Source organism: Streptomyces sp. NPDC087845 (genome assembly GCF_044742755.1).
Taxonomy (GTDB): domain Bacteria; phylum Actinomycetota; class Actinomycetes; order Streptomycetales; family Streptomycetaceae; genus Streptomyces.
This window is the reverse complement of record NZ_JBIUVC010000004.1, coordinates 166,040-396,725: the sequence shown is the minus strand read 5'-3', so window position 1 is coordinate 396,725 and position 230,686 is coordinate 166,040. Positions and strand designations below refer to the sequence as shown.

Here is a 230,686-nt window from a genome sequence, read left to right as displayed (position 1 = left end):
GCGCCGCCGATGATCAGGCCGGTCTTCTTCTTCGGCTGGGCCGGGGGGAACGGGGGCTGGCCGCCGTACTGCGGGCCGCCGTACGGGGGAGTGGGCGGCTGCTGGCCGTACGGGCCCGGCTGCTGGGCCTGGGGGTAGCCGTAGCCCGGCTGGGGCGGCTGCTGCGGAGGGACACCCGGGGGGGTCTGCTGCGGGTACCCGTATCCGGGCTGGCCCTGCGGGGGCTGACCGCCGTACGGGCCCGGCTGCTGGCCGTACGGGCCGGGCTGACCCTGCGGCGGCTGGCCACCGTACGGTCCGGGCTGGCCCTGCGGAGGCTGCCCGCCGTACGGGCCCGGCTGGTTGTAGCTCATGTGCGGTGTCCCCTGTTCGGTCAAGCTCATCGGAATGCTTATACGTTCCGAACATCCTGACGGAAGGTCCACCCGCGTGGAGCACCGGGAGGCACACCGTTACTCAACAATCCCGTTTCAGTGCACGACTGTGACGGCCCTAAACTGTCCCCCGTGACCGAGAACACTCAGCAGACGCCAGCCAGCAACCCCGAACTGCCGACCCAGTACGCACCGGCCGAGGTAGAGGGGAAGCTGTATGAGCGCTGGGTAGAACGTGGTTACTTCGAGGCCGACGAGCACAGCGACAAGTCGCCGTACTCCATCGTCATCCCGCCGCCGAACGTCACGGGCAGCCTGCACCTGGGGCACGCCTTCGAGCACACGCTGATCGATGCCCTCGTCCGCCGCAAGCGCATGCAGGGTTTCGAGGCGCTGTACCAGCCCGGCATGGACCACGCCGGCATCGCCACCCAGAACGTCGTCGAGCGCGAGCTCGGCAAGGAGGGCAAGTCCCGCCACGACCTGGGCCGCGAGGCGTTCGTCGAGCGCGTCTGGAAGTGGAAGAACGAGTCCGGCGGCCAGATCTCCGGCCAGATGCGCCGGCTCGGTGAGGGCGTCGACTGGTCCCGTGAGCGCTTCACCATGGACGAGGGCCTGTCCACCGCCGTCCAGACCGTCTTCAAGAAGATGTACGACGACGGGCTGATCTACCGCGCCGAGCGCATCATCAACTGGTGCCCGCGCTGTCTGACCGCGATCTCCGACATCGAGGTCGAGTACCAGGACGACGACGGCGAGCTCGTCTCCATGACGTACGGGGAGGGCGACGACACCATCGTCGTCGCCACGACCCGCGCCGAGACGATGCTCGGTGACACCGCGGTCGCCGTCCACCCCGACGACGAGCGCTACAAGCACCTGGTCGGCAGGCAGATCAAGCTGCCGCTGACCAACCGCACGATCCCCGTCGTCGCCGACCACCACGTCGACCCGGAGTTCGGCACCGGCGCCGTGAAGGTCACGCCCGCCCACGACCCGAACGACTTCGAGATCGGCAAGCGCCACGACCTGCCGTTCCTCACGGTCATGGACGAGCGCGCCGTCATCACCGTCCCCGGACCCTTCGAGGGACTGGACCGTCTGGAGGCCCGGTCCGCCATTGTCGGCGCGCTGCGCGCCGAGGGCCGGATCGTCGCCGAGAAGCGCCCGTACGTCCACTCCGTCGGCCACTGCTCGCGCTGCAAGACGACCGTCGAGCCGCGCCTGTCGCTCCAGTGGTGGGTCAAGGTCGGCCCGCTCGCCAAGGCGGCCGGTGACGCCGTCCGCGACGGCAAGGTCAAGATCCACCCGCAGGAGATGGAGAAGCGGTACTTCGACTGGGTCGACAACCTGCACGACTGGACGATCTCGCGCCAGCTCTGGTGGGGCCACCGCATCCCCGTCTGGTACGGCCCGAACGGCGAGGTCGTCTGTGTCGGACCGGACGACGAGGCCCCCACGGGCGAGGGCTGGACGCAGGACCACGACGTCCTGGACACCTGGTTCTCCTCCGGCCTGTGGCCGTTCTCCACCCTCGGCTGGCCGGAGCGGACCGACAGCCTCGCGAAGTTCTATCCGAACTCCGTCCTGGTCACCGGCTACGACATCCTCTTCTTCTGGGTCGCCCGGATGATGATGTTCGGCCTGTACGTCAACGACGGCGTCCCGCCGTTCGAGACCGTCGTCCTGCACGGCATGGTCCGCGACGAGCACGGCAAGAAGATGTCGAAGTCCTTCGGCAATGTCGTCAACCCGCTGGACTGGATGGACAAGTACGGCTCCGACGCGCTGCGCTTCACCCTGGCGCGCGGTGCCAACCCGGGCACCGACGTCCCGATCGGCGAGGAATGGGTCCAGGGCTCGGCCAAGTTCGCCAACAAGATCTGGAACGCCACGCGCTTCGCGCTGATGAACGGCGCGACGATCGACGGCGAACTGCCCTCGGCCGACGAGATGTCGGTGACCGACCGCTGGATCCTGTCGCGACTGGGCAAGACCGTCGCCGAAGTCGACGCGTACTACGACGACTTCCAGTTCTCCAAGCTCAGTGAGGCGCTCCGGCACTTCGCGTGGGACGAGGTCTTCGACTGGTACGTCGAGCTGTCCAAGACCACGTTCTTCGCGGGCGGCAGGCAGGCCGAGGTCTCGGGCCGGGTCCTCGGCGAGGTCCTCGACGTGATGCTGCGGCTGCTGCACCCGGTCGTCCCGTTCGTCACGGAGACGCTCTGGACCGCGCTCACCGGCCGGGAGTCCGTCGTCGTCGCCGACTGGCCCACCGACTCCGGCTTCCGCGACGACGCGGCCGAGCAGGAGATCGGGCTCGTCCAGCAGGTCGTCACCGAGGTCCGCCGGTTCCGCTCCGACCAGGGCCTGCAGCCCGGCCAGAAGGTTCCGGCCGAGCTCACCCTGACCGGCACCCCGCTCGCCCCGCACGAGGCGGCCATCCGCCAGCTGCTGCGGCTGCAGCCCGCCGGGGAGGGCTTCCACGCCACCGCGTCGCTGCCGGTCGCCGGTGCCACGGTCGCCCTCGACCTGTCCGGCACGATCGACGTCGAGGCCGAGCGCAAGCGCCTGACGAAGGACCTGGGCGCCGCCGAGAAGGAGAAGGCCCAGGCCAACGGCAAGCTCTCCAACGAGGCGTTCCTCGGCAAGGCCCCGGACAACGTGGTCGACAAGATCCGCGGCCGGCTCGCCAAGGCCGAGGCGGACATCGAGCGGATCACCAGCCAGCTGGCGAACCTGCCGCAGGGCTGATCACCCGCCGACGGCGAAGCCCCCGTACCCCCGCTGCCGGGAGTACGGGGGCTTCGCCGTTCCCCGCCGTACGGTCAGGACTCCAGCGCCGTCTCCCCGGCGACCAGCGGCTCGGCGTTGCGCCGGGTCTTCGCCCAGCCGGAGCGGCCGCGCAGCATCCGGACGAAGCCCCGGGCCGAGACGACGAACAGGTGGTACGCGTACAGCCACAGGGCCAGACCCCACAGCAGCGACTTCGCGAACGACGCGTCGGGTGCGTGGTCCCGGCGGTAGACCGGACCCCACAGCAGGAACGGGACGATCGACGCCGCCGCCAGAATCAGCATCAGCGGCCAGTGGACCAGGAGGCCGTCCAGCCCGTTCGCGCCGTCCCCCCGGGCCACGCCGAGAGCCGGCCCGCCGAGGAGGAGCAGCGTCAGCACCAGGGTCAGCAGATGGGCCAGCGGCTGGACGAAGGTGTAGAGGGTCTCCAGCACCCCGCGGCCCGTGATGTGGCGGGAGGCGACGATGCGGGGGGCGTAGCGCACGCACTGCAGATTGCCCTGGGCCCAGCGGGTGCGCTGGGTCAGCAGCCGGCGGGTGCTGGGCAGGGCTTCCTGGGAGACCCAGGTGTCGGCGACATGGGTGGTGCGGTAGCCGGCCAGCAGCATGTGGAGACCCAGCTCGTAGTCCTCCAGGAGCGCGCCCCGCTGCCACGGGCGGCGTTCGGCCTCGCCGATCCGGTCCAGCGCGCTGAGCCGGGTGAACTGGCCGTTGCCGCCGAGGCCGGTGGAACCGGTGCGGTTGCGCAGCAGCTGCATACCGGCGTTGGACACCGCGAACTCCATGTCCTGCATCCGCACCAGGACCCGGGCCACGGCGTTCACCGGGCGCCCCCGCTCCGGGAACGGCCGGCGGTCCGCCGCGTTGCGCATCCGGACTCCGACCTGCACGCCGCCGATCTCCGGGTCGCCGAGTGCCGCGGGCCCGGACACGAGCTCCAGGGCGCCCGGTTCGAGCTGCCCGTCCGCGTCCACGACGCACACGACCACCCGGGAGCGGTCGGCGCCCTCCGGCAGGAACTCCCCGAGCCGGTCGTACGCGGTGTTGAGCGCCGCGCCCTTGCCGGTCCTGGCGTGCGGGCGGCGGCGCCGGACGAGATGGACCCGGGGATCGTCCTGGGCCAGCGCGGTGACGATGTCGCCGGTGCTGTCGTCGCTGTCGTCGTCGATCACCCAGACGTCGGACGCCGGGAAGCCGGTGCGCAGCCGGGTCACGGTCGTGGCGACGACCGCCTCCTCGTCACGGCACGGGACGAAGAAGTGCCAGTCGAACCGGGACGCGTCACCGGGGACCACCGGAGCCCGGCGGACGTACGCCCGGCGGGCTCCTGCCCAGTAGACGAGGAAGCCGAGCAGCAGAACGAAGGGGTAGACGGCCAGGACGGCGGTCAGTGTCGTGGGCATGGCTGTCTCCTGTGCGGCGGCGAGCGGGCGGTCAGGCGGCGAGTGCCGTCGCGGGCCCGGCGGCGCGTGCCACGAGCGAGGCGGCGAGCCGGGCGATGCGTTCGGCGGCGCGACCGTCGCCGTACGGGCTGGGCAGCGCGGCCAGCCGGCGCAGCCCCTGACGGCCCTCCGCGAGGCGGTGGCGGGCCAGTCTGCCGATCTCCGGGCCCGGGGTCACCAGATGGGCGAAGTGGGCCATCGACTCGGGCCGTTCGGTGGAGCGGCGGACCACGATCAGCGGGCGGCCCAGCACGGTGCACTCCTCCTGGATGCCGCCCGAGTCCGAGATCAGCAGGGCGGCGTGGCGGGCGAGTGCCAGGAACTCCCCGTACCCGAGCGGCTCCAGCACCTGGATGCCGTCCAGGAGGTGCCCGAGCCGCTCGGCCTCGATGCGGGCCCGGGTGCGGGGGTGGAGGGGGAGCAGGACGGGGACCTCGTCGGTGGCGAGGGCGGTCAGCTCGGTGAGGACGGTGCGCAGCGTGGCGGTGTCGTCGGTGTTCTCCGGGCGGTGCACGGTGGCGAGGACGTAGCGGTCGGGCGCGATCGAGTGGCGGTCCAGCAGCGCGGTGCGCTCGGCCGCCTCGGGCAGGTGGCTGCGGACGGCCTCGACGACGGTGTTGCCGGTGACGGCGATCCGGTCGGCGCCGATGCCCTCGGCGAGCAGATTCGCCCGGTTCTCCGGGGTCGCCGCGCACAGCACGTCGGAGATCGCGTCGACGAGGACGCGGTTGTGCTCCTCCGGCATCGCCGGGTCGTGGCTGCGCAGTCCGGCCTCGACATGGACGAGGGGGACGGCCCGCGCGTTGGCCGCGAGCGCGCCGGCCAGGGTGGCGTTGGTGTCGCCCTGGACGACGACGGCGGCGGGCCGGTCCGCGGCGAACAGGGCGTCCAGCTGCTCCAGCGAGCGGCCGATCTGCACGGCGCGCGAGGTGCCGCCGATGCTGCTCAGCACCTCGGGCTCGGGCAGCCCCAGCTCCTGCAGGAACCGGCCCGACATGGCGTCGTCCCAGTGCTGGCCGGTGTGGATCAGCCGGGCGGCGGGGCCGAGCCGGTGGACGACCGGGGCCAGCTTCACGAGTTCGGGACGGGTCCCCAGAACGACGGCGACGGAGCGGATGGGGAGAGCGTGGTCCATGGTGTCCTGTTCTTCATGCCGTTCCCGGCCTCTGGAGCGCTCCAGGCTGAGTGGCGGCGGTTGCGGAACAGGTGCAGGCGGGGTGCACCGGGGTTGCGGCGCGTCCGGTCGGGGGAGGTGGGGGAATTGGTCCCGGGACCTTGGACCCGGTTGGACGGCCCGGGGGCGGGCTCCGCCGGCTCAGGGGGCGGCCGGCGGCCGGGGGCCGGGGTAGCGGTAACCCACACCTCGTACGGTCTCGATCGGTGCCGGTGCCCCGGTCGTCCCGGCGATCTTGCGGCGCAGCCGCATCACCGTGTACTTCACCCGTGAGGCGTCGCTGTCGGCCGGTGCGTCCCACACCATCTGCAGCAGCTGATCCGCGGAGAGCACCTGCCCCGGATGGCGGGCGAGCGCCACCAGCAGGGCGAATTCGATCGGGGTGAGGTCGAGCCGGTGCCCGCGGAGCACCGCTTCGTGCGCGCTCAGGTCCAGGGTGAGGCGGCCGTCCTCGATCACGGACGCCGTATCGGGCGCGGTATCCGCGCCGCGCCGCAGCCGGGCCCGCAGCAGCGGCACGTACAGCCGGTGCGGCAGGTCCGGTGTCAGATAGTCGTCCGCCCCGGCCTCCAGGGCGCGGACGGCGTCCGGAAGCCGGTACTCCTGGTCCACCACCGCGATCGGCAGGTCGCTCAGGTCCCGCACCCGGCTGAGTACCTCCCAGGGGTCGAGGCCCGGCAGCCGAAGGCTGAGGATCAGGCCGTCCGGCCGGTACTTGTACAGGGCACGCAGTGCACTCTCGCCGGTGTGGGCGACCAGCGTCTCGTACTGCGGATCGGCAGCGAGCTCCGCGAGCGCCGGATGCATACCGTCCGGTGCCGCGATCAGGATCAAAGGCAGGGGCCGCACGTTTTCCACCATGCGCCCCCTCGGCGCGATGTGCCGACAGCGGCCCGGTACGGGTGCCGTGCGGGCCGGGCCGCGGGCGCCGCGCACGATGTCCGTGCCCATCCGTAGACTGGCCCCGTGAGTGAGCCCCGCCCTTCCGACCGGCACGACGCCTCCGATCCCGACGACGCCTTCGCGGAGATCGTCGACGAGGCGACCCAGCGCGACCCCGACCTGGCGGTGATCGAGGCGGGGAGCCGTACGCTGCGCACCCGCTCGGGCCCGCCGCAGGGCCAGGACGTCCCCGCCCGCCCCGCCGATCCCGAGGTGGACAAGGCGCTGCGCGCCGTGGAGCAGGAGCTCGCCGGACGCTGGGGCGAGACCAAGCTGGAGCCTTCCGTCACGCGTATCGCCGCGCTGATGGACGTGCTCGGCGAGCCGCAGCGCGCGTACCCCTCGATCCACATCACCGGGACCAACGGCAAGACGAGCACGGCCCGCATGATCGAGGCCCTGCTCGGCGCCTTCGATCTGCGTACCGGCCGCTACACCTCGCCGCACGTCCAGTCGATCACCGAGCGGATCAGCCTGGACGGCGCCCCGATGGACCCCGAGCGGTTCGTCGAGGCCTACCGGGACATCAAGCCGTACGTGGAGATGGTCGACGCCCAGCAGCCCTACCGGCTCTCCTTCTTCGAGGTGCTGACGGGCATGGCGTACGCGGCCTTCGCCGACGCGCCGGTCGACGTCGCCGTCGTGGAGGTCGGCATGGGCGGCAGCTGGGACGCGACGAACGTCATCGACTCCTCGGTCGCGGTCGTCACGCCCATCTCGCTGGACCACACCGACCGGCTCGGGACCACGCCGGCCGAGATCGCCGGTGAGAAGGCCGGGATCATCAAGCAGGGCGCCACGGTCATCCTGGCCCAGCAGCCCGTCGACGCCGCGCAGGTCATGCTGAAGAAGGCCGTCGAGGCCGACGCCACGGTCGCCCGCGAAGGCATGGAATTCGGTGTCGTCTCCCGCGAGATCGCCGTCGGCGGCCAGCTGCTGACGCTGCGTGGCCTCGGCGGTGAGTACACGGAGGTCTTCCTCCCGCTGTACGGCGCCCACCAGGCGCACAACGCCGCGGTGGCGCTCTGTGCCGTGGAGGCGTTCTTCGGGATCGGCGCCGAGCAGCCCGGCGCGCTCGACATCGACACGGTCCGCCGGGCCTTCGCCGCGGTGATCTCGCCGGGCCGTCTCGAAGTCGTCCGCTCCAGCCCGACCGTCGTCCTGGACGCGGCCCACAACCCGGCGGGCGCCCGCGCCTGCGCCGACGGGCTCTCCGAGGCGTTCGGCTTCTCCCGGCTGATCGGTGTGGTCGGCGCCAGCGGCGACAAGGACGTCAAGGGGCTCCTCGAAGCCTTCGAGCCGATCTTCGCCGAGGTCGTCGTCACCCAGAACTCCAGCGGCCGCGCGATGGACGCCGACGAACTGGCCGCCGTCGCGGTCGAGGTCTTCGGCAGCGACCGCGTCCAGGTCGAGCCCCGCCTCGACGACGCGCTGGAGGCGGCGATCACCCTCGCCGAGGAGGAGGACGAGTACGCGGGCGCCGGCGTCCTGGTGACCGGTTCCGTGATCACGGTCGGCGAGGCCCGACTGCTCCTGGGAAGGCACTGACCGACGTGCGTACGCTCTGTGCATCGACGCTGATCGGTGAATTCTTCGTGATCGGATTCGCCGGGCTCGTCGCGATGAAGTCCGACGGCCTCTCGGACACCACGGTCTGGACGGTGTGCGGCATCGGGATGCTGCTCTCCGTGCTGCTCTGCGGAATGATCAGCCGCCCCGGCGGGATACAGCTCGGCTGGGCGCTGCAGATCGCCCTGGTGCTGAGCGGCTTCGTCGTCCCGATGATGTTCGTCCTCGGTGTGATCTTCGGCGGCCTGTGGTGGGCCTCGGTGCACTACGGCCGCAAGATCGACGAGGCGAAGGCGCGCTGGGCGGCCGCGGAGGAGGCGGCCGAGGCCGCGGCCGGTGGCTGATCCCGTGGCCCGGGCCAAACCCGGCCGCGGGCCCGTTCCCGTACCCCTGTAACCTCGCCTCACCGCACCCGCATGCCTGCAAGGAGCCGCACACCATGACCCAGCGCACCCTCGTCCTGCTCAAGCCCGACGCGGTCCGGCGCGGACTGGTCGGCGAGATCGTCGGGCGGATCGAGCGCAAGGCCGACTGGCGGATCACCGCGCTGGAGCTGCGTACCCTCGACCGCGCCACGCTGGAGCAGCACTACGCCGAGCACGTCGGCCGCCCGTTCTACGAGCCGCTCGTCGAGTTCATGCAGTCCGGCCCGGTCGTGGCGCTGGTGGCCGAGGGCGAGCGGGTCATCGAGGGCATCCGTACGCTGGCCGGTCCCACCGACCCGATCGCCGCCGCGCCCGGTTCCATCCGCGGTGACTTCGGCACGATCACCCGGGAGAACCTCATCCACGCCTCGGACTCCGAGGAGTCCGCGGAGCGAGAACTGAAGCTTTTCTTCCCGGGACTTTCCTGACCCCGAATCAGCCGAACAGCGCTCATGACCCGGGGCGACCGAATTAATTCGGTCGCCCTTCGGCATAGGGTTCCGGATCGCGGGAACGCATCACCCCGACGTAACGTCACCATGAGTGGAACGGCCACCCGTTCCGCCCACAAAGGCGAAGGACCCTCGCGCGGTGTCCGTGCACACGGCACTACGATGGAATCTTCCACGCCCGCAGCGCTCACCTCGCCGACCAGAACAAGCCATCATCGCTTTCTCGGAAGGCCCGACGCATCCTCATGGGGAACAAGGGGAACTCAATGTCGTTCATCGGCCGTGACATGGCTATCGACCTCGGGACTGCCAACACGCTGGTGTACGTCAGGGGGCGCGGCATCGTTCTGAACGAGCCGTCCGTCGTGGCCATCAACACCAACACCGGCGGCATCCTGGCGGTCGGCTCCGAGGCCAAGAAGATGATCGGGCGTACACCGGGCAACATCGTTGCCGTACGGCCCCTGAAGGACGGCGTGATCGCCGACTTCGAGATCACCGAGCGGATGCTCCGCTACTTCATCCTGAAAATCCACAAGCGCCGCTACCTGGCCCGCCCGCGCGTCGTCGTCTGCGTGCCCTCCGGCATCACCGGGGTCGAGCGACGCGCCGTCATCGAGGCGTCGACGCAGGCCGGCGCGCGCCAGGTGCACATCATCGAGGAGCCCATGGCGGCCGCCATCGGCTCCGGGCTGCCGGTCCACGAGGCCACCGGCAACATGGTCGTCGACATCGGTGGCGGCACCACCGAGGTCGCGGTCATCTCGCTCGGCGGAATCGTCACTGCCCAGTCGATCCGGGTCGCCGGTGACGAGCTGGACAACGCGATCATCCAGCACATCAAGAAGGAGTACTCGCTCCTCCTCGGTGAGCGCACCGCCGAGCAGATCAAGATCACGATCGGTTCGGCGTACGACCTGGAGAAGGACGAGCACACCGAGATCCGCGGCCGCGACCTGGTCTCCGGGCTGCCCAAGACCGTGGTCGTCTCGGCCGCCGAGGTCCGCAAGGCCATCGAGGAGCCGGTCAACGCGATCGTCGACGCCGTGAAGACCACGCTCGACAAGTGCCCGCCGGAGCTCTCCGGCGACGTCATGGACCGCGGTATCGTCCTCACCGGCGGCGGCGCGCTGCTGCGCGGACTGGACGAGCGGCTGCGCCGCGAGACCGGCATGCCGATCCATATCGCGGAGGACCCGCTGGACTCGGTGGCGCTCGGATCCGGCAAGTGCGTCGAGGAGTTCGAGGCACTCCAGCAGGTGCTGGACGCCCAGCCCCGCCGGTAGCCGGCGGGCCCGGCCCGCGGACGAGAACACCTCGGTCTGCTGCGCGGACCACTGACGCTCCGTACGGCCGATCGTTGATATACAGGCACGAACATTCCGACGAGGAAGGCACGGCCGCCGCACGTGAGGGACACACGAGAGAGCCGGCTGCTCCTGGTGCTGCTGATCGCCATCGCGTTCGCACTGATCACGGTGGACATCCGCGGCGGCGAGGAGTCACCGGTGGACGGCGCCCGGCGGGCTGCCGCCACGGTCTTCGGACCGGTTGAGAACGGCGTCGCGGCAGCCGTCGACCCGGTGGGCAACGCCATAGGAGCGGTACGCGACTCCGGTACACGGCACAACCGGATCGCCGAACTGGAGCAGCAGAACGCCGCGCTCAAGACGAAGCTCGGCAGCGACGACCAGAACCGCAACCGGGTCCGCGAGCTGGACCGGATGCTGAAGAAGTCGGCCGCCGGACAGTACGGCATCAAGGCCGCCGAGGTCATCGCCATAGGAGCGGCCCAGGGCTTCTCCTGGACGGTCACCATCGACGCGGGCTCCCACGACGGCGTCAAGCGCGACATGACCGTCATCAACGGAGACGGGCTGGTCGGCCGGGTCACCACCGTCGGCCCGGACACCGCCACGGTGCTCCTGGCCAACGACCCCGACTTCACCGTCGGCACCCGTATGGAGAAGACCGACGAACTGGGCTTCGCCACCGGCCAGGGCTCCCAGCCGCTGTCGGTCCAGTTCCTCAACGGCAGGGCCAAGGTGAAGAAGGGCGACCGCCTGGTCACCTTCGGCTCCAGCAAGGACAAGCCGTTCGTGCCCGGCGTCCCGGTGGGCGAGGTCGTCCGCGTCGACCCGTCCGGCGGCGGCCTGACCCGTACCGTCTACGTCCGTCCGTACGTCGGGTTCACCAAGCTCGACATCGTCGGCATCGTCGTGCAGGCCCCGCGCGAGGACCCCCGCGACATGGTCCTGCCGAAGGCGCCCGCCAAGCCCGCCAAGCCCAAGCCCACTCCGACCATCACCGTGACGATCTCGCCCAACGGCGACATCGTCGACACCGAGGGCAACGTCGTCGGGAACATCCACGAGAGCCCGGACCCGAGCGGATCCCCGGACCCCAGCAGCAGTCCGGGCGCCACACCGAACGTCGGCACCACGGTAAACGAGCAGAGGTAGAGCTGATCCCATGCGCTTGAACCGGACTCTGCTCTCCGTCGTCCTGGTCGTCGTCGCCCTCGTCGTCCAGGTCTCCGTCCTCGCCCGGCTCCAGCTCCCCGGCGCCGTGCCCGACCTGCTGCTCCTCGTCGTCCTCGCTCTCGCCTTCGTGTACGGGCATGTCAGCGGCGCCCTCATCGGCTTCGGCGCGGGACTCCTCGCCGACCTGGCACCGCCCGCCGACCACGCCGCCGGCCGCTACGCACTGGTCCTCTGCGTCATCGGGTACCTCGCCGGACTCGTCAAGCCGGAGAACGGGCAGCTCAAGTCGGCGGCCGTCCCGATGATCGGGGTCGTCGCCGCGGCGATCGGCTCGACCCTGCTGTACGCGCTCGTCGGCGCGCTCGTCGGGGACACGGCGGCCCGTCACGTGGGCCTCGGCAGCCTGCTGTTCACCGCCGCCGTCTACGACCTGCTCCTCGCGCCGTTCGTCGTGCCGCTGGTCATGGCGGTCGCCAGACGCACGGTGAACGATCCGCTCGCCGACTCGTCCGGCGGCGGCGACGTCGCCGCGGGCTGGCTGGCCTCCGGCACCGGACTGCGGATCGGCAGCCAGCGCGGCGGACTGCGCGTCAAGGCCGCCCGCAACCGCGCGGCACGCGCCGGACGGATCAAGGGGGTCAAGCGACTGTGAGGCCGCACCGCAGCGGGGACACCTCGCGTACCCCCGGCCCGACCACCACCGGGGGCGCCCCGTGACCAACATCCCCGAGACCGGCCGGACCCAACGGGTCCAGATCCGGCTCGTCGTCATCCAGGTCCTCGTCTTCTCCCTGCTGCTCACCCTCGGCGGGCGCCTCTGGTACCTCCAGATCCGCAACGGCCAGGAGTACAGCGACGAGGCGAAGAACAACCACGTCCAGCAGGTCGTCCAGCCCGCCGTCCGCGGCTCCATCCTCGACGCGCGCGGCGTGCCCCTCGCCGACAACGAGACCCGCCTGGTCGTCTCCGCCGACCGCACCAAGCTGATGAAGATGGAGGACGACGGCCAGAGCGTCCTGGCCCGGCTCGCCGGTGTGCTCGGCATGCGGCCCAAGGAAGTCCTCGACAAGGTCCGGCTCTGCGACGCGAAGACTCCGCAGCCGTGCTGGAACGGTTCGCCGTACCAGCCGATCCCGGTCACCGACGAGGCCACCACCCAGCAGGCCCTCCAGATCCGCGAACGCGCCGAGGACTTCCCCGGCATCACCGCGGAGCCCACCGCCGTACGCCGCTACGGCGAACCCGGCAAGGCCAACACCGCCCAGGTACTCGGCTATCTCTCGCCCGTCACCGACGACGAGATCACCAAGGCCCAGCACACCGACTCGCCGTACCTCCGCTCCGACCAGGTCGGCCGCTCCGGCCTGGAGCGCACCTACGACAAGGAACTGCGCGGCAAGGCCGGTGTCACCCGCTACGAGGTCGACAACCTCGGCCGGGTCATCGGCCAGGCGAAGAACGACAAGGCGGAGCCCGGCTCCAGCGTCGTCACCTCCATCGACGCCCGGGTCCAGGCCGTCGCCGAGTACGAGCTCAACGGCGCCATGAAGGCGGCCCGCCAGTCGTTCGACAAGAACACCGGCGAGAACTACAAGGCGGACTCGGGCGCCGTCGTCGTGTTGGAGGCCAAGACCGGCCGGGTCGTCGCGATGGCCTCCCTGCCGAACTACGACCCCAACGCCTGGGTCGGCGGCATCTCCGCCAAGGACTACGCCAAGCTCACCGGCAAGAAGTCCAACTTCCCGCTGCTGAACCGGGCCATCCAGGGCCAGGCCGCCCCCGGCTCGATCTTCAAGGTCATCTCCTCGACCGCGGCGGTCAACGCCGGATACCCCTTCGACGGTCACTACCCCTGCCCCAGCTCGTACAACGTCGGCAGCCAGACCTTCAAGAACTTCGAGTCCCAGGGCTACGGCGACATCACCATCGGCCGTGCCCTCGAAGTCTCCTGCGACACCGTCTACTACGGCATCGCGCACAAGGAGTGGCTGAAGGACGGCGGCATCGACCCGAAGAAGCACCCCAAGGACTGGTTCTACAAGACCGCCCACCAGTTCGGCCTCGGCAAGGAGACCGGCATCGACCTCCCCAACGAGGTCAGCGGCCGCGTCCCCGACCGCGAGTGGAAGAAGAAGTTCTACGAGGCGAACAAGGACGCCTGGTGCAAGCAGGGCAAGAAGGACGGCTCGTACGTCGAGAAGATCGCGTACGAGAACTGCCTGGAGGGCGACAAGATGCGCGCCGGTGACTCCGTCAACTACTCGATCGGCCAGGGCGACACCCTCGTCACCCCGATCCAGATGGCCACCATCTACGCCGCGATCTCCAACGGCGGCACCCTCTACGACCCCACCGTCGGCAAGGCGATCGTCAGCGGCGACGGCAAGAGCGTCGAGGAGATCGCGCCCAAGTCGCACGGCAGGCTGCCCTTCTCGCGCAAGACCCGCAACGAGATCGACGGCGCCCTCGCGGGAGTCGCGACCCGCGGTTCGGCCGCCTGGCGATTCGGCGGCTGGCCGCAGGACAAGATCCCGATGCACGCCAAGACGGGTACGGCCGAGGTCTACGGCAAGCAGACGACCTCCTGGTTCGCCACGTACACCAAGGACTACTCGATCGTCATGACGATCTCTCAGGGCGGTACGGGTTCCGGCGCGTCCGGGCCCGCCGTGCGCAACATCTACAACGCCCTCTACGGCCTCGACGACTCCGGCAAGCAGGACCTGAAGAAGGCGCTGCTGCCCACCCCGCAGAAGTCCCTGCCGAAGATCCAGCAGGACGGCTCGATCGACGCCCCGGACATCAAGCCGTACAACCCGGACCCGCAGAAGTCCCCGGAGGAGCAGACCCTCGCGGCGGCCCTGGGGAGGCGCGACTGATGGCCGGCTTCTCCGTCTCGCGGTACGCCCCCGAGCGCTCCGCCTGGGGCAAACTCGTCGCCCGCGACTCCGTCGTGCGCAAACTCGACTGGCCGCTGCTCGGCTCGGCGATCGCGCTCTCCTTCATCGGCTCGCTGCTGGTCTACTCCGCGACCCGGGGCCGTGACTCGCTCACCCACGGCGACCCGTACTACTTCCTCTTCCGGCACGCCCTCAACACCTGCATCGGCTTCGCCCTGATGGTCGGCACGATCTGGCTCGGCCACCGCACCCTGCGCGGCGCCGTCCCGGTCCTCTACGGCCTTTCGGTGATCCTCGTACTGGCGGTCCTGACCCCGCTCGGGGCCACCGTCAACGGCGCCCACGCCTGGATCATCATCGGCGGCGGGTTCTCGCTCCAGCCGTCCGAGTTCACCAAGATCACCATCATCCTGATCATGGCGATGCTGCTCGCCGAGCGCGTCGACGCGGGCGACCAGCTCCACCCCGACCACCGGACCGTCGCCAAGGCCCTCGGCCTGGCGGCCGTTCCGATGGCCGTCGTCATGGGGATGCCGGACCTCGGCTCCGTGATGGTCATGGTCGTCATCGTGCTCGGTGTGCTCCTCGCCTCCGGCGCGCCGAACCGCTGGATCTTCGGCCTGCTCGGCGCGGGCGTGGCCGGCGCGATCGCCATCTGGCAGCTCGGTCTGCTCGACGAGTACCAGATCGCGCGCTTCGCGGCCTTCGCCAACCCGGCACTCGACCCGGCAGGCGTCGGCTACAACACCAACCAGGCCCGCATCGCGATCGGCTCCGGCGGCCTCACCGGAACGGGCCTCTTCCAGGGCACCCAGACCACCGGCCAGTTCGTCCCCGAGCAGCAGACCGACTTCGTCTTCACCGTCGCGGGCGAGGAACTCGGCTTCCTCGGCGCCGGGCTGATCCTCGTCCTGCTCGGCATCGTCCTGTGGCGCGCCTGCCGGATCGCCCGCGAGACGACCGAGCTGTACGGCACGGTCGTCGCCGCCGGAATCATCGCCTGGTTCGCCTTCCAGGCCTTCGAGAACATCGGGATGACGCTCGGCATCATGCCCGTCGCCGGACTGCCGCTGCCGTTCGTGTCGTACGGAGGGTCCTCGATGTTCGCCGTCTGGGTGGCCGTCGGACTGCTCCAGTCGATCAGGGTGCAGCGGCCGATAAGCGCCTGAGACCGGTACGGAAGGCGCCCGGGACCGGTGCCGAAAGCCCCCTGGGCGGGTGCCGGACCACTGCCCATCCGCGCCCGGCAGGTCTAGATTCGGTTCATGGCGGACTCGAAGCGTGAGATCGAGCGGAAGTACGAAGCCACCGCGGAGACCCGGCTTCCCGACCTGAGCCGGGTCGCCGGGGTCTCGGCCGTCGTCCACCGCGGCGTCGGCGACCTGGACGCCGTCTACTACGACACCGAGGACCTCCGGCTCGCGGGCGGCTCCGTCACCCTGCGCCGCCGCACCGGCGGGAGCGACGCGGGCTGGCACCTCAAGTTCCCGGTCTCCTCCGGTATCCGGGACGAGCTCCGCGAACCGCTCTCCGACACCCTGCCCCGCTCCCTCGCCGCGCTGCTCCGCTCCCGGGTCCGCGAGAGCGGGCTCGTCCCCGTCGTCCGGCTGCGCACCGCCCGTGACGTCCACCACCTGGTCGGCGCCGAGGACGCGCTGCTCGCCGAGGTCGCCGTCGACACCGTGCGGGCCGACCGGCTGACCGGCGGCAGCGGCACGGCCGTCTGGACGGAGATCGAGGTCGAACTCGCCGACGACGGCGACCCCGCATTCCTCGACCTCGTCGAACGACGGCTGCGCAAGGCCGGCATCCGCCCGTCCGCGGCACCGTCCAAACTGGCCAGGGCGCTCGCCGAGACCGCCCCGGAACGGAGCGGGAGCGCCCGCAGGACCGGCCGGCCCACCGCGGGCGACCACGTCCTCGCCTATGTGCGGGAGCAGACCGAGGCGATCGTCGCCCTCGACCCCGCCGTGCGCCGCGGCCTCCCCGACTCCGTGCACCAGATGCGCGTCGCCACCCGCAGACTGCGCAGCGCGCTGCGGACGTACCGGAAGATCCTCGACCGCGACGCCACCGATCCGGTCGGTGGAGAGCTGAAGTGGCTGGCCGCCGAGCTCGGCATCGACCGTGACCAGGAGGTCCTCGACGCCCGGCTGCGCGCCCGCCTCGACGACCTGCCCCGCACCCTGGTCCTCGGCCCCGTCCGGGGCCGGCTCCGGATCTGGTCGGCGGCCCGCCGGGGCGGCTCACGGCGCCGGACCGTCGGCGTACTCGACGAGAAGCGGTACCTGGCCCTCCTGGAGAGCCTCGACGCCCTGCTCGCCGCCCCGCCGCTGCTCCCCGCCGCCTCCCGCGCACCCGACCGGGCACTGCCCCGCGCCGTGCTGAAGGAGTACGAGCGCCTGGCGGCCCGCGCCGGCCACGCCCTGGAGCTCCCGCCCGGCCACGACCGCGACCTCGCTCTGCACGATGCCCGCAAGGCCGCCAAGCGCGCCCGTTACGCGGCGGAGGCGGCCCGGCCCGCGCTCGGGAGGCCGGCCGAGCGCTTCGCCGAACGGATGAAGGCCCTCCAGACCCTCCTCGGCGACCACCAGGACAGCGTGGTGGCCCGCGACGCCCTGCGCACCCTGGCCGTCCAGGCCCACGTGGCGGGGGAGCCGGCGTTCACCTGGGGACTGCTGTACGGGCGGGAGGAGGCGGCCGCCGCCGCCTCGGAACGGGAGCTGCCCGAGGTGTGGAGGCGGGCGTCGCGGCCCCGGCTGCGGGCGGCGCTGGAAGGCTGAGCACCGGGGTACGCTTGATGGTCACCCTTGCCGGCTCTCGAAAGTTCGCGATGTCAGTCGATTCGGTCTTCCCACAGCTCGAAGCCCTGCTCCCGCATGTGCAGAAGCCCATCCAGTATGTCGGCGGTGAGCTGAACTCCACCGTCAAGCCGTGGGACGAGTGCGACGTCCGCTGGGCGTTGATGTACCCGGACGCGTACGAGGTCGGACTCCCCAACCAGGGCGTCATGATCCTGTACGAGGTGCTCAACGAGCGTCCGGGCGTCCTCGCCGAGCGCACCTACAGCGTGTGGCCGGACCTCGAAGAGCTGATGCGCGAGCACCGGGTCCCGCAGTTCACCGTGGACAGCCACCGCCCGGTCAAGGCGTTCGACGTCTTCGGGCTGAGCTTCTCCACCGAGCTCGGCTACACCAACATGCTCACCGCCCTGGACCTCGCGGGCATCCCGCTGGAGGCCCGGGACCGCACCGTCGACGACCCGATCGTGCTGGCCGGCGGCCACGCCGCGTTCAATCCCGAGCCGATCGCCGAGTTCATCGACTGCGCGGTCATCGGCGACGGGGAGCAGGCCGTCCTGGAGATCACCGAGATCATCCGCGCCTGGAAGGCCGAGGGCCGCCCCGGCGGCCGCGAGGAGGTGCTGTTCCGGCTCGCGAAGACCGGTGGCGTCTACGTCCCGGGCTTCTACGACGTCGAGTACCTCCCCGACGGGCGCATCGGCCGCGTCGTCCCCAACAGGTCGGGCGTGCCGTGGCGGGTGTCCAAGCACACCGTGATGGACCTCGACGAGTGGCCGTACCCGAAGCAGCCCCTCGTGCCCCTCGCCGAGACCGTCCACGAGCGGATGTCCGTCGAGATCTTCCGCGGCTGCACCCGCGGCTGCCGTTTCTGCCAGGCCGGCATGATCACGCGCCCCGTGCGGGAGCGAAGCATCACCGGCATCGGCGAGATGGTCGAGAAGGGTCTCAAGGCGACCGGCTTCGAAGAGGTGGGTCTGCTCTCGCTCTCCTCCGCGGACCACACCGAGATCGGTGACATCGCCAAGGGCCTCGCCGACCGCTACACCGAGGACAAGATCGGCCTCTCGCTGCCCTCCACCCGCGTCGACGCGTTCAACGTGGACCTGGCCAACGAGCTGACCCGCAACGGCCGCCGCTCCGGTCTCACCTTCGCCCCCGAGGGCGGCTCCGAGCGCATGCGCAAGGTCATCAACAAGATGGTCTCGGAAGAGGACCTCATCCGCACCGTCGCCACCGCGTACGGCAACGGCTGGCGCCAGGTGAAGCTGTACTTCATGTGCGGTCTGCCCACCGAGACCGACGAGGACGTCCTCCAGATCGGCGACATGGCGGTCAATGTGATCGCCAAGGGCCGCGAGGTCTCCGGGCAGAACGACATCCGCTGCACCGTCTCCATCGGCGGCTTCGTGCCCAAGCCGCACACGCCGTTCCAGTGGGCGCCGCAGCTCGGCGCCGAGGAGACCGACGCCCGGCTCGCCAAGCTCCGCGACAAGATCCGCGGCGACAAGAAGTACGGCCGCTCCATCGGCTTCCGCTACCACGACGGCAAGCCCGGCATCGTCGAGGGACTGCTCTCGCGCGGCGACCGCCGCGTCGGCTCCGTCATCCGCGCGGTCTACGAGTCCGGCGGCCGTTTCGACGGCTGGCGCGAGCACTTCAGCTACGACCGCTGGATGACCGCCGCCGAGAAGACGCTGCCCGGGTACGGCGTGGACGTCGACTGGTACACCACCCGGGAGCGGACCTACGAGGAGGTCCTGCCCTGGGACCACCTGGACTCCGGTCTCGACAAGGACTGGCTCTGGGAGGACTGGCAGGACTCGCTCGACGAGACCGAGGTCGAGGACTGCCGCTGGACCCCGTGCTTCGACTGCGGCGTCTGCCCGCAGATGGACACCAGCATCCAGATCGGCCCGACCGGCAAGAAGCTGCTGCCGCTCTCGGTCGTGAAGTAGGCACCCCGGCTGTGCCCGTCCGGGCGACAGTTCGGTGACGAAGGCCCGGTCCGGGAAACTCCGGACCGGGCCTTCGCGTCATGAACGGCATGGACTACGGCAAGCACGAGGCCCCCGCCCCCTACGAAGCCGGCGAGGGATGCCTGACGACTCTGGTCAGGATCCCGGTACGGATCGTGGTGCTGGTGATCGTCCTGCCCGTGCGGATGGTCTGGGACGCCCTGGTGGCCGCGGCCCGCGCAGCCGACCGCGTCCTGCTGCGCCCGCTGGGCCGGGCCCTGTCCTGGCTGTCCGCGACGCTGGTGGTGATCCCCGCCCGCTGGCTGTACGGGGCGGTGCTCACCCCGCTGGGCCGTGCGCTGCGCCGGCTGGCCGCGGCGGTCTTCGTGTGGCCGTGGGTCGCGCTCTGGCGGTATGGGCTGGTGCCGGCGGTGCGGTACGGGCTCGTGGTGCCGGTGGTGTGGTTGCACGGGGCGGTGCTCACCCCGGCCGGACACGGGCTGCGCTGGGTGTACCGCGCGCTGCTCGCCCCGGCCGGGCGGGGCATCGGGACCGCCGTCGGCTGGGTGCTCACAGCCGTCTTCGTCCGGCCGGTGACCGGACTGTGGCGGTACGTCCTGGTGCCCCTCGCGCTCGCCACCTCCTGGTCGGCCGACCACCTGGTCGTGCGGCCGGTGGCCTGGGCGTACCGGGAACTGCTCACTCCGCTGGGCCGCGGCATCAGCCGGCTGCTCGATCGGCTGGGACGCGGGATCGCGGCCGTCGCGCGCGGTCTGTGGGCGGCGGTGGTGTGGCTGGTCACGAACCTGCTCGTCGCACCGCTCGGCCGCCTCCACCGGTGGGTCCTCGCCCCGGTCGGCCGGGAGATCGCCGCCGCCTTCGGTGTCGCCTGGCGCATCACGGGGTACATCTCGCGGGCCGTGGGCCGGGCCGCCGCCTGGCTGGCGTGGCATCTGGTGGGGGCGCCGGTGACCTGGGTCTACCGCACGGTGTGCACGTCGGTGGGGCACTTCGTGCGCGACGCCGTCTGGGCCCCCGCCGAACGTGCCGCGGTCGAGGCCGGACGCGCGGCCCGAGCGGCGCTGCGCACGGCGCGCGAGACCGTGGCCCAGGCCCGTCGTGACGCCTGGCGGGCACTGGTCGGCGGGCCGAGGGCGTGTGAGCCCCGGGAACCGGGAAGCCCCCTTGCGCGTACTCTGGGTATTACAACGACTGTGCCCAGCGCGGCGCCCGAACCAGAGATCTCCTTGCTCGGAGAGAAAATCGCCGAGCGGGGGTGAGCCGGACCGGACCCCCCGGGCCACCCGCATTTCGAGGGCGGCGTGCCACCGCGTCCGCCCCGCACCGAGGAGAAGAACCACTGGGCAAGCGACAGCCCGAAGGCCCGCCGCCCGCACCGGCGGTGCAGCGCATCAGACTGCGCTACACCAAGCGCGGCCGCCTCCGGTTCACCAGCCACCGCGACTTCCAGCGTGCCTTCGAGCGGGCACTGCGCCGCTCCGAGGTGCCCATGGCGTACTCGGCCGGCTTCACCCCGCACCCGAAGGTGTCGTACGCCAATGCCGCACCCACCGGCACGGGCAGTGAGGCCGAGTTCCTGGAGATCGCCCTCACCGAGGCCCGGGATCCGGCCGTTCTGCGCGAGCTGCTCAACGCCTCGCTGCCGGACGGTCTCGACATCACCGACGCCGTGGAGGCCCGCACCTCGGGTCTCGCCGACCGGCTGACCGCCTCCGTCTGGGAGCTGCGTCTCGACGGCGTCCCCGCCGAGGAGGCCGCCGAGGCGGTGGCCTCCTTCAACGGGGCGCAGACCGTCGAGGTCCAGCGCCGGGCGAAGAACGGCATGCGGACCTTCGACGCCCGCGCCGCCGTGGTCGACCTGCGGGCCCTTGATCCACAGCCTGATAGGCCCGAGGACAAGCCCTGTGCGATACTGCGGCTGGTTGTTCGGCACGTGACACCTGCCGTGCGACCTGACGACGTCCTGTCCGGTCTCCGCGTTGTGGCCGACCTGGCGCCGCCGGTCCCCGCAGCGGTGACCAGGCTGGCGCAGGGGCTCTTCGACGAGGAGTCCGGCACGGTGACCGACCCGCTCGCGCCCGACCGCGAGGCAGCCCCGGCCGCTCCACTCGCGGCCACCGGGACCGCCGTCGCGACGGCGCCGGAAGGTGCAGGTTCCGCGTAAGGCGGTCGTTGCAGCGCAGCCCTCCGACTCGGGAGCCACCTGGGCCGGGCCGCGCGATGACCCATAAGACTTTCGCCAGGCCGTACGCACCTCGCGTAGGGAACCGGCGAGCCAGACATTGAGCTCCCGTGCGGCGCCCGCGCCCCGGACGCCGGTCCCGCGTACCTCACGCGGACCGTGCCGGACCGGAACCAGACGCGGCGCCCGGGAGCCTGACGGGAGAACCGCCCGCATGCCCCAGTCCAACGAACCCGGCACGACCGGGAACGCCGAAGAGAACAACGCACCCGGCGACAAGCTGCCGCCGCGCCGCAGGCGCCGCGCCGCGTCCCGCCCGGCCGGCCCGCCGGTGACGGAGGCGCAGGGCACGGCCGCTCCGGCCATACCGGCCGTTGACGCCGCAGTGTCCGACACCACCACCGACGCCGGGAGCGCCCCGGCGGCAGAGGCCGCGCCGCCCGCGCGTACCCGTCGCCGTGCCGTGCGCAAGGCGACCGCTCCGGCGGGTGCCCCGCAGGCCGCCGAGGCCGTCGAGATCGTTGAGCCCGCCGTGGACGTCGAGGCCGCCGAGCCCGTCGTCGAGGCAGAGGCAGAGGCCGAGGTCGTGGAGGCGCCGCCCGCGCGCACCCGTCGCCGTGCGGTCCGCAAGGCGACCGCTCCGGCCGGTGCGCCGCAGGCCGCCGAGGCCGTTGCCGAGCCCGAGCCCGTCGTCGAAGCCGTTGCAGAGGCAGAGGCAGAGGCAGAGGCCGAGGTCGTGGAGGCGCCGCCCGCGCGCACCCGTCGCCGTGCCGTGCGCAAGGCGACCGCTCCGGCGGGTGCCCCGCAGGCCGCCGAGGCCGTCGAGATCGTGGAGGAAGCGACGGCCGTGGCGGGTGCCGAACCCGAGCCCGCTGCCGCCGCGCCGCGTGGCCGGACCCGGCGCAGGGCATCGGCTCCGGCCGGTGCGCCGCAGACCGACGAGGCCGTGGCCGAGACCGCCGCGCCCGCGGAAGCGGAGGAAGAGGTCGTGGAGGCCCCGCGCGGACGCCGTCGTGCGGTCCGCAAGGCGACCGCTCCGGCGGGTGCCCCGCAGGCCGCCGCGGCCCCCGAAGCCGCCGAGGACACCGGCGAAAGCCTGCCCGAGGCAGCCGCCGCTGCCGAGGAGCAGGCCGCCGAGACCGCAGAAGCCGAGGAGGCCGCACCGCGCGGCCGCTCCCGGCGCCGCGCCACCGCGGCCGCGGGCCGGCCCGAGTTCACCGGCAAGGAGGAGGAGCCCGCGCGCAAGAGCCGCCGCGCGGCGCGCCCCGCCGTGGCCGTGTTCCAGGCCCCGGTCTTCGCCGAGCCGATGTTCCAGACCCCGGAGACCGCGGCCGCCGCCGCTGCCGCTTCGCGCCACGAAGAGGTCGAGGAAGAGCCCGAGACGGTCGAGGAGCCGGCCGCCGCCGAGGTCCCGGCCGCCGAGGCCGCGCCGCAGGCCGGTGCGCGCCGCCGTCGTCGCCGTCGCGGTGAGGCTGCCGAGGAGCCGGCCGCCGCCGCCCCCGCCGCTGCCGAGGCGGAGGAGCACGCCGAGGAGGAGCACGAGCCGGAGGGCGAGGCCGAGCACGAGGGCGAGGAGACGGACGAGTACGGGGACCGGCCCTCGCGCCGTCGCCGTCGCGGAGGCCGTCGCCGCCGTCGTGGCGAGAGCAACGAGGGTGACGAGGCCGCGGAGCAGTTCGGCGACGAGACCGCCGCCGAGCACGCCGAGGAGGACCAGGAGCGCGCCCAGGAGGCCGAGGAGGCCGAGGAGGACGAGGACCACGAGGCGTCCGGCGCCGGATCCAGCAGCAGCCGTCGCCGTCGTCGCCGTCGCCGTCGCAGCGGTGACGTCCCGTCCGAGGTCGACAACGGCACGGACGACCCGGAGCGCACGGTCGTCAAGGTCCGCGAGCCCCGCAAGAAGGAGGAGCGGGAGCCCGGCACCGGCTTCGACGAGGTCCAGTCCATCAAGGGCTCGACCCGCATGGAGGCGAAGAAGCAGCGCCGCCGCGAAGGCCGTGAGCAGGGCCGCCGGCGCGTCCCGATCATCACCGAGGCCGAGTTCCTGGCGCGCCGCGAGGCCGTCGAGCGCGTGATGGTCGTCCGCCAGAACGGCGAGCGGACCCAGATCGGCGTCCTCGAGGACAACGTGCTCGTCGAGCACTACGTCAACAAGGAGCAGGCCACCAGCTACGTCGGCAACGTCTACCTGGGCAAGGTGCAGAACGTACTGCCGTCCATGGAGGCCGCCTTCGTCGACATCGGCAAGGGCCGCAACGCCGTCCTGTACGCCGGTGAGGTGAACTTCGAGGCTCTCGGCATGGCTCACGGGCCGCGCCGCATCGAGACCGCGCTCAAGTCCGGCCAGTCCGTCCTCGTCCAGGTGACCAAGGACCCGATCGGCCACAAGGGCGCCCGCCTGACCAGCCAGGTCTCGCTGCCCGGCCGCTACCTGGTCTATGTGCCCGAGGGCTCGATGACCGGCATCAGCCGCAAGCTGCCCGACACCGAGCGGGCCCGGCTCAAGACCATCCTCAAGAAGATCGTCCCCGAGGACGCGGGCGTCATCGTCCGCACCGCGGCGGAGGGTGCGAGCGAGGACGAGCTGCGCCGCGACGTCGAGCGGCTGCAGCAGCAGTGGGAGGACATCCAGAAGAAGGCGAAGAGCACCGGCAGCTCCAACGCGCCGACGCTGCTCTACGGCGAGCCGGACATGACCGTCCGGGTCGTCCGCGACATCTTCAACGAGGACTTCTCCAAGGTCATCGTCAGCGGCGACGACGCGTGGGAGACCATCTACGGCTACGTCTCGCAGGTGGCACCCGATCTGACGGACCGCCTGTCGCGATGGACCTCCGAGGTCGACATCTTCGCGACGTACCGGATCGACGAGCAGCTCATGAAGGCGCTGGACCGGAAGGTCTATCTGCCGAGCGGCGGCTCGCTGGTGATCGACAAGACCGAGGCGATGGTCGTCGTCGACGTCAACACCGGCAAGTTCACCGGTCAGGGCGGCAACCTCGAAGAGACCGTCACCAAGAACAACCTGGAGGCGGCCGAGGAGATCGTGCGTCAGCTGCGGCTGCGCGACCTCGGCGGCATCGTCGTCGTCGACTTCATCGACATGGTGCTGGAGTCCAACCGGGACCTGGTGCTGCGGCGCCTGCTGGAGTGCCTGGGACGCGACCGTACGAAGCACCAGGTCGCCGAGGTCACTTCGCTGGGCCTGGTCCAGATGACCCGCAAGCGGGTGGGCCAGGGGCTGCTGGAGTCCTTCTCCGAGACCTGCGTCCACTGCAACGGGCGCGGCGTGATCGTGCACATGGAGCAGCCGGCCTCGGTCGGCGGCGGTGGCGGCGGCAAGCGCTCCAAGAAGCGCGGCCGGGCCGGCGCGGGCCAGGAACACGAGCACGAGCACGTGGCCGAGGTCGAGGTCGAGACCGAGGCCGAGGTGGCCGCCGAGGTGGCCGCCCCGGTGGCGCTGCCCGAGCCGGAGTTCGTCCCGGACGAGGAGCTGTACAGCAGTGCGGCCGAGGCCGAGGCAGCCGTGTCGCGCGGCCGCGGCCGTCGCCGCGCGACCCGCAAGGTCTCGGCCCCGGCTGGTGCCCCGAAGGCCGCGGCGGCCCCCGCTCCGGCCCCGGTGGCCGAGCCGGAGCCGGTCGTGGTGGCGGAGCCCGAGCCGGTGGTGGCGGAGCCGGAACCGGCCGCCGAGCCCGCGGTGGTCGCGGAGGCCCCCCAGGGCCGTACGCGCCGTCGCGCGACCCGCAAGGCGACCGCTCCGGCCGGCTCCCCGGCCCCGGCGGCCGCGGAAGCACCGGCTGCCGAAGCCCCGGTCGAGGCCCCGGCCCCGGTCGTCGCCGAGACCCCGGCACCGGTCGCCGAGGCCCCGCAGCCCGAGGCGGCACCGGAAGAGGTGGTCCCCGAGGCCGCCCCGCCGCGGGCTCGCCGCCGGGTGACCCGCAAGGTCACCGCCCCCGCGGGCTCGCCCGCCGGTGCGGACGCGGCGGAGGTCGTCGTGGTGACCGGCTCCCCGGAGCCGAAGCCCGACACGGTGCCGGCCGAGACCGCCGAAGCCCCGGAAGCCGCGGAAGCGGAGGCCCCGGCCAAGAAGACGGCTCGCAAGACCGCCAAGAAGGCCACCGCCAAGAAGGCAGCCACCAAGAAGACGGCTGCCAAGAAGACCGCCGCGAAGAAGACGACGGCCAAGAAGGCGGCAGCGAAGAAGACGGTCGCCGCGGAGCAGTCGCCGCAGCCTTCCGTCTCGGCGGACACGGCGAGCTGACCGAGGCCGGACTGTAAGGAAAGAGGTGCGGCCCCCCAGGGGACCGCACCTCTTTCGCGTGGGGACACCGACGTGGAGCGAGTGGGCCGCGTCTCTTCGGTCGTAACCTCAACGAAACCGCCTGTGAAAATCCTGATAATGTGACGCGGCTGATGCCGAAAATGCCATTCCTGAGAATGCTCATCGGCGCGTCGGCCCGCTTCAGGCAGGACAAAAATCCTTTGTGCCCTGGGTGCATCGCCCCCGGGGCAAAAGGGTGATTTGCGCGCAATATATTGGTACAGAATCGGCTATGAGCCGGGGCGGCGGAGCCTCATCCGACATTCGCACGCCCCTGGAGCCGTCGCCGGTCACAGCTCTTGTGGTGTTCAAGGAGGATGTCCATGTCGAGCGACAACAGGGAAGCGATCCCTGCTGCCCGGCCGGTGATCGGTGACGACGAGATCGAGGCCGTGGTACGCGTACTGCGCAGCGGCCGCGTCGTGCAGGGCCCGGAGGTCGCGGCCTTCGAGGAGGGCTTCTCGGAGCTCGTCGACGGGCGCCACTGCGTCGCGGTCAACTCGGGCACCTCGGCCCTTCATCTACTGCTGCTCGCCCTGGGGATCGGACCCGGTGACGAGGTCATCGTCCCGTCCTTCTCCTTCGCGGCTTCTGCCAACGCGGTCCGTCTGGCCGGTGCCGACGTCGTCTTCGCGGACATCGAGCCGGGCAGCTTCGGTCTGGACCCGGCCGCGGTCGAGGCCGCCATCACGCCGCGCACCGCCGCGATCATGCCGGTGCACCTGTACGGTCACCCGGCCGCGATGGACGCCCTCATGCCGATCGCCGACAAGCACAAGCTGGCCGTGGTCGAGGACGCCTGCCAGGCGCACACCGCCGCACTCGGCGGCACTCCGGTCGGCGCCTTCGGCTCCGGCGGAACCTTCAGTTTCTACCCCACCAAGAACATGCACTCCCTCGAGGGCGGCATGGTCACCACCGCCGACGCCGAGGTCGCACGCACCCTCAGGCTCCTGCGCAACCAGGGCATGGAGCAGCGGTACGCCAACGAGATCGTCGGCGCCAACATGCGCATGACGGACGTGTCCGCGGCCGTCGGGCGCGTACAGCTCGCCAAGGTGCACGGCTGGACCGAGCAGCGCCGTGCCAACGCCGCGTATCTCGACCGGCACATCACCGCGCCCCACGTCGTCGTTCCGCCCGTCGCCGACGGTGCACGCCACGTTTACCACCAGTACACCATCCGGGTGCAGGGTGACCGGGACGCCGCCATGGCCAGGCTGAGCGAGGCGGGTATCGGCAACGCCGTGTACTACCCGACTCCCATCCACCGGCTGAAGCCGTACTGGGAGCCCGACCAGAAGGCGGGACGGACCTGGGATCTGCCGGAGACCGAGCGTGCCGCCGCCGAGGTCGTCTCGCTGCCCGTGCATCCTTCGCTGTCGCAGGATGACCTGGACCGCATCGTCGGCGCCGTGAACTCGCTGGGAGACATGCAGTGACCGCAGGACTGAGGGCCGGCCTGATCGGCCTCGGCTCGATGGGCCGCCACCACGCCCGTGTGCTGGCCGGCCTCGAAGACGTGAAGCTGATCGGCGTCGTCGACCCGATGGGGGACAGGAACGGCTGGGCGCAGGGCGCCCCCGTCCTGTCCACGGTCGACGAACTGATCGCACTCGGCGTCGACTACGCGGTGGTGGCCTGCCCCACCGCGCTGCACGAGGAAGTCGGCCTGCAACTCGCCGAGGCCGGTGTCTGCGCCCTGGTCGAGAAGCCGGTCGCCGACACCGTGGAAGGCGCCCGGCGGCTGGTCGACGCCTTCGAGTCGCGCGGCCTGGTGGCGGGCGTCGGCCACATCGAGCGCTGCAACCCGGCGCTGCGGTCGCTGCGCGGGCGGCTGGAGGCGGGGGAACTGGGCGAGGTCTTCCAGGTGGTCACCCGCCGTCAGGGCCCGTTCCCGCACCGCATAGCCGATGTCGGCGTGGTCAAGGACCTCGCCACCCACGACATCGACCTGACCGGCTGGGTGACGGGGCAGACGTATACGTCGATCTCCGCCCACACCGTGTCGAAGTCCGGCCGGCCGCACGAGGACATGGTCTCCGCCGTGGGCCTGCTCTCCGACGGCACCATGGTCAACCACCTGGTCAACTGGCTGAGCCCGCTGAAGGAGCGTTTCACCTCCGTCACCGGCGAGCGCGGCACCTTCATCGCCGACACCCTCACCGCCGACCTCACCTTCCACTCGAACGCCGCGGTGGCCACCGAGTGGGAGGCGCTCCAGGCCTTCCGCGGTGTCTCCGAGGGCGACATGATCCGGTACGCCATACCCAAGCGCGAGCCGCTGCTGGTCGAGCACGAGCTCTTCCGGGACGCCGTGCGCGGCATATCGAAGGACATCTGCACGCTGCGGGAGGGGCTCCGCACGGTGGAGGTGGCCGCAGCGGTACTGGAATCGGCGACGACAGGGCGCACCGTCGCGACCGCCGCGGGGGAGCCGGCCGCACATGGAACCTGAGAACAGCGCGAGGCTGTTTCCCGGAAGTACGCGCACATACGTCGAGAGAGCCACTGAGGTGACCGTGTGACTGGCAGACCCGATGTTCCGCACGTCACGGTCGTCGTAGCGGTCTACAACACGATGCCTGCCCTGACCGAGTGTCTGGAGTCTCTCGTCGGACAGAGCATTGGACTCGATCGGATCGAGATCATTGCCGTGGACGACGGGTCCACCGATGGCAGCGGGAAGGAACTCGATCGATTCGCCGAGCAGTTCCCCGACACCTTCAAGGTGATCCACCAGGAGAATTCCGGGGGGCCCGCCCGGCCGAACAACGTTGCGCTCGCCAACGCGACCGGCCGCTACGTCTTCTTCGTGGGCTCCGACGACTACCTCGGCCCTGAGGCGCTGGAGCGCATGGTCGCCATGGCCGACGCAAACGACTCGGATGTCGTGCTCGGCAAGATGGTGGCCGTCGGCGACCGGTCGATTCCCCGGGCGATCTTCCGCTCCACCGAGGCGAACGTACCGCTGATCGGTTCCGGGGCGCTCTACGCGATCTCCAACACCAAGATGTACAAGCGTGCTCTGATCGAGGAGCACAACATCCGGTACGCGGAGGACTTGCCTGTCAGCTGCGACATGCCGTTCACGCTGGAAATGTATGTCCGGGCCAAGACCGTGTCGGTGGTTGCCGACTACGACTGCTACTACGCGGTCCGGCGTGCCGACGACAGCAACATCACTTACCGGGCGCGGTTCGAGAACCGTCTGAAGGTCTGTGCGCACGCGCTCGACAAGCTCCACGAACTGGCGGGCCCCGGTGACCTCTACGACGCCTTCGCGATACGGCTGCTCAAGGTCGACCTCGTCTGGATCTTCGGTGCGAACTACCTGGCCATGACGCCAGAGAGGCGCGCCGAGTGCGTGCGCGCCACCAGGCGGTTCATGGAGGGCTACTACGGGACCTCCTTTGACTCCATGGAGCACAGGCTCACCGTCCCCGAGCGGCTCCGCTTCCGCTGGGTGTTCGCGGGCCGGGTGGACGAGCTGACCGAACTGGTCCGCATGGACACCTCGGGCGCGCTGCCACCGACCACGCTGGAAGGCGCCCAGGCGTACGCCCACTACCCGGGCTTCCGCGACAGTCGCCATTCCCTGCCCGACAGCAGCTTCGAGCTGAGAGGCGCGATAACGGGGAGACTCGGCTCCGGTACTGAACTCCAGTCTGCCGAATGGTGTCAGGAGGGCGACGGGTTCGCGCTCGACGTGGCTGTGCGGGTCCCCGTGCTGGGCGACACGGAATCGCTGTGCGTCCGGCTGACTTCCGACCGGCTGCCCAAGTCCACCGACGCCGCGAGCGCCCGCCGCCTCGGCAAGGACGAACAACTACCCTCTCCTGTGGGTGATTTCAGCCGTACCGTCGCACCGGACGGCGAAGCCGCCCTGATCACTGCCCGGATCCCGCTGCAGCGGGAGCGGGCCGAGCTGGAGCTCCGGGTCTCGGTCGACGTGGCGGGCCGGACCTACGAGATACCGGTGCGCGGCAAGCGCCACCCCATGCCACTTGCCCGGCTCTGGGCGGCCGACGTCCCCTACCGTGTCTCGGCCCGAGTGAATCCGAAGGGGCGCATGGTCGTAAGGACAGGCCCGCTCCATCCGCCCAAGAAACCGCTGGGCTCGCGGCTGCGATCCCTGTTGACCGGCGCCAAGCGCTCCAAGAGGAAGTAACCATGAACATCTGTGTAGTCGCCCTGGGCAAGATCGGTCTGCCGCTCGCCGTGCAGTTCGCCGCCAAGGGCCACCGGGTGATCGGCGCCGACGTCAACGAGAAGGTCGTCGAGCTGGTCAACGCCGGCGTCGAGCCGTTCCCCGGCGAGCACGACCTCGACATCAAGCTCAAGGAGACCGTCGAGGCGGGCCTGCTGACCGCGACCACCGACACCACGGCCGCCGTCGCGCAGTCCGAGGCCGTCGTGGTCGTCGTCCCCCTCTTCGTGGACGCCGAGGGCACACCGGACTTCGGCTGGATGGACTCCGCGACCGAGGCGATCGCCGCCGGGCTCAAGCCGGGCACCCTTGTCAGCTACGAGACCACGCTGCCGGTCGGCACCACCCGTGACCGCTGGGCGCCGATGCTCGAAGCGGGCTCCGGTCTCAGGGCCGGCGACGACTTCCACCTGGTGTTCTCCCCGGAGCGGGTACTCACCGGCCGGGTCTTCGCGGATCTGCGCCGCTACCCGAAGCTGGTCGGCGGGATCGACGAGGCATCGACCGCGCACGGTGTGTCGTTCTACGAGTCCGTCCTGGACTTCGACGACCGTACGGATCTCCCGCGGCCCAACGGCGTCTGGGACCTGGGAACTTCGGAGGCGTCCGAGCTGGCCAAGCTCGCCGAGACGACCTACCGCGATGTGAACATCGGTCTGGCGAACCAGTTCGCCCGCTTCGCCGACCAGCAGAACATCGACGTCCTCAAGGTCATCGAGGCCTGCAACTCCCAGCCCTACAGCCACATCCACCAGCCGGGCATCGCCGTCGGCGGCCACTGCATCCCGATCTACCCGCGGATGTACCTGTGGAACGACCCCTCGGCGACCGTGGTGCGTTCGGCGCGCGAGGCCAACGCGGCCATGCCCGAGTACGCGGTCGACCTGCTCGCCGCGGCCTACGGCGACCTGGACGGGGTGGGCGTTCTGGTGCTGGGCGCGGCGTACCGCGGCGGTGTGAAGGAGACGGCCTTCTCCGGCGTCTTCCCGACCGTCGAGGCGCTGAAGGCACGCGGCGCGGTGCCGTTCGTCTCCGACCCGATGTACACGGCCGAGGAGCTGACCGCGCACGGTCTCGTCCCGCACGAGGGCCAGGCCGTCACCGCCGCGATCCTCCAGGCCGACCACGCCGAGTACCGCGAGCTGGCCGCCGCGGATCTCCCGGACGTCCGCGTCCTGGTCGACGGCCGCCGCACGACGGACCCGGCCCGCTGGGAGGGCGTCCGCCGCGTCGTCATCGGCGGCTGAGTCCCCGCCGGATCGCACCACCTCTCCCCGAGACCCCGACGGCAGCCGTCGGGGTCTCACTCTGCCCAAGGAAAGCGAGCACCGGGCACCACATGATCAAGAAAGCAGTGATACCCGCGGCGGGCCTCGGGACCCGCTTCCTGCCGGCCACCAAGGCCACGCCGAAGGAAATGCTCCCGGTCGTGGACAAGCCGGCGATCCAGTACGTCGTCGAGGAGGCGGCGGCGGCAGGCCTGACCGACGTGTTGGTGATCACGGGTCGCAACAAGCGTCCGCTGGAGGACCACTTCGACCGGAACCACGAGCTGGAGTCGGCCCTCACCCGCAAGGGCGACGCCGAGCGACTGCTGAGGGTCCAGGAGTCCAGCGAGCTCGCCACGATGCACTACGTGCGCCAGGGCGACCCGAAGGGGCTGGGGCACGCGGTGCTGTGCGCCGAGCCGCACGTGGGGGACGAACCGTTCGCGGTGCTGCTCGGCGACGACCTGATAGATCCCCGGGACCCGCTGCTCGCTCGCATGGCCGAGGTACAGGAACGGCACGGCGGCAGCGTGGTCGCGCTGATGGAGGTCGAGCCGGCTCAGGTGCATCTCTACGGCTGTGCCGCCGTCGCACTCGAATCCGTGGAGAATGGCGTGGTCGCGGTCACTGGCCTGGTCGAGAAGCCACCCGCGCACGAGGCGCCCAGCAACTACGCGATCATCGGCCGCTACGTGCTCGATCCTGCGGTCTTCGACGTGCTGCGTGGCACCGGGCCGGGACGCGGTGGAGAGATCCAGCTGACGGACGCCCTGCAGAGAATGGCGGCCGACACGTCCCTGGGCGGTCCGGTGCACGGCGTGATCTTCAAGGGGCGCCGCTACGACACCGGCGACCGCGGTGACTACCTGCGGGCCATCGTCAGCCTGGCGTGTGAGCGCGAGGACCTGGGAGAGGGCTTCCGGGACTGGCTGCGGCGGTACGTCGCCGAAGAGCTGGTGGACTGACCGCTCGTCCGGAGCGGCGTGCCCTGCGCCTGCCACTGGTGGCCGGTTCCCTCACCAGAGGGAGAGAGAACCGGCCACCGGCCTCGTAGGGCTGTCCTGACGTCAAGAACCGTCGAGAACCGGAAGGTGTTCGAACGGGGCACGGGCCAGATTGCTGGTGACGTTCAGGTGAGGGTGCGCCTGGGCTATCCGCCACGCGGCGGCCGTCGCGTTCGTGTCGCAGACGAACACATGGTCCGTCTGGTCGAGCCGCAACTGCGGCACGGCGTCGCGTTGCGCGATCTTGGCGAAGATACGCGGACGCAACACCTTGTAACCGGGCTGGAACACCTTCTTGTGGAAACTGTGGGCGACCTTGTTGTGGGCACGCCGGGCGGTTCTCACGGCGACCTCCGGCGCGGCCTTGTCCCGACGGTTCCTGGCCAGCCGGTCGGCCCTCCGGAGGACGGCACGTGGCGCGCGGTAGACCACGAACCGCTCTCCTCGGGGAACCACGAGCCGCTGTTCGGAGGATTCGATGTTCAGCACAGTCACCCGACTGTCGAGTGCGGCACGCGCCCAGGCACTCTCCCGAGCGGTCACCAGATCGACCTCCACCCCGCGTGCGACGAGGAAGTTCGCGAACTCCGCGATCCGACGCGGCCGCCCCGGAGTGAAGGCGAGCATGACGACCCGGCCGGGCGCGGCGGGCACCTCGGCGGCGTTCGCAACGACCGCTGTCTCGGACGCCGTTGCTGTCGCGGACCTCGACTCCTGCTCGGCCACCACCGGTTCGATGGCCGGCGCCCGGTCCTCGTACACGTCCACGAGCTGGTTGCCGACAACCTCACGGCTGTACTTCGCGAAGAGCACCGAGCGCGCCTTCTCCAGGCCGAGCTCTGCATAGCGCCCCCGCAGCTCCCGGTAGGCGGTGACGATCACCTGCGGGTCCTCGCTCACGTCCATGAGCGCGCCGGCGAGATCCTCGATGCCGTCCAGGGTCTCCTCGGGGCCGTGGCTGCGTGTGACGAGAACGGGCAGCCCTGCCGCGTTGGCCTCGACGATCGTCATGCCGAAGGTCTCGAAGTGGCTGGGGTGCACCAGAAGGTCGTACTGGTGCATCAGCCCGTTGACCTCCTCGGGACGCACTGGCGGCAGGATCCGGAACCGGTCGCCCAGACCGAGCTCGTGGGACCGGGCGAGCAGATCCGCCTCCAAGTGTCCCGAACCGACCATGGTGAGCGTGGCTTCCGGTTCGTCGGCGGCGACCAGCGCGAAGGCTTCGAGCAGTGTGCGTACACCCTTGTGCGGGATCAGTCGGCCCAGGTAGAGCCACTTGAGCAGCTTCTCCGACGGCTTCGCCTCGGGAGTGAACTGCTCGAAGTTGATGACGTTCGGCACGATCCGGATCTTTCCGGCGTGGTGCGGGTACTCCTGGGCGATCTGATCGCGCAGGTAGCTGCCCACGCACAGGAACTCGTCCGCGCGGTGCAGCACCTCGTCGTACAGCTTGCGCGCGGCCGGCTGCTTGAAGATCTTCGCCAGAAAGGTGGAATGCTCGGTCACCACGATGCGTGCGTCGGGACGGCCGAGGCGCATGGCCAGCACTCCGCCGTACATCGCGGTGTGGGCGTGGATGACGGGAGCCTCGATCTGACCGGTCGGCAGCGCCTTGCGCAGTGCCTCCGTTTGCACCCCGACCCAACTCGCGTAGCGGCGGCGGGTGGTCAGCGGAACGGGGACGCGGGTGACGACGCCTTCCGGGGTGTCGAGCACGGGGATCAGATGACGGCGTTCCAGGAACCGGTCCGCTGTGACCTTGATGGCATCCTCAAGAAGCGCGTTCGCGGGACCCGCCCAGTCCTCGGGGTGGAAGATCGAGATGCGCTCGTAGGTGTCGGCGACCGCCTCGGTCGCCGCCTGCACGAACGACCCGGCGAAGGGGTTGTTCGGTGACGGGTACCAGGGCGACAGGACGGCCAGGTCGGCCGGCTCGGTGACCCGGCCTGCGTTCTCGTACGGTTCCAGGCGGAATTCGAGGCCCGGACGCCGTCGGAGGGCGGCCCACGCCACCGGGAGAGCCTGTGCGTCACCTGCGACGAGCAGACTGGCATCCCGCAGGGGGCCCTTTCTGGACAGGACGATGCTGCGCGCAGTGCGCCAGGCGGAGTCCTTCTTGTTCCGCGCCGTCCGGATGACCCGGACCCCGGGGATTTCGGGAAGGTCGTCCCAGTCCTCGTGATCGGTGATCACCAGGACGACGTTGCGTCCTTCGGCGGCCAGGGTCTCGACATGCACCCGCGTGGCTCGCACGCGGTAGGTGCCGAGCGCGAGATAGAGGACATGGGTGTTCGTGCTCATCGGGATCCCTCCACCAACGTGCGCATGCGGTTTTCCCACGGACCGAGGGTGGCTGAGCGGGTGTACGAGTGAGCGTGCTTCACCGCATGCGTGTACTGGCTGCGGTCCACCCGGCGGGCGGCCTCGGCCGCCGCGATGAACGACTCGGCGACATGCTCGGCGGTCAACTCGCTGCCGTGGAACCAGAGGGGATAGCCCTCCAGGACCTCGGCCGCTGCGATGTCGGGCCGGTGAACCGAGACGATCGGCTTGCCCGACGCCATGTACTCGAAGACCTTGCCGGAGGTGACGTAGCGTGCGCCCGGAACGCAGAAGACCAGAGCATCGGTCTGCGCGTACAGATCCTTGCCCTCCGTTTTGCTGAAGGCGCCGCGGTAGTTCACACCGATGTTCTCCTCCAGCGGCAGCCGCTCCATCAGGGGTGCCACGTCGCTGGGAAAGAAGCCGAGGTGACCGTGGATGTTGAGCTCGGCGTCCCGGAGCAGCGGATGGTTGCGGGCAAGCCGCCAGCCGTCGAACAATTCTTCGAGCGGCAGGTAGGAGGTGACCGTTCCCAGGTAGCCGAAGCGCAGCGGACGGTCTTCGGCCGGAGGGTGATATTCGGCTTCACCGAGAAGTTCGGGTTCCCAGCCGTTCGGCACCACGGTCATGCGCTCGGCGGCGTACGGATAGCGATCCACGTGCCACTGCCGCATCCCATCGTTCACGAAAACGATTTCGGATGCGCTGCGGAGGACTTTGGCCTCCCACTCGAATGCCTTGCTGCCCTCTTTGAACTTCAATTCCTCGGTGAACTGATTGAAGGTCCATGAATCCCGGTAGTCGACCGCATAGGGAATTCTCAGTAGCCGCCCGAGTGCCTGCGCCGCGGCGAACGAGACGAAAGGGTTTCCTGTGGCTATGATGAGGTCGAACTTCTCCCTGAAGTGCGCTTTCACGGCACTGGAGAGAACCCCGGGAATCCAGGTCAGGTAATGCTCCGGGAACGCCTTGCTCTGGAGCAACTTGTACAGACTCGCGGCCACGGTCGGGAAGTTTCGGCGCAATGCGCCGAACTGCCGGATGTCCTTTTCCCATGCGTAATAGGACATGGGCGGTCGGACCACGTTGACGCGAGGGTCGACCGTGCCCTCCAGAGAGGGATCGCAGGCATTGTCGAGGTAGGTCTCGAAGAATTCACGGGGAGCCGTGTAGACGGTCACGTCCCAGCCGGCTTCAGCGAAGTGGTTCGCCGTTGCTCTGGCCCGGAAGACCCCACTCGCTCGGCTGGGCGGGAAATAATAAGCGAGGTAGAGAACGCGTGGTCGGCGTTCGCGTGATCCTGGCGGCATGGGCTGTGGGAGACCTTTCCTCGAGATGCTGCGGCGATAAGCTTACCCGAGCCGTAATCTCCCTTATCCTGGTGACGTGGCCGCGTTGGGTTTACCGGCAGGCTTGTTTGTGAATTGTTGCACTGCTGTAGAGGGCGCGTGACATATTGCTCGCCCGGGGCCGACGGATGGGCCACGGCGGGCATGGAGGATCAGCGCTCGCTGAGAACGTCGTTCTCCTCCTTGTACAGCGCGCCCGTCTTCGGGCACTCCCACGTGCCGGGCGTCCCGGCGCGCTCGACCAACTTCACTCCCGACCGGCCGACCCAGCCGACCCTCCGTGCGGGCACGCCGACAACCAGCGCGAAGTCCGCCACGTCCTTGGTGACGACCGCGCCCGCTGCCACCATGGCCCAACGGCCGACCCGTACGGGTGCCACACATACGGAACGCGCACCGAGCGAAGCGCCCTCGGCGACCTTGACGCCGACGGCCTCCCAGTCGCCGCCGCGCTTCTGCTTGCCCTCCGGGTCGACGGAGCGCGGGTTGTGGTCATTGGTGAGAACCACGGCGGGACCGACGAAGACGCCGTCACCAAGTTCTGCCGGCTCGTACACCAGGGCGTAATTCTGCAGCTTGACGTTGTCACCGATCTGCACACCGGTGCCCACATAGGCACCACGTCCTACGACGCAGCCTTCGCCGAGCTTGGCTCCCTCGCGGATCTGAGCGAGTTCCCACACACTGCTGCCGGCGCCGATCTCGGCGCTGTCGTCGACCTGGGCGGTGGGCTGAACCCTGTAGTTCACGTGTGATGCCTTCCGGAGAGCGGACTCGCCCCGAAAGCATAAGGTCATGAGAGCCACCGCCTCTCGCGCGGGTGCGACTCTCAGATCACACTGCCGGTCCAGCGCTCGACCCGTGCCTGGACTCCCGTCCCGGTACTGAGTAAGGAGAAGGGGGAGTCGAGCCGGGCGGCTGTCAGCGGTCGTCCCGGAGTGGCAGAGGAGACCAATGTCGTCCTTGTCGTCGCTGGTGAAGTCATCCCGCACACGTCGCGCCAGGTGGGTGCTGATTGACGGACGTGTGGCGAGCAAACCCGCCGGGCCCAACTGGATGTATTACGCCGCGCAGGTCAGTTCCGGCTCGGGTGTGAGCTCGAACCAGAGGAGTTTGCCGCTTCGGCCGAAGAGGTCGTCGCCGAGCGGGTAGCCGCCCCAGTTGTCGGCGCATTGCTGTACGAGAAGCAGTCCGCGCCCACCGTCGGCGGTGGCGGGGGCCGGGACGGACAAGGGCGCCAGCGCCCCCAGCGGCCTGTCGAAGGGGGCAGGGATCAACGGGTTGGTGTCCCACACGCTGATACGTAGCCGGTCTCCCTCCACGTGGCGCAGTCGAAGGGTGGCCAGGCCGTCTGAGTGCTGGTAGGCGTTGGTGACCAGTTTGCACGTCAAGAGTTCGGCGACGTCGAGCAGTTCAGCCAGTATCCGAGGATGGTGCGATGACTGTCGCGAGCACCTTCCGGCTGCCCTCGTGGACGTCGCTGAACTTGAGTACCACGCTGTGGAACTACGAGTGAGTCTCGTCATCCGCCTCCCCGTGCTTCTTCAGACCGTCGACCACGCGAGGGCACCCTTCCGGGAAGTGGCTCCGCCCTTGTTGCCCTACGAGGTGGAGCACGGTCTTTCGCACCGCATCAAGCGGCAGGGAGTCCTCCATGGCGACCGGCCTGTCCACGGCGCTCATCCACGAGGCTGCGTTGCGCATGGAGTTCGGAGGGCGTGACGTCGCGTGTGCCCAGCTTGAGAACAGCATCAGCATGAGCGAGCGCGACAACATTTCTGTTCAGGTGATTCGTTTCGGGGGTGGCTTCTCCGGCACTGGCCAGTCCATCGACCATCTGTCTGGGCCCGTGCCACAGCTCGACACTGTGCAACTGGACACCCACCACGGCTGTGAATTCCTCGATGCGAGGTCTCAGCTGGTCAAGTACAGCTCGGTCCTCGACCGGATGGGAGCCGCGGCCCTCACGCCTGCGGAGTCGCGTGACTTCATCCAGCGGCTGAGGGCTCTGAAAAGGAGAGTGGAGTGCACATCTACCAGTGGAGGAAGTCTTCCTACAGCGGTGATGCCTCGAACTGCGTCTGCCTCGCCGTCGCCTCCGACGGAGCGGTCCTCCTGCGCGACAGCAAGGTGCCCGCGGCCACTGTCGCCACGACTCGCCATGCCTTTCGTCGCTTCCTGGGCACTGTAGTCGCCGAATCCTTCGAACCCACCGGGCCCGCCTGAGGACCCGCGGGGGAGTGAGGGAAAGTCCCGAACTGCTCCTGTGATCAAGGGAATTCCGAGAGTCACCGGGACCCACATGAGCACCCCCAGCCGATCGGCCTCCTGGACCAGGGGATGAGCGGCGATCTGCGCGGCGCCGGTCAGCACCGCCGCACAGGCCAGCGGGCCCAGCACCCCGCCGTGACGCAGCAGCACCCACAACGAGAGCGCCGTGGCCGCCAGGAAGAGCGGCATCGAGGCCTGCTCGCCGATCCAGTGGTTCCAGTACGTCAGGTCGAGATCGATGAGCCGGGCCCAGGGGTCCGGGACCTCGGGGGCGCGGAAGTGGTGGGTGAAGGTGTCCTGCAGGGTGACCTCCGACGAGGGGAGCGCGAGCAGTTTCATCGCGAGTGCCACGGCCGCGGCGCATCCCGTGGCCACTCCGGCGAGCAACAGGTCGGCCCGGCGCCGCCGGAAGAGCCAGGAGACGAGCGTCGCGACCGCGATCGCGGCGGCCAGCACCAGCGCTGTCGAATAGCGGGTGACCGCGCAGACGGCGAGGGAACCGACGAACAGCGCCGCCCCCGCCGCCCGCCTGTTCCGCGCCAGGAGCACGCCGCCCCACACCGCGCCGAGCACACAGACCGTGACGAGCCCCTCGCTGAGCGCCTGCAGGCTCCACCGGCCGAGCGGCGAGGCCAGGAAGACGATCTGACCGGTCACCGCGGCGGCGGGGGAGAGCCCGGCTCCGCGCAGCAGCCCGCAGACGGTCAAGGAGCCGCCCACGGCCAGCAGCAGTCCGAGCGTCCGCATGCCGTCGAGCACCCCGAGCGCACCGACGAAGGGAGCGGCGAGCATGGGGTAGCCGGGCCGGGACGAGAAGATCGACTGGTAGCGGGAGTCCCCGGTGGTGATGTCGGGGGCGTCGGACCACCGCGTCAGACAGGCGGCCCGGCTCGCTGTCCCGGCCGCTTCGGGCCCGGCCGCACCGGCCAGCGGATCGAGCCGCTCGTTCCGGGCGGCCTCCTCCGCCCGGCTCGCGCAGTAGGCGGCGAGCGCGGCCCGGTGCGCCTCGTCCCGGTCGGCTCCGAGGTACTCCTCGGTGGCACGCGCATACCGGTACGAGTCGGGGAAGAGCGTCCAGGAAGCCCCGGCGGTCAGCTGCGCCAGCACGTAGACGGCGGACACGAGGAGGGCCAACAGCCAGGTACGACCGAGCAGGGCGGAGCGGGGCATCAATGGCCTTGGGGTGTACGGAAGGTGACGAAAGTCTGCAAGCTAGCACGCGGGGGCGGGCAGATCGGCCTGCGGAGGCCCGGTTTGACCGCCCGGGGGCGGCCCCGTAGCCTTGACCCTCGGCGTGTTTCCATGCGCGCCCACCCCTGAGCACATTCCTCCTGGTGGCTCGTCCGTCAGGAGAGGCCGCTCGTCCTTCCGGACCGTCGCGGGCTTCGGCCTGTGCGGGCGGCTGGCATCAGGGGATCCGTTCCGAGCGAGAGAGAGATCCGCGTGTACGCCATCGTGCGCAGCGGTGGCCGCCAGCACAAGGTTGCTGTCGGTGACATCGTTGAGGTTGACAAGATTTCCACTGCCCAGGTTGGCGACACGGTCGAGCTCTCGACCCTGCTCGTGGTCGACGGCGACGCCGTGACCAGCGACCCGTGGGTGCTGGCCGGGATCAAGGTCCAGGCCGAGGTCGTGGACCACCACAAGGGCGCGAAGATCGACATCCTTCGCTACAAGAACAAGACCGGCTACCGCCGTCGCCAGGGTCACCGCCAGCAGTACACGGCGATCAAGGTCACCGGTATCCCCGCGGCTGCGAAGTAAGGGACTGAGGAGACATGGCACACAAGAAGGGCGCATCGTCCACCCGGAACGGGCGCGATTCCAATGCTCAGCGGCTCGGCGTGAAGCGCTTCGGCGGTCAGGCCGTCAACGCCGGTGAGATCCTGGTCCGCCAGCGCGGCACCCACTTCCACCCGGGCACGGGCGTCGGCCGTGGTGGCGACGACACGCTGTTCGCTCTCGCCGCCGGTGCGGTCGAGTTCGGCACGCACCGTGGCCGCAAGGTCGTGAACATCGTTCCGATCGCCGGCTGATTTTCGGCGCTCGTCGAGCGGTTTCTGCGGAGGCGGACCTCACTTCCCGTATGGGAAGCGGGTCCGCCTTTCGCGTGTTTCTCCCATGAGGAACGGCTTTCTCCTGTGGGGGACGGCACGAGTGAGACATTTCTGCACGTATGTAACTGGAGGTACCAACCATGACCACCTTCGTGGACCGCGTCGAGCTGCATGTCGCCGCGGGTAACGGGGGCCACGGCTGCGCCTCCGTACACCGTGAGAAGTTCAAGCCGCTCGGCGGTCCGGACGGCGGCAACGGCGGCCGCGGCGGTGACGTGACCCTGATCGTCGACCAGTCCGTCACCACGCTCCTCGACTATCACCACAGCCCTCACCGCAAGGCCACCAACGGGCAGCCCGGCGCGGGTGACCACCGCTCCGGCAAGGACGGGCAGGACCTGGTCCTGCCCGTGCCGGACGGCACGGTGGTGCTCGACGGCAACGGCGAAGTACTGGCGGACCTGATCGGCCAGGGCACCACGTTCGTCGCCGGACAGGGCGGCCGCGGTGGTCTCGGCAACGCCGCACTGGCCTCCGCCCGCCGCAAGGCCCCCGGCTTCGCGCTGCTCGGCGAGCCCGGCGGGGCCCGGGACATCGTCCTGGAGCTCAAGACCGTCGCGGACGTCGCGCTGGTGGGCTATCCGAGCGCCGGCAAGTCCTCGCTGATCTCCGTGCTGTCGGCGGCCAAGCCGAAGATCGCCGACTACCCGTTCACGACACTCGTCCCGAACCTCGGCGTGGTCACCGCGGGCAGCACCGTCTACACCATCGCCGACGTCCCCGGTCTGATCCCGGGCGCCAGCCAGGGCCGGGGCCTCGGCCTGGAGTTCCTGCGGCACGTGGAGCGCTGCTCGGTGCTCGTGCACGTACTGGACACCGCGACGCTGGAGTCCGACCGCGACCCGGTCTCCGACCTCGACATGATCGAGGAGGAGCTGAAGCAGTACGGCGGCCTGGAGGACCGGCCCCGCATCGTCGTCCTCAACAAGATCGACATCCCGGACGGCCAGGACCTCGCCGACATGATCCGCCCGGACCTGGAGGCGCGCGGCTACCGCGTCTTCGAGGTGTCCGCCGTCGCCCGCACCGGCCTGAAGGAGCTCTCCTTCGCGCTCGCGGGCGTCATCGCCGAGGCGCGCGCGGCCAAGCCCGTGGAGGTGGCGACCCGCATCGTCATCCGGCCGAAGGCCGTCGACGACGCGGGCTTCACCGTCGCCAAGGAGGAGGACGGCCTCTACCGGGTGCGCGGCGAGAAGCCGGAGCGCTGGGTCCGGCAGACCGACTTCAACAACGACGAGGCCGTCGGCTACCTGGCCGACCGGCTCAACCGGCTCGGGGTCGAGGACGCGCTGATGAAGGCCGGCGCCCGCGCGGGCGACGGCGTGGCGATCGGCGCCGAGGACAACGCGGTCGTCTTCGACTGGGAGCCGACCATGGCGGCGGGCGCGGAGATGCTCGGCCGGCGTGGCGAGGACCACCGTCTCGAAGCACCGCGCCCGGCGGCGCAGCGCCGGCGCGACCGGGAGGCGGAACGCGACGAGGTGCAGCGCGAGTTCGACGACTTCAACCCGTTCTAGGGTCAGTCGCCGCCGGACGGGTCCCGCTCCGTGGACCCGTCCGGTGACCGTTCATCGCCTCAGCGTCACGATCGGCGGAGCCGAAACCCGCTCAAGGGTGATTCATGCCGCTCAACCGTGTGGTGTCGGTCACCCGGCCGGGAGGCGCCAATTCCGGCATTCACCCTGATCGCAAGGGCAACACAAGGTTTCCTCACGGCGTGCGGCGGCCGACGTCCACCTTGCGAGACGGTAACGGAGAGTGCAACCATCGCTGTATCTCCCAGCCCTCGCAAGGTAGGTCGTCTGTGTCAGCTCAGCACATAGCCAAAGCCCGAACCACAGCAGTCGTGCTCGCCGGCGGCACCGGCCAGCGCGTGGGACTCTCCATCCCCAAGCAGCTGCTGAAGATCGCAGGCAAGGCTGTCATCGAGCACACGCTGTCGATCTTCCAGCAGGCCGACTCCATCGACGACATCATCGTGCTGATGGCGCCGGGCTATGTGCCTGACGTGGAGAAGATCGTCGCCAAGGCCGGGCTCACCAAGGTCACCGCCGTGATCGAGGGCGGCGCCACCCGCAACGAGACCACGGAGCGCGCCATCGCGGCCCTCGGCGAGGGCCTGGCCGAGGGCGAGGACCGCAACGTCCTCTTCCACGACGCCGTGCGCCCCCTGCTCTCGGAGCGCGTCATCAAGGACTGCGTCGACGCCCTGGACCGCTACCAGGCGGTCGACGTCGCCATCCCGTCGGCGGACACGATCATCGTGACCCGCACCCACGGCGGCGACGGCGAGTTCATCACCGACGTCCCCGACCGCTCCCGGCTGCGCCGCGGCCAGACGCCGCAGGCCTTCAAGCTCTCCACGATCCGCCGGGCGTACGAGGTCGCCGCGGGCGACCCGAACTTCCAGGCCACCGACGACTGCTCGGTCGTCCTGAAGTACCTCCCCGACGTGCCGATCTACGTCGTCGCGGGCGACGAGTACAACATGAAGGTCACGCAGCCGGTCGACGTCTTCATCGCGGACAAGCTCTTCCAGCTGGCCTCCACGGCGGTCCCGCAGCCGACCGACGACGCCGCCTACCGCGAACTGCTCACCGGCAAGACCCTCGTCGTCTTCGGCGGCTCCTACGGCATCGGCGCGGACATCGCGACGCTCGCCGAGTCCTACGGCGCCACCGTCTACGCCCTGGGCCGCTCCACCACCGGTACGCACGTGGAGAACCCGGAGCACATCGACGACGCGCTCTCCAAGGCATACGCGGACACCGGCCGTATCGACTACGTGATCAACACCGCGGGTGTGCTCCGCATCGGCAAGCTGGCCGAGACGGACAACGCGACCATCCAGGAAGCGCTGAACGTCAACTACCTGGCGCCGGTGCAGATCGCCCGCGCCTCGCACAAGTACCTCGCCGAGACCAAGGGCCAGCTGCTGCTCTACACCTCCAGCAGCTACACCCGGGGCCGCGCGGAGTACAGCCTCTACTCGTCGACCAAGGCCGCCATGGTCAATCTCACCCAGGCACTCTCGGACGAGTGGGCGGGCGACGGAGTGCGGGTGAACTGCGTGAACCCTGAACGCACCGCCACCCCGATGCGCACCAAGGCGTTCGGCGCCGAGCCCGCGGGTACGCTGCTGTCCTCCGAAGCGGTCGCCCGCACCTCCCTCGACGTGCTGCTCTCCGAGATGACCGGGCATGTCATCGACGTACGGCAGCAGGACCCGACGCGCGGTGCCTCGGAGGCATCGGGCTTCGAACAGGCGCTGGCCGCTGTCCTGGATCGGCAGGCCGATGTGTAATACTGCTTGACAATCGACTATTCGGACCCCTGTAGACGCCCGCGAGCGAATTGCAGGGGTCCGAATTCGTGAAGCTACGGCTTCACATTTCCCTCGCAAGGTAATCAGGTCGGCATCCCCGGGAGCGGTACTTCGTGATTTCGAAAGCCATTCGCATGGCTCGTGTGGGCGGTGGTTCGGAGCTGGCCGCCGCTCTCCTCATGGCTCTGGGGTTCCCGTGCGTCATGCTCGCGGCGATAATCCCCAATCTCTGGTTCTTCGCCGGCGCCGCCGCGGTGACATATGTGGCCGACCAGTATCTGCATCACTGCGGCAGTTACCTCGTCAACCGGCTCGCCGCGGTCCGCGCGGGGCTCTCGATCCGCTTCCTGGTCCGCCAGCTGCTGCTGATCCTGCTCCTCTCCCGCCTGGGGTACGGGGAGCAGACGCTGTTCTACGTGACGGTCGCCTGCCTGCTGGCCTTCTACGGCCTCCAGGTACCGCAGAGTGCCACGGTCACCCTCATCAGGCTCCGGCGCAGGCTCCCGGTGGTCACGCGCAACGTCGACCTGGAGCAGGTGCGGATCCCCGACGCCCCGCCGGCGCTGCTGCTGAACCGCTCCGCGGAGAAGATGCTCCACCTGGACGTCTTCGCGATGGCGGGTGTGCTGGTCGCGATAGAGACCGATGTGAACGGCTTCGCCTACGTGGGCCTCGCCATCACGCTGGCTCTCGCGCTCTGCTATCTGGCGGCGCTCCTCCCGTACCTCCGGCCGAGCCGGCTGGTGGGGCCCGATTCCAAGGTGCTGCGCGCCGTGGGCGCCTGGCTGGGCGAGTACAAGCCGACCGTGGTCCTCTACTTCTCCGGCTCCAAGGATTCGGCCTACCAGGTCAACATGTGGCTGGAGACCATGGCGCAGCTCGACGAGCGCCCGCTGATCCTGCTGCGCGAGCGCATGATACTGCCGCAGCTGAACACGACGTCGGTGCCGGTGCTCTGCGTGCCCGGCGGCGTGCACCTGATGAACCTGAACCTCTCGTCGGTACGGGTCGCGCTGTACGCGGCCAACGTCGGCAAGAACATCCACCTGCTCAGGGTGCCGACGATGAAGCACGTCTTCATCGGCCACGGCGACAGCGACAAGCTCGCCAGCGTCAACCCGTACAGCAAGGCCTACGACGAGGTGTGGACGGCCGGCCGGGCCGGCCGGGACCGCTACGCGCTGGCCGACGTCGGTGTGCGGGACGAGGACATCGTCGAGGTGGGCCGCCCGCAGCTGGCCGCCATCCAGCCGTGGGCCGGTGCGCCGAAGAACCCGATCCCGACCGTGCTCTACGCCCCCACCTGGGAAGGCTGGGACGACAGCCCGGGCAACACCTCGCTGCTGCTGGCCGGCGAGAACATCGTGAGGCGGCTGCTGAACTCGGAGAAGCCGGTCCGGCTGCTCTACAAGCCGCACCCCTTCACCGGAACCCGCAGCGCCCAGGCCAAGGCCGTGCACCAGCGGATCACCGCGATGATCGAGAAGGCCGCCGTGGAGCGCGCCGCCGATCCCCGCTGGGCGAAGGAGTCGGCGGAGCTCCAGCCGGTGCGGGCCGCGGCACGGTCCGAACTGGCCCGTATCGAGGCGCGGCTCACGGCGCTGTCGAGCGGTGGCCAGGTCGCCGGGGACGAGGCCGAGGTGTCCCGCGACTCGCTGGCCGACCCGGCGCGCGAGGCCGAGATCGCGCGGCTCAAGGACGAGTGGAACGCGGCTTCCTGGCGTGCGCTCGGCTGGTGGGAGCACAAGGTCGTCACGGGCGCCCGGATGCGGCTGTACGACTGCTTCAACGAGTCGGACGCCATGGTCTCGGACATCTCCAGCGTGGTGTCGGACTTCATCGCGAGCGGCAAGCCGTACGCGGTCACCGACTCGGCGGCGCTGGGCGAGGAGGAGTTCCGCCGGCAGAACACCGCGGTCCGTGCGGCGGTCATCCTGTCCAATGAAGCGACCGAGCTGGACGCTCTGCTCGCGGCGGTGGTGGACCCCGCGGCGGACACCATGGCGGCCGACCGGCGCGAGCTGAAGGAGTACCTCCTCGGCCCGGACGAGCCCACTTCGATCGTGCAGTTCGACATGGCCGTGAAGGCACTCGCGGCCAAGTCCGAGGCCCGGAACGCGGGCCTGGCGAGAAACCTCGCGGAACGCGTGAGCGGATGACGGCCCACCTGGTTCGTTAACACGGTCCTTCAGGCCCGGCATAGCCCTGTACGGGTTGTGCCGGGCCTTTGTGATGAGGCTCACTCGTCCGGTGTGCGGTGCCGGGCAACCAATGCTCCAGGTCGACTGTCTTCTGTTGGTGTGAACGAGAAGCCAATTCCTGATGTAACCGTGATCGTTGGCGCATACGAGGCGATGCCTTACCTCATTCGCTGTCTCGAATCGGTGGAGACGCAGACCATCGGAGCCGACCGGATCGAGATCGTGGCAGTCGACGACGGTTCGACCGATGGAACCGGCGAGTACCTGGAGGAGTTCGCGGCCCGGTCCGCGGTTCCGACCAGAGTGGTCAGGCAGGCGAATTCAGGGGGCCCCAGCGGCCCGCGCAATGTCGGTCTCGGCCTGGCCCGGGGCCGCTATGTCTTCTTCCTCGACGCGGACGACTACTTCGGTGACGAGGCCCTGGAGCGGATGGTCGCGATGGCCGACCGGGCACACACCGACGTGGTGCTCGGCAAAGTGGTCGGGGTCAACCGCGGGGCGCCCCAGTCGATGTGGACAGCCACCAAGGAGCGCGTCAATGTATACAACTCCAAGGTCATTTACACGCTGAGCGCGCAGAAACTCTTCCGGCGTGAACTGCTGGAGCGACTCGATCTGAGATTCGACGAGGGCCTCAAGACCGGTGAGGACGCGCTCTTCACCATGGAGACATATCTCCGCGGTGCCGGAATATCCGTCATATCCAATTACACCTGCTATCACCTGGTCGGCCGGGACGACGGAAAGCACGTCACCAAGAGCGGCACCTATCTATGGCGCTTCGACTCCATGCGGGCCATGATGGCGCTCATCCACCGGCTCGAACCCGCCGGACCGAAGCGCGACTTCCTGATGGTCCGTCCCTTCACGGTCGGGATGCTGCAGCAGTTCGGGCCGGTATTCCTCCGGGACTCGGAAGAAGTCCGGCGCCACAAGATGGAGCTCGCGGCGCCGCTCATGGACACGTACTGGAACGACGGCGTGTCGCGCCTGATCAAGGTTGCCGAGAGGCTGCGGCTCGCCGCCGTCGCGCGCGGCCGGTCCGACGTCCTGACGGATCAGCTGACGTATGTGCGGGAGAAGTCCGTTCCGGAAGTGGTCAGTTCACGGAAGGGTGACAAGCTCTTCCTCGCGTACCCGCACTTCCGGGACCGTTCGAGTGGTCTCTCGGACTCCGATTTCGAAGTCACCGTGCCCGACTGGCACGACGGCAAGCGCATCGAGAAGCCCGAGACCGTGGCCCGCAGAATGTCGCTGTCGCGGCGCGTCGCCCGGCGCATGCGGCGTGACGTGCGGCGCTGGAAGTCGCGGATCCGCGCGAAGTAGACGGGCCCGTCCCGACGCCGCTCCGGAAGCGTGTCCCCATCTCGTTCACAGAGTTGACGCACGAAGAATCGCGCAGCAATCCTCAGTAGAGTCGCCCAGCAGGTCGCAGCCGCGACAGGACCGATATCTCACATGAGGACTGGTTCACGTGAAGGCTCTCGTACTGTCTGGAGGGGCCGGCACCCGCCTGCGTCCCATCACCCACACTTCGGCCAAGCAACTGGTGCCCGTGGCGAACAAGCCCGTGCTGTTCTACGGGCTGGAAGCCATCGCGGAAGCGGGTATCACCGAGGTCGGCATCATCGTGGGCGACACCGCCCAGGAGATCCGCGAGGCTGTCGGCGACGGTTCCCGGCTGGGCATCGAGGTCACGTACATTCCGCAGGACGAGCCGCTCGGTCTTGCCCACGCGGTGCTGATCGCCCGTGACTTCCTGGGGGACGACGACTTCGTCATGTACCTGGGCGACAACTTCATCGTCGGCGGGATCACCGGTCTGGTGGCGGAGTTCCGCGCCGACAGGCCCGATGCGCAGATCCTGCTGACCCAGGTGCCCGACCCGACCTCCTTCGGCGTCGCGGAACTCGACGCCGAAGGCCGGGTGGCGGCGCTGGAGGAGAAGCCGAAGGAGCCCAAGAGCGATCTGGCGCTCGTCGGCGTCTATCTCTTCACCCCGGCCATCCACGAGGCCGTTCGCTCGATCGAGCCCTCCTGGCGCGGTGAACTGGAGATCACGCACGCCATCCAGTGGCTGATCGACCAGAGGCGCGACGTCCGCTCCACCACGATCCGCGGCTACTGGAAGGACACCGGCAACGTCACCGACATGCTGGAGGTCAACCGGACCGTACTGGAGACCATCGAACCGTCCCACGAGGAGGCCGAGGTCGACGAGGGGAGCGAGATCATCGGCCGGGTGCGGATCGAGGCGGGCGCCAAGGTCAGCGGCAGCCGCATCGTCGGGCCCGTGATCATCGGCGCCCGGTCGGTGATCAGCGGCGCGTACGTCGGCCCGTTCACCTCGGTCTCGGAGGACTGCCGGATCGAGGACAGCGAGATCGAGTACTCCATCGTCCTGCGGGGTGCCTCTGTCGCCGGTGTCCGGCGCGTGGAGGCGTCGCTCATCGGCCGCGATGTCGAAGTGACCCCCGCGCCCCGTTCCCCGTCCGCCCACCGACTTGTGCTCGGCGACCACAGCAAGGTGCAGATCTCCTCATGACCACCAACATCCTGGTGACCGGCGGCGCCGGTTTCATCGGCTCGCACTACGTCCGTACGGTGCTCGGTCCGGAGGGACCCGGTGACATCGCCGTCACCGTGCTCGACAAGCTCACCTACGCGGGCAATCCGGCCAACCTCGACGAGGTGCGCGACCACCCCGGTTTCGTGTTCGTGCAGGGCGACATCTGCGACACCGAACTGGTCTCCGAGCTGATGGCCGGGCACGACCAGGTGGTGCACTTCGCCGCCGAGTCCCATGTCGACCGCTCCATCGACGGCGGCGCCGAATTCGTCCGTACGAACGTCGTGGGCACCCACACCCTGATCCACGCCGCGCACCTGGCCGGCATCAAGACCTTCGTGCACATCTCCACCGACGAGGTCTACGGCTCGATCGACGAGGGCTCCTGGCCCGAGACCGACCCGCTCGCGCCCAACTCGCCGTACTCGGCGGCCAAGGCGTCCAGCGACCTGATCGCGCTCTCGTACCACCGCACCCACGGCCTCGACGTGCGGGTGACCCGCTGCTCCAACAACTACGGGCACCACCACTTCCCCGAGAAGGTCATCCCGCTGTTCGTCACCAACCTGCTGGACGGAAAGACGGTCCCGCTGTACGGCGACGGCGCCAACGTCCGCGACTGGCTCCACATCGACGACCACGTCCAGGGCATCGAACTCGTCCGTACGAAGGGCCGGGCCGGCGAGGTCTACAACATCGGCGGCGGCACCGAGCTCTCCAACAAGGAGCTCACCGGCCTGCTGCTGGACGCCTGCGGGGCCGACTGGGACACCCGCGTCACGCATGTCGAGGACCGCAAGGGCCACGACCGCCGCTACTCGGTCGACTGCACCAAGATCCGTGAGGAGCTCGGCTACGAGCCCCGCAAGGACTTCCGCACCGGCCTCGCCGAGACCGTGCAGTGGTACCGCGACAACCGCGCCTGGTGGGAGCCGCTGAAGGACCGGGCCGCCCTGTGAGCGCCGTCTGGCTGGTCACCGGAGCCGCCGGGATGCTGGGCCGGGACGTCCTGGCCCGGCTCGCCGGTGAGGACGTCGCGGCGGTCGCTGCGGACCGTGCGGCCATGGACATCGCGGACCCCGCATCGGTGCGCGCGGGCTTCGACGAGCACCGCCCCGCCGTCGTGGTGAACTGCGCCGCGTGGACCGCCGTCGACGACGCCGAGTCCCAGGAGGACGCCGCGCTGCGGGTCAACGGGACGGGCCCCGAGGTCCTCGCCGCGGCCTGCCGCGAACACGGCGCCGTTCTCCTCCAGGTCTCCACCGACTACGTCTTCGCCGGGGACGGCGAGAAGCCGTACGCGGAGGACGGCCCCACCGGACCGCGCAGCGCCTACGGCCGCACCAAACTGGCCGGCGAGCGCGCCGTGCTGGACATCCTGAAGGACACCGGGTACGTGGTGCGTACAGCCTGGCTGTACGGCGCGGGCGGCGGGAACTTCGTCCGTACGATGATCAAGCTGGAGGGCGTCAAGGACACCCTCGACGTGGTGGACGACCAGCGCGGACAGCCCACCTGGACCGTCGACCTGGCGGACCGGCTGGTCCGGCTCGGGCAGGCCGCCCTCGCGGGCACCGCCCCCGCGGGCGTGTACCACGGCACCAGCGGCGGCGAGACGACCTGGTTCGGCCTCACCCGGGAGATCTTCCGGCTGCTCGGCGCCGACCCGGCACGCGTCCGGCCCACGACCAGCGAAGCCTTCGTGCGGCCGGCTCCCCGGCCCGCCTTCAGCGTGCTGGGGCACGACCGCTGGGCGGCGGCCGGTATCGAACCGATCCGGGAGTGGCGGGCGGCGCTGGAAGAGGCATTTCCGGCGCTTCTCGCAACAGAGAGTTCATGATCGTCGAATGATCGTATCGACGGTCGAATCCCATCGAATTCCAAAGATCTGAACACCGAAGGTTTACCTGGCGAAGAACAGTTACATCACCGTGCGTTCATGAGGTAACTTCGCCGGGGACCAGACCAGTTGGTTTCCTCCGAAGGGCTGCTCCACGTGAACCGCCATGACTTTCTGCGTCATTTGCACCGTGTCTACCGTCCTCGGAACTATTTGGAGATCGGGGTCAACGACGGCAGAAGCCTGGCCCTCTCGCGAGTGCCCTCCGTCGCCGTCGACCCCGCATTCCGTGTGGTGACGGACATCAGTTGCGACGTCCACCTGGTCAAGGCGACGAGCGACGACTTCTTCGCCCGCAAGGACCCGCTGCTGCACCTGCGCAACGGTCGCAACCCGTTCCGCGCCCTGGCCCGCCGCGATCCGCTCAATGTGATGGGCGGGGACCCGAAGCTGGAGCTCGCCTTCATCGACGGCATGCACCTTTTCGAATACGCGCTGCGCGACTTCATGAACGTCGAGAAGCACGCCCGCTGGTCGAGCGTGATCGTGCTGGACGACATGCTGCCGCGCGACGTCGACGAGGCGGCCCGCGACCGGCACACCAAGTTCTGGACCGGTGATGTGTACAAGGTGGTGCAGGTGCTGCGCCGCTTCCGTCCCGACCTGGTGGTCGTCGAGGTGGACACGGCACCGACCGGCGTGGTTGCCGTGTTCGGCGCCAACCCGGAGAGCGACATCCTGAAGAACGCGTACGACAAGATCATCGAGGAGTACGTCGTACCCGATCCGCAGGACGTGCCCGAAGAGGTGCTGGTGCGGAAGAACGCCGTCCAGCCCGAGGCGCTGCTCGGCGCCGACTTCTGGCCGGCCCTCTCCCGCGCCCGCAACCTGCGCCGCCCGCGCTCGGCGTTCGCCCCCTTGCGCAAGCGCATCGAGGCCGTGACGGGCTGACCGGCCGGGCCCACCGGGCCGCCCGGCTCGCGACCCGTACGTAGCCCCGTGATCCGTACGAAGCCCCCGTGATCCGTACGTAGCCCCCGTGATCCGTACGGACCACGGGGGCTACGGCGTTCCCGTCCGGGCGCTCAGCCGCGGGCGCGCAGTTGGGCGTAGTAGGCCTGGCAGGCCTCGTACGACGGCAGCAGTCCCTGCTCCTCGGCCTCGGCCAGCGAGGGGGCCGCGGCGTCCTTGTCGGACAGCAGCGGGGTGATCTCCGCCGGCCACTCGATGCCCAGTCCGGGATCGAGCGGGTTGATTCCGTGCTCGCGGCCGGGCGCGTAGCCCTCGGAGCACAGATAGACGACCGACGCGTCGTCCGTCAGGGCCATGAACGCGTGGCCGAGACCCTCGGCGAGGTAGACGGCGTGATGGTCCGCGTCGTCGAGCCGGACGGCCTCCCACCGCTTGTACGTGGGGGAGCCGAGCCGGATGTCCACGATGACGTCGAGCACGGCGCCGCGTACGCACTTGACGTACTTGGCCTGGCTCGGCGGCACGTCGGCGAAGTGGACACCGCGCAGGGTTCCCCGGCTGGAGTGGGAGAAGTTGGCCTGCGCGAGCCGCAGCGTGTGTCCGACGGCCTCGCTGAGCTCCGAGGCCTTGAACCACTCGTGGAAGCTGCCGCGGCTGTCCGGGAAGACCTTGGGCTCATGCACCCAGGCCCCCGCGATGGAGAGCTGCCGCATGCGATCACGTCCTTGTTCCGGTGTGCTGGTGCTGATGTCGGTGTTGATGTCGATGCCGGGCGGTGGTGGGACCGTCTCGTCGACGAGACGGTGGATCCGCGGGGCCGGATCAGCCGGTGAGCCGGGCGGCGAGGCGGCGTGCGCGCTTGCGGCCCTGCGGGGGGAGCCTGCGCACGAGGGGGCCGCCGGCGGTGCGCAGCGCCCGGCGCAGGGTCGCCTTCCGGCGCTGCGCGAGCAGACCGGCCATGATCGTGTCCGCGGCCGCGGGCAGCTCCGGATCCAGCTGGATCCTGCCGCCCCCGCCGATGGTGACGTCGCAGAGGCTCAGCGCGGGGCCCTTCTCTCCGTCCAGCCGGACGGAGAGCTTCCAGGTACCTGCCGCGACGCCGGGGGCGCGGCGGGGCACGACGAGATGGGCCCGGCCCTCTGCCGGGTGCAGCACGGTCCGCAGCGTGTGCACGGCCGAGCCCGTTCCGTCGGCCGGGCTCAGGACCAGTTGGGCGTCGGACGCGACGGTGGAGGTGGTGGTGAAGAGCTCCAGCCGGAGTTCGGGCCGCCGGCCCGGGGTCCGCAGCACCGGACGGCCGTCCAGGTAGGTGGCGAGCTTCTTGCCGCGGCGGCCCACATCGAGCGTGAGGTTGCCGTACGGATCGGTGAAGTACGGGATGACGGCACGGGCCGGCGAGCCGAGTGACGCGGGCAGGCAGGCGGCGTCCACCTCCGGGGCGCGGTCGGCGCCCAGCCGCGCCTTGCGGACCAGACCCAGGCCGCGCAGCGGCACCCAGACGTCCCAGAAGCCGCGGGAGACCCGGCCGCGGCCCTTGACCGCCTCCGAGGTCACATACCCGCTGCCGCGCAGGACGATCTCGCAGGCTCCGTCGCCGAGTTCGTCGGTCTGCGTGGTGAACGTCGCGGGGCAGGGCCACTCGACGGCCGTCTCGCGATTGCGCAGCGACAGTTCGGCGGAGAAACCGTCGATGTCGTCGGTGACGTCGAGGAGTTCGTCCTCCGCCAGCAGCCCGCCGCCGGTGTCCGGGTGCAGGAAGTACCGGCCGTCCCGGCGCAGCAGTTTCACCGGCTCCTCGTCGTCGCCCTGGACCAGCCGGGCGGTCACGGTGAGAGCGACCCGGCCGTCCGGCTGCCAGGCGAAATCCTCCAGACGGGCCGACGCCTTGACGGACCCCGCGAACCGGGCGATCCGGAGCAGACCCTCCCGGTCGTCCCTGCGCAGGAGCGTGGACCGGATCCGCAGCAGCGGACCGAGGCCGTCGTGCACCCCGTCGCCCATGAAGTCGATGGCCAGCGGCCTGATCGCGTCGCACATCTCCTGGTAGAACTCGGGCTGGTACTTCACCACCGCGGGTTCGCTGAGCCGGCTCAGCATCTCGACGCGGTAGAAGCGGCGGAGCAGCCGATCCCGGAACTCGCCCGGTTCGGTGTGGGCCACGACGACGTCCAGGACCTCGCGGAGGTTCCCGTAGTACTGGGCCGGGACGATCCTGGTGGATCCCGCGTTCTTGCCGTCGTCGCGCCGGGAGTAGAAGTAGCAGGTGTAGTTGCCGAGGATCGAGACGACCTCGGCGGGGAAGTACGCCTGCATCATGTAGAGCTGGTCCTCGAGCCGGCGCTTGCCCTCGGGGTAGGCGATGCCGTTCTTGCGGAGGAACTCCGTACGGAACATCTTGTGCGGGGTGAGGCTGTCGTACAGGGGCGCGTTACGCAGGGTGCACTTTTCGCGGTTCTTCTTGAACACGCCGTGCGGGACACCGCGGAAGTTGCTGGCCACCTTGCCGATGACGATGTCGGAGCCGTTGCGGTGGCCCATCTCGTACAGCCGGCGCAGGGCGTCGGAGGCGAGATGGTCGTCCTGGTCGACGAACTGGACGTATTCGCCCTTCGCCTCGGCCACACCGATGTTGCGGGGCTTTCCGGGCCATCCGGAGTTGGGGATGGTGATCACCCGGAAATGAGGGTGTTCCACCGCCAGCTTTTCGAGCCGTTCGGGAGTGTCGTCCGTGGACCCGTCGTTCACGAAGAGAACTTCGAACTCCGCTGCGGGGAGAGTCTGCTTCAGAAGTGACTCGACGCAGGGGTCGATGTACCTGCCGGGGTTGTATACCGGAATGACGACACTTACTTTGACTGGCATCGCTGCTGTCCCATGTCTGGTAGGTCCCTGGAGATGGCGGCGGATGCGGGGCCGACACTGCCACTGCCGAAAATGGGGGAGAGGCCGCCGCCACGCACCCTATCGGCTGTTAGATGAGTGAGACGTTCCGATGGTTGCACCGGCCGACGGGCATGGGATTTCTCCACCTCTTCGCGCGATGCCGAGAATTCGATCATTCGATATGTGTAATGAATGTGGGTGCCGACGCGACTGTCGACGTCGCCGACGTGAGAGGCCGGACGGGGCTCATCGGCGCAGACGGCGGGTGCGGACGGGCCGTGGGGCCGCCCGCGCGTCCACGGGACGGAACACACAGGCGCGCGTCCCGCCGCTCGCGTAGATTGCGAGGACCGGGCGAGGCCGAATCATTGGGGATGGACGTGTCAGGGGCAAGGCAGGGCGTCACAGAGGCCCGCAGGATCGTGGTCAAGGTCGGTTCCTCCTCCCTCACCACCGCGTCCGGCGGCCTCGACGCCGATCGCGTCGACGCGCTCGTCGACGTACTCGCCAAGGTGAGGAGCGGCGGGGAGCGCGAGATCGTGCTCGTCTCCAGCGGCGCCATCGCGGCCGGACTCGCCCCGCTCGGCCTGCACCGCCGGCCCAAGGACCTGGCCAGACAGCAGGCCGCGGCCAGCGTCGGCCAGGGACTGCTCGTGGCCCGCTACACCGCCTCCTTCGCAAGGTACGGCGTACGCGTCGGCCAGGTGCTGCTCACCAGCAACGACACCAGCCGCCGGGCCCACTACCGCAACGCCTACCGCACGCTCGACCAGCTCCTGGACATGGGCGCGCTCCCGGTCGTCAACGAGAACGACACCGTCGCCACCGACGAGATCCGGTTCGGCGACAACGACCGGCTTGCCGCGCTCGTCGCCCATCTCGTCCGCGCCGATCTGCTGGTCCTCCTCTCGGACGTGGACGGGCTGTACGACGGCGACCCCAGTACCCCGGGCACGTCGCGGGTCGCCGAAGTCACCGGCCCCGAGGACCTCGTGGGCGTCACCATCGGCAGTGCCGGGAAGGCGGGCGTCGGCACGGGCGGCATGGTCACCAAGGTCGAGGCCGCCCGGATCGCCACGGCCGCCGGGGTCCCCGTCGTCCTCACCTCGGCGAGCCGGGCCGCCGACGCCCTGGCCGGACGCGACACCGGTACGTACTTCCACCGCACCGGACGACGGTCGGCGGACCGGCTGCTCTGGCTCGCCCACGCCTCCACCCCGCAGGGCTCGCTGACCCTCGACGACGGGGCCGTACAGGCGGTCGTCGAACGGCACAGCTCGCTGCTGCCCGCCGGAATTGCCGCCGTCGAGGGTGAGTTCACCGCGGGCGACCCGGTGGAACTGCGCGACCTCGAAGGCCGTCCCGTGGCCCGCGGGCTCGTCAACTTCGACGCCAAGGAGATCCCGCAGCTGCTCGGCCGCTCCACCCGCGACCTGGCGCGGGAACTCGGTCCGGCATACGAGCGTGAGGTCGTACACAGGGACGATCTTGTCGTCCTGCACCCCTGACAGACCCCCTGAAACGGCTGAAAGTCCAGCCTCAGAGCGGGGACCTTGACGAAAACCGCCCCATCCCCGGCCGCGGACTGGTCAACTTTGTCACGGGGACACAGCGGGGTACAGCACAGCAAACGCATTCACAGGAGGCCGCCGGTGAGACGAGCGCGCCCGGGGGCGCCGCCCCGAGGAACGGGCGGCCGGGCCCTGACCAGTGTCGGAGCAGGTGTCGGCTTCGACGAGAGACGGTCCACGGACCGCGGCGACGACCGGACCACGGAGTCCGAGCCGACGACGGTGCAGGAGGAGCGCACCCCGTCGAGACTCTGGCACGTCACGCTCAGTGTCTCGGGCGGTGCGATTCCGCTGAAGGAGGTCAGACGCGGGCTGGAACAGCTGGCCCACGACCACCCCTTCCTGCTGACCAGCCGGTACGCCAACGACCACGCGGAGATCCGCTACTGGGAAGAGGCCCGCGATCTGCACGACGCGGCGGCTGTCGCGCTGCGGCTCTGGGGCGAGCACCGCTCCACCGCCAGACTCCCGCCCTGGGAGATCGTCGGTCTGGAGGTCATCGACCGCGAGACGTACCACCAGCGCGTTGCCGAGGGATACGGACCGCCCCCGGCCGCCCCGGTCGGCGTCCACCCGTACTGAGCACGGCGACGGCCCCGGAGCGGAGCAGCAGTCCCGTATCGCCGGGGCGGCTCCGGGCCGCTCGTCCCGCATCGCGGGAACGGTCACGGGCCGGTCGTCCCGTGTCGCGGGGGCGGCTCCGGGGCGCTCGTCCTGCATCGTGGGAGCGGTGCGGGGGCAGTTGTCTCGCATCACGGGATACGTGAGGGATGCCCGCAGTGTGCGCACTACTCTGCGGGCATGACCACGCTCTCGCCGTACGACAACATGTCCCCGGTCGCCCAGGCCGCCTACCGGGCACGTTCCGCCGCCGCCGACCTCGCGCCGCTGCCGCGCGCGGCGAAGGACGACGCGCTGCTGGCGATCGCGGACGCGCTGGAGGTGCGGACGAGCGAGATCGTCGCGGCCAACGCCGAGGACGTCGCCCGTGCCCGCGAGGCCGGGACCAGCGAGGCGATCGTCGACCGGCTCACCCTCACCCCGGAGCGGATCCGCGCCATCGCCGCCGATGTGCGGGACGTGGCGGCGCTGCCCGATCCCGTCGGCGAGGTCGTCCGCGGCTCGACCCTGCCCAACGGCATCGACCTGCGGCAGGTCCGGGTTCCGCTCGGCGTCGTCGGAATCATCTACGAGGCCCGGCCCAATGTGACGGTCGACGCCGCGGCCCTCTGCCTGAAGTCCGGTAACGCCGTCCTGCTCCGCGGCTCGTCCTCCGCGTACGCCTCGAACGTCGCACTGGTACGGGTGCTGCGCGACGCGGTCGGAGGATCCGGACTACCGGCCGACGCGGTGCAGCTGGTACCGGGCGAGAGCCGCGACTCGGTACGGGAACTGATGCGGGCCCGCGGCCTCGTCGACGTCCTCATCCCGCGTGGCGGCGCCTCGCTGATCCGCACAGTGGTCGAGGAATCCACCGTTCCGGTCATCGAGACCGGCACCGGGAACTGCCATGTGTACGTGGACGCGCAGACCGACCTGGACATGGCCGTCGACATCCTGATCAACTCCAAGGCGCAGCGCCCGAGCGTCTGCAACGCCGCCGAGACGCTCCTGGTCCACAAGGACGTCGCCGCGGACTTCCTGCCGCGCGCCCTGGCGGCGCTGGCCGAGGCCGGAGTGACCGTGCACGGCGACGAGCGGGTCCTCGAATACGCCGAGGGGTCCAAGGCCACCGTGGTGGCGGCGACGCCGGAGGACTGGGAGACCGAGTACCTCTCGTACGACATCGCCGCGGCCGTCGTGGAGTCGCTGGACGCGGCCGTCGCGCACATCCGGCTCTGGTCCTCCGGCCACACCGAGGCGATCGTGACCACCTCCCAGGCCGCGGCCCGCCGCTTCACCCAGTTGGTGGACTCCACGACGGTGGCTGTGAACGCGTCCACGCGCTTCACCGACGGCGGTCAGTTCGGCTTCGGTGCCGAGATCGGCATCTCCACGCAGAAGCTGCACGCCAGGGGGCCGATGGGGCTGCCGGAGCTGACCTCGACGAAGTACATCGTCACCGGCGACGGCCACGTGAGGTGACCGTCCGGGGCCGGTGAATGTCGCCGGGTCCCTGCCCAGAACGATCCGGCGGGGCTACTCTGGAGCCGTGCCGGACGACGTGGGGGGCAGGCCGTTCCCGGACGGCTGGGAGCCCGACGACGACCGCGGGGGCGCGGACGAGGAATTCGCCTCCGTGGTGTTCGACGAGGACTTCGTACGGGCCGCCGAGATCCACGAACCCACCGCGGTCGAGCGATTGCTGGCTGCCGCACAGGCACGCGCCGAGGCCGAGGCGTCCCGGGCGCGGGCGGGCGGCGGTCCGCCGGACGACGAGTTCCCCGACGAGGGATACGGACCGGGCGGCGCATACGGCCGCGGGAGCGCCTACGGCGACCCGCTGGACCCCGACGACGATGCGTACGGCAGCGGCCCCTACGGGCGCCACGGCGGCGCCCTGCGCCCGTACCGGGGCGCGGCACGCTGGCACCGGCCGGTGGCCTGGCTGCTGGCCGTGCTGATGGGCATCGGAATGGTCGCACTGGCCTTCAGCGCCGTCTACCGCAACAGTTCGGGCAACCGCCAGGATCCCGCACCGCCGCCCGCCACCACCGGGGTGGACAGCGCACCCGGCCCCATCCCGAGCACCATCCCGTCGGCCTCGGCCGGCTACCTCCGCCCCACGGTCCCCGCGGCCCCGCGCACGGGCTGACGCAGCCGGACCGGACCGGGCGCCCGGCACGTCGTGCCGCGCGCACGCGCCTGCTGTCCGCCGCGCGCGCCTGTTGTCCGCCGTGGCCGTGCCTGCTGCCGCACCGTGACCGCGCCTTTCCCGGGGGCGTCCCGCCGCACCTTCCGAGAGACACCCCGATCGGCCCCTGGGAGTGTCCCGCGCACATCCTGAGGGCGGTTCCCCGGGCTCCGGGGCAACTCTCGGGTGGGTTCTCTCGCGGCTCGGCGTTTACCTCGGTCGTAATCGACCTACCCTGAAGGTGTGACCCCTCTCTACGAGGGGGCTTCTCACTCGTCCGTACATGCGTAGTCATGCGACGTCATACGAACTCATGACGGGCAGGCCCTGTCCGAAGCCACTCGGCCGAAGCAGAGCAAAGCGTTTCGGCCCCGGTCGGTGACGTGGAGTCGGGAGAAGTCATGGCGCACCGTGGAGAACCACCGGAAGGTCCGCCCGAGAACGCGCCGGGCGGTGGTGAGGACGAGTATCGGTCACTCGTCTTCGACGAGTCGTTCGTACGTGCTGCACGGCTGAAGGAATTCTCGGCCCAGGAGCGCATGGGGGACCACGCGCGCGCCGTGCGCAGCCTTCCGCCCCGAAGTCTCCGAGCCGGGTCCAGAGCCGCCATCGCCCTGGTCCTCCTGATCGCCCTGGCCTTTGCGACGGCCGTGTACATGGGCTTCCGCCACCCCTACCCGACCCCCGTCGGCAAGCGGGCCGAGGTCCTCCGATCGACCGTCGTACCCCTGGCCCCCCAGAGGGTCGTACCCGGCGGTACACCCGCCGGGCTCCTCGCGAGGAGCCCCGCCGCGCAGTTCTCCAAAGGTGCCGAAGGCATCAATCTGCCGCCGATCCGGGGCACGGAAAACTTCTCGGACAGCCAGGTGGCGACGGCCCTGACCACGGTCAAGGACTACCTGGTGGCGTCCTCGCTCGACCCGGACGTCCTCACCGGCCGCGCGGTGCGGCCGGTGGAACTGCTGCTCGACCCGGACCAGACGGCTCAGTTCGACCGAAGCATGAACCGACCGGACGACGACGGACAGCACGCCGCGGCCGGCTGGCTGGTGCGGTTCGACCCGGCGAAGGTGGCACTGGCCGCTCCGGACGTCCGGGTCCGGGGCACCCTGAGCTACACCGAGGCGGGATCCGACACCCTGGAGGTGGCGTCGGACCACACCTTCACCTACACGCTCCGCCCGGCCGCCTCGGGGCCCCAACGGGCAGGAGGTGCTTCGCTCTTCACCGTACGGCGCGAGCTGCGCTTCCGCTTCGACCGGGAAGACCTGCGACTGCACCGGCTGGAGCTTCGCACCAGCTATGTCCTGGCCGGACCGCAGGCGTGCCCGACGGACACCACCGGTGCGCTGCGCCCGCTGCTCGCCGGGCAGCGCACCGTCTCCCGTGGTCCCGCGGGCACCGACCCGTACGCGACGGGCCGGCCCACAGCCGCACTCTGCGGGACGCTCGCGGTCGGCTCCCCGCAGCCGGTCAGCTCCCCGCAGCCGGTCAGCTCCCCGCAGTCCCCGGCCCGTCGGGGTCCCCAGGCTCCTGCGGCCGCGCAGAGTCCGCGGAGCCGTCCGTAGCGCCGCTCTTGGAACCGTCCGCAGCGCCGCTCCTGCCGGCCGTGCCCCCGCCTTGGCCGGTGAACTTGTCGCGGAGCTTGCCTCCCAGGTCTCCGGCGCCACCCGCTATGTCGCCGACCAGCTTCATCAGCGGGTCCTTGCTGCTGCGCACCGCGTCCGCGTAGTGCGTCGCGGACTCCCGGAACGAGTCCGTCACCGAGGTGTCCTTGTCCTCGTCGCGCCGCGGGTAGTGGCCGTCCATGATCCGCTGGTAGTCCCGGGTCTCGGACCACTTCTTCAGCTCGGCCGCACGCACCGTGGTGAAGGGGTGCGAACGGGGCAGCAGATTGAGGATCTTGAGCACCGAGTCGCGCAGATCGCCGCCCTTCTCGTACTCGTCGGCCTGGGCGAGGAAGGCGTCCACATTCATCTCGTGCAGATGATTGCCGCCCGCGATCTTCATCAGACCGCGCATCGACGCCTGCAGATCCTGGCCGACGAGCAGTCCCGCCCTGTCGGCCGACAGCTCCGACTTGCGGAACCACTCGCGCAGCGCCGTGACGATCGCCATGATCGCGACGTTGCCGAGCGGGATCCAGGCGACCTTCAGCGCGATACTGGTGAGGAACAGCAGGATCGTGCGGTACACGGCGTGGCCGGAGAGCGCGTGCCCCACCTCGTGGCCGACGACGGCCCGCATCTCCTCCTCGTCGAGCAGCTCCACCAGCCCCGTCGTCACCACGATGATCGGCTCGTCGAGACCGATGCACATGGCATTGGGCTGTGGGTCCTGATTGACGTACATCGGCGGGACCTTCTCCAGGTCCAGGATGTAACAGGCGTCCCGCAGCATGTCGTTGAGATGGGTGAACTGGGCGTCGCTCACCCGGACGGAGTCGGAGAGGAAGAGCAGTCGCAGGCTGCGCTCGGGCAGCAGACCGCTCAGTGTCTTGAACACGGTGTCGAAACCGCTCAGCTTGCGCAGGGCCACCAGGGCCGAGCGGTCCGCCGGGTGTTCGTAGGCCCGGGACGAGATCCCAGCGAAGCGCCTGCGCTGCCTGCTAGGCACGTTCTCGTGGCTCTCGTGGTTGCGGTCGGTCATGAATGGGCCCCCTGTTCGTACGAGACGTCGCTCGCCCCCTGACAATTTCCAGCGTAGGTGCTGGGGCTACGGTGTGCGGGGGGCTGTGGATAACTGAGGAGACGCCCGACATGCCGCATACCGTTGCTCTGCTCGCCGCCGCATCCGAGGACCAGGGACCCGGCAACACGCTCCGTATCGTGCTGCTCGTCTCGCTCGTCGGAGCTGTCCTGCTCGGCTGGTTCCTGCTCCGCGGATACCGCAACGACGACAACAACGACTGAGTCGGCGTGAGCGTGCCCGGGGCTCCCGCATACGATGTGCGCGACGTCTTCCTTCCGACTCCCGATCGATAGGTCCTGCCGAAGATGAGCCTCACGAGCACCGCGCATCAGCTGGTCACCCTCGCCGCCGAGGGCGGCGAGCACGGTGGCAACCACGAAAGCCTCAGCCCGTACGTCACCGGGGGCGGTGCGTTCGTCGTGCTGCTGTTCCTGCTGTGGATCACCACTCGCTTCAACCGCGACCGCTGAGGCGGAGGCGTACAGCTGTGCCAGTAGGCTCTGCACGCATGGGAGAGCAGGAAGTGCCTACCGGTCGCAGAAAGCGCCGAATCGGCGTGATGGGTGGGACATTTGACCCGATCCATCATGGACACCTGGTGGCGGCCAGTGAAGTGGCCGCCCAGTTCCACCTCGACGAGGTGATCTTCGTTCCGACCGGGCAGCCGTGGCAGAAGAGCCACAAGCAGGTCTCCCCGGCCGAGGACCGCTACCTGATGACGGTCATCGCAACGGCGTCCAACCCGCAGTTCTCGGTCAGCCGGAGCGACATCGACCGCAGCGGGCCGACGTACACCATCGATACGCTGCGCGACCTGCGCGCGATCCACGGTGACGCGGACCTCTTCTTCATCACCGGCGCCGACGCGCTCGCCCAGATCCTCACCTGGCGCAACGCCGACGAGCTCTTCTCGCTCTCCCACTTCATCGGTGTGACGCGGCCGGGGCACGTACTCACGGACCCGGGGCTGCCGGAGGGCGGCGTCTCCCTCGTGGAGGTGCCCGCGCTCGCGATCTCCTCCACGGACTGCCGCCAGAGGGTCGCACAGGGAGACCCGGTCTGGTACCTGGTGCCGGACGGCGTGGTCCGCTACATCGACAAGCGCCAGCTGTACCGCGGCGAGTGAGCCACGCAGAGGGGCACCGGTGAACGACCGACAGAACCCGTACGACCCGTACTACCAGCAGCCGCAGATCATCGGCTACGACGAGTACGGGCAGCCGGTGTACCAGCAGGCCGGACAGCAGGCGTACGACCCGTACGCGCCTCAGCAGCCGCAGGAGTTCCAGCAGCCTCAGCAGCAGCCGTACCAGGCCGACCAGGGGTACGGATACGACCCGTACGCCCAGTCCCAGCAGCCGCAGTCCGCGCAACCGCAGCCCGCGCAACCGCAGCCCGCGGAACCGCAGGCGTACGACCCGTATGGCTCCCAGCCTCCCCAGCAACAGCAACAGCAACAGCAGCAACAACAGCAGCCGCAGCAGGCCTACGGCGGCTACGACGGTTACGGCTACGACACCGGCCGGCAGCCTGCCGCGGTCGACACCACCCAGCAGTGGAACATCCCGCAGCAGGCCTCCGCGCAGCCCACGCCCCCTCCTGCCCCGGCACCGGTCATGGAGGAACCCCGGCCGGAGTCCGGCGCCGGGGCCGAGCCGGAACCGGCCGTTCCCGGGCAGCGCCGCCCCGACTACCGCACCGAGCAGTTCTCCTTCATCGAGGAGCCCGACGAGGACTCCGAAGACGTCATCGACTGGCTGAAGTTCACCGAGAGCCGCAGTGAGCGGCGCGAGGAGGCGCGACGCCGCGGCCGCAACCGCATGGTCGCGCTGATAGTCGTGGTGGTCCTGGTGGTGGTCGGCGGTGTCGGCTATCTCTGGTCCGCCGGAAAGATCCCCGGCCTCTCCGGTTCGGAGAAGGACAACTCGGCATCGACGGGCCCGCAGCAGCGGGACGTCATCGTGGTCCACCTGCACAACACCAAGAAGGGCGGCACCTCCACGGCGCTGCTCGTCAACAATGTGACGACCAAGCAGGGGACCACGGTTCTGCTCCCCAACTCGCTCGCGGTCTCCGACGGCGAGGGCGACACGACCACCCTCGGCAAGTCGGTCGAGGCCGACGGCACCACCGGCACCCGCGAATCCATCGACACCCTGCTCGGCACCAGTATCAGCGGTACGTGGCGGCTGGACACCCCCTATCTGGAGACTCTCGTCGATCTGGTCGGCAGCATCGAGGTCGACACCGACACCGAGGTGCCCGACACGAAGAAGGGCGCTTCCCCCCTGGTGAAGAAGGGCGAGGCGCAGACCCTGAGCGGCCGGATGGCCGTCGCGTACGCCACCTACCGGGCGCCCGGTGAGGCCGAGACGAAGCAGCTCATGCGGTTCGGGGAGGTCATGCGGGGTGTTCTGCGGAAGATCTCGGACGATCCGAAGGCCGCCACGGTCACCGTCGAGACGCTGGCGCAGATCCTCGACCCGTCGCTCCCCGAGAAGGACCTGGGCGCCTCCCTGGCAAAGCTCGCCCAGCGCGCCAAGATCGGCGACTACAAGACGGAACTGCTGCCGGTGCAGGCCGACGGCACACTCACCGAAGCGGCCACCGAGAGAGTCGTCAAGGACGTCCTGGGCGGCACGGTGAAGGCTCCGGGGGCCGACGCGACGGTGCGGGTCGGAATCAAGGACGCCACCGGCGACAAGGACGCCGCGGCGTCCGCCCGGATCAAGCTGGTCAACGGGGGCTATGCCTTCGTCGGCGGTGGAACGGCCGAGACCTCGGCTCTGTCCGAGGTCCTCTACGAGACCGCGGCGGACAAGGAAAAGGCGACGCAGGTCGCCAAGACCCTGGGCCTGCCGACGAGCGCGGTGAAGCAGGGCAAGCCCGCCGCGAACGCGGATGTGTCCGTTGTGCTCGGCCAGGACTACAAGATCAAATGACCGGGGCCGCGCCGCCCGGATGATGCCGGCTCGATCTCCGAACGTTCGCTGTGTGGGCTGTCGGCGGTCCGTGAGACCCTAGGGGTTGATCTGACCGCCGACGAAAGCCTGCTTGTGACCGCCACGGACCGCTCCATCGAGCTCATCAACGCCGCCGCTCAGGCGGCCGCCGACCGGCTCGCGCACGACATCATTGCGTACGACGTCAGCGATGTGCTGTCGATCACGGACGCCTTCCTGCTGGCCTCGGCCCCCAACGACCGCCAGGTCAAGTCGATCGTCGACGAGATCGAGGAGCGGCTCCAGAAGGAGCTCGGCGCGAAGCCGGTACGCCGCGAGGGCGACCGCGACGCGCGCTGGATCCTCCTCGACTACGTCGACATCGTCATCCACGTCCAGCACAGCGAGGAGCGCGTCTTCTACGCGCTGGAGCGCCTGTGGAAGGACTGCCCCGAGATCGCGCTCCCCGAGGACGCCGTCAAGACCCGCGGCAAGGCCGCGGAGCACGCCCAGCTCACCGGCAGCACGGACGGTGAGCAGAGCTGAACGGCAGCGGAAGCGGCAGGGGCCGCAGAATCGTTCTCTGGCGACACGGCCAGACGGCGTGGAATCTGGAGCGCCGGTTCCAGGGCTCCACGGACATCGCGCTCACCGAGGTAGGCATCGGGCAGGCCCAGCGGGCCGCCCGGCTGCTCGCCTCGCTGAGGCCGGCTGCGATCGTCGCCTCCGATCTGCGGCGGGCGGCGGCAACGGCTGCCGAGCTCGCCGCGATCACCGGCCTCGAAGTCGCGCACGACGAGGGGCTGCGGGAGACCTACGCCGGTGCCTGGCAGGGTCTCACCCACGAGGAGATCATCGGGCAGTACGGCGAGCAGTACGCCGCGTGGAAGCGCGGTGAGCCCGTGCGGCGCGGCGGCGGCGAGCTGGAGACCGAGGTCGCCGACCGGGCCGCCCCGGTCGTGCTCGGACACGCCGACAAGCTGCCTGACAGCGGCACGCTCGTCGTGGTCAGCCACGGCGGCACCATCCGCACCACCATCGGTCGGCTGCTGGGCCTGGAGTCGCACCACTGGGAAGGGCTCGGCGGGCTCTCCAACTGCTGCTGGTCGGTGCTGGGGGAGGGCGCGCGCGGCTGGCGCCTGCTGGAGCACAACGCCGGCACACTGCCCGAACCGGTACTCGGCGACGACACGTAGGGCCTCGACGCCCAGCTGCGGCGGCCCCTGCGGGCACGGGGCCGGGAGAATGCCTGGGCCGTGTGCCGGGCGGTGTCGGCCGGATTTCACTTTCTGGCTGGTCACAGGCTAAAGTTCTTCTTGTTCGCGGGGCGGAAACGCAGGGAAACACAGCGAACAGCGGGGCTATAGCTCAGTTGGTAGAGCGCCTGCATGGCATGCAGGAGGTCAGGAGTTCAATTCTCCTTAGCTCCACAATCAAGATCCCGTCCTCGTCAGAGGGCGGGATCTCTGCGTTCTCCCTGACGGTTTCCTCTCGCGGTTTCCGTTGGCACGTTCGCTCCGACCGTGCGTGCGGTCACGCCTTCCGGTCATGCCTCCCGGTGCCGCCGCATCCGCAGACAGGGATCGCTCACCCGTTCCAGCTCACCCGTTCCAAGAGCTGGCCCGCCGGGCGAACCGGCGCGTCCTGCGGGCCCGGGGCCCACAGGATCGGCCGGACGATGCTGGTTGGGCACCGCCGTCATGTGCACCGCCGGCAGCCGAGGACCGGGCGGCGAACTCATGCTCCACGGCCCGCCGTTCCGCGGGTTCCGACAGCCGGATCTGCCAGCAGGGTGCCGTTCGGGCGGTGTTGTGCGTTCTCGTGGCGATGGCGGTCGACGCGGGCTTCCTCTTCGCGACGGTGCGGTACGGCCAGGACGGTCCGGGGTACTCGGCGCCACGTACGGGGCCGGCGTTCGCGCCGACGGTGCTGGTCGTCGGTGCGTTCTGGCCGACCTGGCACCGCTGGGCCGTGCGGCTTCAAAGGTCCCTGGATCCGGGCGGGTTCACCCTGGTGGCTGTCGGTTGCGTGGCCATCGGGCTGTTGATGTGCGACGGGGCGAGGTGGTTCCCGGCCGCACGCGGCTTTCGCGGTCAAGGGCTGCGGTACGGCTCCGGCCTTCGGCCCGGAGGTGTTGGCGAACGTACGCCATGAGGACGCCGCGGCCGCGAGCGGCCCATGGACGCCCGTCGCCCGACTCGGTCAGTCGGCCGGCGTCTCGCCGTTCGGCGTGCTCCGTCCCAACCGCCTTGATGCGCCGGGGCGCAGAGGTCGGGGCACGCGTTGCGGGTTGGTGTTTTCGCGTTGTCGGTGGCCGCGCCGACGGCGCGTCGACGTGTCTCGTACGGCATCGGTGGCCGACCGGATATCCGCTGGGCTGACCCCCTTGCGGGGTCATGGCAGAATCGGAACGCCGGAGGGGGCGACGGACCGAACGGGAGGGAGCGCGCGATGCCTGCGAGCCGCCACGAGGTCCCGGACCTGCTCCTTGTTCCCGACCGGCGCGCCCGTGCCGGTCGCTTTGCCGGTGGTCCGTTCCGTGCGGCCCACGTGCTCGGCGAGAACGGCGGAGTCTCCCGCGTGTGCACTGCCCGTGGCCAAAGCCGGAGCTGATTCATGGGTGCACACAGGCGGAAGTGCGACTGGTGCGGCAGCGGTACGCCCATCGTCAGGGACATGGATCCGATCAATCCGGAGTACCAGTACTGGTGCGAGGAATGTGCGCGGGCGCTGGTCATAAAGGGCGACCCGATCGAGACCTACCGGGAGCTCGAGGGGGAGCCGATCTACGGGCGCCTGCTGGAGGAGCACTGCACGCTCAAGCGCTTCTACTCCTTCGCCACTGCGTGAGCCCTTGCGCGCCCCTGTACTCCCTCTGCTTCCCGCGCCCTTGTTCTTCCCCGTGCTCCCCGCGCCCTTGTTCGCCCCTGTACTGTTCCCTTCCCTGGCCGAGGTGCCGCAGAATCGGTCAAATGCGGGCAGGCGGGAAACGATTTGGTGGACTGGCGGGGTCACCGGTAATGTTCTCGATGTCGCCAGGGGGCAAGCAAAACCGGGCGGTGCACAGCACGGGGCTATAGCTCAGTTGGTAGAGCGCCTGCATGGCATGCAGGAGGTCAGGAGTTCAATTCTCCTTAGCTCCACAGTGAAGTAGTGAGAAGCGGGTCATCCTTACAGGGTGGCCCGCTTTTCGTGCATCTGCGGCAGCGTCGGTTGCTTCGGGGTGCTCCGCCGTACGGCCGCTCCGCTCTCCTTGCCCTGCCCATGGACCGGCCGTGCCCTGACCGGCTCCGGGCCCGTGCGGTACCCTGGCGCCATGCGTGCCGTACGCCTTCTGCTTAGCGAGCCGCGCTGATCAGTCCCGACCGGTGAGAATGCCTGGTCGGAATCGGCGCGGCGTCCCCTCCTGTGCGAGGGGATTTTTCGTTTCCGTAGACGCGTGTCCGTAGACGTGGGCGCCGGCAGATGACGATCGATGGAGCTTTGAGGATCATGAGCGAGACGAATTCCGCAGCCGAGACGGCTGCGCCGCACCGCTACACGGCAGCCATGGCCGCCGACATCGAGGCACGCTGGCAGGACTTCTGGGACGCCGAGGGCACGTACGAGGCACCGAATCCGACCGGTGACCTGGCAGGCGATCCGGACCTGGCCGCCAGGCCGAAGAAATTCATCATGGACATGTTCCCGTACCCCTCGGGTGCGGGCCTGCACGTCGGTCACCCGCTGGGCTACATCGCCACCGACGTCTTCGCCCGCCACCAGCGGATGACCGGGCACAACGTGCTGCACACCCTGGGCTTCGACGCCTTCGGCCTGCCCGCGGAGCAGTACGCCGTGCAGACCGGCACGCACCCGCGGGTCTCCACCGAGGCCAACATCGAGAACATGACCGCTCAGCTGCGCCGGCTGGGCCTGGGCCACGACAAGCGCCGCTCGTTCGCCACGATCGAGTCGGAGTACTACAAGTGGACCCAGTGGATCTTCCTGCAGATCTTCAACTCCTGGTACGACACGGAGGCCGACCGGGCCCGCCCGATCGACGAGCTGGTCGCACAGTTCGAGAGCGGTTCGCGTCCCACCCCGGACGGCCGTGACTGGAGCGCACTGAGCGCCGCCGAGCGCGCGGACGTCCTGGGCGAGTACCGCCTGGCGTACGCCTCCGAGGCGCCCGTCAACTGGTCGCCGGGCCTGGGCACCGTACTGGCCAATGAAGAGGTGACGGCCGACGGCCGCTCCGAGCGCGGCAATTTCCCCGTCTTCAAGGCCAAGCTGCGCCAGTGGAACATGCGCATCACGTCCTACGCCGACCGGCTGCTGAACGACCTGGACGGGCTGGACTGGCCCGAGGCCATCAAGCTGCAGCAGCGCAACTGGATCGGGCGTTCCGAAGGCGCGCGCGTCGACTTCCCGGTCGACGGCGCCGGCGCCGTCACGGTCTTCACCACCCGCCAGGACACCCTGTTCGGTGCCACCTACATGGTGCTGGCACCCGAGCACGAGCTGGTGGAGCGGATCATTCCGGCCGCCTGGCCCGAGGGCACCCACCCGGTGTGGACCGGCGGACACGCGTCCCCCGCCGAGGCCGTCACCGCGTACCGCAAGCTGGCCGCCGCCAAGTCCGACGTGGAGCGGCAGGCCGAGGCCAAGGACAAGACCGGTGTCTTCACCGGTGCGTACGCGACCAACCCGGTCAGCGGCGAGAAGGTGCCCGTCTTCATCGCCGACTACGTCCTGATGGGCTACGGCACCGGCGCGATCATGGCCGTGCCGGCGCACGACGCGCGCGACTTCGCCTTCGCGCGCGCCTTCGAGCTGCCGATGCGCTGTGTGGTCCAGCCGTCGGACGACCGCGGTACGGACCCCTCGACGTGGGACGACGCCTTCTCCTCGTACGAAGCGAAGCTGGTCAACTCCGCCAATGACGAGATCTCGCTGGACGGTCTGGGCGTCGTCGACGCCAAGGCCAAGATCACCGAGTGGCTGAAGGAGCACGGCGTCGGTGAGGGCACCGTCAACTTCCGGCTGCGCGACTGGCTGTTCAGCCGTCAGCGCTACTGGGGCGAGCCCTTCCCGATCGTCTACGACGAGGACGGCATCGCGCACCCGCTGCCCGAGTCGATGCTGCCTCTGGAGCTGCCGGAGGTCGACGACTACTCGCCGCGCACCTTCGACCCCGACGACGCCGACACCCAGCCCGAGACCCCGCTGTCCCGGAACGCCGACTGGGTCAACGTCACCCTGGACCTGGGTGACGGCAACGGCCCGAAGAAGTACCGCCGCGAGACCAACACCATGCCCAACTGGGCGGGCTCCTGCTGGTACGAGCTGCGCTACCTGGACCCGAACAACGACCGGAAGCTGGTCGACCCGGGGATCGAGCAGTACTGGATGGGCCCGCGCGAGGGCCGGCCGACCGGTGGCGTCGACCTGTACGTCGGCGGCGCCGAGCACGCCGTACTGCACCTGCTGTACGCCCGCTTCTGGTCCAAGGTGCTGCACGACCTGGGGCACATCTCGTCCGCCGAGCCGTTCCACAAGCTGTACAACCAGGGCATGATCCAGGCGTTCGTCTACCGGGACAGCCGCGGCATCGCGGTCCCGGCGGCCGAGGTCGAGGAGCGGGACGGAAAGTTCTACTACCAGGGCGAGAAGGTCAGCCGCGTCCTGGGCAAGATGGGCAAGTCCCTGAAGAACGCCGTCACGCCGGACGAAATCTGCGCCGAGTACGGTGCGGACACGCTGCGCCTGTACGAGATGGCGATGGGCCCCCTGGACGTGTCGCGGCCGTGGGACACGCGCGCCGTCGTCGGCCAGTACCGGCTGCTGCAGCGGCTGTGGCGCAATGTCGTCGACGAGGAGACCGGCCAGGTCACCGTCGTCGACACCGAGCCGGGCGAGGAGACGCTGCGGGCGCTGCACAAGGCGATCGACGGGGTCGGCCAGGACATGGCCGGGATGCGCTTCAACACCGCCATCGCCAAGGTCACCGAGCTGAACAACCACCTGACCAAGGCGGGCGGCCCGCTGTCCCGGAGCGTCGCCGAGTCGCTGGTGCTGCTGGTGGCGCCGCTGGCGCCGCACATCGCCGAGGAGCTGTGGCGCCGACTGGGCCACACCGAGTCGGTCGTGCACCAGGACTTCCCCGTCGCCGACCCGGCGTACGTCGTGGACGAGACCGTGACCTGCGTCGTGCAGGTCAAGGGCAAGGTCAAGGCGCGCCTGGAGATCTCCCCGTCGATCGCGGACGAGGAGCTGGAAGCGCTGGCCCTGGCCGATCCGGCCGTGATTGCAGCGCTGGACGGCGCGGGCATCCGCAAGGTGATCGTGCGGGCGCCGAAGCTGGTCAACATCGTGCCGGCGTGACGGCGCTGCCGTCCCGGAGCGAGGGCGCCGACTGTTCTCCGTGCGAGGGCGGTCGCCGTCCCGAGGTGACGGTGGTCGTCCCGGTGTGACAGTGGTCGTCCGGACGTGACGGTCGTCGTCCCGGTGTGTGACGGTCGCCGGGTAGCCGCCGGCTGTCGTACGGCGGTGTGGGGGCATTCCCCTACGGGCAGGTTGGGGGTTCCGAAGGAACCCTCGGCCTGCCCTTTCCGTTTACGGTGGAGGGGCCGGCACCCGGCAGCCGAAACGACATGCGAGGGACGCTCATGGAAGCCGTGATCCTGATTCTGGGGTTGCTCTTTTTCGCGTTCGTGGCCCTGGGCGTGTATGTGGGCGTCAAGGCCATCGGCGCGGCGAAGCGGGGCGTGGACCGCACGATCACGCAGGCGCGCCGGACCGTCGAGGACACCACGCTGCGGGCCAAGAGCTACGGCCAGCCGGGCGTGAGCGGAGAGCTGGCGCAGCTGCGGCTCGCGTTGCGCACGTCCATGCGGGCCACGCAGGAGGCGCTGCAGGCGGGAGTCGCCGAGGATGCCTCGCTCTCGGAGTCACTGGGCCTCTTCCAGCGGCTGAGTGTGCACGGGCGAGAGCTGGACGACGACCTGAAGAGACTGGAGCGCGAGCCCGACCGGGCGACGGTCGCCTCGATGCTGCCGGGCCTGAAGCAGCGTACGGAGCGGATCACACACTCCGCGGATTCGCTGCGGTGGGCCGCCCGGGACCGGGCGCGGCGGTTCATCGAGGACGATCTGGACGCGCTGAATGCGCAGATCGATGTGGAGGCCGGGGCGCTGCGGCACTGGACGGTGGAGCCGGACGAACCGGTCCACGGGCAGGGCGACGGCCGCGACCGGGGCCAGGGGCGGGAGACCGGTCCGGGGCAGGGGCAGAACCAGGGACAGGCGAGCCGGCCGGGGCAGGGAGGCCGGCCGGTCGACGATACGGCGCAGGCGATCACGGCTGCGGACCCGCGGCGGCAGACGCAGTACCCGTGGCAGAAGGCGGCTCGGCCCGAAACGACGAACTGAGGCGCTCGATGACCGGCGGTGACCTGATGCGGTCCGGAGCGGTCCGGAGCGGTCCGGAGCGGTCCGGAGCGGTCCCGAGCGGTCCTGAGCGATCATTCGGTCGGGGTCGGACTGCCGGGCCGAAGACTTGCCAGGTAACCTCCCGCTCATGTCCCGCCATGTCGCGATCGTCACCGATTCCACGGCCTACCTGCCGCCCGAGGCGATGGAACGGCACGGCATCACCGCGGTGCCGCTGACCGTCGTCCTCGGTGATCAGGCGCTGGAGGACGGCACCGAGATCTCGGCCCGCTCCCTTGCACTGGCGCTCCAGAAGCGTCGCCCCGTGACGACTTCCCGGCCCAGCCCGGAGGTCTTCGCCGCCGCGTACCGGGCCGCGGCCGAGGCCGGAGCAGGCGGTGTCGTCTCGCTGCACCTCTCGGCCGAGATCTCGGGCACCTACGACGCCGCCCTGCTCGCGGCGAAGGACGCACCGGTTCCGGTACGGGTGGTGGACACCGGGATGGTCGCCATGGCCCTCGGATTCTGCGCCCTGGCAGCGGCGGAGACGACGGAGGCGGGCGGGAGCCTGGACGAGGCGGTCGCGGCCGCGGAGAAACGGGCCGCGGGCACCTCCGCGTACTTCTACGTCGACACGCTGGACTATCTGCGCCGCGGCGGTCGTATCGGTGCGGCGCAGGCTCTGCTGGGATCGGCGCTCGCCGTGAAGCCGCTGCTCCAACTGGACGGCGGCCGTATCGAACTGCTGGAGAAGGTCCGGACGGCCTCGAAGGCCATCGCGCGCCTGGAGGAGATCGTCGCGGAACGCGCGGGCCTCGGCCGGGTGGACATCGCCGTGCATCACCTGGCGGCACCCGAGCGGGCCGAGCGGCTCGCCGAGCGGCTGCGCGAGCGGGTGCCGGGCCTGGTCGATCTGCATGTCAGCGAGGTGGGCGCGGTGATCGGTGCCCACACCGGGCCCGGCCTGCTCGGGGCTGTGGTCTCACCACGCTGAAGCCGGTTCGCGGCTCTTGCCTCCTGGATCCCGGCCCTCGGATCTCACTCCTGGGAGTGGCCGAGTTATCCACAACTGGTCGGTTGTCCACCGGAATCGGGTCTGCTCAGCGGGTTCGGACGGATGTGCCTACCGTCGTGAGGCATGGCTCCCCGATCACCTCGTGCAACCAGTGGAAGCGGCACCGGCCCCGGCCGTGCCCGTAGCGGCCTCGGCCCCGGACGACGACGGTCCTCGCGTGGGCGCGCGGACGTCGTGGCGGCGGTTTCACGGCGTCGGGCGGACGCCCTCATGGGAGGGGCGTACAGCGGACGGGGCGCGCAGCCTGTTCTTGGGGCTGCCGCGGCTCCTGCCCCAGCTTCGGCTCCGGCTCCCCTTCGGGCTTCTGCTTCTGCTTCCGCTCCAGCTCGGGCTCCCGTTCCGGCTCCGGCTCCGGCGCGGACTCCCGTTCCCGCTCCTGCGTCCTTTTCGGCGTCCACTCCGGCCTCGGCTCCGATTCCGGGCCCGACACCGAACCCCGCTACTGGCGGAGCTACGGCAACGGCCATGGCTATGGATACGCCCTCTGCACCGGCCTCGACGCCGGCTCCGGGGCTGTGGGAGAGGGTGGTTCCCGCGCTGCGGGAGCGGATTCCGGTGTGGCTTCAGCTCAGATGCGGTGTGGAGCCGAGGACCCTCGCCGCACTGACCGTTGTCCTGATCGCGGCCGCGGTCTTCGCCGCGGTGCATTTCTGGTCCGCGCGCCCCCACTCCGTCAGAGCGCCCGATCCGGTCAACGAGGCTGTGGGCGCCAGGGCATCGGACCCGACGCCGGGGGCGGCCGGAGCACCCGAGCCGTTACCGGGGCCGCCACCGGCGACAGGGCCGGGCGGGCACATCGTTGTCGATGTGAGCGGGAAGGTGCGAAGGCCGGGGATCCAGCAACTGCCGTCCGGCGCACGGGTCGCCGATGCGATCAGGGCCGCCGGTGGCGCCCGCCCCGGTGTCGACCTCGCCGGGCTCAACCGGGCGCGGGTGCTCATGGACGGGGAGCAGATCGTGGTGGGCGCCCCAACGGGCCCTCCGGCCACCGGCGGTACGGGGGGAGCCGCCGCGGGCGGCGCCGGCAGCGGCGGCTCCGCGGCAGGGCCGGTCAGTCTCAACCGGGCGACCGTCGAACAACTCGACACCCTGCCCGGCGTCGGCCCGGTCCTCGCCCAGCACATCGTCGACTACCGCACACAGCACGGCGGTTTCCGTTCTGTCGACGAACTCCGCGAGGTCACCGGGATCGGCGATCGCCGGTTCGCCGACCTCCAACCGCTGGTGGGGCCATGAACCACCTGGACGTCCACGCGGCCTCGGGCCGGCGGCTGGGTGCCTCCGACCCCAGGCAGGAGGGCCCGCTCGACCTTCGGCTGGTCCCGCCGGCCTTGGCGGCCTGGGCCGGAGCGGCGCTCGCGACAGGCGCGCCGGGACGGTGGACCACGACGGGCGTGCTGCTCTGCGTCGGCGCCGCCATGATCCTTCTGGCGATGTCCGGGGTTTCGGCCACCCGCGCGACGCGTGGTTCGTCGGCCGGTGCCGGGGGAGGGGCGGCAGACGACGAGAGTGCGGCGCTCCACCAGTGGCGGCCGCACCTCACCGCAACCGCGACCGCGGCCGCGCTGCTCTGTGCCGCGGCCGGGGCCGCGTCTGCCGGGTGGCACAGCGCGGATGTACGACAGGGGCCGGTCCATGAGCTGGCTCAGCGGTTCGCGAGGGTCGATGCGGAGGTGACGGTGACGTCCGACGCCCGGCAGACCGTGCCCCGGGTACGCGGCGACCACAGCATGCCCGCCTCCCTCCTCGTGGATGCCGAGATCACACGGCTGACCGGGCCCGATGGTGCGGTCACCCAGCTGCGTACGCCGGTGCTGCTGATCGTCTCGCCCGGCGGATCGATGGCACGGTGGCAGCAGTTGCTCCCCTCCACCCGCCTGCGTTTCGGAGGCCGACTGGCGCCACCGCTGCACGCGGGGGAGCGCAATGCCGCCGTACTTCGGTCGGAGGGCAAGGGCCCGCCGCACATCACCGGCCCCCCTTCGCCGGTCCAGCGCACGGCGGGTGCTCTGCGTGCGGGGCTGCGGCAGGCGACCGAGCGGCTCGATCCCGATGCGCGGGCGCTACTGCCCGGCCTGGTGGTCGGCGACACCTCACGGGTCACGCCGGAACTGCACGATGCCTTCCAGACAGCCGACCTCACCCACCTGATGGCGGTCTCCGGTGCCAACCTGGCGATCCTGCTCGTTCTCCTGATCGGGCCGCCGGGCACGGCCACACGTGTCGAACGCCGCGGTCTGGCACCCCGGTTGGGATTCTCGCTGCGGATGACCGCGGTGCTCGGCGGCGGACTCACGCTCGCCTTCGTCATCGTCTGCCGACCGGAGCCGAGCGTGCTGCGGTCCGCGGCCTGCGGACTGATCACCCTGCTCGCCATCGGCACAGGGCGCCGCAGATCACTGATCCCCGCTCTGGCCGCCGCGGTTCTTCTACTGGTGCTGTACGACCCGTGGATGGCGCGCAGCTACGGCTTCGTCCTCTCCGTCCTGGCCACCGGTGCCCTGCTCACCATCGCCCCGAGATGGAGCGACGCGCTGCGACGGCGCCGGGTCCCGCCCCGGCTCGCCGAGGCGCTGGCCGCGGCCGCCGCTGCGCAGGCGGTGTGTGCGCCGGTCGTCGTACTGCTTGCCTCCCGGGTCAGTCTGGTGGCGATCCCGTGCAATCTGCTGGCCGAGTTCGCGGTGGCGCCGGCCACGGTCCTCGGGTTCGCCGCGCTCGCCCTGGCGCCGGTGGCCATGCCGGTGGCGGAGCTGCTCGCCCGGATCGCGGGGTGGCCGGCCGGGTGGATCGCCTCGGTGGCCCGTACCGGGGCGGCGCTGCCCGGGGCGGAGATCGACTGGCCCGACGGCGGGAAGGGCGCGCTGCTGCTCGCCGCGCTGACGGCAGCGGTGGTGCTGTCCGCGCGCCGTATCGCGCGCCATCCCTGGGTCTGCTCGGCCGCCGCGCTGCTGCTCATTCTCGTGGTGCTGCGTCCGGTGCCGCTCAGCCGGGTGCTGACCGGATGGCCGCCGCCGGACTGGGCGTTCGCGATGTGCGATGTCGGTCAGGGCGACTCCCTCGTGCTGGCCGCCGGGAACCGCAAGGGCGTGGTCGTCGACACCGGTCCCGATCCCCGGCTCGCCGACCGGTGCCTTCGTGACCTGGGCATCACCGAGGTGCCGCTTCTGGTCCTCACGCACTTCCACGCGGACCATGTGCGCGGGCTGCCCGGTGTGCTGCGGGGCAGAGCGGTGGGAGCGATCCAGACGACGAGCCTGGACGAACCGCCGGACCAGGTCGCGTTCGTACGGAGAACGGCCACTGCGGCGGGTGTCCCGCTGGTGCGGGCCGTCCCCGGCGAACGCCGCCGGATCGGTCCCCTCGACTGGCGAGTCCTGTGGCCTGCGGGCGGCATCGGGGCGGGCGGCGCGCCGATGGCCGGGGGAGCCGGATACGGTTCCGTACCGCAGGAGCCGAATGATGCCAGCGTCACCCTGTACGTCCGGACGGGCCGGTTGACCCTGTTGCTCCTGGGGGACCTCGAACCTCCGGCCCAGCAGGGGTTGTTGCGCAGATATCCCGTGCTCCCGCGGGTGGACGTTCTCAAGGTCGCCCATCATGGCTCCGCCCATCAGGACCCCGCTCTGCTGCGCAGCGTGCACCCGAGACTCGCCCTGGTGAGCGTGGGCAGGGACAACCCGTACAGTCACCCGGCCCCGCGCACCCTCGACGCGCTCCGAGCCGGTGGAGCGGTGGTGCTGCGCACGGACACGGACGGAGCGATCGCCGTGGCGGGTGCCGGGGCGGGGCTGAGAGCGGTGGGCAGCTCATGAGCCCTGCTCTGCCGGTGGCCGCCGGACAGCCCGAGTCTGTCGGTGGTCACCGGACAGCCTCATTCTGTTGGCGGCCGCCGGACAGCCCACTTTTTCGGTGTCCGCCGGACAGTCCCGCTCCATCGGTGACCGCCGGACAGCCTCACCTTGTCAGTGGGCCACCGACAGCGCGCACAAGCCGATGGCGGTCGAAAGCGGAGTGGTCAATTCGGACCATCGGTAACACCTCCACCCAAGCCACTGCGAGCTGCTCTGTTTGCCTCGAACGCCACAATGGTGATCGAATGCATGCTCGTCGGTGGGCCGCTGCTCCGACGAGGACGTCCAGTCGTCGAGGACGTCCAGCCGTCAGGGCCCAAGGTGAATCGCCCCCGGGGGTAGGTAGAAGATGTTCGGCCGTTGGCTGGGAAGCAGGAGAGCGACGGATGCCGGGCGAGGCAACGCCCTCGCCGGGCTGGAGGTCCCACGCACGGCCGGAGTGCTCAGTTGCCGGGTGCTCGACCCCGTCAACGAGATCGTGCCGCAGGCCGAGTTCGTCGTCACGGACGGTGCGGGCCGCAAGGTCGTCGGTGGTGAGACGGACCCGTACGGCAGCGTCCTCGCCACCGTCCCGGCCGGTGAGTACCGGCTGGCCGTCACGGCTGAGGGCTTCACCCCGTTCCACGGCGCGGCCACGGTCGTCGAGGGCGGTCACTCCGGCCTCGGTGATGTGATGCTGCAACTCTCCGCGCCCCCGCAGTTGCCCGACCCGGGCGAGTGGGAGGTCGAGCCGATGCACTCGCAGATCGGCTTCACGGCCCGGCACATCGGCATGGCACGCATCCACGGCCGGTTCAACGTCTTCGCCGGTGCGGTCCGGATCGCCGACCGGATGGAGGACTCGGCCATGCACGTGATCATCGACGCCGCGTCGATCGACACGAACGTCCAGATGCGCGACGACCATCTGCGTTCCAGCGACTTCCTCGACGTGGGCCGTTATCCGACGCTGGAGTTCTACAGCGACCGCTTCGTCCACCGCGGCGGCACGCGCTGGGGTGTGACCGGCGCGCTCACCCTGCACGGCGTCAGCCGCACGGTCACGCTCGACACCCAGTACCTCGGCCTGGGCAACGGCCTGGAGGGCGAGACCCGCGCCGCCTGCCGGGCCACCACGGAACTGCACCGCGAGGACTTCACCCTGACCTGGCAGACCATGCTGGCCCGGGGCATCGCGGCCGTCGGCTCCAGCATCTCCATCGACATGGACATTCAGATCGTCCCTAAGAGCTGAGCCGAAAGAGCCGAGCCGAAAGAGCCGGGCCAATAGAGCCGGACCGAAAGAGCCGAGCCGATAGAGCCGGGCCGGCAAGGGATCCGGTGGCCCCGCCGCACCGCTAGGGCGCTTCGAGCCACCCGTCGTACTCCGCGGCGAACGCGTCGAGCGCAGCGGAGTCCAGACGTGCCGACGGGTCTTCGACGACCACCAGCCACTGGGCGTCCTCGGCGTCGTCCTCGCCGGCCAGTGCGTCGCGTACGAGCTGGGGCTCCTCGGCGACCCCGAAGCGGTCGCCGAGCTCTCCGGCCACCTCCTCCGCGGCGTCGCGGTCGGGCAGCACCAGCACATGTCTCACATCACTCACCGGCCCATTCTCCCGTACGGCGTGAGCCGTTGCTCCGGCGGCGGGGTTGTCAGTGGCGCGTGGGATGCTGGAGGGCGATGGCCACCAGAAGGAATTCCACCGACGACCCGCTCGCCCCCCTCACGCTCGCCGTGGGGCAGGAGGACCTGCTTCTCGACCGCGCCGTGCAGCAGGTGGTGGCGGCGGCACGTGCCGCCGACCCCGACACGGATGTCCGCGACCTCACCTCCGACCAGCTCCAGCCCGGCACCCTCGCCGAGCTGACGAGCCCGTCGCTCTTCGCCGAGCGCAAGGTGGTGATCGTGCGCAACGCGCAGGATCTCTCCGCCGACACGATCAAGGACGTCAAGGCGTATCTCGGCGATCCGGTCGAGGAGATCACCCTCGTCCTGCTCCACGCGGGCGGCGCCAAGGGCAAGGGCCTGCTGGAAGCGGCGCGCAAGGCCGGGGCGCGGGAAGTCGCGTGTCCGAAGACGACCAAGCCGGCCGAGCGGCTCTCGTTCGTACGGTCGGAGTTCCGGGCGCTGGGGCGCTCGGCGACCCCCGAGGCGTGCCAGGCGCTGGTCGACTCCATCGGCAGCGATCTGCGGGAGCTGGCGAGTGCGGTCTCGCAGCTCGTCGCGGATGTCGAGGGCACGATCGACGAGGCGGTCGTCGCCCGCTACTACACGGGCCGCGCCGAGGCGTCGAGCTTCACGGTCGCCGACCGCGCGGTGGAGGGACGGGCGGCAGAAGCGCTCGAGGCGCTGCGCTGGTCGCTGTCGACGGGGGTGGCGCCCGTGCTGATCACCAGCGCGCTGGCGCAGGGTGTACGGGCGATCGGCAAGTTGTCCTCGGCCCGCGGGGGGCGCCCCGCGGACCTCGCCCGTGAGCTGGGCATGCCGCCGTGGAAGATCGACCGGGTACGCCAGCAGATGCGTGGCTGGACGCCGGACGGCGTGGCCGTGGCGCTGCGTGCGGTCGCGGCTGCGGACGCGGGGGTCAAGGGAGGCGGCGACGACCCGGAGTACGCGTTGGAGAAGGCCGTGGTCGCGGTGGCGCGGGCGGCGCGCTCCGGACGGTAGGGGCGCGCGGTAGCCGGGCGGGCTGAGGGCCTCTCCGGACGGAGTGCGGGCCCCGGGGGCGCGTCCACGAGTCCGGGGCGCGTCCACGTGTGCCGAACGGACCTGACCACGGGCCGGGCGGTCCGGACAGCGAGTATGCCGAAGGCCCCGGCCTTCGCTCTGGGGAGAGCGGAGGCCGGGGCCTTCGGATCACACTCGGTGCGCCGCACCCGCGTGGCGAACGCAGGTTCGGTGTGCGGCGCGGGGGCCGGGCAGGGGCGGGAGAGAGGGCCCGCTGGTCCGTTCCGGCGGTCACATCAGAATGCTCAGCCCTGGAGGGAGGCAACCTTGGAGGCCAGCGCCGACTTCTTGTTGGCGGCGGCGTTCTTGTGGATGACACCCTTCGAGACGGCCTTGTCGAGCGCGCGGGAGGCGTCGCGAGCAGCCGTAGCGGCCTTCTCGACGTCACCGGCGACGGCAGCCTCACGGGCCTTGCGGATAGCGGTCTTGAGCGAGGACTTGACGGCCTTGTTGCGCAGGCGCGCCTTCTCGTTCGTCTTGTTCCGCTTGATCTGGGACTTGATGTTCGCCACGACAGAGCCTTTTCAGGTTCGTTGGATCTTCGATGTGCGCCCCATGACCCAGAGGGTCGCGAGGCACAGCTGTCAACGGTACCAGCCCCGCTCCGACCGGCCCAAACCGGTCCCTGCCCCGCAACCATGGGACGATGGAGGCTACGTATCGATCCGACCGAACCGACATCGACCCGAGACACGGCGTTCGGCGTCTCAAGAATCAGGACCCTGCGTGCCCGCGACTCCTACCCACGTGCCCGAGCCGAGCCGTACCGACCCGGCGCTGATCCGCAACTTCTGCATCATCGCGCACATCGACCACGGCAAGTCGACCCTTGCCGACCGGATGCTCCAGCTGACGGGCGTGGTCGACCAGCGGCAGATGCGCGCTCAGTACCTCGACCGGATGGACATCGAGCGCGAGCGCGGCATCACCATCAAGTCCCAGGCGGTGCGTCTGCCCTGGGCGCCCAACACGGGCGAGGACCAGGGCCGCACCCATGTCCTCAACATGATCGACACCCCGGGCCACGTGGACTTCACCTACGAGGTCTCCCGTTCGCTCGCCGCCTGCGAGGGCACGGTCCTGCTGGTCGACGCCGCGCAGGGCATCGAGGCCCAGACGCTGGCCAACCTCTACCTGGCGATGGAGAACGACCTCACCATCGTCCCGGTGCTCAACAAGATCGACCTTCCGGCCGCGCAGCCGGAGAAGTTCTCCGAGGAGCTGGCCAACCTCATCGGCTGCCAGCCGGAGGATGTGCTCAAGGTCTCCGCGAAGACCGGCATCGGCGTGGACGTCCTGCTCGACCGCGTCGTCAAGGACGTTCCGGCCCCGGTCGGCAAGGCCGACGCCCCCGCCCGCGCCATGATCTTCGACTCGGTCTACGACTCCTACCGGGGCGTCGTCACGTACGTCCGAGTCGTCGACGGCCAGCTCAACAAGCGCGAGCGCATCCGGATGATGTCCACCGGCGCCACGCACGAGCTCCTGGAGATCGGGGTCTCCTCCCCGGAGATGACCCCGGCCGACGGCCTCGGCGTGGGCGAGGTCGGCTACATCATCACCGGTGTGAAGGACGTCCGGCAGTCCAAGGTCGGTGACACCATCACCTCCCTGAACAAGGGCGCGACCGAGGCGCTGGGCGGCTACAAGGACCCCAAGCCGATGGTGTTCTCGGGCCTGTATCCGCTGGACGGCTCGGACTACCCGGACCTGCGCGAGGCGCTCGACAAGCTCCAGCTCAACGACGCCGCCCTGGTGTACGAGCCGGAGACCTCCGCCGCGCTCGGCTTCGGCTTTCGCGTCGGCTTCCTCGGACTGCTCCACCTCGATGTGATCCGTGAGCGGCTGGAGCGCGAGTTCGGTCTCGAACTCATCGCCACCGCCCCCAACGTGGTCTACCGCGTGGAGATGGAGGACGGCACCGAGCACACCGTCACCAATCCGAGCGAATTCCCCGAGGGCAAGATCGACAAGGTGCACGAGCCCGTCGTGCGCGCCACGGTCCTGGCACCCAGCGAGTTCATCGGCGCGATCATGGAGCTCTGCCAGAACCGCCGCGGCACCCTGCTCGGCATGGACTACCTCTCCGAGGACCGGGTCGAGATCCGTTACACCCTGCCGCTCGCCGAGATCGTCTTCGACTTCTTCGACCAGCTGAAGTCCAAGACCCGGGGCTACGCCTCCCTCGACTACGAGCCCACCGGCGAGCAGTCCGCCCAGCTCGTCAAGGTCGACATCCTGCTGCACGGCGACAAGGTCGACGCGTTCTCCGCGGTCACGCACAAGGACAAGGCGTACGCGTACGGCGTGCGGCTCGTCGCCAAGCTGCGCGAGCTGATCCCGCGGCAGAACTTCGAGGTGCCGATCCAGGCCGCCATCGGCTCCCGGGTCATCGCCCGTGAGACCGTCCGCGCCATCCGCAAGGACGTCCTCGCCAAGTGCTACGGCGGTGACATCTCCCGTAAGCGGAAGCTGCTGGAGAAGCAGAAGGAGGGCAAGAAGCGGATGAAGATGGTCGGCAATGTGGAGGTGCCGCAGGAGGCCTTCATCGCCGTGCTGTCGACGGACGAGTCGGGCGGGGACAGCAAGGCCAAGAAGTAGCCCCTGCCACGAGACCGGGGAGCGGGTTCCGCGCGGGATTCCGCCCTGGCTCCGGCCCGTCCCTACTCGGTGGTAGCCCAACGGGCCCCTGGGTCGCAGCGCCCTGCGACCCAGGGGCCCGTTCGTTATGAAGCGGCGGCCCATTGCCTCTTACGCGGCGGACGCGGGCGCTCTACCCTGATCACGGCTCCGTAGTTACTCGCCAGTTAAACAAGCGGGATCGAGCACCGCGGGCCGGACACCGCAGGACAGACCCGCAGACGTACGCAGGAACAACAGGAATACGCGCAGGAACAACAAGCAGCAAGCAGCAACCAGCAGCCGGTCGTGAAGCACTGCCGCAGGCCCGGAGGATGTCGTGAGCGACACACAGACCCTGATCGAGAACCGACCGCCCTCCGTGGCGAACCTCTTCGCCGACCGCGTGGCGGCCACCCCGGACGAGGAGGCCTACCGCTACCCGGTCCCGTCGGCCGCCGGCGCGGGGCCCGACGAGTGGAAGTCGCTGAGCTGGGCGCAGGCCGCCGAGCGCGTGTACGCCATCGCGGCCGGGCTGATCGGTCTGGGAGTGCAGCCGGAGGAGCGGGTCGCGCTCGCCGCCAGTACCCGGGTGGAATGGATCCTCGTCGACCTCGGTGTGATGTGCGCGGGCGCCGCCACCACCACGATCTACCCGTCGACCAACGCCGAGGAATCGGCGTTCATCCTCTCCGACTCCGAGAGCCGGGTGCTGATCGCCGAGGACGCCGGCCAGCTGGCCAAGGCCCGGGAACGCCGCGCCGAGCTGCCGAACCTCGCCCATGTCGTCGTCATCGACCCCGAGGACGCCGGGCCCGCCGAGGGCGACCCCGAGGGCTGGGTGCTCACCCTCGCCGATCTGGAGGCCCGCGGCGCCGAGCACCTGGCGAAGAACCCCGACGTGGTCAAGGAGCGGGTCGCCGCGATCACGGCCGACCAGCTGGCCACCCTGATCTACACCTCGGGCACCACAGGCCGCCCCAAGGGCGTACGCCTGCCGCACGACAACTGGTCGTACATGGCCAAGGCCACCGTCGGGACCGGGCTGATCACCAAGGACGACGTCCAGTACCTCTGGCTGCCGCTCGCCCACGTCTTCGGCAAGGTCCTCACCTACGGCCAGATCGAGGTCGGGCACGTCACCGCCGTGGACGGCCGGGTCGACAAGATCATCGAGAATCTGCCGGTGGTCCAGCCGACGTACATGGCCGCGGTCCCCCGTATCTTCGAGAAGGTCTACAACGGCGTCGCCGCCAAGGCGCGGGCCGGCGGCGGGGCCAAGTACAAGATCTTCCAGTGGGCGGCCGGGGTCGCCCGCGAGTACGCGACCGTCTCGCAGGACAACTTCCGGCACACCGGCACCGCCTCCGTACCCTTCGCGCTCGGTGCCAAGCACAAGGTCGCCGACACCCTCGTCTTCGCCAAGATCCGCGAGGCGTTCGGCGGAAGGCTGCGCGCCTGCGTCTCCGGCTCCGCGGCGCTCGCCCCCGACATCGGCTACTTCTTCGCGGGCGCCGGCATCCACATCCTGGAGGGCTACGGCCTCACCGAGACCAGCGCCGCCTCCTTCGTCAACCCCGGCGAGGCCTACCGCACCGGCACCGTCGGCAAGCCGCTCCCCGGCACCGAGGTACGGATCGCCGACGACGGCGAGATCCTGCTGCGCGGCCCCGGTCTGATGGAGGGCTACCAGGGGCTGCCGGAGAAGACCGCCGAGGTGCTGGAGGCGGACGGCTGGTTCCACACCGGCGACATCGGAGAGCTGTCCGTGGACGGCTACCTCCGGATCACCGACCGCAAGAAGGACCTCATCAAGACGTCCGGCGGCAAGTACATCGCCCCGGCGGAGGTCGAGGGACAGTTCAAGGCGGTCTGCCCGTTCGTCTCCAACATCCTGGTGCACGGCGCGGACCGCAATTTCTGCACCGCCCTGATCGCGCTCGACGAGCCGACCATCCTCGGCTGGGCCGCCGAGAACGGCCTGGGCGGGAAGTCGTACGCCGACGTGGTGGCCACCCCGCAGGCCGTCGCGCTCATCGAGGGCTATGTGAAGCGGCTCAACGCGGGGCTGCAACGCTGGCAGACCATCAAGAAGTTCCGGCTGCTGCCCCGCGATCTCGACATCGAGCACGGCGAACTGACGCCCAGTCTCAAACTGAAGCGGCCGGTCGTCGAGCGTGAGTACAAGAGCCTCATCGACGACATGTACACGGGGGCCCGCGAGGCGTAAGGGGCGTACGAGGCGTACGACGGGCTGTCGTCACGGACCGCGTCGCAGCCCGTCGCACCGGTCGGCGCACGCGGCGCCGTGCGGCCGGTCCCGGCCGGCCGCACGGCACCACCGCCCTGTTCCTTCCCGCTCATTTTCTCCGCTCACTTCGGCAACTCGTCGCTTGCGGGCATGGTCCATCTGTCACTCTGTCGGTGTCGTCAGTGGCGCCCAGCGAGATCAGACAGACAGAACGAGAACAGACAGAGCGAGAACAGGTCAGGAGCTGCGCCGTGGGGTCCATTCCCTTGCAGCGGGACATCGTTCAACGTCCCGGCACCACCGTCGGCCATGCGGATGCACGGCCCGTCGCCCGCACGTCCCTGCCCGGAAACCTCCTCGCCCCCTCCGCCGGCCGCCGGTTCGTCGAGGCGGCGCTCACCGAGTGGACCGGGCTCGGACTGCCGGCGGCCGTGGGCTTCAGCGAGCGTCTGGCCGACGACGCGGCGGTCGTCGTCAGCGAACTGGTCACCAACGCGGTCGTGCACGCCGGGACCAACGTCGAGCTGCTGTGCCGGCTGGAGGAGGCCACCGAGGACGAGGTCGCGGCCCTGGTGCTGGAGGTCTCCGACCACCACCCGGCGCGCGCCGTGCGCAGCGAGCGCCGGGAGGGCGGCGGCCCGGCCGACGCGGCGGAGAGCGGGGTCCCCGCCGGGCCCGCCGACTACGGTCGCGGACTCCAGCTCGTCGGTACTCTCGCCGAGCGCTGGGGCATCACCTACCGCACCGGCCTCAAGACCGTCTGGGCCCGGCTTCCCGTCGACGACTGGAACCCGTTCCCCGAACCCTCCGCCGAGCCCGGATTCCAGCAGGGGCTGCGCGCCGCCGAACTGCTCGCCCCCACCGCGCGGCGGGCCCTGCGCGACGACGCGGACTGGGCCGGCCGCGGCGCGCTCTCCTTCCTCGCCGAGGCCTCGGACCTGCTGGCCGGCCAGCTCGACGAGGACATCGTGGCGGCGCTCGCCGGACAGTTACTGGTGCCCAGGCTCGCCGACTGGTGCGCGATCTGGCTGGAGCCCGAGAACGGCGGCCCCGCGGCCGTCCCCCGGCTCGCCAGCGTCTGGCACCGCGACGAGGCCGAGACCGGACAGCTGCGCACGGTGCTGGAGCAGGGCCCGATCAGGCTGCCCGAACGGGTGGGCACCGGGCCCGTCTCCATGCCCTGGCCCGGGGGAGAGGAGGACGGCGAGAAGACCGACGAGCACGCCGAGTCCGCTCTCGCCTACCGGATCACGTCGGGCGGCCGGACACTCGGCGCCGTCCTCCTCGGCCGGGAGGGCACGGCCCGCGTCCCCGACGAAGTGACCGCCCTGATCGAGGACTTCGTGCGCCGGGTCGGCCTCGCCGTCGGAGCCGCCCGTGCCTACACCCGGCAGGCCACCATCAGCCGCATCCTGCAACGCGCGCTGCTGCCCGGCAAGGTCGCCGACATACCCGGCGTCACCAGCTCACTGGTGTACGAACCCAGCGACGACGGGGTCGTCGGCGGCGACTTCTACGACATCTTCCCGTGCCCCGGCGACCGCTGGTGCTTCGTCCTCGGCGATGTCCAGGGCAGCGGTCCCGAAGCCGCTGTCGTCACCGGACTGGCCCGGCCCTGGCTGCGACTGCTGGCCCGTGAGGGTTTCGGCGTCGGCGAGGTGCTGGACCGGCTCAACCGGCTGCTCCTGGACGATGCGATGGAGGCCGCCGAGGCGGCCGCGCTCATGGTGGCCGCGGCGGGCGGCCAGCAGACGGCGGACACCGGGCAGTCCCGCTTCCTCTCCCTGCTGTACGGGGAACTCGTGCCGCTGCCCGGCGGCGGCGTGCGCTGCACCGTGGCCAGCGCCGGCCACCCGCTGCCGCTGCTGCTGCGGCCCGACGGCCAGGTGCGCCCGGCTGCCGAGCCGCAGATGCTGCTCGGGATCTTCGACGACGTCGCGTACGAGAGCCAGAGCTTCGAACTGGCACCGGGCGACAGCCTGCTGTGCGTGACCGACGGCGTGACGGAGCGGCGCTCCGGGACGCTGATGTTCGACGACGGGGACGGCCTGGCCCAAGCGCTGGCGGACTGCGCCGGCCTGTCGGCGGACGGGATCGCGGACCGGATCAAGCGGGCCGTGCACGAATTCGCCGAGCGGCCGCCCGATGACGATCTGGCGCTGCTGGTGCTACAGGCGGGGTGAGCGCAAGGGCGGGGCGGCCGGGTGGGGCTCGGTGGGTGCGGCCCGGGGCGGTGGCCCGGCGCGGTGGCCCGGCGCGGTGGCCCGGTGGCCCGGTGGTGCGGTCCGGCGCGGTGGCCCGAGGCGGTGGCCCGCCGGGTGCGGCCCGGCGGGGCGGCCGGGCGGGGCGGTCCGAGGGTGCGTCCCCGTCTGTGATCACGAGCGTGGCTCGGAGGTCCCGGGCGGCGGGTGACAATGGGCGGTATGCCTTCCGTACTGCCCGATGGTGAACCCGTACCCGACGACGGGGCGCTGCCCCGCCATGCCCTGGAAGGCGCCGCCGACCGGCCGCTCGGCTTCTACCTGCACGTGCCCTACTGCGCGACCCGCTGCGGCTACTGCGACTTCAACACGTACACCGCCACCGAGCTGCGCGGCTCCGGCGGTGCGCTGGCCTCCCGGGACAACTACGCCGCCCATCTGATCGGCGAGGTCCGCCAGGCCCGCAAGGTCCTCGGCGACGATCCGCGCCAGGTCCGTACGGTCTTCGTCGGGGGCGGTACGCCGACCCTGCTGGCCGCGGCGGACCTGGTACGGATGCTGGGGGCGATCCGCGACGAGTTCGGGCTCGCGGACGATGCCGAGATCACCACCGAGGCCAACCCGGAATCCGTCGGTCCGGCGTATCTGGCCGAGCTGCGGGAGGGCGGCTTCAACCGGGTCTCGTTCGGGATGCAGAGCGCGCGGCAGCACGTGCTGAAGATCCTCGACCGTACGCATACGCCGGGGCGGCCCGAGGCGTGTGTCGCCGAGGCGCGGGCGGCGGGCTTCGCTCACGTCAACCTCGATCTGATCTACGGAACGCCCGGGGAGTCCGACGACGACTGGCGCGCCTCGCTGGCCGCGGCGATCGGCGCGGGGCCGGACCATGTGTCGGCGTACGCGCTGATCGTCGAGGAGGGCACCCGGCTGGCCCGGCGGATCCGGCGCGGCGAGATCCCGATGACCGACGACGACGCCCACGCGGACCGCTATCTGATCGCGGACGAGGCGATGACGGCGGCGGGCTTCTCCTGGTACGAGGTGTCGAACTGGTCCCGCACGCCCGAGGGCCGGTGCCTGCACAACGAGCTGTACTGGCGCGGCGCCGACTGGTGGGGCGCCGGTCCCGGGGCGCACAGCCATGTCGGCGGGGTGCGCTGGTGGAACGTGAAGCATCCGGGGGCGTACGCGCAGGCTCTGGCCGAGGGGCGGTCGCCGGGGGCCGGGCGCGAGATCCTCTCCGCGGAGGACCGGCGGGTCGAGCGGATCCTGCTGGAGCTGCGGCTCGCGGAGGGATGTCCGCTGTCGCTGCTGGCACCGGCGGGGCTGGCCGCGTCCGAGCGGGCGGTGGAGGACGGGCTGCTGGAGCGGGCGCCGTACGGGGCGGGGCGGGCGGTGCTCACGTTGCGGGGGCGGTTGCTGGCGGACGCGGTGGTACGCGACCTGGTGGACTGAGAGGGCGGGGCGTACGCGGGCCCCTGAGGAGCGAGCTCCGGGGCGTACGCGACCCCCTGTGCAACGGGCCCCGGGGCGTACGCGACCCCCTGAGGAGCGGGCCCGGGGCGCACACGGGACCCCGCCCCGGGGGCCGCTCCTCGGGGCCGGGCCCCCGCCCCGGGGCCGGCTCCTCAGACGCCGGGGAGGCTGTCCTCGGGCGCCGTCACGAAGTCGATCAGGTGTTCCACGGAGCCCAGCAGTGCCGGCTCCAGATCCCGGTACGACCGCACCGTGGACAGGATGCGCTGCCAGGCCGCGCCCGTGTTCTCCTCCCAGCCCAGCGCGCGGCACACGCCCGTCTTCCAGTCCTGGCCGCGTGGGATCACCGGCCAGGCGGTGATCCCCACGGACGACGGCTTCACCGCCTCCCACACGTCGATGTAGGGGTGGCCGACCACCAGGACGTCCGTGTCCGACACCTGGGCCGCGATCCTGGACTCCTTGGAGCCGGGAACCAGGTGGTCGACCAGGACGCCCAGCCTGGCGTCCGGGCCGGGGGAGAATTCGCGCACGATGGCCGGGAGGTCGTCGATGCCCTCCAGGTACTCGACGACCACGCCCTCGATCCGCAGATCGTCGCCCCAGACCCGCTCGACCAGCTCCGCGTCGTGACGGCCCTCCACATAGATCCGGCCCGCCCGCGCGACCCGGGCGCGCGCGCCGGGTACCGCGACCGAACCCGAGGCCGTACGCGCCGGGCGTGCGGGAGCGGCCGCCGACGGGCGTACGAGCGTGACCACCCGGCCCTCCAGCAGGAAGCCGCGCGCCTCCATCGGGAACACCCGGTGCTTGCCGAAACGGTCCTCCAGGGTCACCGTCGGTCCCTGGGCCGTCTTCTCGCAGCGGATCACCGCACCGCAGAATCCGGTGGAGACCTCCTCCACGACCAGATCGGGTTCGGCGGGGACCTCGGGAACGGGGGCGGACCTCTTCCACGGCGGGGTCAGGTCCGGCTGGTAGCTGCGCATCGGAAGACGATAGGACGGGAACAGGTCACGACACGCCGAAGAGGGCGGCCAGCCGGTCGCGCTGCGCCCTGACGAACACCGCGTCCACCACCTGCCCGTGGCCCGGCACGTACACCGCGTCCTCGCCCCCGAGCGCCAGCAGCCGGTCCAGCGCGGCCGGCCAGCGGGCCGGGACCGCGTCCCGGCCCGCCTGCGGTTCGCCGGACTCCTCGACCAGGTCGCCGCAGAGCACCACCGCGGGGGAGCCGGGGACGAGCGCCACCAGATCGTGGCCGCTGTGGGCGGGGCCCACGTTCGCCAGCAGCACCTGGCGGCCGCCCAGGTCGAGCGTCCACTCGCCGCACACCTCGTGGTGGGGCGCCACCACCACGCCGGCGGCCTCCGCCGCGTCGTGCTCGGACAGCCCGTGGCGGACCGCGGAGGCGTACAGCGCGTCCGCCCCGGACTTCAGCAGGTCCGCCATGCCGACCGCTCCGTACACCTGGACGCCGGAGAACGCCGCGGTGCCCAGCACATGGTCGAAGTGCGGGTGGCTGAGTGCGATATGCGTCACCTTGCGGCCGAGCAGGGCCTGTGCCTGGGCACGTACTTCGGCGCCCTCGCGGAGCGTCGATCCGGTGTCGTAGAGCAGCACACCATCGGCTCCGACCACCAGCGCGACGGTCGCATCCCATCCTGGAAGGCGCCGTCGGCCCATTCCGTGACCGAGTCGCTCCCAGCCGAACTCTTCCCAAGAGACGTCCATACCGGGACGCTATCGGCAACGACCTGCGTGGTCACGCGGTAGCGTGGCCGGTCGCCCTTGCTAGGTCCCCACTCGGCCGCCGTACACTGGCCGGGGGATTGCTGGCACTCGCGAGGACAGAGTGCCAGGCGGATTCCTGGGAATGAAACAGGGAACGGCCCGAGAACCACCGAGGAACACAGCTGGAGGTGTGCGCCATGCTCAGCGAACGCAGACTCGAAGTGCTGCGCGCCATCGTCCAGGACTACGTCGGCACCGAGGAGCCCGTGGGCTCCAAGGCGCTCACCGAGCGGCACAAGCTGGGGGTCTCCCCGGCCACCGTCCGCAACGACATGGCGGTGCTGGAGGACGAGGGCTTCATCGCCCAGCCCCACACCAGTGCGGGGCGTATCCCGACGGACAAGGGCTACCGGCTCTTCGTCGACAGGCTCGCGGGCGTCAAGCCCCTCTCGTCGCCGGAACGCCGGGCCATTCACAACTTCCTCGACGGCGCCGTCGACCTCGACGACGTCGTGGGCCGCACCGTACGGCTGCTCGCGCAGCTGACCCGGCAGGTCGCCATCGTGCAGTACCCCTCGCTGACCCGGTCCACGGTGCGGCACGTGGAACTGCTGTCGCTGGCGTCCGCCCGGCTGATGCTCGTGCTGATCACGGACACCGGCCGGGTCGAACAGCGCATGATCGACTGCCCCGCCCCCTTCGGTGAGACCTCTCTCGCCGATCTGCGGGCCCGGCTCAACAGCCGGGTCGTCGGACGCCGTTTCGCGGATGTCCCGCAGCTGGTGCAGGACCTGCCGGAATCATTCGAGAGCGAGGACCGGGGGACCGTGTCCACCGTGCTCTCCACCCTGCTCGAAACCCTCGTCGAGGAGACGGAGGAGCGGCTGATGATCGGCGGCACCTCCAACCTCACCCGCTTCGGGCACGACTTCCCGGTGATGATCCGGCCGGTGCTGGAGGCACTGGAGGAGCAGGTCGTGCTGCTGAAGCTGCTCGGCGAGGCCAAGGACTCAGGCATGACCGTACGGATCGGGCACGAGAACGCCCACGAGGGGCTCAACTCCACGTCCGTCGTCGCGGTCGGCTACGGTTCGGGCGACGAGGCAGTCGCCAAACTCGGCGTGGTCGGACCGACCCGCATGGACTACCCCGGAACGATGGGAGCGGTACGCGCAGTGGCACGTTACGTCGGACAGATCCTGGCGGAGTCGTAAGTGGCCACGGACTACTACGCCGTACTCGGCGTGCGCCGCGACGCATCTCAGGACGAGATCAAGAAGGCATTCCGGCGGCTCGCCCGCGAGCTGCATCCGGATGTGAACCCCGATCCGAAGACCCAGGAGCGGTTCAAGGAGATCAACGCCGCCTACGAGGTGTTGTCGGACCCGCAGAAGAAGCAGGTCTACGACCTCGGCGGCGACCCGCTGTCCGCCTCCGGCGGCGGTGGCGCGGGCGGGTTCGGACAGGGCGGCTTCGGCAACTTCTCCGACATCATGGACGCGTTCTTCGGTACGTCGTCGCAGCGCGGGCCCCGTTCGCGCACCCGGCGCGGCCAGGACGCCATGATCCGGCTGGAGATCGATCTCGCCGAGGCCGCGTTCGGCACGACCAAGGACATCCAGGTCGACACGGCCGTGGTCTGTACGACCTGCAGCGGCGAGGGTGCCGCGCCGGGCACCTCCGCCCAGACCTGTGACATGTGCCGCGGCCGCGGCGAGGTCTCCCAGGTCACCCGGTCCTTCCTCGGCCAGGTCATGACCTCGCGGCCCTGCCCGCAGTGCCAGGGCTTCGGCACGGTCGTGCCGACCCCGTGCCCGGAGTGCGCCGGCGACGGCCGCATCCGGTCCCGGCGCACGCTCACCGTGAAGATCCCCGCCGGTGTCGACAACGGCACCCGCATCCAGCTCGCGGGCGAGGGCGAGGTCGGCCCCGGCGGCGGCCCGGCCGGCGATCTGTACGTGGAGATCCACGAACTGCCGCACGCGGTGTTCCAGCGCCGCGGTGACGACCTGCACTGCACGGTGACCATCCCCATGACGGCGGGCGCGCTCGGCACCAAGGTGCCGCTGGAGACGCTCGACGGACTGGAGGAGGTCGACATCCGGCCCGGCACCCAGTCCGGCCAGTCGGTCCCGCTGCACGGCCGCGGCATCACACATCTGCGGGGCGGCGGGCGCGGCGATCTGATCGTGCACGTCGAGGTCATGACCCCGACGAAGCTGGACCCGGAGCAGGAGAGGCTGCTGCGCGACCTGGCGAAGATGCGCGGCGAGGAACGGCCCACCGGCCAGTTCCAGCCCGGACAGCAGGGGCTGTTCTCCCGTCTGAAGGACGCCTTCAACGGCCGCTGACGGTTCCCGGGGACGGTTTCGCACACCGTTCCCGCGGCACCGTTCCCTAACGCCGGACGGGCTCGCTCACCGAGCCCGTCCGGCGTTCGCGCAGAGATTTGAGGACAAAGGGGACCCGGGCCGGGCACGCCACGGCAGGCGGGACGTGACACGATGCGGTCATGTCATCCGTGTTGACCGATCTCTGCCGGTATCCGATCGTGCAGGCCCCGATGGCGGGTGGTGTGTCCTGTCCGCAGCTCGTCGCGGCCGTCGCCGAGGCGGGCGGGCTGGGCTTCCTCGCCGCCGGGTACAAGACGGCGGACGGCATGTACAACGAGATCAAGCAGCTGCGCGGGCTGACCGGTCAGCCCTTCGGCGTCAATCTCTTCATGCCGCAGCCAGTACTCGCCGATCCGAGCGCCGTCGAGGTGTACCGGCATCAACTCGCCGGTGAGGCCGCCTGGTACGAGACCCCGCTCGGCGACCCGGACTCCGGCGGTGACGACGGCTACGACGCCAAGCTCGCCATCCTCCTGGAGGACCCGGTCCCGGCCGTCTCGTTCACCTTCGGCTGCCCGACCCGCGACACCCTCGACGCGTTCGCCGCGGCCGGTACGTACACCGTCGTGACGGTCACCACGCCCGAGGAGGCCCAGGCCGCCCAGTGGGCGGGTGCCGACGCGGTCTGCGTCCAGGGCATGGAGGCGGGCGGCCACCAGTCCACCCATCGCGACGACCCGCAGACCGACGGCACCGGTATCGGACTCCTCTCCCTGGTGACCCAGGTCCGCGAGACCGTACAGGTGCCGATCATCGCCGCGGGCGGGCTGATGCGCGGGTCCCAGATCACGGCGGTGCTCGCCGCGGGCGCGGAGGCGGCGCAGCTCGGTACGGCGTTCCTCGTCTGCCCCGAGTCCGGGGCGAATCTGCTGCACAAGCAGGCGCTGACCAACCCGCTGTTCGTACGGACCGACCTGACCCGGGCGTTCTCCGGCCGCCCGGCCCGCGGCCTGGTCAACCGCTTCATGCGCGAGCACGGCCCGTACGCCCCCGCCGCGTACCCGCAGGTCCACTATCTGACCGCCGGTCTGCGCAAGGCGGCGGCCAAGGCCGGTGACGCCCAGGGCATGGCCCTGTGGGCGGGGCAGGGGCACCGGCTGGCACGCGAGCTGCCCGCCGGCCGGCTGATCGAACTGCTCGCCGAGGAACTGGACGCCGCACGGGCGGCCGTGAACACAGGGAGTACGCAGTGACCGCACCGGTCTTCGTCGTCGAACAGGTCCCCGGCGGGCCCGAGTTCGTCCTGGAAGGGCCCGAGGGGCGGCACGCCGTGTCGGTGAAGCGGCTGCGGGCCGGCGAGGACGTCGTGCTGACGGACGGCCGGGGCCGGTGGACGGAAGGAGTCGTCGGGGCCGCCGAGGGCAAGGACCGGCTCGTGGTCGTCGACCTGGTGACGGTCCACGAGGAGCCGCACCCCGCACCCCGCATCACGGTCGTCCAGGCCCTGCCCAAGGGCGACCGGGGCGAGGTCGCGGTGGAGACGATGACGGAGACCGGTGTCGACGCGATCGTGCCCTGGCAGGCCTCGCGCTGCATCACGCAGTGGAAGGGCGACCGCGGCCTCAAGTCCCTCGCGAAATGGCGCAACACCGCCCGGGAGGCGGGCAAGCAGTCGCGCCGGGTGCGCTTTCCCGAGGTGGCGGACGCGATGACGACCAAACAGGTGACGGCACTTCTGGCCACGGCCGGCTTCGCCGCCGTCCTGCACGAGGACCGGGAGCACGACAGCGAGCCACTGGCAGCCGTCCAACTCCCCACCCGGGGCGAGATCGTGCTGGTCGTCGGCCCCGAGGGCGGTGTGTCGCCGGACGAACTGGCGGTCTTCGCCGCGGCGGGCGCCCGGACCTGCCGGCTCGGGACGTCCGTCCTGCGCACCTCGACGGCGGGTACGGCCGCGACGGCGCTGCTGCTGGGGCGCACCGGCCGCTGGTCGTGAGACCGGCCGGCCCGGGTGCCGGCCGGTCTGCGTTCCCTGCGATGCGCCGACGCCCCGCCCGGAGTGGCCGCAAACCGTCTACCGTCCCGCGGGTGAATGGTGGGAAGCTGCCCGTATGGGGACAACAAGGGCATGGGGTCGGATCAGGACCCGCCGCTTTCTGGCCGCGTCCGCGCTCGCGGGCGCGGCGGCCGCCGGTGCGGTGGCCTGTGAGCCGGTGGGCGGGCTGAACTCCGCGTCCATCGCCGTGACCACCGACCGGACCGGCACCAGCGCCCTGGAGCGCAACGGGGTCGACGTGCAGTGGCTGAGCTGCACGGCGGATGCCGGCGGGGCCCGGACCGGGGGCGCGTCGCCCTCCGCCTCCGCGCACCGGATCGCGAACGTCGACTGCACCGGACGGACCGGGAGCGGCAAGGCCATCACGATCGACGGCAAGGTGACTCAGGAACTCGACGGGCGGTGCGTGCGGGGGGACCTGACCGCGAAGGCCGGCGGGAAGGTCGTCTTCCGGGCAGATGTGCTGGGCAACTGCAACGCAGCCCCGTCGACCGGCGGCTGGGCGAATCCGCCCATGGGCGCCGGCAGCGGCGCCCGGCCGGCGGTCACCGTGACGGTCACGGTGACCGAGTCTCCCCGGGGCAAGTGAGCGCGTCCGGCACCGGGCCACCCGGCGGACTCCGGCCAACCCAGTTCCGCGGAGCACGCCCGCGGCCTAGGGTGATCGATGTGACGCAGCCTGCCTACCTCCGATACCCCCATGTCCAGGGCGATTTGATCGCCTTCACCGCCGAGGACGATGTCTGGCTGGCGCCGCTGGACGGCGGCCGAGCCTGGCGCGTCAGCGCCGACAACCGACCTGTCACCAACCCGCGGATATCCCCCGACGGGACCCGGGTCGCCTGGACGTCCACCCGGGACGGGGCGCCCGAGGTGCACGTCGCACCGGTCGACGGCGGCCCCTCCGAGCGGCTCACCTTCTGGGGCGACGCGCGGACCTCCGTACGCGGCTGGACGCCCGAGGGCGACGTACTGGTCATCAGCACCCAGGGGCAGGCGTCGCTGCGGCGCAGCTGGGCCAGGGCCGTCCCGGTCGACGGCGGACCCGCGCGGACCCTGCCGTACGGCCCCGTCGGCTCCCTCGCGCACGGGCCCGGCGGACGGGTCCTGCTGCTCTCGGTGACCATGGGGCGTGAGGCCGCCTCCTGGAAGCGCTACCGGGGCGGCACCGCGGGCAAGTTGTGGATCGCGCAAGAAGAGGCGGGCGACGGCCCGGTGGAGTTCGTGCGGCTCCACGAGGACCTCGACGGGAACCTCGAATGCCCGATGTGGGTGGGCGACCGTGTCGCCTTCCTCTCCGATCACGAAGGCGTCGGCGCGCTCTACTCCTCGCTCCCCGACGGCTCGGATCTGCGCCGCCACACCGCCGCCGAGGGCTTCTACGCCCGCCACGCGACCACCGACGGCACGCGCGTCGGCTACGCCTCGGCCGGTGAACTCTGGCTCCTGGACGACCTCGAAGGCGCCGCGCCCCGCCGCCTCGACATCCTGCTCGGCGGCCAGCGCGCCGACCTCCAGCCCCACTCCGTGCACGCCGGCAGCCACCTCGACGCCGCGTCCCCGGACCGCACGGGCCGCGGCAGCGCGGTCGGGACGCGCGGCGCCGTCCACTGGGTCACCCACCGCGAGGGCCCGGCCCGCGCGCTCGCCGTCGAACCGGGTGTGCGGGCGAGGATGCCCCGCACCTTCCAGGCCGACGGCGACCAGCACGTCGTCTGGGTCACCGACGCCGAGGGCGACGACGCCCTGGAGTGCGCGCCCGCCACCGGCACCGCACCGGGCTCGGTACCGCGCCGCCTCGCCGCGGGCCGGATCGGCAGGGTTCTCGACCTCGCCGCGGCCCCCGACGGCAGCCGGTTCGCCGTCGCCGCGCACGACGGGCGGGTACTGATCGTCGAGCGGGAGAGCGGCGAGGTCCACGAGGTGGACCGCAGCGAGCACAGCGACGCCTCCGGCCTGGTCTTCTCGCCCGACTCCTCCTGGCTCGCCTGGTCGCATCCCGGGCCCGAGCCGCTCAGGCAGCTCAAGCTCGCCCACCTCGCCGATCTCTCGGTCGCCGAGGCCACCCCGCTGCGCTTCCGGGACTTCTCCCCGGCCTTCACCACCGACGGCAAGCACCTCGCGTTCCTCTCCGAGCGGTCCTTCGACCCGGTCTACGACGCCCATGTCTTCGACATGGCGTTCGTCGGTGCCTGCCGCCCGCATCTGCTGACGCTCGCCGCCACCACGCCCTCCCCGTTCGGGCCGCAGCGCCACGGCCGCCCGATCGAGAAGGAGAAGGGCGGCGAGGGCGAGGACAACCCGACCGCGCTGCCCGTCACCCGGATCGACCTCGAAGGGCTCGCCGACCGGATCGTGCCGCTGCCCGTCGAGGCCGCCAGCTACTCCACGCTGCGCGCCGCGAAGGACGGCCTGCTGTGGCTGAACCACCCGGTGACCGGGGTGCTCGGCGCGAGCGGTGCCACCCCCGACGCCCGTCTGCCCGAGACCGTCCTCGAACGGTACGACCTGGAGAAGCTGCGCTGCGAGGAACTCGCCTCGGACGTCGGCGGATTCGAGGTCAGCGGCGACGGCAGGCGGATCGCCCTGCAGGCCCGGGGCAAGCTGCGCATCGTGCCGTCCGACAGCCGGGTCGCGGCCGGTGACGACGACCACGACAGTGACAGCAGCGTCACCGTCGACCTCTCCCGAATCCGCCGGACCCTCGAACCGGCCGCCGAGTGGCGCCAGATGTACGACGAGGCCGGGCGCATCATGCGGGACAACTTCTGGCGTCCCGACATGGGCGGCATCGACTGGGACGGGGTCCTGGACCGCTACCGCCCCGTGCTGGAGCGCGTCGCCACCCACGACGACCTGATGGACCTGCTGTGGGAGGTGCAGGGGGAGCTCGGCACCTCGCACGCCTATGTGACACCGCCTGCCGGATGGCGCGACGACTCGGCCCGGCAGGGGCTGCTCGGCGCGGACATCTCCCGTACGGACGACGGCGGTTGGCGCATCGACCGCATCCTGCCGTCCGAGACCTCCGACCCGGAGGCCCGCTCGCCGCTCGCCGCACCCGGCGTGGCGGTGCGCGTCGGGGACGCGATCCTCGCCGTCGACGGCCACCCGGTCGACCCGGTGGCCGGCCCCGGACCCCTGCTCACCGGCTCCGCCGGCAAGCCGGTCGAGCTGACCGTCTCACCGGTGGACGGCGGCGACCCGCGCCATGTCGTCGTCGTGCCGGTCGCCGACGAGGAGGCGCTGCGCTACCACGCGTGGGTCGCGGACCGCAGGGCCTACGTCCACGAGCACTCCGGCGGACGCCTCGGCTACCTCCACGTCCCGGACATGGTCGGCTCGGGCTGGGCGCAGCTCCACCGCGATCTGCGGATCGAAGTGGCCCGGGAGGGGCTGGTCGTGGACGTCCGGGAGAACCGCGGCGGCCACACCTCGCAGCTGATCGTGGAGAAGCTCGCCCGGCGCATCGTCGGCTGGGACCTGCCGCGCGGCATGCAGCCGTTCAGCTATCCGGGGGACGCGCCGCGCGGCCCGGTGGTGGCCGTCGCCAACGAGTTCTCCGGCTCGGACGGCGACATCGTGAACGCCGCGATCAAGGCGCTGCGCATCGGACCGGTGGTCGGCACGCGTACCTGGGGCGGGGTCGTCGGCATCGACAACCGGTACCAGCTCGTGGACGGGACGTCGGTCACCCAGCCCAAGTACGCGTTCTGGCTGGAGGGTTACGGCTGGGGTGTGGAGAACTACGGGGTCGATCCCGATGTCGAGGTCGTGATGACGCCGCAGGACCATGCGGCCGGGCGCGATCCGCAACTGGACGAGGCGATCCGGATCGCGCTCGCGTCGCTGGCGGAGACCCCGGCGAAGCGGGCGCCGGAGCGGCCGGGGGCGTAGCGGGGGAGGAGCACCGGAGGGGGCGCGGCGCGCCTGCGGCCGACGCCGTCCCCTCCGGTGCCCGGGGCGCTGCCCCCGGCCCCCCCGCTCCGTTCGCCCGGCCCCTCCGCTCTCCGTTCGCCCGGACTCCCGCTTCGTCCCCCCGGACCCCGCTTCGATCGCCGGAGGGGCCCGATTCACGCCCCCACCGCCCCGATACCATGCCGTACAACGATCACCACCGACCGAGGAGCCGACCCCATGGCGGGAGAACCGCAGCCCGACTGCCTGTTCTGCAAGATCGTCTCGGGTGAGATCCCGGCAACCATTGTCCGGGAGACCGAAACCACCGTCGCCTTCCGGGACATCAACCCCCAGGCCCCCACCCACGTACTCGTCATCCCCCGCCTCCACCACCCGGACGCCGCCGCGCTCGCCGCCGCCGAGCCGGCCGTCGCCGCCGACATACTGCGCGAGGCCGGGCACGTCGCCGCCGACGAGAAGATCGTGGACACCGGCTACCGGGTCGTCTTCAACACCGGCGCCGGCGCCGGGCAGACCGTCTTCCACGCGCACGCCCACGTCCTGGGCGGCCGCGGACTGCAGTGGCCCCCCGGCTAGAACGGGCGATCGCACACCGTGTCCGTACGCGAACTCGTGGTCCTCGGCACCGCCAGCCAGGTCCCGACCAGGCACCGCAATCACAATGGCTACCTGCTGCGCTGGGACGGCGAGGGCATCCTCTTCGACCCCGGTGAGGGCACTCAGCGCCAGATGCTGCGGGCCGGCGTCGCCGCGCACGACATCGACCGGATCTGCGTCACGCACTTCCACGGCGACCACTCGCTCGGCCTGGCCGGGGTGATCCAGCGGATCAACCTCGACCAGGTCCCGCACCCGGTCACCGCGCACTACCCGGCGAGCGGACAGCGCTTCTTCGAGCGGCTGCGGTACGCGACCGCCTACCGCGAGTCCGTCGAGCTGACCGAGGCTCCGGTCGCCGCCGACGGGGTGCTCGCCACCACGAAGGCCTACACGCTCAGCACCCACCGGCTCTCGCACCCCGTCGAGTCGTACGGCTACCGGCTCGTCGAACCCGACGCGCGCCGCATGCTGCCCGCGAAACTCGCCGAACACGGCATCGCGGGGCCCGACGTCGGCCGGATCCAGCGCGAGGGTGCCCTCGGCGGCGTCACGCTCGACGACGTCTCCGAGCGCAGGCGCGGCCAGCGGTTCGCGTTCATCATGGACACAAGGCTCTGCGACGGCGTGCACGTGCTCGCCGAGGGATGCGACCTGCTGGTCATCGAGTCGACCTTCCTCGACGAGGACGAACGGCTCGCCACCGACCACGGCCATCTGACCGCCGGCCAGGCGGCCCGGGTGGCCCGGGACGCGGGCGTACGCCACCTCGTGCTGACCCACTTCTCGCAGCGGTACGACGACCCGGCCGTCTTCGAGACCCAGGCCCGCGCCGCGGGGTTCGAGGGCGAACTGACCGTCGCCCGGGACCTCAGCCGGGTCCCCGTGCCCACCCGGCACGTCTGAAACATCGGCACCACCATTTGTGAGCGTGAAAAACCCGTGCACCTCCCCAAAGCCGAACTCCACCTCCACATCGAGGGAACCCTCGAACCCGAGCTGGCCTTCGCGCTCGCCGAACGCAACGGCGTGCGGTTGCCGTACGCGGACACCGAGGAGCTCCGCACCGCCTACCTCTTCGACGATCTGCAGACCTTCCTCGACCTCTACTACGCCCTGATGGCCGTGCTCCGGACCGAGGAGGACTTCGAGGAGCTCGCCGACGCGTACCTCACCCGCGCCGCCGCCCAGGGCGTCCGGCACGCGGAGATCTTCTTCGACCCGCAGGCGCACACCGCGCGCGGCGTCCCGATCGGCACCGTCGTCGAGGGGCTCGGCCGGGCGCTGGACCGCAGCGAGGAGAAGCACGGCATCTCCACCCAGCTGATCATGTGCTTCCTGCGCGACGAGTCCGCCGAGTCGGCGCTGCGGACCCTGGAGTCCGCGAAGCCGTATCTGCACCGGATCAGCGCCGTCGGCCTCGACTCGGCGGAGGTCGGGCACCCGCCCGTCAAGTTCCGCGAGGTGTACGAGGCGGCGGGGGCGCTCGGGCTGCGCAAGGTCGCCCACGCGGGCGAGGAGGGTCCGCCCGAGTACATCCGGGAGGCCCTGGACGTCCTCGGGGTCGAGCGCATCGACCACGGTCTGCGCTGCATGGAGGACGCGGAGCTGGTGAAGCGGCTGGCCGCCGACCGGGTGCCGCTCACCCTCTGCCCGCTGTCCAACGTACGGCTGCGCGCCATCGACGCCCTGGAGCAGCACCCGCTGCGGGCCATGATGGAGGCCGGACTGCTCTGCACGGTGAACTCCGACGACCCCGCCTACTTCGGCGGCTACGTCGGGGACACCTTCCGGGCGGTCCACGAGGCGCTCGGTCTGGACCGGGAGCAGCTGCGCACACTGGCCCGCAACTCCTTCGAGGCGGCCTTCCTCGACCACGACGAGGAGCGCAGGGCGCGCTATCTGTCCGAGGTCGAGGCGTACGCGTTCGACTGACCGGCCCCGCCCGACGGGCCGGCCGTCCGGAACGCGTTCCGGACCGGGCGCCTGCGGCGCAGCGCGGGCAGGCTGATCTCCGCGACGGCCTGCTCGGGCGCGCCCAGCCTGGGCACGGCGCCGGGCACCGCCCCGGTGGTGACGGCGAGCAGCGCGGCCGGGGCGCCGCCCCTGCGGCGGACCGATCCCGGCACCAGCGGGCGGCCCCCGGTGTGCAGGGCGACCGCCGTGATCGGGGTCGCGACCAGGAGCGTGACGGCGCCCAGGACCAGGCCCATGACCGGGTAGCCGGCCTGTTCGGACAGCACGCTGCCGAGGACGGGTCCGCAGGCCACTCCGACGGATGAGGCGGAGCCGGCGAGGACCGCCCAGCGGCCGCGTACGTCCAGGGACGCGGCCAGGCCGATCAGATACGACAGGACCACCGGGTAGACGGTGTTCCACAGGATCTCGCCGGTCGCGAACGAACCGAGGTTCCCGGCGGACGAGCTGAGCACGATGCTCGCCGCGATGATGACGGTGCCCAGACCGATCGGCACCGCCCGGCCGAGCTTCGCCCCGAGCACCCCGGCGCCCATCACGCCGAGCAGTCCCGCACCGAGCGCGGCGGCGAACACCGCGCCGACGCTGACCTCGGAGAGCCCCGCCTGGGCCACCCCGATCCGGCTGCTGACACCCCACAACGCGTTCTGCGCCATGGACCAGACGAGCATGCCGCCCGCCAGCACCAGGCCGGAGCGGCGGTGCGGCAGCCGGCCGGTGGCGGGGGCGGCGGGACCGCTGCGGGCGGCGTCGCCGAGCCGTGCGGTGGCGGGCCAGACGAGCAGGGCGACCAGGGCGATCGAGGCGAACGGCAGCCGGTGGCCGCCGCCGAGATGCGGGATCGTCAGATAGAGGGCGCCCGCCGTCGCGGAGACGCTCAGCAGACCCAGCGACGAGGTCCGGTGCGGATCGCGCTGGGCGGCGATGCCCGACGCGGCCACGGCGGTCGCCGTGCCGGAGCCGAAGCCGCCGGTCACCGCGCCCATGACCACCAGCGGCACGGAGTCCGCCAGCGCCGCGCAGCCGTACCCCGCCATGGCCAGCACGAGCCCGATCCGCGCCGGTCTTTGCGGCCCGTACGCCTCGACCCGGCCCGCCAGCGTGAATCCGGCGGTCGCGGAGCTCAACAGCAGGGCACTGCCCACCAGACCGGCCTGGGCCGTACTGAGGCCGAGGTGGACGGAGAGCCGCCCGACGATGGTGGGGAGCAGATAGGCGGCGAGGTAACCGGCGGTGAACACGGCGACCAGGGGCCACGCGGCGCGAGGGCGCGAGGACATGGGCGTTCCTGAAGACATGCCGAAGAGGCGAAGGAGGCAGGGAGGGCAGGCGAAGGCAGTGCGGGAATGCGGGAAGTACGGAGAGGCGGTGCACGCGTCGGCAGCTGTCGCCGACGGGGCTCGCGGGCCCAATTTGTATCAACTGCTCCCAGTCGACCGAAAGGCACCCCTATGTGATCTGCGTCACATATGCGTTTACCCTTCGAGTGTGCGGGTAGCAGCGTGCGTTTATGCAGGTCAGTGCCTGCGTGTGCGGGGCCGGTACGCGCCCGTGGCGAGCGGCGGCGCGGACCCTCCGGTTACGGGCGTGAATCGGGCACACTGGCCAGATCTGCCACGACCGGGGAGCGCAAGGGTGAGCACAGACATTCCGGGGATCGACCCACTGGACGGGCTGCGCGCCCCGCAGGACCCGGACTGCGACGTCTTCCTCACCGGCACGGTCTTCCTCGACATCATCTTCACCGGCCTGGACAGCGCCCCGGTCCGCGGCACGGAGTCCTGGGCGCGCGGCATGGGCTCCAGCCCCGGCGGCGTCGCCAACATGGCCACCGCGCTGGCCCGGCTGGGACTGCACACCTCACTGGCCGCGGCGTTCGGCGACGACCACTACGGGGAGTACTGCTGGGACGCCCTGGAACAGGGCGAGGGCATCGACCTGTCCATGTCCCACACCGTCCCCGGCTGGCACTCGCCGGTGACCGTCTCGATGGCGTACGAGGGTGAGCGGACGATGGTCTCGCACGGCCACGAGGCCCCCGGCCCCGCGGGCGCCCGCGGCGTCGCGATCCCCGCCGAGGAGTCCGTGTTCCCGCGCTGCCCGCCCCGGGCCCGGGGCGCCATCGCCTCGCTCGTCCCCGGCCGCAGCGAGCCCTGGGTCGCCAGGGCGGCCGGGAACGGTGCCCGGATCTTCGCCGACGTCGGCTGGGACGAGACCGGCCGCTGGGACCTGGACGCCCTGGCCGACCTGAAGCACTGCCAGGCGTTTCTCCCGAACGCCGAGGAGGCGATGCGCTACACCCGCACCGACTGCCCGCGCGCCGCGGCCCACGCCCTGGCCGAACGGGTGCCGCTCGCCGTGGTCACCCTGGGCGCGGAGGGCGCGTACGCGGTGGACGCGGCGACCGGGGCGAGCGCCGAGGTGCCCGCGATCGAGGTCGAGGCGCTCGATCCGACCGGGGCGGGCGATGTCTTCGTCGCCGGATTCGTCACCGGCACGCTGGCGGACTGGCCGCTGGCCGACCGGCTGGCCTTCGCGGGACTGACCGCGGCGCTCTCGGTGCAGGAGTTCGGCGGATCGCTGTCGGCGCCGGACTGGGACGAGATCGCCGCCTGGTGGCAGAAGGTCCGCACCTTCCCGGACCAGGATCCGGCGGCGCTCCAGCGCTACGCGTTCCTGGAGAGGCTGCTGCCCGCGGCCGCCCGGCCGTGGCCGCTGCGCAGGGCCGTTCCGACGATCGGCTTCCGCCACCCGGGGTAACCCGGGGCACAGGCGTTCGCAGTGCGTGCGAAAAAGCCCTCGGTGTTGTCCGTGCGGAGTCGTACGCTTGGTAATCCAGAGGTTGTCGAGCGGCGAGAACCTTGCAACGGGAGGTATGTGCAGGCCACAGAGCCGGCCCATGACTCAGACACCCACAGCCCAGACCCCCGCGCCGGGGCAGGCGCGAGCCCAGTTCACCGTTCCGGCCAAGCATCCGATGGTGACCGTCCTGGGTTCAGGTGACGCCCTGCTGCGCGTGATCGAGAGGGCCTTCCCGGCGGCCGACATCCATGTCCGGGGAAACGAAGTCAGCGCCGCCGGAGACGCGATGGAAGTCGCCCTGATCCAGCGCCTGTTCGACGAGATGATGCTGGTGCTCCGCACCGGTCAGCCGATGACGGAGGACGCAGTGGAACGCTCGATCGCCATGCTCAGGGCGACGGAGAGCGGCGAGGGGGACGGTCCCGAGACGCCGGCCGAGGTGCTCACCCAGAACATCCTCTCCAGCCGCGGTCGCACCATCCGCCCCAAGACGCTCAACCAGAAGCGGTACGTCGACGCGATCGACAAGCACACGGTCGTCTTCGGTATCGGTCCCGCGGGCACCGGCAAGACCTACCTCGCCATGGCGAAGGCCGTCCAGGCCCTGCAGTCCAAGCAGGTCAACCGGATCATCCTGACCCGGCCCGCCGTCGAGGCGGGCGAGCGGCTCGGCTTCCTGCCGGGCACGCTCTACGAGAAGATCGACCCCTATCTGCGCCCGCTCTACGACGCGCTGCACGACATGCTCGACCCCGACTCGATCCCGCGGCTGATGGCGGCGGGCACGATCGAGGTGGCGCCGCTCGCGTACATGCGCGGTCGCACGCTCAACGACGCGTTCATCATCCTCGACGAGGCGCAGAACACCAGCGCCGAGCAGATGAAGATGTTCCTGACCCGGCTCGGCTTCGACTCGAAGATCGTCATCACCGGTGACGTCACCCAGGTCGACCTGCCGAACGGGACCAAGAGCGGTCTGCGTCAGGTCCAGGACATCCTGGACGGCGTCGAGGACGTCCATTTCTCCCGGCTCACCTCCCAGGATGTCGTCCGGCACAAGCTGGTCGGCCGTATCGTCGACGCGTACGAGAAGTACGACAACCGAGACAGCCACAACGGGAAGTAGTCGCACCGCACCATGTCGATCGACGTCAACAACGAGTCCGGAACCGAGGTCGACGAGCAGGCGATCCTCGACATCGCCCGCTACGCGCTCGCGCGGATGCGGATCCACCCCCTCTCCGAACTCTCGGTGATCGTGGTGGACACCGACGCCATGGAGCAGCTCCACATCCAGTGGATGGACCTGCCGGGGCCGACGGATGTCATGTCCTTCCCGATGGACGAACTCCGTCCGCCGGCCAAGGACGACGAGGAGCCCCCGCAGGGGCTCCTCGGTGACATCGTGCTCTGCCCGGAGGTCGCCAAGAAGCAGGGCGAGGACGCGGAGACGCAGCACTCCATGGACGAGGAGCTCCAGCTCCTCACCGTCCACGGAGTGCTGCACCTCCTCGGTTACGACCACGAGGAGCCGGACGAGAAGGCCGAGATGTTCGGCCTCCAGGCCGCGATCGTCGACGGCTGGCGCGCCGAGCACGGCCTGACCGGTCCGTCGCCCGCCCCCACCGTCTCGTGAGCGTTCCCCTCGTCCTGGGAGCCGTGCTGCTGGTCGTCGTGGGCTGGCTGGCGGCCTGCGCGGAGGCGGGCATCGCCCGTACGTCGAGCTTCCGGGCCGCCAAGGCGGTCCGGTCCGGGCGGCGCGGCAGCCGGAAACTGGAACAGGTCGCGGCCGACCCGACCCGCTACCTCAACGTCGCCCTGCTGGTGCGGGTCGCCTGCGAGATGTCGGCCGGTGTGCTCGTCACGTACGCCTGTCTGAAGGAGTTCCCCCAGACCTGGGAGGCGCTGGCCGTCGCCATGGCCGTGATGGTCCTCGTCTCCTATGTCGCCATCGGTGTCTCACCGCGCACCATCGGCCGCCAGCACCCGCTGAACACGGCCACGGCGGCGGCGTACGTCCTGCTGCCGCTGGCCAGGGTCATGGGCCCGATCCCGCAGCTGCTGATCCTCATCGGCAACGCCGTGACGCCGGGCAAGGGGTTCCGCAAGGGGCCGTTCGCCAGTGAGGCCGAACTGCGGGCGATGGTCGACCTCGCCGAGCAGGAGTCGCTGATCGAGGACGAGGAGCGCCGCATGGTGCACTCCGTCTTCGAGCTCGGTGACACGCTGGTGCGCGAGGTCATGGTGCCGCGGACCGATCTGGTCTGCATCGAGCGCTACAAGACGATCCGGCAGGCGCTGACGCTGGCGCTGCGCTCCGGCTTCTCGCGGATCCCCGTCACCGGGGAGAACGAGGACGACATCGTCGGCGTCGTGTACCTCAAGGACCTGGTCCGCAAGACACACATCAACCGGGAGTCGGAGGCCGATCTCGTCTCCACGGCGATGCGGCCGGCGGCGTTCGTGCCCGACACGAAGAACGCCGGTGATCTGCTGCGCGAGATGCAGCAGGAGCGCAGCCACGTCGCCGTCGTGATCGACGAGTACGGCGGTACGGCGGGCATCGTCACCATCGAGGACATCCTCGAAGAGATCGTCGGCGAGATCACCGACGAGTACGACCGTGAACTCCCGCCCGTCCAGGAGCTGGAGAACGGCTGCTTCCGGGTGACCGCGCGCCTGGACATCGGCGACCTCGGGGACCTGTTCGACCTCGACGAGTACGACGACGAGGACGTGGAAACGGTCGGCGGGCTGCTCGCGAAGGCGCTGGGCCGGGTCCCGATCGCCGGGGCGTCGTCGGTCGTCGACCTGCCGGACGGCCGCCGGCTCCGGCTGACGGCGGAGTCCCCGGCGGGTCGCCGGAACAAGATCGTCACGGTGCTGGTGGAGCCCGTGGGGCCACAGGGGGTGGACGCGGAGTGACTCCGCAGCAGCTGCGGGCGTTCTGCCTGGACTTCAACGCGAGTGTCGAGGAGTTCCCGTTCGGGCCGGAGGCGTCCGTCTTCAAGGTGCTCGGCAAGATGTTCGCGCTCAGCACGCTGGACGCGCGTCCGCTGACCGTGAACCTCAAGTGCGATCCGGACGAGGCGGTGCGGCTGCGGGAGGAGTACGACGCGGTGGTGCCGGGCTGGCACATGAACAAGCGCCACTGGAACACGGTGACGGTGTCCGGGGTGCCGGACCGGGTGCTCCGTGAGCTGATCGAGGATTCCTACGACCTGGTCGTGGCGGGACTGCCGAAGGCGGACCGGCTGAGGCTGGACCGGGCGTAGGGAGCAGGCCCCTGCGGCGGTCGAGGAGAGGGGCCCGGGGCGGAGCCACCGGCCACGGGAAGGGGCGGGGCGGGGAACGGGCCCCCCGGTTCGTATGCTCGGCACATGACTGAGAGCACCGACCTCGGCCCCGAGGACCGCAAGATCGTCACGCTGGCGCGCAGCGCCCGCGCCCGCAACGGTGTGCCGGAGGGCGCGGCCGTGCGGGACGAGACCGGACGTACGTATGTCGCCGGCACCGTGCGGCTGGAATCGCTGAAGCTCAGCGCGTTGCAGACCGCCGTCGCGATGGCCGTGGCCAGCGGCGCCACCTCGCTGGAGGCCGCCGCGGTCGTCTCCGAGGCCCCGGCCCCGTCGGACGAGGACCGCGCCGCCGTACGGGACCTGGGCGGCCCGGACACACCGGTGCTGCTCGCCGGACCCGACGGCACGCTGCGGGTCAGCGTGACGGCGGGCTGACGCCGGCGGAATAAAGCGTGACGGCGGGCTGACGCCGGCGGAATCCCCCGGAGGAACGCGCTTCCCGGTAGCCGATCTTGACAGCATCTGATGGCCCATCAGTCAGCGCGTTTCGCTTCCATTGACTTCTTTTCGGCCGGAGTCGTCAATGGGCCCCTGTCGGCGCAGAAGAGCCGCTGCGCCGCATCCGGCAGGAGGGGGCTCCATGCGTCCGACCGTCCGAGGAATCAGCAGGCGAAGAACCGGGGCCCGAAGACGCCCCCCGCGCGGCCGCCGCTGGGCCGCCGCGCTGGGGGTGGGCGCGCTCGTCGTCGCCGGGGGAGGGGGACTCGCCGCCCCCGCACAGGCCACGGTGACGGCCTCCGTGCCGGTGGACTTCCCCACCCACTGCATCCCGCCGGCCATCGCGGGCATCCCGCCGATCGACGGGACGACGAAGGCCGAGATCACCGTCGACAACGCCGCCCCGACGGTGGGCGACACGGTCACGGTCACGTACACCGTCGTCAAACCGGCCGCGGGCAACCCGGTGGATCTGGCGCTGCCCGCCGACATCATGACGCCGACCGGCAAGGTCACCGTCGGCGGTGCGCAGTCCACGAGCGTCACCGTCGCTGGGCCGAAGAAGAACACCCCGGTCCCCGGCAAGGGCGACTTCCCGTCGTTCTCGATGACCGGCACCTTCACGGTCACCGCGCCCGGCCAGATCACGCTGTCGCCCGGCGACTACAACATCCACACCAGCTACATCATGGAGCTGGACACCCCCTGCACGGTGACGGACCCGCCCGCCCCGGTCTCCGAGACGATCCTCGCGACGGACGGCGGCGGCCAGGTCAACGAGCGTGCCATCCAGCTCGGGGCCGCGTCCGGCAAGGCGGGCGACACGGTCACCGTGACGGGGTCGAAGTTCACCGCGGGCGCGGACGTCACGCTCGCGGGCCGGTCCGGTGACGCCCAGACCGCCGACACGGCCACCGTCAAGGCGGACGCGTCGGGCGGCTTCAGCGGCCGGCTCACCGTCGACGATCCGGCGACCACCGGCATCGTCGCCTACGAGGGCGGCGGCTGGGACGCGGCCAAGGGCGCCGGGCCGCAGGCGTACACCGTCACCGGTGGTGGCGGCGAGGTCCCGGACGGCAGCCAGCGGCTCGACTCGTCCGTGAAGGCGGGCACGCTGTCCATGGTCCAGGCCGGGGACACCGTCGAGATGTCGGCGGTCGACTTCGGGAGGGGCGGCGCCTCCCGCGGCTCGCTGCAGACGGTGACGGTCGAGGACTACCGCGGCGGCCCCGCCGGCTGGTCCCTCACCGGAAAGGTCACCGACTTCAAGGGCCCCGGCGGCGCGACGATCGGTGCGTCCGCGCTCGGCTGGACCCCGGTCTGCGCGACGAAGCCCGGCAGCCCCAGCACCTGTGCGGCCGGTTCCGCGGGACCGGTGGGCAGCGCGGGCGCCACGCTGGCGTCCACGCCGAACGGGGCCCTCACCGGCGGTGAGTTCACCGCCGACGCCCGGCTCGCGCTGAACATACCGGCGTACACCGCCCCCGGGGCGTACTCCGGCGTGCTCACCCTCACCCTCACGTGACCGAGCAGCACCGGACGACCGGCGGACCGGGCGCGCACCCGCCCGGACCGCCCGTCCCGCCCCCCGACCGACCGATCCGGAGGCCCCGCACCGTGCGCAAGCTGTACGTACTCCTCCTGGCCGGTGTCCTCGTGCTGATCGGCGCCCCCGCCGCCCACGCCGCGGACAACGGCAGCTGGTCGGTCTACCCGGCCACCACACAGGCCGGGCAGCGCCCGTACTTCTACCTCTCCGCCGACCCCGGCGCCACGCTCGACGACCGGGTCACCGTCACCAACAAGACGGACCGGCCGCAGACCTTCCGGCTGTACGCGGCCGACGCCTACAACACCGCGCGCGACGGCGGCTTCGCCGTCCGGGCCCAGAACGAGAAACAGCGCTCGGTCGGCGCCTGGGCGAGGACCGGCCGCGACCGGGTCACCGTGCGGCCGCACGGCTCCGTCACCGTCCCGGTCACCATCACCGTCCCCGAGGACGCCGAGCCCGGCGACCACCCCGGCGCACTCGTCGCCCTCGACGAACGCATCGATCCGGCGGACGCGGGAGCCGTCGCCGTCGGCATCCGGAAGGCGGTCGGCGCCCGGATCTATCTGCGGGTGAACGGGCCGACGGTGCCCGCGCTCTCCGTGGACGACGTCGAGGTCGAGCACACCCAGCCGCTGGTCCCGGGCACCGGGAAGAGCCGGGCCGTCATCTCGTACACGCTCCGCAACCGGGGCAATGTCACCCTCAGCCCCAAGGTCGCCCTCAAGGCCGAGGGCCTCTTCGGCCGCACCCTCCTCGCCCGCGATCTGCAGAAGATCCCCTCCGAACTCCTGCCCCGCCAGCAGGTCCGGCTGACCGAGCAGTGGGCCGACGCTCCCCAGCTGGAATGGGGCGAGATCGAACTGACCGCGAGCGCCCGCGACACCCGCGAGTCGGCCGCCGTCGGATACTTCGCACTGCCCTGGCTGGTGGCCGGGGTCCTGCTGGTGATCGCCGGCGGAGCCGCGGCGCTGTGGATACGGGCCCGCCGGAGCCGTGCCCGTACGGTCCGCGACGCGCGCGACAGGCCCCGCCGCGGCGGTTGGTACGGCAGGGCCGCCAGGATCGGGGACAATGGGCGCCATGAGCGTTCGACCTGACACAGAAGCCGCTGCACAGCAGGCTGCGGACCACGCCCCCCACCGGGCCGGCTTCGCCTGCTTCGTGGGCCGCCCCAACGCGGGCAAGTCCACCCTCACGAACGCTCTGGTCGGCCAGAAGGTGGCGATCACCTCCAACCGGCCCCAGACCACCCGGCACACCGTGCGCGGCATCGTGCACCGCGAGGACGCCCAGCTGATCCTGGTCGACACCCCCGGCCTCCACAAGCCGCGCACGCTGCTGGGCGAGCGTCTCAACGACGTCGTACGCACCACCTGGGCCGAGGTCGACGTCATCGGCTTCTGCCTGCCCGCCGACCAGAAGCTCGGCCCCGGCGACAAGTACATCGTCAAGGAACTCGCGGGCATCAAGAAGACCCCGAAGATCGCCGTCATCACCAAGACCGACCTGGTCGACTCCAAGCAGCTCGCCGAACAGCTGCTCGCCGTGTCCCGCCTCGGCGAGGAGCTCGGCTTCGAGTGGGCCGAGATCATTCCGGTCTCCGCGGTGAAGGACAAGCAGGTCGGCCTGCTGGCCGATCTGATCGCCCCGCTGCTCCCGGAGAGCCCGCCGCTCTACCCGGAGGGCGACCTCACCGACGAGCCCGAGATGGTCATGGTCGCGGAGCTGATCCGGGAGGCCGCGCTCGAAGGCGTACGGGACGAGCTGCCGCACTCCATCGCGGTCGTCGTCGAAGAGATGCTGCCGCGCGAGAACCGCCCGGCGGACAAGCCGCTGCTCGACATCCACGCCAACGTCTACATCGAACGCCCCAGCCAGAAGGGCATCATCATCGGCCCGAAGGGCAAGCGGCTGAAGGACGTCGGTACGAAGTCGCGCAAGCACATCGAGGCGCTGCTCGGCACGCCGGTCTTCCTGGACCTGCACGTGAAGGTGGCCAAGGACTGGCAGCGCGACCCGAAGCAGCTGCGGAAGCTGGGGTTCTGAGCGGGCTCAGGGGCGCGCCGGTCCCCCGGGGGACCGGCGACCCGGGCAGCTCTCTCTCACGCGCCCTCCTTCAGGACGCGTGAGATCAGTGCGCGCTGGGCGTCGCTCAGTTTCGGATCCGCGCAGTGGATCGTCCGGTCGCCGATCGTGATCCGGTAGCGGAAGCCGTCCGGGACGCCCGGGGGCGGGGTGTCGTGGCCCGCGGCGAGCGCCGATTCGGCCAGGGCCTCCCATTCCGGGGCGTCGGCCCGTCCGGCGGTGTCGACCTCGCGGTGGCGTGCGATGCCGGCGAAGCCGCCGGTCCTGCTGACCTGAATCCGCATGTGGTCTCCTCCATCGCCGGACGGGTCCGGGGTCGTTTCTACGCGGTCGGTACGCCCACCTCCGACCATGCCTTCAGGACCGCCTCCGCCTCGTCGCCCTCCCCGAAGCGGCTGCGGGCCGCGGCCACCGTCAGCCGGGCGAAGGAAGCGAAGTCCGCGTCCACGGCCAGTTGCCCCCCTGTGAGCACATCGAACCAGAGTTGACCGGCCCGCTCCCACGCATTGCCGCCGAGCGCCGTCGCCAGCAGGTAGAACGCGCGGTTCGGGATGCCGGAGTTGATGTGCACTCCGCCGTTGTCCTCGCTGGTGCGGACGTAGTCCTCCATCGACGCGGGCTGCGGGTCCTTGCCCAGTACGTCGTCGTCGTACGCGGTTCCCGGCGCCTTCATCGAGCGCAGTGCCTCGCCCTGGACGCCGGGCGCCAGCAGTCCGGCGCCGATCAGCCAGTCGGCCTGGTCGGCGCTCTGGCCCAGCGTGTACTGCTTGACCAGGGAGCCGAAGACGTCGGACACCGATTCGTTGAGCGCGCCGGACTGGCCGTAGTAGCTCAGGTTGGCGGTGTACTGGGTCAGCCCGTGTGTCAGTTCGTGGGCGATCACGTCGATGGCGACGGTGAAGTCCAGGAAGACCTCGCCGTCCCCGTCGCCGAAGACCATCTGCTCGCCGTCGAAGAAGGCGTTGTTGTACTTCTCGTCGTAGTGCACGGAACCGATCAGCGGCAGTCCGCTGCCGTCGATCGAACGGCGGCCGTACGCCTTGAGCAGCAGTTCGAACGTGGCTCCGAGCCCCGCGTACGCGCGGTTGACGCTCGCGTCCTTCGTGGGCTCCTGCCCCTCCGTGCGGACCTCGGTGCCGGGCAGCCGGGTGCTGTGGCGGCAGTCGTACAGGGTCCGGTCGGGTTTGTCGGACGCCTCCCCCTCCGCCGCGCGGGCGGGGGGCACGGTGGCGACCGTGGCCATCTGGCGGCGGGTGCGGCGGGCGGCGTCGCCCTCCAGGGTGCGGCGGGCGGGGCCCGCGAGATCGGGGTTGTCGGACTGGGACAGCTTGTCGAGGACATGGGGCGGCACGATGGTGCAGAAGACGGGGTGGAACCCGTGCGGAGACTGAGGCTGCATGCACTCGACTGTGGCACCGGGTAACCGTCATGTCACTGGTTGCGACCCGGATTGACGAAATGGAGTGATCGGTCACTGTTGGGTGTTTCCGCTGCCCGGTCCCGCATACTGATACGGGACGGACGCCTCAGGCGCCTCTCGGCTACTCTCGACGCATCATGCGTTTCGGGCTGCTTCTTCTTAGCTGCCGCGGCGAGGGCCTGTAGTCGTAGGCCGACCCCCTCCCCGCGGAGTCTGGTGTTGCAGCGACACAGTCGGCCGTCCCATTGGTTGGACCCCGAGGAGCCGTACGCCATGACCGCCGCAAATCCCGCTCGGACCCCCGCTGAGACCGCTGTCGGCCGGCCGACGCCGGTCACCAACGCCACGGGCCTGCAGAAGCCGTCCGGGATGCCGATCCACAAGTACGGCCGGTACGAGGCCGTCGAGATCCCCGACCGCACCTGGCCGGACAACCGGATCACCGTCGCGCCCCGCTGGCTCTCCACCGACCTGCGCGACGGCAACCAGGCCCTGATCGACCCGATGTCGCCGGCCCGCAAGCGCGAGATGTTCGATCTGCTCGTACGCATGGGCTACAAGGAGATCGAGGTCGGCTTCCCGTCCTCCGGCGAGACCGACTTCGCGTTCGTCCGCTCCATCATCGAAGAGGGTGCGATCCCCGAGGACGTGACGATCTCCGTCCTGACGCAGGCGCGCGAGGACCTGATCGAGCGGACCGTGGAGTCCCTCGTCGGCGCCCACCGCGCGACCGTCCACCTGTACAACGCGACGGCTCCCACCTTCCGCCGGGTCGTCTTCCGCGGCTCGAAGGACGACATCAAGCAGATCGCCGTGGACGGCACCCGGCTGGTCATGGAGTACGCCGAGAAGCTGCTGGGCCCGGAGACGGTCTTCGGCTACCAGTACAGCCCCGAGATCTTCACCGACACCGAGCTGGACTTCGCCCTGGAGGTCTGCGAGGCGGTCTGTGACGTCTGGCAGCCGGAGGAGGGCCGCGAGATCATCCTCAACCTGCCCGCCACCGTGGAGCGTTCGACCCCGTCCACGCACGCGGACCGGTTCGAGTGGATGTCGCGCAACCTGACGCGCCGCGAGTTCGTCTGCCTGTCGGTCCACCCGCACAACGACCGCGGCACCGCCGTCGCCGCCGCCGAACTGGCCATCATGGCCGGTGCGGACCGGATCGAGGGCTGCCTGTTCGGCCAGGGCGAGCGCACCGGCAACGTCGACCTGGTCACCCTGGGCATGAACCTCTTCTCGCAGGGTGTCGACCCGCAGATCGACTTCTCGCAGATCGACGAGATCCGCCGCACCAGCGAGTACTGCAACCAGATGGAGGTCCATCCGCGCCACCCTTACGCGGGCGACCTGGTCTACACCGCCTTCTCCGGCTCCCACCAGGACGCCATCAAGAAGGGCTTCGACGCCATGGAGGCCGACGCGGCCGCCCTGGGCAAGACGGTCGACGACATCGAGTGGGCGGTGCCGTACCTGCCGATCGACCCGAAGGACGTCGGCCGCAGCTACGAGGCCGTCATCCGGGTCAACTCGCAGTCCGGCAAGGGCGGAATCGCCTACGTGCTGAAGAACGACCACAAGCTGGACCTGCCCCGCCGGATGCAGATCGAGTTCTCCCGGATCATTCAGGCCAAGACCGATGCCGAGGGCGGCGAGGTCACGCCGACGCAGATCTGGTCCACGTTCCAGGACGAGTACCTGCCGAACCCGGACAACGCCTGGGGGCGCGTGCAGATCCGCTCCGGTCAGACCACGACCGGCTCCGACGGCCGGGACACGATCACCGTCGAGGCGACCGTGGACGGCACGGACACCGTGCTGGCCGGCACCGGCAACGGCCCGATCTCCGCGTTCTTCGAAGCGCTGCAGGCCATCGGCATCGACGCCCGTCTGCTGGACTACACCGAGCACACCATGAGCGAGGGCGCCAGCTCGCAGGCCGCCTCGTACATCGAGTGCGCGATCGACGGAAAGGTCCTGTGGGGCATCGGCATCGACGCCAACACCACGCGTGCCTCCCTGCAGGCGGTCGTCTCCGCCGTCAACCGGGCCGCCCGCTGACCCGATGCCCGAAAAGGCCTGAAGCCGCACGGCCGAAGACCCCGCCCACCCGCGTCCGGGGGGCGGGGTTCGGCCATCTCCGGGGGTTGTGACGATCGAGGTACTGACGCCGCATCACGACTGTGGTTAACATCACGTCGACACACGGCAATGTTGCCGGAGCGTTACGGAGGTGTGCGACGTGCGGTCAGCCCTGGTACAACGCGCCATGAAGCTGCGTATCTGCGGCATCCGCACCATCTGGGACACCGTCGGCGACGGCGAGTTCTTCTGCCCCGGCTGCGGGGGCGACCGCAACTACCGCCGTCTCACCGGCCGTCGCCGCTTCACGGTGCTCGGCGTGCCGATGCTGCGGCGCGGCACCGCGGGCCCCGTCGTGGAATGCGCCGCCTGCCGGGCCCACTTCGACACCGAGGTGCTCGACCACCCCACCACCACCCGGTTCTCCGCGATGCTCCGGGACGCCGTCCACACCGTCGCGCTCGGGGTCCTCGCGGCCGGCGGCACCGCCTCCCGTCCGGTCCTGGAGGCCGCGGCGGCCATCGTGCGCGATGCCGGCTTCGACGACTGCACGGAGGAGCAGCTCTCCACCGTCGTCGAGGTCCTCTCCGCCGACATCGGCCACGGCTCCGCCTTCGACCCGGCGGCCGAGGCCTGCGGTGCGGCCCTCGCCATCGAACTGCACGAGGCACTGGAACCCCTCGCCCCGCATCTGGCGCCCGCCGGTCGCGAATCGATCCTGCTGCAGGGTGCGAGGATCGCGCTGGCCGACGGCCCGTACGGACAGGCGGAGCGCGAGGTGCTGACCACGGTCGGCGGGGCGCTGCAGCTCTGCGCCGAGGACACCGCCCGGCTGCTCGCCGCGGCGGCGCGCACCCCCTCCTGAGCGGCCCCGCCCGCACCCGGCGCGTACTCCCGCGGGAGTAATCGGGCCCGTGCGCCCACTGTGGCAGTAGCGGCGAAGTCGGCCCCCGGTGCGACGTACCGGCCGCTTTCCGCCGGGAGTCTGGACAGGAACCAGACACCCGGCGGAAGGGGGCCCGTCATGAGGGCCGCAGTGGAATCAAGCGGTACGCGTTCGCGACCGCACAACCGGCGGCGCATGCTGCTGCCCTGGGCGATCCTCGCCCTCTGGGTCGCCGCGGCAGCGCTCGCCGGCCCGTTGTCGGGCAGGCTCGGCGGCGTACAGACCAACCATGCCGTCGACTACCTTCCGGCGAGCGCCGATTCCACGCAGGTGGCGAAGATCCAGGACGCGCTGCCCGGCGGCGAGGCCACCGAACTCGTCGTCGTCTACCACCGCGACGGCGGGCTGACCGCCGCCGACCGGGCCCTGGCCGCCGAGCAGACCGCCGAGGTCGCCCGCGGCCACGCACTCACCGGGACGCCGCGCCCCGTCCCGTCCGAGGACGGCACGACTCTGATGTACCCGGTCGCCACCGTCGAGCCGGGACAGGACGACGACGCCAGGACCGCCTTCGTCGACGAGGTGCGCGCGGTCGCCGAGGGCGGCGGCGGACTGAGCGTGGAGGTCGGCGGCCCGGGGGCGCTGAACACCGACGCGCAGAAGGTCTACGGATCCCTCGGCGGACCGCTGCTCTACACGACCGTCGCCGTCGTGGCGATCCTGCTGATCGTCATCTACCGCAGCCCGCTGCTGTGGCTGGTGCCACTGGTCGTCGCGGGCGTGGCCGACGCCCTGTCCATGGCCCTCGTGTACGGCCTCAACCGCGGCTTCGACATCACGGTCACCAGCCAGAGCTCCGCCGTGATGACCATTCTCGTCTTCGGTGTGGGCACCGACTACGCGTTGCTGCTGGTCTCCCGCTACCGGGAGGAACTGAGCCGCTTCGCGCGGCCGTACGACGCCATGACCGCCGCCCTGCGCGGCTGCGGGCCCGCGATCGTCGCCTCCTCCGGCACCGTCGCCGCGGGACTGCTCTGCCTGCTCGCCGCCGACCTCACCAGCAGCCGGGGCATGGGCCCCATCGCCGCCGTCGGGGTGCTCTGCGCGCTGCTGGCCATGACGACGCTGTTGCCGGCGCTCCTGGTGCTGCTCGGCCGCCGGGTGTTCTGGCCGCTCATTCCCGCGTACGGCAGTGTGCCCCGGCAGCGCCGTTCGCTCTTCGCCGTGATGGGCGGTTCGGCCGGGCGCAGGCCGCTGGCCGTGCTCGCCTGCGGGGGAGTGCTGCTGGGCGCGCTGGCGCTCGGCGCGTTCCACCTGCCCGGCGATCTCAAGCAGAAGGACTCCTTCTCCAGCAAGCCGGAGTCGATCACGGCGATGGAGACCCTCGCCGCCGCCTACCCCGGCCGCTCCACCCAGCCGATCACCGTGATGGCACCCACCGACCGGGCCGGGGCGGTCCTGGCGAAGGCCCGTGCCACCGAGGGCGTCGCCGCCGTCGAACGCGGCCGCAGCGGCGGCGGCTGGACCGAACTGTCCGTCGCCGCCACCGACCGGCCCGAGTCCGCGGGGGAGCGGGCGACCGTCGAGGCCCTGCGCGACTCCCTGGACGGCAGCCACGTCGGCGGGCCCGGCGCCCAGCAGATGGACGCGGAGACGGCCGACGCCAGGGATCTCAGGACCGTCGTACCGCTCGTCCTGGCCTCCGTCCTGCTGATCCTGATCGCACTGCTGCGCAGCCTTGTCGCGCCGCTGCTGCTGGTCGTCGCCGTCGTCGCGGTGTGGGGCGCCTCGCTCGGCATCGGCGGACTCGTCTTCGAACCGCTCCTCGGGATGAAGGGCACCGATTCCGGACTGCCACTGCTGTCCTTCGTCTTCCTGGTGGCACTCGGCGTCGACTACGGCATCTTCCTGATGCACCGGGTCCGCGAGGAGACCGTCTCCGGCGCCGCACCGACGGCCGCCGCGCTCACCGCACTGCGCACCACGGGCGGGGTGATCGCCTCGGCGGGCCTGGTGCTCGCGGCCACCTTCGCGGTCCTGACGAACATGCCGATGGTGAGCCTGGTCCAGATGGGCTTCGTCGTCGCCGTCGGCGTACTCCTCGACACCTTCCTCGTCCGCACCTATCTGGTGACCTCCGCGAGCGTGGCACTCCAGCGGAAGATCTGGTGGCCGGGCGCGCTCAGCCGGACCCCCGCCGTACCGGACGGCGCCCGCGAACCCGAACTCCTCACAATCGCCTGACGGATGCCCCACCCGTACCGGAGGATGGCAAGCGTGTCCCGAACCGCGCGCCGTCGTGAGCGCATCATGGCCGTCGTCAACCGCGACCCCATGGAAGCACCGCACAAGTCGCGCACCGACGCCCTCATAGCCGGGGGCGCCGGTGCGCTCTCCGCCGCACTCGCCCTTCTCACCGACCCCGCCCGGTCGCCCGATGCGCTCGGCTGGGTGCTGCTCGTCGCGAGCGCCGTGCCGATCGTCTGGCGGCGGCGCAACCCGCTGCTCGCACTGCTCGCCATGATCCCGCTCCTCGCCGCGTACCACGGGCTCGACAACGCGCACTCGGCACCGATGCCGCAGACCTGGATCGCGCTCTACACGGTGGCGGCCACCGGCCGGCCGCTGCGCACGGTGCTGACCGGGATCGGCGTCCTGGCCGTGATGGTGACGGTGGTGCTCACCATCAACACCCATCAGGGCCTGCAACTGCTGCGCATCTCCGGCTGGATCGTCGCCGTGCTGTTCTGCGGCGTCGACATGCGCGTCTACCGCCAGTACGTCGCCTCCGTGCTGGATCGCGCCGAACGCGCCGAACACACCCGGGAGGAGGAGGCCCGGCGGCGGGTCGCCGAGGAGCGGCTGCGGATCGCCCGCGATCTGCACGATCTGCTGGCCCACAGCATCACCCTCATCGGCGTGCAGACCTCGGTCGCCTCGCACATCCTGACCGTCGACCCGGACCGGCTCGACCGGGCGGCGATCGCCGCGTCGCTGGAGGACATCGCCGGCACCTGCCGGGAGGCCAGGGCCGAGCTGCGCACCACCCTGGAGGTGCTGCGCGACGGCCGGCCCGACAGCCGCGACCCGCACGACGCCGAAGGCCCGCTGCCCGATCTGGCGGCGCTGCCCGGCCTCGTACGGGCCGCCGAGGCGGCCGGAGCCCGGGTCGACCTCGCGGTGCGCGCACCGGCCGGCCGGCTCGCCCCGGCGACCGGCGCGGCCGCGTACCGCATCGTGCAGGAGTCGCTGACCAACGCGGTACGGCACGGGGGAACCGGCGTACAGGTCAGGGTCGCCGTGGCACCGGACGGCGCCAGCGCGCTGCGGGTCACCGTCACCGACGACGGCACAGGACCCCCGAAGGACGGCTCGGCACCCGGGTTCGGCATCGTGGGCATGCGGGAACGGGCCCGCAGCACGGGCGGCACGCTGGATGCGGGGCCCCGCCCCGGCGGCGGTTTCCGGGTCTCGGCACTGCTGCCGTTCCAGGAGGAGGTGGGGGCCACACCGTGATCCGCGTACTGCTCGCCGACGACCAGACCCTGGTACGGGCGGCCTTCGCGATGCTCGTCGAGTCCGACCGGGACATGGAGGTCGTCGCCCAGGCGGGCAACGGCCTCGAAGCCGTCGAGCTGACCCGCGAGCACCGTCCCGACCTTGTCGTCATGGACATCCGGATGCCCGATCTCGACGGCATCGAGGCGACCCGCCGCATCGCCGCCGACGAACACCTCGCCGCGGTGAAGGTTCTGGTCCTGACCACGTACGACACCGATGAGCACATCATCGACGCACTGCGCGCGGGCGCCTCCGGCTTTCTGGTCAAGGACACCCGGCCCGCCGAGCTCCTGGCCGCCATCAGGACCGTGGCGGCCGGCGAGTCCCTGCTCTCGCCCGGTCCGACCGCCCGGCTCATCGCCCGGGTGCTGAGCAGCCCCCGGACCCCGCCCGCCGGAGTGCCGGGCGGTCCGGACCGCCTCTCCGAGCGGGAGCGCCAGGTGCTCTGCCTCGTCGGGCGCGGGCTGAACAACGCCGAGATCGCCGGGACCCTCGGACTCAGCCCGCTCACCGCGAAGACCCATGTCAGCCGGATCATGGGCAAGGTCGGCGCCCGCGACCGGGCCCAGCTGGTGATCGTCGCGTACGAATCGGGCCTGGTCGTACCGGCGGCCGGCGCGGCGGGCGGACACTGAGACCGACCGGTCGCGGGGGCGGGCCCGGTGAGCCTTCCCCGTACCGGACAATGGACGCATGAGCTTGTTCCGGGACGACGGCGTGGTGCTGCGCACGCAGAAGCTGGGCGAGGCCGACCGGATCATCACGATCCTGACCCGCGGCCACGGCCGGGTGCGGGCCGTCGCGCGCGGGGTACGGCGCACGAAGTCCAAGTTCGGGGCAAGGCTGGAACCTTTCTCCCACGTCGATGTGCAGTTCTTCGCCCGGGGCAGCGAGCTGATCGGCCGCGGGCTGCCGCTCTGCACCCAGAGCGAGACGATCGCCCCGTACGGCGGCGGCATCGTCACCGACTACGCCCGCTACACCGCGGGCACCGCGATGCTGGAGACCGCCGAGCGGTTCACCGACCACGAGGGCGAGCCGGCGGTCCAGCAGTACCTGCTGCTCGTCGGAGGTCTGCGCACCCTCGCACGTGGCGAGCACGAGCCGCACCTCATCCTCGACGCGTTCCTGCTGCGCTCGCTCGCCGTCAACGGCTACGCGCCCAGCTTCGAGGACTGCGCGAAGTGCGGAATGCCCGGACCGAACCGGTTCTTCTCCGTCGCGGCGGGCGGTGTCATATGCGGCGACTGCCGGGTACCCGGCAGCGTCGTACCCTCGGCTGAGGCCGTCACTCTGCTGAGCGCGCTGCTCAGCGGCGACTGGGAGACGGCGGACGCGTGCGAGGCGCGTCATGTCAGGGAGGGGAGCGGACTGGTGTCCGCCTATCTGCACTGGCACCTGGAGCGCGGGCTGCGCTCACTGCGGTACGTAGAGAAGTGACTCAGGCGGATCAGGCACAGGGAGCGAGACAGTTCATGGCAGTACGCGGGATTCTCGGCAGCCGTAACCGGCGCGACTACAAGACTCCGGAGCCGCACCCCTCCGGTGCCACGCCCCCGAAGATCCCCGGCGAGCTGGTGCCCCAGCACATCGCCGTCGTGATGGACGGCAACGGCCGCTGGGCCAAGGAACGCGGCCTGCCGCGCACCGAGGGCCACAAGGTCGGCGAGGGCGTCGTCATGGACGTCCTCAAGGGCTGTATCGAGATGGGTGTCAAGAACCTCTCGCTGTACGCGTTCTCCACCGAGAACTGGAAGCGGTCCCCGGAGGAAGTGAAGTTCCTGATGAACTTCAACCGGGACGTCATCCGCCGCCGCCGCGACGAGATGGACGAACTGGGCATCCGCATCCGCTGGGTGGGCCGCATGCCCAAGCTGTGGAAGTCCGTCGTCCAGGAGCTCCAGGTCGCCCAGGAGCAGACCAAGGACAACGACAGGATGACGCTGTACTTCTGCGTCAACTACGGCGGCCGGGCCGAGATCGCCGACGCCGCGCAGCGCCTCGCGCAGGACGTCGCGGCCGGGAAGCTGGACCCGTCGAAGGTCAACGAGAAGACGTTCGCGAAGTACATCTACTACCCGGACATGCCGGACGTCGACCTCTTCGTCCGCCCCAGTGGCGAGCAGCGCACGTCCAACTACCTGATCTGGCAGAGCGCCTACGCCGAGATGGTCTTCCAGGACGTGCTGTGGCCGGACTTCGACCGCCGTGACCTGTGGCGGGCCTGCCTGGAGTACGCCCAGCGGGACCGGCGCTTCGGCGGTGCGGTGGAGGCGGCCCAGAAGCCGAAGGGCTGAGCGGCGCGGGCCCGGGGGCAGCGCCCCCGGGCCGTCGTCGTCACTCCTTCGTGCTCGCGCACTCCGCGCACGTCCCGAAGATCTCCACCGTGTGGGCCACGTTCACGTACCCGTGCTGCGTGGCGATCGTCTCCGCCCACTGCTCCACCGCGGGCCCCTCGACCTCCACGGCCTTGCCGCACATCCGGCACACCAGATGGTGGTGGTGGTCCCCGGTCGAACAGCGCCGGTACACGGACTCGCCGTCCGTGGTGCGCAGCACATCGACCTCGCCCGCGTCGGCGAGGGACTGGAGGGTGCGGTAGACGGTGGTCAGCCCGACCGAGTCGCCCCGGTGCTTGAGCACGTCGTGCAGCTCCTGGGCGCTGCGGAACTCGTCCACCTCGTCGAGCGCCGCCGCCACCGCCGCCCGCTGCCGGGTCGACCGGCCGCGTACCGGGGCCGCGTTCGTTCCACTGATCGGCGCCGTCGCCACAGCAGCCTCCTCGTGTCGCCCGTACCTGTGTCGGGCCATTGTGCCAGCCCGTCCGGGGATCACGGTCAAACCCGGAGGTCGTCCGTGGCGGGACGGGAGGCCGGTACCTCCAGAGTGCACTCCTCGGACGTGGCTTCGCCGAGCCGGGCGCGCCTCCTGGCGAGCGGGGCCGCGAGCAGCGTCAGGCCGATGAAGACCGCGATGGCCAGCAGCACGATCGTCGCGCCGGGCGGGACGTCCTGGTAGTACGAGGTCACGGTGCCGGCCAGGGTCACCGCCGTACCGATGACGACCGACAGCACGAACGTCACCTTGAAGGACCTGGAGATCTGCTGCGCGGCCGCGACCGGCACCACCATCAGCGCGCTGACCAGCAGCAGCCCGACGACCCGCATCGCCACGGTGACGGTCACCGCCGCCGTCACGGCGACCAGCAGATTCAGCGCGCGCACCGGCAGTCCGGTGACCCGGGCGAACTCCTCGTCCTGGCTGACCGCGAACAGCTGCCGCCGCAGCCCCAGCGTCACCAGCAGCACGAAGGCGGCCAGCAGGCAGATCGCGGTGATGTCCTCGGTGGAGACCGTGGAGAGGGAGCCGAAGAGATACGAGGTGAGGTTGGCGTTGGAGCCGGTGTCGGAGAGGTTGATCAGCAGGACGCCGCCCGCCATGCCGCCGTAGAACAGCATGGCCAGCGCGATGTCGCCGCGGGTGCGTCCGTACCAGCGGATCAGCTCCATGGCGACGGCGCCGACGACGGCGACGGCCGTGGCCATCCACACCGGGCTGGTGGAGAGCAGGAAGCCGAGGCCGACACCGGTCATCGCGATGTGGCCGATGCCGTCGCCCATCAGGGCCTGGCGGCGCTGGACGAGGTAGATGCCGACGGCGGGGGCGATGACGCCGACCAGTACGGCGGCGAGCAGGGCCCGCTGCATGAACGGAGGGTCGAGGAATTCCATGATCAGCTCAGCAGTCCGGTCCGGACGGGCTCGGAGGCCGCGTGGGGGTGTACATGGTCGTGGCCGGGCAGGGCGTGCTGGCCCAGCGCCTTCGGGGGCGGCCCGTCGTGCATCACACAGCCGTCGCGCAGCACGATCGCGCGGTCGATCAGCGGCTCCAGCGGGCCGAGCTCGTGCAGCACGAGCAGTACCGTGGTGCCGGCCGCGACCTGTTCGCGGAGTGTCGTGGCGAGGATCTCCTGGCTGGCCAGGTCGACGCCGGCCATCGGCTCGTCCATGATCAGCAGCTCGGGTTCGGCGGCCAGCGCACGGGCGATCAGCACCCGCTGGTGCTGCCCGCCGGAGAGCGCGTCCACGGAGTCCCTGGCCCGGTCGGCGAGGCCCACGAGGCCGATGGCCCGGTCGACCGCGGCCCGGTCGGCCCTGCGGAGCAGACCCAGCTTCGTGCGGGAGAGGCGCCCGGAGGAGACGACCTCGCGGATCGTGGCGGGGACACCGCCGGCCGCGGTGGTGCGCTGGGGTACGTAACCGACGCGCGCCCAGGAGCGGAAGCGGCGCAGGGGGGTGCCGAACAGCTCGATGGAGCCGCCGGTGAGCGGGACCTGACCGATGACGGAGCGTACGGCGGTCGACTTGCCCGAGCCGTTGGCGCCGAGCAGGGCGACGACCTCGCCGCGGTGGACGGTGACATCGATGCCGCGCAGCACCGGACGCGCGCCGAGCGTGGCCGTGGCGCCGCGCAGGGATATCACGGGGTCGGTCGTGGTGCTCCCGGACTCGGGCATGAGCGCCTCCGATGCTGCTGTGGCGGGTGGTTCGTGGGTCACTTCGCGCCGAGTGCCTTCTGCAGGGCCGCGAGGTTGGACTGCATGACTTCGATGTAGTCAGCGCCCTCGGACTTGTCCGTGATTCCCTCCAGCGGGTCCAGGACGCCGGTCTTCAGGCCGGTGTCCCGGGCGAGGGTCTTCGCGGTCTTGTCGCTGGCGAGCGTCTCGAAGAATACGGTGGAGACCTTGTTCTTCTCCGCGATGGTGTGGATCTCCTTGATCCGGGCGGGGCTGGGCTCGGCCTCGGGGTCGACGCCGGCGATGCCCTCCTGGGTGAGGCCGTAGCGCTCGGCGAGGTACCCGAAGGCGGAGTGGGTGGTGATGAACGTCTTGGCGGCGGTGTTCTTCAGCCCGTTCACGTACGCCGTGTTCAGGCCGTCGAGCCTGGTGACCAGCGTGTCCGTGTTCTTGCGGTAGTCCGCGGCGTGGTCGGGGTCGGTCTTCTCCAGGGCCTTCCCGACGCCCTTGGCGACCTCGGCGTACTTCACCGGGTCCAGCCAGATGTGGGGGTCGGCCCCGGCCTCGTCGCCGTGGTGCTCGTGACCGTGCTCGCCGGCGCCGGTCTCGGTGCCGTGGTCCTCCAGCGTGGTGAGCTTCGAGGCGTCGACGACGTCCTTCGAGCCGGACTGCTCGATGGCGTCGTCGACGGCGGGCTGGATGCCCTTGAGGTAGACGATGCAGTCGGCGTCGGAGAGTCCGCCGATCTGCCGCGGGCTGAGCTCCAGGTCGTGCGGCTCGACGCCCGGCTTGGTCAGGGTGGTGACGGAGACGTGCTTCCCGCCGATCTGCTCGGCCAGGAACTGCATCGGATAGAACGAGGCCACCACGTTCAGCTTGTCGCCGTTCTTGTGGCCGGCGGCGTCCGAGGCGGAGCAGGCGGTGAGGGCGGTGAGGCCGAGGGCGGCTGCTCCGGCGACGGCGGCGGTGGGTATGAGGCGGCTTACGTTCATGACAGTCATTTTCAACAAAACTGGAAACGATTGTCAACAAGGCTGATGAGATGACCGCGCGGCCATCCGCGCCGATACCGATTTGATCGAAGGGGCGTGCCCGCCGGTAATCTGAAGCATTCGCCCGCCCGTCTCCCGACCACCACCCCCCCACCGAGGCGCTTCGCGCCACCCCTGTCCAATTTCGCCGTCGTAATGAAGAGAGCACCGTGGCCGCCGACAAGATCGACTCCATCGTCAGCCTGAGCAAGCGCCGTGGCTTCGTCTATCCCTGCAGTGAGATCTACGGTGGCCAGCGCGCCGCCTGGGACTACGGGCCGCTGGGCGTCGAGATGAAGGAGAACCTCAAGCGCCAGTGGTGGCGCTACATGGTCACCTCGCGCGAGGACGTGGTCGGACTCGACTCGTCGGTCATCCTGGCCCCCGAGGTGTGGGTCGCCTCCGGTCACGTCGCCACGTTCACCGACCCGCTGACCGAGTGCACCTCCTGCCACAAGCGCTTCCGCGCCGACCACCTGGAGGAGGCGTACGAGGAGAAGCACGGCCACGCGCCCACGAACGGCCTGACCGAGCTCAACTGCCCGAACTGCGGCAACAAGGGCACCTTCACCGAGCCCAAGCAGTTCTCGGGTCTGCTCTCCACCCACCTCGGCCCGACCCAGGACTCCGGCTCGGTCGCCTACCTGCGCCCCGAGACCGCGCAGGGCATCTTCACCAACTTCGGCCAGGTGCAGCAGACGTCGCGCAAGAAGCCGCCGTTCGGTATCGCCCAGATGGGCAAGTCCTTCCGGAACGAGATCACTCCGGGCAACTTCATCTTCCGTACCCGCGAGTTCGAGCAGATGGAGATGGAGTTCTTCGTCAAGCCGGGCGAGGACGAGGAGTGGCAGCAGTACTGGATGGACCAGCGCTGGAACTGGTACACGGACCTCGGCATGCGCGAGGAGAACATGCGCTGGTACGAGCACCCGGCGGAGAAGCTCTCGCACTACTCCAAGCGCACCGCCGACATCGAGTACCGCTTCCGCTTCGGCGGCAGTGAGTGGGGCGAGCTGGAGGGCGTCGCCAACCGCACGGACTACGACCTCAAGGCGCACTCCAAGGCCTCGGGCACGGACCTGTCCTTCTTCGACCAGGAGGCCGGCGAGCGCTGGACTCCGTACGTCATCGAGCCGGCGGCCGGTGTCGGCCGCGCGATGCTCGCCTTCCTCCTCGACGCCTACATCGAGGACGAGGCGCCCAACGCCAAGGGCGTCATGGAGAAGCGCACCGTGATGCGTCTCGACCCGCGCCTCGCGCCGGTCAAGGTCGCCGTCCTGCCGCTGTCCCGCAACCCGCAGCTGTCGCCGAAGGCCAAGGGCCTCGCCACCGACCTGCGGAAGAACTGGAACATCGAGTTCGACGACGCGGGCGCCATCGGCCGCCGCTACCGCCGCCAGGACGAGATCGGTACGCCGTTCTGCGTCACCGTCGACTTCGACACCCTCGACGACAACGCGGTGACCGTGCGTGAGCGCGACACCATGAAGCAGGAGCGCGTCTCCCTGGACCAGATCCAGGCCTACCTCGGCGCCCGGCTGCTGGGCTGCTGACCACCGCGGTTTCCCGGCGAGGCCCCCGGTTCCCCGTACCCCGTACGGAACCGGGGGCTTCGTTGCACACTGGGCGCACGCGCCCATGCGCCCATGCGCCCGCGCGCCCATGCGTCGACAGGAGGCTCGGATGCCGTCCATGACCACGAGCAAGGTCAGCAGATGGGACCAGCACGGCCGTGAACACATCGTCCATGTGCGGAAGTCGGGAACGCAGCGGCAGCTGAGCTGCGACACCTGCGACTGGCGCAAGGGCGTGCAGTTCCTGCCCTGGCTCAAGGCCGAGGAACACCTCGCCGAGGCCCACCGGGCAACGGTCGACCCGACCGCCTGAGCGGGCCGCCCGCGCCCACTCCCGTCGTGCGCCGGGCCGTTACGCGCGCAGGCCGCGCAGCAGCAGGTCCGATACGGCGGTGAACTCGGCCGAGATGGCGGGGCTCTGCCACTGCGCCGCGTACGCCGGGTCGTGGAAGCGCGCCGTCGCGTCGAAGACCGCCTGCGCGGCGACCGCCGGATCGTCCACGGCGAACTCTCCGCTGCGCACGCCCTCCTCGACGATCTCCCGCAGCTGGCCGACCAGTTCGCGGATGTGGTCCTCGACGACCGTGCTTTCACCGATCAGGACGCTGTAGGTGGCGAACAACTCGGGGTCGTCACCCGCCTTGTGGCGCTTGGCCTCGAACAGCGTCGCCAGCCAGTGCCGCAGCTTCTCCGGGGCGGGCTCCGCCGAGGCGGTGAGGATCTCCGTGAGGGCCGCCTCCGTCCGGGTCAGCCAGCGGCCGGTCACGGCCTCGCGCAGGGCGGCCTTCGTGCGGAAGTGGCGGTAGACGCTGCCGTGGCTGACACCGAGTGCACGGGCCACGTCGACGACTGTCGCCTTGGCGGGGCCGTAGCGGCGCAGCACGTCCTCGGTGGCTTCGAGGATGCGCTCGGGGGTCAGCGGGTCGGGCGGCGTCATGGTGTGGGTACTGCCTTTCGGGGCGTTGTTCGTGGAGCTGCCCGGTGGGGGCGGGCCCCTGATGACCGTACCCGGAGGTCAGCGCTCACTGTCGAGGCTGCTCATCTGGCTCTGCGGGTAGCGCTCACCGGCGGCCGCTCCCGCCGGGACGGCCGCCTCGATCGCGGCGAGGTCCGCCGTGTCCAGCGTGATGTCCAGGGCGCCCAGGGATTCGGTGAGCCGGTCGCGGCGGCGGGCACCGACGAGCGGCACGATGTCCGTACCCCGGGCAAGGACCCAGGCGATGGCGATCTGCGCGACCGTGACGCCCTTCTGCTCGGCGATCTTGCGCAAGGCGTCGACCAGGTCGAGGTTGTGCTGGAGGTTCCCCTCCTGGAAGCGGGGGCTCACGGCCCGGAAGTCGCCCGGGGCCCACTGCCGGTCCCTGGTGAAGTGGCCGCTGATCAGGCCGCGGGAGAGCACCCCGTACGCCGTGATGCCGATGCCCAGCTCGCGGCAGACGGGCAGGATCTCCGCCTCGATGCCGCGGGAGATCAGCGAGTACTCGATCTGCAGATCGGAGATCGGGGCCACGGCCGCCGCCCGCCGGATGGTGGCGGCGCCGACCTCGGAGAGACCGATGTGGCGGACATGGCCGGCCTCGACCAGCTCGGCGATGGCGCCGATGGTCTCCTCCACGGGGACATCGGGATCGACGCGGGCGATCCGGTAGATGTCGATGTGGTCGGTGCCGAGGCGCTGGAGTGAGTACGCGGCGAAGTTCTTGACCGCGGCCGGGCGGCCGTCGTACCCGGAGAAGGCGCCCTCGACCGTGCGCAGCGCGCCGAACTTCACGCTGGTCAGGGCCTGTTCGCGGGCGGCAGTGGGGGCGGTGCGCAGCGCCTCGTTGATCAGCAGCTCGTTGTGGCCCATGCCGTAGAAGTCGCCGGTGTCCAGCAGGGTGATGCCCGCGTCGAGCGCGGAGTGAATGGTGGCGATCGACTCGGTGCGGTCACTCTCGCCGTACAGCGCGGACATGCCCATGCAGCCGAGGCCAAGTGCGGAGACCTGGGGGCCGGTCGAGCCGAGCGTGCGGGTGGGGGTCGTCATGTGGAGCTCCCGAGGTGGAAGGGGTGCAGGGCGCAGGACCCGGGTGGTGGTGTGAGCCTGCATCGCAACCATGACACGACGGATGACAGATTTCAATATCTGTCAGTCCATTGTTGTGGCGCCTCGCCCGGGCGGGCAGGAAATCGGGTGCCGGGCCCGTTCCGGCCGGGGTACGGTTCACGCATGTCTTCGTTCTTCCAGATCTACGAGTGAGAGCGCGGCGGGCTCGACCACCCGCCGCCCATCGGACCGATTTCCAGGTCGTCCCCGACCTCATTTCTCACCACGAATGGGAGAACGCCGTGGCCAAGAGCCGCAACAACCTCCTCGGTGTGGGCGGACAGCGCAAGAAGCTGTCCCGCGCCGAACAGCAGGGCGCGGGCCCCGCGCGCGATGCCGACCGCAAGGCGGCAGCCGACCAGAAGCAGGAGCTGCTGCGCAAGATGCGTGAGCGTGCGCAGTCGGAACCCGCCTCCGCGCAGGCGACCCCGTCCGCCGCGCGGAACGAGCCGTCCTCGGACGACCCGGCACAGCCGGGCGCGACCGGGCAGGACGGCCCGGCGCAGAGCTGACACCTCCTCATCACCCGTACGACCGTGGGCCCGGATCACCTTGGAGTGATCCGGGCCCACGCCCATGTCCGCGCCCCCTCGCCGTTCCGCGCTCACGCCACCGTGCGCGGCAGCCGCAGGCTCAGCAGCGTCGTCAGCGCCACTGCCGCCAGTTGCACCAGCAGCGTCACGGCCAGCGCGTCCCGCATCCCCGAACCCGGGACGAGGGAGAGGAACAGCGTGCCGAGTGTGGCCACGCCCAGCGCCAGCGCCGCCTGCTGAGTCGTCGTCATCACCCCGCCGCCCACACCGGCACGCGCGGCCGGTACGTCGGAGAGCACGATGCGGAACAGGACGGGCAGTTGCAGCCCCTGCCCGAACCCCGCGATCGCGACCCCCGGCATCAGCCCCAGCGGCCCGAGGCCGGACCACGAGCGCCACACCGTGAGCGCCAGCACCAGGACGCCCGCCCCCTGGATCAGCCCGCCGGCCGTCACGACCCGGCTGCCGTAGCGCAGGATCAGCCGCGGACCCGCCAGCGACGCCACGAAGAAGGCCACCGCCATCGGGGCCAACGAGAGACCCGCCGCCGCCGGGCCCAGCTCCAGGCCCTGCTGCAACGCCACCGCGATCACGAACATGAAACCGCCGAAACCGATGGAGAACGGCACCACCAGCACCAGTCCGCGCCGCAGCGAGTCCAGCCGCAGCAGGCTCGGCGGCACCAACGGGGCCTGCCCGAGCCGGTCGGCCCGCTGCTCGACCCGGTAGAAGGCGTACGCGGCGCACGGGAACAGCGCCAGAGAGACCCAGGTCCACACCGGCCAGCCCGCGGCGCGCCCCTCCGTCAGCGGAGCGAGCAGCGTCACCAGCGACGCGGTCAGCAGCAGAGTGCCCGGTACGTCGATCGGCGCGGGCCGCTCCGAGCGGGTCTCCGGTACGGCGCGGGCGGCCAGGACCAGCCCCACCGCAGCCACCGGAACGTTCACCAGGAAGACCGAGCGCCAGCCCGCGCTCTCGCCGAACACCGACGACAGCGGCGCGGCGGCGACCAGCACCCCGCCGAGGATCTGGCCCGCGACCATGGAGAGCCCGGCCGTCGCCCCGTACAGGCTCAGAGCCCGGGCCCGCCGGTGTCCGGACGTGGCCGCCTGAATCGTGGCGAGCACCTGCGGCAGCATCAGCGCCGCCGCCGCCCCCTGCGCCACCCGCGCCCCGACGAGTGTCCAGGCGTCCGGCGCGAGCCCGCAGGCGAGCGAGGTGATCCCGAAGGCGGCGATACCCACCAGGAAGAGCCGGCGCCGGCCGGCCATGTCGCCGAGCCGGCCGCCGAGGACGAGCAGGACGGCGTAGGCGAGGCCGTAACCCGCGACGACCAGTTCGAGCAGGGCGGGGCCCGCGTCCAGATCGTGGTCGATCGTCGGCAGGGCGACATTCACGATGAAGAAGTCGATGAGCGGCAGCGCGGCGCCGAGGAGCACGGTGAACAGACCGAGTGTGCCGAGCACCGGAGCGGAGTGGTCGTGCCGCACCACTCGGGCGGTGGGGGCGGATGCTTTCGTCCGTACAGTTGATTCACTCACGCCACCGAGAATCGCCGTCTTCTCAGCCTGGTACCAGAGTGTCTTTATCCTGGTACAGGTAGCACCTGGCAGAGCACCGGGCCGTTCGGCACGCTGGAGGTATGACGACGATGGTGAGTGAGTTGCCCGACGTACGCGCGGTGCCACCCGCTGCGGGCGCAGGCGGGATGCCACCGGCTCCCGACGTACGCGAGGTGCCACCGCCTCCGGGCGTGCGCGAGGTGCCACTGGCTCCCGCCGTGTACGAGGTGCCCGGAACACCGGGCTCCGCCGTACGTGAGGTGTCCGGGGCGCCGGCTGCCGAGAGCGCCGGGCCCTCCGAGTCCGACGTCCGGCGGCACGAACTCGCGGACTTCCTGCGCAGCCGCCGCGAGCGGATCACCCCCGAGCAGGTCGGGCTGGTACGCGGTAGCCGCCGGCGCACGCCCGGCCTGCGCCGCGAGGAGGTCGCCCAGCTCTCCGCCGTCGGCGTCACCTGGTACACCTGGCTGGAACAGGCCCGCGACATCCAGGTCTCGCCCCAGGTGCTCGACGCACTCGCCCGCGCCCTGCTGCTCGACCGCAGCGAGCGCAGCCATCTCTTCTCGCTCGCCGGTGCCGTCGATCCGTCGCCCGGCGCGGACTGCCCGAGCGTCACCCCGGCGCTGCGCGAGATGCTGCGGCAGCTCGACCCCGTCCCGGCCTGCATCCAGAACAGCCGGTACGACATCCTGGCGTACAACCGCACCTACGGGCGGCTGCTCTGCGACCTGGACGCCGTCGATCCGGACGACCGGAACTGCATGATCCTCTCCTACACCAACCCGGAGTGGCGCTCCGCCGTCGTCGACCTCCCGGAGATGAACCGGCTGATGGCCGCCAAGTTCCGCGCGGCAATGGCCGGACATCTGGCCGAGCCCGCCTGGAAGGCGCTCCTCGGGCGGCTGGAAGCGGCCTCGCCGGAGTTCCGGGAGATCTGGGCGCGGCACGAGGTGGTGGGCCCCGGCGGCCGGACCAAGCTCTTCCGCAACGGCCATGTCGGACTGCTCCGCCTCGACCACACCGACCTGTGGCTCGGCCCGTCGGCCGGGCCGCGGATGGTGACGTACACCCCCGCCGACGAGGAGACCCGGCAGCGGCTGTTCCGCCTTCAGGCCCTGGAGCTCGCCGACGCCTGATCCCCGGCCGGGGCACCTGCCGTCGCCTCCAGGCGTTCCGCCGTCCGGCGCGCCGTCTTCCGCGCCCATCGCCCGCTGGTCAGCGTGCCCACCAGCAGGACGCACAGCCCGCATCCGGCGATGATCCACCAGGCGGGCTTGCTCGCGTCCACGAACGCGGCGGCGTACCCGGCGCCGCGCGGGGACCCGGTACCGGCCACGCCCGCCGCCAGCACCGCACCGATCACGGCGACCCCGAGCGTCCCGCCGACCTGTCGGCTGGTCGAGGCGACCGCCGCCGCCACACCGGCCTGCGAGCGCGGCATCCCGGAGACGGCCGTGTTGGTGATCGGCGCGTTCACCATGCCGAAGCCGAGGCCGAACAGCACGTAGCCGGTGAACAGCAGGACGTTGTCCGTCTCCGCGTCGAACGCGGCGAACAGCAGCCCGCACGCCGTCATGGCCACGCCCGCCACGAGCAGCGACAGCCGCGGCCCCCGGCTGCCGACCAGCCGCCCGGACAGCGGTGCGCAGACGAAGGTCAGGGCCGCCATCGGCAGCATGTACAGACCGGCGTGCAGCGCGCTCAGACCACGCACGTTCTGCAGGTACAGCGTGTTGAGGAAGAGGAACCCGCTCAGCGCGGCGAAGGCGCTGACCGCGATGGCGGTGGCCCCGCTGAACGGGGCGCTGCGGAAGAACCGCAGGTCGATGAGGGGCTCGGCGCGCCTGGGCTCGTACAGCAGCAGCCCGACGACCGCGCAGGCGGCGAGCGCGGCGAACGTCAGGATGCGTGCCGAGGTCCAGCCCGCCGAGGGTGCCTCGATGATCGCGTACGTCAGTGAACCGAGCAGTGCGATCACCAGCAGCTGCCCCACGGGGTCGGGGCGGCGCGGCTTCGGCGCGCGGGACTCGGGGACGTAGCGCCAGGTGAGCAGCAGCGCGACGAGACCGACCGGCAGATTGATCCAGAAGATCGACCGCCAGCCCACCGAGTCCACCAGAAGGCCGCCGACCACGGGTCCCGCCGCCATGGAGATGCCGACGACCCCGCCCCACACCCCGATGGCGCGGGCCCGCTCGCGCGGGTCGGTGAAGGTGTTGGTGATGATCGACATCGCGACGGGGTTGAGCATCGAACCGCCCACCGCCTGCACCATCCGGAACGCCACCAGCGACTCCAGGTTCGGCGCCAGGGAGCAGAGCACCGAGCCGAGGGTGAAGAGGACGAGCCCGATCTTGAAGACCTTCCGGCGCCCGATCCGGTCGGCGGTGGAGCCCGCGAGCATCAGCAGCGAGGCGAGGACAAGGGTGTAGGCGTCGATCGTCCACTGCATGCCCGCGACGGTGGCGTGCAGTTCCTTCTGGATGGAGGGCAGGGCGACGTTGAGGACCGTGTTGTCGAGACTGACGATCAGCAGGCTCATACAGCAGATCGCCAGAACCAGTTGACGTCGGCGGGGGCTCAGCTCAGGCATATATGGATAGTACGGTTAACTAATGAATTGCGCTGCCGGTCCGGCCCTCGCCCGGTGCGAGAAGGGCCGCTGCGCGCCGTACGCGACAATGGAGCAATGACCACGCTCGCCCCCTCGCTCCCGCAGCTCCGGATCGGCCCGTACACGGTGCAGCCGCCCGTGGTGCTCGCCCCCATGGCCGGCATCACCAATGCCCCGTTCCGCACCCTGTGCCGGGAGTTCTCCGGTGGCAAGGGGCTGTTCGTCAGCGAGATGATCACCACCCGGGCGCTGGTCGAGCGCAACGAGAAGACCATGCAGCTCATCCACTTCGACGCGACCGAGACCCCGCGCTCGATCCAGCTGTACGGAGTGGACCCGGTCACGGTCGGCAAGGCCGTCCGCATGATCGTGGACGAGGACCTCGCCGACCACATCGACCTGAATTTCGGCTGCCCGGTCCCCAAGGTGACCCGCAAGGGCGGCGGCTCGGCGCTCCCTTACAAGCGGCCGCTGCTGCGCGCGATCCTCCACCAGGCGGTCTCCAACGCGGGTGACCTCCCGGTCACGATCAAGATGCGCAAGGGCATCGACGACGACCACATCACCTATCTGGACGCGGGCCGGATCGCAGTCGAGGAGGGCGTCACGGCCGTCGCCCTGCACGGCAGGACGGCCGCTCAGCACTACGGCGGCACCGCCGACTGGGACGCCATCGCCCGCCTCAAGGAGCACGTCCCGGAGATTCCCGTCCTCGGCAACGGCGACATCTGGTGTGCGGACGACGCCCGCCGGATGATGCGCGAGACCGGCTGCGACGGCGTGGTCGTGGGGCGCGGCTGCCTGGGCCGTCCCTGGCTCTTCGGCGACCTGGTGAGGGCCTTCGAGGGTACGGAGCCGGGGCCGGCGCCGGCCCCCGGTGGAAACCCGGCGACCGCCCCCGGTCCGGGCGGGTCCCGTGCCGGGGCGGCCCCCGGTCTGCGCGAGGTCGCCGGCGTCATGCTCCGGCACGCGACGCTCCTGGGGGAGTGGATCGGTGACGAGACCCGGGGTGTGATCGACTTCCGCAAGCATGTCGCCTGGTACCTCAAGGGCTTCTCGGTCGGCTCGGAGATGCGCAAGAAACTGGCGATCACCTCGTCGCTGGAGGAGCTGGGCGGGCAGTTGCAGGAGCTGGACCTGGACCAGCCGTGGCCGGACGGCGCGGACGGGCCCCGCGGGCGCACCTCGGGCAACAACCGGGTGGTCCTGCCGGACGGCTGGCTGAAGGACCCGTACGACTGCGCGGGCGTGAGCGCGGACGCGGAGCTGGACACGTCGGGCGGCTGAGGAAGGGCTGACCCCGCCCCCGAGAGTGCTTCCGGGGCCCCGAAGAGCCTGTGCGGGCTCCCCCCGGGGCCCCTTTTTCGCGCCCTCCGCCCCTGGGCCCCCTCTCCCGCCCCCGGGGCCTCCGCCCCTCCGGACCCTTCTCGTGCCCCGGCCCCCGGGCCATCGGGTCCGCTCCGCCTCCGTGGCACTTCAGGGGCGCACCACCTCACAGGCACCGCGTGCCGCTCCGCATGCCCCGCTCATCTGAGCGCAAAATCTGGCCGGATTCGGCGAGATCCAGCCGCGGATCGGTCTCGAAGAATCCCCATCGCGCCTCGCCAACCCCATCTGTTCACGCTTGGCTGCGTCTCTATGACCAGTGAGTGACCGGGAGGCGCCGGTCGTGCGTCCGGATGGTGACATCTGAGCGCTGTTCGTAAAGTGATTCTCGCCACCCTGAGGACTGGGGTGCTCAGATGAGCGCAATTTCGAGGGCTGCATTTCTCAAATGGTGGCACTGGGTGCCAATGGGCTCTACTTTGATCGATCGACGCTTCCACTGCCCTGTGTGACCGATTGGCGGGATATCGGTTGCATTGAGTGTTTATTCATTCAAGAAGTGAAGGCATCCCTCTGGTCGAGGGACAGGGCATGTCACTTTCGATCTGCTGGCGGACGGGTGGTTGACGCCTCATGACGCACAAGTGGACGTACCCAGACACCTTCGATCTGGGTATGTTCCTCGCCGTCAGGGCAGCCACCGCGTCCTCGAGGAGTCGAGACCCGTGTCGGAAAACAAAGATCCCCACGTATCCACCCCGGAATCCCGGGAGGCCCAGGGCCAGAAGTTCGTTTACGACTTCACCGAGGGCAACAAGGATCTGAAGGACCTCCTCGGCGGGAAGGGTGCCAACCTCGCCGAGATGACCAATCTCGGACTCCCCGTCCCGCCGGGATTCACCATCACCACCGAGGCGTGCAAGGTCTACCTCGACAGCGGCGAGGAGCCGGCGGAGCTCCGGGACGAGGTCAGTGCGCATCTCGACGCCCTTGAGGCGCGGATGGGCAAGAAGCTCGGCCAGGCGGACGACCCGCTGCTGGTCTCGGTCCGCTCCGGCGCGAAGTTCTCGATGCCCGGCATGATGGACACGGTCCTCAACATCGGCCTCTCCGACGAGTCCGTGGCCGGTCTCGCCGTCCAGGCGGGCGACGAGCGGTTCGCGTGGGACTCCTACCGCCGCCTCATCCAGATGTTCGGCAAGACCGTCCTCGGCGTCGACGGCGACCTCTTCGAGGAGGCGCTGGAGTCGGCGAAGGAGGCCAAGGGCGTCACCGTCGACGTGGATCTCGACGCGGCCGACCTGAAGAAGCTGGTCAAGCAGTTCAAGAAGATCGTCTCGCGGGACGCCGGACGTGACTTCCCGCAGGACCCGCGCGACCAGATGGACCTGGCCATAAAGGCCGTCTTCGACTCGTGGAACACCGACCGGGCCAAGCTCTACCGCCGCCAGGAGCGCATCCCCGGCGACCTCGGCACGGCCGTCAACATCTGCTCGATGGTCTTCGGCAACCTCGGCCCCGACTCCGGCACGGGTGTCGCGTTCACCCGCGACCCCGCCAGCGGCCACCAGGGCGTCTACGGCGACTACCTGCAGAACGCGCAGGGCGAGGACGTCGTCGCCGGTATCCGCAACACCGTGCCGCTCGCCGAGCTGGAGTCGATCGACAAGAAGTCGTACGACCAGCTGATGCAGATCATGAAAACCCTCGAAACGCACTACAAGGACCTGTGCGACATCGAGTTCACCATCGAGCGCGGCCAGCTGTGGATGCTCCAGACCCGGGTCGGCAAGCGCACCGCCGGTGCCGCCTTCCGGATCGCCACCCAGCTCGTCGACCAGGGCCTGATCGACGAGGCCGAGGCGCTTCAGCGGGTCAACGGGGCGCAGCTGGCGCAGCTGATGTTCCCGCGCTTCGACGACGAAGCGAATACGGAGCTGCTCGGTCGCGGTATCGCCGCCTCGCCGGGCGCCGCGGTCGGCAAGGCCGTCTTCGACTCGTACACCGCGGTGAAGTGGTCGCGGTCCGGCGAGAAGGTCATCCTCATCCGCCGCGAGACCAACCCCGACGACCTCGACGGCATGATCGCGGCCGAGGGCATCCTGACCTCGCGCGGCGGGAAGACCTCGCACGCCGCCGTCGTCGCCCGCGGCATGGGCAAGACCTGTGTCTGCGGCGCCGAGGAGCTCGAAGTCGACACCAAGCGCCGCCGGATGACGGTGGACGGCCGGGTCATCGAGGAGGGGGACGTCGTCTCCATCGACGGCTCCACCGGCAAGGTGTACGTCGGCGAGGTCCCCGTCGTGCCGTCCCCGGTCGTCGAGTACTTCGAGGGCCGGATGCACGCGGGCGCCGACGACGCCGACGAGCTGGTGGCCGCCGTGCACCGGATCATGGCGTACGCGGACCGGGTGCGCCGGCTGCGGGTGCGGGCCAACGCCGACAACGCCGAGGACGCGCTGCGGGCCCGCCGCTTCGGCGCCCAGGGCATCGGCCTGTGCCGTACCGAGCACATGTTCCTCGGCGAGCGCCGCGAGATGGTCGAGAAGCTGATCCTCGCCCACACCGACGCGGAGCGCGAGACCGCGCTGGAGGAGCTGCTCCCGCTCCAGAAGGCGGACTTCATCGAGCTGTTCGAGGCGATGGACGGACTGCCCGTCACCGTACGGCTGCTCGACCCGCCGCTGCACGAGTTCCTGCCCGACATCACCGAGCTCTCGGTCCGGGTCGCGCTCGCCGAGTCCCGCAAGGACGCCAACGAGAACGACCTGCGCCTGCTCCAGGCCGTGCACAAGCTGCACGAGCAGAATCCGATGCTCGGTCTGCGCGGGGTCCGTCTCGGTCTCGTCATCCCCGGCCTGTTCGCCATGCAGGTACGGGCGATCGCCGAGGCCGCGGCCGAACGCAGGAACGCCAAGGGCGACCCGCGCGTCGAGATCATGATTCCGCTGGTCGGCACGGTCCAGGAGCTGGAGATCGTCCGCGAGGAGGCCGACCGGGTCATCGCCGACGTCGAGGCCGCCACCGGCACCCGGCTGAAGCTGACCATCGGCACGATGATCGAGCTGCCGCGCGCCGCGCTGACCGCCGGTCAGATCGCCGAGGCCGCACAGTTCTTCTCCTTCGGCACGAACGACCTGACCCAGACGGTGTGGGGCTTCTCCCGTGACGACGTGGAGGCCTCGTTCTTCACCGCGTACCTGGAGAAGGGGATCTTCGGGGTGTCGCCGTTCGAGACGATCGACAAGGACGGTGTCGGTTCGCTGGTCCGCAGCGCCGTCGCGGCCGGCCGGGCCACCCGTCCGGACCTGAAGCTCGGCGTCTGCGGCGAGCACGGCGGCGACCCGGAGTCGGTGCACTTCTTCCACGAGGTGGGTCTGGACTACGTGTCCTGCTCTCCGTTCCGCATCCCCGTCGCCCGCCTGGAGGCGGGCCGGGCGGCGGCGGACTCGACGGGCAGCGACAGCCGCTGATCCGGCACCCGATCCCCTGACCCGGAGCCGTCGCCGGCTCACCCGTACCCTCATCGGTCCGGCGGCGGCTCCGGAACCACCGGAGGCGGTGGCACCCTGTGCGGGGGTGCCGCCGCCTCGTTCCGTTCTGGGGAAAAGGTTGTTCGACGCTGTTCCTTTTCTCGTTCGATACGCAACGTTCGTTCGATACGCAAAGACCTGTTCCGGAGCGGACCGAAGGCCCGCGCCCGGAACGGACCGGGGTGCGGCCCATGGATCCCCACCCATGGGCCGCACCCGGCTTACCCCCGTCGGGTACGGAGCCGCACCGTTGCGCACCGCCGCCGAACGAGCAAAACCCCCCACGGCCTTCACTCGCTCTTCCGGTGGCTCCGGATTCGTACCCGACGTCGTACAGCTTTTCGGGTGATGGTGTGCGCGGGCGAGACGTTTCACCTCTGGCCGAAACCCCGTGGTGACGTGCTGTTACGGGTCGCCTACCCTTGGATGGGGGCAATTGCACGTGCAACAGGTGGGGGTTCGGTGCTGCGTATCCACATGTCCGGAGCGGACCTTTCCAAAGTGCGGATGGCCACCCGGCCGGATGCGCTGTGGGAAACCATTCTGAGTTTCCATCGGCTGAGGGACCGGCGCGGTTCCACGGTGTTCGGGAAATGGCGTACGGAAACCCGGCCCCGGTTGAATGGTGAAGTACGCCTGCTGGCCGCCGTGATTCCACCGCGCGGCTATTTCCCGGATTTTCTGACGCCTTCTCAGAAAAGTAGCGAGCCCTACGGCTTCGACGCCGGAATGGAGGTGCTGCGCGGCACCCCGTCCGGGCGGATACGCGCCGAACTCGCCCTGCTGGCCGCCGAACGCCGCGAGACGCGCCGCCCCCGGGACGGACGCATCGAGTCGCTCGACCGGCTCGTCGGCGTCCTGCGCAGCTACCATCGCGCCGCGATCGAGCCCTACTGGCCGCACATCCAGGCGAGCGTCGAGGCCGACCGCGCCGTCCGCGGCCGCGCGCTCCTGGACGGCGGCGCGGACGAGCTGCTCGCCTCCCTCCCGCCCATGATCCGCTGGCGGGCCCCCGTACTGGAGGCGGACTACCCCGTCGACCGCGAACTCCACCTGGACGGGCGGGGGTTACTGCTCCAGCCGTCCTTCTTCTGCCGCGTCACCCCGGTCGTCTACCGCGATCCGCAACTCCCGCCGGTCCTCGTCTACCCGGTCACCCACTCCCGCGCCCCGGTCTTCGCCGAACCGGGCCCCTGGCTCGGCCGGCTCCTCGGCCATACCCGCTCGACGGTCCTGAGAGCCATCGGCAACGGCTGCACGACCAGCGAACTCGCCCGCCGCGCGGGGGTCTCCCTCGCCTCGGCCAGCCAGCACGCCTGTGTGCTGCGCGAGGCGGGACTGATCCACACCCTGCGGCACGGCAGCTCGGTCCTGCACACACTGACCCCGCTGGGCGGATCGCTGCTCCGGGGCGGCGCACCGCTCGCCATGTCCTGACGACCGCAGGCGCGCAATATTTGTTCCGCCGGTACCGATGAGTTCCGCGCAGCGCCGCCGTCTACCTGTCGTAAAACGTTCGCACACCAGAGAGAACGGGACGGCCATGCCTCAGATGATCTTCGTGAACCTGCCGGTCAAGAACCTCGAGACGACCAAGGCCTTCTTCGGCAAGCTCGGCTTCTCGTGCAATCCGCAGTTCAGTGACGAGAACACCGCGTGTCTCGTCATCAGTGACACGATCTTCGCCATGCTCCTCACGGAGCCCCGCTTCAAGGAGTTCACCAGGAAGGAGATCACGGACTCCTCGAAGTCCACCGAGGTGATCCTCGCCCTGAGCGCCGAGAGCCGCGCGAGGGTGGACGAGCTGGCCGACACGGCCCTCGCCTCCGGTGGCTCGCCCGCCAACGAGCCGGTGGACCACGGCCACATGTACGGCCGTTCCTTCCAGGACCCGGACCACCACATCTGGGAGGTCATGTGGATGGACCCCGCCGCCGTCGAGGGTCAGCAGGGCTGAGCCGGTCGACGGCGAGCGGGCGAGCAGGTGGTGAGCGGGTGAGCAGGCGGGCGGGTGGGCCTCAGGGCGTGAGGCCCGGATACGTCACTCCGGTGAGCTGCTCGGACGCCACCCAGAGCCGCTCGCCCGCCACGTCGTTCAGCGTCCAGCCCGCCCGCCAGGACGGGGCCGGCGCACCGCGCCAGCCCAGCAGCCTCGGGCCGGTGAACGAGTCGGGGCGTACGCCGGGCGCGGTGGCCGCGTACAGGGTGGGCAGCGCACCGGCCGACGCGGGCTGGGCGATGAGCCGGTTGCCGAGCTCGACCACCCGTTCCGCCGCCTTGCGGTTCTCCATCCGGACGCCCGCCGTCTGCAGATTGGTCGCCGCGTACCCGGGGTGCGCGGCGGCGGCCACCACCTCGGAACCGGCGGCCGCCAGACGCCGCGCCAGCTCGTGGACGAAGAGCAGATTGGCGGTCTTCGAGCGGCCGTAGGCGATCCACCGGCGGTAGTTCCGCTCGCTGTTGAGATCCCCCATGTCGATGTCGGACAGGGCGTGCATGCCGCTGGAGACGCTCACCACGCGCGCCCCGGGGGTGCCGAGCAGTTTCGGCAGCAGCAGCCCGGTGAGGGCGAAGTGCCCCAGGTGGTTGACGCCGAACTGCCTCTCGAAGCCGTCGGCCGTCTTCCCGTAGGGAAGGGCCATCACACCCGCGTTGTTGATCAGCAGATCGATCCGCTCGGGCATGTGCGCCGCCGCGCACGCGCGTACGGATTCCAGATCGGCCAGATCGAGCGGCACGAACTCCACGTCCGCGCCGGTCACGGCCGCCCGGATGCGCGACGCGGCCTCCTTGCCGCGCGTCTCGTCACGGCAGGCGAGCAGCACCCGCGCGCCGCGCCGGGCCAGTTCCCGTGCCGTGATCAACCCGATGCCGCTGTTGGCCCCGGTGACCACGGCCGTACGGCCGCTCTGATCGGGGATGTCGCTCGCGTTCCAGCCCTGGCTCATGGGTCAAGGGTACGGCCGCGCGTGCGGGGGGAGCGGGCCGGGCCCAACCGCGGAACTCCCCATGCCGGTAAGGGGGTTCGGCGACTGTGTCGCCGCGACGGTCCCGGGATCGGGCCGACGCGGTTGGACGGGGCGGGCATCGCGTCCTTAGGGTCGCGATCATGCCCGACATAGCACTCACTACTCTGGTCGTCCTCTGCCTCGCCGCAGCGGCGGCGGGCTGGATCGACGCGGTGGTCGGCGGCGGCGGACTGCTCCTGCTGCCCGCCCTGCTGCTGGGCCTGCCCCACGTCCCGGCCGCGCACGTACTCGGCACCAACAAGGCGGTCGCGATCGTCGGTACGTCGGGCGCCGCCGTGACGTATGTGCGCAGGGCACCGGTCAAGGTCGGGACGGCCCTGCGGATCGGGCTCGCGGCCCTGGCCGGATCGATGACCGGTGCGTTCTTCGCCGCCGGGATCAGCAGCGAGGTGCTGCGCCCGGTGATCATGGTCGTGCTGCTGGCGGTCGCGGCGTTCGTGATGCTGCGCCCCTCGTTCGGCCGGGCACCGGACGACGGTACGCGGCGCGAGGTCACCCGGGCCCGCACCGTCACCGCGATCGTGCTCGTCGGCGGCGGCATCGGCCTCTACGACGGGCTGTTCGGCCCCGGCACCGGCACCTTCCTCGTCCTGGCACTGACCGCGGTGCTCCACCTGGATCTGGTGACCGCGTCGGCCACGGCCAAGATCGTCAACGTCTTCACCAACGGCGGGGCGCTGGCGATGTTCGCGTACCAGGGCAATGTGATGTGGCAACTGGCCGCGCTGATGGCGGTGTTCAACCTGGCGGGCAGCCTGATCGGGGCGCGGATGGCGCTCAGGAAGGGCAGCGAGTTCGTCCGCGGCGTCCTGCTGGTCGTGGTGTTCTCACTGGTCGCGAAGCTGGCGTTCGACCAGTGGACGGGGTGAACGACGCACACCGGGCGCGCCCGGTTCACCGCACTTTCGTGAGATGCGCGTACGCGACCACATTGCCCAGGTAGCCCGATGTCTTCGAGAAGCCGCCGCCGCAGGTGATCAACCGCAGCGAGGCGTAGGGCGAGGCGCCGTACACCCGCTTGTCGGGGAAGTCGTCGCTGTCGTAGACCTCGATCCCGTCGAGAGAGAAGACGGCGGTGCGTCCGTCCTGGCGGACCACCTCGACCTCGCTGCCCTTTTGCAGCGTGCCCAGGTCGTAGAAGACCGACCGCCCCTGCGCGTTGTCGACATGACCGGCGACGATCGCGCTGCCTCTGGAGCCCGGGGGAGTGCCGTCCCGGTACCAGCCGACGACATTGCGGTTCCCGGCCGGCGGCACGCCGAGACTGCCGTCGGCCCCGAGGCCCAGCCGGATCACCGGGGCGTCCACCCGGATGCTGGGGATCCGGATGCGCACGGGCGCCGACGGCTTCAGGGGGGCGGCGACCGGAGACCCCGGCTGCGGCTCGGGGCCGGCGGCGAGGGCCTGCGCGGTGGTCGGCTGGGGCGGGATCAGCTGGGCGCCGGCGCCGTGGCGGATCAGCCAGACACCGGCCAGCGCCGCGACGACCAGCAGCCAGCCCTTGACCTTCTGGGACACGGTCGTCCTCCGGGTGACGAAGCGGAGACGGGAGGGGTCGTGAGGGGGCGGGACGGGGCGTGAGGGGGCGGGACGGGGCGCGGGGGCGGCCCCGTCCCGGTGGCCGCGCGGCCACCGGGACGGACACCTGGCGGTACCGAGGCGTGAATCCGCCTCCGTCAGCCGGCTTCCTGCGTGCCGCTCGCCCGGCGACGCAGGAGCCAGGCTCCGCCGACGGCGGCCGCGGCGAGTACGCCGGCGCCCGCCGCGATCTGGGAGGTGTCGGACCGGACGCTGCCGCCGACGCCTGTTTTGACGTGCCCGCTGGGACCGGTGGGCACGGACGAGTCGTCACGTCCGGAGGACGAGCTGTCGTGCCCCGACGACGACTTGTCCCGACCCGACGACGAGTTGTCGCGTCCGGCGGAGCTGTCACGCCCGGATGACGAGTTGTCGCGTCCGGACGACGAGCTGTCGCGCCTGCCCGAGCCTCCGTCCTCGGACGGGTTCCGGTTTCCGCTCCCACGCTCGTTCGACCCCTGGTCCCTGGAGGGGGTGTCGAGCCCGGAGAAGGCGTTGAGCCCGCCGACGGAGTCGAGCAGCGAGGGGACATTGAGGCCGAAGGGGGTGTTGCGCCCGGACCCGGCGGGGTCGTCCGCCCCGCCCCCGTCGTTGCCCTGTGCCGCCGGGGCGCCGTTGGCCCGCGCCACGGCCGCCGAACCGGCCCGCAGCGCGCCGGCGTCACCCGCGTACGCGGGCGCCCCGGCGGTGAAGAGTCCGAGCGCGGCTATGGTGACCGCGGAAGCGGCGGTACCGGTCACTGGGCGAGCAGGACGCATGGGGGTTCCTCCGGCAATGGCGCGAGTAGGTGTGTCCTGCCCCCGAGCTAACGGGCGGCCCGCCGCACATGCCTGCTGACACCAAGTCAGCTCTCACCCGAACGGCCCGGCGCGGCATCCTTGCCAAGACGCATGTGTGCAGGTCAATGCCATGATCGAAAAGAAGGTGACCGGCCCCGCGGCATCCGGTGCCGATCGGGTGACGCCACGCCGAAGAAGAGTGGCGTACGTCACATGCATGACCTCGTGGAGGTCGGGCACACGTCTGACACCCCCCCACGGGACGGTGCACCAGGCCGCCCCCGGCCGCCGCCCCCACCGGGCCCACCCCCCCTGGGCCCGGTGGGGGCGGTTCCATGCCGGGGCGTCCCGCGGTACGGCGTTCTCAGGACGGCGCGGCGGCGGACCATTCGACGACCGGCGGCCGCACCCGGGCGCAGAGCGGCTGCCCCCTGTTGTCGGAGAGGGGCAGTCGCGCGGTGAGGTGCCCGGAGCGCACGGCGGCTTCGAGCACGTCCGGATCGATGTCGCCGAGCATCAGCTTGGCCCGCCGGAACATGGTGAAGACGCCGTTCTCGTCGACGGAGCCCCAGGACAGATAGACGAAGCGCCCGCCCAGCCGGTTCTGGATGTACGGCCCCTCGATGCCGGCACCGTCCGCGGCCGGGGCGACGGCGCAGTCCAGGGTCCACGAGGCCGACGGCGCGTCACCCCGGTGCAGGCCGAGCAGTTCGCCGGGCCTGTCCTTGCGCTGCACGCCCACGTGGATGTTGTGGGCGCCGGGGAAATCGCTGTCGGGCCCGCAGGTGAGGCCGGGGAGGCGAGAGCCTTCGATGTGGATCCGCATGCCCCCATGCTCCTCCCTCGGCCACCGGCCCGTGACGCCGCGCGGTGTCAGACCGTGTCCCACGGTGCGGCGTCGTACGCCTGCCCGATCCGCTCCATCAGCTCCTCGTCCACCGTGAACTCGACCCCGTCGATCCGCCCGACCGGTGCGATGCCCTGGGAGTTGGTGAGGAACGCCGAGCGGTACGCGCCCAGCCCGTCCAGTGTCACCGGACGCCGCACGGACTCCAGGCCCGCGCCGGGCAGTTCCCGCTCCAGCAGCGCCATGGTGATGCCGAGCAGGGAAGGGGCGGCGGGCCAGACGACGGAAGTGCCGTCCCAGAAGCCGACGTTGGTGATCGCCCCCTCCGTCACCGCACCGTCCGGCATGGTCAGCAGGGCCTCGTCGAACCCGGCGCGTGCGGCGAGCCTCGCGTAGTACGTCTGGCCGAACTCGCCGGGGCGCTTGATGTGCGGCACGGTCCGGGCGAACGGGACGGCCATCAGGCCGTGCGGTTCGGTGGACTTCCGCGCGGGCCCGCGCACCGTGACCATGACGGTCGTCTCCGTGTCGCCCGGCGGCAGGAAGCCGTACACCCGGGTCGAGGCGTCCCGCACCCCGGCGCCGTCCAACGCGTGCCGGATCAGCTCGCGGACCCGCTCCCCGTCCAGCGCGTGGTCGAACAGCTCCTGGTTCGCCGAGTCCAGCCGGGCCAGATGCAGGGCGAGGCCGCGCACCTTTCCGTCCCTGACCTGCATGGCCGTGAAATGGCCGTAGTTGAGGAAGGCGGGAATCCGCAGATCCGCCTCGGTGGCCGGGTGTCCGTTGAACTCGGCGTACGGGAACGGCGCGGGAGGGGGAGTCGTCATGCGGTCCACCGTATGCCGGGAGGAACGAGGGCGGCCGCCGGCGGGCAGGGCTTGACCTCAACCATGGTTGACATATGAGCCTCTCCACATGGACCTCACCACAGCACCCTCGTCCGCTACCGCTACCGCTACCGCTACCGCCTCGGCCGCGCCCCTCAGGGTCGCGGTCCTCCTCGCGAGCAACCGCGAAGGACGGTTCGCCCCCGTCGTCTCCGACTGGTTCCTCTCGCGCACCGCCGGCCACCCCGGCATCGAGACCGATCTGGTCGACCTCGCGGAACTGGATCTCCCGATCGCCCTCTCCCACCGGCCCGGCGCCGAAGCGCGGGCCCAACTGGCGGCCGTCTCGCCCAGGCTGGCGGCAGCCGATGCCTTCGTCGTCATCACCCCCGAGTACAACCACTCGTACCCGGCCCCGCTGAAGAACCTCATCGACTGGCACCACGCCGAGTGGCAGGCCAAACCCGTCGCCTTCGTCTCGTACGGCGGAGTCTCCGGCGGCCTGCGCGCCGTCGAGCATCTCCGGCAGGTCTTCGCGGAGCTGCACACCGCCGGCATCCGCGAAACCGTGTCGTTCCACAACGCGGGCGCCCTGTTCGACGAGGAGGGCAGGCACAAGGACCCCTCGGGCTGCGACGCGGCCGCCGAGGCGCTGCTCGACCAGCTGGTCTGGTGGGGGCGCGCGCTGCGCGACGCCAAGGCCGTCCGCCCGTACGGCATCTGACCACCGGGCCCTGCGCCGTGCCGCGACGCCCCCGACAATGGAGGGACCCCCGATGACCCAGTGACCCGCAGCGAGGAGACCGAAGGTGACGACGACGACGCCGTGGCTGACCGTACTGACCACGACGGACAGCGAGGAGAAGGCCCGGTCCCTGGCGCAGGGCGTGGTGGAGGCACGGCTCGCCGCCTGCGTGCAGATCTCCGCGCCCGTCACCTCGGTCTACCGCTGGCAGAACGCCATCGAGAGCACCGAGGAATGGCAGCTGCTGTTCAAGACGACGGCCGAGCGGTACGGCGAACTGGAGGCCCACCTCCTGGCGGCGCACGACTACGAAACACCCGAGGTCATCGCGATCCCGGTCGTACGCGGCAGCGCCCGCTACCTCGACTGGGTCGCGGCCGAGACCGCCCCGGTCGCACCCCTGTAGAACCGGGCGCCCGCCCCGGGGCCCGTCCTCAGCGCCCGTCCGCCGCCAGGGCCTCCCCGATCCCGGGCTCCTCGGGGCCCAGGAACTGCGGGTCCGGCTTGAACACGGCGTCCAGCGCCGCCTTCCCCGCCGCGAACACCTCCCGCGTTCCGCCGTAGTACCAGGTCGCATCGTGTACGGCGTCGACGCCGACCCCGTACGCGTCGATCCCCGCGGTCCGGCACAACGCGATCGCCCGCCGGATGTGGAACCCCTGGCTCACCAGCACCGCGCGGTCGACGCCGAAGATCTTCTTGGCCCGGACGCACGAGTCCCAGGTGTCGAATCCGGCGAAGTCGCTCACGATCCGCTTGTCCGGCACGCCGTGCGCCCGGAGATATGTGCGCATGGCGTCGGGCTCGTCGTACTCCTTGCGGCTGTTGTCACCGGTCACGAGCACGACCTTCACCTTCCCGTTCCGGTACAGCTCGGCGGCGGCCTTGAGGCGGTTGGCGAGGTACGGCGACGGCTTGCCCTTCCAGAGACCGGCCCCGAACACCACGGCGACCTGCTGCGCGGGCACGTCCGCGGTCGTCCTGACCCGGGCGTCGGCGACGGAGCGCATCCAGGTCGCGGGCGCCAGCGCCACCACGCAGGCGAGCATCACCCCCTGCACGGCCCGCCGTTGCCCGCGCCGCGTCCGCGGCCACCGCGGCCGCAGTCGCCGAAGCCGCCCCAGCCGTCCCGGCCGCTTCTCCCGCATGCGTGTCCCCTGTTCCTGCTGTTCGTGCCCTGCGCCCGTCCGTGCCCCGGGCCGTGCCGCTGTTCCACATGATCGGACGACCGGCGGGGGCAAAGGGTTCTCCATCTCCCGATTTCGTTATTTTCGTTACCGTTTCCGATCACGCCGTGGACGCTTCGGCACGACGGCGCCACGCACCGGCCCGGAACCGGGGCGGACGACCGGGTGACCGCCGCCGCGCACGAGTACCCGAAGGACCGGAACCGCCCCAGCCGTCACCCCCACGCAACGGTGCGGCAACCTCGGCCCCGCATCATCGGTCCATGACGGAGCCGGCACAGGCACATCCGGACGAGTCCCTGCCCCTCGACAGCACGGCGCAACTGCTGACCCGCATCACCGCGCAACTCGGCACCCAGCTCAGCCTCGTCGCCCGGAACGGAACCCGGCGGACCGCCGCAGGGGCCCCCTCTCCGGGGTCCGTCCGGCGGATCGCGGCCGGCGCCGAGGCGACCGAACAGCCCCTTCCCCCGGCCGTCCGCCGCGCACCCGCCTGAGCCGTGCTGTCGGTGGGGCCGATTACTGTCGGAACCATGGACGGTACGCAGGAAACCCGGCACACCTCGGACACACAGGACCACGGCACAGCCCCCTACCGCGCCGCCGACGCCGAGCGCTGGGACACCGAACCGGACAAACGGCCCGGTCGTACCGCGTTCCAGCGCGACCGCGCCCGGGTGCTGCACTCCGCCGCGCTGCGCCGGCTCGCCGGGAAGACCCAGGTCGTCACCCCCGGCACCCGCAGCCACGCGTGGGACGCCAGCCCGCGGACCCGGCTCACCCACTCCCTGGAATGCGCCCAGGTCGGCCGCGAGCTCGGGGCGGCGCTCGGCTGCGACCCCGATCTGGTCGAGACGGCCTGTCTCGCCCACGACCTGGGCCACCCGCCGTTCGGACACAACGGGGAACAGGCACTCAACGAATTCGCGTCGGACTGCGGGGGCTTCGAGGGCAACGCCCAGTCGCTGCGCCTGCTGACCCGGCTCGAACCGAAGCGGTTCGTGCCCGACACCCGGACCGGCGAGCTGGTCAGTGTCGGACTCAATCTGACCCGTGCCTCTCTGGACGCCGCCACCAAGTACCCGTGGCCGCGCGGCGGGCACCCCTTCGACCCCGGTTCGCCGAAATTCGGGGTGTACGAGGACGACCTGCCCGTCTTCGAGTGGGCCCGCCTCGGAGCCCCGGAGCACCGCAAATGCTTCGAGGCCCAGGTCATGGACTGGTCCGACGACGTCGCGTACTCGGTGCACGACTTCGAGGACGGGTTGCACGCCGGGCACATCGACCCCGACTGCCTCCACGCCGGGCCCGAGCGGAACGCGATCTGGGAAGTCGCCATCGGCCGCTACGTCCCGGCGGACACCGACCCCGGGGAGCTGGCCGAGGCCCTGGACCGGCTCATCGGCCAGGACTGGTGGCCGCACGGCTACGACGGGTCCGCGGTCGCGCAGGCCCGGCTGAAGGACGCGACGAGCCAGCTGATCGGCCGGTTCTGCCTCGCCGCCGAGACCGGCACCCGGCTGGCGTACGGAACGGGCCGGCTCAGCCGGTACGCGGCCGAGCTCGTCGTCCCCCGCGAGGCACGCAACGAGTGCGCCGTCCTCAAGGCGGTCGCCGACCGGTACGTCATGCAGCGCGCCGAGCAGGAGGCGATCCGCGCCGACCAGCGGATCGTCATCGCGGAACTGGCCGCCGCGCTGACCGCACGCGCCCCGGAGGGGCTGGAGCCGCAGTTCCGGGCCCTGTTCGACGCCGCGTCCGGGGACAGGGCCCGCAAGCGGGTCCTCGTCGACCAGATCGCCGCCCTGACCGACGCCTCGGCGCGCTCCCTGCACGCGTCCCTCACCGCGCGCCGCCGCTGACCGGAGCCCCGTCACCCGACCGGCCGCTCCGCCCCGGCCCGTCGCACCACCCCGCCGACCGGGCCTAGGGTCTTTCGTTTGGATCACGCCGGGCTCGCTCCCGGGCTTGCCCGCGACCACCGGGTGTGACCTGATCGGGGTACACCCTCTTTCGGCATCACGCTGCGTGCGGGACGCTCGCAGTCGGGCCCCGAGCAGCACGCACAGACCCCGAGCAGCAAGCACAGAGGAGACATCACGTGGTCGACGCACATCGGACGTTCGTCATCGTCGGCGGAGGACTGGCAGGAGCGAAGGCGGCCGAGACACTCCGGGCGGAGGGTTTCAGCGGCCGGGTGATCCTGCTCGGCGATGAACGCGACCATCCGTACGAACGGCCTCCGCTCTCCAAGGGCTACCTGTCCGGAAAGGAGGAACGGGACAGCGTCTTCGTCCACGAGACCGCCTGGTACGCGGGCGCCGACATCGAGCTCCACCTGGGCCAGCCCGTCACCGGCCTCGACCGGGAGGACCGCTCCGTACAGCTCGGCGACGGCACCGTCGTCCACTACGACAAGCTGCTGCTCGCCACCGGGGCCGAGCCGCGCCGCCTCCCCATTCCGGGTACGGACCTGGCCGGCGTCCACCATCTGCGCCGCCTCGCCCACGCCGACCGGCTGCGCAACGTGCTGACCTCCCTCGGCCGCGACAACGGCCACCTGGTGATCGCCGGGGCCGGCTGGATCGGCCTGGAGGTCGCGGCGGCGGCGCGCGGGTACGGCGCCGAGGTCACCGTCGTCGAACCGGAGCCGACCCCGCTGCACCAGGTCGTCGGCCCCGAACTCGGCCAGATCTTCACCGATCTGCACAGCGACCACGGCGTCCGCTTCCACTTCGGCGTCCGCCTCACCGAGATCATCGGCCAGGACGGCCTGGTCCTCGCGGTCCGCACCGACGACGGCGAGGAGCACCCCGCCCACGACGTGCTCGCCGCGATCGGCGCCGCCCCCCGCACCGGCCTCGCCGAAGCCGCGGGGCTCGCCATGGCCGCGCGCAAGGACGGCGGCGGCATCGCGGTCGACGCCTCGCTGCGCACCTCCGACCCGCACATCTTCGCGGCCGGGGACGTCGCCAACATGGCCCATCCGCTGCTCGGCACCCGGCTGCGGGTGGAGCACTGGGCGAACGCGCTGAACAGCGGCCCGGCCGCGGCCCGCGCCATGCTCGGCCAGGAGGTCTGCTACGACCGGGTGCCGTACTTCTTCTCCGACCAGTACGACCTCGGTCTCGAATACTCGGGCTGGGCGCCGCCGGGCAGCTACGACCAGGTGGTCATCCGCGGCGACGCCGGCAAGCGCGAGTTCATCGCCTTCTGGCTGAAGGACCGCCGGGTGCTGGCCGGGATGAACGTCAACGTGTGGGACGTCACCGAGGCCGTCCAGGAACTGGTCCGGTCCGGCCGGCAGATCGACCCGGACGCGCTGGCGGACCCGTCGGTACCGCTGACCTCCCTGAGCTGAACGGGAACCGGGCCGTGCCGCGCCGAGCCGGTCCGCGCCCCGCCGGGTTCCACGGATCACATCGGCGCGCGGCACGGCTGTCGTACCCCACCCGTAGACTTCACCCGTGGCAGGCAGGATCAATGACGACGATGTGAAGGCGGTACGGGACGCGGTCCCGATCGACGCCGTCGTTTCCGAGTATCTCCAGCTGCGCAACGCGGGCGGTGGCAACCTCAAGGGGCTCTGCCCGTTCCACGACGAGAAGTCCCCCTCCTTCCAGGTCAGCCCGAGCAAGGGTCTCTTCCACTGCTTCGGCTGCCAGGAGGGCGGCGACACGATCGCCTTCGTGCAGAAGATCGACCATCTCTCGTTCTCCGAGACGGTCGAGCGGCTCGCCGCCAAGGCGGGCATCACCCTGCGGTACGAGGAGGGCGGGTACAACCCCTCCCACCAGCGCGGTGAGCGCATCCGGCTGGTCGAGGCGCACAAGGCGGCCGCCCAGTTCTACGTCGAGCAGCTGGACGGCCCCGAGGCCGAGATCGGCCGGAAGTTCCTCGCCGGGCGCGGCTTCGACCAGGCGGCCGCCGCCCACTTCGGCGTCGGCTACAGCCCGGCGGGCTGGGACCACCTCACCCGCTATCTGCGCGGCAAGGGCTTCAGCGACAAGGAGCTGATCACCTCCGGCCTCTCCCAGGACGGCAGGCGCGGCCCCATCGACCGCTTCCGCGGCCGGCTGATGTGGCCGATCCGGGACACCTCCGGCGAGGTCGTCGGCTTCGGCGCCCGCAAGCTGCGCGACGACGACAACGGACCCAAGTACCTCAACACCCCCGAGACCGCGATCTACAAGAAGTCCCAGGTGCTCTACGGCATCGACCTGGCGAAGAAGGAGATCGCGAAGGCCAGCCGGGCCGTGGTCGTCGAGGGCTACACCGACGTCATGGCCTGCCATCTCGCCGGGGTCACCACCGCCATCGCCACCTGCGGCACGGCCTTCGGCGGCGACCACATCAAGATCCTGCGCCGCCTCCTGATGGACAACGGCAGCGCCCGGGTGATCTTCACCTTCGACGGTGACGCGGCCGGCCAGAAGGCCGCGCTGCGCGCCTTCGAGGACGACCAGAAGTTCGCCGCCGAGACGTACATCGCGATCGCCCCGGACAACATGGACCCGTGCGATCTGCGCCTGGTCAAGGGCGACGAGGCCGTCCGCGACCTGGTCGAACCCCGCACGCCGCTCTTCGAGTTCGCGCTCCGCCAGATCGTCGGCCGGTACGACCTGGAGACCCCGGCGGGCCGCGGTGCCGCGCTCGACGAGGCGGCGCCCGTCGTCGCCCGGATCAAGAACAGCTCCTCGCAGCACGAGGTCGCCGTCCAACTGGCCGGCATGCTCGGCATCCTGGACACCCAGTTCGTGGTCAAGCGCGTCGGCCAGCTCGCCCGCTGGGCCCGCGAGCGGGGCGATCAGCGGGGCCCCGCACCGGCCCCGTCCCGCGGCGGCCCCCAGCACCACCAGGTCCGGGCCCCCGCCGGCCCCTCGGGCCCCGCTCTCAACCTCCGCAGCCCCGCCCACCGCACGGAGCGCGAGCTGCTGAAGCTGGCCCTGCAGAAACCCGCTCTCGTCTCCCCGGCCTTCGACGCCTACGGGGCCGACGAGTTCACCGCCCCGCCGTACGCCGCGGTCCGGCAGTGCATCGCGGAGGCGGGGGGTGCCGAAACGGGCGTTCCGGAGACCCGTGACTACCTGGTCCAGGTCCTGGAATCGGCCCCCGACGACACGGTGCGCAACCTGGTCACCGAGCTCGCGGTGGAGGTCTTCCACGGCAAGACCATCGACGAGACCTACGCGGGCATGCAGCTCGTCCAGGTCCGCCTGCGCGCCGTCGACCGCCGGATCGGCGACGTCCAGGGCAGCCTCGCCCGCCTCGGCAGCAATGTGGCCCCGGACCACCTGGCGGCCGCGCAGAACGAGGTCTGGGTCCTCCAGCAGTACGCCCAGTCCCTGCGCAACAACGGCGCCGACGCGCTCTGACGCGAGGCCCCGGCCGCGCGGCCGCGCCGGCGCACCGGATCCACCCGGCCGCCGTCCCCGCCGCGATCGCGGCGCGGACCCGAAAGGTCCGCCGTCCCCGTAACCGCGCGGTCACGGACCGGACTCAGAAAGTCCCCGCACGCCCCTCGTGGCAGCGATGTGTCTTCCCCCACACTGGGGGCGGTGCCTGAGTCATCGGAGCGCGGCCGGCCCACCGAACGGTGGCCTCCATCCCCGCGGTCCGGCAGCGATCACCTGGAGGTCGCCCACGTGCAGACCCGGACCGTGACCGAAACCGAGCATGTCTCGGCCATCCCCGCGCAGAACCGGGCCGTGCGTCATCCGGAGACCGCGGTGGAGCCGCAGACACCGTCCGACCCACCCGAGGCACTCATGGAGGAGCCGCCGGAGGCGTCCGAACCCCCGGGACCCAAGGGCCGCCCGGAGACCGCGGGCCCGTCCTCCGACCTCTTCCGCCAGTACCTGCGGGAGATCGGCCGGATCCCGCTGCTCACCGCGGCCGACGAGGTGGAGCTCGCCCGCCGCGTCGAGGCCGGTCTCTTCGCCGAGGAGCGGCTCGCGAGCACCCCGGACCCGGACACCCGGCTGGCCGTCGACCTCGACCGGCTGGTGGTCATGGGGCGGATGGCGAAGCGCCGTCTCATCGAGGCCAACCTCCGCCTCGTCGTCTCCGTCGCCAAACGCTATGTCGGCCGCGGGCTGACCATGCTCGATCTGGTCCAGGAGGGAAACCTCGGACTGATCAGGGCGGTCGAGAAGTTCGACTACGCCCGGGGCTACAAGTTCTCGACGTACGCGACCTGGTGGATCCGTCAGGCCATGTCCCGCGCCCTCGCCGACCAGGCGCGGACCATACGGGTCCCGGTCCATGTCGTCGAGCTGATCAACCGGGTCGTACGCGTCCAGCGCCGGATGCTCCAGGAACGCGGCTACGAGCCGACGCCCGAGGAGGTCGCCGACCAGCTCGACCTCACCCCGGAGCGGGTCGGCGAAGTCCTGCGGCTCGCCCAGGAACCCGTCTCGCTGCACGCCCCGGTCGGCGAGGAGGACGATGTCGCCCTCGGCGACCTGATCGAGGACGGCGACGCCGCGTCCCCGGTCGAGTCCGCCGCGTTCCTGCTGCTGCGCGAGCACCTGGAAGCGGTGCTCTCCACCCTCAACGAGCGCGAGCGGAAGGTGGTCCAGCTGCGCTACGGGCTGGTCGACGGGCGGCCCCGCACACTGGAGGAGATCGGCCGGATCTTCGGCGTGACACGCGAACGCATCCGCCAGATCGAGTCCAAGACCCTCAACAAGCTGCGGGACCACGCCTTCGCCGACCAGCTCCGCGGCTACCTCGACTGACCACGTGACGGGGCCCGTACCACCGGGCGGTGGTACGGGCCCCGTCACGCGCCGGCCGTTCGTTCCGGTCCGCCCAGGGCGTGTTCTGAAAGTCCCGCCGGTCCCGTGGCGTCTGGCACGCACGCTCGCGGCTTGCAGAAATGCCCTGGCAGCTCCGGTACGAGACCATTTCCGCGCCTTGCGATCGCACGCACCGGACGCCGCTCCCTGATCCGGCCTGACCCAAACGAAAGACCCTAGTCGACTTCGGCGACCGCCTGCGCGAACTGCGCCGAGTACAACCGGGCGTACGCCCCCTCGGCCGCCAGCAGTTCGTCGTGCGTGCCCTGTTCGACGATCGAGCCGTTCTCCATCACCAGGATGATGTCGGCATCCCGGATGGTGGAGAGCCGGTGCGCGATCACAAAGCTCGTACGACCGTGCGCCAGGCGTGCCATCGCCTTCTGGATCAGTACCTCGGTACGGGTGTCGACGGAGCTCGTCGCCTCGTCGAGCACCAGGATCACCGGGTCGGACAGGAACGCCCGCGCGATGGTGATCAGCTGCTTCTCGCCCGCGCTGACGCCGGAGCCGTCGTCGTCGATCACCGTGTCGTAACCGTCCGGCAGGGTACGGATGAAGCGGTCCGCGTGGGCCGCCTTCGCCGCCTCCTCGATCTCCTCCCGGGTGACCTCGCGCGAAGCGCCGTACGCGATGTTCTCCGCGATCGAACCGCCGAACAGCCAGGTGTCCTGGAGGACCATGCCGATGCCCTGCCGCAGCTCGTCGCGCGACATCTTCGTCACGTCGACCCCGTCCAGCGTGATCCGGCCGCCCGTCACCTCGTAGAACCGCATCAGCAGATTGACGAGCGTGGTCTTGCCGGCCCCGGTCGGGCCGACGATCGCGACCGTGTGACCCGGCTCGACGTTCAGCGACAGATCCTCGATGAGTGGCTTCTCCGGCTCGTACCGGAACGACACCTTCTCCAGCGAGACGCTGCCCCGCAGTTCCTCGGGGCGCTCGCGCTCGCCGGGCGCGGGGTCGGCGCCCTGCTCCTCAGCGTCCAGCAGCTCGAAGATCCGCTCGGCCGAGGCGACACCCGACTGCACCAGGTTCGCCATCGAGGCGACCTGGGTCAGCGGCATCGAGAACTGCCGCGAGTACTGGATGAACGCCTGCACGTCACCGATCGACAGCGACCCCGAAGCGACCCGCAGACCACCCACGACGGCGATCAGCACATAGTTCAGGTTGGAGACGAACATCATCAGCGGCTGCATGATCCCGCTGTTGAACTGCGCCTTGAAACCGGCCTCGTACAGTGCTTCGTTCTGCTCGGCGAAGTCCCTCGCGGACTCCTCCTGCCGGCCGAAGACCTTCACCAGGGTGTGCCCGGTGTACATCTCCTCGATGTGGGCGTTGAGCTTGCCCGTCACCTTCCACTGCTGCACGAACTGCGGCTGCGAGCGCTTGCCGACCTTCGTGGCCACGACCACCGAGAGCGGCACCGTCACCAGGGCGACCAGCGCCAGCAGCGGCGAGACCCAGAACATCATGACGAGCACGCCGACGATGGTGAGCAGGGAGTTGATGAGCTGGCCCATCGTCTGCTGCATCGTCTGCGAGATGTTGTCGATGTCGTTCGTCGCCCGGCTGAGCACCTCGCCGCGCTTGGCCCGGTCGAAGTACGACAGCGGCAGCCGCGACAGCTTCGTCTGGATGTCCTCGCGCAGCTGGAAGATGATCCGGTTGATGATCCGGATCGACAGCCGGGTCGCCACCAGCATCAGCAGGCCGGCGCCGACATAGACCGCCAGCGCCGCCAGCAGTACGTCGCCCACCGCACTGAAGTCGATGCCGTGACCGGGGACGAAGTCCACCCCGGAGAGCATGTCGGCCAGGCCGCTGCTGCTCTTGCGTAGGCCCTCGATGGCCTGGTCCTTGGTCGTGCCGTCGGGCATCTGCCGGCCGATCACACCGGCGAACACCAGGTCGGTGGCCCTGCCGAGGATCTTCGGCCCGACCACCGACAGGCCGACGCTCAGCACGGAGGCCGCCAGCATCACGTACAGCGAGGTCTTCTCCGAGGCGAAGCGCTTCAGCAGCCGCTTCGAGGACCCCTTGAAGTCCATGGACCGGTCGGTCGGCGCCCCGCCCGCCATCATGCGTCCGCCAGGACCGGCCATTACGCGGCCTCCGCTTCCGTCAGCTGGGAGAGCACGATCTCCCGGTACGTTTCATTGCCGTCCATCAGCTCGTGATGGGTGCCGGAGCCGACGACCCGGCCCTCGTCCAGCACCAGGATCCGGTCCGCGTCGCGGATGGTGGACACCCGCTGCGCCACGATCACCACGGTCGCCTCGGACGTCTCGTGCGTGAGAGCCCCGCGCAGCGCGGCGTCGGTGGCGTAGTCGAGTGCGGAGAACGAGTCGTCGAAGAGATAGATCTCCGGCCGCTGCACCAGCGTCCTGGCGATGGCCAGACGCTGCCGCTGCCCGCCCGAGACATTGGTGCCGCCCTGCGCGATCGGCGCGTCCAGACCGTGCTCCAGCGCCGTGACGAACTCCTTGGCCTGCGCGACCTCCAGCGCGTGCCACAGCTCCTCGTCGGTCGCGTCCGGGTTTCCGTACCGCAGGTTCGTCGCGACCGTCCCGGAGAACAGATACGGCTTCTGCGGAACGAGACTCACGGTCTTCGCCAGCAGCGCCGGCTCCAGCGTCCGCACATCCGTACCGTCGACCAGCACCTGGCCGTCCGTCACGTCGAACAGCCGCGGTACGAGCCCGAGCAGCGTCGACTTCCCGCTGCCCGTCGACCCGATGATCGCGGTGGTCTCGCCGGGGCGGGCCACCAGATCCACCGCCCGCAGCACCGGCTCCTCGGCACCCGGGTAGCGGAAGTCCGCGCCCCGCACCTCCAGATGACCGCGGGCGGTCAGCTCGCGGACCGGCTTGACGGGAGGGACCACGCTGGACTCGGTCTCCAGGACCTCCTGGATGCGCTCGGCACAGACCTCGGCGCGCGGCACCATCATGAACATGAAGGTGGCCATCATCACCGACATGACGATCTGCATCAGGTAGGTGAGGAACGCGGTCAGCGCCCCGATCTCCATGCCGCCGCTGTCGATGCGGTGGGCACCGAACCAGACCACGGCGATCGACGACACGTTCACGACCGTCATCACGGTCGGGAACATCAGCGCCATCAGCCGGCCCGTGGACAGCGCCACGTCGGTCAGCTCGTTGTTGGCGCCGCGGAAGCGCTCCTCCTCGTAGCGGTCGCGGACGAAGGCGCGGATGACCCGGTTGCCGGTGATCTGCTCGCGCAGCACCCGGTTCACGGTGTCGAGCCGCTCCTGCATGGTGCGGAACAGCGGCCGCATCCGCTTGACGATCAGGCTCACCGCGATGCCGAGCACCGGCACCACCGCGAGCAGCACCGCCGACAGCGGGACGTCCTGGCCGAGCGCCATGATGATGCCGCCGACACACATGATCGGCGCCGAAACCATCAGGGTGAACGTCATCAGCACCAGCATCTGGACCTGCTGGACGTCATTGGTCGTACGTGTGATCAGCGAGGGTGCGCCGAACCGCCCGACCTCACGTGCCGAGAACGACTGCACCCGGTCGAAGACCGACGCCCGGACATCGCGGCCGAGGGCGGACGCGGTGCGGGCGCCGTAGTAGACGGCCCCCATGTTGCAGACCACCTGGCAGATGCTGACGGCGATCATGATGCCGCCGAACTCCAGGATGTAGTTCGTGTCCCCCTTGACGACGCCGTTGTCGATGATGTCGGCGTTCAGGGTGGGCAGGTAGAGGCTGGCGCAGGTCTGCAGGAACTGGAGGAGGACCAGCAGCAGGATGGGTTTCTTGTACGGACCGAGATAGGCCCGCAGGAGTTTTATGAGCACGCGTGTCTCTCGGAGTCGGCAGAGGGCGGGAGGCGACCCATTTTCCGGCACGGCGGAGAGGGTCCGCGAACGATTTTATTCAAGACCAGGTCAAAAAAAAGACCGAGTACACGAGCGGAAGATCGTTTTCCGCCGGTGTACCCGGTCCTGCCGCGCGCGGTGGGCGGCTCAGGGCGCGGAGTCGAACGCCCCGGGATGGATCTGGTCCCGCGTCGCTACGTACTGCTGGCGGACCGCCTGCCCGACCGCCAGCTCCTCGCCCGGCTCCAGCACCTGCGCCGCGGCGCCCTGCCAGGCCGGGGGAGTGAGCGGATCGGCCGTCCCCTGCGAGACCCCCAGCGCCCAGGCCGCCTGCCGGGCAGCGCCCAGCGCCGCGTACTCGGCGGGCTGCGGCACGACCACCTGCGTACCGAACAGCGCGGGTGCGAGCCCCTGTACGGCGGGCAGTTCGGCCGCCGCCCCCAGCAGGAACACCCGCCGCACCTCGGCACCGCGACCGCGCAGCACGTCGAGCGCGTCGGCCAGCGAGCAGAGCATCCCCTCGAACGCCGCCCGTGCCAGATGCTCCGGTTTCATCGATTCGCGCCGCAGCCCGCACAGCGTCCCCGCCGTGTGCGGCAGATGCGGGGTCCGCTCGCCCTCCAGATACGGCAGGAGCACCAGCCCGGAGGAGCCCGGCGTCGACTTCAGCGCCAGCGCGGACAGCTCCTCCAGCCCCTCCACGCCCAGCATTTCGGCGGTCCCGCGCAACGCGCGTACCGCGTTCGACGTGTACACCACCGGCAGATGCATCCCCGTCGCGTCCGCGAACGAGGTGATCATCCCGCTCTGGTCGGACAGCGCCTCGTGGTGCACCGCCATCACCGAACCCGAAGCGCCCAGCGACACCACCGCGTCGCCGACCCCGACCCCCAGCCCGAGCGCCGCTGCCATGGTCTCGCCGGTCCCCGCGGAGATCAGCAGCCCCTCGGGCGTCGTCCCGGCCGCGTCGGAGGGGCCGAGCACCTCGGGCAGCGCGGCCTGGTGGCCCAGGGCGAGCTCCACCAGATCGGGCCGGTAGGAACCACTGCCCGCCGACCAGTAACCGGTGCCGGACGCCGCGCCCCGGTCGGTGGTCCGCCGGGCCGGCCGACCCAGCAGCTGCCACACCAGCCAGTCGTGCGGCTGCAGCACCGAGGCCACGCGCTGGGCCGCCTCCGGCTCGGTCCGCGCCAGCCAGCGCAGCTTCGACACCGGCTGCGCGGACTGCGGCACCGTCCCGACCGCCTCGGCCCAGGACTGCCGCCCGCCGAGCCCGTCGACCAGATCGGCCGCGGCGACCTGCGCCCGCCTGTCGTTGCCGAGCAGCGCCGGACGGACGAGATTGCCCTGGTGGTCCAGCGGTATCAGGCCGTGCTGCTGCGCGGAGACACCGATGGCCTGCACGCCTTCGAGCAGCCCGCCGCCGGCGGCCTCACCGAGTGAGAGCAGCCATGCCTGCGGGTCGACCTCGGTGGCCTTCGCCTCGACGGGGTGTGCGGCGTACCCCCGGCGCAGCACCGCGCCGGTGTCCGCGTCGCAGACGACGATGTGCGTGAAGGCGGAAGAACTGTCCAAGCCGGCGACTATGCCCATGCGCACGATTCTGCCGCACCGCCGGAGTGTTTCCGTACCGGTGGTGCGGCGGGGGCGGGCGGGCCCCGGCTATGTGTTGGAGGTGCCCCAGTCGTCCTCGCCGTTCCGGCCGTACTGCCTGCGGTCCCGCAGCGAGCGCACCCGGTCGGCCACCGAGGCGGGCATCTTCTCGCCGACCGCGTGGCAGGCCCTGCCGGCCAGATCGCGACCGCTCTGCGCCGCCGACTCGGCGGTGTTGCGCACGGCGGGGTTCTCGGCGAACCGGCGTGCGGACTTCTTCATCTGCTCGTAGCGCTCGCGCCCGGCCCGCGTGCCGATCACGTATCCGAGGGCCAGTCCGGCGATGAACGTGAGCCGGTACCGCATGGCTGCCACCCTTCCTTGGCTGAGTGCGACGTGTGCTGCCCCGCCTACCCGCGGGCACCCGAGATCACCCCGGGCGATACCGATTGGCAAAGCACCCCCCTGCTTGCGCTAATGTATGTGTCGCAGCGAACGCACGCCGCCCGGCAGCAGCCAGGTAGGTGGGGTCCGGTGCAAACGCAGCAATCCCCTGTAGCTCAATTGGCAGAGCAGCCGGCTGTTAACCGGCAGGTTACTGGTTCGAGTCCAGTCGGGGGAGCGCGATCCCCTGTAGCTCAATTGGCAGAGCATTCGGCTGTTAACCGGAGGGTTACTGGTTCGAGTCCAGTCGGGGGAGCGGATCGGAGGAGGGCCCTGCGGGGTCCTTTTTCGTGTGCCCGTGGCCGTCCACCGCCGCGATGGGCGGCGTGGTGCGCATGGGGTTCACGTAACTCTTTCGCGTCCACTTCGCGCCGTCCGGAACCGCGCGCGGCGCGCCTCGGTCTTCATGGTCATGAGTAGCCGACCATCCGGAGCGAGAGATCGTATGACCGGCTATGCTGCGGCAGACGGCGCGCACACTTGTACGCGCCACGCCGAAAAGGGGCGGTAGCTCAGCCGGTTAGAGCAGCGGACTCATAATCCGTCGGCCGTGGGTTCGAGTCCCACCCGCCCCACCGAGCAACCCCAGGCAGAATCGTTCTGACCTGGGGAAACGCGTTTTTGTGGGGGCATTTCGCGTGCAGCGGACGCCTCACGAAGGTGCGGCGAACGTGAGCCTTCGCGCGTCAAAGAGGTCCCTTGGACGGCTGTGACCTGGCTTTTGTGGGGCGCGTCGGTGGGCGTCGATTGACGGTCCCACCCACCCCACCACGGGGTCGCCCTTGCCGGAACGTTCCCACTGTCTTGCGGGGTCGATCGTTGAGAGCGGCAACGACGACGTGCGGATCGTCCCAGATGCAGCGGCTCAGGGCAGTGCTCCAGGGGAAGCACTGTCGCAGGCCCACGCTTCGGGCCGAAAGTCGCGCGACATGGACTGTCCTGCGTCCGTCCCAGTCATGTCATCCGCGTCGGCTATTGTGCGATGCGCTTCGGCCTTCCGGAGCACAGATGCCGCGCCACTGTATGCGCGCGCTGCACCCGTGTCGCGGCAGGGCCCTGTCGCAGGTTCCTGCCGGTCGCCGTTCGTGGGTGCGCCGGATGCGGCCGTGAGCCGCAACTGAATGGGGTGGGGAATGTCCAGACACAGGCTGTCCAAGAAGGGCCGTTACATCGCGTGGGCGACTGCGGGTGTTGTCGGGGTCGCGGGTGCCGGGTTTGCGGCACAGACATCCATGGCAGCTACCGCTTGGCCTGCGCAGAAGACCTACACGGGCCGGGCGTTCGACACGTGTACCGCCCCCTCGCTCACTGCGATGAAGGCGTGGCACACGGGGTTCTACGGCGCCGCCGCCGTCTATATCGGCGGGAAGAACCGTGGCTGCGCCCAGCCCAACCTGACCAAGTCCTGGGTGAAGTCGGTCAGCGCCACCGGCTGGAAGCTGATCCCGCTCTACGTCGGCGCGCAGCCACCCTGCCAGAAGAGCGCGAACCCTGAGAAGTTCACCTCCTCCACGGCCGCCTCCGTCGGTGCGAGCAACGCCAAGGACGCAGTGGCCAAGGCATCAGCACTTGGGATGAAGGCCGGCAGCCCCATTTACCTGGACATGGAGCCGTACGACATCACCGACAAGGCGTGCAACGACGCCGTCCTGACGTACGTGCGCTCCTTCACCAAGACTCTGCGCAATGCCACTTACCGTGGAGGCTTCTACGGTTTCAGTAGTTCCAGCGCCAAGGCCATCGCCACCGCCACGAACAAGACGGACCTGCCAGGCAACCTCTGGTACGCGCTGTGGGACAAGAAGGACACGACCACCGCGGACTGGCCGTGGAAGCCGGCCCAGTTCACCGACCACAGCCGCGGCCACCAGTACATGGTCAACAGCAAGGAAACCCGCGGCGGCTACACCATCACCGTTGACCGCAACACATGGGACGCCCCGGTCGCGATCATCGGCTGATGGGAATGCGTGGTCGTTGACAGGCACCAAGGTGAGGGGCCGGTCAGTGCGTCGCAACCGGGCGAAGTCGTGATGGCTTGTATACGAAGGGATCGACGCGGCGCAGGTCGAAGTCGAGCGCCCGGCCGCCGATCCCTTCCTTGCTGCGCCATGGTGCTCGGCGGGCGGCCGGGGCCGCGGTCGACGACCCCCCTTTTTCTCCTTGTTGCCTTCAAATTTGCTTCACATGAGTAACGCGAAGGCATCAATGGACCGAGGAGCGGTGGGAGTTCACAGATATGCGCACGAGCCCGGGCGGTCAAGACCGGGCAGGGCCCTGCGCTACATAGCGGGCACCCTTGCTCTGGCGTTGTCGGCCACCCTGATCGACGGCGCCGGCTCGGCGATCGCCGAGGCACCTCAGGCCCCCGCCGCGCCGAAGGAGACGGCGGCGACCCAGGCCGCGGACATCCCTTCCGCGCGCGTCGCCGTAGCTGTCGTCGCACGCCCGCCAGGGGTTGCGGGACAGTCCTTCGAAACAACGCCGTTCAGTTAGGGCGGAGCTGGGTAGCGTCAAGCGTCCGTGGTGAGCATGGTGATGGTGACCTTGTAGGCGGCCCGGTCGATGGCAGGTCCGGGGGGCTGGCAGTACAGAGCAGTGGAGAGCGGCAGGCCACTGCAGCCTGCCCCGGCACGGAGCAGCCCCGGCTCGGTCGAAGCGGTGACTGGCATCCGGAGGGCCTCCGTTACGGAACGTAACCATGTGTGGCGGGCAGGGATCAGCCTGGCCTGTGAAGCCCACTGCAACGCGGGGATGGTCCGGCATCCCGCGTCCGCAAGGGCGTGTTCACGCTGTCGATCCCGCGCCCGCAGAGATGGTCCGCGGGACTCCCGGACCGTGATCGGACGTGACGAGTCGCCCCGCGCCCGCGGGGATGCTCCCGTACCCCGGAGCCCACGACCCAGCCGCCGCGTCGACCCCGCGCCCCCGGGCCGGCCAGCCGGTACCCGTCCCGAGACGAAGATGGCTTCTGGTCAGGCGGCGATCTCTCTGCATGCGTTCGCGACGCCGCGTCGCCTTCACCGCCCACGGCGAGCGGAGGTGCCGGGCCGCACTCGGCTCGCCTGCGCGGGGCACGTCCACGCAGCGAGAGAGCGATGAGCGGCCCGGACGCCGTTCCGTGCGGTGGCCGGGTCAGACGGCCAGGGGCACGGGTGCCGGGGTGCCGATGCGGCCGGCGCGCGCGAGTCCGTACACGGCGCCGGCGCAACCCAGCCCGGTCGCCGTCAGCACCGCCCAGGTGAGCCACAGCGCGTGATGGGCGGCGGCGAAGTCCCACAGCGCACCGGTGGCCAGGTTCCCCAGCGTGATACCGAGGCCGGAGACGGTGTTGTAGAGGCCGTAGTGCGTGGCCACCAGCCGGTTGCCGGAGAGGGCCACGACGGTGTCCATCTCCAGCGGGTAGACCACCGCACCGCCCGCCGCCAGCAGGACGACGGCCGCCGCCAGGGCCGCCAGCTCGGCCGGGGTCTGCCACATCCCCGTTCCGGCGGCCTGCGCGAGGGCGAGCGGAGTGAACGCCAGGCCCATCGCGGCCAGCCCGCGCACCATCGCCTGCGGGCGGCTCCACCGCGCCTTCGCCCAGGCGGTCAGCCTGAGCTGCCCGGCGACCGCCACCGCGGCGGAGAGCACGAACAGGCCGCTCGTGGCCTTCGTGCCGTCCGCGCCGAGCGCGGCACCGGCGGCCATGGGCAGGGCCAGGTAGACCTGGAAGGTCAGCACGTAGGAGCCGATCATCGCGAGCGAGAACAGCAGGAACGGCCGGTTGGCCACCACCTGGCGCCACTGTGCGAGCACCCCGCCCGCGCCCCCACCGTCCTTGGCGGCGGTGGCGCGGCGGGCCGGCAGCGCACGGCCCTGGAGCACGGTGAGCGCGGCGAAAATGGTGGCGGCGACGGTGCACACCAGACGGAAGTCGGCTGCCAGCAGGGCGAGTCCGACCACGGGGCCGAGCAGCATCCCGGCCTGGTAGTAGACGTTGAACGCGGCGAAGGCGTCCACCCGCCGCTCGCCGGCCTCGGCGGCGAGGTAGGCGCGTACGGCCGGGTTGAACAGGGCCCCGGCGAACCCGGTGGCCGCCGACGCGGCCACCAGCGCGGGCACGCTGTCGACCCACCCCAGCAGGGCGAACCCGCCGGTGCGCAGCAGACAGCCGGCCATGATCGGGGCCTTGTAGCCGAAGCGGTCGGCGATGGTGCCGCCGATCAGGAACATGCCCTGCTGGGAGAAGTTCCGCACCCCCAGCACGAGCCCGACCGCCCAGGCCGCCAGCCCCAGTTGCCCTGCGAGGTGAGCGGCGAGATAGGGCATGAGCATGTAGAACGCGAGGTTGATGGCGAACTGGTTCACCATCAGCAGCCGTACCGCCGGAGAGAAACTCCGTGCCGTCGCCATCAGTGCCTTCACCGGGTCACCCCCGCCGGCCCGAGCTTCTCGGCAGCCGTACGTGTGGTCCCGGCCAGGGGATCGAGGACCGCCGTGCAGCGGCTCCAGCGGACGACGACCCGCTCACCGGGATGCGCCAGCTCGTCCGGCTCGGCGGCGGGTTCCTGGCCGAGCAGCTGGTGGGTACGGCACCAGGCGTCGTCGAAGACCGTACCCACATACCTCTGCGGGCCGTCGGGGAACACCGCGGCGATCCGCGTCTCCGCCGCCGATGCGGCGGCAAGCCGGCGGGCGACCAGCGCGACCGCACCCACGCTCCACCCGCCCGTCGCGTACCGGGCCTTCGCCAGGGCGCGGGCCGACCAGACCGCCTCACCGGCGGCGACCCAGTGCACCTCGTCGAACAGGGCGTAGTCGACGTTGCGCGGGTAGATGCTGGAACCCAGCCCCCGCATCAGCCTCGGTGCGGCGGGCTGACCGAAGATCGTGGAGCCGCAGGTGTCGACCCCCACGATCCGCAAGGCGGGGAAGAAGCCGCGCAGCACCCGGCCGATGCCGGCCGAGTGCCCGCCGGTGCCCACGCTCACCACCAGCGTGTCGATGCGGCCGAGCTGGGCGACCAGCTCGTGGGCCAACGGGGCGTAGGCGGCCACGTTGTCGGGGTTGTGGTACTGATCCGGACACCAGGCGTCCGGCCGTGTCGCCAGTAGCTGGTCGACCTTCTCGCGGCGGGCCTGCTGCCAGCCGCCCACCGGATGCGGCTCGGTCACGCCATGCAGTTCGGCGCCGTAGGCGGTGAGCAGGCCGCGCATCAGCGGCTCCATGCCGGGGTCGGTGACCACCGCCACCGGATGCCCGAACGTCACCCCGGCCAGCGCCAGGCCCAGGCCCAACGTGCCGGAAGTGGACTCCACGATCGGCGCTCCGGGCAGCAGCTCGCCGCGTTCGCGTGCGCGGGCCACCATGTACAGAGCGGTCCGGTCCTTGATCCCGCCAGGGTTTTGGCCTTCGAGTTTCGCCCAGAACCCGTGGCCGGTGGTGGTGAACGGCTCACCGACCCACAGCAGCGGGGTGTCGCCGACGAGTCCGGCCGGCGTTTGCGCGGCTGGTCCGGACGCGGGCAACTGGGCAGGTGAACAGGCAGAGGTGGTGCGGGTGTACGGAGATGTCATCGCGTGTGGTCTCCCGCGACCTCGCCCTTCGGCGGGCCGCGTGATCGTGACGGCTGTTCAGGACGCGCGGACGCCCGCGGCACGACGGGGCCATCCGGCCACACCCGTCACGCCGCGCGGCGTGTCCCGATCACGTCCGCCACACCCCCAGCACCGCCCGCACCCGTTGCTGCTCGCCGTGATCCCCGGGCGCGCCCTCCACCGGCGCTCTCCGCCGGGCAACCGCCAGCGGCTCCGGCTCCACCGTGCTCGTGGACGCCATCACCTCCGGCGCCGGTGCCACGTACACGTCCCGGGACAGCACACTCGGGTCGTCGCCCCCCGTGCAGTCGGCGAACCGCAGCCCCTGCTCCCCGGCGACCGGAGCGGACACCGGACTCGACGCCGGCACGGCGATCACGGCCGCAGCCGCGACGGGAAAGGAGTCGGACATGGCCGCGCGCCCGAACTCGGGCCCATGGGCGCAGGCCAACACGTGCACGAGAGCGGCCAGCACCACAGCGAGGACCGCTGGGAGCGTGGACGACCGGGAGTGACGCCGCATCACGAGCACATCACATACCGTACCTGGTTGGTCACCCAAAGTGTTTGCCGGGTCCGGTCGCCCCGCAGCTGCTGTTCGTGCTCTTCACGACCCTGCACCGGCCTGCCGTCCGCGGGCACGACCGGCAGGTCCGCTCTCTCGTCCACTTCGTTCAGGCGAGAGGGAAGATGGAACGTGAGGCTCTCTGCGGGCGCCGGGCCCGCACCCCCACCGGACGAACAAGGGGGAGTGATCTTCGATGATGTTCTGGTACCACCGCGGCATGGGCGGGTGGGCCTGGTTCGCGATGACGTTCGGCATGATCCTCTTCTGGGTGCTGATCATCATCGCCGTGGTCCTGCTCCTGCGCGCGTTCAGCCGGAGCCATCCGGTCGGCGGCCGGCCCCCTGCCGCGCCCGGATGGCCCGAGCCCGGCCCGTCGTCCGCGGAGCGGATCCTCGCCGAGCGGTACGCACGTGGTGAGATCGACGACGACGAGTACCACCGTCGCATGGCCACCCTCCGCGGCTCCCCACCCGGCTCGGGCGAGCCATGACCCGGCTCGGCCCGCCTCGCGGGCTTCCGGCGTGACTGCGCTCCGTGCCCCTGGCCGATCGCCCGGTCCGGAGAACCCGTCGGCTGAGGGCGGTCCGGAGACGGGCCGACGTGTACGTGCCGTGCCATTCGGTTCATCACACGCAGTGATCCGAGCGGCGAGCAGGGGAGCGGGGGAACGAGGATCGGCGCAGGGTGCCCAGGGTTCTGTTCTCCGGTGGCCGGCCGGGGAAGCGGCCGGCCACCGGGCCACGAAGTGATCAGGTCCTGGGACGTCGGTAGTTCTTGACGTAGTCAGGGGGCCCGACGGTCATCCCCGACTCGGCCTTCGGAGGGCTGTAGACCTCGTGGACAGGGATGAGCCCCCGCCACGCGCTGTCGTGCGAGGTGTCTTCCTGGATCGGACCGCACTCGGGGGAGTCCGCTGCGAAACCCGCGCGGGTTTTGACGGAAGCCTCGGTGACCTCGATGCTCAGCACCGCCGGTGAAGTCCAGTTCCTCCTTCGGCTGCCTGGGGTCGCCCCAGCGGTGCGGGACGACCTGTTCCGACTGGACGCGGAGGGCTTCGAACTCGCCCAACGCCCTGACGAGTGCGGGGATGACGTCCTCGGCCGCCGTGCGGCCGCCCCGGGGTACCCCGGCCTGCGGGCTGCCCCGGGCGACCACGGAAGTCGTCGACGAAGAGGCCGACGTGGATCAGCGGGGCGAACCCGGAGCCGGGACGAGCGGCGGAGGCTTCCTGGCGGCAAACCGATGCCTCGGGCTCTGTACGGCGCCCTGAAGATCCTGCGCGGCCTGCACGAACGCCGCGAGAGCGGCACTGTCGTCCAGTGGGAACGTGTGACGGGTCGCTGCGGCGGTGACCCTGTGGGGTCGTCCGGACTTCTTTTCTCACCCATCGATGACCGGCCGGCCTGCGACGGCTGACCGTGCACGGATCAGCTGGATCCGGCATGGGACGAGTGGCTCGTCGCGGTGCACCCGGAGAAGACCTCTCGGCTCCGCCGCACCGAGCGACGGCACCTGGAGGGTGTCGGGGGATCAGACCCGGAATGCCTGCACATACCGTTGCGGGTCTTGGCGCAGATCGGTGTCCCAGCGTTCCAGGGTCTGTTCCGCGAAGGTCCGTCCTGTGGTGAGGATTTCGTCGAGCGGGTCGAGGTGGTCCACCACCTGTGTGGGTTCGAGACCTGCTGCGACCCGGGCCGTCAGGCCCTGGCGCGCGAGGCGTACCAGTTCGGTGGCGAGGTCATGGACGCGGTCGTTGCCCAGTTTCGTCCGCAGTCCTTGGCGCGGGAGGTTGTGCAGGGCATCGTCGTGGTCCCGCACGGTGTAGTGACTGAGCAGGTTCCAGGCGGCGTCGCGTGAGGGGGCGTGGTAGCTGAGGCCCACCCACAGGGCCGGCACGGCTGGGATGTGGTGGTGGTGCGGTCCGTCGGCGCCGCGCAGTTCGAGGGTGCGGCGGACATGGACGTGGGTCCAGATCTGCGACAGGTGAGCGGTCCAGTCGTGCATCGTGGGCATGGTTCCGTCGTCGAAGCCCTTGTCCAGGACGGTGGCGAAGGGGCGGTCGGGAGCCGCGCGGTATCTTCCGTCGGCGGACCGGTGGTAGAGCATGGGAACGTGCAGGGCCCAGTCGATGACGTCTTCGACGCTGACGTCCGGGCGCAGGGCAGGGGGAAGCGTGCCGCAGCGGCGTGGGTCCATGCGCAGCCACGCGTCCGAGCGGTGTGACAGGAGTCCGTTCGAACGCCCGGCTTGTAGGGGTGAGTTGACGAACAGCGCAGCAACTACGGGTGCGGCGGCTGTGTGCATGCGTAGTTTGCGGGTGAAGTCCTGCGGGTTCAGGCAGTCCACGTGGACCTGGGTGGAGAGTGATGTCGTCATGATCTGCGGGGCACCGCTCCCGGCGGTTCCCAGGCGCTGGAAGAAGTCGCGCATGAGTGCGCCCCGGGTGGAGGGCACCCAGTTCATGGTGGAGGGGTCGTCGAAGGGGAGGTTGGCGCCGGGCAGGAGAGCCAGGCCGAACCGGCCGACGAGCTCCGCGAGCCGTTGCAAGGTGTTGCGCGCGTCATCCACCGCACTCTGCAGGTTTGGTGCGGGGGCGGACGAGTACTCCACCTGTCCACCGTGTTCGAGGGTGATCTGGGTGCCGTCCTCAAGTCGGATACCGGTCAGGAGACCGGCATCCTCCAGGCGCTCGCCGCCCCACTCCTCAAGAAGTGTCTCCAGGACTGCCAGGGTGCCGTTCTCGCCCCGATAGGGAGTGGCGCGTCCGGTCTCGGGCGTGACGAGACCGGACTCGATCTCGATGCCCACCTGCTCCGTCGCGGCCGGCGACGGAGCCATGACCGTGGAGAGGTCGTCGTGGGTCAAGGCGGGTTTCCTGGTCATGCTGCCCCCACTGGCGTAGCGGTCGATGTGCGCTGTTGCATGCCGAGCAGTCGGCTGACGACGCTCAGGGCTGACTGCGCGGCGCCTTGACACCATGCGTGCGCACCGGACAGGTGTTCACCGGCGAAGAACACCCGGGGGTCCTCGGCGGGGTGGGGAGAGCCGAGCGCTTCGAGATGGCGGCCGTGTTCTCCCGGTCTCAAGTGCGCGAAAGCGCCGCCTCCCATTCCTGCCTGCTCGCCCCAGTTCCAGTGGAAGATGTCGTCGACGTCTTCGGTGATGCCGGGGTGGAGCTGTTCCAGACCGTCCAGGACCAGGCGGTCACGGTCGGCGGACGGCATCGCGGCGAAGCGGCGGGCGTTGGCCCCCCAGAGGTAGGCCCCGAGAAGTGCTGTGGGCGCTTCGGAGCGCTGCGGATCCTGGGCAGTCCAGCGTGGTGTGAAGCCGGCGGCATTCTCTCTTCCGGGGCGGGCATTGTCCGAGGGGTACCAGCACTGCTGGATCGCCAGGTCGGTGAAGCTGCCCCCGCCGAACAGGCCATCGCGCGACTCCCATCTGCGCCGCGTCAGGTGCAGCAGGGTCTTGGAGCTGCTGGCGTAGCTGATGCCGCGGATGGCCTGGCGCTGTTGGTGGGGCAGGCCGGGCCGGAACGTCATCCGGTCAAGCGCGGGAGCAGGAACGCAGCAGATGACGAAATCGAAATCCCTGTCGAACGACGTTCCCATCCGTGTGCCCCGCACTGTCGCCCCTCGGCCGGTCAGAACGATCTCTCTGATGTCGGTGGACAGCTGGACCGTGCCCGGGAGCAGCCGCCCCACGAACGCGCGCACCAGGGAATCCATCCCGTCAACCAGTTCCACCTGGCCGGTGTGGAACAGGCCGAAGTGGTCGACGAGGACCTCCAGCAAAGAGGACTGCTCGTAGTGAACCAGACCTGTGGCGTGTCCCACGAAGTCCCAGGCGTCTTTTGACAGGTGTTCGTGCGCAAACTGCCACAGTGATACCGACATGAGTCGGCCGAGAGCCGGATCATCCCACTGACCTTGCAGCACGCGGCGCTGCTGCCCGAAGTCCAGCGTTTCCCATACAGTCCGCAAAAGGCGGTCGAGAAGCAGAAAAGGAGGCTCCTTCTCGGTGCTTCGCAATTCAAAATCGGGAAAGAGGTGATGTGTGTCGAAAATCCGAACCCGCCGCCCCCGCAAATGGTAGTAAGCGGCCGGGTTGGAGTTGATGAAGGGGCGAACCCCCAAGCCGAACTCTTGAACATAATGCAAGACGCAGTGGTGATTGTCAGGAATGCGCATCGCCCCTAACTCCGCGTGTGTGCCGTCCCAGAACCGATGGGTGCGCACCCGGCCGCCCGGCTGACTCGCCCCCTCGTACACCACCACGTCGTAACCGCGCTGCTGCAACTCATAGGCCGCCACAAGCCCGGCGACACCGGCACCGATCACAGCGACCTGCCCCAAATCACCGCCCATGCGTGCCCGCTCCCGAAGTTCGGAAGGGAATGCGAAGCTTTCATCAAACATGAGGGTTCCTCTCTGCCGGCCTGAATCGGACCGATCTGTTCTCCGTATCCCGCCGACACGCCACAGCTCCTATGGGTAATTCTGGCTCTGGCACGCTCTCGCGCAGCGGCGCGCCGAGCAGTACACCACTACCCGACGAACGGGATCAAGGCCACGTCGCCCGAAAAGGAGCAGGAACACCCGCCCTTACGTCTGTCACTCTCACCCTTTCCCGGGGCCAAACGGGCAAGATCAAGAGATCGATACGATTATGCCGTTGCCCCGACGGGCAGGAGTGGAACGCATCGGAACGGAAGTCTTCACACGATCACGAGTCACTGCTTCGTGGTCGGGCCGGTGACGGATCAGGTGACCGCGCCGACACACTGCCTTCGGAGTAGAGGCCTCCGGTAAACCCGCAGAGGAAAGCGGAACAGCTCCCTCGGCCGGAGGTCCGGAGGGCGAAGTGCCGCTCCGGCGGGAGGCGGGACGGGCCCGGCCGTCATCCTCGGTGCCGAGTCCCTGGCCACCGGCGGCGGCGACGGCGGGTGGCGGCTTGCAAGGAAATCGAACAAATACCCTAACCGAGTCCATGGTGTCGCCCTCGCTTCCGCAGGACTTGCTGAGCCCCCCCAGGTGGCCTGTCGGACGTATCCGGTTACGGAACGTGGTTCGCTGTCTGTGGTCGGCGGACGTCCCGACGGCCTTTGACGGGGGCGTTCGGCGTCGTACGCCTCCTCCTTCGCCCGAATGGCACGCGTCTTGGGCGGCAGTCGCACCGGTGTCACTGCCCCCCTGTGCCGTGCTCGGCATCCCGCGGGGCGGTCGCCTCACCGCATCGGATCAAGCCGGTCGAGGAGGACGGAGCGGATCGAATCGGATGGAGATGTCCGGTTCATCGGCGAAACCGCAGGTGAAATGGGTCACCGGGATGCGCCGGCACCGGTCGCGGCTCCGGACCGGCGCCGAGTGGCCGCACCGCCGCCCGGCGGGTCGTCCGCCCGACCCCTCGTGCCGTCAGGTGGCGTACGGGAGGCCTTGTTTGCGTGTGGCGGGGCGCGACTTCGCAAGGCATCCGGAGAGTCACTTGTGGCAACGCTCTGAAGGTTTACGGTATTTCGTGAAATATGTTCGAAATGCGGCTTGTACGGGTTGTTGGTCGCAGAGGGCAGTCGTAGTGTCGGTAGTGCCGCAGCAAGAGCAAGGAGCGGCACAGCGTAATCCTCCAGAGGAGGCGAAGATGAAGGTACGCAGCATCTTCGACCACAGGGACAGGGATCACGGCGACTACGGACGCGGACGCGGCCGTGGCGGCGGCGGCGACTATGGACGCGGACGTGGTGGATACGGACGTGGCCGGGGCTATGGCGACTTCGGTCGTGGCGGCCGCGGCGGCCGTGGTGGCGGCGACTGGGGCTACTGACCAGCCATCCCTGACACCATCCCCAAATCGAGGCAGGCTCGTGCTCCGGCGCGGGTCGGCCTCGCAGGTTTGGGGTCCGCGCCTATGGAGATGGTCCATAGTCCGAGCACTTCTGTGACGTGACGCCCATGCGCCTGCGCAGCTCGCTTAGGGGCCAAGCGCCCTCCGAAGAGACCTCTCAGGACTCGGTGACGGACGTACCGATCCGCACCGATCCCATCAGCATCTTGGTGGCGTTCCGCCGCTTCTGGCCACTGACCGTGGGAGACCGGCGCTGGCTCGTCCTCATCTTCGTGTGCGCCGTCCTCGCCGCCGTCGCCGAGACGATCACCGTCCTGCTCTTCGCCGAACTCACCGACAAGGCCCTCCAGACCGGCTCGATCAGCGCCTTCTGGAAGCCGGCGGGCCAGTGGCTCGCCGTGGCCGCCATCGGAGCCGTGGTGGGGTACCTGGGCAACTCGATCGCGGCCTGGGTCGCCGAACGCTTCGTGATGCGGCTGCGGGCCCGTGTCTTCAGCCACCTCCAGACCCTCCCGCCGCACTTCTACCAACGCAATCGCCGCGGCGACCTGGTGGAGCGGCTGACCGGTGACGTGGAAGCCATCGAAGCGCTCGTGGTCTCCGGCATCGTCGGGGCGGCCTCCGCCCTGTTCAGCACGCTCTTCTACGCCGCCGCGGCCCTGTGGCTGCGCTGGGACCTGGCCCTTGCCACCTTTGTCATGGTGCCGCTCTTCTGGTTCACGACCCGTTGGTTCACCGGGCCCCTGCGCGCGGTCTCCCGGCGCGGCCGCGCGGCCGACGGCGCCGTGACGGCGGTGGTCGAGGAGACGCTGGTCAACGTGGTCATGACGCAGGCGTACAACAGGCAGCCCGACGAGGAGGCGCGGCTCTTCGGCAAGGCACGCGTCCGGATGAGGACGGCGGTGAGGGCCGTCCGCCTCACCGAGTTCTACGAGCAACTCGTCGAAGTCCTCGAAACCGTGTGCGTCCTGACCGTCATCGGTCTGGGGGTCTGGGAGATCTCCGCGCACCGGATGACCCTCGGGCAGCTCCTGGCCTTCGCCGCCTTCATCGGCTACCTCTACCCGCCGATCCGCTCCCTGGGCCAGCTCGGCCTGACGGCCACCGCCGCGACCGCGGGAGCCGAACGGCTGCTGGAGATCCTCGACGCCCGGCCCGCCGTCACCGACCCGGCCGCTTCCGTGCCCGACCCGCCCCGGAGCCGTGCGTTCGGCGAGGTGGAGGCGCGCCAGGTCCTCTTCCACTACCCCGACAGCGGCGAGCCCGTGCTCCGGGACCTCTCGTTCACCGCGAGTCCCGGAGAACTGCTGGTCATCACCGGCCCCAGCGGCGCGGGCAAGTCGACCCTGGCGGCTCTGCTGCTGAGGTTCTACGACCCGGACGCCGGCAGCGTGCGGCTCGACGGTGTGTCCGTGGACCGGCTGCCGCTGACCTACCTGCGCCGCAACATCACGCTGCTGCCCCAGGAGACGCTCGTCCTGCACGACACCATCGAGGAGAACATCGGTTGTGGACGCAGCGATGTGACACACCGTGACGTAGTGGAGGCCGCGCGGGCGGCCGACGCCCACGCCTTCATCCGGACATTGCCGGAGGGATATGACACTGTCATATCCACGGGTACGTCCCGGCTCTCCGGCGGTCAGTTGCAGCGCATCGCGATCGCCCGCGCCATGCTGCGCGACGCACCCGTGCTCCTGCTCGACGAGCCCACCACCGGACTGGACAGGCTGGCCGCGCAGCGCATCCTGGCGCCGCTGCGGCGTCTCGCCGAGGGACGCACCACCATCGTGATCACCCACGACCTGGCCCTTGCCGCGGACGCCGACCGCATCCTGGTCCTGGACGAGGGACGGCTGGTGGAATCGGGCACCCACACCCAACTCCTGGGCCGCAAGGGCCTGTACGCCACCCTGTTCGAGCGCCGTGTCCCACCCCGCAACGGCACCGTCTACCCGCCCGCCCGCACGTCGGGAATCCACTGGCGGTAAGCGGACGTGGACGCGGACGGCGCCCAAGTGCGCGCCCGGCCGGGCCCCCTGACCCGGAGGCCCGGCCGGATACGGGGCGCACCCGAGGGCGGCCGGACCGTCGGACGCACGCCGGTCGTTACCATCCGCTGTGACCGAAACAGCCGACGCGGCCGACGCAGCCGAAGAACCCGCCCACCGCACACGCATATTCGCCGACCTGACACCCCTGCGGACCTCCCCCGACTACCGGCGGCTCTGGTTCGGAAACACGGTTTCCTGGATCGGGCAGGGGATGACGGCACTCGCCGTCTCGCTCCAGGTCTACGACATCACCGGCTCCGCCTTCTCGGTCGGGCTCATCGGATTCTGTTCGTTCCTGCCACTGGTCGTCTTCGGGCTGTACGGCGGGGCCGTCGCGGACACCATCGACCGGCGCAAGCTGGGGCTCGCCAGCTCCGCGGGGTCGTTTCTCCTCTCCGTCGGGCTGGTCGCCGCCGCCGTCGCCGGGGTGGAACAGGTGGGACTGCTGTACGCGGTCGTCGCCCTGCAGGCGGCCTGCTTCGCGGTCAACTCACCGGCCCGCAGCTCGATGATCGCCCGGCTGCTGCCGGCCGAGCAGCTGCCCGCCGCCAACGCCCTCAACTCCATGACCAGCACCACCGGCACGCTGGTCGGGCCGATGCTCGGCGGGATCGTCGTCGGCTGGTGGGGATACCGGGCCGCGTACACCGTCGACGCCGTCACCTTCACCGCCTCGCTGTACGCGATGTGGCGGCTGCCCTCGATGCTGCCGGAGCGGGCGGAGGGCGCGGGCGGCAAGCGCGCGTCCGTCGCGGACGGGCTGCGTTTCCTGGGGGCCAGGCCCAATCTGCGGATGACCTTCTTCACCGATCTGTGCGCCATGGTGCTGGCCCATCCCCGGGCGCTGTTCCCCGTCGTCGCCGTGGTCTGGTACGGCGGCGACGCGAAGACCACCGGGTTGCTGGTCGCCGCCCCCGCGCTGGGGGCGCTGCTCGGCGGGGTGTTCTCCGGATGGCTGGGACGCGTCCGCCGCCACGGCCTCGCCGTACTCCTCGCCGTCGCCTGCTGGGGTACCGCCATCGCGCTCTTCGGGCTGACCCGGCAGCTCTGGCTCGGGCTGATCTTCCTGGCGCTCGCCGGGTGCGCGGACACCACCTCGATGGTCTTCCGGAACACCATGCTCCAGGCGGCCGTGCCGGACGAGATGCGAGGACGGCTGCAGGGCGTGTTCATCGTGGTCGTGGCGGGCGGACCGAGGCTCGGCGACTTCCTGGCCGGATCGTTCGCCGACCTGACCTCGCCCGGCCTGGCGGTGACCGGCGGCGGGATCGCCTGTGTCGTCGCCGTGGCGCTGCTGGGGCTGCGGTGGCGCGGGTTCGCGCGGTACGACGCGGAGAACCCGCGGCCCTGACGGCTCAGCCCCCGGGCGGCAGCGGCTGCACGACGGACCGGGCGAAGCCCAGCTCCACCAGGTCCTGGGGGCGCAGCCGCAGCTGGTCGGCCGTGGCGTGCACCTCGTCCGGGGCGCGTTTCAGGATCGCCGCGGCGAGTTCCGGGGCGATCACCGAGAAGTAGCTGTCCCGGGTGACATGGGTGTTCCCCGGTGCCGCCAGGGCCAGCGCGCCGCCCGAACCGCCCTCGCCGATCACCAGCGTCGTGACGGGGACCCGGGCCCCGGCCATCGCCGCGAAGGCGTCGGCGATGGCCGCGCCCGCGCCCGCCCGTTCCGCCTCGGCGTCGTTCGCCGCGCCAGGGGTGTCGATCAGGGTGAGCACGGGAACACCGAGCCGGTCGGCCAGCCGGATCACCCGGGCCGCCGTGCGGTAGCCGGCCGGCCGGGTCGCGGTGCCGCACTGGGCGACGTACGCGATCGTCCGGCCGCCACGCCGCCCGAAACCGCAGAGCAGCCCCGGGTCCGTACCACCGCAGCGGTCGCCGCTGAGCGGGAGCCGGTGGTCGAAATACGCGTTCAGGTACGCCTCGGCGCGCGGCCGCGAGGGAGAGCGGGCCTGCCGGACCGCGTCCCAGCCGGTCACCGGGAGACCGGCGGCGGAAAGGGCGTCCGGCACCGGGGCGGCATCCGGGGCCGGGGAGCCGGAGACGTGCAGGGCCCGCAGCCAGTGGGCCAGGGTCTTCGGGAGCTCGTCCGGCGGGACGACGGCGTCGATCTGGCCGGCGGCCAGCTGGCCCTCGGCGGTGTACGCGTGGGGGTCCGCGCCGGCGGGCCGTACCCGGGAGCCGGCGAACCCGATCTGGGCGCCCGGCAGCGCCAGGATCACATCGGCGCCGGCGCCCAGCGTGGCCCAGCCGCCGCCCGTCGTCGGGTCGCGCACCACCGCGAGCTGTGCGGGGCCGGACGCCCGCAGCCGCGCCGAGGCACGGGCCACGCGCTGCAGCTGGGTCAGGGCGACCATGCCCTCCTGCATCCGGCTGCCGCCCGTCGCGATGAGCGAGACGAGCGGCAGCCCCCGGGTCCGGGCCGCCGCGTACGCGGCCTCCAGCCGGTCCCCGGTGCGCTGCCCGAGCGAACCGCCCAGGAAGCCGAACTCGAACGAGAGCAGGACACAGCGCAGGCCGCCGATCGTGGCGAGGCCGTGGACGACGGACTCCTCCTCGCCGGTACGGGCGGTGGCACGGGCCCGGGAGTCCGCGTACCCGGCCCAGGAGAGCGGCCCGTCCCCGGCGGTGCCGCGGCCGGGGACGGCGGGCTCGGTGATCTCCTCGAACCCGGTGGTGACGGCCGCGATCGCCGCCCTCGCGGTCGGCCGGTCAGGCATGGAGCGACCGCTTCATGATCTTGCCCAGGTCGTTGCGGGGCAGCGCCTGAAGGTAGCGGACCGTGCGCGGGCGCTTGTGCGGGGACAGCTGGGCGGCCACATGGTCCGCGAGCTCGTCCTCGGCCGGGGGCGCGGCGGGGTCGGCCGGCACCACCCAGGCGACGATCCGCTCGCCCAGATCCGGGTCGGGTTCACCGGTGACGGCGGCCTCGCGGACGCCGGGGTGGTCGAGGAGCGCGTTCTCGATCTCACCGGCGCCGATCTTGTATCCGCCGCTCTTGATCAGATCGGTGGCCTTGCGGCCGACGATCCGCACATAGCCGTCGGTGTCGCGGGTGGCCATGTCCCCGGTACGGAACCAGCCGTCCTCGGTGAGTGCGGCGGCGGTGGCGTCGGGGCGGTTCAGGTAGCCGGTGAAGAGGTTCGGGCCGCGTACCTGGATCTCGCCGATGGTGTCGGGGGCGGTGAGGACGGTGCCGTCCTCCTCGACCAGGCGGAGGCTGACGCCGCGCAGGGGTGCGCCGACCGTGCCGGGGCGCGGTTCGCCGTCGGCCCGGACGCCGGTGTTCATCAGGGTCTCCGTCATGCCGTACCGCTCCACGACCCGGCGGCCGGTCGCCGCCGCGATCCGCTCGTGGTCGTGGACCGGCAGCGCGGCCGAGCCGGACACCAGCAGCCGGGCCCCGGCCAGCGCCTTCGCCAGCCCGGCCGCACCGGGGCGGGCGCCGTCGAGGGCCTCGGCCAGCCGGTGGTACATCGTCGGTACGCCGAAGAGCATCGTGCCGCCGGACGACAGCTCCCGGGCCACCCCTTCGGTGGAGAACCGGCCCAGGTGCCGCACCGATCCGCCCCGGCGCAGCGGCCCGAGCACGCCCAGGACCAGACCGTGCACATGGAACAGCGGCAGGGCGTGGACGAGTACGTCGTCACCGGTCCACTGCCAGGCGTCCTCCAGCGCGTCCAGTGACGCGGCGATCGCCCGCCGCGGCAGGACCACGCCCTTGGGCGGGCCCGTGGTGCCGGAGGTGTAGACGATCAGCGCGGGGGACTCGGGGGAGGGCTCGGGGAGTGTGGCGCCCGCCTCCCCGGCCGGGGCCGTGTCGACATCGATACGGGCCGGCGCGTCCAGCACCGGCGGGAGGACGTCGCCCGGAGCGGCGAGCACCACGTCCGGTGCGCTGTCGGCCACGATGTGCCCGAGTTCGCGCGTCCCCGTCTTCGGATTGAGCGGCACCGCAGGCACCCCGGCCCGTAGCGCGGCCACGACGGCGACCACGGTCTCGGGCGTGGGCGTGGCCCAGACGGCGACCCGCCCGGCGCCGGTGAGGCGCGCGGCGAGCGCGGTGGAGGCGGTGGCCAACCGGTCGTACGTCATGGAGTGTTCGCCGAACCGGACGGCTTCCCGGACGGAACCGTCATCCGGCACACACAGAAGAGGAGTCACCCACCGCACCCTAAGGGCTGTCCGCCCGTGCCGAACCGGGAATCCAAGCCTGTTCCGTCGCGAAGCGGGCTAACCGGCGCGGCCGTCCGGCCCGTCCGGCGTTCGAGGACGGACCGCCACCGGTCCGGGCCCGCGCGGCGCCGGGCCGCCCGAGTGTTCCGGAACCGCGGCGGTGGGGCGCGCGAACCCGTGCGCGGCCGGGCCCTACTCCCGTCGGTGAGCGCGCCCACCGGGATCCGGCCCAGCGAACCGACCAGTACCGGCACCGCGACCAGCAGTGACTGCTCGAACGAGCCCAGGCCGAGCCGGTCCTTGTACTCCCCGGACATGGGCGCGATCAGATTCCAGGCCCAGAAGGCCGGCCCGAAACCGACCGTGGCCATCACGAGGTTGCGGCAGGCGGCTGCGGACACCGCGCCCACCGGGCGGGGGACTGGTCGACGGCTGTATCCACCCCCTCAGTCAAGAGCGGGCACAAGCCGCGGGCCCGCCGGGATGCTCCGTGCGGGGCAAGGCGGCCGGAGCCGTCGACGCCCGGGACGGGACGGGGCCCCGGTGCGCCTCGTGAAGCCGTAAACCGGAGATAGAAGTCGTAAACCGGACATAACTGAGACAATCGCAGTATGGACCGTCTGGACAGGGAGATTCTCGGCATCCTCCAGGAGGATGCCCGGATCTCGTACCGCGATCTGGGCGTACGGGTCGGGCTCAGTGCCAATGCCGCGGCCGACCGGGTGCGCCGGCTGCGGCGCGACGGTGTCATCCGCGGCTTCACCGTGATCATCGATCCGGCCGCCGACACCCGCACCGGCCTTGTCGTCTTCATCGACGTGACGCTGCGTATGGACACGACGAACGAAGTGTTCGAACGGGCGGTGCTCGCGCTGCCCGGCATCACCGAAGTGGTGCATGTGACCGGCGGCCACGACTACCTCGTACGGGCCACCGTCGCCGACACCGCTGCCCTGGACGGACTGCTGCGCAGACTCAAGCGGGAGGCCGGTGTCGCCCACTCCAACACCCGCGTCGCGCTCAGAGCGGCTCCTGCCAGATGACGGTCGACGAGCGCGAGCCGTCCTCCTCGCGGCCATCGTCGGCGACCGACAGCCGGACCGCGGCCCGCCCGTCCGGCAGCACGGCCGCCGCGTCCACCTCCACCTCGATCGCCGACACCCCGGCCCGCCGGTGCGCGGCGGCGAGCGCACTCCGCAGCGCGGCCAGCAGCCGGCCGTCCACGGGCTCCCCGACCAGCGCGTCGACCGCCCCGTTGAAGTGCACCGACGGCTGGAAGCCGAGGACGGCGGCGGCGCCCCCGGTCTCCCGCAGCACCCGGCCGCGGAAGGTGGCGGGGACCTCGGCGGGCGGCTGCTGGAGGGCGAAGATCGCCGTCCGCACCTCCTGAATGGTGGAGTCCAGTTCGTCGACGGCCTTGCCGAGCAACTCGTCCGTCTCCGGGGCGGGGGCCCTGCGGCGGGTCGACTCCAGCATCATCTCGGTCGCGAACAGCCGCTGGACGACGAGGTCGTGCAGATCGCGGGCGATCCTGTCCCGGTCCTCGTACACCGCGAGCTGCTCCCGGTCGTGCTGGGCGTCCGCCAGGACCAGGGCGAGCGCGGCCTGCGAGGCGAACTGCGAGGCCAGCTGCCGGTCCACGGCCGTGTACGGGCGCGCGCCGCGCCGCCGGGGCAGGGCGAGGGTGCCGATCAGCCGCCCGCCGCTGCGCAGCGGCAGCATCATGCTGGGGCCGAACCGCGACCGCACATGCGTCGTCATCCGTGGATCGGTCGCCGAGTCCTCGATGAACACCGGTTCGCCGCCCAGCAGTTGGACCAGCACGGCGGAGCCGGGCTCGATGGTCGTACCGACGATCCCCGCCGGGTCGTCGAGCGTGGACGCGGTGACGATCTCCATCCCGCCCTCCTCGTTCGGCTGGAGGATCACCCCGGCGAAGGCGTCGGCGAGCGCTCTGGCCTCCTCGGCGACGGTCATCAGCGCGTCCGCCGCGTTCCCGCCAGTCAGCAGGGTCGTGGTGACGGCGGCCGCCCCTTCGATCCAGCGCTCCCGCTGCCGGGCCGCCTCGTACAGCCGGGCGTTGCCGATCGCGATCCCGGCCTGCGAGGCCATCACCCTCAGCAGCGCCAGGTCCGTATCGGTGAAGCGGCCGGTGCCCTTCTCGGTGAGGCAGAGGTTGCCGAACACCTGGTTCTGCACCCGGATCGGTGCCCCCAGGAAGGAGCGCATCGGCGGATGGCCGGGCGGTACTCCGCAGGAGCGCGGGTCGGCGGTCAGATCGTCGGAGCGCAGCGCCCGCTGCTCGGCGACGAGGACGCCGAGCATCCCCGCGCGTCCGCCCGGGAGGCGGCCGATGCGTTCCCGCGCAGCGTCGCCGAGGCCCGAGGTGAACAGCTCGCTGATGGTGCCGTGCTCGGGGTCGAGTACGCCGAGCGCGCCGTACCGGGCCCCGGTCAGCGCGGTGGCGGTGTCCACGATCTGCTGGAGCGTGGCCCGCAGTTCGAGATCGGTGCCGACGCTCAGCACCGCCTCCAGGAGCATCGGCAGCCGGGGCGCCTGCGGGCCGCCGCCCGCCTCCTCGCCGGGGGCCGCCGCGGCCGGGCGCGCCGCCACCCCGTTCTCCGTCTCTTCGGTCATACGCGCACCCCCCGCGGTGCTCAGCAGGCCAGCGGGTCGAGGACCAACGGCTCGATCTTCCCGTCCAGCATCGCACCGAGCCCCAGTACGGAGCAGACGTCGGGCCGTTCCGCGATGTGCACGGGCATGCCCGTCGCCTCCCGCAGCATCCGATCGAGACCGGGCAGCAGCGCGCTGCCGCCGACCATCATGATCCCGCAGTCGACGAGGTCGGCCACCAGGTCGGGCGGGCAGTCGCGCAGGATCTTGCCGAGGCCGTCGAGCACCGCGGTCAGCGGCGCGTGGATCGCCTTGCGCACGGCGGCGGTGTCGACCTGCACCGCGCGGGCCAGACCGGTCGCCACGTCCCGGCCGTGGATCTCGGTCGTGGCGGGCCCGTGCGCGGTCAGACCGCTGCCGCTGAGCGCCAGCTGCAGCGGCCGTACGGCCTGGCTCGGCAGCATCAGCTCGTGGTGCTGGCGCAGATACTGGATCACCGCGTGGTCGATGGCGTCGCCGCCGATGGGGATGCGTACGGCGGACACGATCGAGCCGAGCGAGAGCACCGCGATCTGGGTGGTCGCCGCTCCGCACACCATGATCATGGTGGCGGTCGGCTGCTCGACGGGGAGCCCGCAGCCGACGGCCGCCGCGATCAGGGTGTCGACCAGCTCGACCCGCCGGGCGCCCAGCCCCACCAGCGTCTCGACGGTGGCCCGCTGGGCCAGCGGATCGCTGTCGTGCGGCGTGCAGGCGGCGGCCCGCAGCCGGGGCTTGCGGCGCAGCTGGCGGCGGAGCTTGTCGCCGAGCAGCTGGCGGAGCATGCGCTGGGCCATCTCGATGTCGATGACGGTTCCGCCGGTGACCGGGCGGACCACCCGGATGTAGTCGGGGGTGCGGCCCGTCATCTGTTCGGCGAGTGCGCCGACGGCGATGAGCGAGCCGGTACGGGTGTTCATGGCGGCGGCGCTCGGCTCGTCGACGACGAGCCCGAGTCCCTTGACGTACACCCGGGTCCGGGCGGCGCCGAGGTCGACGGCGACATGGCAACGGCGCAACTGCTCAAGGCTGACGGTCACGGCAGGTTCTCCCGAGAGCACTGAGGGGGTTCCGGCGGCAGCCGGCTGTCCTCGCATCGTGCGCCGTTCGGAGTCGTCGCGCGCGTCGGGATGAGCCGTAGGAGGTACGGAGCTGACGGAGTGACAGCGCGCGGGGTACGGGGAGGTCAGCCGGGCAGCAGTCGCTGGAACAGCCCCCAGGTGAACTCGGCGACATACGGCTCGCCCGAGCCCGGCGCGTCGATCGCGAGCGCCCACCGGGTCGGCGCGCTGCCCTCCATCGGGCGGGCCGGTGCGAAGGCCCGTGCCACCTCGTCCACCGTGCCCGACCAGGGCCGCAGATCCTCGACCGTACGCAACTCGGGGCCCGGTGCCCCCGGCGCCCGGACCAGCCACTCGTTCCATACGGCCCCGCCCGGCGCGACCATCACCTCGAACCGCAGATCCGGCCAGAGCGGCACCGGCCACAGCAGCGCGTCGCACTCCAGATCGCCGATCGTGCGGCGCATGGACGACTCGGGCTCGCCGAGCACCGAACGGTAGCGGCGCAGGGCGCCCCGCCCCCGCGGCGCCCGCACCATGGCCTGCCAGCGCCGGTTGGCCTCCCGCATCTCGGCGAGCGAGGCGCTCAGCTCCTGCCGGGCCCCGTCGACGAGGGCGGGCTGGTGGTCGGCCATCCGGCGCAACAGGACGAGCTGGAACTCACGGGGGCCGAAAGGCGCGGGCGCGGTCATGGGACCAACGGTTCCATACGGGATCCGCGCCCGGGAGGTCTTCCGCGCCGTACCGCGGCACCGCCCGGCCCCGCGCCGGGTGCTCAGCCGCGGCGCGGGGCCGGCTCACCCAGCATCCGCCGCAGCAGGTCCCGCAGCACCGCCCGGTCCTCGTCCGACAGCTCGGCCAGCGGCTCCCGGGCGAAGGTGAGCGAATCGCGCAGCTGCTGCGCCGTCCGCGTGCCCTTCTCCGTCGGGGCGGCCAGCTTCACCCGCCGGTCGGCCGGGTCCGGCCTGCGCTCCACCAGTCCGCGCGTCTCCAGCCGGTCGACGATGCCGGTGACATTCGACGGCTCGCACTTCAGCTTCTGGGCGATCCTGCGCATCGGCATCGGCTCCAGCGAGAGCAGTCCGAGGACGCGCGCCTGGGCACCGGTGAGGGAGTGGGCCGCCGCGGCCTCGTCGTACTCCTCGTAGTAGCGCGCCACGACGGTACCGATGAGCTCGACGACTTCGAGGGTCAGAGGGTCTGTGCGGGTGGTCGCCATGACATCCACGATAACCGGTTACTTGACAATATGAAATATTCAGGAGCATGGTTGTTTCACGTCCTTAAATATCTCTGCTTCGCCGCCGGTCCCGGCCGGGCCGGGCGAAGCCCCCCACTCCGTGAGACATCGAGGAGACCCCGAGCCCATGTCTGCAGCACTTCCCGCGTCCAGCCGTGAATGGCACCTCGTCGCCCGCCCCCACGGCTGGCCGAAGGCCGAGGATTTCGCCCTGCGTGAGGCCCCGGTCACCGCTCCCGGCGAGGGCCGCGTCCTCGTCCGCAATCTGCACTTCTCGGTCGACCCGTACATGCGGGGAAGGATGAACGACGTGAAGTCGTACACCCCGCCCTTCAAGCTCGACCACCCCATGGACGGCGGAGCGGTCGGTGAGGTCGTCGCGTCGAACGCGGAGGGCATCGCGGTCGGCGACCACGTTCTGCACGGCCTCGGCTGGCGTGAGTACGCCGACGTCCCGGCCGAGCACGCCGTGAAGGTCGACCCGTCGCTCGCCCCGCTCTCCGCCTACCTCGGCGTGCTCGGCATGACCGGCCTCACCGCCTACGCGGGCCTCTTCGAGGTCGCCTCCTTCAAGGGGGGCGACGCCGTCTTCGTCTCCGGCGCGGCCGGTGCGGTCGGCAGCCAGGTCGGCCAGATGGCGAAGCTCAAGGGCGCCTCGCGGGTCATCGGCTCGGCCGGTTCCGACGAGAAGGTCAAGCTCCTCGTCGAGGAGTACGGCTTCGACGCGGCCTTCAACTACAAGAACGGACCGGTCGTCGAGCAGCTGCGCGAGGCCGCCCCCGAGGGCATCGACGTCTACTTCGACAACGTCGGCGGCGAGCACCTCGAAGCCGCGATCTCCTCGCTCAACGTGCACGGCCGCGTCACCGTCTGCGGAATGATCGCCCAGTACAACGCCACCGAGCCGACCCCCGGCCCCCGCAACCTCGCCCTGGTCATCGGCAAGCGGCTGCGCATCCAGGGCATGCTCGTCAGCGATCACGCCGCGCTCCAGCCGCAGTTCGTCCAGGAGGTCGCCGGCTGGCTGGCCTCGGGCGAGCTGAAGTACCGCGAGACCTCCGTCGAGGGCATCGAGAACGGCTTCGACGCCTTCCTCGGCCTGCTGCGCGGCGAGAACACCGGAAAGATGATCGTCTCCCTCGCCTGACAGCAGCCCCGGCGCACCCGTTAGTCTCATCCACAGGCCGTCGCGATCGTGGGCGCGAGTCGCGGCGCACAGCAGAAGGATCACCCGGCATGGCTATTCAGGACATCACCGTCGCGTACACCGCCGTCGCCACCGCGGAGAACGGCCGTGACGGCCGCGTCTCGTCCGACGACGGCAACCTCGACGTCGTCGTCAACCCGCCCAAGGCCATGGGCGGAAGCGGCGCGGGCACCAACCCGGAGCAGCTCTTCGCGGCCGGCTACAGCGCCTGCTTCCAGGGCGCCCTCGGTGTCGTGGCCCGTCAGGAGAAGGCCGACATCTCCGGCTCCACGGTGACCGCCGCGGTCTCCATCGGCAAGACCGCCGAGGGCGGCTTCGGCCTGGAGGTCGCGATCACCGCCACCATCCCGAACGTCGACACGGCCACCGCGCAGTCGCTCGTCGAGAAGGCCCACCAGGTGTGCCCGTACTCGAACGCCACGCGCGGCAACATCAAGGTGGAGCTGTCGGTCGCCTGACCGCTCGCACCGTCCGCCACGACCGGGGGCCGTACTCCTGCCGGAGTGCGGCCCCCGGTCGTGCACCGGGCACACCGCGCCGGGGGGAGGCCCCGCCCCGCAAGTACGCTGACGCCATGCGTGATCTCGGGGTGGGCTTCGGCTACTTGATAAAAGGGCAGCGATGGGTCGGGCGGCACGGACGCTGGTTCGGCTTCGGGCTGCTGCCCGGGCTCCTCACCCTCGTCCTGTACGCGGCGGCGCTCGTCGGCCTCGGCTACGGCGCCGACGACCTGGTGGGCTGGGCGACCCCCTTCGCCGACGACTGGTCGTCCCCCTGGCTCGGCCTGCTCCGCACCACCCTGACCGTGCTGGTCTTCGCCCTCGGGCTCTTCCTCGCCGTGATCACGTTCACCGCCGTGACGCTGCTGGTCGGCGAGCCCTTCTACGAGTCGCTCTCCGAGCAGGTCGACCGCACGGAAGGCGGTGAGGTCCCCGAGTCCGGGCTGCCGCTCTGGCGGGATCTGTGGATATCCGCCCGCGACAGTGTCCGCGTCCTGGCGCGGGTGGCGCTGTACTCGGTGCTGCTCTTCGCCCTCGGATTCGTTCCCGTCGTCGGCCAGACCGTCGTCCCCGCGATCGGCTTCTGCGTCACCGGCTACTTCCTCTCCGAGGAGCTCACCGCCGTGGCGCTCCAGCGCCGCGGCATGGTCCTGAAGGACCGCCTGGCCCTGCTGCGCGGCCGCCGCATGCTGGCGCTCGGCTTCGGCGTACCGCTGGGACTGGCCTTCCTGGTCCCGTTCGTCGCTGTCCTCCTGATGCCGGGCGCCGTCGCCGGAGCCACCCTGCTGGCCCGGGACCTGGTGGCGCCCGGCGAGGACGAGGACGCGGCGCCGGCCCCGTACACCCTCGACAAGGGCTGAGGACGGGCGGCCCATGACCGAGATCGCCGCTGTCGCCGTCATCACCGTCCTCGCGGTCATGGCAACCGCACGCACCGAATGCCGCTCCCTGATCCGGCCAGGAACTTCAGCACCCTCCCGGCCCGCTGAGCGGCGCCCGCCGGGCACGGGTCAGCTGCTGTGCACCTCCAGCGCGGACCTGACCGCCGACTCCAGGGCCCCCTCGATCCAGGCCGGCTTGATCGAGGTGTGGCAGCCGGCGAAGTGCAGCGGCCCCTCGGCCGAGCGCACATCGGCGAACAACTCGGTGTGCTGGCCCGGCAGCAGCACCGAGGCCTCGCCGTACGCGTACGGGTCGCGCATCCACGACTGGGTGGCGCCGACACCCGTGTAGAAGACCTCGACGCGCTGCCCGTACACGTCCTGCACCCCGCCCAGGGCGTGCGGGTAGCGCTCGTCGTCGTCCAGCGAGTCCCACTTCAGCGCGTCGTCGGCCCAGCTGTACGAGGCGAGGACCACACCGCCCGCGCTGCCCTCGACCGGGTGGGACGGCTGGAAGACGAAGCGGTTGGGGTTGTCGGTGACCGACCCGCCGCCGATGACGTGCGCCGCCTCGGGCTGGTTGCGCGCGGTGGCCCGGTACGCCGCGTAGTGCACACGCTGGTTGGGCGGGAGGTGACCGGGCGGTACGGAGGGGTGGGCGCCCAGCAGCGAGCCGTCGGCCGGCGCCTTGCCCAGCCGGTAGGCGTCGTACAGACCGGGCTTGATCCGCTCCAGCTCGGCCTTCCAGTCCTTCTCCTCGAACTCCCACCAGCGGCGGCTGAATTCGAGCAGCACCTTCGTCGCCGCGTCGTAGTGGATCTCGGTGATCGCGCGCCGCTTGCCGTACGAGAGCGCGGGAGCGACGGGGATGTGGCGCAGTCCGGAGAACGGCACGGTGACGATCGCCCGGTCGCCGGTGAACGTCTCGCGCACGAGCGGCTTGCCGTCGCGGCCCTCGGAGATCGTCTCGACCCGGACGCTGCCCGCGCCGTAACTGATCCTGGTGGCCCGGCGGTCGAGCCGCACGATGCCCTTGACCCGCTTGTACATCGCGTCGGCCAGGGTGGCCGTGCCGTCCGGCAACTCGAAGAACGCGGTGTCCGGGCTGATCAGGGAGGCCCCGATGAAGCTGTGCACAAAGGCGAGATGGAGCCGCGAGGTGAGGTTCTCGACCGTGCCGACGAGGTCGATGGTGCGCTCGTCGAGCTTGGCCGCCTCGGTCAGGAAGCGGAACATCGACCAGTGTCCGTACCGCTGGATGACCCGCGCCCAGCCCTCGACGAGCTCGCGGCCCTCCTTGCCCTCGAACTCCTTGCGCACGGGCGCGAAGGCCTCCCGCACGATCGTCGCGGCGGTCTTGTTCTCGAACGCGGCGGGGACGCCGAACGAGCGGTTGATCGCCTGCGGCTTCCGCGCGTAGTCGGCCTTGCGCATCCGGATGCCGTTGACATGGATCCAGGTGTGGTTCGCCGGCCGGCCCTCGGCATCGACGTCGACCAGGTAGAAGCGGCGGCGCTTCAGGCCGAAGCTGTCGATGAGCCCGGTGACGAGCGGGTGGCTGTCGGGGATCCGCATGGCGCCGGCCTCGGCGTACTGCTTCGGGTCGGCGAACGGCGCCTTCGCGTTCTCGTGGCCGCCCTTGCGGAAGGTCTTGATCCGGCCGCCGACGCGGTTGCCGTTGGCCTCGATCACGGTCACGGTGTGCCCGGCGTCGCGGAGCAGGTGCGCGGCGGTGAGCCCGGCCGGGCCCGCGCCGACGACCAGCACCTTCTTGGGGGACTTGCGGCTGCGTGGCAGGCCCTTGGACAGCAGGATGTCGCGGTAGGCGGGGACCAGCGGGCGGTCCTGCTCGTCGCGTACGAGGACGGCGCGGGCAATGGTCAGGCAGGCGTCCCAGTCCGAGCCGGGGGCGGCCGCGGGCGCGAGCGCGGTGCCGGCCGCGGTGGCCGTGCCGAGGGCATGGGGCGCGGCGGCGCTCGCGGAGCCGGCGGCGGTCGTGGCGAGGGCGGCGGCACCGGCGGCGGCACCCGCCATCAGGGTGCGGCGGGAGGGCAGGCCGGAGGAAGGTCCGGTGGGCTTGGAAGTCATGCGGCCAACCCTGGGGCGCCCCGGCGGGTGCCCTTCACCCGGACGCGCGTAGACCGCCTGGAAATCACCCGCAGGTGGGGCCCATCGACCTTGTCGCCCTGATGCCGCCGCGGGTCATGTCATGATCGGGGGTTCTCCGGAGCAGAGGGTGCCGCCGCCCGCAGCAGCGCCAGGAAATCCTGGAACGCCGCCGGCATGTCCACCGAGTCCGGATCCAGCAGCCACTGGTACTGGAGCCCGTCCATCACCGCCACCAGGAGCGGCGCCGCGCGCTCCGGAGTCAGCCCGCCGGGCAGCCGCTCGCCGTACTCCGCGCGCAGCGTCGCGGCCATGCTCGCCCGGACCTGGGTGTAGCGGCGGGTGAAGAACTCCCGCGCGGGATGATCCTCCGTCACGCTCTCGCCGAGCAGCGCCGAGAACGTCTGGACGATGCCGGGACGCATCGCGTTGTACTCGACGAGCGAGTTCAGCAGGTCGATCCGCCAGGTGCCGTCGCTCCGGGTGCCACCGCCGGTGTCCCACCGGTCGCGGTCCTCCAGCACGGCGACGAGCAGCGCCTCCTTGGTCGGGAAGTAGTGCAGGAGCCCCTGCTGGCTGAGGCCGACCCGCTCGGCGACAGCACTCAGCGAGGCGCCGCGGTAGCCGCGCTCGGCGATCACTTCCAGCGTGGCGCGGAGGATCTCCGCCCGCCGCTCCGCGCTTCTGGCCCGCACCATCGCCCCGGCCCCTTTCGGTGCTTCATCGGTCCCGCACCGAGGACCGTACGCCATCCCGATAAATCACAGAATGATAAAGAAACCTACTGCATTACTGGTTTCGGGGTCAGTATGGGGACATCCAGTGCAGGACACCGACGAGGAGGTACGGCCGTGGCAGGCGCGTCCACACCCACCCACCCCGATGCGGCCCGCGAGGCCGCGGTCGACGCGGCGCTGGCCGCACTCGGGCTCGACGACAAGGCTCGGCTGCTGGCCGGACAGGACATGTGGTCGCTGCCCGCGCTGCCCGGCATCGGGTTGGGCTCCCTGGTGATGTCCGACGGGCCGATCGGCGTCCGCGGGGTCGCCTGGAGCGCCGACGATCCGTCCGTGGCCCTGCCCTCGCCCACCGCGCTCGCCGCGACCTGGGACCCGGCGCTGGCCCGCCGGACCGGTCGGCTGCTGGCCCAGGAGGCCCGTCGCAAGGGGGTGCACGTCCTCCTCGCCCCGACTGTGAACCTCCACCGGTCGCCGCTCGGCGGGCGCCACTTCGAGGCGTACAGCGAGGACCCGTACCTCACCGGCGAGATCGGCACCGGCTATGTGCGGGGCGTGCAGGACGGCGGCGTCGGCACGACCGTCAAGCACTTCGTCGCCAACGACGCCGAGACCGACCGCTTCACCGTCGACAACATCGTCGCCCCGCGCACCCTGCGCGAGATCTACCTCGCCCCGTTCGAACGGATCGTCAAGAACGCCCATCCCTGGGGCATCATGGCCGCGTACAACCGGGTCAACGGCTCCACCATGACCGAGCACCGCTACCTGCAGAACGCGGTGCTGCGCGGCGAATGGGGCTTCGACGGCTGCATCGTCTCCGACTGGCTGGCCGCCCGCTCCACCGTCGCCGCCGTCAGCGGCGGCCTCGACGTCGCCATGCCGGGCCCCAAGACCGTGTACGGGAAGGCGCTCGCCGACGCGGTCCGCGCCGGCGAGGTCGAGGAGTCCGTCGTCGACGGCGCCGTCCGCAATGTGCTGCGGCTGGCCGCCCGCGTCGGCATCCTGGACGGCGCCCCGCCCGTCGTGGACGAGACCGCGTACCCGGCGACCGCCGACGGCGACGCGCTGGCCCGCGAGATCGCCCGCCGCTCCTTCGTCCTCGTACGCAACGAACGCGCCGCGCTCCCCATCGACCCGGCCGCCGTCCGCAAGGTCGCGCTCAGCGGGGCGCTCGCCCGGGACGCCCGGGTCCTCGGCGGCGGCTCCGCCCAGGTCTTCCCGCAGCACATCGTCTCGCCCCTGGACGGCCTCACCGCCGCCCTTCCCGAGGGCGCGCTCGACTACCGCGTCGGCGCCGACCCGAACGACGAACTCACTCCCGCGGAGAAGGGCTTCGAGCTCAGGGCCGTCTGCCTCGACGCCTCCGGCGCCGTCATCGGCTCGGCCCCGCTGCGCAACGGCACCCTCCAGTGGATCGGTGACGACCTTCCCGAGGGCGTCACCCGCGAGACGCTGCACAGTGTCGAGATCACCGGCACCTTCGTCCCGCGCGACGGCGGCGAGCACGTCTTCGGCACCCGCGGCACCGGCGCGCTCACCCTCACCGTCGCCGGCGAGACCCTGTACGACGAGGTCCACCGGGTCGCCTCCGCCGACCCCGGCGAGGCGTTCTTCGGCAACCCCCTGGAACGCGGCCGGATCACCCTCACCGCGGGCGAACCCGTCGAGGTCTCGCTGCGGCAGATCCCGGACACCCTGGGCGACGACGCGGCGATCCCCGGCGTCTCGTTCGCCCTCTGCCACCTCGGCCCGCGCCGCGACCCCCGGGAACTGATCGCCGAGGCCGTCGAGTCGGCCCGCGCCGCGGACGCCGCGATCGTCGTCGTCGGCACCACCGAGCGCGTCGAGTCCGAGGGCTTCGACCGCACCGACCTGAGGCTCCCCGGCCACCAGGACGACCTCGTCAGGGCCGTCGCCGCCGCCAACCCGAACACCGTCGTGATCGTCAACTCCGGCTCCCCGGTGGAGCTCCCGTGGCGCGACGAGGTCGCCGCGGTGCTCCTCGGCTGGTTCCCCGGCCAGGAGGCCGGCCACGCGCTGGCGGACGTGCTGCTCGGCGCCGAGGAACCGGGCGGGCGCCTCCCGACCACCTGGCCGGTCGCGCTCGCCGACGTCCCGGTCTCGAACACCGCCCCCACCGGCGGTGAACTCCACTACGACGAGGGGGTCTTCGTCGGCTACCGCGCCTGGGAGAAGGCCGGCACCGCGCCCGCGTACCCCTTCGGACACGGGCTCGGCTACACCACCTGGGAGTACGAGAGCCTGACGGCCGGCCCCGACAGCGCCACCGTCCGCCTCCGCAACACCGGCACCAGGCCGGGCGCCGAGACCGTCCAGGTCTACCTGGCACCCCGGGACGACACCGCCGAACGCCCGGTCCGCCGGCTGGCCGGCTTCGCACGGGTCGAGGCGGCGCCCGGCGAGAGCGCCGAAGCGGTGATCGCGCTGGATCGGCGCGCGTACGAGATCTGGGACGAGACGGCGTACGACTGGACCCTCGTCCCCGGCACCTACGAGGTGCAGGCGGCCCACTCGCTCGCCGACGTACGCCTGACGGCGGCCGTGGAGGTCACGCGGTAGCGGCGGGCCCTGCCCCCGACGACAAGAGCCCCGGAGCGGTACCCGGCCCCGCTCCGGGGCTCTTCTCGTGCCGCCGCCCCCGGCGCCGGGGTCAGCGCACCGAGAATCCGTACACCGTCGCCGAGACGTACTCCTCGCCCGGCCGCAGCACCGTGCTCGGGAATCCGGGCCGGTTCGGGGAGTCCGGGAAGTGCTGGGTCTCCAGGGCGATCCCGGCGCACGGCCCGAACGGCCGCCCGTCGAAGTGGTCCGCCGTGTACAACTGCACCCCGGGCTCCGTCGTGGTGACGGTCAGGACGCGCCCCGACCCCGCGTCGTACAACTCGGCCGCCGGACCCGCCCCGGCCTCGTCCAGCACGAAATTGTGGTCGTAGTCCGGGCCGACCGGCGCCGGCTCACGGAAGTCGAACCGGGTCCCGTCCACCGGCAGGAACTCGCCCGTCGGCAGGGACTCGGCGTCCACCGGGGTGATCCGCCCGGCCGCGATCCGCAGCACCTGCCCGAGCGCGCTGCCGCTGTCGGCGCCCGCGAGATTCCAGTACGTGTGATTGGTCGGGTTCAGCACCGTCGGGGCGTCCGTCGTCGCCCGGTACGCGATCCGCAGCGCCCCGTCCTCGTCCAGGGTGTATGCCGCCGACACCGCCAGACGCCCCGGGAAGCCCTCCTCGCCGTCTTCGGAGACCAGGGACAGCCGGACACCGTCCGCCACCTCCCGCGCCTGCCACACGCGCTTGTCGAAGCCCCGGGCCCCGCCGTGCACATGGTTGCGCCCCTCGTTCCGCGTCAGCCGGTGCGTGCGCCCGTCCAGCTCGAAGCGGGCACCACCGATCCGGTTCGCGTACCGCCCGACCAGCGCGCCGAAATACGGTCCGGTGAACGTCTCGTACCCGGCGAGGTCGGGCAGCCCGAGCGCGACACCCGCCCGCGCTCCGTCCCGGCCGGGCACCTCGACCGACTGCACGATGCCGCCGTACGTCAGCACGCGCACCCGCGTACCGCCCCGTTCGAGCGTCCAGCGGTGCACGACGGCGCCGTCCGCGAGGGTGCCGAACTCTTCCGCGCGTGTCACCGTGCTCGAACCTGTGTCCATGATCACAAAGGCTACGCCGGGGGCCGGGCCGAAGTGACATTGCGGTACGCGATCTCCGCCAGCCGCGCCTGCCCGTTGCGCCCCGGGTGGAACCAGTCCCACTGGCTGAGCTGCTTGCCGGTGAACGCGTAGCCGAAGACCGCCCCGCCGTCGTAGCGGCAGCGCAGATCCTTCGCGCAGACCTCCCGCAGCACGTCGTTGTACGCCACGACCCGTTCCTGCACCGAGGCGCGCCGGGCCGTGGCCTGCGCGCCCATGTCGTCCGCGTCCCCCAGCATCGACTGGCAGATCCCCAGCTTCCAGATCTGCTTGCCCAGGGCGTTGCCGCGCCCCGTCGACCAGAGCCGCTTGAGGTCCGGCACGCTCGACACATACACCTGCGCCTTCGGCGCCCCGGCCCGCAACTGACGCATCGACGCCTCGAACGACGCCCGGAAGTCCGCCACCGGCGTCATGAGCCGCGCCGAGTCCCGGCAGGCGTCGTTGGCGCCGATCATCACCGTGACCAGATCCGGCTTCTCCTTCGCGGCCTGTGCCATCTGCTCCGGCAACTGCGCGATCCTGGCTCCCGTCTCGGCGTGGTTCCAACTGCGCGCGGCGGCCCCCGACGCTCCCAGCAGCCGGACGGCGAGGCTGCGCACCTCCGTGTCCGAACCGGTCGCCCAGGACACCTCCGGACAGTCCGCCAGCACGGAACAGGCGTCGAAGCCGCGGGTGATGGAGTCGCCCACGGCGGCCACCGACTCCGGGCTGCGGTCCCAGACCGGGCCGGGCCGGGCGGACGGCTGCCGCTGCCCGGCCGCCGCTCCCTTCGTCGACCCGTCCCGGTCGGCGTCGCAGCCGGTCAGGGCGGCCGCGCCGAACAATGAGACCGCCGCCAGAACAGCGGCCGCGCTGCGAGAACGGTGACGGGCGGAACGATCCTGCATCCCTGGTTCCCCTCGGTTATGCCCCCGGCAACCCCTCGTGGCACCGGGGGAAATGGCCCACGTGCCCCGCGGGGTGAAAGCTGGGCGAATGATGTGCCCAGGACCGACCGTACGTCACACCTCGGCCCCCGCCGCGCGGTAGCTTTTCCTCGTCGAACCAGCGGCGCATTCCCCCGCCCGGCTCCACTCGGGTGGCTTTCCGTAAATCACATCACGTCACATACGGTCCTTTTTCAGGAGATTCACCCCGATGCTGTTTACTGACGACAACCTCGGGAGCCGGCTGAGAAGAGACGGTACGGGCGCGAGGCCGCTGGGAAAGGCGAACTTCGTCCCACACTGGAGGACCCGGTGACGACACGTGGAGTTCTGTACGTTCACTCCGCACCGCGCGCGCTCTGCCCCCATGTCGAATGGGCTGTGGCGGGGGTCCTCGGTGTGCGGGTCCAGCTCGACTGGATCAGACAGCCGGCCGCGCCCGGCACCTGGCGCTCCGAATTCTCCTGGCAGGCCCGGCCCGGCACGGCGTCGAAGCTGGCCTCCGCGCTGCGCGGCTGGGATCTGCTGCGCTTCGAGGTGACGGCGGAGCCGAGCCCCACGACGGAGGGCGAGCGCTACAGCTCCACGCCCGAACTGGGCATCTTCCACGCCGTCACCGGCATGCACGGCGACATCCTGGTGCCCGAGGACCGGCTGCGGGCGGCGCTGGCGCGGTCCGTGCGGGGCGAGACCGACCTGGAGGCCGAGATCGCCAAGCTGCTCGGCAAGCCGTGGGACGACGAGCTGGAGTCCTTCCGCCACGCGGGCGAGGGCGCGCCGGTGCGGTGGCTGCACCAGGTGGTGTGAGGGCGCACAGTTCAGCCCCTCCGGCGATTGAGGAGCGGGGGTCCGGGGGCAGAGCCCCCGAAACGCCCCGTGCAACGGACGAAACCCGTCTCCCCAGCTGGGGAGACGGGTTTCGGTGTACCGGGCCGCGGACCGCAGGTCAGACGCTGCGGAACGCCAGGACCACGTTGTGCCCGCCGAACCCGAACGAGTTGTTGATCGCGGCGATCGGCCCCTCGGGCAGCGGTCGCGGCTCGTCGCGCACGACGTCCGCCTCCACCTCCTCGTCGAGGTGCTCCACGTTGATCGTCGGCGGAGCCATCCGGTGGTGCAGCGCCAGGACCGTCGCGACGGTCTCGATGCCGCCCGCGCCGCCGAGCAGGTGGCCGGTCATCGACTTCGTCGCGGAGATCGCGACATGGTCGAGGTCGTCGCCCAGCACCTTGCGCAGCGCCTTCAGCTCCGCGATGTCGCCCTGCGGCGTCGACGTGGCGTGCGCGTTGAGGTGCACGACCTCGGACGGCTTGAGGTCCGTCTCGTCCAGCAGGTTCTGCATCGCGGCGGCGATGCCGCGACCGGTCGGCTCGGGCTGCGCGATGTGGTGGGCGTCCGCGGACAGACCCTGGCCCAGCACCTCGCAGTAGACCTTGGCGCCGCGCGCGGCGGCGTGCTCCGCGGACTCCAGGACGACGACCCCGGCACCCTCGCCGAGGACGAAGCCGTCACGGCCGGTGTCGTACGGACGGGAGGCCTTCAGGGGCTCGTCGTTGTTCTTGGACATCGCCATCATGTTGGCGAACGCCGCGATCGGCAGCGGGTGGATCGCCGCCTCGGTGCCGCCGGCGATGACCACATCGGCACGGCCGGTGCGGATCATCTCGACGGCGTACCCGATCGCCTCGGCGCCCGAGGCGCAGGCGGAGACCGGGGTGTGCACACCGGCCTGGGCGTTGACCTCCAGGCCGACGTTGGCGGCCGGGCCGTTGGGCATGAGCATGGGCACGGTGTGCGGGGAGACGCGGCGTACGCCCTTCTCCTTGAGCACGTCGTACTGGTCGAGCAGGGTGGTCACGCCGCCGATGCCGGAGGCGATGACCGAGCCCAGCCGCTCGGGCCGGACCTTGTCGTCCTCACCGGCCTTGCCGGTGAAACCGGCGTCCGCCCACGCCTCCCGGGCCGCGATCAGCGCGAACTGCGCCGAGCGGTCCAGCTTGCGGGCGAGCGGACGGGGCAGGACGTCGCCCGGGTCGACGGCCGCGAGAGCGGCGATCCGGACGGGCAGTTCGGCGAAACGTTCGCCCTCGAGAGGCTTGACGCCGGACCGACCGGCCATCAGACCTTCCCAGGTCGACGCCGAGTCGCCACCCAGCGGAGTGGTTGCGCCGATACCGGTGACGACCACGGTGCGATTGGTCGAGTTCACTGGAAAATCTTCTCCACGTGTAGAGGGTCGTGAATCAGCGGCGCCACCGCCGGGTGGCGACACAGGAGCAGGCCTGATCAGCCCTGGTGCTTGAGGATGTACTCGGCGGCGTCGCCGACCGTCTTGAGGTTCTTGACGTCCTCGTCGGGGATCTTGACGTCGAAGCGCTCCTCGGCGGCGACGACGACCTCGACCATGGACAGCGAGTCGACGTCCAGGTCGTCGGTGAAGGACTTGTCCAGCTGGACGTCCTCGACCGGGATACCGGCGATCTCGTTGACGATCTCGGCGAGACCCTTGACGATCTCTTCCTGAGTGGCGGCCATGTTGGCGCTCCTTCGATGTTTAACTGCAGGTTGGGGCTTGCGGGCCGAAACGGCCTGGTGTGCCTAGGGGAGGGTAACGACCGTCGCGGCGTAGACGAGACCCGCCCCGAAGCCGATGACGAGCGCGGTGTCGCCGCTCTTCGCCTGACCGGTCGCCAGGAGCCGCTCCATAGCGAGCGGAATCGAGGCGGCGGAGGTGTTGCCGGTGGTCTCCACGTCACGGGCGACCGTGACGCTCTCCGGCAGCTTCAGGGTCTTCACCATCGAGTCGATGATCCGCATGTTGGCCTGGTGCGGAATGAAGACGTCCAGGTCTTCCGGGGCGATCCCGGCCGCGTCCAGCGCCTGCTGGGCGACCTTCGCCATCTCGAAGACGGCCCAGCGGAAGACCGCCTGGCCCTCCTGCGTGATGGCCGGGAACTTGACCTCGCCCCGCTCGTCGAGCGGCAGCTTCGAGACATCGCCGATGCGGAAGTCGTTCCACGCCACGGTCTGCTTGATCGTCTCGGACTTGTCGCCCTCCGAGCCCCAGACGGTCGGGCCTATGGCCGGCACCTTGGACGGGCCGACGACGACCGCACCGGCACCGTCGCCGAACAGGAAGGCCGTCGCACGGTCCGTCAGATCGGTGAGGTCACTGAGCCGCTCCACGCCGATGACCAGCACATATTCCGCCGAGCCTTCGACGATCATGCCCTTGGCGAGAGTGAGCCCGTAGCCGAAGCCCGCACAGCCCGCCGAGATGTCGAAGGCAGCGGGCTTGCCCGCGCCGATCTTGTGGGCGATCTCGGTGGCGATGGCCGGGGTCTGCTTGAAGTGCGAGACGGTGGAGACGACCACGGCGCCGATCTGCTCGGGCGTGATCCCGGCATCGGCGATGGCCTTCCCGGACGCCTCCACGGACATCGCGGCCACGGTCTCCTCCTCGGAGGCCCAGTGGCGGGTGGCGATGCCGGAGCGCGAGCGGATCCACTCGTCGGACGAGTCGATCGTTTCGAGGATCACCTCGTTGGGCACGACACGGGTCGGGCGGTAGCCGCCGACACCCATGATCCGTGCGTACGGGGCGCCCTGGCTGGGCTTGATCTTCGCCATGCTCTCGGGCTCCTTAGGCGCCCGCGTGCTCGGAGATGAGCGCGCGGGCCGCGTCGAGGTCGTCGGGGGTCTTGAGCGCGAGGGTCTGCACACCGGGCAGCGCGCGCTTGGCCAGACCCGTGAGGGTGCCGCCGGGGCACACCTCGATGAGCGCCGTGACGCCCATCTCCTTGAAGGTCTCCATGCACAGATCCCAGCGGACCGGGTTGGCCACCTGGCCGACCAGCCGGGAGACGACCTCGTCGCCGATGGCGACGGGCTCCCCGTCGGCGTTGGAGACATATGTCACGGTCGGATCGGCGATCTTCAGCTCGGTCGCGGCCTCGCGCATCCGGTCGACGGCGGGCGCCATGTGGTGCGTGTGGAAGGCGCCGGCGACCTTGAGGGGCACCACCCGGCGTACACCCTCGGGCTTGTCCTCGGTCAGCGCGGCGATCTGCGCGGCGGTGCCCGCGGCGACGATCTGGCCGGCCCCGTTGACGTTCGCCGGGGTCAGTCCGAGCTTCTCCAGATGAGGGATCGTCACCTCGGGGTCGCCGCCGAGCAGCGCCGCCATACCGGTCTCGGTGACGGCGGCGGCATCGGCCATGGCGAGCCCACGGGTCCGTACGAGACGCAGCGCGGCCTCGTCGCCGATGACTCCGGCGAAGACGGCTGCGGTGATCTCACCCACGCTGTGACCTGCGACGATGTCGGGCGACGCGTCGAGCGCGGCGGCGGACAGCAGACCGGCGGCGACCAGCAGCGGCTGCGCCACCGCGGTGTCACGGATCGCCTCGGCGTCGGCCTCGGTGCCGTAGCGGGCGAGGTCGAGCCCGATGGCGTTGGACCAGGCCGCGACGCGGTCGGTGGCGCCGGGGAGGTCGAGCCAGGGAGTCAGGAAGCCGGGCGTCTGAGCGCCTTGGCCGGGAGCGACGAGTACGAGCACCCTCACACTCTCTCTTGTGAACGGTCCGGAACGCCCGTGGGGACAGGGACGAAGAACCGTATGGGGAATTGTTGATGTCTGACAAAAGTCTAGGACTGGGGATCTCTGGCGGCCAAGCGCCCAAGAATCAGGGCGATTCGCAGAGTGAACGCCGAGCGGACATCGGAAGGAGACCATCCGGTGACGTCAGTCACACGTCGGAGCCGGTAGCGCACGGTGTTCGGATGGACGAAGAGCATCCTTGCCGCGCCTTCCAGGCTGCTCGCCTGCTCCAGATACACACTCAGCGTCTCCAGGAGCGCGGAACCCGCCTCTTCCAGCGGTCTGTAGATCTCCTCCACCAATTGGTCCCGTGCGGCGGGGTCACCCGCCATCGCGCGCTCCGGCAGCAGATCATCGGCCAGCACCGGCCGCGGGGCGTCCTGCCACGCGCCGCACGCCTTGAGCCCGGCGGCCGCCGCCTGTGCGGACCGGGTGGCCGCCAGCAGGTCGGGCACCACGGGCCCGGCGACGACGGGACCTGCCGCGTACGGGCCGATCAGCGCCTTCGCGACCTGCAACGGGTTGTCGCTGCCGCCCGCGATGACGACCAGCCGGTTGCCGAGCACCCCGGTCAGGACCTGGAGCTTCGCGTGCCGGGCGGCCCGCCGGATCGCCTCCACGGTCAGCTCGCTGTCGCCGTCCGGAGCCGTACCGAGCACCACGCAGACGTGTTCGGGGGAGTTCCAGCCGAGAGCCGCGGCGCGTGACACGGCGCCCTCGTCGGCCTCGCCGGACAGCACCGCGTTCACCACGAGCGATTCCAGCCGGGCGTCCCAGGCGCCCCGGGCCTCGGCGGCCTGCGCGTACACCTGGGCGGTCGCGAAGGCGATCTCCCGCGCGTAGACGAGCAGCGCCTCCCGCAGCGCGGACTCGTCGCCGGGCGCGGCGACCTCCTCGATCGCGGCCTCCATGACCTCGATCGTCGTCCGCACCATCTCGACCGTCTGCCGCAGGGTGATCGCCCGGGTCAGCTCACGCGGCGCCGTGCCGAACACGTCGGTGGAGATGGCCTGCGGGGTCTCCGGATGCCGGAACCATTCGGTGAAGGCCGCGATTCCGGCCTGGGCCACCAGGCCGATCCAGGACCGGTTCTCCGGTGGCATCGCCCGGTACCACGGCAGCGACTCGTCCATGCGGGCGATCGCGTTGGCGGCCAGCCGGCCGGAGGACTGTTCCAGCCGTTTCAGGGTCGCGGCATGCAGGTGGGCGTTGTTCGCAGCGGGCTGCTCAGGATCGGGTCGGGGCACGGACACAAGACTGCCTTATCGGACCACGTGCACGGAGGGCCGGGGCGGCCGCGGGTCGTACCGCCGGGTAGCGGCAAGGGGCGCGGGGGCGCCGCGCCGGGCTACCGTGGGCCGGTGATTTCCGTACACCGCGCCGAAGACCGCTTCCCGGGCGGGGACCAGGACGCCGGCATCCTGTCCCGGCACGCCTTCTCCTTCGGCGGTTTCTACGACCCGGACAATCTGCGCTTCGGCCCGATCCTGGCGTGCAACGAGGAGCGGCTGGCGCCCGGCGCGGGCTTCGACGAACACCCGCACAGCCATACGGAGATCGTCACCTGGGTCGTCGAGGGCGAGCTGACCCACCGCGATTCGACCGGGCACGCCACGGTCGTACGGGCCGGGGACCTCCAGCACCTCAGCGCCGCGACCGGTGTGCGCCACGTCGAACGCAACGACGGGGACGGCCCGCTGACGTTCCTTCAGATGTGGCTGGCACCGCTCGAACCGGGCGGCGAACCCGCGTACGCGATCGTTCCCGGCATCGCCGACTCCACCCCGTACGCACTCCCGGCGGCCGGGGCGACGCTGCACGTACGCAGACTGGCGGCGGGCGAACGCACGGCGGTGCCGGACGCGGCGCGGGTGTACGTCCACGTGGTGGCCGGCGGCGTGCGGCTCGGCGACGAGGAACTGGCGGCGGGCGACTCGGCGCGGATCACCGGCGAGGCGGGGCCGGAGCTGGTCGCGGGCGGGGCGGCCGAGGTGCTGATCTGGGAGCTTTCGGCCTGAGCGCTCAGGGGCGCTCGGGCCGCCGCTCCGGTGGTCCGAGGGCTGTCCCGTAATCCCTGGCGGGCGTGGATTACGGGACGGCCCTCAGCGGAGCCCGTCCACGAAGCTCTGCCAGGCGTCGGCCCCGACGACCAGGACGGGGCCGTCCGGATTCTTGCTGTCACGCACGGGCACGGCGCAAGGGCGGCCGTCGGCCACCTCGACGCATTCGCCGCCGGTGTTTCCGCTGTAGCTGGACTTGCGCCAGGCCGCGTCGCCGGTGACGGTGCACTCGACGCACTCGCCGCCGCTGGTGCCGCTGTACGACGACTTCCGCCACTGTGCTCCGGTCAGGTCATGACTGGTCCCCATAGCGTTCCTCCATCACACGAGCGATCAGGGTCGCCGAGTCCTCGGGGGAGAGGGCTGTGGCTTGCAGTCGAGCGTAGCCGACCGAACGTTCCTTGATCACCTGCGGATTGGCGGTCATATGACCCTGGTCGTAGCTCTCCACATAGAAAAGGTCGGGGTCGTCCTCGAACCTGAGCAGGGTGAACGACCCCATCATTCCCGTGTGCTGGCCGATGGAGAACGGAAGCACCTGGATCTGCACCCAGGGGTCGTCGCGGAAGTCCAACAGACGCGCCAGTTGCGCGCGCATGACGCCACGTCCGCCTACCTCTTGGAGCAATGCGGCTTCACTCAGGACGATCCACAAGGCGGGCGGATTCTCGCGCTTCAGAATCCGCTGGCGGTCCAGACGGGCTGCCGCCATCTCGTCAACCTTGTTCGGGTGATCCACGCCGAGCAGTGCCCGCGCGTACTCCTCCGTCTGCAACAGCCCGTACACCAACTGCGCCTGGTACGTGGAGATGTACGCCGCGCGGGCCTCCATGTCCGCGTACGGCTGGAACCAGGTCGGCAGCTGGCTGCGCAGGACCAGGCCGACGAGGCGCGAGAACACGCCGTCCGTGCCGAGTGCCGCGTCCACCCGCTCGGAGAAGTCGCGGGTGGGGATCTTCTTCGTGGTCTCGATCTGGCCGATCAGGGAGCCGGTGCAGAAGATGATGTCGCCGAGCTGACCCTGTTTGAGGTTGCTGGCCTCTCGCTGGCGGCGCAACTCCCAGCCGTAGTAGTCCAAGGGGGAAGCGCTGGGGTCGAGCGACTGGATGTTGGCCACGGCGGGGTACCTCCGGCATTCAACGCCTCGCGGCGTTCGTTTCCGTACGTAGCCGAGCGTAATCACATCGCTGCACTCTGGTGACATGAATCACGTAATTGAGCCGCAGGCCGGCGATCCGGTGGAGCCGACCTACCGCGCCGACTTCGCGATGGGCGAGCACTCGGCCCGGCATCTGCGCCGCATCCTGCGCCTCTACCTCACCGGCTGGGGGCTCCTCGATGTGGCCGACGCGGCGGAGTTGGCGCTCACCGAGCTGATCGCCAATGTCGTACGGCATGTCCCCGGCCGCCGCTGCCAGACGCTCATTCTCCGGCTTCCGGCCGGGGGCGTGCGCGTCGAGGTCGCGGACAACTGCCCGGAACTGCCTCGCGCGAAACCGGGTGATCTCCTCGGCGAGGGCGGCCGGGGACTGGTCCTGGTCGATGCCGTCACCGACCGCTGGGGTACGGACCCGCGCCGCGACGGCACCGGCAAGACGGTGTGGTTCGAGTGCCTGGCCGCGAAGACGGCGGACCGGCCGGAGGAGACGTGGCTCAGCGACCGGAACGGAGCTCCGCGAGCACCGCGTCCGTGAACGGCGGCCACACCTCGACCGCCCACGGGCCGAAGGCCCGGTCGGTGAGCGCGACGCAGGCCGTGCCCGCGACCGGGTCGATCCACAGGAAGGTGCCGGACTGCCCGAAGTGCCCGAAGGTCGCGGGTGACGAGGAACTGCCCGTCCAGTGCGGGGACTTGGAGTCCCGGATCTCGAAGCCGAGGCCCCAGTCGTTGGGGTTCTGGTGGCCGTAGCCCGGCAGTACGCCCTTCAGACCGGGGTGTACGACGGTCTGCGCGGCCAGCACCGTACGCGGGTCGAGCAGCCGTGGCGCCTGCACCTCCGCCGCGAACCGGGCGAGATCGCCGACGGTCGAGACGCCGTCCTTGGCGGGCGAGCCGTCCACCGCGGTCGCCGTCATGCCCAGCGGCTCCAGCACCGCCTGGCGCACGTACTCCGGGAACGGGATGTCGGTGGCCTTGGCGATGTGGTCGCCGAGCACCTCGAAGCCCGCGTTGGAGTAGAGCCGCCGGGTGCCGGGGGCGGCCGTCACCCGGTGCTCGTCGAAGGCGAGCCCGCTGGTGTGCGCGAGCAGGTGCCGGACGGTGGACCCCTCGGGCCCGGCCGGCTCGTCGAGCTCGACCGCGCCCTCCTCGTACGCCACCAGCGCCGCGTAGGCCGCGATCGGCTTGGTGACGGAGGCGAGCGGGAAACGGTGCGCGGTCGGGCCGTGCGTACCGACGACGGTGCCGTCCGCTCGTACGACGGCAGCCGCCGCGGTGGGGACGGGCCAGTTGTCGATCATCGCCAGGCTCTGCATGCGTACGAGCGTAACGGGCGGGGCTGTCGGGCCACCGGTCGGGCGAAGTGATCAAGCGATCTCATGCCGGGCCCGACGGCCCGGATCCTGGTTGTTGTCATAGGGGAACGAGCGTGCCCCCGCCGGGGGTGAAATCGGGGAGGAAACGGAGAGTTCCGTTGCCGGGAGTGGTGGCCCGGATGTCGAATTTGCCGTTGTTGTCGGCGCCCGGACTGCCGCGGCGCGGGTCCGCCGGCGGGGACAGCAGCGCGGCGGCCGGCCCGCCGGGATCCGTCAGGAGGTGGTTGCCGGGTGCGGGTTGCCGAGGTACGGGAACCGGTCCAGGGTGTCGGTGTGCGGCGTCAGACCGGTGGGCGGCGCCTCGTTCTTGGTGAGGAACGCGACGCGGATGTCGATGACGTCTTCCGTGAATGTCCGGCCGTTCGGATACGCGGCAGGCTTGGACGGGTCGAAGTGCAGCACGTCCGGCAGGAGGCCGTGTTCGTCGAGCGCGGTGATCGCCTCCTCACGCGAGTAGCCGCCGGTGTGGCCCAACAGATGGACGAACTGGTCCGTCCACCTGGCCCGGTCGTTGACCGGCTCGCTGGCGTTGTACTCCTCCTTCGTGTCGTCGGTGTTGAAGAAGCTGCTCATTGACGGGTGCCCGGCCCGGTCCGCGTGGACGAGTTCGCCGTCGCGCAGGACGCTGCACCGGCCCCAGATGTGCAGCTCGGGGTTGGGGGCCAGCTCCGCGGTCGGCAGTTCGATGGCCATGGAGAAGACGTTGGCCGTGCTGTTGGAGTCGACGCCGGTCCACGGGGACTTTCCGCCCAGATGCGGCGCGGTGAAATTCCGGTTGCCGCTGGTGTCGAACAGATTCTTGATTCCGTCGAAGTCGAAGAAGAAGGCATCACTGCGGCTGCCGGCGGCCACCTTGTAGTCGCCGCTGCTGACCACGTTGGCCTGGGGGCCGAAGGAGGCGGCAGCGTCTGAAACGATCTTGGTGCCGACCGCCTCGGGCCTGCGGGACTCCGCACCGGTTGCCATGAAGACGCTGTAGGTCTGCGAGCCGTCGGATGCCGGCGGGCTGAAGACCCAGCTGAAGGCGCCGTCGGTCAGGTAATCGCCGTCGTTGTCAATGTTCAGGCGGTATACGGCGTCGGGGTGCATGGCATCTGCGTTGGGATTGGCATTGAGGATGAGAACGGTTCTGCTCGGATCGCCGGGTACCCCGAAGGCATATAGGTCGCACAGATCGAGACGCTGGTCGCCGAGTGGTGGCCCAAGACTGAGGCCGGTGAAGTGGTTGGACATGTCAGGCCCTTCCATTGCTCGCCCGTCGGAAAGCCGCTAGAACGCTCGAACGGTCGTTCTGGGGCGCGTGAGGTACACCCACACCTGGGCGGTGCATCCACGCTAGCCGTCACAGCAGTCCGGCCATCGAGGGCGAAGGCACGGCCGTCAAACAACGCTCGAATGGGTCACCGACAGGCAGGAGGCGATCGTCTCTCGGTCCGAGAGCAAGCCTTCAGGGGGTCGCCGATCAGTTGATCAACTCATAAAAGAGACACGCTCCGGCCTCACGAAGATCAACTTTCGCAACAAGCCCCAACTAGGGTGCGTTTTAGAAGTCGATCAAGCTCTGTAATGATCACCGCGTGGGACGTGGGGATCTGACGAGCGCACAGTGGGCCAGGCTGGAGCCGTTGTTGCCGGTGGGGAAGAAGCCGGGACGGCCTCCGGTCTGGTCCAAGCGGCAGCTGATAGACGGCATTCGGTGGCGGACACGGACGGGTGCGCCGTGGCGGGACGTGCCGATCAGGTACGGCGAGTGGGAAACCGTCTATGGGTTGTTCCGGCGTTGGCAGCGCGATGGGACCTGGAAGCGAATCCTCAAACAGCTCCAGGCCCGGGCCGACGCAGACGGGCTGATCACCTGGGACGTCAGCGTCGACTCCACCATCGCCCGCGCACACCAGCATGCCGCCGGCGCCCGAAAAAAGGGGCTCTCCAACGAGAACCGCCCGGCGGCGTCGATACCGAACCGGCCGACCACGGACTCGGACGCTCCCGGGGCGGACTGACGACCAAGCTCCACCTCGCGGTCGAGCAGGGGCAGAAGCCGCTGTCCCTGGTCATCACCGCTGGCCACCGCCATGACAGCCCGCAGTTCCAGAATGCGCTCGACCGCGTCAGTGTCCCGCGCATCGGTCCGGGACGCCCGCGCACCAAGCCCCACAAGGTCCGCGCGGATAGGGCGTACGGCTCTCGCGCGAACCGCGCCTACCTGCGCAGACGCGGCATCCGCTGCACCATCCCGGAGAAGACCGACCAGATCCGCAACCCGAAAGAAGCGTGGCATGCGCGGCGGTAGGCCACCGAAGTTCGACAAGGCCGACTATCGCGAACGCCACGCTGTCGAATGCGGAATCAACCGCCTCAAGAGGCACCGGGCCGTCGCGACTCGATACGACAAACTCGCCGTCCGCTACGAAGCCACCGTGGTCATCGCGGCGATCAACGAGTGGCTGTGAGGGCTCGTGCGGCGCGCATCGCGCCGCACGAGGTTCATCGCGCTGGTTCCACCGGTGGCCACGGGGCCCAGGGAAGAGCTTTACGCCAGCCCGGCCGCCCCCGGGCCCAGTCCTGAAGCACTTCGGCTACAGGTTCCACGGCGAACACCTCGTGCTCGCGCGGCACCCGGGCGTGGAAGTGCCTGTCTGGGCCGCCCTCGCGGTATTCAACCCGGTAGCTGAGGTCGTCGTTGAGATAGACCTGCATGTAGTGCTGGCCGACAGGTTCGAGGTCGAGCCGCTGGACAACTACAAATCGCCAAGTCAGGCTCATGTCGGCCAGCAGATCGTGCAGCTGTTCGTCAGACGGGTCGTCCCATGACGTCCCGTCCCACTCAACCGCCCGCAGTACCGGTGTTGCCATGAGGGCGACTGTACTGGCCGATCACGCTGCGGACATCAGCGGGCGGCCGCTTATGAAACGCACCCTAGTTCAGGTGGACCATTTTCTTGGGGTCGACGATCCGGTCGAAGTCCTGCGCTGTGATGTAGCCGGTAGCGAGGGCGGCTTCGCGCAGTGTGGTTCCCTCGTCATCCGCCTTGTGCGCAATCTGGCTGGCTTTGTCGTAGCCGATCTCCGGCGAGAGCGCGGTGACGAGCATCAACGAGCGGGCGAGGTAATCGTCGATCTGCCGGCGATGCAGTTCGGCGCCTTCGATGCAGTAGGTGCGGAGCTTCTCGCCGGCGTCTCCGAGAATGCGGGCGGAGTGCAGGAAGTTGTTGATGATGACGGGCCGCATGGCATTGAGCTCGAAGTTGCCCTGGGTGCCGGCGAACGCAATGGCGCTGTCCTCGGCCAGGACCTGGATGCAGACCATCACCATCGCTTCACACTGAGTCGGGTTGACCTTGCCGGGCATGATCGAGCTGCCCGGCTCGTTGGCGGGCAGGGCGAGTTCACCGATGCCGCAGCGGGGGCCGGAGGCGAGCCAGCGGATGTCGTTGGCGATCTTCATCAGTGGCACGGCGAGAGCCCTCAGTCCCGCCGAGGCCGCCACCATGGCATCCAGGCTGCCTTGGGCGGCGAAGGGATTGGCGGCCGTGTGGAACGGATAGCCGGTCAGGTGTCCGATCTCCTGTGCCACCTGGGCACCGAAGCCATCGGGGGCGTTGAGACCGGTGCCGACCGCAGTCCCTCCTACCGCCAGTTCGTACAGGCCCGGCCGAGTCGCCTCGATGCGGTCGATGGCGTCGGAGATCTGGGCGGCGTAGCCGGACCACTCCTGGCCCACGGTCAGCGGGACGGCGTCCTCCAGGTGAGTACGGCCGATCTTGACGATGTCCCACCACGCTTGGGACTTGGCTTCCAGGGCGTGTTGAAGTTCTCTCACCTTCGGGAGCGTGTGCTCGTGAATCTGGTGGAGGGCGGCGATGTGCATCGCGGTGGGGAAGGTGTCGTTGGAGGACTGGCCCATGTTGACGTGGTCGTTGGGGTGGATCGGCGCCTTGGACCCCAGCGTGCCGCCGACCAGCTGGACCGCCCGGTTGCTGATGACCTCGTTGACGTTCATGTTGCTCTGCGTGCCGGACCCCGTCTGCCATACGTACAGCGGGAAGTGGTCGTCCAGCGCGCCGGAGATCACCTCGTCGGCAACACGGGCGATCAGGTCGGCCTTCCAGCCCGGCAGGCGGCCCTCCCGCCCGTTGACGAGCGCGGCGGCCTTCTTGACGTAGCCGTACGCGTGATAGACGGCCTTCGGCATGCGATCGTCACCGATGGAGAAGTGGATCAGAGATCGCTGGGTCTGGGCACCCCAGTACCGGTCGGCGGCCACCTCGATGGCACCCATCGAGTCCGTTTCGCGGCGGGTGCCAGTGGCGTCGATGCCGATCGGGACGTCCCGCACCTTCGGTGGCCGCTCGGTGGCGGCGTGCTGCTGCCCGGAGGTCACGACGCCTCCTTCTCGGACAGCGGTTCATAGACCGGCTGCCACATGGCGTCCTGCACGGCCTGGACCAGATCGGCAGGCCGGCGGGTGGCGACCTTGTCCTCGATGGCAGCGCGTACGACCGCCACCGCCACCGTCGCCGAGGAGGCGCGCAGGTTCGCCACCGGCGGCAGCAGCGGCGCGCCGGGGGCCCTGGCGTCGACCTGCCCGGCCACTGCCTCCGAGGCGGCGAGCAGCATCCCGGCGGTGAGCCGTGAAGCCCCGGCGACGACGATGCCCAGGCCCAGACCGGGGTAGAGCAGCGCGTTGTTGGCCTGCCCGATGACGTGGCGGACTCCGCCGTGTTCGACGGGGTCGACCGGGATGCCCGTGGCGGTGAGGACCTTGCCGTCGGTCCAGGCGATCAGGTCGGCGGGCATGGCCTCGATCTTCTCGGTGGGGTTGGACAACGGGAAGATGATCGGCCGGTCGACGTGCTCGGCCATCGCGGTGACCACGTCCTTGTCGAAGGTGCCCGGCGTGGTCGAGGTGCCGATCAGCATGGTGGGACGAACATGCCGGACGGTGGTCAGCAGGTCGATGTTCCCGTCTGCCCAGCCCCGTACCTCCGAGGCCGCCCGTGCGTAGGGGGCCTGGTAGTCGCGTAGGTCCGGCATACCCTCGACCAGCAGCCCCTGCTTGTCGACCAGCCACACCCGCCGGGTGGCCTCCTTGGGGTCCAGTCCGTCTCGGACCATCGCGTCACGCACCTGGTCGGCATTGCCCACCCCGGCGGTGCCGGCGCCGAAGATCACGAGGCGCTGGTCGCGGAAGGACTGTCCGGTGATCTTCAAGGCCGACATCACGGCGGCCAGGGTGATGGCGCCGGTGCCCTGCATGTCGTCGTTGAACATGCGGTAGCGATCCCCGTAGGTCTCCAGGATGCGGCGGGCATTGCCCGGCCCGAAGTCCTCGAAGTGGAGCAGCGCGTTGGGATACAGCTCCGAGACCGTCTCCAGGTAGGTCTCGATGAACGCGTCGTACTGCTTCCCGCGTACCCGGCTGTGGCGCACGCCCAGGTAGAGAGGATCGTTGAGCAGGTTCTCGTTGTCGGTTCCGACGTCCATGACCACCGGCAGGCAGCGGCCGGGATGCAGCCCGGCCGCAGCGGTGTAGACGGCGAGCTTGCCGACCGAGATCTGGATGCCCTGCACCCCCCAGTCACCGATCCCCAGGATCTCCTCGGCATCGCTGACCACCACCAGGTCGACCTCATCCCGGTGGAGCTGGAGTGCCTCGAACGAGCGGCGCACATCCTGCGGCCGGTCGATGGACAGGAAAACCCCGCGCGGGCGCCGGTACTCATGGCTGTACCGCATGATCGCCTCACCCACCGTCGGGTCGTAGACGATCGGCAGCAACTCGGCGAGGTGATCTTGCAGTAGCCGGTAGTACAGCACCTCATCGCGCTCGTGCAATTGCTCAAGATTGATGAATTTCGCCAGATCGGACGGCTCCTGTTGCAACTCCTCGTAGGCACGAACCGCCTGCTGGTCGAGGGTGAGCACAGCGTCGGGCAGCCGGCCCACCAGCCCGAGCCGCTCCCGCTCCTGAGCCGTGAAAGCGGTACCCCGATTGATCAGCGGATCCGACAGGAGAGAAGGCGTGTGCATCGGCATGGGAACCCCTTGACCAGCATGACTCCAGCGTCCAAGCCTCTAGTTCCATGCTTGACCCGTTCTCCGAGCAGTGCCACCGGGCAGGCTCGTGCCTTGGCCCGCCACCGAGCCGGAGGAAGTTCCGGTAGAGCCCAATGGTGGGCCGGATTCCCAGCGGGCCGAACTCGTCGTCGTTCACCGTTCTGGGCGGGCTGCGGCCGGGGACCGCGGATCCGGGCCGGCGTACGCGGGTGGCCCGGCTGCCGAAACCCGTCACCGTTTGCGCTTGCTTCGAGTGCACTCCAAGGTTCTAGCGTGGAGGTCATGACGGTGATGGAGAGCACTTCCGTGAAGGTGGACGTCTGCGCCTCGGCCCCGCGGCCGCATCCGCGTCCCGAGGGCCAGGACCGCTACACCATCAGCGAGGTCGTCGCCTTCACCGGGCTCACCGCGCACACCCTGCGCTGGTACGAGCGGATCGGGCTGATGCCGCACGTCGACCGGTCGCACACCGGTCAGCGCCGCTTCACCAACCGCGACCTGGACTGGCTGGCCTTCGTCGGCAAGCTGCGGCTGACCGGGATGCCGGTCGCCGACATGGTCCGGTACGCGGAGCTGCTGCGCGAGGGCGAGCACACCTTCGAGGAACGGCAGGAGCTGCTGGAGGCGACCCGCCGCGACGTGAAGACGCGGATCGCGGAGCTCCAGGACACCCTCGCCGTCCTCGATCACAAGATCGACTTCTATGCGAGTGCCCGCCGGGCGCCGGAAAGGCCGTGTGCCTGATGACTGACAACAAGATCACCACCGTGGAGCTCGGAAACGGCGGCCCGCAGGTCGGCGTGCAGGGGCTCGGCTGCATGGGCATGAGCGAGTTCTACGGGGACACCGATGAGTCCTCCGCCCGCGAGACGCTGGAGACGGCGCTGACGGCGGGTGTCACGCTCTTCGACACCGCCGACGTCTACGGCAGCGGCGCCAACGAGACCTTCCTCGCCCCGTTCGTCGGGGCGCACCGCGACGAGATCACCCTCGCCACGAAGTTCGCCATAGAGCGTAGGGACGACGACCCGCACTACCGGGGAGTGCGCAACGACCCCGCGTACATCCGCCGGGCCGTCGAGGACAGCCTGCGCCGGCTGAACACCGACGTCATCGACCTCTACTACATGCACCGCCGCGACCCCGCCGTCCCCCTGGCCGAGTCCGTCGGCGCGATGGCCGAGCTGGTGCGGCAGGGCAAGGTCAAGCAGCTCGGACTGAGTGAGGTGACCGGCGCGGAGCTGCGCGAGGCGTACGCGGTGCACCCGATCGCCGCCCTCCAGTCCGAGTGGTCGCTCTTCAGCCGGGACATCGAGCGCAGCGCCGTACCGGCCGCCGTCGAGCTCGGGGTGACCGTCGTGCCGTACTCGCCGCTCGGCCGGGGCTTTTTGACCGGGGCGTTCGTGGACGCGGCCAAGGACCTGTCGAAGGGCGACTTCCGCCAATACCAGCCGCGCTTCACGGGCGACAACGCGAAGACGAACGCCGCCCTGCTGGAGCCCGTCCGCAAGATCGCGGCGGCGCACGGGGCGTCCGCCGCGCAGGTGGCGCTCGCCTGGGTGCAGCAGCGGGCGCAGGTGCACGGTCTGACCGTGGTGCCGATCCCGGGCACCCGCAAGAGCAGCCGGCTGCTGGAGAACGTGGCCGCCACCCGGCTCATGCTGACGGCGCAGGAGCTGGCGGTGCTGGAGCCGATCGCGGGGCAGGTGGCGGGGGACCGGTACCCGGACATGAGCTCGACGTCTGCCGCGCGCGAGTAGCCGTTTCCGGCGGTGGCCGGGGCGTTCTGCCCGGCGCCGCCCTACGCCAGCCCCAGCGCGTACACCGCGAACCCCGTCGCCAGCAGCCCCGCCAGCGCGCGGCGGGCGTTCGCCGCGTGCGTACCGGCCTTCCACGGGGCCTCGAACCGCCGCGCGTACCGGGCGATCAGTACCAGCAGCGCCGCGAACACCGGCATCCACGCCAGGCGCGCCAGGATCCAGCCGACCGTGTCGGGCCCGGTCGTCAGCCCCGGCACCGCACCGGCGAACGACGCCGGGACCGCCGCGGCCAGCATCGCCGTCTGGTGCCAGCACAGAATCGTCATCGCGGACAGGTTGATGACGACGACCGGCGCCCACAGCAGCGGCCTGCGCAGCAGCCGGCCGATCCGGTCCCGCAGCAGGATCGCCGCGCCGCTCTGCGCGGCGGCCAGCGCCAGGACGAGCAGCGACGGCGGGTGCGAGTTCGTCCGCGCCTCACCCGGGACACCGACCATCGACGCCGGGTAGTGGAGGACCAGCAGCAGCGCGGCGAACAGGACGGTCCCGCCGACGAGCAGGACGCGGGCGCCGCGCCGGCCGACGCGGCCCTCGCCCCAGGAGACGCCGAGCTGGTACGCGAAGAGCCAGCCCGGAAGGATGTTGAGCACGCTCAGCCAGGACGGCATGGCGTCGGCGAACGGCCCGTACCGCAGGAAGTCGATGACGGCGACCGACCCGATCAGCGGTACGGCGGCCCAGCCTCCCAGCTTCCGCGCGGCCCTGACGCAGTACGGGGTGAGCGCCGTGACCACCGTGTACACCCCGACGAACCAGAGCGGCTGGATCACCAGGGTCGACCCGGTCCGCAGGGTGTCACCGGGCACGCCGAGCGCGCTCAGCACCGGGATCATCGCCGCCCAGACGGCCGTCACCCCGAGCACCGGCCTGCCCAGGCGGGCGACCCGGCCGCGCAGCCAGGCGCCGGTGGTGGACTTCCTGCGGTGATACGAGAGCACGGAGGCGTACCCGCCGACCAGGAAGAAGATGCCCAGCATCTGAAGTACCCAGCTCAGCGGGGCGAGGCCGCCGAACGTGGACAGCGGGCTGGCGTTGTGCAGCGCGCCGTCGCTGTCGAGGCGGAAGCCGCCGAGCAGCCAGTGGCCGGTCGGGACGGCGAGCAGCGCGAGGGCGCGCAGGCCGTCGATGGCGCGGTCGCGATGGGCGGGCGTACGGGCGTCGATGCGCCCGGCGAGGGCGGTGAGGCTCATCGGGCTTCCCCCCGCGCGATCGAGGCGAAGGCGCGGAGCGAGTCCGTACCGGGGGCGAAGTAGCCGGTGTGCCCGTGGGCGTCGTGGGCCGGCACCCGGCGTGCGCCGAACCCCGGACCGGTCGGATCGGGGCCGTGCCCGATCCCCGCCACCTCCAGGTTGGGCACGTTGTCGATCCAGTCCGTGGTGTCCTTGGCGGCCCAGACCCGGGCGGTGGTGTGCAGGTCGGCGACGGTGTCGGCGCGCATGCCGGGCGAGCCGAGGACGACCAGGTCCGTGGCGCGCAGCCGGTGTGCGGCGAGGCCGCACACGACGGAGCCGTAGCTGTGGCAGAACACGGCGGGTGCGGGCACGCCGTCGGCGGCCAGCCCGTCCGCGAACCGGGTCAGCCGGTCGGCCCCCGCCGCTGCGAGCGAGCCGGTCGCGGCATCGACGCCGACGCCCACGGGCGTGGTGTATCCGGCCCAGGCGACGACGGCGCTGCCGCGACCGGTCTTCGCGTGGAGGGCCTTCGCCATGCCTGCCGGAGTGCCGTACACATCGCTCGTACGGTCGAAGGTCCCGGCGTCGATGTCCGAGCCCGGCACCACGACCGCCACATGGCGTGCGGTGCTCAGGTCCCCGAAGACCTCGGCGACCTGGCCGCGTCCGCGCGGATCGAAGGCGAGGATCTGCCGGTCACCTGCTGCGGCACTGCCTCTGTCTCTGCCCAGGTCTCTGCCCCCGGCTTCCGCTTCCGTTCCGGGTCGGGCTCCGGCTCCGGGCCGGGCTTCGGCTCCGGCTTCGGTGAGATGGGTGTACCTGGGGTCGTGAGTGGCGCGCAGGGAACGGGCGTTGGCCCGGTAGCGCAGTTCGACGGGGACCCCGTCCAGATTGCCGACGACGAGTGGATGCCGTACGACCAGGGTCTGCTGCTGAGCGGCGGTCAACCCCCGGAAGAACCGGTTCACTTCGGCAGGGGTGGTCCGCTCCGGGTCGGGCAGCTCGCGCCCCAGCACATGGTCCGCGCGCCAGGCCGCGGTGCCCGGGGGCGGCCCCGTCAGGGCCTGCTGCGCGTTTCCGGACGCCCAGCCGGCCGTCCCCGCCATCACGGTGGTCGCCAGCGCGACCGCGACCAGAGTCCTTGCGTATCGGCGCATCCCGCCCTCCCTCTCCGGCTGATCCGGCTCCCGCACGCCGTTCGGCGCGACGGAGAGGAAGGTAGGAAGAGGGTGGGCGCGGGGGCGTCGCACCGGGGAGCCAAGTGCGGGTTGATACCGGGGTAGGGGGTGTACGGGAGGCCTGCTGGTGGGGTGGGCGGGGGGAAACCACCACTACTGCTCTCCCGGTACCACCACTCCCGCCTCGTACGCGAAGATCACCGCCTGCGCGCGATCCCGCAGATCCAGCTTGGTCAGCACCCGCCCGATGTGCGTCTTCACCGTCTGCTCGGCCAGCACCAGCCGCTCCGCGATCTCCTGGTTGGACAGCCCCCGCGCGATCAGCTCCAGCACTTCCGTCTCGCGCGGAGTCAGCCCGTTCAGCCGCAGCACGTGCCCGTTGCGGACGGCCCCGGACGGCCCCTGCCGGGCGAAGTCCGCGATCAGGCGCCGTGTCACGGACGGCGCCAGCAGCGCTTCGCCCGCCGCGACCACCCGTACGGCCGAGATCAGATCCGCCGGCGGCGCGTCCTTCAGCAGGAATCCGGACGCACCGGCGCGCAGCGCCTCGTACACGTAGTCGTCCACGTCGAACGTGGTGAGCATCAGCACCTTGGGCAGGTGCACCACCCCCACCGGCGGGTTCAGCAGCTCGCGGGCCGCCGCCAGGCCGTCCATCTCGGGCATCCGGACATCCATCAGGACCACGTCCGGGTGGACCCGCCGGCTGACGTCGACGCCCTGGCGCCCGTCCGGCGCCTCACCGACCACGTCGATGTCGCTCTGGGCCGCGAGCAGTGCCGCGAACCCCGCCCGCACCATGGCCTGGTCGTCGACGATGATCACGCGGATGGTCAAGGGTCCTCCGAGGCAGGGGGCGAAGCGGCGGCGAGCGGCAGCCGCGCGGCCACCCGGAAGCCGCCGTCGGGCAGCGGGCCGGTGTCCAGCGTGCCGCCCGTCAACCGTACGCGTTCCCGCATGCCGACCAGGCCGTGCCCGGTCCCGGTCGTCTCCAGCGGCGAACCGGGCTGCTCCGCCCGGTCGTTGACCACCAGCACGGTCAGGTGGTCACCGTCGGACGTGATCGACACCCGGGTCCGCGCACCGGGCGCGTGCCGGACCACGTTCGCCAGGGCCTCCTGCACGATCCGGTACGCCGACAGATCCACCGCCTGCGGTACGTCCGACACATCGGCAGCCAGCGACAGTTCGGCCGGCAGCCCCGCCCGTACCGTCGCCTCCACCAGCTGCTGCACCCGGTCGAGCCCCGGTTGCGGGGTCCGCTCGCCCGCCGTGCCCTCGCTGCGCAGCACCGTCAGCAGCCGCCGCATCTCCGTGAGCGACTCCCGCGCACTCGCCGCGATCGCGCCGAACTCCTCGACCGCCTCCTCGGACAGCCCGCTGATCCGGTAGGGTGCGGAATCGGCCTGGACCGTGATCACGGACATGTGGTGCGCGACCACGTCGTGCAGCTCCCGGGCGATCCGGGTGCGCTCCTCCAGCAGCGTCCGCTGTGCCCGCTCGGCCTCGCTGATGGTCTCCTGCTCGGCGAGCCGCCGTTGGGCGTCGCCCCGTTCCCGTACCGCCGCGCCGATCACCAGCACCGCCGCGCCGAGGACCACGAGCAGGAGCGCGCTGCCGTTGCTGCGTTCCGGTGAGATCAGGTGCAGGACCAGGCTCGCCGCCCCTGTCGCCACCCAGACCGCGGCCAGGGTCTGCCGGGTCTCGCGCAGGGCCAGCGCGAGCAGCACGAAGAGGTAGCCGACCAGGGTGGGCGGGGGCCACGGCCAGATGTCGAACCTGTCGACCGGATACCCCAGCAGCGCGACCGCACCGACGATGTCGGCCGGGAAGATGATCCACCAGGCCTGCAGCGGCCGGTGCGCCAGCATCAGGAGCGGCGCCGCCTGCGCGACGGCCAGGGCTCCCGCCAGTCCTCCGTTCACGCCGTACTGATGGGTCAGGACGTTGATCGTGACCGGTACGAAGGTCGCGACGAGGGCGAGGACGACGGGGTACGGCAGCAGCCGCTGCCACCGCTTCGGCGCGTCCGCCAGGAGCGGCGTCGAGGGGTGGGACGGGTGCGAGAGCCCGTGGGCGATCTCGCGCAGATTGCGCCGGGCGGCGCTCACCAGGCCGTCGACGGGCGGGGGCGTCTGGGGCGGCGTGGGCGGCAGGGGCGGCCCGTGCGGCGGGGAAGTGGACATGGCTGGATCAGCGTAGGCAGTCGAACGCCCGGTGGCGTCATACCGGGGGCTCGGTCCACCGCCGCTCTTCCTCGTACGCGAGTACCACGGCCGAGCAGGCCTGCGCGTTTCCGGCCTGCGTGTCTCCGGTCCGCGTGTCCCCGGTCCGCGCGTTTCCGGCCTGCGCGTTTCCGGCCTGCGCGTCCCCGGTCCGCGCGTCTCCGGCCTGAGCGTCTCCGGCCCGCGCGTTCCCGGTCCGCGCGTTCCCGGTCCGCCGGAGGTGCCCGGTCCGCCGGAGGCCCCCGGCACGCCGGAGACACCCGGCCCCGGCCCCTCCGGCGGCTACAGCTCGGCGAGCAGCTGCGCCTTCTTCGCGCTGAACTCGTCGTCCGTCACCAGACCCGCCCGGTGCAGCTCCCCGAGGTGCCGGATCCGCTCCGCGATGTCCGCAGGATCGCGCCGCCCCGCGCCCGCCAGGACGGCGGCCGGCGCGGCGGGCGACGGCTGCTTCCTGCGTACGGATTCCAGTACGGCCGCGGCGAACGGCAGCGACTCGTGCACCGGGCCGTAGCCGAGGCCGAAGACCACCGCGGCCGGATCCTGATCGGCCCGGGTGGGGCGGGAAGCCATCGGCTGCGCGCTCCGTACCGGACCCGCGGCGAGCCCCGTGCCCAACCCCGTATCCGGTCCCGCACCGATGCCGGAAGCGCTGCTCGTACCGAGGCAGGCACCCGGGCCCGGTCCCGGAGCCACGCCCTCCAGGCCCCTCGGCACCAGCCGCAGATAGCCGTCGAAGGCCTCCGGCGAGCGCCACTCGACCCCGCTCAGCTCCGTCACCGGAAACGTCTGGTCGCCGGCCTTCCACTTCGCCGTGGAGGCACCCGTCCAGAACCAGCGGAAGGAGATCCGGTCCCCGTCGAAGCTGGCCCGGCCGTCGTACGCCTTGAACTGCATCGGGGCCTCGGGCGCCGCGACCAGGAACCGCTCGGCGGGCTCCGCGGCGTCGGGACCGAGCCGGGCGCGCAGTTCGTCCGCGTAGTACTCGGCGAGCGTCTCGCGCTCGGCGGGCAGCACCAGCCGGTACGGATCGCAGCCGTCCTTCAGCTGCCCGGCCGCGGCCTCCAGCAGCGGGTCGGCACCAGGTCTCGGCACCGCGCGCAGGACCACCGTGCCCCGCTTGCCCGGGGTCAGCGTCACCGACGACAGCGCCGCGTGCGGGACGCGGCGCTCACGCAGGCTCTGGAAGAGCTTCGGTGTGCGTATACCCCGTTCGAAGCGGATGAGCACGGAGTCGGTGTCGAACTCCCAGGTGGCATGAATTCCGGCCAGCACATCACCCATGTGCCTCATCGTATGCGGCACTTGCTCGCACGTCCCCCCTTGGTGTGAGTCCCGATATGTGGCCGGCTGTGGCGCGTCGCGTCCGTCAGATCTCCTGGCCGCCGACGGTGGCTCCCTCGCGGCAGGCACGGTCGGAACCGGCACAGCTCACCGAGCCGTAGGCCCCCACGCCGATGGCGGCGAAGTTGCCGAGGCTCTCGGTGCCCGGCTCGAAATAGCCGCTGTGTCCGATCGCGCCGCCCGCCGAGACCACGCGTGCGCCGAAGCCCGGGTCGACCGGGTCGGCCCCGTGACCGAGCCCGCCGAGTTCCAGGTTCGGTACGTCCTCGATCCAGTCGTCCCGGTCCCGCGTCGCCCACACCCTGGCGCCGGTGTGCAGCTGCCGGGCGTTCTCCACCCGCATGCCGGGGCTGCCCGCGACCGCGATGTCGGTGACTCTGGCGGGCAGTTCATGTGCGGCGACACCGCACAGCACCGAGCCGTAGCTGTGGCAGAACAGCGAGACCGGGGCGTCCCCGGGCAGCGCGCCCACCAGGGCGTTCAGCCGGACCGCCCCGCGCTGGGCGAGGTTCCCCAGGGCCGCGTCCACACCGATTCCGGCGGGCGTGGTGTAGTCGGCCCAGGCGATGACGGCGGTCCGGGTGCCGGGGCGCGCGGCGCGCTCCGCCGCGTACAGCGACTTCGCCATGCCGACCGGGGCGGCGTTCACCATGGGGGCGGACCGCTCCAGCGTCAGCAGATTCGTGTCGACGCCGGGGACGATCACGGAGACCCGCTCGGCCCGGTCGAGATCACCGAACACCTCGGCGGCGCGGCCCTTCCCGGACGGGTCGAAGGCGAGGACGTGCCGGCCGTTCTCCAGCATCGCCCCGATGCGGTTCATCCGGCGGAGCGCCTCGGCGCGGCCGTCGGGGGAGAGCCGGTCGTCGTGCATGCGCTGCCGCTCGACCGCGCGCGCCTGCGCCAGGGCCCGCCGATTGGCGTGATAGCGCAGGGTGACCGGGGCGCCGTTCAGATTGCCCACGACCAAGGGGTACTTGTCGGCGAGTGCCGTGCGCTGCGTGGGCGTGAGCGTGGCGAAGAACTGCGCCAGTCGGCGCGGCGGAGCGTCGGCGTCCGGAAGCGCGTGACCGGCTACATGGCCCCGTGCCCACGAGGCGAGAGCGAGGGTGCGTGGCTCGTCGGAGGGTTGGTGACGTACGGCGGTCCAGCCCGTGGTCGCCAGCATCACGAACACAACCGCGACGGCGAGCAGCGCGCGCCATGCGGTGAGCGTGGGGGAGGAGTCGAAGGAAGTCACTCCCGCCCACATTAGGAGACGCGGAGCGGCAGCCGTGAGGAGGGTGACGCACATCACCCCGCTGTCGGGAATTCAAGGCCCGGCATTTCACGCTGTGTTGGTGCGACGCGCACGCACAGGCGCGCGGAGTGGCTCCGGAGCGTCGCATGTGGCCGCCGCAGCACGGCTGTTGTGACGTCGGTCATGCCGCGCGCTGAGGCGTACAGCACAGCAGTGCACCGGTCTCCCGGCGCATCCGTGCCGAGGGGCCTGCCGCACATCGGACGGAGTTTCCATGGCGTCACCCGAGCCCGGTACCGGGGCGTTACCCGAGCCCGGTGCCATGGCGTTGCCCGAGCCCGGTGCCATGGCGTTGCCCGAGCCCGGCGCCGGCCTCCGTCCGCCAGTTCCCGGCGAGTGCCGGGCCGAGCTGGTCCAGATACGCCTCGGTCAGCGTGCGCAGCGATTCCATGCCGGTGTCCCGCCCCTGTCCCCAGAGCTGCCCGGTCACCCGCATCACCCCGGAGAACGCGGCCACGGCGACCCTGGGCCGGGGATCCGTCTCCACGTCGAGCCCCTCGCGCTCGGCGATCAGCCGCGCGACCCGGTTCTCCAGATCGATGCTGCGTCGCAGGTGGGCGGCGTGCAGCGGCGGCGTCGACTCGATCATCCGGTACGTGCGCAGGTGGAGTTCGACGGTGACGATCGCCTCGATCACCTCGCCGAGGGTGTTCCAGGAGCAGAGGACCGCGCTGCGCAGTGCCTCGAACGGGGTTTCCGAAGCGGGCCGCCGGCGCAGCTCCGAGAGGAAGTGCGACTCCGCCATCTCCTGGATGGCGAAGGCGGCCTCCTCCTTGCTGGCGAAGTAGCGGAAGAAGGTGCGCTGGGAGACCTCGACGGCGTCGACGATCTCGTCGACGGTGGTCTGCTCGTAGCCCTGGGCGTTGAAGAGATCGAGGGCGGCGTGCAGCAGGGCGTCCCGGGTGCGTCGCTTCTTCCGTTCACGCAGCCCGGCCGGATGCGCGGCCCGCTGCCCATCGGTCACTGAAATGGTCCTCTTCTTCCTGGTTCACGCGGCTCGACATGGCTGTGAGCTACGTGACAGTTACTGTCTTGTGAAATGGTTTGTCAACTGTCAGTGACTGACACTAATCTCCCCGGCATGACTAGTCAGACCACCGTCGAAAAGGCGTCGCGGGAGCCGCAGGGCACCGCCGTGCCCGCACCTGCCAAGGGGCTGCGCGGCCACCCCTGGCTGACGCTCTTCTCCGTGGCCATCGGCGTGATGATGGTCGCGCTCGACGGCACGATCGTCGCGATCGCCAACCCCGCCATCCAGCAGGACCTCGGCGCCTCGCTCGCCGACGTCCAGTGGATCACGAACGGCTACATGCTCGCCCTCGCGGTCTCCCTGATCACCGCGGGCAAGCTCGGTGACCGGTTCGGTCACCGCCAGACCTTCCTCATAGGTGTCGTCGGCTTCGCCGCGGCATCGGGAGCCATCGGCCTCTCCCACAGCGTCGCCCTGGTGATCGTGTTCCGGGTGCTCCAGGGCCTCTTCGGCGCCCTGCTCATGCCGGCCGCGCTCGGCCTGCTGCGCGCCACCTTCCCGGCCGAGAAGCTGAACATGGCGATCGGCATCTGGGGCATGGTGATCGGCGCCTCGACCGCGGGCGGTCCGATCCTCGGCGGCGTGCTCGTCGAGCACGTCAGCTGGCAGTCCGTCTTCTTCATCAATGTGCCGGTCGGTGTGATCGCGCTCCTGCTGGGCCTGGTGATCCTCAAGGACCACCGCGCCGAGAACGCGCCGCGCTCCTTCGACATCGGCGGCATCGTGCTGCTGTCGCAGGCGATGTTCTGCCTGATCTGGGCGCTCATCAAGGGTTCCGAGTGGGGCTGGGGCGACTACAAGACGCTCGGCTTCCTGGGCGCTGCCCTGGCCCTGTTCGTGGTCTTCGCCTTCTCCCAGAAGAACGTCAGGGAGCCGCTGATCCCGCTGGCGATGTTCCGGTCCGTGCCGCTGTCTGCGGGCACGGTCCTGATGGTGCTGATGGCCTTCGCCTTCATGGGCGGGCTGTTCTTCGTCACCTTCTACCTTCAGAACGTGCACGGTCTGAGCCCCGTCGACAGCGGTCTGCACCTGCTGCCGCTGACCGGGATGATGATCGTCGCCTCGCCGCTCGCGGGCGCCATGATCACCAAGTTCGGCCCGCGTGTTCCGCTGGTCGGCGGCATGGTCTGCACGGCGGTTGCCATGTTCGGCATGTCCCAGCTGGAGATCGGCACCGGCACCCTGACCATGTCGATCTGGTTCGGTCTGCTCGGCCTCGGCCTCGCCCCGGTGATGGTCGGCGCCACCGAGGTCATCGTCGGCAACGCCCCGATGGAGCTCTCCGGCGTCGCGGGCGGTCTGCAGCAGGCCGCCATGCAGGTCGGCGGCAGCCTCGGCACGGCGGTGCTGGGCGCCGTCATGGCCTCCCAGGTCGACTCGAAGCTGGCCGGCAACTGGACGGCCGCGAAGCTGCCGCCCCTCGCGCCGGAGCAGCTGGACGCCGCGTCCTCGGCCGTCGAGGTCGGCGTCCCGCCGGTGGCCGGTGACACCCCGCCGGAGGTAGCGGCGAAGATCGCGGGCGTCGCCCATGACACGTTCGTGTCGGGCATGAGCACGGCGTTCATGGTCGCGGGCATCGTCGCGGTGGTCGCCGCGGTGGTCGCCACGCTCACCAAGAGCGGTGCGAACGCCCAGGCGGGTGCGGGCGCCGGTCACATCTGACCGATCGCCACGAAGCCCTCCGCGGCGTCAACACAGTGCGTACAACAGCCCCGCCGGACCGGTCCGGCGGGGCTGTCGCCTATCAGGGTGGTGCGGCCCCGGGCCCCTTCCCCGGGCGCTGCTCCGCAGGTCAGGGTGCAGGTAACTGATTCGCACCACCACGGGGGTTGATTTCCATGCGTACGACCTTTCTCGCCGCCGCCCTGGCTGCCACCGCTCTGATTCCGCAGGCCGCCGCGGCCGGCTCCCCGCCCCCGCGGGCGACTGCCCACTCCGCACCCGCCCGGCTCGGGACCTGCGGAAGCGGTCAGCTCTGTCTCTGGGAGAAGCCGGACTTCACCGGCGCCCGGCAGATCCACGAGCTGTCCACGATCGACATCGACAGCTGTGTGCCGCTGCCGGCGGGCCGCAGGGTCCAGGCACTCGCCAACCGCACCGGCCGGCCCGTCACCACGTACCAGTCGGCCGAGTGCGCCGAGACCGGAGAGTTCGAGACCTATCCGGGCGGCGGCACCTGGGTGCCCCAGTCCCCGTACCAGGTCAGGGCCTTCAAGGTCTGGGAGAACTGACCGGATACGCCGAAGGGCGGCGGGACCAGGAGATCCCGCCGCCCTCAGCCGTCGTGCGTCGCCCCTTACGCGTCGCCGCCGGCCGCGCCCGGGTCGGCCGCGGTCACATCCAGCAGGTCGTACCGGTCGATCGCCGTCTTCAGCAGCGAACGGTCGACCCGGCCCTGCTTCGCGAGCTCGGTGAGCACCGCGAGGACGATCGACTGCGCGTCGATGTGGAAGAACCGGCGGGCCGCGCCGCGGGTGTCGGCGAAACCGAAGCCGTCCGCGCCCAGCGACTGGTACGAGCCGGGCACCCAGCGCGCGATCTGGTCCGGCACGGAACGCATCCAGTCCGAGACCGCCACGAACGGGCCCTCGGAGCCGGAGAGCTTCCGCGTGACGTACGGGACGCGCTGCTCCTCCTCCGGGTGCAGCAGGTTGTACCGCTCCACGTCCACGGCCTCGCGGCGCAGCTCGTTCCAGGAGGTCGCCGACCAGACGTCCGCCCGGACGTTCCACTCGTCGGCGAGGATCCGCTGCGCCTCGACCGCCCACGGAACCGCCACACCGGACGCCATGATCTGGGCCGGGATCTCGCCCCGCTCGGCGCTCTTGTAGCGGTACACGCCCTTGAGGATGCCCTCGACATCCACGTTCTCGGGCTCGGCCGGGTGCTGGATCGGCTCGTTGTAGACGGTGAGGTAGTAGAAGACATCCTCACTGTCCTCGCCGTACATCCTGCGCAGACCGTCCTTGACGATGTGCGCGATCTCATAGCTGAACGCCGGGTCGTACGCGACACAGCCCGGGTTGGTCGAGGCGAGCAGCTGCGAGTGGCCGTCGGCGTGCTGGAGACCCTCACCGGTCAGCGTCGTACGACCCGCGGTCGCACCCAGCACGAAGCCGCGCGCGAGCTGGTCGGCCATCTGCCAGAACTGGTCGCCGGTGCGCTGGAAACCGAACATCGAGTAGAAGACGTACACCGGGATCAGCGGCTCGCCGTGCGTGGCGTACGCCGAGCCGGCGGCGATCAGCGACGCCGTGCAGCCGGCCTCCGAGATGCCGTCGTGCAGCATCTGACCGGTCGGCGACTCCTTGTACGCCAGCAGCAGATCGCGGTCCACCGCCTCGTACTGCTGACCGAGCGGGTTGTAGATCTTCGCGCTCGGGAAGAAGGCGTCCATGCCGAAGGTGCGGTACTCGTCGGGCGCGATCAGCACGAAGCGCTTGCCGATCTCCTTGTCCCGCATGAGGTCCTTCAGGATGCGGACGAACGCCATGGTCGTGGCGATCGACTGCTGACCCGAACCCTTCTTCGCGGTCGCGTACGTCTTGTCCTCGGGGAGGACCAAGGGCTTCGCGCGCACCACACGGGTCGGGACGTAACCGCCCAGACTCTTGCGGCGGTCGTGCATGTACTGGATTTCCTCCGAGTCGCGGCCCGGGTGGTAGTAGGGCGGGTAGCCCTCGTCCAGCTGCTTGTCCGTGATCGGGATGTGGAGCCGGTCGCGGAACCGCTTGAGGTCCTCGACCGTGAGCTTCTTCATCTGGTGGGTCGCGTTGCGGCCCTCGAAGTTCGGTCCCAGTGTCCAGCCCTTGACCGTCTGCGCCAGGATCACCGTCGGCTGGCCCTTGTGGGCCTTGGCCGCCGCGTAGGCCGCGTAGACCTTCTTGTGGTCGTGACCGCCGCGGCCCAGGTGCAGGATCTGGTCGTCGGTCATGTCCTTCACCATGTCGCGCAGCCGCGGGTCGTCCCCGAAGAAGTGCTCACGGATGTAGGCGCCGGACTCGGTGGCGTACGTCTGGAACTGGCCGTCCGGCGTGGTGTTCAGCCGGTTGACCAGGATGCCCGTGCGGTCCTGTGCGAGCAGCGGGTCCCAGGACCGGTCCCAGACCAGCTTGATGACGTTCCAGCCGGCGCCGCGGAACTGCGACTCCAGCTCCTGGATGATCTTGCCGTTGCCGCGCACCGGGCCGTCGAGGCGCTGCAGGTTGCAGTTGACCACGAAGGTCAGGTTGTCCAGGCCCTCGCGGGCGGCGATGGAGAGCTGGCCGAGCGACTCGGGCTCGTCCATCTCGCCGTCGCCCAGGTACGCCCACACATGCGACCGGGAGGTGTCGGCGATGCCGCGCGCCTCCATGTAGCGGTTCATCCGGGCCTGGTAGATCGCGCCGAGCGGGCCGAGGCCCATGGAGACGGTCGGGAACTCCCAGAAGTCCGGCATCAGCCGCGGGTGCGGATAGCTGGACAGGCCGTTGGGCGCCTTCGACTTCTCCTGGCGGAAGGCGTCGAGCTGTGCCTCGCTCAGTCGGTCGAGCAGGAAGGCGCGGGCATAGATGCCGGGGGACGCGTGGCCCTGGAAGAAGATCTGGTCGCCGCCCAGGCCGTCGTCCTTGCCCCGGAAGAAGTGGTTGAAGCCCACGTCGTACAGCGAGGCAGAGGAGGCGAAGGTGGCGATGTGGCCGCCGACCCCGATTCCCGGACGCTGGGCGCGCGACACCATCACGGCCGCGTTCCAGCGGGTCGCGTTGAGGACCTTGCGCTCGATCTCCTCGTCGCCGGGGAAGAACGGCTCGTCCTTCGTGGCGATCGTGTTCACGTAGTCCGTACTGCGCATCTCCGGCACGGCGACGCGCTTCTCGCGCGCACGTTCGATGAGCCGGAGCATCAGGTAACGGGCCCGCTCACGGCCTCGCTCGTCGACGGCGGCGTCGAGCGAGTCGAGCCATTCCTGGGTCTCTTCGGGATCGAAGTCCGGGACCTGGCTCGGCAGGCCGCCAATGATGATCGGGTTGCGATCGGATCCGGAAGCCACGCTGTTCCTTCGCTGTTCGGTGCTGCTCTACGGGGCCTGGTTACCGGAGGACATGCCCCCGGGACGTATACATGTACGCCATCACCATCGTGTACCGCGGAGGCGTAAACGTCATCTCTACCGAGGGGTAACGGCCGTGTTGTGAGACATCGCGTACGTGGCGCGGGGATGGGCTGGTCCAAACCGCAACCTTACGCCCAACCCGTCCAAGCGTTCCCAAAGGATGTTCGACTCCGAATGGCGGATCGAAACGGCATAAGCTGTGGAAGGACGTAAAGGGTGTGGAAGATGGCGCAGGCCCCCGCGGGGGGACCGCCGACAGTGCGGCGACGTGACAGGGAACGTCACCGTTTAGGCGGTCTCGCACGCTGGGTACTTGCGCGATCCGCCGCTCCCGTGTGGACTACGGCCAACGCCCCGCGCACGCGCGTGGCTGAAGCATTTTCCGAAACATGATCAGGAGGCAACCCGTGAGCGCGACCGCGGACCACGCGGAGGAGCGGACCAACCCGGCAGCACGCCTGGGGTTCGAGCCCGGACAGGTGGTCCAGGAGATCGGCTACGACGACGACGTCGAGCAGGAGCTCCGTGAGGGCATTGAGGCCACAATCGGCCAGGATCTCGTCGATGAGGACTACGACGACGTCGCAGACGTCGTCCTGCTGTGGTTCCGCGACGAGGACGGCGACCTTACGGACGCGCTGGTGGATGCCATTGGTCTGATCGAGGACGGCGGCGCGGTCTGGCTGATGACGCCGAAGACCGGCCGTGACGGATACGTCGAACCGAGCGACATCAACGAGGCTGCACAGACCGCCGGTCTCTCCCAGACCAAGAGCATCAATGCGGGCAAGGACTGGACGGGCAGCCGTCTGGTCACGCCGAAGGCGGCCAAAGCCAAGCGCTGAGCCGCGTTCGCCACGCACTCGCCCCGAAGACCCCCGACGGCATGAACCGCCGGGGGTCTTCTTCTTGCTGCGGCTTCTTGCGGCGGCCGGGTCCATGCCCGCCGTCGGGGGTCGGTCCCGGTCGCGGGGCGCCCCCGCGGGAGGCCGCGCGGGCGCCGCGCGGCCTCCCGCGGGCCCTGCGTAGGGTGGGGGCCACCCGGACAGCCCAGCCCGGTGGACGTAGCGAAGGGACGCGTTTCATGGCGATCGAGGTCGGCACCCAGGCCCCGGATTTCGAGCTGAAGGACAATCACGGCCGGACCGTGAGGCTCTCCGACTTCCGCGGCGAGAAGAATGTCGTACTGCTGTTCTATCCGTTCGCCTTCACCGGCGTGTGCACGGGTGAGCTCTGCGCGCTCCGTGACGAGCTGCCGAAGTTCGAGAACGACGACACGCAGCTGCTCGCCGTCTCCAACGACTCCATCCACACCCTGCGCGTCTTCGCCGAGCAGGAGGGCCTGGAGTACCCGCTGGTCTCGGACTTCTGGCCGCACGGCGAGACCTCGCGGGCCTACGGCGTCTTCGACGAGGAGAAGGGCTGCGCGGTGCGCGGCACCTTCATCATCGACAAGGAGGGCGTGGTGCGCTGGACCGTCGTCAACGGTCTGCCCGACGCGCGTGACCTCAACGACTACATCAAGGCGCTCGACAGCCTCTGATCCGGTTCAGAGCCGCTGATCCGGGGCTGCCGGTCCTAGGCCGCTGATACAGGACCGCTGATCCGGGACCGCCGATACGGCGTCGCCGATCCGGGGCCGGCGGATCTGCGGGCTTCCCGGTCAAAAGCCTGCTTTGGCCGGGAACCGGTCACTAGGATCCAGTCGTTGATCGGATGCCAACGCAACGTGGAGGCGCCGGCGCCAGCCGGCCCCCAAGGAAACCAATGGGAGGACTCGTGGGAGTCAGCCTCAGCAAGGGCGGCAACGTCTCGCTGACCAAGGCCGCGCCCAACCTGACCGCGGTCATCGTCGGTCTGGGCTGGGATGCTCGTACCACCACCGGTGGTGACTTCGACCTCGACGCCAGCGCCCTGCTGACGAACGCCGAGGGCAAGGTCGGCAGCGACGGCAACTTCGTCTTTTTCAACAACCTCAAGAGCCCCGACGGCTCCGTGGAGCACACCGGTGACAACCTCACCGGTGAGGGCGAGGGCGACGACGAGGTCATCAAGGTGAACCTGGCCGGCGTTCCGGCCGATGTCGACAAGATCGTCTTCCCGGTCTCGATCTACGAGGCCGAGACCCGGCAGCAGAGCTTCGGCCAGGTGCGCAACGCGTACATCCGCGTGGTCAACCAGGCGGACAACAGCGAGCTGGCGCGTTACGACCTGAGCGAGGACGCCTCGACGGAGACCGCCATGGTCTTCGGCGAGCTGTACCGCAACGGGGCGGAGTGGAAGTTCCGCGCCATCGGCCAGGGCTACGCCTCGGGGCTGCGCGGCATCGCGCAGGACTTCGGCGTCAACGTCTAGAAGGGGCGACCGGGCCGGGCCGCCGAGGCCCTGCCGGGCCCTCGCCAGCATGTGTTCCGTCCGGCGCCGCACGACGTGCGGCGCCGGACGCGCTCAACGGCTCAACGGCTCAAGAGCACAACAGCTCAACACACGGTTCATCGACTCGGGGAGGACACACCATGGGCGTCACGCTCGCCAAGGGAGGCAACGTCTCCCTCTCCAAGGCCGCACCCAACCTCACCCAGGTGCTGGTCGGGCTCGGCTGGGACGCACGATCCACCACGGGCGCCGACTTCGACCTCGACGCCAGCGCTCTGCTGTGCCAGTCGGGCCGGGTGCTCGGCGACGAATGGTTCGTGTTCTACAACAACCTCACGAGCCCCGATGGCTCCGTGGAGCACACCGGTGACAACCTCACGGGTGAGGGCGAGGGCGACGACGAGTCGGTCATCGTGAATCTCACCCAGGTGCCGGCGCACTGCGACAAGATCATTTTTCCGGTCTCGATCCATGAGGCGGACAATCGGGGACAGACCTTCGGCCAGGTCAACAATGCGTTCATCCGCGTGGTGAACCAGGCGGACGGTCAGGAACTCGCGCGCTACGACCTCAGCGAAGACGCATCGACGGAAACGGCGATGATCTTCGGCGAGCTCTACCGGTACAACGGCGAGTGGAAGTTCCGCGCAGTGGGACAGGGGTACGCGTCCGGGCTGCGCGGTATCGCTCTAGACTTCGGGGTCAACGTTTCGTAAAGCCGCGCACAGCGCGGGGGAGCCCCGTACACACCCGGGGGAGACCCGTTACATAACACGATGGGGTAGCCAGTGCTTCTGAAAACCTTCGGCTGGTCGTTCGCGATTACCGCGCTCGGCCTGGTCGCAGCGGTGATCTACGGGGGGTGGGAAGCCTTCGGAGTGGTTGCGATCCTTTCCGTCCTGGAGATCTCGCTGTCCTTCGACAACGCGGTGGTCAACGCCGGAATCCTGAAGAAGATGAATGCCTTCTGGCAGAAGATCTTCCTCACGGTCGGTGTGCTCATCGCGGTCTTCGGCATGCGGCTGGTGTTCCCCGTCGTGATCGTGGCCATCACCGCCAAGATGGGTCCGATCGAAGCGGTCGATCTCTCGTTCAATCAGCCCGACCGCTATCAGGAACTGGTTACGGACGCCCACCCGGCGATTGCCGCCTTCGGTGGCATGTTCCTGCTGATGATCTTCCTCGACTTCATCTTCGAGGACCGGGACATCCAGTGGCTGCGCTGGATCGAGCGCCCGCTCGCCAAGCTCGGCAAGGTCGACATGCTGTCGGTCTGCATCGCGCTGATCGTGCTGCTGATCACGGCCATGACCTTCGCGACGAACGCGCATCAGCACGGCGGCGGCCACGCGGACAAGGCGGAGACCGTCCTGCTCGCCGGAATCGCGGGTCTGATCACCTACCTCATCGTCGGCGGTCTCTCCGGTTTCTTCGAGAACAAGCTGGAGGAAGAGGAGGAGCGGGAGCACGAGGTCGAGGAGGAGGCCAGGAAGAGCGGCAAGAAGCTCTCCGCGGTCGTACTCTCCGGCAAGGCCGCGTTCTTCATGTTCCTCTACCTGGAAGTGCTCGACGCGTCCTTCTCGTTCGACGGCGTCATCGGCGCCTTCGCCATCACCAACAACATTGTGCTGATGGCCCTCGGCCTCGGTATCGGCGCCATGTACGTCCGTTCGCTCACGGTGTACCTGGTCCGTCAGGGCACCCTCGACGATTACGTCTACCTGGAGCACGGCGCCCACTACGCCATCGGCGCACTGGCCGTCATCCTCCTCGTCACCATCCAGCACGAGATCAACGAGATCATCACCGGCCTCGTCGGTGTCGTGCTGATCGCCTGGTCCTTCTGGTCCTCGGTCCGGCGCAACAAGGCCCTGGAGGCCGCGGGCGGGGACGACGACGCGGGTTCCAAGGCAGAAGTCCCGTCCGGGGTGTGACCCGGTAGGGATTGAGGAACGCTCTCAGCGGGGCGGTCCGTGCGGCGACGGTTCACCGGGAACACCCGGACCCGGCCCGGCGGCCGCCCCGCAGTGATGTGGGCGCCCTGTGCGACGCAGGGGGCGCCGGCAGGGCCGGAGCACTTGTGTTTCTACCGATACGTGTGGGGGTTGGGGATGGCGTTCTGGGACAGCCTGTGGACACGGAGAGAGGCGTTCTTCGAGTCGGGCAACGCGTCGGCCGACTCCATCGTGCTCTCCAGGCGGCACGCCACGGTCTCACTGACCAAGCAGGGGGCACTGACCGGCAATCTGCGGGTCAACCTCTCCTGGCGGATGCGTACGTCCGACATCGAGGGCAGGTCGCGGCAGAGCGGCCGGCTGCTGCGGCCCATGAAGCTCTTCAAGCCCGACGTGGTCCAGGCGCACACCCAGGGCATGGTCAATGTCGACCTGGACCTCGGCTGCATGTACGAGCTGAAGGACGGCACCAAGGGCGTGGTCCAGCCGCTGGGCAACCTCCTGGGCGACCTGAACGCGCCGCCGTACATCCGGCTCAGCGGGGACGACCGCTTCGGGGCGCCGTCGGGCGAGACCGTCTACGTCAATCTCGACCAGCACGACCAGATCAAGCGGCTGCTGTTCTTCGTCTACATCTACGACCAGACCCCGGCCTTCGACCGTACGCACGCCAAGGTGACGCTCTACCCGGGCAACGGCCCGCGGATCGAGATCGAACTCGACGAGCACGCCCCGGAGGCCCGCTCCTGCGCCGTGTTCACGGTGGAGAACGTCAAGGACGAAATGATCGTGCGGCGCGAAGTGAAGTTCGTGTACGGGTTCCAGTCGGAGCTGGACCGGCTGTACGGCTGGGGCCTGCAGTGGGGGCGCGGCTACAAGACCAGGAGCTGAGGCCCTCCGGACCTGGGCCCTGAGCCGCGGCCTTTGGGCCTGAGGCCCCGGACCTGAGGCCCCTGAGCCGAAGTCCCGGACTTGAGGCCCCGGAGCCGAGGCCCCGGTCTCGGGGCCGGGGGGAAGCGTCCCCCGGCCTTGGGCCCGGGGGACGCCGGCCGCCTCAGGGCCGTACGAACTGCGGCCCCTGCGGGGGCAGCACGAAATTCGGGTCGGGGGCGGGCGCCGCGGCCGCGGCGGGCTGGGGATATCCGTAGGCGGGCCCGGCGGTGGCGGGCTGCGGATACCCGTACGCGGGCTGGGGAACGGCCTGGGGCGCCGGCTGGGCCACCGCGGGCTGCGGGTAGCCGTAGGCGGGCTGCTGGTGCTGCACCGTCACCTGCGAGTCCGGACCCGGTGCCGGTGCGGGCGGGAACGCGGGCGCGGGCGGCGGGAAGCCGGGGGCTGTCACGGGGACGGCGGCCGCCGCGGGCAGGGGAGCGCTCGCGGTCGACGGTGCCGGACCGGGCTCCGCCGCGGCCTCCGCCTCGTCGACCGAGATGCCGAAGGCGGTCGCCAGGCCCACCAGACCGGTCGGATAGCCCTGCCCCACGGCCCGGAATTTCCAGCCATCGCCGCGCCGGTAGAGCTCGCCGCAGATGATCGCCGTCTCCTCGCCGGTCTCCGGTCGCACGTCGAAGACGGCGAGCGGGTCCCCGCTCGCCGACGCCGCGTCGTACAGCAGGATGCGCAGATCGCGCACCTGAGCGAATGCGGCTCCGTCGGAGGACGCGGCGACGACCACCTGGTCGACCGAGGGGTCGAGCGCGTTGAGGTCGGCCTCGATGCCGTCCGTGAGCCCTTCGGGGACGCTGCGCTTCGGCAGCCGTCGTACCAGGCCGGAGGGGTGGCGGGGCTGGTTGTAGAAGACGAAGTCCTCGTCCGAGCGCACGCGGCCGCCGGCTCCGAGCAGCAGGGCCGAGGCGTCCACATCCGGAACCCCGGCGCCCGGGGTCCAGCGCAGCACGGCCCGTACGGCCAAGGCGTCCAGAGGGACGTTCGAGCCTTTCACCATCGCGTGCGTCATGCCCGTCATCCTGCCTGCTGGTTGCCCGCGCGGACAACGCGGGGGGCGCACCGGGTGTCTCGGCAGTGCGTGGGAAGCGCGTCGTCCGCGGTACGTCGACCCATCGGGAAATGGCCGAGTTACCTGGAATTCATGCACGTGGGGAACTGTCGACACCCGTCCGTACGTACTATTACCGGCCATACGTTGTCCGGTCGGTCCGGCAGTTCGGGGGAATCACATGCGTCATTTCGGGCATATTGCGCCCGCTGCGAGAGAGGGTCTGTTCTTCCAGGAGCCGTGCGAATTCGGCGCGGACTCGTCGGCCCACGTGCTTTCGGCCGCCCTGGGAGCGACCCTGTACAGCCCTGCCACCAGGCCGAGACTTGCTGACGACGTCATCAAGCAGGTCGGGCGCGGTGTTGTCTCAATGGTGCTGTGCCTGGAGGATTCGATCGACGACTCCGAGGTCGTCGGTGCCGAGGAGAACCTGGTCAGGCAGTTCGCCGAGCTCGACGCGCGTAGCGTGGACGTGCCGCTGCTCTTCGTCCGGGTCCGGGAACCGGGTCAGGTGGCCGACCTGGTGGAGCGGCTCGGCTCCGCGGTCCGGTTGTTGTCTGGTTTTGTACTTCCCAAGTTCACCGAAGAGCGCGGCGTGCCCTTCATGGAAGCGATCACCGACGCCGAAAAGGCGTGCGGACGGCGCCTGTTCGCGATGCCCGTTCTCGAATCGCCCGAGCTGCTCCATCTGGAAACCCGTGGCGAAGCGCTCCAGGGAATAGCCCGCACCGTCGACAAGTACCGCGAGCGGGTGCTCGCGCTGCGACTCGGCGTCACCGACTTCTGCTCGGCGTACGGGCTCCGCAGGGCGCCCGACATGACGGCGTACGACGTACGGATCGTCGGTGATGTCATCGCCGACGTGGTCAATGTGCTGGGCCGCGCGGACGGCACGGGCTTCACGATCACCGGACCGGTGTGGGAGTACTTCCGGCGCCAGGAGCGCATGTTCAAACCGCAGCTGCGCCGCAGCCCCTTCCTGGAGGGCCGGGCCGAGGAACTGCGCACGGCGCTGATCGAGCACGACCTGGACGGCCTGCTGCGTGAGATCGAGCTCGACCGGGCCAACGGGCTGCTCGGCAAGACCTGCATCCATCCGTCGCACGTCGCGCCCGTGCACGCGCTGTCCGTGGTCAGCCACGAGGAGTTCAGCGACGCGCAGGACATCGTGCGGCCGGAACGCGGCGGCGGTGGCGTCATGCGCTCCGCGTACACGAACAAGATGAACGAAGTGAAGCCGCACCGCGCCTGGGCCGAGCGGACCCTCCAGCGGGCCGAGGTCTTCGGCGTGGCGAGGGAGGACGTCGGCTTCGTGGAGCTGTTGGCCGCGGGCCTCGCGGAGTGAGCGGGCCTCGTGGCGCGAGCGGGGCGAAGGGGCCGTGCGGGATGAACGGGCCTTGCGGGGTGAGCGTGGTCCGTGGATCGCGGGAGCCTCGCGGAACGAGCGTGTCTCGATGAGCGAGCGCGCGGCAAGGAAAGAGACGGCGAACGTGGTGTGGTCGGGCAGCTGGGTGGCGGAGCGACTGGGCGTCGAGCTCGTCGGTGACGGGAAGCCCGACGGCGACGGCGAGCTGAGAGAGCAGCTGGGCCTCGCCCTGCGCCGCAATCCCAAGCGGGCCCATCTGCTCGTGTCGAACGTGCTCGGCAAGCATGTGCCGCAGAAGCCCTCCGTGGTC

Annotated in this window: 194 protein-coding genes, 5 tRNA genes and 3 pseudogenes (2 of these 202 cut by a window edge); 127 read left to right on the top strand and 75 right to left on the bottom strand. The window is 70.5% G+C overall.

Annotation, left to right across the window (positions count from 1 at the left end; translation table 11 throughout):
- A protein-coding gene (locus ACIOMQ_RS13760; protein WP_362194890.1) for a hypothetical protein crosses the window boundary here: on the bottom strand, positions 1 to 353 show its start. The gene continues 640 nt to the left of window position 1, outside the view; only the first 353 of its 993 coding nucleotides appear in the window; the start codon lies at positions 351 to 353; the stop codon falls past the left edge of the window.
- A gap of 153 nt (positions 354 to 506) precedes the next feature.
- Here ACIOMQ_RS13760 and ACIOMQ_RS13755 point away from each other — a divergent pair, with 153 nt between their 5' ends.
- Positions 507 to 3,128, top strand: coding sequence for a valine--tRNA ligase (locus ACIOMQ_RS13755; protein ID WP_402189013.1), 2,622 nt, complete (start codon positions 507 to 509; stop codon positions 3,126 to 3,128).
- Between the two features lie 74 nt (positions 3,129 to 3,202).
- Here ACIOMQ_RS13755 and ACIOMQ_RS13750 read toward each other — a convergent pair whose 3' ends face one another.
- The 3 genes from ACIOMQ_RS13750 to ACIOMQ_RS13740 form a co-directional block, all read right to left on the bottom strand.
- Complete coding sequence (locus tag ACIOMQ_RS13750; RefSeq protein ID WP_402189010.1) at positions 3,203 to 4,573, bottom strand: glycosyltransferase family 2 protein; 1,371 nt, start codon at positions 4,571 to 4,573, stop codon at positions 3,203 to 3,205.
- Positions 4,574 to 4,604: 31 nt separating this feature from the next.
- Positions 4,605 to 5,747 carry a non-hydrolyzing UDP-N-acetylglucosamine 2-epimerase gene (wecB, locus tag ACIOMQ_RS13745; RefSeq protein ID WP_362193940.1) on the bottom strand — a complete coding sequence of 381 codons (1,143 nt, stop codon included), beginning with the start codon at positions 5,745 to 5,747 and terminating at the stop codon, positions 4,605 to 4,607.
- Positions 5,748 to 5,927: 180 nt separating this feature from the next.
- Positions 5,928 to 6,635: a response regulator transcription factor gene (locus ACIOMQ_RS13740; protein ID WP_402189008.1), complete on the bottom strand. Its 708-nt coding sequence runs from the start codon at positions 6,633 to 6,635 to the stop codon at positions 5,928 to 5,930.
- A 117-nt stretch (positions 6,636 to 6,752) separates the two neighbouring features.
- Here ACIOMQ_RS13740 and ACIOMQ_RS13735 point away from each other — a divergent pair, with 117 nt between their 5' ends.
- The 18 genes from ACIOMQ_RS13735 to galU all read left to right on the top strand — a co-directional run bounded on the left by ACIOMQ_RS13735 (position 6,753) and on the right by galU (position 32,283).
- Positions 6,753 to 8,276, top strand: coding sequence for a folylpolyglutamate synthase/dihydrofolate synthase family protein (locus ACIOMQ_RS13735; RefSeq protein ID WP_362193946.1), 1,524 nt, complete (start codon positions 6,753 to 6,755; stop codon positions 8,274 to 8,276).
- A 5-nt stretch (positions 8,277 to 8,281) separates the two neighbouring features.
- Positions 8,282 to 8,641: a DUF4233 domain-containing protein gene (locus ACIOMQ_RS13730; RefSeq protein ID WP_362193949.1), complete on the top strand. Its 360-nt coding sequence runs from the start codon at positions 8,282 to 8,284 to the stop codon at positions 8,639 to 8,641.
- A gap of 95 nt (positions 8,642 to 8,736) precedes the next feature.
- Positions 8,737 to 9,150: a nucleoside-diphosphate kinase gene (ndk, locus tag ACIOMQ_RS13725; protein ID WP_362193952.1), complete on the top strand. Its 414-nt coding sequence runs from the start codon at positions 8,737 to 8,739 to the stop codon at positions 9,148 to 9,150.
- A 290-nt stretch (positions 9,151 to 9,440) separates the two neighbouring features.
- Positions 9,441 to 10,460, top strand: a complete 1,020-nt coding sequence (locus tag ACIOMQ_RS13720; protein WP_362193955.1) for a rod shape-determining protein — start codon at positions 9,441 to 9,443, stop codon at positions 10,458 to 10,460.
- A gap of 123 nt (positions 10,461 to 10,583) precedes the next feature.
- Complete coding sequence (gene mreC / locus ACIOMQ_RS13715; protein WP_362193958.1) at positions 10,584 to 11,636, top strand: rod shape-determining protein MreC; 1,053 nt, start codon at positions 10,584 to 10,586, stop codon at positions 11,634 to 11,636.
- 10 nt (positions 11,637 to 11,646) lie between these two features.
- Positions 11,647 to 12,309, top strand: coding sequence for a rod shape-determining protein MreD (gene mreD / locus ACIOMQ_RS13710; RefSeq protein WP_362193961.1), 663 nt, complete (start codon positions 11,647 to 11,649; stop codon positions 12,307 to 12,309).
- 61 nt (positions 12,310 to 12,370) lie between these two features.
- Positions 12,371 to 14,536, top strand: a complete 2,166-nt coding sequence (mrdA, locus tag ACIOMQ_RS13705) for a penicillin-binding protein 2 (protein ID WP_362193964.1) — start codon at positions 12,371 to 12,373, stop codon at positions 14,534 to 14,536.
- Positions 14,536 to 15,726: a rod shape-determining protein RodA gene (gene rodA, locus ACIOMQ_RS13700; RefSeq protein WP_402189006.1), complete on the top strand. Its 1,191-nt coding sequence runs from the start codon at positions 14,536 to 14,538 to the stop codon at positions 15,724 to 15,726. The genes mrdA and rodA overlap by 1 nt, the downstream gene beginning before the upstream one ends.
- A 96-nt stretch (positions 15,727 to 15,822) precedes the next feature.
- Positions 15,823 to 17,340: a CHAD domain-containing protein gene (locus ACIOMQ_RS13695; protein ID WP_402189004.1), complete on the top strand. Its 1,518-nt coding sequence runs from the start codon at positions 15,823 to 15,825 to the stop codon at positions 17,338 to 17,340.
- A 50-nt stretch (positions 17,341 to 17,390) separates the two neighbouring features.
- On the top strand, positions 17,391 to 19,316 hold the full coding sequence (locus ACIOMQ_RS13690) for a TIGR03960 family B12-binding radical SAM protein (RefSeq protein ID WP_401753169.1): 1,926 nt from the start codon (positions 17,391 to 17,393) through the stop codon (positions 19,314 to 19,316).
- An 89-nt stretch (positions 19,317 to 19,405) separates the two neighbouring features.
- Entirely contained in the window at positions 19,406 to 20,596 is a 1,191-nt protein-coding gene (locus ACIOMQ_RS13685) for a hypothetical protein (protein ID WP_401264314.1), read from the top strand.
- Positions 20,597 to 20,718: 122 nt separating this feature from the next.
- Complete coding sequence (locus ACIOMQ_RS13680) at positions 20,719 to 21,501, top strand: TIGR03936 family radical SAM-associated protein (RefSeq protein ID WP_362194002.1); 783 nt, start codon at positions 20,719 to 20,721, stop codon at positions 21,499 to 21,501.
- Positions 21,502 to 21,733: 232 nt separating this feature from the next.
- Positions 21,734 to 25,780: a ribonuclease E/G gene (locus tag ACIOMQ_RS13675; protein ID WP_402189002.1), complete on the top strand. Its 4,047-nt coding sequence runs from the start codon at positions 21,734 to 21,736 to the stop codon at positions 25,778 to 25,780.
- Positions 25,781 to 26,163: 383 nt separating this feature from the next.
- On the top strand, positions 26,164 to 27,282 hold the full coding sequence (locus tag ACIOMQ_RS13670) for a DegT/DnrJ/EryC1/StrS family aminotransferase (RefSeq protein ID WP_362194008.1): 1,119 nt from the start codon (positions 26,164 to 26,166) through the stop codon (positions 27,280 to 27,282).
- Entirely contained in the window at positions 27,279 to 28,298 is a 1,020-nt protein-coding gene (locus ACIOMQ_RS13665) for a Gfo/Idh/MocA family protein (protein ID WP_402189000.1), read from the top strand. Before ACIOMQ_RS13670 ends, ACIOMQ_RS13665 begins: the two co-directional genes overlap by 4 nt.
- A gap of 66 nt (positions 28,299 to 28,364) precedes the next feature.
- The gene (locus ACIOMQ_RS13660) at positions 28,365 to 30,011 is read left to right on the top strand and encodes a glycosyltransferase (protein ID WP_362194014.1); all 1,647 of its coding nucleotides are present in this window, start codon (positions 28,365 to 28,367) and stop codon (positions 30,009 to 30,011) included.
- Between the two features lie 2 nt (positions 30,012 to 30,013).
- The gene (locus ACIOMQ_RS13655) at positions 30,014 to 31,297 is read left to right on the top strand and encodes a nucleotide sugar dehydrogenase (protein ID WP_362194017.1); all 1,284 of its coding nucleotides are present in this window, start codon (positions 30,014 to 30,016) and stop codon (positions 31,295 to 31,297) included.
- A 92-nt stretch (positions 31,298 to 31,389) separates the two neighbouring features.
- Complete coding sequence (gene galU, locus ACIOMQ_RS13650; protein WP_362194020.1) at positions 31,390 to 32,283, top strand: UTP--glucose-1-phosphate uridylyltransferase GalU; 894 nt, start codon at positions 31,390 to 31,392, stop codon at positions 32,281 to 32,283.
- Between the two features lie 102 nt (positions 32,284 to 32,385).
- Here the strand turns inward: galU and ACIOMQ_RS13645 are convergent, their stop codons facing one another.
- From ACIOMQ_RS13645 to ACIOMQ_RS13630, 4 genes are all read right to left on the bottom strand, one after another.
- The gene (locus tag ACIOMQ_RS13645; protein WP_362194023.1) at positions 32,386 to 34,623 is read right to left on the bottom strand and encodes a glycosyltransferase family 4 protein; all 2,238 of its coding nucleotides are present in this window, start codon (positions 34,621 to 34,623) and stop codon (positions 32,386 to 32,388) included.
- Positions 34,620 to 35,954, bottom strand: a complete 1,335-nt coding sequence (locus ACIOMQ_RS13640) for a glycosyltransferase (protein ID WP_362194026.1) — start codon at positions 35,952 to 35,954, stop codon at positions 34,620 to 34,622. Before ACIOMQ_RS13640 ends, ACIOMQ_RS13645 begins: the two co-directional genes overlap by 4 nt.
- A gap of 191 nt (positions 35,955 to 36,145) precedes the next feature.
- A complete protein-coding gene (locus ACIOMQ_RS13635) occupies positions 36,146 to 36,742 on the bottom strand; it encodes an acyltransferase (protein WP_362194029.1) in 597 nt (198 codons plus the stop codon).
- 312 nt (positions 36,743 to 37,054) lie between these two features.
- Entirely contained in the window at positions 37,055 to 37,384 is a 330-nt protein-coding gene (locus ACIOMQ_RS13630) for an ATP-binding protein (RefSeq protein WP_362194032.1), read from the bottom strand.
- Between ACIOMQ_RS13630 and ACIOMQ_RS13625 the strand changes: the two are divergent.
- From ACIOMQ_RS13625 to ACIOMQ_RS13570, 12 genes and pseudogenes are all read left to right on the top strand, one after another.
- A pseudogene (locus ACIOMQ_RS13625) lies at positions 37,365 to 37,932 on the top strand (DUF5753 domain-containing protein); the annotation flags it as partial. The gene ACIOMQ_RS13630 and the pseudogene ACIOMQ_RS13625 overlap by 20 nt on opposite strands.
- Before the next feature lie 86 nt (positions 37,933 to 38,018).
- Positions 38,019 to 38,219, top strand: a complete 201-nt coding sequence (locus ACIOMQ_RS13620; protein ID WP_362194035.1) for a DUF397 domain-containing protein — start codon at positions 38,019 to 38,021, stop codon at positions 38,217 to 38,219.
- A gap of 1,488 nt (positions 38,220 to 39,707) precedes the next feature.
- On the top strand, positions 39,708 to 40,028 hold the full coding sequence (gene rplU / locus ACIOMQ_RS13615; protein ID WP_030921216.1) for a 50S ribosomal protein L21: 321 nt from the start codon (positions 39,708 to 39,710) through the stop codon (positions 40,026 to 40,028).
- Between the two features lie 14 nt (positions 40,029 to 40,042).
- Complete coding sequence (gene rpmA, locus ACIOMQ_RS13610) at positions 40,043 to 40,300, top strand: 50S ribosomal protein L27 (RefSeq protein ID WP_018103204.1); 258 nt, start codon at positions 40,043 to 40,045, stop codon at positions 40,298 to 40,300.
- A 161-nt stretch (positions 40,301 to 40,461) separates the two neighbouring features.
- Positions 40,462 to 41,898 (top strand): GTPase ObgE, encoded by a 1,437-nt coding sequence (obgE, locus tag ACIOMQ_RS13605; protein ID WP_362194041.1) that lies wholly within the window; start codon positions 40,462 to 40,464, stop codon positions 41,896 to 41,898.
- Between the two features lie 287 nt (positions 41,899 to 42,185).
- Positions 42,186 to 43,685: a bifunctional cytidylyltransferase/SDR family oxidoreductase gene (locus ACIOMQ_RS13600; protein WP_362194044.1), complete on the top strand. Its 1,500-nt coding sequence runs from the start codon at positions 42,186 to 42,188 to the stop codon at positions 43,683 to 43,685.
- A gap of 155 nt (positions 43,686 to 43,840) precedes the next feature.
- On the top strand, positions 43,841 to 45,865 hold the full coding sequence (locus tag ACIOMQ_RS13595; RefSeq protein WP_401264094.1) for a hypothetical protein: 2,025 nt from the start codon (positions 43,841 to 43,843) through the stop codon (positions 45,863 to 45,865).
- 171 nt (positions 45,866 to 46,036) lie between these two features.
- Positions 46,037 to 47,233: a glycosyltransferase family 2 protein gene (locus ACIOMQ_RS13590; protein WP_362194050.1), complete on the top strand. Its 1,197-nt coding sequence runs from the start codon at positions 46,037 to 46,039 to the stop codon at positions 47,231 to 47,233.
- Between the two features lie 148 nt (positions 47,234 to 47,381).
- The gene (locus ACIOMQ_RS13585; protein WP_362194053.1) at positions 47,382 to 48,452 is read left to right on the top strand and encodes a glucose-1-phosphate thymidylyltransferase; all 1,071 of its coding nucleotides are present in this window, start codon (positions 47,382 to 47,384) and stop codon (positions 48,450 to 48,452) included.
- Positions 48,449 to 49,435 carry a dTDP-glucose 4,6-dehydratase gene (gene rfbB, locus ACIOMQ_RS13580; protein ID WP_389796394.1) on the top strand — a complete coding sequence of 329 codons (987 nt, stop codon included), beginning with the start codon at positions 48,449 to 48,451 and terminating at the stop codon, positions 49,433 to 49,435. Before ACIOMQ_RS13585 ends, rfbB begins: the two co-directional genes overlap by 4 nt.
- A complete protein-coding gene (gene rfbD / locus ACIOMQ_RS13575) occupies positions 49,432 to 50,316 on the top strand; it encodes a dTDP-4-dehydrorhamnose reductase (protein ID WP_402188997.1) in 885 nt (294 codons plus the stop codon). The genes rfbB and rfbD overlap by 4 nt, the downstream gene beginning before the upstream one ends.
- Positions 50,317 to 50,472: 156 nt before the next feature.
- Positions 50,473 to 51,267, top strand: coding sequence for a class I SAM-dependent methyltransferase (locus tag ACIOMQ_RS13570; protein ID WP_362194062.1), 795 nt, complete (start codon positions 50,473 to 50,475; stop codon positions 51,265 to 51,267).
- A gap of 134 nt (positions 51,268 to 51,401) precedes the next feature.
- Here ACIOMQ_RS13570 and rfbC read toward each other — a convergent pair whose 3' ends face one another.
- Together rfbC and ACIOMQ_RS13560 are read right to left on the bottom strand one after the other, a co-directional pair.
- A complete protein-coding gene (gene rfbC / locus ACIOMQ_RS13565) occupies positions 51,402 to 52,001 on the bottom strand; it encodes a dTDP-4-dehydrorhamnose 3,5-epimerase (protein ID WP_401753197.1) in 600 nt (199 codons plus the stop codon).
- A gap of 109 nt (positions 52,002 to 52,110) precedes the next feature.
- The gene (locus tag ACIOMQ_RS13560) at positions 52,111 to 54,150 is read right to left on the bottom strand and encodes a glycosyltransferase family 2 protein (protein ID WP_402188995.1); all 2,040 of its coding nucleotides are present in this window, start codon (positions 54,148 to 54,150) and stop codon (positions 52,111 to 52,113) included.
- A 443-nt stretch (positions 54,151 to 54,593) separates the two neighbouring features.
- Here ACIOMQ_RS13560 and proB point away from each other — a divergent pair, with 443 nt between their 5' ends.
- The 5 genes from proB to ACIOMQ_RS13535 all read left to right on the top strand — a co-directional run bounded on the left by proB (position 54,594) and on the right by ACIOMQ_RS13535 (position 60,104).
- Positions 54,594 to 55,679 (top strand): glutamate 5-kinase, encoded by a 1,086-nt coding sequence (proB, locus tag ACIOMQ_RS13555; protein WP_401264311.1) that lies wholly within the window; start codon positions 54,594 to 54,596, stop codon positions 55,677 to 55,679.
- A 144-nt stretch (positions 55,680 to 55,823) separates the two neighbouring features.
- A complete protein-coding gene (locus ACIOMQ_RS13550) occupies positions 55,824 to 56,324 on the top strand; it encodes a hypothetical protein (RefSeq protein ID WP_362194073.1) in 501 nt (166 codons plus the stop codon).
- 219 nt (positions 56,325 to 56,543) lie between these two features.
- Positions 56,544 to 57,827, top strand: a complete 1,284-nt coding sequence (locus ACIOMQ_RS13545; protein ID WP_362194076.1) for a glutamate-5-semialdehyde dehydrogenase — start codon at positions 56,544 to 56,546, stop codon at positions 57,825 to 57,827.
- A 67-nt stretch (positions 57,828 to 57,894) separates the two neighbouring features.
- Complete coding sequence (locus tag ACIOMQ_RS13540; RefSeq protein WP_401753199.1) at positions 57,895 to 58,497, top strand: hypothetical protein; 603 nt, start codon at positions 57,895 to 57,897, stop codon at positions 58,495 to 58,497.
- Positions 58,498 to 58,937: 440 nt separating this feature from the next.
- Positions 58,938 to 60,104, top strand: a complete 1,167-nt coding sequence (locus ACIOMQ_RS13535; RefSeq protein ID WP_402188993.1) for a hypothetical protein — start codon at positions 58,938 to 58,940, stop codon at positions 60,102 to 60,104.
- Here ACIOMQ_RS13535 and ACIOMQ_RS13530 read toward each other — a convergent pair.
- Complete coding sequence (locus ACIOMQ_RS13530; protein ID WP_401264082.1) at positions 60,028 to 61,185, bottom strand: M48 family metallopeptidase; 1,158 nt, start codon at positions 61,183 to 61,185, stop codon at positions 60,028 to 60,030. The two genes, ACIOMQ_RS13535 and ACIOMQ_RS13530, sit on opposite strands and share 77 nt — an antisense overlap.
- 110 nt (positions 61,186 to 61,295) lie before the next feature.
- Between ACIOMQ_RS13530 and ACIOMQ_RS13525 the strand changes: the two genes are divergently transcribed.
- From ACIOMQ_RS13525 to ACIOMQ_RS13455, 15 genes are all read left to right on the top strand, one after another.
- Complete coding sequence (locus tag ACIOMQ_RS13525; RefSeq protein WP_362194088.1) at positions 61,296 to 61,448, top strand: hypothetical protein; 153 nt, start codon at positions 61,296 to 61,298, stop codon at positions 61,446 to 61,448.
- A gap of 84 nt (positions 61,449 to 61,532) precedes the next feature.
- Entirely contained in the window at positions 61,533 to 61,697 is a 165-nt protein-coding gene (locus tag ACIOMQ_RS13520; RefSeq protein WP_362194091.1) for a hypothetical protein, read from the top strand.
- Positions 61,698 to 61,735: 38 nt separating this feature from the next.
- A complete protein-coding gene (gene nadD / locus ACIOMQ_RS13515; RefSeq protein ID WP_362194094.1) occupies positions 61,736 to 62,353 on the top strand; it encodes a nicotinate-nucleotide adenylyltransferase in 618 nt (205 codons plus the stop codon).
- A 19-nt stretch (positions 62,354 to 62,372) separates the two neighbouring features.
- On the top strand, positions 62,373 to 64,169 hold the full coding sequence (locus tag ACIOMQ_RS13510) for an LCP family protein (protein ID WP_402188991.1): 1,797 nt from the start codon (positions 62,373 to 62,375) through the stop codon (positions 64,167 to 64,169).
- Between the two features lie 114 nt (positions 64,170 to 64,283).
- The gene (gene rsfS, locus ACIOMQ_RS13505; RefSeq protein WP_362194100.1) at positions 64,284 to 64,715 is read left to right on the top strand and encodes a ribosome silencing factor; all 432 of its coding nucleotides are present in this window, start codon (positions 64,284 to 64,286) and stop codon (positions 64,713 to 64,715) included.
- Positions 64,712 to 65,365 carry a histidine phosphatase family protein gene (locus ACIOMQ_RS13500; RefSeq protein ID WP_362194899.1) on the top strand — a complete coding sequence of 218 codons (654 nt, stop codon included), beginning with the start codon at positions 64,712 to 64,714 and terminating at the stop codon, positions 65,363 to 65,365. Before rsfS ends, ACIOMQ_RS13500 begins: the two co-directional genes overlap by 4 nt.
- A 161-nt stretch (positions 65,366 to 65,526) precedes the next feature.
- A tRNA-Ala gene (locus ACIOMQ_RS13495) sits at positions 65,527 to 65,599 on the top strand.
- 1,186 nt (positions 65,600 to 66,785) lie between these two features.
- Positions 66,786 to 67,019 (top strand): hypothetical protein, encoded by a 234-nt coding sequence (locus tag ACIOMQ_RS13490; protein ID WP_093897076.1) that lies wholly within the window; start codon positions 66,786 to 66,788, stop codon positions 67,017 to 67,019.
- A 220-nt stretch (positions 67,020 to 67,239) separates the two neighbouring features.
- A tRNA-Ala gene (locus ACIOMQ_RS13485) sits at positions 67,240 to 67,312 on the top strand.
- 349 nt (positions 67,313 to 67,661) lie between these two features.
- Positions 67,662 to 70,535, top strand: coding sequence for a leucine--tRNA ligase (gene leuS / locus ACIOMQ_RS13480; RefSeq protein WP_401753207.1), 2,874 nt, complete (start codon positions 67,662 to 67,664; stop codon positions 70,533 to 70,535).
- Positions 70,536 to 70,819: 284 nt separating this feature from the next.
- Entirely contained in the window at positions 70,820 to 71,581 is a 762-nt protein-coding gene (locus ACIOMQ_RS13475; protein WP_402188989.1) for a hypothetical protein, read from the top strand.
- A gap of 148 nt (positions 71,582 to 71,729) precedes the next feature.
- On the top strand, positions 71,730 to 72,575 hold the full coding sequence (locus ACIOMQ_RS13470; protein ID WP_401264072.1) for a DegV family protein: 846 nt from the start codon (positions 71,730 to 71,732) through the stop codon (positions 72,573 to 72,575).
- Positions 72,576 to 73,211: 636 nt separating this feature from the next.
- The gene (locus ACIOMQ_RS13465; protein ID WP_402189107.1) at positions 73,212 to 73,892 is read left to right on the top strand and encodes a helix-hairpin-helix domain-containing protein; all 681 of its coding nucleotides are present in this window, start codon (positions 73,212 to 73,214) and stop codon (positions 73,890 to 73,892) included.
- Positions 73,889 to 76,468: a ComEC/Rec2 family competence protein gene (locus ACIOMQ_RS13460; RefSeq protein WP_402188987.1), complete on the top strand. Its 2,580-nt coding sequence runs from the start codon at positions 73,889 to 73,891 to the stop codon at positions 76,466 to 76,468. The genes ACIOMQ_RS13465 and ACIOMQ_RS13460 overlap by 4 nt, the downstream gene beginning before the upstream one ends.
- A gap of 388 nt (positions 76,469 to 76,856) precedes the next feature.
- Positions 76,857 to 77,741 carry a YceI family protein gene (locus ACIOMQ_RS13455; protein ID WP_401753213.1) on the top strand — a complete coding sequence of 295 codons (885 nt, stop codon included), beginning with the start codon at positions 76,857 to 76,859 and terminating at the stop codon, positions 77,739 to 77,741.
- A gap of 103 nt (positions 77,742 to 77,844) precedes the next feature.
- Here ACIOMQ_RS13455 and ACIOMQ_RS13450 read toward each other — a convergent pair whose 3' ends face one another.
- A complete protein-coding gene (locus ACIOMQ_RS13450) occupies positions 77,845 to 78,090 on the bottom strand; it encodes a hypothetical protein (RefSeq protein ID WP_362194122.1) in 246 nt (81 codons plus the stop codon).
- A 77-nt stretch (positions 78,091 to 78,167) separates the two neighbouring features.
- Here ACIOMQ_RS13450 and holA point away from each other — a divergent pair, with 77 nt between their 5' ends.
- Positions 78,168 to 79,154: a DNA polymerase III subunit delta gene (gene holA / locus ACIOMQ_RS13445; RefSeq protein ID WP_401264065.1), complete on the top strand. Its 987-nt coding sequence runs from the start codon at positions 78,168 to 78,170 to the stop codon at positions 79,152 to 79,154.
- Positions 79,155 to 79,459: 305 nt separating this feature from the next.
- Here holA and rpsT read toward each other — a convergent pair whose 3' ends face one another.
- Positions 79,460 to 79,726 (bottom strand): 30S ribosomal protein S20, encoded by a 267-nt coding sequence (rpsT, locus tag ACIOMQ_RS13440; RefSeq protein WP_362194128.1) that lies wholly within the window; start codon positions 79,724 to 79,726, stop codon positions 79,460 to 79,462.
- A gap of 214 nt (positions 79,727 to 79,940) precedes the next feature.
- Between rpsT and lepA the strand changes: the two genes are divergently transcribed.
- The 4 genes from lepA to hemW all read left to right on the top strand — a co-directional run bounded on the left by lepA (position 79,941) and on the right by hemW (position 87,740).
- On the top strand, positions 79,941 to 81,815 hold the full coding sequence (gene lepA / locus ACIOMQ_RS13435) for a translation elongation factor 4 (protein WP_362194131.1): 1,875 nt from the start codon (positions 79,941 to 79,943) through the stop codon (positions 81,813 to 81,815).
- Positions 81,816 to 82,173: 358 nt separating this feature from the next.
- Positions 82,174 to 84,063 carry an AMP-binding protein gene (locus ACIOMQ_RS13430; RefSeq protein ID WP_362194134.1) on the top strand — a complete coding sequence of 630 codons (1,890 nt, stop codon included), beginning with the start codon at positions 82,174 to 82,176 and terminating at the stop codon, positions 84,061 to 84,063.
- A 287-nt stretch (positions 84,064 to 84,350) separates the two neighbouring features.
- Positions 84,351 to 86,267, top strand: a complete 1,917-nt coding sequence (locus tag ACIOMQ_RS13425; RefSeq protein ID WP_362194902.1) for an ATP-binding SpoIIE family protein phosphatase — start codon at positions 84,351 to 84,353, stop codon at positions 86,265 to 86,267.
- A gap of 231 nt (positions 86,268 to 86,498) precedes the next feature.
- Complete coding sequence (hemW, locus tag ACIOMQ_RS13420; RefSeq protein ID WP_401264062.1) at positions 86,499 to 87,740, top strand: radical SAM family heme chaperone HemW; 1,242 nt, start codon at positions 86,499 to 86,501, stop codon at positions 87,738 to 87,740.
- A gap of 173 nt (positions 87,741 to 87,913) precedes the next feature.
- On the opposite strand, the gene ACIOMQ_RS13415 is transcribed toward hemW, so the two are convergent.
- A complete protein-coding gene (locus tag ACIOMQ_RS13415; protein ID WP_402188984.1) occupies positions 87,914 to 88,750 on the bottom strand; it encodes a DUF3097 domain-containing protein in 837 nt (278 codons plus the stop codon).
- A 25-nt stretch (positions 88,751 to 88,775) separates the two neighbouring features.
- Positions 88,776 to 89,495 carry an MBL fold metallo-hydrolase gene (locus ACIOMQ_RS13410; RefSeq protein ID WP_402188982.1) on the bottom strand — a complete coding sequence of 240 codons (720 nt, stop codon included), beginning with the start codon at positions 89,493 to 89,495 and terminating at the stop codon, positions 88,776 to 88,778.
- A 197-nt stretch (positions 89,496 to 89,692) separates the two neighbouring features.
- Here ACIOMQ_RS13410 and hrcA point away from each other — a divergent pair, with 197 nt between their 5' ends.
- The 9 genes from hrcA (at position 89,693) to ACIOMQ_RS13365 (ending at position 100,337) form a co-directional block, all read left to right on the top strand.
- Entirely contained in the window at positions 89,693 to 90,709 is a 1,017-nt protein-coding gene (gene hrcA / locus ACIOMQ_RS13405; protein ID WP_093542656.1) for a heat-inducible transcriptional repressor HrcA, read from the top strand.
- A complete protein-coding gene (gene dnaJ / locus ACIOMQ_RS13400; protein ID WP_362194147.1) occupies positions 90,710 to 91,846 on the top strand; it encodes a molecular chaperone DnaJ in 1,137 nt (378 codons plus the stop codon).
- Between the two features lie 161 nt (positions 91,847 to 92,007).
- Positions 92,008 to 93,081, top strand: a complete 1,074-nt coding sequence (locus tag ACIOMQ_RS13395; RefSeq protein WP_362194150.1) for a nitronate monooxygenase — start codon at positions 92,008 to 92,010, stop codon at positions 93,079 to 93,081.
- Entirely contained in the window at positions 93,078 to 93,824 is a 747-nt protein-coding gene (locus tag ACIOMQ_RS13390; RefSeq protein ID WP_362194153.1) for a 16S rRNA (uracil(1498)-N(3))-methyltransferase, read from the top strand. The genes ACIOMQ_RS13395 and ACIOMQ_RS13390 overlap by 4 nt, the downstream gene beginning before the upstream one ends.
- Positions 93,825 to 93,939: 115 nt before the next feature.
- Entirely contained in the window at positions 93,940 to 94,473 is a 534-nt protein-coding gene (locus ACIOMQ_RS13385; RefSeq protein WP_362194156.1) for a hypothetical protein, read from the top strand.
- An 80-nt stretch (positions 94,474 to 94,553) separates the two neighbouring features.
- Complete coding sequence (locus ACIOMQ_RS13380; protein ID WP_362194159.1) at positions 94,554 to 97,781, top strand: S41 family peptidase; 3,228 nt, start codon at positions 94,554 to 94,556, stop codon at positions 97,779 to 97,781.
- Positions 97,782 to 98,021: 240 nt separating this feature from the next.
- Positions 98,022 to 98,381, top strand: a complete 360-nt coding sequence (locus ACIOMQ_RS13375; RefSeq protein WP_362194162.1) for a histidine triad nucleotide-binding protein — start codon at positions 98,022 to 98,024, stop codon at positions 98,379 to 98,381.
- A gap of 18 nt (positions 98,382 to 98,399) precedes the next feature.
- Entirely contained in the window at positions 98,400 to 99,308 is a 909-nt protein-coding gene (locus ACIOMQ_RS13370) for a ribonuclease Z (RefSeq protein ID WP_401753218.1), read from the top strand.
- Between the two features lie 36 nt (positions 99,309 to 99,344).
- Positions 99,345 to 100,337 (top strand): adenosine deaminase, encoded by a 993-nt coding sequence (locus ACIOMQ_RS13365; RefSeq protein WP_402188980.1) that lies wholly within the window; start codon positions 99,345 to 99,347, stop codon positions 100,335 to 100,337.
- Here the strand turns inward: ACIOMQ_RS13365 and ACIOMQ_RS13360 are convergent.
- Positions 100,301 to 101,659, bottom strand: a complete 1,359-nt coding sequence (locus ACIOMQ_RS13360) for an MFS transporter (RefSeq protein WP_362194171.1) — start codon at positions 101,657 to 101,659, stop codon at positions 100,301 to 100,303. The genes ACIOMQ_RS13365 and ACIOMQ_RS13360 overlap by 37 nt on opposite strands.
- 355 nt (positions 101,660 to 102,014) lie before the next feature.
- Here ACIOMQ_RS13360 and ACIOMQ_RS13355 point away from each other — a divergent pair, with 355 nt between their 5' ends.
- The 9 genes from ACIOMQ_RS13355 (at position 102,015) to era (ending at position 110,576) form a co-directional block, all read left to right on the top strand.
- Positions 102,015 to 103,139: a carbohydrate kinase family protein gene (locus ACIOMQ_RS13355; protein ID WP_402188978.1), complete on the top strand. Its 1,125-nt coding sequence runs from the start codon at positions 102,015 to 102,017 to the stop codon at positions 103,137 to 103,139.
- Between the two features lie 139 nt (positions 103,140 to 103,278).
- Positions 103,279 to 104,307, top strand: a complete 1,029-nt coding sequence (locus tag ACIOMQ_RS13350; RefSeq protein ID WP_362194178.1) for a PhoH family protein — start codon at positions 103,279 to 103,281, stop codon at positions 104,305 to 104,307.
- A 12-nt stretch (positions 104,308 to 104,319) separates the two neighbouring features.
- Positions 104,320 to 104,817, top strand: a complete 498-nt coding sequence (gene ybeY / locus ACIOMQ_RS13345) for an rRNA maturation RNase YbeY (RefSeq protein ID WP_030921061.1) — start codon at positions 104,320 to 104,322, stop codon at positions 104,815 to 104,817.
- Entirely contained in the window at positions 104,814 to 106,106 is a 1,293-nt protein-coding gene (locus ACIOMQ_RS13340; protein WP_362194184.1) for a hemolysin family protein, read from the top strand. Before ybeY ends, ACIOMQ_RS13340 begins: the two co-directional genes overlap by 4 nt.
- Positions 106,103 to 106,456 (top strand): MmcQ/YjbR family DNA-binding protein, encoded by a 354-nt coding sequence (locus tag ACIOMQ_RS13335; protein ID WP_362194187.1) that lies wholly within the window; start codon positions 106,103 to 106,105, stop codon positions 106,454 to 106,456. Before ACIOMQ_RS13340 ends, ACIOMQ_RS13335 begins: the two co-directional genes overlap by 4 nt.
- 105 nt (positions 106,457 to 106,561) lie before the next feature.
- Positions 106,562 to 106,915 (top strand): cytidine deaminase, encoded by a 354-nt coding sequence (locus ACIOMQ_RS13330; protein ID WP_362194191.1) that lies wholly within the window; start codon positions 106,562 to 106,564, stop codon positions 106,913 to 106,915.
- A 205-nt stretch (positions 106,916 to 107,120) separates the two neighbouring features.
- A complete protein-coding gene (locus tag ACIOMQ_RS13325) occupies positions 107,121 to 108,503 on the top strand; it encodes a beta-xylosidase (RefSeq protein ID WP_402188975.1) in 1,383 nt (460 codons plus the stop codon).
- 92 nt (positions 108,504 to 108,595) lie between these two features.
- Entirely contained in the window at positions 108,596 to 109,627 is a 1,032-nt protein-coding gene (locus tag ACIOMQ_RS13320; protein WP_362194194.1) for a WxL protein peptidoglycan domain-containing protein, read from the top strand.
- Positions 109,602 to 110,576 carry a GTPase Era gene (gene era, locus ACIOMQ_RS13315; RefSeq protein ID WP_362194197.1) on the top strand — a complete coding sequence of 325 codons (975 nt, stop codon included), beginning with the start codon at positions 109,602 to 109,604 and terminating at the stop codon, positions 110,574 to 110,576. Before ACIOMQ_RS13320 ends, era begins: the two co-directional genes overlap by 26 nt.
- Before the next feature lie 56 nt (positions 110,577 to 110,632).
- On the opposite strand, the gene ACIOMQ_RS13310 is transcribed toward era, so the two are convergent.
- Both ACIOMQ_RS13310 and ACIOMQ_RS13305 read right to left on the bottom strand, forming a co-directional pair.
- A complete protein-coding gene (locus ACIOMQ_RS13310; protein WP_362194200.1) occupies positions 110,633 to 110,899 on the bottom strand; it encodes a protealysin inhibitor emfourin in 267 nt (88 codons plus the stop codon).
- 38 nt (positions 110,900 to 110,937) lie between these two features.
- Entirely contained in the window at positions 110,938 to 112,014 is a 1,077-nt protein-coding gene (locus ACIOMQ_RS13305; protein ID WP_401264040.1) for a M4 family metallopeptidase, read from the bottom strand.
- A 294-nt stretch (positions 112,015 to 112,308) separates the two neighbouring features.
- Here ACIOMQ_RS13305 and leuA point away from each other — a divergent pair, with 294 nt between their 5' ends.
- The 7 genes from leuA to ACIOMQ_RS13270 all read left to right on the top strand — a co-directional run bounded on the left by leuA (position 112,309) and on the right by ACIOMQ_RS13270 (position 120,861).
- Complete coding sequence (leuA, locus tag ACIOMQ_RS13300) at positions 112,309 to 114,096, top strand: 2-isopropylmalate synthase (RefSeq protein WP_362194206.1); 1,788 nt, start codon at positions 112,309 to 112,311, stop codon at positions 114,094 to 114,096.
- A 208-nt stretch (positions 114,097 to 114,304) separates the two neighbouring features.
- Positions 114,305 to 114,982 carry a TerB family tellurite resistance protein gene (locus ACIOMQ_RS13295; protein WP_362194908.1) on the top strand — a complete coding sequence of 226 codons (678 nt, stop codon included), beginning with the start codon at positions 114,305 to 114,307 and terminating at the stop codon, positions 114,980 to 114,982.
- Positions 114,983 to 115,141: 159 nt separating this feature from the next.
- On the top strand, positions 115,142 to 117,247 hold the full coding sequence (locus ACIOMQ_RS13290; RefSeq protein ID WP_362194209.1) for an MMPL family transporter: 2,106 nt from the start codon (positions 115,142 to 115,144) through the stop codon (positions 117,245 to 117,247).
- Between the two features lie 24 nt (positions 117,248 to 117,271).
- Positions 117,272 to 118,519, top strand: coding sequence for a sensor histidine kinase (locus tag ACIOMQ_RS13285; protein ID WP_362194212.1), 1,248 nt, complete (start codon positions 117,272 to 117,274; stop codon positions 118,517 to 118,519).
- Positions 118,516 to 119,199, top strand: coding sequence for a response regulator (locus ACIOMQ_RS13280; RefSeq protein ID WP_401264034.1), 684 nt, complete (start codon positions 118,516 to 118,518; stop codon positions 119,197 to 119,199). Before ACIOMQ_RS13285 ends, ACIOMQ_RS13280 begins: the two co-directional genes overlap by 4 nt.
- Positions 119,200 to 119,257: 58 nt before the next feature.
- Positions 119,258 to 120,004 (top strand): DNA repair protein RecO, encoded by a 747-nt coding sequence (gene recO / locus ACIOMQ_RS13275; protein ID WP_072483560.1) that lies wholly within the window; start codon positions 119,258 to 119,260, stop codon positions 120,002 to 120,004.
- A gap of 35 nt (positions 120,005 to 120,039) precedes the next feature.
- Complete coding sequence (locus ACIOMQ_RS13270) at positions 120,040 to 120,861, top strand: isoprenyl transferase (protein WP_401264031.1); 822 nt, start codon at positions 120,040 to 120,042, stop codon at positions 120,859 to 120,861.
- Positions 120,862 to 120,901: 40 nt separating this feature from the next.
- On the opposite strand, the gene ACIOMQ_RS13265 is transcribed toward ACIOMQ_RS13270, so the two are convergent.
- From ACIOMQ_RS13265 to ACIOMQ_RS13250, 4 genes are all read right to left on the bottom strand, one after another.
- Positions 120,902 to 121,336 (bottom strand): Fur family transcriptional regulator, encoded by a 435-nt coding sequence (locus ACIOMQ_RS13265; protein WP_362194222.1) that lies wholly within the window; start codon positions 121,334 to 121,336, stop codon positions 120,902 to 120,904.
- Between the two features lie 65 nt (positions 121,337 to 121,401).
- Positions 121,402 to 122,295 carry a metal ABC transporter permease gene (locus tag ACIOMQ_RS13260; RefSeq protein ID WP_362194225.1) on the bottom strand — a complete coding sequence of 298 codons (894 nt, stop codon included), beginning with the start codon at positions 122,293 to 122,295 and terminating at the stop codon, positions 121,402 to 121,404.
- Between the two features lie 2 nt (positions 122,296 to 122,297).
- Positions 122,298 to 123,080: a metal ABC transporter ATP-binding protein gene (locus ACIOMQ_RS13255; protein WP_362194228.1), complete on the bottom strand. Its 783-nt coding sequence runs from the start codon at positions 123,078 to 123,080 to the stop codon at positions 122,298 to 122,300.
- 38 nt (positions 123,081 to 123,118) lie between these two features.
- Positions 123,119 to 124,072 (bottom strand): metal ABC transporter substrate-binding protein, encoded by a 954-nt coding sequence (locus ACIOMQ_RS13250; protein ID WP_402188972.1) that lies wholly within the window; start codon positions 124,070 to 124,072, stop codon positions 123,119 to 123,121.
- A gap of 209 nt (positions 124,073 to 124,281) precedes the next feature.
- On the opposite strand from ACIOMQ_RS13250, the gene ACIOMQ_RS13245 reads away from it, so the two are divergent.
- Together ACIOMQ_RS13245 and ACIOMQ_RS13240 are read left to right on the top strand one after the other, a co-directional pair.
- Entirely contained in the window at positions 124,282 to 125,664 is a 1,383-nt protein-coding gene (locus ACIOMQ_RS13245; protein WP_362194234.1) for a glycine--tRNA ligase, read from the top strand.
- Between the two features lie 130 nt (positions 125,665 to 125,794).
- Complete coding sequence (locus tag ACIOMQ_RS13240) at positions 125,795 to 125,998, top strand: hypothetical protein (RefSeq protein ID WP_362194237.1); 204 nt, start codon at positions 125,795 to 125,797, stop codon at positions 125,996 to 125,998.
- Between the two features lie 39 nt (positions 125,999 to 126,037).
- Here ACIOMQ_RS13240 and ACIOMQ_RS13235 read toward each other — a convergent pair whose 3' ends face one another.
- The gene (locus ACIOMQ_RS13235) at positions 126,038 to 126,622 is read right to left on the bottom strand and encodes a TetR family transcriptional regulator (protein ID WP_362194240.1); all 585 of its coding nucleotides are present in this window, start codon (positions 126,620 to 126,622) and stop codon (positions 126,038 to 126,040) included.
- Positions 126,623 to 126,700: 78 nt separating this feature from the next.
- The gene (locus ACIOMQ_RS13230) at positions 126,701 to 127,711 is read right to left on the bottom strand and encodes an aldo/keto reductase (protein ID WP_401264025.1); all 1,011 of its coding nucleotides are present in this window, start codon (positions 127,709 to 127,711) and stop codon (positions 126,701 to 126,703) included.
- Positions 127,712 to 128,013: 302 nt separating this feature from the next.
- Between ACIOMQ_RS13230 and ACIOMQ_RS13225 the strand changes: the two genes are divergently transcribed.
- The gene (locus ACIOMQ_RS13225) at positions 128,014 to 128,283 is read left to right on the top strand and encodes a DUF6243 family protein (protein WP_362194246.1); all 270 of its coding nucleotides are present in this window, start codon (positions 128,014 to 128,016) and stop codon (positions 128,281 to 128,283) included.
- A 92-nt stretch (positions 128,284 to 128,375) separates the two neighbouring features.
- Here ACIOMQ_RS13225 and ACIOMQ_RS13220 read toward each other — a convergent pair whose 3' ends face one another.
- On the bottom strand, positions 128,376 to 129,845 hold the full coding sequence (locus ACIOMQ_RS13220; RefSeq protein WP_401264022.1) for an MFS transporter: 1,470 nt from the start codon (positions 129,843 to 129,845) through the stop codon (positions 128,376 to 128,378).
- Positions 129,846 to 129,946: 101 nt separating this feature from the next.
- Here ACIOMQ_RS13220 and ACIOMQ_RS13215 point away from each other — a divergent pair, with 101 nt between their 5' ends.
- A complete protein-coding gene (locus ACIOMQ_RS13215; RefSeq protein ID WP_362194249.1) occupies positions 129,947 to 131,002 on the top strand; it encodes a helix-turn-helix domain-containing protein in 1,056 nt (351 codons plus the stop codon).
- On the opposite strand, the gene ACIOMQ_RS13210 is transcribed toward ACIOMQ_RS13215, so the two are convergent.
- Complete coding sequence (locus tag ACIOMQ_RS13210) at positions 130,975 to 132,459, bottom strand: MFS transporter (RefSeq protein ID WP_401264020.1); 1,485 nt, start codon at positions 132,457 to 132,459, stop codon at positions 130,975 to 130,977. The genes ACIOMQ_RS13215 and ACIOMQ_RS13210 overlap by 28 nt on opposite strands.
- Before the next feature lie 96 nt (positions 132,460 to 132,555).
- Here ACIOMQ_RS13210 and dusB point away from each other — a divergent pair, with 96 nt between their 5' ends.
- From dusB to ACIOMQ_RS13190, 4 genes are all read left to right on the top strand, one after another.
- Entirely contained in the window at positions 132,556 to 133,767 is a 1,212-nt protein-coding gene (gene dusB / locus ACIOMQ_RS13205; RefSeq protein ID WP_402127589.1) for a tRNA dihydrouridine synthase DusB, read from the top strand.
- A 764-nt stretch (positions 133,768 to 134,531) separates the two neighbouring features.
- Positions 134,532 to 137,279, top strand: a complete 2,748-nt coding sequence (gene ppdK, locus ACIOMQ_RS13200) for a pyruvate, phosphate dikinase (RefSeq protein WP_401986314.1) — start codon at positions 134,532 to 134,534, stop codon at positions 137,277 to 137,279.
- A 522-nt stretch (positions 137,280 to 137,801) separates the two neighbouring features.
- A complete protein-coding gene (locus ACIOMQ_RS13195; protein WP_362194261.1) occupies positions 137,802 to 138,776 on the top strand; it encodes a helix-turn-helix domain-containing protein in 975 nt (324 codons plus the stop codon).
- 106 nt (positions 138,777 to 138,882) lie between these two features.
- Entirely contained in the window at positions 138,883 to 139,296 is a 414-nt protein-coding gene (locus tag ACIOMQ_RS13190; RefSeq protein ID WP_362194264.1) for a VOC family protein, read from the top strand.
- 61 nt (positions 139,297 to 139,357) lie between these two features.
- On the opposite strand, the gene ACIOMQ_RS13185 is transcribed toward ACIOMQ_RS13190, so the two are convergent.
- Positions 139,358 to 140,287, bottom strand: a complete 930-nt coding sequence (locus ACIOMQ_RS13185; protein ID WP_362194267.1) for an oxidoreductase — start codon at positions 140,285 to 140,287, stop codon at positions 139,358 to 139,360.
- A gap of 161 nt (positions 140,288 to 140,448) precedes the next feature.
- On the opposite strand from ACIOMQ_RS13185, the gene ACIOMQ_RS13180 reads away from it, so the two are divergent.
- The gene (locus ACIOMQ_RS13180; RefSeq protein ID WP_362194270.1) at positions 140,449 to 141,237 is read left to right on the top strand and encodes a TSUP family transporter; all 789 of its coding nucleotides are present in this window, start codon (positions 140,449 to 140,451) and stop codon (positions 141,235 to 141,237) included.
- Positions 141,238 to 141,262: 25 nt separating this feature from the next.
- On the opposite strand, the gene ACIOMQ_RS13175 is transcribed toward ACIOMQ_RS13180, so the two are convergent.
- The 4 genes from ACIOMQ_RS13175 to ACIOMQ_RS13160 all read right to left on the bottom strand — a co-directional run bounded on the left by ACIOMQ_RS13175 (position 141,263) and on the right by ACIOMQ_RS13160 (position 144,399).
- Positions 141,263 to 141,886 carry a class F sortase gene (locus tag ACIOMQ_RS13175; protein WP_402188968.1) on the bottom strand — a complete coding sequence of 208 codons (624 nt, stop codon included), beginning with the start codon at positions 141,884 to 141,886 and terminating at the stop codon, positions 141,263 to 141,265.
- Positions 141,887 to 142,044: 158 nt separating this feature from the next.
- Positions 142,045 to 142,704, bottom strand: coding sequence for a hypothetical protein (locus tag ACIOMQ_RS13170; RefSeq protein WP_362194276.1), 660 nt, complete (start codon positions 142,702 to 142,704; stop codon positions 142,045 to 142,047).
- A 385-nt stretch (positions 142,705 to 143,089) separates the two neighbouring features.
- Entirely contained in the window at positions 143,090 to 143,551 is a 462-nt protein-coding gene (locus ACIOMQ_RS13165; RefSeq protein WP_362194279.1) for a DUF5990 family protein, read from the bottom strand.
- Positions 143,552 to 143,598: 47 nt separating this feature from the next.
- Positions 143,599 to 144,399 (bottom strand): aminotransferase class IV family protein, encoded by an 801-nt coding sequence (locus tag ACIOMQ_RS13160; protein WP_401264011.1) that lies wholly within the window; start codon positions 144,397 to 144,399, stop codon positions 143,599 to 143,601.
- An 88-nt stretch (positions 144,400 to 144,487) separates the two neighbouring features.
- On the opposite strand from ACIOMQ_RS13160, the gene ACIOMQ_RS13155 reads away from it, so the two are divergent.
- Together ACIOMQ_RS13155 and cutA are read left to right on the top strand one after the other, a co-directional pair.
- Positions 144,488 to 145,123, top strand: coding sequence for an NAD(P)H-dependent oxidoreductase (locus ACIOMQ_RS13155; RefSeq protein ID WP_362194285.1), 636 nt, complete (start codon positions 144,488 to 144,490; stop codon positions 145,121 to 145,123).
- 85 nt (positions 145,124 to 145,208) lie between these two features.
- Positions 145,209 to 145,550 (top strand): divalent-cation tolerance protein CutA, encoded by a 342-nt coding sequence (cutA, locus tag ACIOMQ_RS13150; protein WP_402127592.1) that lies wholly within the window; start codon positions 145,209 to 145,211, stop codon positions 145,548 to 145,550.
- 28 nt (positions 145,551 to 145,578) lie between these two features.
- Here the strand turns inward: cutA and ACIOMQ_RS13145 are convergent, their stop codons facing one another.
- The gene (locus ACIOMQ_RS13145) at positions 145,579 to 146,292 is read right to left on the bottom strand and encodes a vancomycin high temperature exclusion protein (RefSeq protein ID WP_401753239.1); all 714 of its coding nucleotides are present in this window, start codon (positions 146,290 to 146,292) and stop codon (positions 145,579 to 145,581) included.
- Positions 146,293 to 146,594: 302 nt separating this feature from the next.
- Here ACIOMQ_RS13145 and ACIOMQ_RS13140 point away from each other — a divergent pair, with 302 nt between their 5' ends.
- The 5 genes from ACIOMQ_RS13140 to ACIOMQ_RS13120 all read left to right on the top strand — a co-directional run bounded on the left by ACIOMQ_RS13140 (position 146,595) and on the right by ACIOMQ_RS13120 (position 153,071).
- Complete coding sequence (locus tag ACIOMQ_RS13140; protein WP_389796540.1) at positions 146,595 to 146,828, top strand: hypothetical protein; 234 nt, start codon at positions 146,595 to 146,597, stop codon at positions 146,826 to 146,828.
- 36 nt (positions 146,829 to 146,864) lie between these two features.
- Positions 146,865 to 148,193 carry a deoxyguanosinetriphosphate triphosphohydrolase gene (locus tag ACIOMQ_RS13135; protein ID WP_362194294.1) on the top strand — a complete coding sequence of 443 codons (1,329 nt, stop codon included), beginning with the start codon at positions 146,865 to 146,867 and terminating at the stop codon, positions 148,191 to 148,193.
- 239 nt (positions 148,194 to 148,432) lie between these two features.
- Positions 148,433 to 149,692, top strand: a complete 1,260-nt coding sequence (locus ACIOMQ_RS13130) for an NAD(P)/FAD-dependent oxidoreductase (protein WP_401264006.1) — start codon at positions 148,433 to 148,435, stop codon at positions 149,690 to 149,692.
- Positions 149,693 to 149,798: 106 nt separating this feature from the next.
- Positions 149,799 to 151,706 carry a DNA primase gene (gene dnaG, locus ACIOMQ_RS13125; protein ID WP_362194300.1) on the top strand — a complete coding sequence of 636 codons (1,908 nt, stop codon included), beginning with the start codon at positions 149,799 to 149,801 and terminating at the stop codon, positions 151,704 to 151,706.
- A gap of 270 nt (positions 151,707 to 151,976) precedes the next feature.
- Entirely contained in the window at positions 151,977 to 153,071 is a 1,095-nt protein-coding gene (locus ACIOMQ_RS13120; protein WP_402189105.1) for an RNA polymerase sigma factor, read from the top strand.
- A 236-nt stretch (positions 153,072 to 153,307) separates the two neighbouring features.
- Here ACIOMQ_RS13120 and ACIOMQ_RS13115 read toward each other — a convergent pair whose 3' ends face one another.
- The 4 genes from ACIOMQ_RS13115 to ACIOMQ_RS13100 form a co-directional block, all read right to left on the bottom strand.
- On the bottom strand, positions 153,308 to 155,239 hold the full coding sequence (locus ACIOMQ_RS13115) for an ABC transporter ATP-binding protein (protein WP_401264003.1): 1,932 nt from the start codon (positions 155,237 to 155,239) through the stop codon (positions 153,308 to 153,310).
- Positions 155,239 to 156,972: an ABC transporter ATP-binding protein gene (locus ACIOMQ_RS13110; protein WP_362194306.1), complete on the bottom strand. Its 1,734-nt coding sequence runs from the start codon at positions 156,970 to 156,972 to the stop codon at positions 155,239 to 155,241. Before ACIOMQ_RS13110 ends, ACIOMQ_RS13115 begins: the two co-directional genes overlap by 1 nt.
- A gap of 168 nt (positions 156,973 to 157,140) precedes the next feature.
- A complete protein-coding gene (locus ACIOMQ_RS13105; RefSeq protein WP_402188965.1) occupies positions 157,141 to 158,586 on the bottom strand; it encodes an FGGY family carbohydrate kinase in 1,446 nt (481 codons plus the stop codon).
- Between the two features lie 69 nt (positions 158,587 to 158,655).
- A complete protein-coding gene (locus tag ACIOMQ_RS13100; RefSeq protein WP_389796556.1) occupies positions 158,656 to 158,952 on the bottom strand; it encodes a YtxH domain-containing protein in 297 nt (98 codons plus the stop codon).
- 183 nt (positions 158,953 to 159,135) lie between these two features.
- Between ACIOMQ_RS13100 and ACIOMQ_RS13095 the strand changes: the two genes are divergently transcribed.
- The 5 genes from ACIOMQ_RS13095 to ACIOMQ_RS13075 all read left to right on the top strand — a co-directional run bounded on the left by ACIOMQ_RS13095 (position 159,136) and on the right by ACIOMQ_RS13075 (position 161,526).
- Positions 159,136 to 159,208 (top strand) — tRNA-Asn (locus ACIOMQ_RS13095).
- 5 nt (positions 159,209 to 159,213) lie between these two features.
- Positions 159,214 to 159,286 (top strand) — tRNA-Asn (locus ACIOMQ_RS13090).
- A gap of 245 nt (positions 159,287 to 159,531) precedes the next feature.
- Positions 159,532 to 159,605 (top strand) — tRNA-Ile (locus ACIOMQ_RS13085).
- Positions 159,606 to 160,163: 558 nt separating this feature from the next.
- The gene (locus ACIOMQ_RS13080) at positions 160,164 to 160,991 is read left to right on the top strand and encodes a glycoside hydrolase domain-containing protein (RefSeq protein ID WP_362194315.1); all 828 of its coding nucleotides are present in this window, start codon (positions 160,164 to 160,166) and stop codon (positions 160,989 to 160,991) included.
- A 262-nt stretch (positions 160,992 to 161,253) separates the two neighbouring features.
- Positions 161,254 to 161,526 carry a hypothetical protein gene (locus ACIOMQ_RS13075; RefSeq protein ID WP_402188963.1) on the top strand — a complete coding sequence of 91 codons (273 nt, stop codon included), beginning with the start codon at positions 161,254 to 161,256 and terminating at the stop codon, positions 161,524 to 161,526.
- A 17-nt stretch (positions 161,527 to 161,543) separates the two neighbouring features.
- On the opposite strand, the gene ACIOMQ_RS13070 is transcribed toward ACIOMQ_RS13075, so the two are convergent.
- The 4 genes from ACIOMQ_RS13070 to ACIOMQ_RS13055 form a co-directional block, all read right to left on the bottom strand.
- A complete protein-coding gene (locus ACIOMQ_RS13070; protein WP_402188961.1) occupies positions 161,544 to 161,702 on the bottom strand; it encodes a hypothetical protein in 159 nt (52 codons plus the stop codon).
- 463 nt (positions 161,703 to 162,165) lie between these two features.
- Complete coding sequence (locus tag ACIOMQ_RS13065) at positions 162,166 to 163,425, bottom strand: MFS transporter (RefSeq protein WP_402189103.1); 1,260 nt, start codon at positions 163,423 to 163,425, stop codon at positions 162,166 to 162,168.
- 8 nt (positions 163,426 to 163,433) lie between these two features.
- On the bottom strand, positions 163,434 to 164,588 hold the full coding sequence (locus ACIOMQ_RS13060) for a PLP-dependent cysteine synthase family protein (RefSeq protein WP_362194324.1): 1,155 nt from the start codon (positions 164,586 to 164,588) through the stop codon (positions 163,434 to 163,436).
- A 130-nt stretch (positions 164,589 to 164,718) separates the two neighbouring features.
- Positions 164,719 to 165,141: a hypothetical protein gene (locus ACIOMQ_RS13055; protein ID WP_401753245.1), complete on the bottom strand. Its 423-nt coding sequence runs from the start codon at positions 165,139 to 165,141 to the stop codon at positions 164,719 to 164,721.
- A 229-nt stretch (positions 165,142 to 165,370) separates the two neighbouring features.
- Here ACIOMQ_RS13055 and ACIOMQ_RS13050 point away from each other — a divergent pair, with 229 nt between their 5' ends.
- On the top strand, positions 165,371 to 165,667 hold the full coding sequence (locus ACIOMQ_RS13050; protein WP_362194330.1) for an SHOCT domain-containing protein: 297 nt from the start codon (positions 165,371 to 165,373) through the stop codon (positions 165,665 to 165,667).
- 259 nt (positions 165,668 to 165,926) lie between these two features.
- Here ACIOMQ_RS13050 and ACIOMQ_RS13045 read toward each other — a convergent pair whose 3' ends face one another.
- From ACIOMQ_RS13045 to ACIOMQ_RS13035, 3 genes are all read right to left on the bottom strand, one after another.
- Positions 165,927 to 166,145 (bottom strand): hypothetical protein, encoded by a 219-nt coding sequence (locus ACIOMQ_RS13045; RefSeq protein WP_402188958.1) that lies wholly within the window; start codon positions 166,143 to 166,145, stop codon positions 165,927 to 165,929.
- Between the two features lie 562 nt (positions 166,146 to 166,707).
- Positions 166,708 to 168,042, bottom strand: coding sequence for a glutamate-cysteine ligase family protein (locus ACIOMQ_RS13040; protein ID WP_401937740.1), 1,335 nt, complete (start codon positions 168,040 to 168,042; stop codon positions 166,708 to 166,710).
- A 14-nt stretch (positions 168,043 to 168,056) separates the two neighbouring features.
- A complete protein-coding gene (locus ACIOMQ_RS13035; RefSeq protein ID WP_402188956.1) occupies positions 168,057 to 169,592 on the bottom strand; it encodes a flavin monoamine oxidase family protein in 1,536 nt (511 codons plus the stop codon).
- Between the two features lie 1,219 nt (positions 169,593 to 170,811).
- Here ACIOMQ_RS13035 and ACIOMQ_RS13030 point away from each other — a divergent pair.
- From ACIOMQ_RS13030 to ACIOMQ_RS13020, 3 genes are all read left to right on the top strand, one after another.
- Entirely contained in the window at positions 170,812 to 170,994 is a 183-nt protein-coding gene (locus tag ACIOMQ_RS13030) for a hypothetical protein (protein WP_362194342.1), read from the top strand.
- 128 nt (positions 170,995 to 171,122) lie between these two features.
- Complete coding sequence (locus ACIOMQ_RS13025; protein ID WP_401263990.1) at positions 171,123 to 173,006, top strand: ABC transporter ATP-binding protein; 1,884 nt, start codon at positions 171,123 to 171,125, stop codon at positions 173,004 to 173,006.
- A 130-nt stretch (positions 173,007 to 173,136) separates the two neighbouring features.
- The gene (locus ACIOMQ_RS13020; RefSeq protein ID WP_401263988.1) at positions 173,137 to 174,420 is read left to right on the top strand and encodes an MFS transporter; all 1,284 of its coding nucleotides are present in this window, start codon (positions 173,137 to 173,139) and stop codon (positions 174,418 to 174,420) included.
- 4 nt (positions 174,421 to 174,424) lie between these two features.
- Here ACIOMQ_RS13020 and ACIOMQ_RS13015 read toward each other — a convergent pair whose 3' ends face one another.
- The 3 genes and pseudogenes from ACIOMQ_RS13015 to ACIOMQ_RS13005 all read right to left on the bottom strand — a co-directional run.
- The gene (locus tag ACIOMQ_RS13015; protein ID WP_362194351.1) at positions 174,425 to 175,786 is read right to left on the bottom strand and encodes a carboxyl transferase domain-containing protein; all 1,362 of its coding nucleotides are present in this window, start codon (positions 175,784 to 175,786) and stop codon (positions 174,425 to 174,427) included.
- Positions 175,779 to 177,161, bottom strand: a complete 1,383-nt coding sequence (locus tag ACIOMQ_RS13010; RefSeq protein WP_402189101.1) for an acyl-CoA synthetase — start codon at positions 177,159 to 177,161, stop codon at positions 175,779 to 175,781. The genes ACIOMQ_RS13015 and ACIOMQ_RS13010 overlap by 8 nt, the downstream gene beginning before the upstream one ends.
- A 281-nt stretch (positions 177,162 to 177,442) precedes the next feature.
- Positions 177,443 to 177,684, bottom strand: a pseudogene (locus tag ACIOMQ_RS13005) (MFS transporter); the annotation flags it as partial.
- Between the two features lie 169 nt (positions 177,685 to 177,853).
- Between ACIOMQ_RS13005 and ACIOMQ_RS13000 the strand changes: the two are divergent.
- A complete protein-coding gene (locus tag ACIOMQ_RS13000; protein WP_266733210.1) occupies positions 177,854 to 178,285 on the top strand; it encodes an Lrp/AsnC family transcriptional regulator in 432 nt (143 codons plus the stop codon).
- On the opposite strand, the gene ACIOMQ_RS12995 is transcribed toward ACIOMQ_RS13000, so the two are convergent.
- The 4 genes from ACIOMQ_RS12995 to ACIOMQ_RS12980 all read right to left on the bottom strand — a co-directional run bounded on the left by ACIOMQ_RS12995 (position 178,263) and on the right by ACIOMQ_RS12980 (position 182,177).
- Positions 178,263 to 179,783, bottom strand: coding sequence for a GAF domain-containing protein (locus ACIOMQ_RS12995; protein WP_401264296.1), 1,521 nt, complete (start codon positions 179,781 to 179,783; stop codon positions 178,263 to 178,265). The genes ACIOMQ_RS13000 and ACIOMQ_RS12995 overlap by 23 nt on opposite strands.
- A gap of 116 nt (positions 179,784 to 179,899) precedes the next feature.
- Positions 179,900 to 180,937: a rod shape-determining protein gene (locus tag ACIOMQ_RS12990; RefSeq protein WP_362194358.1), complete on the bottom strand. Its 1,038-nt coding sequence runs from the start codon at positions 180,935 to 180,937 to the stop codon at positions 179,900 to 179,902.
- 146 nt (positions 180,938 to 181,083) lie between these two features.
- The gene (locus ACIOMQ_RS12985) at positions 181,084 to 181,650 is read right to left on the bottom strand and encodes a hypothetical protein (RefSeq protein ID WP_362194361.1); all 567 of its coding nucleotides are present in this window, start codon (positions 181,648 to 181,650) and stop codon (positions 181,084 to 181,086) included.
- Positions 181,651 to 181,733: 83 nt separating this feature from the next.
- Positions 181,734 to 182,177, bottom strand: a complete 444-nt coding sequence (locus tag ACIOMQ_RS12980) for a MarR family winged helix-turn-helix transcriptional regulator (protein ID WP_401263984.1) — start codon at positions 182,175 to 182,177, stop codon at positions 181,734 to 181,736.
- A 148-nt stretch (positions 182,178 to 182,325) separates the two neighbouring features.
- Between ACIOMQ_RS12980 and ACIOMQ_RS12975 the strand changes: the two genes are divergently transcribed.
- The 3 genes from ACIOMQ_RS12975 to ACIOMQ_RS12965 all read left to right on the top strand — a co-directional run bounded on the left by ACIOMQ_RS12975 (position 182,326) and on the right by ACIOMQ_RS12965 (position 184,765).
- Positions 182,326 to 183,345 carry an NADP-dependent oxidoreductase gene (locus tag ACIOMQ_RS12975; RefSeq protein ID WP_362194367.1) on the top strand — a complete coding sequence of 340 codons (1,020 nt, stop codon included), beginning with the start codon at positions 182,326 to 182,328 and terminating at the stop codon, positions 183,343 to 183,345.
- 89 nt (positions 183,346 to 183,434) lie between these two features.
- On the top strand, positions 183,435 to 183,863 hold the full coding sequence (locus ACIOMQ_RS12970) for an organic hydroperoxide resistance protein (RefSeq protein WP_362194370.1): 429 nt from the start codon (positions 183,435 to 183,437) through the stop codon (positions 183,861 to 183,863).
- A gap of 116 nt (positions 183,864 to 183,979) precedes the next feature.
- Entirely contained in the window at positions 183,980 to 184,765 is a 786-nt protein-coding gene (locus ACIOMQ_RS12965) for an EI24 domain-containing protein (RefSeq protein WP_362194373.1), read from the top strand.
- 150 nt (positions 184,766 to 184,915) lie between these two features.
- Here ACIOMQ_RS12965 and ACIOMQ_RS12960 read toward each other — a convergent pair whose 3' ends face one another.
- Both ACIOMQ_RS12960 and ACIOMQ_RS12955 read right to left on the bottom strand, forming a co-directional pair.
- Positions 184,916 to 186,874, bottom strand: coding sequence for a flavin monoamine oxidase family protein (locus ACIOMQ_RS12960; protein ID WP_401937729.1), 1,959 nt, complete (start codon positions 186,872 to 186,874; stop codon positions 184,916 to 184,918).
- A gap of 119 nt (positions 186,875 to 186,993) precedes the next feature.
- The gene (locus tag ACIOMQ_RS12955) at positions 186,994 to 187,590 is read right to left on the bottom strand and encodes a TetR/AcrR family transcriptional regulator (RefSeq protein ID WP_362194379.1); all 597 of its coding nucleotides are present in this window, start codon (positions 187,588 to 187,590) and stop codon (positions 186,994 to 186,996) included.
- A gap of 153 nt (positions 187,591 to 187,743) precedes the next feature.
- Here ACIOMQ_RS12955 and ACIOMQ_RS12950 point away from each other — a divergent pair, with 153 nt between their 5' ends.
- Entirely contained in the window at positions 187,744 to 190,212 is a 2,469-nt protein-coding gene (locus ACIOMQ_RS12950; protein ID WP_402188951.1) for a glycoside hydrolase family 3 protein, read from the top strand.
- A 91-nt stretch (positions 190,213 to 190,303) separates the two neighbouring features.
- Here ACIOMQ_RS12950 and ACIOMQ_RS12945 read toward each other — a convergent pair whose 3' ends face one another.
- Both ACIOMQ_RS12945 and ACIOMQ_RS12940 read right to left on the bottom strand, forming a co-directional pair.
- Complete coding sequence (locus tag ACIOMQ_RS12945; RefSeq protein ID WP_401753261.1) at positions 190,304 to 191,302, bottom strand: aldose epimerase family protein; 999 nt, start codon at positions 191,300 to 191,302, stop codon at positions 190,304 to 190,306.
- 11 nt (positions 191,303 to 191,313) lie between these two features.
- On the bottom strand, positions 191,314 to 192,231 hold the full coding sequence (locus ACIOMQ_RS12940; RefSeq protein ID WP_362194389.1) for an SGNH/GDSL hydrolase family protein: 918 nt from the start codon (positions 192,229 to 192,231) through the stop codon (positions 191,314 to 191,316).
- 351 nt (positions 192,232 to 192,582) lie between these two features.
- Between ACIOMQ_RS12940 and ACIOMQ_RS12935 the strand changes: the two genes are divergently transcribed.
- Positions 192,583 to 193,077 carry a DUF3145 domain-containing protein gene (locus tag ACIOMQ_RS12935; protein ID WP_362194392.1) on the top strand — a complete coding sequence of 165 codons (495 nt, stop codon included), beginning with the start codon at positions 192,583 to 192,585 and terminating at the stop codon, positions 193,075 to 193,077.
- A 139-nt stretch (positions 193,078 to 193,216) separates the two neighbouring features.
- On the opposite strand, the gene fabF is transcribed toward ACIOMQ_RS12935, so the two are convergent.
- The 5 genes from fabF to ACIOMQ_RS12910 all read right to left on the bottom strand — a co-directional run bounded on the left by fabF (position 193,217) and on the right by ACIOMQ_RS12910 (position 198,117).
- Positions 193,217 to 194,479 carry a beta-ketoacyl-ACP synthase II gene (gene fabF, locus ACIOMQ_RS12930; RefSeq protein WP_362194395.1) on the bottom strand — a complete coding sequence of 421 codons (1,263 nt, stop codon included), beginning with the start codon at positions 194,477 to 194,479 and terminating at the stop codon, positions 193,217 to 193,219.
- A 77-nt stretch (positions 194,480 to 194,556) separates the two neighbouring features.
- Entirely contained in the window at positions 194,557 to 194,805 is a 249-nt protein-coding gene (locus tag ACIOMQ_RS12925) for an acyl carrier protein (protein ID WP_266733232.1), read from the bottom strand.
- 63 nt (positions 194,806 to 194,868) lie between these two features.
- A complete protein-coding gene (locus ACIOMQ_RS12920) occupies positions 194,869 to 195,900 on the bottom strand; it encodes a ketoacyl-ACP synthase III (RefSeq protein WP_401263970.1) in 1,032 nt (343 codons plus the stop codon).
- Positions 195,901 to 195,913: 13 nt separating this feature from the next.
- Positions 195,914 to 196,828 carry an ACP S-malonyltransferase gene (locus ACIOMQ_RS12915; protein ID WP_401753265.1) on the bottom strand — a complete coding sequence of 305 codons (915 nt, stop codon included), beginning with the start codon at positions 196,826 to 196,828 and terminating at the stop codon, positions 195,914 to 195,916.
- A gap of 89 nt (positions 196,829 to 196,917) precedes the next feature.
- Positions 196,918 to 198,117: a helix-turn-helix domain-containing protein gene (locus ACIOMQ_RS12910; protein WP_362194405.1), complete on the bottom strand. Its 1,200-nt coding sequence runs from the start codon at positions 198,115 to 198,117 to the stop codon at positions 196,918 to 196,920.
- Between the two features lie 114 nt (positions 198,118 to 198,231).
- Here ACIOMQ_RS12910 and ACIOMQ_RS12905 point away from each other — a divergent pair, with 114 nt between their 5' ends.
- On the top strand, positions 198,232 to 198,888 hold the full coding sequence (locus ACIOMQ_RS12905; protein WP_362194408.1) for a pirin family protein: 657 nt from the start codon (positions 198,232 to 198,234) through the stop codon (positions 198,886 to 198,888).
- 84 nt (positions 198,889 to 198,972) lie between these two features.
- Here ACIOMQ_RS12905 and ACIOMQ_RS12900 read toward each other — a convergent pair whose 3' ends face one another.
- A complete protein-coding gene (locus ACIOMQ_RS12900) occupies positions 198,973 to 199,239 on the bottom strand; it encodes a DUF397 domain-containing protein (protein ID WP_401937714.1) in 267 nt (88 codons plus the stop codon).
- A complete protein-coding gene (locus tag ACIOMQ_RS12895) occupies positions 199,223 to 200,047 on the bottom strand; it encodes a helix-turn-helix transcriptional regulator (RefSeq protein ID WP_362194414.1) in 825 nt (274 codons plus the stop codon). The genes ACIOMQ_RS12900 and ACIOMQ_RS12895 overlap by 17 nt, the downstream gene beginning before the upstream one ends.
- A 151-nt stretch (positions 200,048 to 200,198) precedes the next feature.
- On the opposite strand from ACIOMQ_RS12895, the gene ACIOMQ_RS12890 reads away from it, so the two are divergent.
- Positions 200,199 to 200,624, top strand: a complete 426-nt coding sequence (locus ACIOMQ_RS12890; RefSeq protein WP_401753428.1) for an ATP-binding protein — start codon at positions 200,199 to 200,201, stop codon at positions 200,622 to 200,624.
- On the opposite strand, the gene ACIOMQ_RS12885 is transcribed toward ACIOMQ_RS12890, so the two are convergent.
- Together ACIOMQ_RS12885 and ACIOMQ_RS12880 are read right to left on the bottom strand one after the other, a co-directional pair.
- On the bottom strand, positions 200,584 to 201,405 hold the full coding sequence (locus tag ACIOMQ_RS12885; protein WP_402188946.1) for a serine hydrolase domain-containing protein: 822 nt from the start codon (positions 201,403 to 201,405) through the stop codon (positions 200,584 to 200,586). The two genes, ACIOMQ_RS12890 and ACIOMQ_RS12885, sit on opposite strands and share 41 nt — an antisense overlap.
- A 273-nt stretch (positions 201,406 to 201,678) precedes the next feature.
- On the bottom strand, positions 201,679 to 202,698 hold the full coding sequence (locus tag ACIOMQ_RS12880) for a DUF4331 family protein (protein WP_401263964.1): 1,020 nt from the start codon (positions 202,696 to 202,698) through the stop codon (positions 201,679 to 201,681).
- 344 nt (positions 202,699 to 203,042) lie between these two features.
- Here ACIOMQ_RS12880 and ACIOMQ_RS12875 point away from each other — a divergent pair.
- Positions 203,043 to 203,918 (top strand): annotated as a pseudogene (locus ACIOMQ_RS12875) (IS5 family transposase).
- Between the two features lie 34 nt (positions 203,919 to 203,952).
- Here ACIOMQ_RS12875 and ACIOMQ_RS12870 read toward each other — a convergent pair.
- The 3 genes from ACIOMQ_RS12870 to ACIOMQ_RS12860 all read right to left on the bottom strand — a co-directional run bounded on the left by ACIOMQ_RS12870 (position 203,953) and on the right by ACIOMQ_RS12860 (position 207,498).
- Positions 203,953 to 204,321 (bottom strand): hypothetical protein, encoded by a 369-nt coding sequence (locus tag ACIOMQ_RS12870; RefSeq protein WP_401753269.1) that lies wholly within the window; start codon positions 204,319 to 204,321, stop codon positions 203,953 to 203,955.
- Between the two features lie 64 nt (positions 204,322 to 204,385).
- A complete protein-coding gene (gene fumC, locus ACIOMQ_RS12865; RefSeq protein WP_401753271.1) occupies positions 204,386 to 205,849 on the bottom strand; it encodes a class II fumarate hydratase in 1,464 nt (487 codons plus the stop codon).
- The gene (locus ACIOMQ_RS12860) at positions 205,846 to 207,498 is read right to left on the bottom strand and encodes an NAD-dependent malic enzyme (protein ID WP_362194430.1); all 1,653 of its coding nucleotides are present in this window, start codon (positions 207,496 to 207,498) and stop codon (positions 205,846 to 205,848) included. The genes fumC and ACIOMQ_RS12860 overlap by 4 nt, the downstream gene beginning before the upstream one ends.
- Before the next feature lie 309 nt (positions 207,499 to 207,807).
- On the opposite strand from ACIOMQ_RS12860, the gene ACIOMQ_RS12855 reads away from it, so the two are divergent.
- Positions 207,808 to 208,269 (top strand): MerR family transcriptional regulator, encoded by a 462-nt coding sequence (locus ACIOMQ_RS12855; protein WP_362194433.1) that lies wholly within the window; start codon positions 207,808 to 207,810, stop codon positions 208,267 to 208,269.
- A complete protein-coding gene (locus tag ACIOMQ_RS12850; RefSeq protein ID WP_402188943.1) occupies positions 208,269 to 209,285 on the top strand; it encodes an aldo/keto reductase in 1,017 nt (338 codons plus the stop codon). The genes ACIOMQ_RS12855 and ACIOMQ_RS12850 overlap by 1 nt, the downstream gene beginning before the upstream one ends.
- A 41-nt stretch (positions 209,286 to 209,326) precedes the next feature.
- Here ACIOMQ_RS12850 and ACIOMQ_RS12845 read toward each other — a convergent pair whose 3' ends face one another.
- The 7 genes from ACIOMQ_RS12845 to ACIOMQ_RS12815 form a co-directional block, all read right to left on the bottom strand.
- Entirely contained in the window at positions 209,327 to 210,535 is a 1,209-nt protein-coding gene (locus ACIOMQ_RS12845; protein ID WP_401263957.1) for an acyltransferase, read from the bottom strand.
- Positions 210,532 to 211,674 (bottom strand): alpha/beta hydrolase, encoded by a 1,143-nt coding sequence (locus ACIOMQ_RS12840; protein WP_402188941.1) that lies wholly within the window; start codon positions 211,672 to 211,674, stop codon positions 210,532 to 210,534. The genes ACIOMQ_RS12845 and ACIOMQ_RS12840 overlap by 4 nt, the downstream gene beginning before the upstream one ends.
- Before the next feature lie 174 nt (positions 211,675 to 211,848).
- Positions 211,849 to 212,532 (bottom strand): response regulator transcription factor, encoded by a 684-nt coding sequence (locus ACIOMQ_RS12835; RefSeq protein ID WP_362194445.1) that lies wholly within the window; start codon positions 212,530 to 212,532, stop codon positions 211,849 to 211,851.
- The gene (locus tag ACIOMQ_RS12830; RefSeq protein WP_401937704.1) at positions 212,529 to 213,881 is read right to left on the bottom strand and encodes a sensor histidine kinase; all 1,353 of its coding nucleotides are present in this window, start codon (positions 213,879 to 213,881) and stop codon (positions 212,529 to 212,531) included. Before ACIOMQ_RS12830 ends, ACIOMQ_RS12835 begins: the two co-directional genes overlap by 4 nt.
- Before the next feature lie 321 nt (positions 213,882 to 214,202).
- Complete coding sequence (locus ACIOMQ_RS12825; RefSeq protein WP_401263952.1) at positions 214,203 to 215,201, bottom strand: DUF4429 domain-containing protein; 999 nt, start codon at positions 215,199 to 215,201, stop codon at positions 214,203 to 214,205.
- An 85-nt stretch (positions 215,202 to 215,286) separates the two neighbouring features.
- On the bottom strand, positions 215,287 to 216,501 hold the full coding sequence (locus ACIOMQ_RS12820) for an alpha/beta hydrolase (protein WP_362194454.1): 1,215 nt from the start codon (positions 216,499 to 216,501) through the stop codon (positions 215,287 to 215,289).
- A 304-nt stretch (positions 216,502 to 216,805) separates the two neighbouring features.
- Positions 216,806 to 217,525 carry a TetR/AcrR family transcriptional regulator gene (locus tag ACIOMQ_RS12815; RefSeq protein WP_402188937.1) on the bottom strand — a complete coding sequence of 240 codons (720 nt, stop codon included), beginning with the start codon at positions 217,523 to 217,525 and terminating at the stop codon, positions 216,806 to 216,808.
- Positions 217,526 to 217,642: 117 nt separating this feature from the next.
- On the opposite strand from ACIOMQ_RS12815, the gene ACIOMQ_RS12810 reads away from it, so the two are divergent.
- Together ACIOMQ_RS12810 and ACIOMQ_RS12805 are read left to right on the top strand one after the other, a co-directional pair.
- Positions 217,643 to 219,253, top strand: a complete 1,611-nt coding sequence (locus ACIOMQ_RS12810) for an MFS transporter (protein ID WP_362194460.1) — start codon at positions 217,643 to 217,645, stop codon at positions 219,251 to 219,253.
- 176 nt (positions 219,254 to 219,429) lie between these two features.
- Positions 219,430 to 219,822 carry a peptidase inhibitor family I36 protein gene (locus ACIOMQ_RS12805; protein WP_362194463.1) on the top strand — a complete coding sequence of 131 codons (393 nt, stop codon included), beginning with the start codon at positions 219,430 to 219,432 and terminating at the stop codon, positions 219,820 to 219,822.
- Positions 219,823 to 219,887: 65 nt separating this feature from the next.
- Here ACIOMQ_RS12805 and aceE read toward each other — a convergent pair whose 3' ends face one another.
- Positions 219,888 to 222,620, bottom strand: coding sequence for a pyruvate dehydrogenase (acetyl-transferring), homodimeric type (gene aceE, locus ACIOMQ_RS12800; protein ID WP_362194466.1), 2,733 nt, complete (start codon positions 222,618 to 222,620; stop codon positions 219,888 to 219,890).
- 470 nt (positions 222,621 to 223,090) lie between these two features.
- On the opposite strand from aceE, the gene ACIOMQ_RS12795 reads away from it, so the two are divergent.
- The 6 genes from ACIOMQ_RS12795 to ACIOMQ_RS12770 all read left to right on the top strand — a co-directional run bounded on the left by ACIOMQ_RS12795 (position 223,091) and on the right by ACIOMQ_RS12770 (position 227,905).
- Positions 223,091 to 223,528, top strand: coding sequence for a DUF3052 domain-containing protein (locus ACIOMQ_RS12795; protein WP_093895494.1), 438 nt, complete (start codon positions 223,091 to 223,093; stop codon positions 223,526 to 223,528).
- A 239-nt stretch (positions 223,529 to 223,767) separates the two neighbouring features.
- Entirely contained in the window at positions 223,768 to 224,226 is a 459-nt protein-coding gene (locus ACIOMQ_RS12790; RefSeq protein WP_362194470.1) for a peroxiredoxin, read from the top strand.
- Positions 224,227 to 224,462: 236 nt separating this feature from the next.
- Complete coding sequence (locus ACIOMQ_RS12785; RefSeq protein ID WP_072483704.1) at positions 224,463 to 225,038, top strand: TerD family protein; 576 nt, start codon at positions 224,463 to 224,465, stop codon at positions 225,036 to 225,038.
- Positions 225,039 to 225,199: 161 nt separating this feature from the next.
- A complete protein-coding gene (locus ACIOMQ_RS12780; protein WP_362194473.1) occupies positions 225,200 to 225,775 on the top strand; it encodes a TerD family protein in 576 nt (191 codons plus the stop codon).
- Between the two features lie 72 nt (positions 225,776 to 225,847).
- Entirely contained in the window at positions 225,848 to 226,993 is a 1,146-nt protein-coding gene (locus tag ACIOMQ_RS12775; RefSeq protein ID WP_362194476.1) for a DUF475 domain-containing protein, read from the top strand.
- Between the two features lie 177 nt (positions 226,994 to 227,170).
- The gene (locus tag ACIOMQ_RS12770) at positions 227,171 to 227,905 is read left to right on the top strand and encodes a Tellurium resistance (protein WP_362194479.1); all 735 of its coding nucleotides are present in this window, start codon (positions 227,171 to 227,173) and stop codon (positions 227,903 to 227,905) included.
- A 163-nt stretch (positions 227,906 to 228,068) separates the two neighbouring features.
- On the opposite strand, the gene ACIOMQ_RS12765 is transcribed toward ACIOMQ_RS12770, so the two are convergent.
- The gene (locus ACIOMQ_RS12765) at positions 228,069 to 228,971 is read right to left on the bottom strand and encodes a TerD family protein (protein ID WP_401937692.1); all 903 of its coding nucleotides are present in this window, start codon (positions 228,969 to 228,971) and stop codon (positions 228,069 to 228,071) included.
- Positions 228,972 to 229,191: 220 nt separating this feature from the next.
- On the opposite strand from ACIOMQ_RS12765, the gene ACIOMQ_RS12760 reads away from it, so the two are divergent.
- Both ACIOMQ_RS12760 and ACIOMQ_RS12755 read left to right on the top strand, forming a co-directional pair.
- Positions 229,192 to 230,355, top strand: a complete 1,164-nt coding sequence (locus tag ACIOMQ_RS12760) for an HpcH/HpaI aldolase/citrate lyase family protein (protein WP_362194485.1) — start codon at positions 229,192 to 229,194, stop codon at positions 230,353 to 230,355.
- Positions 230,356 to 230,464: 109 nt separating this feature from the next.
- Positions 230,465 to 230,686, top strand: the start of a protein-coding gene (locus tag ACIOMQ_RS12755) for a phosphoribosyltransferase (RefSeq protein ID WP_402188935.1). It continues 2,439 nt past the right edge of the window; the window shows 222 of its 2,661 coding nt (coding positions 1-222); it begins with the start codon at positions 230,465 to 230,467; the stop codon falls past the right edge of the window.

Coding starts and splice junctions, on each gene's coding strand:
- ACIOMQ_RS13750 (WP_402189010.1), bottom strand. CDS start 4,573: ATGCCCACGACACTGACCGCCGTCCTGGCCGTCTACCCCTTCGTTCTG.
- wecB (WP_362193940.1), bottom strand. CDS start 5,747: ATGGACCACGCTCTCCCCATCCGCTCCGTCGCCGTCGTTCTGGGGACC.
- ndk (WP_362193952.1), top strand. CDS start 8,737: ATGACCCAGCGCACCCTCGTCCTGCTCAAGCCCGACGCGGTCCGGCGC.
- ACIOMQ_RS13720 (WP_362193955.1), top strand. CDS start 9,441: ATGTCGTTCATCGGCCGTGACATGGCTATCGACCTCGGGACTGCCAAC.
- mreD (WP_362193961.1), top strand. CDS start 11,647: ATGCGCTTGAACCGGACTCTGCTCTCCGTCGTCCTGGTCGTCGTCGCC.
- rodA (WP_402189006.1), top strand. CDS start 14,536: ATGGCCGGCTTCTCCGTCTCGCGGTACGCCCCCGAGCGCTCCGCCTGG.
- ACIOMQ_RS13695 (WP_402189004.1), top strand. CDS start 15,823: ATGGCGGACTCGAAGCGTGAGATCGAGCGGAAGTACGAAGCCACCGCG.
- ACIOMQ_RS13690 (WP_401753169.1), top strand. CDS start 17,391: ATGTCAGTCGATTCGGTCTTCCCACAGCTCGAAGCCCTGCTCCCGCAT.
- ACIOMQ_RS13685 (WP_401264314.1), top strand. CDS start 19,406: ATGGACTACGGCAAGCACGAGGCCCCCGCCCCCTACGAAGCCGGCGAG.
- ACIOMQ_RS13675 (WP_402189002.1), top strand. CDS start 21,734: ATGCCCCAGTCCAACGAACCCGGCACGACCGGGAACGCCGAAGAGAAC.
- ACIOMQ_RS13670 (WP_362194008.1), top strand. CDS start 26,164: ATGTCGAGCGACAACAGGGAAGCGATCCCTGCTGCCCGGCCGGTGATC.
- ACIOMQ_RS13655 (WP_362194017.1), top strand. CDS start 30,014: ATGAACATCTGTGTAGTCGCCCTGGGCAAGATCGGTCTGCCGCTCGCC.
- galU (WP_362194020.1), top strand. CDS start 31,390: ATGATCAAGAAAGCAGTGATACCCGCGGCGGGCCTCGGGACCCGCTTC.
- ACIOMQ_RS13645 (WP_362194023.1), bottom strand. CDS start 34,623: ATGAGCACGAACACCCATGTCCTCTATCTCGCGCTCGGCACCTACCGC.
- ACIOMQ_RS13640 (WP_362194026.1), bottom strand. CDS start 35,954: ATGCCGCCAGGATCACGCGAACGCCGACCACGCGTTCTCTACCTCGCT.
- rpmA (WP_018103204.1), top strand. CDS start 40,043: ATGGCACACAAGAAGGGCGCATCGTCCACCCGGAACGGGCGCGATTCC.
- obgE (WP_362194041.1), top strand. CDS start 40,462: ATGACCACCTTCGTGGACCGCGTCGAGCTGCATGTCGCCGCGGGTAAC.
- ACIOMQ_RS13595 (WP_401264094.1), top strand. CDS start 43,841: ATGGCTCGTGTGGGCGGTGGTTCGGAGCTGGCCGCCGCTCTCCTCATG.
- rfbB (WP_389796394.1), top strand. CDS start 48,449: ATGACCACCAACATCCTGGTGACCGGCGGCGCCGGTTTCATCGGCTCG.
- rfbC (WP_401753197.1), bottom strand. CDS start 52,001: ATGCGGCAGCTCTCCATCGCGGGGGCCTGGGTGCATGAGCCCAAGGTC.
- ACIOMQ_RS13560 (WP_402188995.1), bottom strand. CDS start 54,150: ATGCCAGTCAAAGTAAGTGTCGTCATTCCGGTATACAACCCCGGCAGG.
- ACIOMQ_RS13545 (WP_362194076.1), top strand. CDS start 56,544: ATGACCACGCTCTCGCCGTACGACAACATGTCCCCGGTCGCCCAGGCC.
- ACIOMQ_RS13535 (WP_402188993.1), top strand. CDS start 58,938: ATGGCGCACCGTGGAGAACCACCGGAAGGTCCGCCCGAGAACGCGCCG.
- ACIOMQ_RS13530 (WP_401264082.1), bottom strand. CDS start 61,185: ATGACCGACCGCAACCACGAGAGCCACGAGAACGTGCCTAGCAGGCAG.
- ACIOMQ_RS13525 (WP_362194088.1), top strand. CDS start 61,296: ATGCCGCATACCGTTGCTCTGCTCGCCGCCGCATCCGAGGACCAGGGA.
- ACIOMQ_RS13520 (WP_362194091.1), top strand. CDS start 61,533: ATGAGCCTCACGAGCACCGCGCATCAGCTGGTCACCCTCGCCGCCGAG.
- nadD (WP_362194094.1), top strand. CDS start 61,736: ATGGGAGAGCAGGAAGTGCCTACCGGTCGCAGAAAGCGCCGAATCGGC.
- ACIOMQ_RS13490 (WP_093897076.1), top strand. CDS start 66,786: ATGGGTGCACACAGGCGGAAGTGCGACTGGTGCGGCAGCGGTACGCCC.
- leuS (WP_401753207.1), top strand. CDS start 67,662: ATGAGCGAGACGAATTCCGCAGCCGAGACGGCTGCGCCGCACCGCTAC.
- ACIOMQ_RS13475 (WP_402188989.1), top strand. CDS start 70,820: ATGGAAGCCGTGATCCTGATTCTGGGGTTGCTCTTTTTCGCGTTCGTG.
- ACIOMQ_RS13470 (WP_401264072.1), top strand. CDS start 71,730: ATGTCCCGCCATGTCGCGATCGTCACCGATTCCACGGCCTACCTGCCG.
- ACIOMQ_RS13460 (WP_402188987.1), top strand. CDS start 73,889: ATGAACCACCTGGACGTCCACGCGGCCTCGGGCCGGCGGCTGGGTGCC.
- ACIOMQ_RS13455 (WP_401753213.1), top strand. CDS start 76,857: ATGTTCGGCCGTTGGCTGGGAAGCAGGAGAGCGACGGATGCCGGGCGA.
- holA (WP_401264065.1), top strand. CDS start 78,168: ATGGCCACCAGAAGGAATTCCACCGACGACCCGCTCGCCCCCCTCACG.
- hemW (WP_401264062.1), top strand. CDS start 86,499: ATGGGCGGTATGCCTTCCGTACTGCCCGATGGTGAACCCGTACCCGAC.
- ACIOMQ_RS13415 (WP_402188984.1), bottom strand. CDS start 88,750: ATGCGCAGCTACCAGCCGGACCTGACCCCGCCGTGGAAGAGGTCCGCC.
- ACIOMQ_RS13410 (WP_402188982.1), bottom strand. CDS start 89,495: ATGGACGTCTCTTGGGAAGAGTTCGGCTGGGAGCGACTCGGTCACGGA.
- hrcA (WP_093542656.1), top strand. CDS start 89,693: ATGCTCAGCGAACGCAGACTCGAAGTGCTGCGCGCCATCGTCCAGGAC.
- ACIOMQ_RS13395 (WP_362194150.1), top strand. CDS start 92,008: ATGTCATCCGTGTTGACCGATCTCTGCCGGTATCCGATCGTGCAGGCC.
- ACIOMQ_RS13385 (WP_362194156.1), top strand. CDS start 93,940: ATGGGGACAACAAGGGCATGGGGTCGGATCAGGACCCGCCGCTTTCTG.
- ACIOMQ_RS13375 (WP_362194162.1), top strand. CDS start 98,022: ATGGCGGGAGAACCGCAGCCCGACTGCCTGTTCTGCAAGATCGTCTCG.
- ACIOMQ_RS13360 (WP_362194171.1), bottom strand. CDS start 101,659: ATGTCCTCGCGCCCTCGCGCCGCGTGGCCCCTGGTCGCCGTGTTCACC.
- ACIOMQ_RS13350 (WP_362194178.1), top strand. CDS start 103,279: ATGACTCAGACACCCACAGCCCAGACCCCCGCGCCGGGGCAGGCGCGA.
- ybeY (WP_030921061.1), top strand. CDS start 104,320: ATGTCGATCGACGTCAACAACGAGTCCGGAACCGAGGTCGACGAGCAG.
- ACIOMQ_RS13330 (WP_362194191.1), top strand. CDS start 106,562: ATGACTGAGAGCACCGACCTCGGCCCCGAGGACCGCAAGATCGTCACG.
- ACIOMQ_RS13325 (WP_402188975.1), top strand. CDS start 107,121: ATGCGTCCGACCGTCCGAGGAATCAGCAGGCGAAGAACCGGGGCCCGA.
- era (WP_362194197.1), top strand. CDS start 109,602: ATGGGCGCCATGAGCGTTCGACCTGACACAGAAGCCGCTGCACAGCAG.
- ACIOMQ_RS13310 (WP_362194200.1), bottom strand. CDS start 110,899: ATGCGGATTCAGGTCAGCAGGACCGGCGGCTTCGCCGGCATCGCACGC.
- ACIOMQ_RS13305 (WP_401264040.1), bottom strand. CDS start 112,014: ATGCAGCCTCAGTCTCCGCACGGGTTCCACCCCGTCTTCTGCACCATC.
- leuA (WP_362194206.1), top strand. CDS start 112,309: ATGACCGCCGCAAATCCCGCTCGGACCCCCGCTGAGACCGCTGTCGGC.
- ACIOMQ_RS13295 (WP_362194908.1), top strand. CDS start 114,305: ATGAAGCTGCGTATCTGCGGCATCCGCACCATCTGGGACACCGTCGGC.
- ACIOMQ_RS13290 (WP_362194209.1), top strand. CDS start 115,142: ATGAGGGCCGCAGTGGAATCAAGCGGTACGCGTTCGCGACCGCACAAC.
- ACIOMQ_RS13285 (WP_362194212.1), top strand. CDS start 117,272: ATGGCAAGCGTGTCCCGAACCGCGCGCCGTCGTGAGCGCATCATGGCC.
- recO (WP_072483560.1), top strand. CDS start 119,258: ATGAGCTTGTTCCGGGACGACGGCGTGGTGCTGCGCACGCAGAAGCTG.
- ACIOMQ_RS13270 (WP_401264031.1), top strand. CDS start 120,040: ATGGCAGTACGCGGGATTCTCGGCAGCCGTAACCGGCGCGACTACAAG.
- ACIOMQ_RS13260 (WP_362194225.1), bottom strand. CDS start 122,295: ATGGAATTCCTCGACCCTCCGTTCATGCAGCGGGCCCTGCTCGCCGCC.
- ACIOMQ_RS13255 (WP_362194228.1), bottom strand. CDS start 123,080: ATGCCCGAGTCCGGGAGCACCACGACCGACCCCGTGATATCCCTGCGC.
- ACIOMQ_RS13250 (WP_402188972.1), bottom strand. CDS start 124,072: ATGAACGTAAGCCGCCTCATACCCACCGCCGCCGTCGCCGGAGCAGCC.
- ACIOMQ_RS13240 (WP_362194237.1), top strand. CDS start 125,795: ATGCCGTCCATGACCACGAGCAAGGTCAGCAGATGGGACCAGCACGGC.
- ACIOMQ_RS13235 (WP_362194240.1), bottom strand. CDS start 126,622: ATGACGCCGCCCGACCCGCTGACCCCCGAGCGCATCCTCGAAGCCACC.
- ACIOMQ_RS13230 (WP_401264025.1), bottom strand. CDS start 127,711: ATGACGACCCCCACCCGCACGCTCGGCTCGACCGGCCCCCAGGTCTCC.
- ACIOMQ_RS13215 (WP_362194249.1), top strand. CDS start 129,947: ATGACGACGATGGTGAGTGAGTTGCCCGACGTACGCGCGGTGCCACCC.
- ACIOMQ_RS13210 (WP_401264020.1), bottom strand. CDS start 132,459: ATGCCTGAGCTGAGCCCCCGCCGACGTCAACTGGTTCTGGCGATCTGC.
- dusB (WP_402127589.1), top strand. CDS start 132,556: ATGACCACGCTCGCCCCCTCGCTCCCGCAGCTCCGGATCGGCCCGTAC.
- ACIOMQ_RS13190 (WP_362194264.1), top strand. CDS start 138,883: ATGCCTCAGATGATCTTCGTGAACCTGCCGGTCAAGAACCTCGAGACG.
- ACIOMQ_RS13185 (WP_362194267.1), bottom strand. CDS start 140,287: ATGAGCCAGGGCTGGAACGCGAGCGACATCCCCGATCAGAGCGGCCGT.
- ACIOMQ_RS13180 (WP_362194270.1), top strand. CDS start 140,449: ATGCCCGACATAGCACTCACTACTCTGGTCGTCCTCTGCCTCGCCGCA.
- ACIOMQ_RS13170 (WP_362194276.1), bottom strand. CDS start 142,704: ATGCGTCCTGCTCGCCCAGTGACCGGTACCGCCGCTTCCGCGGTCACC.
- ACIOMQ_RS13165 (WP_362194279.1), bottom strand. CDS start 143,551: ATGCGGATCCACATCGAAGGCTCTCGCCTCCCCGGCCTCACCTGCGGG.
- ACIOMQ_RS13160 (WP_401264011.1), bottom strand. CDS start 144,399: ATGACGACTCCCCCTCCCGCGCCGTTCCCGTACGCCGAGTTCAACGGA.
- ACIOMQ_RS13155 (WP_362194285.1), top strand. CDS start 144,488: ATGGACCTCACCACAGCACCCTCGTCCGCTACCGCTACCGCTACCGCT.
- ACIOMQ_RS13145 (WP_401753239.1), bottom strand. CDS start 146,292: ATGCGGGAGAAGCGGCCGGGACGGCTGGGGCGGCTTCGGCGACTGCGG.
- ACIOMQ_RS13140 (WP_389796540.1), top strand. CDS start 146,595: ATGACGGAGCCGGCACAGGCACATCCGGACGAGTCCCTGCCCCTCGAC.
- ACIOMQ_RS13135 (WP_362194294.1), top strand. CDS start 146,865: ATGGACGGTACGCAGGAAACCCGGCACACCTCGGACACACAGGACCAC.
- ACIOMQ_RS13115 (WP_401264003.1), bottom strand. CDS start 155,239: ATGGCCGGTCCTGGCGGACGCATGATGGCGGGCGGGGCGCCGACCGAC.
- ACIOMQ_RS13105 (WP_402188965.1), bottom strand. CDS start 158,586: ATGGGCATAGTCGCCGGCTTGGACAGTTCTTCCGCCTTCACGCACATC.
- ACIOMQ_RS13100 (WP_389796556.1), bottom strand. CDS start 158,952: ATGCGGTACCGGCTCACGTTCATCGCCGGACTGGCCCTCGGATACGTG.
- ACIOMQ_RS13080 (WP_362194315.1), top strand. CDS start 160,164: ATGTCCAGACACAGGCTGTCCAAGAAGGGCCGTTACATCGCGTGGGCG.
- ACIOMQ_RS13070 (WP_402188961.1), bottom strand. CDS start 161,702: ATGCCAGTCACCGCTTCGACCGAGCCGGGGCTGCTCCGTGCCGGGGCA.
- ACIOMQ_RS13065 (WP_402189103.1), bottom strand. CDS start 163,425: ATGGCGACGGCACGGAGTTTCTCTCCGGCGGTACGGCTGCTGATGGTG.
- ACIOMQ_RS13060 (WP_362194324.1), bottom strand. CDS start 164,588: ATGACATCTCCGTACACCCGCACCACCTCTGCCTGTTCACCTGCCCAG.
- ACIOMQ_RS13050 (WP_362194330.1), top strand. CDS start 165,371: ATGATGTTCTGGTACCACCGCGGCATGGGCGGGTGGGCCTGGTTCGCG.
- ACIOMQ_RS13035 (WP_402188956.1), bottom strand. CDS start 169,592: ATGTTTGATGAAAGCTTCGCATTCCCTTCCGAACTTCGGGAGCGGGCA.
- ACIOMQ_RS13030 (WP_362194342.1), top strand. CDS start 170,812: ATGAAGGTACGCAGCATCTTCGACCACAGGGACAGGGATCACGGCGAC.
- ACIOMQ_RS13025 (WP_401263990.1), top strand. CDS start 171,123: ATGCGCCTGCGCAGCTCGCTTAGGGGCCAAGCGCCCTCCGAAGAGACC.
- ACIOMQ_RS13015 (WP_362194351.1), bottom strand. CDS start 175,786: ATGCCTGACCGGCCGACCGCGAGGGCGGCGATCGCGGCCGTCACCACC.
- ACIOMQ_RS13010 (WP_402189101.1), bottom strand. CDS start 177,161: ATGACGTACGACCGGTTGGCCACCGCCTCCACCGCGCTCGCCGCGCGC.
- ACIOMQ_RS13000 (WP_266733210.1), top strand. CDS start 177,854: ATGGACCGTCTGGACAGGGAGATTCTCGGCATCCTCCAGGAGGATGCC.
- ACIOMQ_RS12995 (WP_401264296.1), bottom strand. CDS start 179,783: ATGCTCCTGGAGGCGGTGCTGAGCGTCGGCACCGATCTCGAACTGCGG.
- ACIOMQ_RS12985 (WP_362194361.1), bottom strand. CDS start 181,650: ATGACCGCGCCCGCGCCTTTCGGCCCCCGTGAGTTCCAGCTCGTCCTG.
- ACIOMQ_RS12980 (WP_401263984.1), bottom strand. CDS start 182,177: ATGGCGACCACCCGCACAGACCCTCTGACCCTCGAAGTCGTCGAGCTC.
- ACIOMQ_RS12975 (WP_362194367.1), top strand. CDS start 182,326: ATGTCTGCAGCACTTCCCGCGTCCAGCCGTGAATGGCACCTCGTCGCC.
- ACIOMQ_RS12970 (WP_362194370.1), top strand. CDS start 183,435: ATGGCTATTCAGGACATCACCGTCGCGTACACCGCCGTCGCCACCGCG.
- ACIOMQ_RS12965 (WP_362194373.1), top strand. CDS start 183,980: ATGCGTGATCTCGGGGTGGGCTTCGGCTACTTGATAAAAGGGCAGCGA.
- ACIOMQ_RS12960 (WP_401937729.1), bottom strand. CDS start 186,874: ATGACTTCCAAGCCCACCGGACCTTCCTCCGGCCTGCCCTCCCGCCGC.
- ACIOMQ_RS12955 (WP_362194379.1), bottom strand. CDS start 187,590: ATGGTGCGGGCCAGAAGCGCGGAGCGGCGGGCGGAGATCCTCCGCGCC.
- ACIOMQ_RS12945 (WP_401753261.1), bottom strand. CDS start 191,302: ATGGACACAGGTTCGAGCACGGTGACACGCGCGGAAGAGTTCGGCACC.
- ACIOMQ_RS12940 (WP_362194389.1), bottom strand. CDS start 192,231: ATGCAGGATCGTTCCGCCCGTCACCGTTCTCGCAGCGCGGCCGCTGTT.
- ACIOMQ_RS12925 (WP_266733232.1), bottom strand. CDS start 194,805: ATGGCCGCCACTCAGGAAGAGATCGTCAAGGGTCTCGCCGAGATCGTC.
- ACIOMQ_RS12920 (WP_401263970.1), bottom strand. CDS start 195,900: ATGGCGAAGATCAAGCCCAGCCAGGGCGCCCCGTACGCACGGATCATG.
- ACIOMQ_RS12900 (WP_401937714.1), bottom strand. CDS start 199,239: ATGGGGACCAGTCATGACCTGACCGGAGCACAGTGGCGGAAGTCGTCG.
- ACIOMQ_RS12890 (WP_401753428.1), top strand. CDS start 200,199: ATGGGCGAGCACTCGGCCCGGCATCTGCGCCGCATCCTGCGCCTCTAC.
- ACIOMQ_RS12885 (WP_402188946.1), bottom strand. CDS start 201,405: ATGCAGAGCCTGGCGATGATCGACAACTGGCCCGTCCCCACCGCGGCG.
- ACIOMQ_RS12880 (WP_401263964.1), bottom strand. CDS start 202,698: ATGTCCAACCACTTCACCGGCCTCAGTCTTGGGCCACCACTCGGCGAC.
- ACIOMQ_RS12870 (WP_401753269.1), bottom strand. CDS start 204,321: ATGGCAACACCGGTACTGCGGGCGGTTGAGTGGGACGGGACGTCATGG.
- ACIOMQ_RS12860 (WP_362194430.1), bottom strand. CDS start 207,498: ATGCACACGCCTTCTCTCCTGTCGGATCCGCTGATCAATCGGGGTACC.
- ACIOMQ_RS12855 (WP_362194433.1), top strand. CDS start 207,808: ATGACGGTGATGGAGAGCACTTCCGTGAAGGTGGACGTCTGCGCCTCG.
- ACIOMQ_RS12850 (WP_402188943.1), top strand. CDS start 208,269: ATGACTGACAACAAGATCACCACCGTGGAGCTCGGAAACGGCGGCCCG.
- ACIOMQ_RS12845 (WP_401263957.1), bottom strand. CDS start 210,535: ATGAGCCTCACCGCCCTCGCCGGGCGCATCGACGCCCGTACGCCCGCC.
- ACIOMQ_RS12840 (WP_402188941.1), bottom strand. CDS start 211,674: ATGCGCCGATACGCAAGGACTCTGGTCGCGGTCGCGCTGGCGACCACC.
- ACIOMQ_RS12830 (WP_401937704.1), bottom strand. CDS start 213,881: ATGTCCACTTCCCCGCCGCACGGGCCGCCCCTGCCGCCCACGCCGCCC.
- ACIOMQ_RS12825 (WP_401263952.1), bottom strand. CDS start 215,201: ATGGGTGATGTGCTGGCCGGAATTCATGCCACCTGGGAGTTCGACACC.
- ACIOMQ_RS12810 (WP_362194460.1), top strand. CDS start 217,643: ATGACTAGTCAGACCACCGTCGAAAAGGCGTCGCGGGAGCCGCAGGGC.
- ACIOMQ_RS12805 (WP_362194463.1), top strand. CDS start 219,430: ATGCGTACGACCTTTCTCGCCGCCGCCCTGGCTGCCACCGCTCTGATT.
- ACIOMQ_RS12790 (WP_362194470.1), top strand. CDS start 223,768: ATGGCGATCGAGGTCGGCACCCAGGCCCCGGATTTCGAGCTGAAGGAC.
- ACIOMQ_RS12780 (WP_362194473.1), top strand. CDS start 225,200: ATGGGCGTCACGCTCGCCAAGGGAGGCAACGTCTCCCTCTCCAAGGCC.
- ACIOMQ_RS12770 (WP_362194479.1), top strand. CDS start 227,171: ATGGCGTTCTGGGACAGCCTGTGGACACGGAGAGAGGCGTTCTTCGAG.
- ACIOMQ_RS12765 (WP_401937692.1), bottom strand. CDS start 228,971: ATGACGCACGCGATGGTGAAAGGCTCGAACGTCCCTCTGGACGCCTTG.
- ACIOMQ_RS12760 (WP_362194485.1), top strand. CDS start 229,192: ATGCGTCATTTCGGGCATATTGCGCCCGCTGCGAGAGAGGGTCTGTTC.